This is a genomic window from Maribacter forsetii DSM 18668 (assembly GCF_000744105.1).
Lineage (GTDB): Bacteria > Bacteroidota > Bacteroidia > Flavobacteriales > Flavobacteriaceae > Maribacter > Maribacter forsetii.
This window is the reverse complement of record NZ_JQLH01000001.1, coordinates 1,326,443-1,557,128: the sequence shown is the minus strand read 5'-3', so window position 1 is coordinate 1,557,128 and position 230,686 is coordinate 1,326,443. Positions and strand designations below refer to the sequence as shown.

At 34.7% G+C, this 230,686-nt stretch carries 206 protein-coding genes and 1 tRNA gene (2 of these 207 cut by a window edge); 102 read left to right on the top strand and 105 right to left on the bottom strand.

Features of this window, described 5'->3' with window-relative positions; genetic code table 11:
• The 6 genes from P177_RS06595 to P177_RS19355 form a co-directional block, all read left to right on the top strand.
• Positions 1–480, top strand: the 3' portion of a protein-coding gene (locus P177_RS06595; RefSeq protein ID WP_036153170.1) for an NAD-dependent epimerase/dehydratase family protein. It extends 444 nt beyond the left edge of the window; 480 of the gene's 924 nt are visible here — the last part of the coding sequence; its start codon lies beyond the left edge, outside the window; its stop codon occupies positions 478–480.
• A 118-nt stretch (positions 481–598) separates the two neighbouring features.
• Positions 599–1,177, top strand: a complete 579-nt coding sequence (locus P177_RS06590) for a Crp/Fnr family transcriptional regulator (protein ID WP_036153163.1) — start codon at positions 599–601, stop codon at positions 1,175–1,177.
• Between the two features lie 101 nt (positions 1,178–1,278).
• Positions 1,279–1,722 carry a DUF1569 domain-containing protein gene (locus P177_RS06585; protein WP_036157944.1) on the top strand — a complete coding sequence of 148 codons (444 nt, stop codon included), beginning with the start codon at positions 1,279–1,281 and terminating at the stop codon, positions 1,720–1,722.
• A gap of 9 nt (positions 1,723–1,731) precedes the next feature.
• Positions 1,732–2,361, top strand: coding sequence for a hypothetical protein (locus tag P177_RS06580; RefSeq protein ID WP_036153161.1), 630 nt, complete (start codon positions 1,732–1,734; stop codon positions 2,359–2,361).
• A gap of 445 nt (positions 2,362–2,806) precedes the next feature.
• Positions 2,807–3,184, top strand: coding sequence for a hypothetical protein (locus P177_RS06575; RefSeq protein ID WP_036153159.1), 378 nt, complete (start codon positions 2,807–2,809; stop codon positions 3,182–3,184).
• A gap of 128 nt (positions 3,185–3,312) precedes the next feature.
• Positions 3,313–4,164 carry a hypothetical protein gene (locus tag P177_RS19355; protein WP_157486481.1) on the top strand — a complete coding sequence of 284 codons (852 nt, stop codon included), beginning with the start codon at positions 3,313–3,315 and terminating at the stop codon, positions 4,162–4,164.
• A 16-nt stretch (positions 4,165–4,180) separates the two neighbouring features.
• On the opposite strand, the gene P177_RS06565 is transcribed toward P177_RS19355, so the two are convergent.
• Positions 4,181–6,406: an FUSC family protein gene (locus tag P177_RS06565; RefSeq protein ID WP_036157938.1), complete on the bottom strand. Its 2,226-nt coding sequence runs from the start codon at positions 6,404–6,406 to the stop codon at positions 4,181–4,183.
• A gap of 235 nt (positions 6,407–6,641) precedes the next feature.
• Between P177_RS06565 and P177_RS06560 the strand changes: the two genes are divergently transcribed.
• The 3 genes from P177_RS06560 to P177_RS06550 are packed head-to-tail and all read left to right on the top strand — an operon-like array spanning position 6,642 to position 12,502.
• The gene (locus tag P177_RS06560; RefSeq protein ID WP_036153157.1) at positions 6,642–9,731 is read left to right on the top strand and encodes a membrane protein; all 3,090 of its coding nucleotides are present in this window, start codon (positions 6,642–6,644) and stop codon (positions 9,729–9,731) included.
• Between the two features lies 1 nt (position 9,732).
• The gene (locus P177_RS06555) at positions 9,733–10,980 is read left to right on the top strand and encodes a hypothetical protein (protein ID WP_051941740.1); all 1,248 of its coding nucleotides are present in this window, start codon (positions 9,733–9,735) and stop codon (positions 10,978–10,980) included.
• Positions 10,961–12,502: a glycoside hydrolase family 2 TIM barrel-domain containing protein gene (locus tag P177_RS06550; protein ID WP_036153155.1), complete on the top strand. Its 1,542-nt coding sequence runs from the start codon at positions 10,961–10,963 to the stop codon at positions 12,500–12,502. The genes P177_RS06555 and P177_RS06550 overlap by 20 nt, the downstream gene beginning before the upstream one ends.
• Positions 12,503–12,570: 68 nt before the next feature.
• Here the strand turns inward: P177_RS06550 and P177_RS06545 are convergent, their stop codons facing one another.
• The 4 genes from P177_RS06545 to P177_RS06530 all read right to left on the bottom strand — a co-directional run bounded on the left by P177_RS06545 (position 12,571) and on the right by P177_RS06530 (position 17,810).
• Positions 12,571–13,800, bottom strand: coding sequence for a glycosyltransferase (locus P177_RS06545; protein WP_036153153.1), 1,230 nt, complete (start codon positions 13,798–13,800; stop codon positions 12,571–12,573).
• 69 nt (positions 13,801–13,869) lie between these two features.
• Entirely contained in the window at positions 13,870–15,126 is a 1,257-nt protein-coding gene (locus tag P177_RS06540) for an oligosaccharide flippase family protein (protein WP_036153151.1), read from the bottom strand.
• A 42-nt stretch (positions 15,127–15,168) separates the two neighbouring features.
• Positions 15,169–16,308, bottom strand: a complete 1,140-nt coding sequence (locus P177_RS06535) for a response regulator (protein ID WP_036153149.1) — start codon at positions 16,306–16,308, stop codon at positions 15,169–15,171.
• Between the two features lie 272 nt (positions 16,309–16,580).
• On the bottom strand, positions 16,581–17,810 hold the full coding sequence (locus P177_RS06530; protein ID WP_036153147.1) for a glycosyltransferase: 1,230 nt from the start codon (positions 17,808–17,810) through the stop codon (positions 16,581–16,583).
• Positions 17,811–18,293: 483 nt separating this feature from the next.
• Between P177_RS06530 and P177_RS06525 the strand changes: the two genes are divergently transcribed.
• The 3 genes from P177_RS06525 to P177_RS06515 all read left to right on the top strand — a co-directional run bounded on the left by P177_RS06525 (position 18,294) and on the right by P177_RS06515 (position 22,822).
• Complete coding sequence (locus tag P177_RS06525) at positions 18,294–20,354, top strand: tetratricopeptide repeat protein (RefSeq protein WP_036153145.1); 2,061 nt, start codon at positions 18,294–18,296, stop codon at positions 20,352–20,354.
• Between the two features lie 263 nt (positions 20,355–20,617).
• On the top strand, positions 20,618–22,405 hold the full coding sequence (locus P177_RS06520; protein WP_084684641.1) for a sensor histidine kinase: 1,788 nt from the start codon (positions 20,618–20,620) through the stop codon (positions 22,403–22,405).
• Between the two features lie 3 nt (positions 22,406–22,408).
• Positions 22,409–22,822: a response regulator gene (locus P177_RS06515; RefSeq protein WP_036153131.1), complete on the top strand. Its 414-nt coding sequence runs from the start codon at positions 22,409–22,411 to the stop codon at positions 22,820–22,822.
• A 20-nt stretch (positions 22,823–22,842) separates the two neighbouring features.
• On the opposite strand, the gene P177_RS06510 is transcribed toward P177_RS06515, so the two are convergent.
• The 11 genes from P177_RS06510 to P177_RS06460 form a co-directional block, all read right to left on the bottom strand.
• The gene (locus tag P177_RS06510; protein WP_036153130.1) at positions 22,843–23,553 is read right to left on the bottom strand and encodes a LytR/AlgR family response regulator transcription factor; all 711 of its coding nucleotides are present in this window, start codon (positions 23,551–23,553) and stop codon (positions 22,843–22,845) included.
• On the bottom strand, positions 23,554–23,874 hold the full coding sequence (locus tag P177_RS06505; RefSeq protein WP_036153129.1) for a hypothetical protein: 321 nt from the start codon (positions 23,872–23,874) through the stop codon (positions 23,554–23,556).
• Positions 23,871–24,935: a sensor histidine kinase gene (locus tag P177_RS06500; protein ID WP_036153126.1), complete on the bottom strand. Its 1,065-nt coding sequence runs from the start codon at positions 24,933–24,935 to the stop codon at positions 23,871–23,873. The genes P177_RS06505 and P177_RS06500 overlap by 4 nt, the downstream gene beginning before the upstream one ends.
• Entirely contained in the window at positions 24,935–26,065 is a 1,131-nt protein-coding gene (locus P177_RS06495; protein WP_036153123.1) for an FIST signal transduction protein, read from the bottom strand. The genes P177_RS06500 and P177_RS06495 overlap by 1 nt, the downstream gene beginning before the upstream one ends.
• A gap of 11 nt (positions 26,066–26,076) precedes the next feature.
• Positions 26,077–28,053: a PAS domain-containing sensor histidine kinase gene (locus P177_RS06490; RefSeq protein ID WP_036153120.1), complete on the bottom strand. Its 1,977-nt coding sequence runs from the start codon at positions 28,051–28,053 to the stop codon at positions 26,077–26,079.
• Positions 28,046–28,588: a heme NO-binding domain-containing protein gene (locus P177_RS06485; RefSeq protein WP_036153117.1), complete on the bottom strand. Its 543-nt coding sequence runs from the start codon at positions 28,586–28,588 to the stop codon at positions 28,046–28,048. The genes P177_RS06490 and P177_RS06485 overlap by 8 nt, the downstream gene beginning before the upstream one ends.
• 80 nt (positions 28,589–28,668) lie before the next feature.
• The gene (locus P177_RS06480) at positions 28,669–29,070 is read right to left on the bottom strand and encodes a response regulator (RefSeq protein ID WP_036153114.1); all 402 of its coding nucleotides are present in this window, start codon (positions 29,068–29,070) and stop codon (positions 28,669–28,671) included.
• 124 nt (positions 29,071–29,194) lie between these two features.
• The gene (locus tag P177_RS06475; RefSeq protein WP_036153111.1) at positions 29,195–30,442 is read right to left on the bottom strand and encodes an NAD(P)/FAD-dependent oxidoreductase; all 1,248 of its coding nucleotides are present in this window, start codon (positions 30,440–30,442) and stop codon (positions 29,195–29,197) included.
• Positions 30,443–30,452: 10 nt separating this feature from the next.
• Positions 30,453–31,460, bottom strand: a complete 1,008-nt coding sequence (locus tag P177_RS06470) for a 4-hydroxyproline epimerase (protein ID WP_036153109.1) — start codon at positions 31,458–31,460, stop codon at positions 30,453–30,455.
• Positions 31,461–31,481: 21 nt separating this feature from the next.
• Positions 31,482–33,059: an aldehyde dehydrogenase (NADP(+)) gene (locus tag P177_RS06465; protein WP_036153108.1), complete on the bottom strand. Its 1,578-nt coding sequence runs from the start codon at positions 33,057–33,059 to the stop codon at positions 31,482–31,484.
• Between the two features lie 120 nt (positions 33,060–33,179).
• On the bottom strand, positions 33,180–34,097 hold the full coding sequence (locus P177_RS06460; protein WP_036153106.1) for a dihydrodipicolinate synthase family protein: 918 nt from the start codon (positions 34,095–34,097) through the stop codon (positions 33,180–33,182).
• 133 nt (positions 34,098–34,230) lie between these two features.
• Between P177_RS06460 and P177_RS06455 the strand changes: the two genes are divergently transcribed.
• The 6 genes from P177_RS06455 to P177_RS06430 all read left to right on the top strand — a co-directional run bounded on the left by P177_RS06455 (position 34,231) and on the right by P177_RS06430 (position 39,016).
• On the top strand, positions 34,231–35,076 hold the full coding sequence (locus P177_RS06455; protein ID WP_036153103.1) for an AraC family transcriptional regulator: 846 nt from the start codon (positions 34,231–34,233) through the stop codon (positions 35,074–35,076).
• An 82-nt stretch (positions 35,077–35,158) separates the two neighbouring features.
• Positions 35,159–35,242, top strand: a tRNA-Leu gene (locus P177_RS06450).
• Between the two features lie 110 nt (positions 35,243–35,352).
• The gene (locus P177_RS06445; RefSeq protein WP_036153101.1) at positions 35,353–36,252 is read left to right on the top strand and encodes a MerR family transcriptional regulator; all 900 of its coding nucleotides are present in this window, start codon (positions 35,353–35,355) and stop codon (positions 36,250–36,252) included.
• 14 nt (positions 36,253–36,266) lie between these two features.
• A complete protein-coding gene (locus P177_RS06440; protein WP_036153098.1) occupies positions 36,267–37,724 on the top strand; it encodes a phytoene desaturase family protein in 1,458 nt (485 codons plus the stop codon).
• Positions 37,725–37,730: 6 nt separating this feature from the next.
• The gene (locus tag P177_RS06435) at positions 37,731–38,570 is read left to right on the top strand and encodes a phytoene/squalene synthase family protein (RefSeq protein ID WP_036153095.1); all 840 of its coding nucleotides are present in this window, start codon (positions 37,731–37,733) and stop codon (positions 38,568–38,570) included.
• Positions 38,570–39,016 carry a sterol desaturase family protein gene (locus P177_RS06430; protein WP_036153093.1) on the top strand — a complete coding sequence of 149 codons (447 nt, stop codon included), beginning with the start codon at positions 38,570–38,572 and terminating at the stop codon, positions 39,014–39,016. The genes P177_RS06435 and P177_RS06430 overlap by 1 nt, the downstream gene beginning before the upstream one ends.
• A gap of 24 nt (positions 39,017–39,040) precedes the next feature.
• Here P177_RS06430 and P177_RS06425 read toward each other — a convergent pair whose 3' ends face one another.
• Both P177_RS06425 and P177_RS06420 read right to left on the bottom strand, forming a co-directional pair.
• Entirely contained in the window at positions 39,041–39,595 is a 555-nt protein-coding gene (locus P177_RS06425; protein ID WP_036153091.1) for a TlpA family protein disulfide reductase, read from the bottom strand.
• Between the two features lie 78 nt (positions 39,596–39,673).
• On the bottom strand, positions 39,674–41,947 hold the full coding sequence (locus P177_RS06420; RefSeq protein WP_036153088.1) for an aconitate hydratase: 2,274 nt from the start codon (positions 41,945–41,947) through the stop codon (positions 39,674–39,676).
• Positions 41,948–42,294: 347 nt separating this feature from the next.
• Here P177_RS06420 and P177_RS06415 point away from each other — a divergent pair, with 347 nt between their 5' ends.
• The gene (locus P177_RS06415) at positions 42,295–43,737 is read left to right on the top strand and encodes a pyridoxal phosphate-dependent decarboxylase family protein (RefSeq protein WP_036153086.1); all 1,443 of its coding nucleotides are present in this window, start codon (positions 42,295–42,297) and stop codon (positions 43,735–43,737) included.
• A gap of 105 nt (positions 43,738–43,842) precedes the next feature.
• Here P177_RS06415 and P177_RS06410 read toward each other — a convergent pair whose 3' ends face one another.
• The 4 genes from P177_RS06410 to P177_RS06395 all read right to left on the bottom strand — a co-directional run bounded on the left by P177_RS06410 (position 43,843) and on the right by P177_RS06395 (position 50,226).
• On the bottom strand, positions 43,843–46,617 hold the full coding sequence (locus P177_RS06410; RefSeq protein ID WP_036153083.1) for a bifunctional aconitate hydratase 2/2-methylisocitrate dehydratase: 2,775 nt from the start codon (positions 46,615–46,617) through the stop codon (positions 43,843–43,845).
• Between the two features lie 367 nt (positions 46,618–46,984).
• Positions 46,985–47,938 (bottom strand): AAA family ATPase, encoded by a 954-nt coding sequence (locus P177_RS06405; RefSeq protein ID WP_036153081.1) that lies wholly within the window; start codon positions 47,936–47,938, stop codon positions 46,985–46,987.
• A gap of 4 nt (positions 47,939–47,942) precedes the next feature.
• Positions 47,943–49,340: a peptidylprolyl isomerase gene (locus P177_RS06400; RefSeq protein WP_157486480.1), complete on the bottom strand. Its 1,398-nt coding sequence runs from the start codon at positions 49,338–49,340 to the stop codon at positions 47,943–47,945.
• A 34-nt stretch (positions 49,341–49,374) separates the two neighbouring features.
• Complete coding sequence (locus P177_RS06395) at positions 49,375–50,226, bottom strand: peptidyl-prolyl cis-trans isomerase (protein WP_245233011.1); 852 nt, start codon at positions 50,224–50,226, stop codon at positions 49,375–49,377.
• A gap of 255 nt (positions 50,227–50,481) precedes the next feature.
• On the opposite strand from P177_RS06395, the gene P177_RS06390 reads away from it, so the two are divergent.
• The 4 genes from P177_RS06390 to P177_RS06375 all read left to right on the top strand — a co-directional run bounded on the left by P177_RS06390 (position 50,482) and on the right by P177_RS06375 (position 54,036).
• Complete coding sequence (locus tag P177_RS06390; protein ID WP_036153076.1) at positions 50,482–50,721, top strand: hypothetical protein; 240 nt, start codon at positions 50,482–50,484, stop codon at positions 50,719–50,721.
• Positions 50,722–50,736: 15 nt separating this feature from the next.
• Positions 50,737–51,870, top strand: a complete 1,134-nt coding sequence (locus P177_RS06385) for a serine hydrolase (protein WP_036153073.1) — start codon at positions 50,737–50,739, stop codon at positions 51,868–51,870.
• Positions 51,871–51,886: 16 nt separating this feature from the next.
• Positions 51,887–52,630, top strand: a complete 744-nt coding sequence (gene rluF, locus P177_RS06380) for a 23S rRNA pseudouridine(2604) synthase RluF (RefSeq protein ID WP_036153071.1) — start codon at positions 51,887–51,889, stop codon at positions 52,628–52,630.
• A gap of 95 nt (positions 52,631–52,725) precedes the next feature.
• Positions 52,726–54,036, top strand: coding sequence for a carboxypeptidase-like regulatory domain-containing protein (locus P177_RS06375; protein WP_051941738.1), 1,311 nt, complete (start codon positions 52,726–52,728; stop codon positions 54,034–54,036).
• A gap of 88 nt (positions 54,037–54,124) precedes the next feature.
• Here the strand turns inward: P177_RS06375 and P177_RS06370 are convergent, their stop codons facing one another.
• A complete protein-coding gene (locus tag P177_RS06370; RefSeq protein ID WP_245233010.1) occupies positions 54,125–56,335 on the bottom strand; it encodes a RecQ family ATP-dependent DNA helicase in 2,211 nt (736 codons plus the stop codon).
• Between the two features lie 173 nt (positions 56,336–56,508).
• On the opposite strand from P177_RS06370, the gene P177_RS06365 reads away from it, so the two are divergent.
• Genes P177_RS06365 through lptB form a run of 4 tightly spaced genes read left to right on the top strand, consistent with a single transcriptional unit; the run spans position 56,509 to position 59,493 of the window.
• The gene (locus tag P177_RS06365) at positions 56,509–57,486 is read left to right on the top strand and encodes a KpsF/GutQ family sugar-phosphate isomerase (protein WP_036153068.1); all 978 of its coding nucleotides are present in this window, start codon (positions 56,509–56,511) and stop codon (positions 57,484–57,486) included.
• Entirely contained in the window at positions 57,486–58,367 is an 882-nt protein-coding gene (gene tatC / locus P177_RS06360; RefSeq protein ID WP_036153066.1) for a twin-arginine translocase subunit TatC, read from the top strand. Before P177_RS06365 ends, tatC begins: the two co-directional genes overlap by 1 nt.
• Positions 58,351–58,701, top strand: a complete 351-nt coding sequence (locus P177_RS06355; RefSeq protein ID WP_036153063.1) for a carboxymuconolactone decarboxylase family protein — start codon at positions 58,351–58,353, stop codon at positions 58,699–58,701. Before tatC ends, P177_RS06355 begins: the two co-directional genes overlap by 17 nt.
• 51 nt (positions 58,702–58,752) lie before the next feature.
• Positions 58,753–59,493: an LPS export ABC transporter ATP-binding protein gene (gene lptB, locus P177_RS06350; protein WP_036153061.1), complete on the top strand. Its 741-nt coding sequence runs from the start codon at positions 58,753–58,755 to the stop codon at positions 59,491–59,493.
• Positions 59,494–59,676: 183 nt separating this feature from the next.
• Here the strand turns inward: lptB and P177_RS20025 are convergent, their stop codons facing one another.
• Genes P177_RS20025 through P177_RS06335 form a run of 3 tightly spaced genes read right to left on the bottom strand, consistent with a single transcriptional unit; the run spans position 59,677 to position 61,644 of the window.
• Positions 59,677–59,892 (bottom strand): DUF4345 family protein, encoded by a 216-nt coding sequence (locus P177_RS20025; protein ID WP_167333097.1) that lies wholly within the window; start codon positions 59,890–59,892, stop codon positions 59,677–59,679.
• Positions 59,870–61,153 carry an MFS transporter gene (locus tag P177_RS06340; protein ID WP_036153059.1) on the bottom strand — a complete coding sequence of 428 codons (1,284 nt, stop codon included), beginning with the start codon at positions 61,151–61,153 and terminating at the stop codon, positions 59,870–59,872. Before P177_RS06340 ends, P177_RS20025 begins: the two co-directional genes overlap by 23 nt.
• A complete protein-coding gene (locus P177_RS06335; RefSeq protein WP_036153056.1) occupies positions 61,150–61,644 on the bottom strand; it encodes a GyrI-like domain-containing protein in 495 nt (164 codons plus the stop codon). Before P177_RS06335 ends, P177_RS06340 begins: the two co-directional genes overlap by 4 nt.
• Before the next feature lie 153 nt (positions 61,645–61,797).
• On the opposite strand from P177_RS06335, the gene P177_RS06330 reads away from it, so the two are divergent.
• Entirely contained in the window at positions 61,798–63,495 is a 1,698-nt protein-coding gene (locus P177_RS06330) for an alkaline phosphatase D family protein (RefSeq protein ID WP_036153054.1), read from the top strand.
• A gap of 54 nt (positions 63,496–63,549) precedes the next feature.
• Here the strand turns inward: P177_RS06330 and P177_RS06325 are convergent, their stop codons facing one another.
• From P177_RS06325 to P177_RS06305, 5 genes are all read right to left on the bottom strand, one after another.
• Positions 63,550–65,730 (bottom strand): B12-binding domain-containing radical SAM protein, encoded by a 2,181-nt coding sequence (locus P177_RS06325; protein ID WP_036153052.1) that lies wholly within the window; start codon positions 65,728–65,730, stop codon positions 63,550–63,552.
• 40 nt (positions 65,731–65,770) lie between these two features.
• Positions 65,771–66,715, bottom strand: coding sequence for a tRNA dihydrouridine synthase (locus tag P177_RS06320; protein WP_036153051.1), 945 nt, complete (start codon positions 66,713–66,715; stop codon positions 65,771–65,773).
• Positions 66,716–66,722: 7 nt separating this feature from the next.
• Positions 66,723–67,787 (bottom strand): flavin monoamine oxidase family protein, encoded by a 1,065-nt coding sequence (locus P177_RS06315; protein WP_036153049.1) that lies wholly within the window; start codon positions 67,785–67,787, stop codon positions 66,723–66,725.
• Positions 67,788–68,023: 236 nt separating this feature from the next.
• Positions 68,024–68,536 carry a DinB family protein gene (locus tag P177_RS06310; RefSeq protein ID WP_036153048.1) on the bottom strand — a complete coding sequence of 171 codons (513 nt, stop codon included), beginning with the start codon at positions 68,534–68,536 and terminating at the stop codon, positions 68,024–68,026.
• A gap of 27 nt (positions 68,537–68,563) precedes the next feature.
• Positions 68,564–69,301 (bottom strand): CDP-alcohol phosphatidyltransferase family protein, encoded by a 738-nt coding sequence (locus P177_RS06305; protein ID WP_036153047.1) that lies wholly within the window; start codon positions 69,299–69,301, stop codon positions 68,564–68,566.
• 393 nt (positions 69,302–69,694) lie between these two features.
• Here P177_RS06305 and P177_RS06300 point away from each other — a divergent pair, with 393 nt between their 5' ends.
• On the top strand, positions 69,695–73,147 hold the full coding sequence (locus P177_RS06300) for a pyruvate carboxylase (RefSeq protein WP_036153046.1): 3,453 nt from the start codon (positions 69,695–69,697) through the stop codon (positions 73,145–73,147).
• A gap of 102 nt (positions 73,148–73,249) precedes the next feature.
• Here the strand turns inward: P177_RS06300 and P177_RS19350 are convergent, their stop codons facing one another.
• Complete coding sequence (locus tag P177_RS19350) at positions 73,250–74,740, bottom strand: serine hydrolase domain-containing protein (protein ID WP_051941737.1); 1,491 nt, start codon at positions 74,738–74,740, stop codon at positions 73,250–73,252.
• A gap of 272 nt (positions 74,741–75,012) precedes the next feature.
• Between P177_RS19350 and P177_RS06290 the strand changes: the two genes are divergently transcribed.
• The 13 genes from P177_RS06290 (at position 75,013) to P177_RS06235 (ending at position 88,294) form a co-directional block, all read left to right on the top strand.
• Positions 75,013–76,197: a lipoprotein N-acyltransferase Lnb domain-containing protein gene (locus P177_RS06290; protein ID WP_036153045.1), complete on the top strand. Its 1,185-nt coding sequence runs from the start codon at positions 75,013–75,015 to the stop codon at positions 76,195–76,197.
• A gap of 16 nt (positions 76,198–76,213) precedes the next feature.
• Positions 76,214–78,085, top strand: a complete 1,872-nt coding sequence (locus tag P177_RS06285; RefSeq protein WP_036153044.1) for an ABC-F family ATP-binding cassette domain-containing protein — start codon at positions 76,214–76,216, stop codon at positions 78,083–78,085.
• 154 nt (positions 78,086–78,239) lie between these two features.
• The gene (locus P177_RS06280; RefSeq protein ID WP_036153042.1) at positions 78,240–78,500 is read left to right on the top strand and encodes a hypothetical protein; all 261 of its coding nucleotides are present in this window, start codon (positions 78,240–78,242) and stop codon (positions 78,498–78,500) included.
• Between the two features lie 442 nt (positions 78,501–78,942).
• Positions 78,943–79,203, top strand: a complete 261-nt coding sequence (locus P177_RS06275) for a hypothetical protein (protein ID WP_036153040.1) — start codon at positions 78,943–78,945, stop codon at positions 79,201–79,203.
• Positions 79,204–79,628: 425 nt separating this feature from the next.
• Entirely contained in the window at positions 79,629–79,889 is a 261-nt protein-coding gene (locus P177_RS06270; RefSeq protein WP_036153038.1) for a hypothetical protein, read from the top strand.
• 148 nt (positions 79,890–80,037) lie between these two features.
• On the top strand, positions 80,038–80,526 hold the full coding sequence (locus P177_RS06265) for a hypothetical protein (protein ID WP_036153036.1): 489 nt from the start codon (positions 80,038–80,040) through the stop codon (positions 80,524–80,526).
• A gap of 30 nt (positions 80,527–80,556) precedes the next feature.
• Positions 80,557–80,703, top strand: coding sequence for a hypothetical protein (locus tag P177_RS20185; protein ID WP_167333096.1), 147 nt, complete (start codon positions 80,557–80,559; stop codon positions 80,701–80,703).
• Between the two features lie 77 nt (positions 80,704–80,780).
• Complete coding sequence (locus tag P177_RS06260; protein WP_036153034.1) at positions 80,781–81,356, top strand: cob(I)yrinic acid a,c-diamide adenosyltransferase; 576 nt, start codon at positions 80,781–80,783, stop codon at positions 81,354–81,356.
• Positions 81,357–81,489: 133 nt separating this feature from the next.
• Positions 81,490–81,714: a DUF2795 domain-containing protein gene (locus tag P177_RS06255; protein ID WP_027064442.1), complete on the top strand. Its 225-nt coding sequence runs from the start codon at positions 81,490–81,492 to the stop codon at positions 81,712–81,714.
• 216 nt (positions 81,715–81,930) lie between these two features.
• On the top strand, positions 81,931–85,290 hold the full coding sequence (gene secA, locus P177_RS06250) for a preprotein translocase subunit SecA (RefSeq protein WP_036153032.1): 3,360 nt from the start codon (positions 81,931–81,933) through the stop codon (positions 85,288–85,290).
• Positions 85,291–85,604: 314 nt separating this feature from the next.
• A complete protein-coding gene (locus tag P177_RS06245; RefSeq protein WP_036153030.1) occupies positions 85,605–86,825 on the top strand; it encodes a sensor histidine kinase in 1,221 nt (406 codons plus the stop codon).
• 217 nt (positions 86,826–87,042) lie between these two features.
• Positions 87,043–87,822, top strand: coding sequence for a hypothetical protein (locus tag P177_RS06240; protein ID WP_036153027.1), 780 nt, complete (start codon positions 87,043–87,045; stop codon positions 87,820–87,822).
• Positions 87,812–88,294, top strand: coding sequence for a PIN domain-containing protein (locus P177_RS06235; protein ID WP_036153024.1), 483 nt, complete (start codon positions 87,812–87,814; stop codon positions 88,292–88,294). Before P177_RS06240 ends, P177_RS06235 begins: the two co-directional genes overlap by 11 nt.
• Positions 88,295–88,591: 297 nt before the next feature.
• Here P177_RS06235 and P177_RS06230 read toward each other — a convergent pair whose 3' ends face one another.
• Positions 88,592–88,762, bottom strand: coding sequence for a hypothetical protein (locus tag P177_RS06230; protein WP_157486478.1), 171 nt, complete (start codon positions 88,760–88,762; stop codon positions 88,592–88,594).
• A gap of 381 nt (positions 88,763–89,143) precedes the next feature.
• On the opposite strand from P177_RS06230, the gene P177_RS06225 reads away from it, so the two are divergent.
• From P177_RS06225 to P177_RS06210, 4 genes are all read left to right on the top strand, one after another.
• A complete protein-coding gene (locus P177_RS06225) occupies positions 89,144–89,695 on the top strand; it encodes a TetR/AcrR family transcriptional regulator (protein WP_036153019.1) in 552 nt (183 codons plus the stop codon).
• A 65-nt stretch (positions 89,696–89,760) separates the two neighbouring features.
• On the top strand, positions 89,761–90,192 hold the full coding sequence (locus P177_RS06220) for an SRPBCC domain-containing protein (protein ID WP_036153016.1): 432 nt from the start codon (positions 89,761–89,763) through the stop codon (positions 90,190–90,192).
• An 11-nt stretch (positions 90,193–90,203) separates the two neighbouring features.
• Positions 90,204–90,650: a hypothetical protein gene (locus tag P177_RS06215; RefSeq protein WP_051941736.1), complete on the top strand. Its 447-nt coding sequence runs from the start codon at positions 90,204–90,206 to the stop codon at positions 90,648–90,650.
• Positions 90,651–91,456: 806 nt separating this feature from the next.
• Positions 91,457–93,016, top strand: a complete 1,560-nt coding sequence (locus P177_RS06210; protein ID WP_036157919.1) for an amidohydrolase family protein — start codon at positions 91,457–91,459, stop codon at positions 93,014–93,016.
• A 167-nt stretch (positions 93,017–93,183) separates the two neighbouring features.
• On the opposite strand, the gene P177_RS06205 is transcribed toward P177_RS06210, so the two are convergent.
• The 3 genes from P177_RS06205 to P177_RS06195 all read right to left on the bottom strand — a co-directional run bounded on the left by P177_RS06205 (position 93,184) and on the right by P177_RS06195 (position 95,417).
• Positions 93,184–93,441, bottom strand: a complete 258-nt coding sequence (locus tag P177_RS06205; protein WP_036153013.1) for a hypothetical protein — start codon at positions 93,439–93,441, stop codon at positions 93,184–93,186.
• 273 nt (positions 93,442–93,714) lie between these two features.
• The gene (locus P177_RS06200) at positions 93,715–95,070 is read right to left on the bottom strand and encodes a DEAD/DEAH box helicase (RefSeq protein ID WP_036153009.1); all 1,356 of its coding nucleotides are present in this window, start codon (positions 95,068–95,070) and stop codon (positions 93,715–93,717) included.
• A 128-nt stretch (positions 95,071–95,198) separates the two neighbouring features.
• Complete coding sequence (locus tag P177_RS06195) at positions 95,199–95,417, bottom strand: PLDc N-terminal domain-containing protein (RefSeq protein ID WP_036157916.1); 219 nt, start codon at positions 95,415–95,417, stop codon at positions 95,199–95,201.
• 99 nt (positions 95,418–95,516) lie between these two features.
• Between P177_RS06195 and P177_RS06190 the strand changes: the two genes are divergently transcribed.
• Positions 95,517–96,107, top strand: a complete 591-nt coding sequence (locus tag P177_RS06190) for a hypothetical protein (protein ID WP_157486477.1) — start codon at positions 95,517–95,519, stop codon at positions 96,105–96,107.
• Positions 96,108–96,138: 31 nt separating this feature from the next.
• On the opposite strand, the gene P177_RS06185 is transcribed toward P177_RS06190, so the two are convergent.
• Together P177_RS06185 and P177_RS06180 are read right to left on the bottom strand one after the other, a co-directional pair.
• The gene (locus tag P177_RS06185) at positions 96,139–98,637 is read right to left on the bottom strand and encodes an ABC transporter permease (RefSeq protein ID WP_036153003.1); all 2,499 of its coding nucleotides are present in this window, start codon (positions 98,635–98,637) and stop codon (positions 96,139–96,141) included.
• Positions 98,638–98,684: 47 nt separating this feature from the next.
• Complete coding sequence (locus P177_RS06180) at positions 98,685–99,374, bottom strand: ABC transporter ATP-binding protein (RefSeq protein ID WP_036153001.1); 690 nt, start codon at positions 99,372–99,374, stop codon at positions 98,685–98,687.
• Positions 99,375–99,436: 62 nt separating this feature from the next.
• Here P177_RS06180 and P177_RS06175 point away from each other — a divergent pair, with 62 nt between their 5' ends.
• Positions 99,437–100,174: an arylesterase gene (locus P177_RS06175; RefSeq protein WP_051941734.1), complete on the top strand. Its 738-nt coding sequence runs from the start codon at positions 99,437–99,439 to the stop codon at positions 100,172–100,174.
• Positions 100,175–100,885: 711 nt separating this feature from the next.
• On the opposite strand, the gene P177_RS06165 is transcribed toward P177_RS06175, so the two are convergent.
• On the bottom strand, positions 100,886–101,122 hold the full coding sequence (locus tag P177_RS06165; protein ID WP_036152995.1) for a hypothetical protein: 237 nt from the start codon (positions 101,120–101,122) through the stop codon (positions 100,886–100,888).
• 402 nt (positions 101,123–101,524) lie between these two features.
• Positions 101,525–102,220: a peptidoglycan DD-metalloendopeptidase family protein gene (locus P177_RS06160; protein WP_036152993.1), complete on the bottom strand. Its 696-nt coding sequence runs from the start codon at positions 102,218–102,220 to the stop codon at positions 101,525–101,527.
• A 101-nt stretch (positions 102,221–102,321) separates the two neighbouring features.
• Here P177_RS06160 and msrA point away from each other — a divergent pair, with 101 nt between their 5' ends.
• Positions 102,322–103,029 carry a peptide-methionine (S)-S-oxide reductase MsrA gene (msrA, locus tag P177_RS06155; RefSeq protein WP_036152991.1) on the top strand — a complete coding sequence of 236 codons (708 nt, stop codon included), beginning with the start codon at positions 102,322–102,324 and terminating at the stop codon, positions 103,027–103,029.
• Between the two features lie 215 nt (positions 103,030–103,244).
• Positions 103,245–103,979: a sugar-binding protein gene (locus P177_RS06150; protein ID WP_036152989.1), complete on the top strand. Its 735-nt coding sequence runs from the start codon at positions 103,245–103,247 to the stop codon at positions 103,977–103,979.
• On the opposite strand, the gene P177_RS06145 is transcribed toward P177_RS06150, so the two are convergent.
• The 3 genes from P177_RS06145 to P177_RS06135 are packed head-to-tail and all read right to left on the bottom strand — an operon-like array spanning position 103,980 to position 106,516.
• Complete coding sequence (locus P177_RS06145; RefSeq protein WP_036152987.1) at positions 103,980–105,431, bottom strand: hypothetical protein; 1,452 nt, start codon at positions 105,429–105,431, stop codon at positions 103,980–103,982.
• On the bottom strand, positions 105,403–105,987 hold the full coding sequence (locus P177_RS06140) for a hypothetical protein (protein ID WP_036152985.1): 585 nt from the start codon (positions 105,985–105,987) through the stop codon (positions 105,403–105,405). Before P177_RS06140 ends, P177_RS06145 begins: the two co-directional genes overlap by 29 nt.
• On the bottom strand, positions 105,971–106,516 hold the full coding sequence (locus P177_RS06135) for an RNA polymerase sigma factor (RefSeq protein ID WP_036152982.1): 546 nt from the start codon (positions 106,514–106,516) through the stop codon (positions 105,971–105,973). Before P177_RS06135 ends, P177_RS06140 begins: the two co-directional genes overlap by 17 nt.
• Before the next feature lie 104 nt (positions 106,517–106,620).
• Between P177_RS06135 and P177_RS06130 the strand changes: the two genes are divergently transcribed.
• From P177_RS06130 to P177_RS06115, 4 genes are all read left to right on the top strand, one after another.
• A complete protein-coding gene (locus tag P177_RS06130) occupies positions 106,621–107,535 on the top strand; it encodes an aldose epimerase family protein (RefSeq protein WP_036157910.1) in 915 nt (304 codons plus the stop codon).
• 84 nt (positions 107,536–107,619) lie between these two features.
• The gene (gene meaB / locus P177_RS06125) at positions 107,620–108,609 is read left to right on the top strand and encodes a methylmalonyl Co-A mutase-associated GTPase MeaB (RefSeq protein ID WP_084684639.1); all 990 of its coding nucleotides are present in this window, start codon (positions 107,620–107,622) and stop codon (positions 108,607–108,609) included.
• A gap of 83 nt (positions 108,610–108,692) precedes the next feature.
• Positions 108,693–109,652 (top strand): glycosyltransferase family 2 protein, encoded by a 960-nt coding sequence (locus tag P177_RS06120; protein ID WP_036152980.1) that lies wholly within the window; start codon positions 108,693–108,695, stop codon positions 109,650–109,652.
• Entirely contained in the window at positions 109,636–110,526 is an 891-nt protein-coding gene (locus P177_RS06115) for a lysylphosphatidylglycerol synthase transmembrane domain-containing protein (protein WP_036152978.1), read from the top strand. The genes P177_RS06120 and P177_RS06115 overlap by 17 nt, the downstream gene beginning before the upstream one ends.
• 5 nt (positions 110,527–110,531) lie before the next feature.
• On the opposite strand, the gene P177_RS06110 is transcribed toward P177_RS06115, so the two are convergent.
• The 4 genes from P177_RS06110 to P177_RS06095 are packed head-to-tail and all read right to left on the bottom strand — an operon-like array spanning position 110,532 to position 114,411.
• Positions 110,532–112,190, bottom strand: coding sequence for an ArnT family glycosyltransferase (locus P177_RS06110; RefSeq protein WP_036152976.1), 1,659 nt, complete (start codon positions 112,188–112,190; stop codon positions 110,532–110,534).
• A complete protein-coding gene (locus tag P177_RS06105) occupies positions 112,187–112,756 on the bottom strand; it encodes a phosphatase PAP2 family protein (protein WP_036152974.1) in 570 nt (189 codons plus the stop codon). The genes P177_RS06110 and P177_RS06105 overlap by 4 nt, the downstream gene beginning before the upstream one ends.
• 5 nt (positions 112,757–112,761) lie before the next feature.
• Positions 112,762–112,989 carry a hypothetical protein gene (locus P177_RS06100; protein WP_036152971.1) on the bottom strand — a complete coding sequence of 76 codons (228 nt, stop codon included), beginning with the start codon at positions 112,987–112,989 and terminating at the stop codon, positions 112,762–112,764.
• Positions 112,990–113,043: 54 nt separating this feature from the next.
• Positions 113,044–114,411, bottom strand: coding sequence for an MATE family efflux transporter (locus P177_RS06095; RefSeq protein WP_036152968.1), 1,368 nt, complete (start codon positions 114,409–114,411; stop codon positions 113,044–113,046).
• A gap of 348 nt (positions 114,412–114,759) precedes the next feature.
• Here P177_RS06095 and P177_RS06090 point away from each other — a divergent pair, with 348 nt between their 5' ends.
• Positions 114,760–115,161: a response regulator gene (locus P177_RS06090; protein ID WP_036152965.1), complete on the top strand. Its 402-nt coding sequence runs from the start codon at positions 114,760–114,762 to the stop codon at positions 115,159–115,161.
• 8 nt (positions 115,162–115,169) lie between these two features.
• Here the strand turns inward: P177_RS06090 and mazG are convergent, their stop codons facing one another.
• On the bottom strand, positions 115,170–115,946 hold the full coding sequence (gene mazG, locus P177_RS06085; RefSeq protein ID WP_036152964.1) for a nucleoside triphosphate pyrophosphohydrolase: 777 nt from the start codon (positions 115,944–115,946) through the stop codon (positions 115,170–115,172).
• Between the two features lie 168 nt (positions 115,947–116,114).
• On the opposite strand from mazG, the gene P177_RS20020 reads away from it, so the two are divergent.
• From P177_RS20020 to P177_RS06055, 6 genes are all read left to right on the top strand, one after another.
• Positions 116,115–116,948 (top strand): sugar phosphate isomerase/epimerase family protein, encoded by an 834-nt coding sequence (locus tag P177_RS20020; RefSeq protein WP_036152961.1) that lies wholly within the window; start codon positions 116,115–116,117, stop codon positions 116,946–116,948.
• A gap of 9 nt (positions 116,949–116,957) precedes the next feature.
• Complete coding sequence (locus P177_RS20015) at positions 116,958–117,860, top strand: SMP-30/gluconolactonase/LRE family protein (RefSeq protein WP_036152958.1); 903 nt, start codon at positions 116,958–116,960, stop codon at positions 117,858–117,860.
• Positions 117,861–118,040: 180 nt separating this feature from the next.
• Positions 118,041–118,802, top strand: a complete 762-nt coding sequence (locus P177_RS06070; RefSeq protein ID WP_262493325.1) for an MIP/aquaporin family protein — start codon at positions 118,041–118,043, stop codon at positions 118,800–118,802.
• A gap of 10 nt (positions 118,803–118,812) precedes the next feature.
• Positions 118,813–119,688: an alpha/beta hydrolase gene (locus tag P177_RS06065; protein WP_036152953.1), complete on the top strand. Its 876-nt coding sequence runs from the start codon at positions 118,813–118,815 to the stop codon at positions 119,686–119,688.
• 6 nt (positions 119,689–119,694) lie between these two features.
• On the top strand, positions 119,695–120,384 hold the full coding sequence (locus tag P177_RS06060) for a GDSL-type esterase/lipase family protein (RefSeq protein WP_245233009.1): 690 nt from the start codon (positions 119,695–119,697) through the stop codon (positions 120,382–120,384).
• Between the two features lie 9 nt (positions 120,385–120,393).
• Entirely contained in the window at positions 120,394–122,007 is a 1,614-nt protein-coding gene (locus P177_RS06055; RefSeq protein WP_036152951.1) for a family 20 glycosylhydrolase, read from the top strand.
• Between the two features lie 72 nt (positions 122,008–122,079).
• On the opposite strand, the gene P177_RS06050 is transcribed toward P177_RS06055, so the two are convergent.
• The 3 genes from P177_RS06050 to ruvX all read right to left on the bottom strand — a co-directional run bounded on the left by P177_RS06050 (position 122,080) and on the right by ruvX (position 123,571).
• A complete protein-coding gene (locus P177_RS06050; RefSeq protein ID WP_036152949.1) occupies positions 122,080–122,508 on the bottom strand; it encodes a DUF5606 family protein in 429 nt (142 codons plus the stop codon).
• A gap of 61 nt (positions 122,509–122,569) precedes the next feature.
• Positions 122,570–123,160, bottom strand: a complete 591-nt coding sequence (def, locus tag P177_RS06045) for a peptide deformylase (protein ID WP_036152947.1) — start codon at positions 123,158–123,160, stop codon at positions 122,570–122,572.
• Entirely contained in the window at positions 123,161–123,571 is a 411-nt protein-coding gene (gene ruvX, locus P177_RS06040) for a Holliday junction resolvase RuvX (protein ID WP_036152945.1), read from the bottom strand. It lies immediately after the preceding gene.
• A 99-nt stretch (positions 123,572–123,670) separates the two neighbouring features.
• Between ruvX and P177_RS06035 the strand changes: the two genes are divergently transcribed.
• Positions 123,671–124,486 (top strand): 2,3,4,5-tetrahydropyridine-2,6-dicarboxylate N-succinyltransferase, encoded by an 816-nt coding sequence (locus P177_RS06035; protein WP_036152943.1) that lies wholly within the window; start codon positions 123,671–123,673, stop codon positions 124,484–124,486.
• A 246-nt stretch (positions 124,487–124,732) separates the two neighbouring features.
• Positions 124,733–125,527: a glycosyltransferase family 2 protein gene (locus P177_RS06030; protein ID WP_036152940.1), complete on the top strand. Its 795-nt coding sequence runs from the start codon at positions 124,733–124,735 to the stop codon at positions 125,525–125,527.
• Here P177_RS06030 and P177_RS06025 read toward each other — a convergent pair.
• Complete coding sequence (locus P177_RS06025) at positions 125,509–126,327, bottom strand: glycosyltransferase family 2 protein (protein WP_036152938.1); 819 nt, start codon at positions 126,325–126,327, stop codon at positions 125,509–125,511. The two genes, P177_RS06030 and P177_RS06025, sit on opposite strands and share 19 nt — an antisense overlap.
• A gap of 72 nt (positions 126,328–126,399) precedes the next feature.
• On the opposite strand from P177_RS06025, the gene P177_RS06020 reads away from it, so the two are divergent.
• Genes P177_RS06020 through P177_RS05990 form a run of 7 tightly spaced genes read left to right on the top strand, consistent with a single transcriptional unit; the run spans position 126,400 to position 132,805 of the window.
• Positions 126,400–127,299 (top strand): ATP-grasp fold amidoligase family protein, encoded by a 900-nt coding sequence (locus P177_RS06020; protein ID WP_036152936.1) that lies wholly within the window; start codon positions 126,400–126,402, stop codon positions 127,297–127,299.
• Between the two features lies 1 nt (position 127,300).
• The gene (locus tag P177_RS06015) at positions 127,301–128,134 is read left to right on the top strand and encodes a hypothetical protein (RefSeq protein ID WP_036152933.1); all 834 of its coding nucleotides are present in this window, start codon (positions 127,301–127,303) and stop codon (positions 128,132–128,134) included.
• Entirely contained in the window at positions 128,131–128,691 is a 561-nt protein-coding gene (locus P177_RS06010) for an L-threonylcarbamoyladenylate synthase (protein ID WP_036152931.1), read from the top strand. The genes P177_RS06015 and P177_RS06010 overlap by 4 nt, the downstream gene beginning before the upstream one ends.
• A 4-nt stretch (positions 128,692–128,695) precedes the next feature.
• Positions 128,696–130,120: a CCA tRNA nucleotidyltransferase gene (locus P177_RS06005; RefSeq protein ID WP_036152929.1), complete on the top strand. Its 1,425-nt coding sequence runs from the start codon at positions 128,696–128,698 to the stop codon at positions 130,118–130,120.
• 14 nt (positions 130,121–130,134) lie between these two features.
• Complete coding sequence (locus P177_RS06000; protein WP_036152927.1) at positions 130,135–131,169, top strand: COX15/CtaA family protein; 1,035 nt, start codon at positions 130,135–130,137, stop codon at positions 131,167–131,169.
• A gap of 26 nt (positions 131,170–131,195) precedes the next feature.
• The gene (locus P177_RS05995; protein WP_036152925.1) at positions 131,196–131,693 is read left to right on the top strand and encodes an IS1096 element passenger TnpR family protein; all 498 of its coding nucleotides are present in this window, start codon (positions 131,196–131,198) and stop codon (positions 131,691–131,693) included.
• 53 nt (positions 131,694–131,746) lie between these two features.
• Complete coding sequence (locus tag P177_RS05990; RefSeq protein WP_036152923.1) at positions 131,747–132,805, top strand: nucleoid-associated protein; 1,059 nt, start codon at positions 131,747–131,749, stop codon at positions 132,803–132,805.
• 82 nt (positions 132,806–132,887) lie between these two features.
• On the opposite strand, the gene P177_RS05985 is transcribed toward P177_RS05990, so the two are convergent.
• Positions 132,888–133,976 (bottom strand): hypothetical protein, encoded by a 1,089-nt coding sequence (locus P177_RS05985; RefSeq protein ID WP_036152921.1) that lies wholly within the window; start codon positions 133,974–133,976, stop codon positions 132,888–132,890.
• A 161-nt stretch (positions 133,977–134,137) separates the two neighbouring features.
• Between P177_RS05985 and P177_RS05980 the strand changes: the two genes are divergently transcribed.
• The 5 genes from P177_RS05980 (at position 134,138) to uvrB (ending at position 153,661) form a co-directional block, all read left to right on the top strand.
• The gene (locus tag P177_RS05980) at positions 134,138–146,938 is read left to right on the top strand and encodes a T9SS type B sorting domain-containing protein (protein ID WP_084684638.1); all 12,801 of its coding nucleotides are present in this window, start codon (positions 134,138–134,140) and stop codon (positions 146,936–146,938) included.
• 235 nt (positions 146,939–147,173) lie between these two features.
• Positions 147,174–148,076 (top strand): ABC transporter ATP-binding protein, encoded by a 903-nt coding sequence (locus tag P177_RS05975; RefSeq protein WP_036152919.1) that lies wholly within the window; start codon positions 147,174–147,176, stop codon positions 148,074–148,076.
• Between the two features lie 12 nt (positions 148,077–148,088).
• Complete coding sequence (locus P177_RS05970) at positions 148,089–148,922, top strand: ABC transporter permease (RefSeq protein WP_036152918.1); 834 nt, start codon at positions 148,089–148,091, stop codon at positions 148,920–148,922.
• A gap of 315 nt (positions 148,923–149,237) precedes the next feature.
• On the top strand, positions 149,238–151,613 hold the full coding sequence (locus P177_RS19345; RefSeq protein WP_051941733.1) for a T9SS type B sorting domain-containing protein: 2,376 nt from the start codon (positions 149,238–149,240) through the stop codon (positions 151,611–151,613).
• Positions 151,614–151,672: 59 nt separating this feature from the next.
• Complete coding sequence (uvrB, locus tag P177_RS05960) at positions 151,673–153,661, top strand: excinuclease ABC subunit UvrB (RefSeq protein WP_036152916.1); 1,989 nt, start codon at positions 151,673–151,675, stop codon at positions 153,659–153,661.
• A gap of 656 nt (positions 153,662–154,317) precedes the next feature.
• Here the strand turns inward: uvrB and P177_RS05955 are convergent.
• On the bottom strand, positions 154,318–154,743 hold the full coding sequence (locus P177_RS05955) for an Hsp20/alpha crystallin family protein (RefSeq protein WP_036152914.1): 426 nt from the start codon (positions 154,741–154,743) through the stop codon (positions 154,318–154,320).
• Between the two features lie 209 nt (positions 154,744–154,952).
• Here P177_RS05955 and P177_RS05950 point away from each other — a divergent pair, with 209 nt between their 5' ends.
• Entirely contained in the window at positions 154,953–156,221 is a 1,269-nt protein-coding gene (locus tag P177_RS05950) for a DUF2254 domain-containing protein (protein WP_036152912.1), read from the top strand.
• Here P177_RS05950 and P177_RS05945 read toward each other — a convergent pair.
• The 6 genes from P177_RS05945 to P177_RS05920 form a co-directional block, all read right to left on the bottom strand.
• Entirely contained in the window at positions 156,218–156,619 is a 402-nt protein-coding gene (locus P177_RS05945) for a hypothetical protein (RefSeq protein WP_036152908.1), read from the bottom strand. The genes P177_RS05950 and P177_RS05945 overlap by 4 nt on opposite strands.
• A 107-nt stretch (positions 156,620–156,726) precedes the next feature.
• Positions 156,727–157,098 carry a hypothetical protein gene (locus P177_RS05940; RefSeq protein ID WP_157486476.1) on the bottom strand — a complete coding sequence of 124 codons (372 nt, stop codon included), beginning with the start codon at positions 157,096–157,098 and terminating at the stop codon, positions 156,727–156,729.
• A gap of 37 nt (positions 157,099–157,135) precedes the next feature.
• Entirely contained in the window at positions 157,136–159,079 is a 1,944-nt protein-coding gene (locus tag P177_RS05935) for an OmpA family protein (protein ID WP_036152903.1), read from the bottom strand.
• A gap of 10 nt (positions 159,080–159,089) precedes the next feature.
• Positions 159,090–160,016, bottom strand: coding sequence for a PorP/SprF family type IX secretion system membrane protein (locus tag P177_RS05930; protein WP_036152901.1), 927 nt, complete (start codon positions 160,014–160,016; stop codon positions 159,090–159,092).
• Between the two features lie 43 nt (positions 160,017–160,059).
• Positions 160,060–163,080, bottom strand: coding sequence for a T9SS C-terminal target domain-containing protein (locus P177_RS05925; protein ID WP_036152898.1), 3,021 nt, complete (start codon positions 163,078–163,080; stop codon positions 160,060–160,062).
• A 329-nt stretch (positions 163,081–163,409) separates the two neighbouring features.
• Positions 163,410–163,904 (bottom strand): CAP domain-containing protein, encoded by a 495-nt coding sequence (locus P177_RS05920; RefSeq protein WP_036152893.1) that lies wholly within the window; start codon positions 163,902–163,904, stop codon positions 163,410–163,412.
• 373 nt (positions 163,905–164,277) lie between these two features.
• Between P177_RS05920 and P177_RS05915 the strand changes: the two genes are divergently transcribed.
• Positions 164,278–164,655 (top strand): DUF1456 family protein, encoded by a 378-nt coding sequence (locus P177_RS05915; RefSeq protein WP_036152890.1) that lies wholly within the window; start codon positions 164,278–164,280, stop codon positions 164,653–164,655.
• 44 nt (positions 164,656–164,699) lie between these two features.
• Here the strand turns inward: P177_RS05915 and P177_RS05910 are convergent, their stop codons facing one another.
• From P177_RS05910 to P177_RS05900, 3 genes are all read right to left on the bottom strand, one after another.
• The gene (locus tag P177_RS05910) at positions 164,700–165,035 is read right to left on the bottom strand and encodes a hypothetical protein (protein ID WP_036152887.1); all 336 of its coding nucleotides are present in this window, start codon (positions 165,033–165,035) and stop codon (positions 164,700–164,702) included.
• A gap of 356 nt (positions 165,036–165,391) precedes the next feature.
• On the bottom strand, positions 165,392–166,585 hold the full coding sequence (sucC, locus tag P177_RS05905) for an ADP-forming succinate--CoA ligase subunit beta (protein ID WP_036152884.1): 1,194 nt from the start codon (positions 166,583–166,585) through the stop codon (positions 165,392–165,394).
• 152 nt (positions 166,586–166,737) lie between these two features.
• Positions 166,738–167,376, bottom strand: a complete 639-nt coding sequence (locus tag P177_RS05900; RefSeq protein ID WP_036152882.1) for an LON peptidase substrate-binding domain-containing protein — start codon at positions 167,374–167,376, stop codon at positions 166,738–166,740.
• A gap of 151 nt (positions 167,377–167,527) precedes the next feature.
• On the opposite strand from P177_RS05900, the gene lysA reads away from it, so the two are divergent.
• The 3 genes from lysA (at position 167,528) to P177_RS05885 (ending at position 172,089) form a co-directional block, all read left to right on the top strand.
• Positions 167,528–168,766 carry a diaminopimelate decarboxylase gene (lysA, locus tag P177_RS05895; RefSeq protein WP_036152879.1) on the top strand — a complete coding sequence of 413 codons (1,239 nt, stop codon included), beginning with the start codon at positions 167,528–167,530 and terminating at the stop codon, positions 168,764–168,766.
• Between the two features lie 60 nt (positions 168,767–168,826).
• Positions 168,827–169,363, top strand: a complete 537-nt coding sequence (locus P177_RS05890; RefSeq protein WP_036152876.1) for a thioredoxin family protein — start codon at positions 168,827–168,829, stop codon at positions 169,361–169,363.
• 143 nt (positions 169,364–169,506) lie between these two features.
• Positions 169,507–172,089, top strand: a complete 2,583-nt coding sequence (locus P177_RS05885; protein ID WP_036152874.1) for a M1 family metallopeptidase — start codon at positions 169,507–169,509, stop codon at positions 172,087–172,089.
• 60 nt (positions 172,090–172,149) lie between these two features.
• Here P177_RS05885 and guaB read toward each other — a convergent pair whose 3' ends face one another.
• The 7 genes from guaB to P177_RS05850 form a co-directional block, all read right to left on the bottom strand.
• On the bottom strand, positions 172,150–173,622 hold the full coding sequence (gene guaB, locus P177_RS05880; RefSeq protein WP_036152871.1) for an IMP dehydrogenase: 1,473 nt from the start codon (positions 173,620–173,622) through the stop codon (positions 172,150–172,152).
• Positions 173,623–173,780: 158 nt separating this feature from the next.
• Positions 173,781–176,252, bottom strand: coding sequence for a TonB-dependent receptor domain-containing protein (locus tag P177_RS05875; RefSeq protein WP_036152868.1), 2,472 nt, complete (start codon positions 176,250–176,252; stop codon positions 173,781–173,783).
• Positions 176,233–177,600, bottom strand: coding sequence for an HTTM domain-containing protein (locus P177_RS05870; protein ID WP_036152866.1), 1,368 nt, complete (start codon positions 177,598–177,600; stop codon positions 176,233–176,235). The genes P177_RS05875 and P177_RS05870 overlap by 20 nt, the downstream gene beginning before the upstream one ends.
• Positions 177,600–178,733 carry an imelysin family protein gene (locus tag P177_RS05865; RefSeq protein WP_036152863.1) on the bottom strand — a complete coding sequence of 378 codons (1,134 nt, stop codon included), beginning with the start codon at positions 178,731–178,733 and terminating at the stop codon, positions 177,600–177,602. Before P177_RS05865 ends, P177_RS05870 begins: the two co-directional genes overlap by 1 nt.
• Before the next feature lie 94 nt (positions 178,734–178,827).
• Complete coding sequence (locus P177_RS05860; protein ID WP_036152860.1) at positions 178,828–180,078, bottom strand: DUF4856 domain-containing protein; 1,251 nt, start codon at positions 180,076–180,078, stop codon at positions 178,828–178,830.
• Positions 180,079–180,215: 137 nt separating this feature from the next.
• A complete protein-coding gene (locus P177_RS05855) occupies positions 180,216–181,085 on the bottom strand; it encodes a hydroxymethylglutaryl-CoA lyase (RefSeq protein WP_036152857.1) in 870 nt (289 codons plus the stop codon).
• 53 nt (positions 181,086–181,138) lie between these two features.
• Entirely contained in the window at positions 181,139–181,759 is a 621-nt protein-coding gene (locus P177_RS05850; protein WP_036157897.1) for a LysE family translocator, read from the bottom strand.
• Positions 181,760–181,844: 85 nt separating this feature from the next.
• On the opposite strand from P177_RS05850, the gene P177_RS05845 reads away from it, so the two are divergent.
• Positions 181,845–182,255 carry a Dabb family protein gene (locus P177_RS05845; RefSeq protein WP_036152854.1) on the top strand — a complete coding sequence of 137 codons (411 nt, stop codon included), beginning with the start codon at positions 181,845–181,847 and terminating at the stop codon, positions 182,253–182,255.
• Between the two features lie 68 nt (positions 182,256–182,323).
• Here the strand turns inward: P177_RS05845 and P177_RS05840 are convergent, their stop codons facing one another.
• Together P177_RS05840 and P177_RS05835 are read right to left on the bottom strand one after the other, a co-directional pair.
• Complete coding sequence (locus P177_RS05840) at positions 182,324–183,370, bottom strand: quinone-dependent dihydroorotate dehydrogenase (RefSeq protein ID WP_036152851.1); 1,047 nt, start codon at positions 183,368–183,370, stop codon at positions 182,324–182,326.
• A gap of 58 nt (positions 183,371–183,428) precedes the next feature.
• Entirely contained in the window at positions 183,429–183,875 is a 447-nt protein-coding gene (locus P177_RS05835) for a hypothetical protein (protein ID WP_157486475.1), read from the bottom strand.
• A gap of 75 nt (positions 183,876–183,950) precedes the next feature.
• On the opposite strand from P177_RS05835, the gene pepT reads away from it, so the two are divergent.
• Together pepT and P177_RS05825 are read left to right on the top strand one after the other, a co-directional pair.
• Entirely contained in the window at positions 183,951–185,174 is a 1,224-nt protein-coding gene (gene pepT / locus P177_RS05830; protein WP_036152846.1) for a peptidase T, read from the top strand.
• Between the two features lie 4 nt (positions 185,175–185,178).
• A complete protein-coding gene (locus tag P177_RS05825; protein ID WP_036152843.1) occupies positions 185,179–185,778 on the top strand; it encodes a YdeI/OmpD-associated family protein in 600 nt (199 codons plus the stop codon).
• Positions 185,779–185,852: 74 nt separating this feature from the next.
• Here P177_RS05825 and yajC read toward each other — a convergent pair whose 3' ends face one another.
• Genes yajC through nusB form a run of 3 tightly spaced genes read right to left on the bottom strand, consistent with a single transcriptional unit; the run spans position 185,853 to position 187,626 of the window.
• Entirely contained in the window at positions 185,853–186,140 is a 288-nt protein-coding gene (gene yajC, locus P177_RS05820) for a preprotein translocase subunit YajC (RefSeq protein WP_036152840.1), read from the bottom strand.
• Positions 186,141–186,164: 24 nt separating this feature from the next.
• Positions 186,165–186,635, bottom strand: a complete 471-nt coding sequence (locus P177_RS05815; protein WP_036152838.1) for a DUF1573 domain-containing protein — start codon at positions 186,633–186,635, stop codon at positions 186,165–186,167.
• A 43-nt stretch (positions 186,636–186,678) separates the two neighbouring features.
• Positions 186,679–187,626 carry a transcription antitermination factor NusB gene (gene nusB, locus P177_RS05810; protein ID WP_036152836.1) on the bottom strand — a complete coding sequence of 316 codons (948 nt, stop codon included), beginning with the start codon at positions 187,624–187,626 and terminating at the stop codon, positions 186,679–186,681.
• 217 nt (positions 187,627–187,843) lie between these two features.
• On the opposite strand from nusB, the gene P177_RS05805 reads away from it, so the two are divergent.
• Positions 187,844–189,595 (top strand): ABC transporter ATP-binding protein, encoded by a 1,752-nt coding sequence (locus P177_RS05805; RefSeq protein WP_036152834.1) that lies wholly within the window; start codon positions 187,844–187,846, stop codon positions 189,593–189,595.
• A 65-nt stretch (positions 189,596–189,660) separates the two neighbouring features.
• Positions 189,661–190,050, top strand: a complete 390-nt coding sequence (locus tag P177_RS05800; RefSeq protein ID WP_036152830.1) for a PUR family DNA/RNA-binding protein — start codon at positions 189,661–189,663, stop codon at positions 190,048–190,050.
• A 69-nt stretch (positions 190,051–190,119) separates the two neighbouring features.
• On the opposite strand, the gene P177_RS05795 is transcribed toward P177_RS05800, so the two are convergent.
• Genes P177_RS05795 through P177_RS05780 form a run of 4 tightly spaced genes read right to left on the bottom strand, consistent with a single transcriptional unit; the run spans position 190,120 to position 192,734 of the window.
• A complete protein-coding gene (locus tag P177_RS05795; RefSeq protein ID WP_051941732.1) occupies positions 190,120–191,172 on the bottom strand; it encodes a lysophospholipid acyltransferase family protein in 1,053 nt (350 codons plus the stop codon).
• Complete coding sequence (locus P177_RS05790; protein ID WP_036152828.1) at positions 191,169–192,089, bottom strand: bile acid:sodium symporter family protein; 921 nt, start codon at positions 192,087–192,089, stop codon at positions 191,169–191,171. Before P177_RS05790 ends, P177_RS05795 begins: the two co-directional genes overlap by 4 nt.
• Positions 192,090–192,093: 4 nt before the next feature.
• Complete coding sequence (locus P177_RS05785) at positions 192,094–192,432, bottom strand: tRNA-binding protein (protein WP_036152826.1); 339 nt, start codon at positions 192,430–192,432, stop codon at positions 192,094–192,096.
• Positions 192,432–192,734, bottom strand: coding sequence for a hypothetical protein (locus tag P177_RS05780; RefSeq protein WP_036152824.1), 303 nt, complete (start codon positions 192,732–192,734; stop codon positions 192,432–192,434). The genes P177_RS05785 and P177_RS05780 overlap by 1 nt, the downstream gene beginning before the upstream one ends.
• A gap of 89 nt (positions 192,735–192,823) precedes the next feature.
• On the opposite strand from P177_RS05780, the gene P177_RS05775 reads away from it, so the two are divergent.
• On the top strand, positions 192,824–193,390 hold the full coding sequence (locus P177_RS05775) for a thioredoxin family protein (protein WP_036152822.1): 567 nt from the start codon (positions 192,824–192,826) through the stop codon (positions 193,388–193,390).
• Positions 193,391–193,407: 17 nt separating this feature from the next.
• Positions 193,408–193,935 carry a GNAT family N-acetyltransferase gene (locus P177_RS05770; RefSeq protein ID WP_036152820.1) on the top strand — a complete coding sequence of 176 codons (528 nt, stop codon included), beginning with the start codon at positions 193,408–193,410 and terminating at the stop codon, positions 193,933–193,935.
• Positions 193,936–193,940: 5 nt separating this feature from the next.
• On the opposite strand, the gene P177_RS05765 is transcribed toward P177_RS05770, so the two are convergent.
• Positions 193,941–194,477: a YfiT family bacillithiol transferase gene (locus P177_RS05765; protein ID WP_036152817.1), complete on the bottom strand. Its 537-nt coding sequence runs from the start codon at positions 194,475–194,477 to the stop codon at positions 193,941–193,943.
• A gap of 111 nt (positions 194,478–194,588) precedes the next feature.
• Here P177_RS05765 and P177_RS05760 point away from each other — a divergent pair, with 111 nt between their 5' ends.
• Positions 194,589–195,227, top strand: a complete 639-nt coding sequence (locus tag P177_RS05760) for a peroxiredoxin (protein ID WP_036152814.1) — start codon at positions 194,589–194,591, stop codon at positions 195,225–195,227.
• Positions 195,228–195,356: 129 nt separating this feature from the next.
• Positions 195,357–195,551: a cold-shock protein gene (locus P177_RS05755; RefSeq protein WP_027064347.1), complete on the top strand. Its 195-nt coding sequence runs from the start codon at positions 195,357–195,359 to the stop codon at positions 195,549–195,551.
• Positions 195,552–195,872: 321 nt separating this feature from the next.
• Here P177_RS05755 and P177_RS05750 read toward each other — a convergent pair whose 3' ends face one another.
• The 3 genes from P177_RS05750 to P177_RS05740 form a co-directional block, all read right to left on the bottom strand.
• Positions 195,873–196,805 carry a peptidylprolyl isomerase gene (locus tag P177_RS05750; protein WP_036152812.1) on the bottom strand — a complete coding sequence of 311 codons (933 nt, stop codon included), beginning with the start codon at positions 196,803–196,805 and terminating at the stop codon, positions 195,873–195,875.
• Positions 196,806–196,916: 111 nt separating this feature from the next.
• The gene (locus P177_RS05745) at positions 196,917–198,311 is read right to left on the bottom strand and encodes a M20/M25/M40 family metallo-hydrolase (RefSeq protein ID WP_051941731.1); all 1,395 of its coding nucleotides are present in this window, start codon (positions 198,309–198,311) and stop codon (positions 196,917–196,919) included.
• Positions 198,283–199,164 carry a PPK2 family polyphosphate kinase gene (locus P177_RS05740; protein WP_036152810.1) on the bottom strand — a complete coding sequence of 294 codons (882 nt, stop codon included), beginning with the start codon at positions 199,162–199,164 and terminating at the stop codon, positions 198,283–198,285. The genes P177_RS05745 and P177_RS05740 overlap by 29 nt, the downstream gene beginning before the upstream one ends.
• Before the next feature lie 184 nt (positions 199,165–199,348).
• Between P177_RS05740 and P177_RS05735 the strand changes: the two genes are divergently transcribed.
• Entirely contained in the window at positions 199,349–200,044 is a 696-nt protein-coding gene (locus P177_RS05735; protein WP_036152807.1) for a hypothetical protein, read from the top strand.
• Positions 200,045–200,053: 9 nt separating this feature from the next.
• On the opposite strand, the gene P177_RS05730 is transcribed toward P177_RS05735, so the two are convergent.
• From P177_RS05730 to P177_RS05685, 10 genes are all read right to left on the bottom strand, one after another.
• Positions 200,054–201,217 carry a sigma-54-dependent transcriptional regulator gene (locus tag P177_RS05730; RefSeq protein WP_036152805.1) on the bottom strand — a complete coding sequence of 388 codons (1,164 nt, stop codon included), beginning with the start codon at positions 201,215–201,217 and terminating at the stop codon, positions 200,054–200,056.
• Positions 201,218–201,226: 9 nt separating this feature from the next.
• A complete protein-coding gene (locus tag P177_RS05725; RefSeq protein ID WP_036152802.1) occupies positions 201,227–202,108 on the bottom strand; it encodes a DUF6268 family outer membrane beta-barrel protein in 882 nt (293 codons plus the stop codon).
• Positions 202,095–203,030, bottom strand: a complete 936-nt coding sequence (locus tag P177_RS05720; RefSeq protein WP_036152800.1) for a mechanosensitive ion channel family protein — start codon at positions 203,028–203,030, stop codon at positions 202,095–202,097. Before P177_RS05720 ends, P177_RS05725 begins: the two co-directional genes overlap by 14 nt.
• Positions 203,027–204,373, bottom strand: coding sequence for an ABC transporter permease (locus tag P177_RS05715; protein ID WP_036152798.1), 1,347 nt, complete (start codon positions 204,371–204,373; stop codon positions 203,027–203,029). Before P177_RS05715 ends, P177_RS05720 begins: the two co-directional genes overlap by 4 nt.
• Complete coding sequence (locus tag P177_RS05710; RefSeq protein ID WP_036152796.1) at positions 204,366–205,304, bottom strand: ABC transporter ATP-binding protein; 939 nt, start codon at positions 205,302–205,304, stop codon at positions 204,366–204,368. The genes P177_RS05715 and P177_RS05710 overlap by 8 nt, the downstream gene beginning before the upstream one ends.
• 237 nt (positions 205,305–205,541) lie before the next feature.
• Entirely contained in the window at positions 205,542–206,660 is a 1,119-nt protein-coding gene (dnaJ, locus tag P177_RS05705) for a molecular chaperone DnaJ (protein WP_036152794.1), read from the bottom strand.
• 9 nt (positions 206,661–206,669) lie between these two features.
• Positions 206,670–207,227, bottom strand: a complete 558-nt coding sequence (locus P177_RS05700; protein ID WP_036152791.1) for a nucleotide exchange factor GrpE — start codon at positions 207,225–207,227, stop codon at positions 206,670–206,672.
• Positions 207,228–207,366: 139 nt separating this feature from the next.
• Positions 207,367–208,329 carry a TIGR01777 family oxidoreductase gene (locus tag P177_RS05695; protein ID WP_051941730.1) on the bottom strand — a complete coding sequence of 321 codons (963 nt, stop codon included), beginning with the start codon at positions 208,327–208,329 and terminating at the stop codon, positions 207,367–207,369.
• A 113-nt stretch (positions 208,330–208,442) separates the two neighbouring features.
• Positions 208,443–209,105, bottom strand: a complete 663-nt coding sequence (gene mnmD / locus P177_RS05690; RefSeq protein ID WP_036152789.1) for a tRNA (5-methylaminomethyl-2-thiouridine)(34)-methyltransferase MnmD — start codon at positions 209,103–209,105, stop codon at positions 208,443–208,445.
• Entirely contained in the window at positions 209,106–209,621 is a 516-nt protein-coding gene (locus tag P177_RS05685) for a DUF4920 domain-containing protein (protein ID WP_051941729.1), read from the bottom strand. It abuts the gene before it with no gap.
• A 72-nt stretch (positions 209,622–209,693) separates the two neighbouring features.
• Here P177_RS05685 and P177_RS05680 point away from each other — a divergent pair, with 72 nt between their 5' ends.
• Positions 209,694–210,764, top strand: a complete 1,071-nt coding sequence (locus P177_RS05680; protein WP_036152786.1) for a branched-chain amino acid aminotransferase — start codon at positions 209,694–209,696, stop codon at positions 210,762–210,764.
• Between the two features lie 31 nt (positions 210,765–210,795).
• On the opposite strand, the gene P177_RS05675 is transcribed toward P177_RS05680, so the two are convergent.
• Complete coding sequence (locus P177_RS05675; protein WP_036152784.1) at positions 210,796–211,182, bottom strand: pyrophosphohydrolase domain-containing protein; 387 nt, start codon at positions 211,180–211,182, stop codon at positions 210,796–210,798.
• A gap of 352 nt (positions 211,183–211,534) precedes the next feature.
• Between P177_RS05675 and P177_RS20010 the strand changes: the two genes are divergently transcribed.
• The 5 genes from P177_RS20010 to P177_RS05650 all read left to right on the top strand — a co-directional run bounded on the left by P177_RS20010 (position 211,535) and on the right by P177_RS05650 (position 215,160).
• Positions 211,535–211,714 (top strand): hypothetical protein, encoded by a 180-nt coding sequence (locus P177_RS20010; protein WP_157486474.1) that lies wholly within the window; start codon positions 211,535–211,537, stop codon positions 211,712–211,714.
• A gap of 18 nt (positions 211,715–211,732) precedes the next feature.
• Entirely contained in the window at positions 211,733–212,104 is a 372-nt protein-coding gene (gene crcB, locus P177_RS05665) for a fluoride efflux transporter CrcB (RefSeq protein ID WP_036152779.1), read from the top strand.
• 291 nt (positions 212,105–212,395) lie between these two features.
• Positions 212,396–212,734, top strand: a complete 339-nt coding sequence (locus P177_RS05660; RefSeq protein ID WP_036157884.1) for a P-II family nitrogen regulator — start codon at positions 212,396–212,398, stop codon at positions 212,732–212,734.
• 32 nt (positions 212,735–212,766) lie between these two features.
• Positions 212,767–214,047, top strand: a complete 1,281-nt coding sequence (locus tag P177_RS05655) for an ammonium transporter (RefSeq protein WP_036152777.1) — start codon at positions 212,767–212,769, stop codon at positions 214,045–214,047.
• Between the two features lie 96 nt (positions 214,048–214,143).
• A complete protein-coding gene (locus P177_RS05650) occupies positions 214,144–215,160 on the top strand; it encodes an outer membrane beta-barrel protein (RefSeq protein WP_036152775.1) in 1,017 nt (338 codons plus the stop codon).
• A gap of 85 nt (positions 215,161–215,245) precedes the next feature.
• Here P177_RS05650 and P177_RS05645 read toward each other — a convergent pair whose 3' ends face one another.
• Positions 215,246–215,890, bottom strand: coding sequence for a DUF1684 domain-containing protein (locus P177_RS05645; RefSeq protein ID WP_036152772.1), 645 nt, complete (start codon positions 215,888–215,890; stop codon positions 215,246–215,248).
• A gap of 89 nt (positions 215,891–215,979) precedes the next feature.
• Between P177_RS05645 and P177_RS05640 the strand changes: the two genes are divergently transcribed.
• Positions 215,980–216,723, top strand: coding sequence for a DJ-1/PfpI family protein (locus tag P177_RS05640; protein WP_036152769.1), 744 nt, complete (start codon positions 215,980–215,982; stop codon positions 216,721–216,723).
• Here the strand turns inward: P177_RS05640 and P177_RS05635 are convergent.
• The gene (locus P177_RS05635) at positions 216,710–218,125 is read right to left on the bottom strand and encodes an alpha/beta hydrolase (protein ID WP_157486472.1); all 1,416 of its coding nucleotides are present in this window, start codon (positions 218,123–218,125) and stop codon (positions 216,710–216,712) included. The genes P177_RS05640 and P177_RS05635 overlap by 14 nt on opposite strands.
• 103 nt (positions 218,126–218,228) lie before the next feature.
• A complete protein-coding gene (locus tag P177_RS05630; protein ID WP_036152765.1) occupies positions 218,229–218,678 on the bottom strand; it encodes an Lrp/AsnC family transcriptional regulator in 450 nt (149 codons plus the stop codon).
• A 118-nt stretch (positions 218,679–218,796) separates the two neighbouring features.
• Here P177_RS05630 and P177_RS05625 point away from each other — a divergent pair, with 118 nt between their 5' ends.
• The 3 genes from P177_RS05625 to P177_RS05615 all read left to right on the top strand — a co-directional run bounded on the left by P177_RS05625 (position 218,797) and on the right by P177_RS05615 (position 220,873).
• On the top strand, positions 218,797–219,186 hold the full coding sequence (locus P177_RS05625; RefSeq protein ID WP_036152762.1) for a hypothetical protein: 390 nt from the start codon (positions 218,797–218,799) through the stop codon (positions 219,184–219,186).
• An 87-nt stretch (positions 219,187–219,273) separates the two neighbouring features.
• The gene (gene purU, locus P177_RS05620) at positions 219,274–220,125 is read left to right on the top strand and encodes a formyltetrahydrofolate deformylase (RefSeq protein ID WP_036152760.1); all 852 of its coding nucleotides are present in this window, start codon (positions 219,274–219,276) and stop codon (positions 220,123–220,125) included.
• Positions 220,126–220,156: 31 nt separating this feature from the next.
• Entirely contained in the window at positions 220,157–220,873 is a 717-nt protein-coding gene (locus P177_RS05615; protein ID WP_036152756.1) for a DUF4197 domain-containing protein, read from the top strand.
• 185 nt (positions 220,874–221,058) lie between these two features.
• Here the strand turns inward: P177_RS05615 and P177_RS05610 are convergent, their stop codons facing one another.
• The gene (locus P177_RS05610; protein ID WP_036152750.1) at positions 221,059–221,841 is read right to left on the bottom strand and encodes an alpha/beta fold hydrolase; all 783 of its coding nucleotides are present in this window, start codon (positions 221,839–221,841) and stop codon (positions 221,059–221,061) included.
• A gap of 225 nt (positions 221,842–222,066) precedes the next feature.
• On the opposite strand from P177_RS05610, the gene P177_RS05605 reads away from it, so the two are divergent.
• Positions 222,067–222,258, top strand: coding sequence for a hypothetical protein (locus P177_RS05605; protein ID WP_036152749.1), 192 nt, complete (start codon positions 222,067–222,069; stop codon positions 222,256–222,258).
• Here P177_RS05605 and pyrF read toward each other — a convergent pair.
• The 6 genes from pyrF to P177_RS05575 all read right to left on the bottom strand — a co-directional run bounded on the left by pyrF (position 222,250) and on the right by P177_RS05575 (position 229,259).
• Complete coding sequence (pyrF, locus tag P177_RS05600; protein WP_036152748.1) at positions 222,250–223,071, bottom strand: orotidine-5'-phosphate decarboxylase; 822 nt, start codon at positions 223,069–223,071, stop codon at positions 222,250–222,252. The two genes, P177_RS05605 and pyrF, sit on opposite strands and share 9 nt — an antisense overlap.
• 3 nt (positions 223,072–223,074) lie before the next feature.
• Positions 223,075–224,151, bottom strand: a complete 1,077-nt coding sequence (gene prfA, locus P177_RS05595) for a peptide chain release factor 1 (RefSeq protein ID WP_036152745.1) — start codon at positions 224,149–224,151, stop codon at positions 223,075–223,077.
• Positions 224,152–224,237: 86 nt separating this feature from the next.
• Positions 224,238–225,191: an FAD:protein FMN transferase gene (locus tag P177_RS05590; protein ID WP_157486469.1), complete on the bottom strand. Its 954-nt coding sequence runs from the start codon at positions 225,189–225,191 to the stop codon at positions 224,238–224,240.
• Positions 225,192–225,303: 112 nt separating this feature from the next.
• Positions 225,304–225,747: a QcrA and Rieske domain-containing protein gene (locus P177_RS05585; protein ID WP_036152741.1), complete on the bottom strand. Its 444-nt coding sequence runs from the start codon at positions 225,745–225,747 to the stop codon at positions 225,304–225,306.
• Between the two features lie 53 nt (positions 225,748–225,800).
• Positions 225,801–226,979: an AIR synthase related protein gene (locus tag P177_RS05580; RefSeq protein WP_036152739.1), complete on the bottom strand. Its 1,179-nt coding sequence runs from the start codon at positions 226,977–226,979 to the stop codon at positions 225,801–225,803.
• Between the two features lie 93 nt (positions 226,980–227,072).
• Positions 227,073–229,259, bottom strand: coding sequence for a glutamine synthetase III family protein (locus P177_RS05575; protein ID WP_036157880.1), 2,187 nt, complete (start codon positions 229,257–229,259; stop codon positions 227,073–227,075).
• A 186-nt stretch (positions 229,260–229,445) separates the two neighbouring features.
• Here P177_RS05575 and P177_RS05570 point away from each other — a divergent pair, with 186 nt between their 5' ends.
• Positions 229,446–230,468: a glutamine synthetase beta-grasp domain-containing protein gene (locus tag P177_RS05570; RefSeq protein ID WP_036152737.1), complete on the top strand. Its 1,023-nt coding sequence runs from the start codon at positions 229,446–229,448 to the stop codon at positions 230,466–230,468.
• Positions 230,469–230,553: 85 nt separating this feature from the next.
• Here P177_RS05570 and P177_RS05565 read toward each other — a convergent pair whose 3' ends face one another.
• A protein-coding gene (locus P177_RS05565; protein ID WP_036152735.1) for a calcium/sodium antiporter crosses the window boundary here: on the bottom strand, positions 230,554–230,686 show its 3' end. 806 nt of this gene lie beyond the right edge of the window; only the last 133 of its 939 coding nucleotides appear in the window; its start codon lies beyond the right edge, outside the window; its stop codon occupies positions 230,554–230,556.

Sequence of the window (230,686 nt, the reverse complement as noted above, 5' to 3'; positions counted from 1 at the left end):
GCAGTTATTTGTAGAGCTCCAGAATTTTATGGTCCTGATAAAACGCAGAGCATCACCAACGCCATCATTTTCGACAATATAAAACAAGGCAAAAAATTAAAAGTATTTATTAGTGACACTATCTTAAGAACACTAATATGGACACCAGATGCCAGTAAGGCTATGGCATTAATAGGCAACACGCCCAACGTCTATAATCAAACCTGGCACCTACCCTGCGATGATAACCGATTAACCTATGAACAGCTTATAGCGTTGACCTCAAAGATTTACGGCAAACAATTTTCATATACCGTAGTACCAAAAATTGCTTTTAAAATAGGTGGTATTTTTAAGTCACAGATGAAAGAGTTAAAAGAATTGTTACCAAGGTACAAGCATGATAACATTTTCGTTTCTACCAAGTTTAAAAACAGATTTCCAGATTTTGAGGTTACCACCTATCAAGAAGGCATTGAGCAAATTAAGAATGAGCAATAGCATATTAAACTGAAAGCCAACAAAATAATATGAGGTAAGTAATTAGTAAGAAGCAAATTATAAGTAGTTTAGAAATAAATTAGTCAGCATTAATTTATTTTAAAAACCACCATTTAAAATGCAAGACCAACATTTTCTAAAGCATATATTCTCCCCTACTACTTTTTCAGAAAGCGAACTGAAAATCATTATTCCAAAATTCAAAAAAGTAAGTTTTAGTAAAAACGACTTTCTCTTAAAAGAAGGAAAAACTGAAAACCACTACTGGTTTATAGAAAGCGGTTTTGCCCGTTCATTTGTAAACGACACCAAAGGCAACGATATTACTACAGATTTTTATGGGCAAGGCGAAATCGCAATAGATTGGTCATCATTTTTTCTTCGCAACCCTACGAGAGAAAATATTCAAGCCTTGACCGACGTTGTTTGCTGGCAGTTAGACTTTGATACCTTTCAACAACTCTTTCATAGCATTGAACCTTTTAGGGAACAAGGTCGTAAGAAATTGGTTAGTAGTTATTTTGCACTTAAAATTCAGCGAGTATCGTTCATTGCAGATGAAGCAAAAGAACGCTATCTAAGATTATTACAAGAGAAACCTCACGTTATTAAAAACGTTTCGCTACAGCATATTGCTACATATTTAGGCATTACCAAGTATTCGTTAAGTCGTATTCGCAAAGAAATAGCATCATAAAGTCCGTTTTTGCCATAGGGCAATTTTTTAGTGAAAAGTGGCATATATATTTGTCTTTATAACCAGCGATGTGCAAAAAGCCAAAAAATAAAAATCACTTTATGAAAACAATTTTCGATAAGAACACTAATAGCGAACTGATTGAAAGAATTCAGAACCTGAAAGAATCTGACAGTGCAAAATGGGGTAAAATGAACTCATATCAAATGCTAAAACATTGCACGTTAGGCGAAGAAATGTTTCAAGGTAAAAAGCAATATAAAAGACTCTACATTGGCAAATTATTTGGCAGAATGGCATTAAAGGGAATTATAAAAAATGAACTTCCCATGAAGAAAAACCAGCCTACTCATCCTGAATTAAAAATATCTAGCTCAGGAGATTTTGATAGTGAAAAGCAAAAGTGGATAAGTTTACTAAACGATTATAACGGCTATTCAAATACGAACTTCATTCATCCGTTTTTTGGAAAAATGACCAACGACGAGATTGGCATATTTGTATATAAACATACCGATCACCACTTAAAGCAATTTAATAGATAATTAAATGTTATGCTAGAAGCCGTATTTTTATTTATTACACTACTGACCTTATTCTTGTTTTATATTGGGACAGGAAAAAACTTAAGGGCAGTACTTATTTTTTTTGCTTGGCAGGTAGTTATAGGGCTTTTGTCATTTTTTGAAGTCTTTAAAGAAAAGCCCCTATTGTTCCCATTGGCTATCATTGCGACTACCCTACTATCCATTTTGGTGTTTAAAATAATTTCAATTAAAGAGCTAAATACGCGCTATTTAATAGGAATACATATTGTAAGAATCCCAGTAGAATTATGTTTGTACCAACTTTTTATAAAAGGTCAAATTCCCGAAATAATGACTTTTACCGGTTGGAATTTTGATATTTTAATAGGACTCTCTGCACTTGTGATCTTAATTTATCAATTCGTAAAGAAGAAGAATTTAGCACGACAGTATTTTTTATTTTGGAATGTAATTGGACTATTGTTTCTTTCAGTCATTGTCATAATTGCCATATTATCTTCTCCGCTACCAATTCAGCAATTTGCGTTTGAACAACCAAATATTGCTCTTTTAGAATTCCCCTATAGTTTCTTACCCACCTGTATAGTACCCATCGTTTTTATCTCTCATTTCCTGCTTATTAAACATCTTAAATAATTCTAAAACATTGATAATCAGTATTCCTGTTTTTACTTAATCTTTTCATTTTTTAAATAAAGGCGTAGTATTTTTAGCACAAACACAACCATTGCCAAAACATTTACTATTCATACTTGTAGCAGTACTAGCCACGTTTTCAGGGTTTGATAAAGATCATTCTACCCTATTAGAGGTATGAAGACCATCCAAACGAAAGTATATGTTTAGACTTATAATTAACAGTTTATCAATTCTATAAAAATGTTTAAGTCGTAGTAAAATAACTAATATTTAATTGATATAAATTTGATATTCAAACTTTTTAAATCTCTTAGTGTACGTTTAGGAACTGTTGGGTTCCATTCCCCTAATTCAAGATAGAATAGCAACCTTTTGTAAATTTGAGTATCCTAAATTAAAGTAAGTCTTTTCTTATTTTAATTAAATTTTATACCTTTTACTTATGAAAACACAAATTTTGATTTTTAGTATCCTTTTCTCCTTTATTGCCTGTTCTTCAGATGATTATTCTTCAGAAGAACAAACGCTTGTTGGTGCTTGGAAGAAGACTGCACGTTTTGACGGTGGCAGTCCGTCTCCATTAATGGACGTTGAAAATGGTAATATTATATCGTTTTCAGAACTTGGTGCATATAGTGATACATTGTTCCCTGATTGTGAGGGAACCTATGAACTCATGGATAATACCTTTGTTGTAGAAAACTTATGTGATCGTGAAAGAAGTGAATATGTATACTCATTTGAAAATGGTAAATTAATAGTAGCATTTATCCCAAATTCGTGTATTGAGGAGTGTTACGAAGTGTATACAAAACAATAATCTTTCAGATAAATAGAGATAACATCGCCTTAAACAATTCTAAAACATTAATAATCAGTATTCCTGTTTTAACTTAATCTTTTCATTTTTTAAATAATGGCGTAGTATTTTTAGCACAAACACAACCATTGCCAAAACATTTACTATCCATACTTCTATTGACACTAACCACGTTTTCAGGGTTTGGTCAAGATAATGCTACCCTATTAAAAGGCAAGGTTTCAAGTTCTAAAAATGATGTCTCTAACGTATTAGTCGTTAATCTCAATTCTAAAAAATCTACCATAACAGATTCCCTTGGTTTATTTTCTATAGAGGTAAAGTTAAAAGACTCGGTACGTATTACTGCCGTGCAATACCTACCAAAAGAAATAGTAATTAGTGAATCTCATATGAATAGTAGTTTAATAACTATTCAACTCATTGATAATGTAATTGATTTAAAAGAGGTTACGGTTATACCCTATAATTTAACCGGAGATATTAACTTAGATATCGATAGACTCGCACTTGAAAAAACAGTTACTTCTGCATCACTAGGCTTACCAAATGCTAGCTTAGATAAAATGACCCAGAGCGAACGGTTGCTATTAGAAGCAGACCGAGGAAAATATGTAAAGCTTGCTACAACAGATGAATATGGTAAGGTTTTTGAAATACTTGGTTATGCTGCTTTGACAGTAGTAGTGAATACCCATAAAATCATGAACAAAGTTTCTGGCAGAACTAAATCATTAGAAGAAATGGTGGAGCGCGATGAAAATATGAATTTAGAAAAAGAAATCATATATAAATTTTCAAAGCGAACAATAGCAGAACATTTTAACATACCTGAATCAAACGTAAACGGTTTTCTTACTTATTGCCTTTCTCAACCCGATTTCAATGAACTATCCAATTCAGGTAATATGGCCGAAATATGGGCTTACTTAGAAACTAAAAGTGTTGATTTCAAGAGTTCAGATGTTACTAAGAAATAGCATAGAACAAACATTATCACAAACTTGAAGTCAACTTCATCATAGTAGAACTTAAGGAATATAACCAACGTAATTGTTCCCAAATAAGCTGTTCTTCTTGATGGTTACGTTTTAATCCATCATTATCTGCATCAACTAAGTTCAGGTTTTCAGATTCAAATTTGGGCAATTGCTTTTCAAACGAAACTACGGCGTCTAAATTCAACTTAGTGCTTTGGTCGTCATCTTTAGATAGCATTTCCAATACCATTGAAAGGTTTTCATCTATCTTAGAAACAATGTCATTAAATCGTTCTGATGCTTCTGTAGTGGTATGGTGTTGAATATAAATACTTAATGATGCCAACGAGGATAAAAAGTTATGGTTCAACTCAACCAACTCATAAATTTTATTCAGGTTCTTCTGCTTAGAATGTGGCTCTTGTGTCATTCTCTGAAAAGCCGAACTTAAATTTGAAGTCTCTAAAAATGCATTTTTACGTGCCAATCGGTAGCTAGTAGGTACGCTACCTTTTTGAATATAAAAATTCGCAATTTTAGCTAGATACACTTTATTGGCTTCAACACTTTTGGTAACATCTTTTCGTATTTCTTGAAAGCTCCAGCTAGGCCATAGAAATAGAAATCCTAAATACGATAATCCTGCCCCTAAAAGGGTATCGATAATTCGGTATTGAATTACCGTCATCACATCTGGTTGTAAAATGCCATAAATAAATACAATACTGAGCGTAACATATATAGCAGATGCCTTGTAATTTTTCTGTAACATTGAAAGCGCAATCACAAATGAAATTAGCGCCAGTGTTGCGTATACATATACATCTTGTACCAAATAAACAATAACTGTTGCAATGACACCGCCAATTAAAGTACCAATAGTTCTGTCTTTAGAGCGAGTTTTTGTAAGACCATAATTAGGTCTCATAATTAAAATAATGGTCAGCAGAATCCAATACTGATTTTGAAAAGCGAATATATTACCCAGCACAAATCCGATCATTAGAGTAACCGCCATACGCAATGAATGTCTAAAAATAGTAGACCTAAAACTGAGGTTTCGCAATAAAATACGCGGACTATAATCTTGAGAGATTAAGAATCGTTTTAAAATCTCTTTATCTATAAACTCTTCTGATGCAACATCGTGATCACTTAACAACCACTTTATACGCTTCAACTTATCGAATTGTTTTTCTTGATACTCTAAAAAATTCTGAAACATAATAAATGCTTCATATGCCTTTGCTTCTTTTATTTTACCGAGGTCTTGAATTCTTATACGTATCTCTTCAAAACGTGCACTTAGAACATCATGCTTCGGTATTTTATTTGGTTTATTTCCAACTTCTGCAATGGTCTGTAATTGTTTTGCCATTTCGAAAATGAGATTTTGAAACAGCTTGGTAAATTCTGGATACATTTGAAACTGCTTATCCATCTTGGTATAGTTTACAGGGTTTGCCCCTGCAGTTTCCAACATTTCTATCAGTTGTACCAAAACTAGTACTCGCTTACCGTTGTACACAGACCTACCAGAATTTTTACGAGAAAGAATAAGAATTTCGCGAAGTGTCTCGTGTTGCTCGGTCAATTCGCTTTGCATTAAGAATAAACTTTTAAGTAGTTTTTTTCTATTAGACAGCTCGTTGATAAGCTTTCCACGTTTCTTCATCAACTTACCGGTACGCGCTATAGTTTCATATAAAATCTCTTCTGTCTGCCCCTTTGGGTTGATTTTATACCACAGTAAAGAGACTGCCAAATACCAGAGACCGCCAAGCCCCACCAACAAAGAATACTCATAAATTTTTAACTTATCGGGCGTATGGGCAAAGCTTAATATCAGTGCCAACAATCCTGAAAAACTAATGAGCGAAGCCCTAAATCCGTAAGATGAAATTAAAGAAATACCAAAACTGGTCAATCCTAAAATCACCAATGATAACCAAGGAGAATAATGAACATAGCCACCAATAAAACTAACCACCATAACTAAGGCAGCTGAGAATAAAATACCATATACCTTGTGCTTAAGGCTACCATTTACATCACTTGGGTTGCACCAAAAGGCACCAAAACAGATGGCAACACCTATCTCAGTATATCCTGTAGATACACCAATTGCCAATGGTGTTACCACGGCAATTACAGTAAGTACAGATTTAGAAAAACTAGTGCTGCCAAGGAACAATAGCAATTCTTTAAAAGAAGTTGTAATATAATTTTGAATTTTGCTCAACACATATAAAATCAGCCACAAAGATAGGCTTTGAAAAGTAGAATCTTTCTATTCATAAAATATGAAATAAGCAACTTTAGAAACTGGTTTTGAGCCTTAAATTTATTAGCAACTATATAATCGTTTAAAAACTATGTAAGTATTATATTACTAATATCTTTGCTATTCTCTTTTATATGTAATACTCAACTTATATATTTAATATCTATAAGTAGCATCTGACTCTAACTAAACTTTGAAGAAAAAAACCAATACCCTCTTAATATTAGCTTTAATTGTTGGGCTAGCTTTTCATGGTTCTGCCATTTTCTTTACGTTGGAGTCTACTTATGATGCATTAATTCACCTATTTTTTGCAGACCATTATGCCAGCAGTTGGTTTGACCCGTGGGAGTATAGATGGTATACCGGCTTTACAGTTCAGTCGTATCCTCCATTGGTACATCAACTCATAGGTATACTCTCTTACATTGGCGGACTAAAATTTGGTATGTATACCGTTGCCTTAATAGCCATAGTACTATTTATCACCGGCGCCTATAGGTATACCTTGCTCATGACCGGTAGCCGGCGAATTGCAGGTTACGGGGCCGTAATGGCAGTATTTTCATCAACATTCGTAGAGACCTTACATATTTTTGGTCAGTTACCAAGTGTTTCAGCTTTATCCATTTTACTGCATTCAATGACCGAAATATATCTGTGGATTAAAACAGGGAAAACTCGGTACTTCATTACATCGGCAACCATGCTTGCCGTAACGGTGACTTCTCATCATGTAACACCTTTGTTTGGCATGGTATTTTTTATTGCACCGCTAATGGGAATGGCAGTAATGGATGCCGCTAGAGAAAAAGTTGAATCATATAAAGCACTTACATTCAAAGTATTTTGGAGTACCACTTTACAGCATTTCTGGCGTATAGCCAAATTTGGAGGTACTGCAATATTCTTGCTGGTATTCTGTATTTTTCCTTACTGGTACAACTCTAAAAGAAACCCCATAACTCAAGTTGCCATTCCGCATGGATCTCGAGATAATTTCTTGGAAATCACCTCATCCGGACTCGTATTTTTCCTGATTCCTTGGGGTGTATTTCTATTTATACTACCCTACTTCTTTTACAGATATTTTAGTAAAAGGTATGTATTCTTTGGATTATCATTTACACTATTGACCATTTTAGGAACAGGAGGTACTACGCCTATACCACGTTTAATGCTGGGCGAGATGGCTTTTAATATTTTAACGTTGGATAGGTTTACGTTATGGGCCACCATTATGGCACTCCCCATATTTGCGGAGTTTGCCTACCGGATGGTTGAAGGCGATCTAAAAACACTAATTCAAGAAAAATTTGGTGGCGTATATCATAGAGTCTTAGGTGGCTTAATTGCTGGTGGTATGTTGTTTATGGTACTATTCACTATGACTTTAGGTTATTTTAGACCATCGCAACCCGCTAAAATAAAAATGCTACCCATTGTTAACTTTCTTGGGGCAGATTCCCATGACTCCTGGCGATATCTACCTTTAGGTTTTGGTGATCAAATGGCATGGCTATCTGCACAGACTAGAGCAATGACAGTTGATGGAAATTACCACTCTGCCCGCCGATTACCAGAATTAACCACCAGAGCTATAGAGCGAATAGAAAACTCAAAATTTAGAGGTGTTGAAGGTATTGGTTCCTTACAGCAGTTCTTGACCGTACCCGAGAAATACAATCTCAAGTATATTTTCTCGAACGATAAATTCTATGACCCCATACTTTATTATTGCGGTTGGCAACGGCTGCAGCAATTAGAAAACGGCATTATGGTTTGGGAAAAATTAAATGTGGCTCCCATACCGCAAATAATGCCCAAGCAAGATGTACCTACCATAATGAAAATTATGTGGGGTATCATTCCGCTATCAACCGTACTCATCGCCATTTTTGTCAACATTCAGATGATATGGGTCCGGTTGTTAAAGTCAAGAAAAGTACCGGTTCATTCATTCATGAAATTAGAACTACCGTATAATAAATTCCCATCAAAATTATTGACCTTTTCCCACTGGTGGGCATTACTTGTACTGGTATGTATGGGGTATGGCATGTATATTTTCTATGTAAAAAACGTTACCCAGCTTTCACCCAATAATGTGGTGGAATCTTACTATGACGCATTGGATTTCAAGGAGTTCTCTAGAGCGCACTCCTACATTGACCCTGAGGAAAATATTGATATTGCCCAGTATATGCTAGAGGTTTCAGTTACGGATGGTATTTTAAGCTCGTATGCAAAATTAGATTCGTTAGGCATCGAAATTTATGATGAAACCGAAAATAGCGCAAAGGCAAAAGTAGCTACACGTTGGATCACCCCTTTAGAGAATGTATTCAACAATGAATTTTATGAACTGGTAAAACGAAAGAATAAGTGGTACGTAAAATCATTAAAGGTCGATAATGACATACCACCAGATCAACTATTTACTGCCAATGGCACCACCTATTATAATCATGGTAGACGAAAAATCACCACCCAAGAAACCTATCATGAAGATGTGCTGAAACAACCAGTTCTAGAAATTCTATCCGCTAAATTGGTTAAATACAAAGGTCAGTATAGTATAATTGGTGAGTTACAAAATGTTGATAATACTCCAGCAGATATTGTAATTAAAGCCACGTTATATAATGATGACAATAAGGAATTGGCGAATTACAATGCCAAGCATCAGATAAAACATAAGTTGATGCCAAAAGAAACAACGACCTTTAAAATCAATTTTGAAGGTATAGCATGGTCGTCTACAAAAGACACCCTACCACCAACGTTTGATCCTGACCAATTTACGCCTGTAAGCTTTGAACAGCAACCCACAAAATTCAACCTACAATCTGCGGGTAATACTGCAAACACAGATTTATATAAGCATGTTGCTTTGCAAGACTTAGAATACACGGAACAAGGTTTCAATGGTGTTTTGTTTAATTCAGGCGTGCAAGAAGTAACCATTCCGCAATTGATTATATCTTATTACGATGAAAATAGCGAACTACTTTGGGTAGATCATAAGTTTGTAACCGAAGGGGTTAGAATACAACGTAAGCAATTCTTTAATTATAAACCATTAGCACTAGATAGCTTAGAAGTAATTAGCAGTAGTTTAGAAAACTGCTTTGTTAATGGTTCACCCAATAAGGCAATTGCCGATAAATTATTCCCTAATAGAAAGTTAGTACATGGCAAACAGCAAACCCAACCCTTTAAGGGAAAAGGATATGAGTTTATAAAATTTGAGATCAACAGTTATATAGGTAATCCAAAATAGTATGCGCAATACGATAATACTACTTTTAGGTCTTGTACTATTTGGTTGTTCAGAAAAAAAAGAAGAACAGCCCAAGGAAACCTATATACCCCAAACTGAGCTACTATCGCAAGTAAAAAATAGTATTGCAGGTGATGCCATCAACATATCCTTTAAAACAGAATCACCCAATGAAACCTATAAATTACAGGTTAAAAATGCTTATGGTAGTGTGTTGCTAGACACTAATGAAAAAGAAACGGATAACATTGAATTTAGCATTCCTAAAAACTTTACTAGAATTGCCGGTCCTTTCAATTGGAAGTTGGTTTTAAATGGGGAGGTCTTGGAAGAAGGCATGCATACTATTGCCACAAATGCACCAAAGGCTACGTATGTAGAATCATATTTTGGTCCCCGTAGTGTAACGGCAGGTAGAAATGATTTCTCTATGTTGACCATCTCACCTACAGACGCTTATGACAATCCTTTGGATGACGGTACAGAGGTTACCGTTAAATATCAATTTTTAGAAAATATTGATGAATTACAAATAACGACAGAAAGCTTTATTGCATGGTATAATGTAGCCTCCACCTTAAAATCCGGTAGAATATTAGTAACATCAGAATGTAATGGCACCACCTCTAAAGAATTGGCAACCATTGTATACCCTGCAAATGCAGTCAACTTTTCAATTAGCAGTTCTAGTGCCCATAATTTTGCTGATGGCAACCAAATTGTAACCTTTATATCAGATATTATAAAAGATGAGTTTGGCAATACAGTTACAAATGGCACACTGGTCACTTTTGTAATCAAAAATGAAAAAGACCAATATTTATATACCATTGGCACCACTATTAACGGTGTAGCAGAAGCTAAAACCTTACACCCGGACAAAGCTGCCATATGGGAGGTACAAGCTTTTGTAACAGGAGCCGCTGAAAGTAATACCACAAAATTTGAATTCCAATCTGCGATAAAAGACTACGCCGTTCATTTTTCTAAAGGAAATAGAAATATTGATGTTGGTCCGTTTGAAAGTTTTATGAAACAACTGATTCCTGACGGATTACTATTACAATTAGACATATACGATGCCAATGGAGAATTTATAGACACCAAAAAAACTACATCTAAAAACGGAGTATCCAATATTTTCTTAGGCGAGCATTTTCTTGAAGAGGGCGACTATATATTAAAATTGACCGCTGCAGGGATCACTAAAGAATTTACAAAGAATATACATGGCGATACAGTTAAATAAAACATTATACAGAACTGTGTTAATAGTCACTTTTTTGGCTATCAACGGACTTATTCTATATGGTATAGGAGCTGCCTGGGCATTTATGAATACCGGTGCGGATAAAACCTCTATGCTCCATTTAGAAGTGCCTATGGATGATGTCTACAAGCCAAATCTTAACTGGTCAAATATGGACAATCCAGGGCGACCAATGGAAGAGCAAGCATTAGGAGAGATTACCAATGATTATATGAATGCATGGCATGTTAGAAATATTGCATTCAAGAAAAATGACCGTTACGGTATAGAAGATTTTTACACGGACAGTGCACGGGTTAGATTATATGATAATATTGATTTGAATGTAAAGAATAACCATTGGTACAAGCGCACTACCCTAAACCATAATCCCGCATTAGATTTTTACACGGCAGATGGCACTATGGTGGTGTTTAAAGACTATAATGTAGAGGAGTACCAAGAAACCTATGAAGGTGAAACCCTCCTTTTTAAAGAAAAAGACACTACTAGTTACCAAGTAATGATGCTCTTAGAGGACGGATTTTGGCGAATTAGGCACTTAAAAGAGATACCAAACCCAATTGACACATCTAATGTAGAAAAGAGAAACATACAGGCTAAACTTGAAAAAATAAAACTGCAAAAAGGTCTAAACTATTATCCAAAAGACTCCCCTTGGGACACTTTTGGTAAGCGTTTTAACGATACTATAATCAATGATGATTTTCAAATTATTAATGAAATGGGATTAAATACTATTCGTGTATTTATTCAATATGAAGATTTTGGAAAAAATAGGGTCGATGCCAAAAAATTGGAACTTTTAAAGAAACTATTAGATATAGCAGAAAATAATAAGTTAGATGTTCTTATTACCCTTTTCGATTTTTATGGTGATTACGATATATCTAATTGGACATTGACACACAGACATGCAGAAGCCATTGTAAATGCGGTAAAGGACCACCCAGCGCTCTTAGGGTGGGATATAAAAAACGAACCCGATCTAGATTTTGATTCCCGCGGCAAGGATAATGTAATACAGTGGCTAAATCAAATGATTTTAGAAATTAGAAATTGGGACACTAAAAACCCAATAACCATTGGTTGGTCTAACCCAGAGGCTGCCTTGAATCTATCTAAAGAAGTTGATTTTATTTCTTTTCACTATTATAAAAAGCCCCAGTATTTTTTAGAATCTTATAAGATCTTAAGGTATTTAACTCCAAATAAACCTATTGTGTTACAAGAATACGGAGATTCTTCTTATGATGGTATGTGGAGTTTATTTTCAGGCTCTGACGAAAAACAAGCCGCTTATTATAAAGAAATGCAAGGGTATTTAGAAGAAGAGAACATTCCCTTTTTATTCTGGACGCTTTATGACTTTGAAAAAGTACCCAGTTCAGTTGCCGGTAGCTTACCCTGGAGAACAAAAAAGCAACACTTCTTTGGTTGCTTGGATTCTTTAGGTAATAAAAAGCCATCTTACTATGAACTAGCTATAAAGAATAAATAAGATAAAATTTAGGTACAAAAAAAAGGCTGGTTACCACACCAGCCTTCAAATACTAACCATATCGATTCTTAATGAACCAATTTCTTCTCCACAGTTGATATGTCTATATTGAAACCTGTTTCTTTAGATTTCTGTATAGCCTTAAAGTAGTCTATATACATCTGTGTAATAGCAGACATTGGTAATGAACATGCCGCTTTATAATTTTGTTTTGCCAACTGAATTCTATATGAATCATCGGTAATAATCTTTTCAATGGCATTAGCCAGAGATGACGTATCATGAGCATCAAAAAATTCACCTACATAACCTTCTTCCTTAACCAATACACTTAAATCGCCTAAATCCGGCAAAGCAACGGCATTACCATAACTACCAGCTTGGTGTAAAACTCCTGAACTACCAGTTGTTGACGTATATGGAAAAACAGTTACTGCACTATCTCCAAATATCTTTGGAACATCTTCCTCTGCTACATAACCTGTAAATCTCACTTGAGGAACATGACTATATTTTTGTTTCATTTCATCTAAATAGCCAGGTGTATTAGGGCTATCTGTACCAGCAATAACAATTTCAATATCTTCATTGGTTCTCGACCTGATCTCTTCTACCGCCTCAATAAGAATTTCAACTTTTTTGTATGTACCAAACTTACCAAAAGCCATTACCTGTTTTGGACCTGCAGGAAGTTTAAAATCTGGCTCTGGAGGAGTTTCAAATGCACCATGCGGAATTAAAGCTACGTTCTTAACCTTATACTTATCTTCTAATGTAGTTACATATTTACTTATGGTTACCGCAAGAACATCTGAAGCTAAAACAAACTTCGTCAACGTAGTACCAATAAAATTATAGATACTTTGTAGTATTTTATTATTGGTAAAACCTGCATTCTCTAAATCTACCTGTTCAAGAATATTATGTAATAATGAAATAGTTGGTATACCCTTGGTTTTACATATAAAAGGAAGCATTAAGCCCATTGCAGCCGGTATTTTTTTATCTCCGAATTTTAAAAACTGAAGATTAAATAAAACCGCATCTGGTTTCACCTTTGATATGGTTTTACTGATGCTGAAAATATTACTATAACTATTAAAACTCCAACATTCTTTCACCGTAATCTTACAGCCTTCGCCCTCAAAATTTAAATCTTTAGGACCGTCAGTTCTATCGGTGATCAAAATTAATTCTGTCACCTCTTCTTGAAGTCTAAAATGCTTTACCAAATAATAACCATATTCTGTTAAGGTTACTTTACTAGGTGGGTATGCGGTTACAATTGCTAATTTCATTTGAGTTATATTTTATTAAACAGAACTTTTTTTATTTGGGACCAATCCCTTTTTGATTCTTTTATTCTTTTATTCTTTAATGACTTTAGAATCCGCTTTATTCTTAATGATGAAAAATAGTAGTTGAGCTACCAGTAAAATAACCATAGCAATGATTTGCATTTGAACAACCGTCTCTAAATTTTCATGATATAGCATGATCAAAGCAACTTGAGAGAAGCCTAACAATCCAGATAGTATTACGGGCGAGTATTGATTTAATGATAAAAAGTAGTAAGCGAATATATTAGATACAGCGAACAGTGAAGTCGCCAAGGCGTACTTCCATAATAAATGTGCAATAGACAAATAAGCATCACCGAACATTAAGGTGATGATCAAATTTGGAAACAGAAAGCACACAAATACGATAAACGTGGATAAGCCACCAATAAAGAATACATACTTAAACAGCACCGGAGCCGTTGGCTCACCATCTTTTTGTTTTTGAATGACTGTTGGCATTAATAACATTACAAACATCCAAGCCACAAAGTACACTACCCTACCTATCAATGCCAATGACGAATACAAACCAGCTTGCTTATCATCAAAATAATGCTTCACCAATAGAATATCACTATTGTTAATGATAATCTGTGTAAGTTCATATCCGGCAGTAAGACCGATGAATATCCAAACCTGCTTTAAATCTACCGCGGCTAACTTATCTTTAGAAAATAGCTGAACACCTTTAAAATCTGACGGAAAAAGTCCGAACACAAAAGAAAGTGCGATACCAGCTGCAATTAAAATACCCGTCTCAAAAGGAACCAAAAGCAAAAGTGCGAAAGTAAGCAGCAGTCTACTCCACATTTCCGTTTGGTAAGTACCTGCCAATTTTCCAAAATCATGCCCACCTTGAAAACTTCCTCTATTTACACTCATAACAAAGTACAAGGGTATAGCAACCGCAAAAATCATAAACATGTAATGGTTTTGGGTATTGAACAGTTCTTGAAGATTCTTGGAAAAAATAAGCACAAGAATACCGGTGAATATACCAAATATCAATGCATACCTATACATGGTATTCTTAAAAGCGATCCACGTATAATCTGTAAATAAAACCGCAAATTTTGTAGTCGCCAGTTGAAATGTCATACCAACAAAAGAAAGTACCAATAGCAATGTGACCAATAATGCAGCATCTGCAAAGGCTTCTGGACCTAACAACCTACCTAGCAGTAAATTGTAAAGGTAATTGCCGCCATTTACAAGCAAAGCACTACCCATAAACAACTGTTTAGGGGAAATCCGCTTCAAAACTAATTTTATTGCTGACATATTTTTAAACTAATTTTGTTTAAGAATCTTTCAATTGAAACTCTATCTATATACAACCGCAATTTTAGCAAGTTGACCAACAATTTTCACTGAATCTTTCATGGATAATTTAGATCCATCAGCGTGTATCCATCTTTTAAGAGGCTGTTCACAAATGAGCTTAATAGCTTCATTTTTACCATAATGTTTTCTCATGCGAATAAACATTTCAACATCAAACAACCACTTGGTAATAAAAGGTTTGTTAAAAAGTAATGGTACTACAGAGCGATCCATAACTTTGGCACCACATTGCGTATCATTAAAAGGCATTCTTAAAATGGTCCTTATGATCAAGTTAATGGTCATACTGATAATCTTACGAGCAGACTCTTTGGTAATATCAGCCCCCATTCTACTCATTCTTGAACCACTAACAATTTTAAAGTCTGACTTATCAAGCGTTTCTACCAAATCATCAAAATCTCTAAAATCAGTAGAAAGGTCAGCATCTAAAAAGCCGATATAATCTAATTGTGTGTCTTTAGCCATATGTAGCATGCCTAGACGAACTGCCTCTGCCTTACCTCCATTTTTCTCACAATCATATATACTAATATTGCTTTCGTTTCCTTTTTTCAACTCTTCTAATACTTCAAGAGTTTTATCTGTACTACCATCGTTTACAAAACAAAGGTGGTACCCTAAGTTACTATGTGCAAAATCTCTGAACTCTTTACCTAAAAGACGTTCTTCTTCATTATAACAAGGTATAACTACGCCAACACAGTTTTTTTGTAGCATTCGCCCACTACTAGTAGGTTCTGTCTTCATTTCAATAACTGGGGCACCAATGAGTCTTTTGATACGTGCAGACATTTCAGATAAACTCACGGGTTTCTTCATATAGTCATCAATACCCAGTGTAAAGCCATCCATAATAATAGCTTCTTCGGTATTTCCTGACATTACTAAAACCGGTGTATTATTTCGGTCACCACTTTTAATATGTCTTACGACCTCTAACCCAGAAATATCGGGCATGTTAATATCTACAAGAACTAAATCTGGCTCAAAAGAGTCATATAATTCAATTCCTTTTAGACCAGAATCAGCGGTCTTTACATCATAACCTAATTCGGTAAGTCGTTTTTCAACAGACAATAAGATAAGCTGCTGATCGTCAATAGTTAGTATTTTCATGGTTTTACTTAAGTAAGATTTAACTTACATATAACGTGGTATTTTCAAAAAATTGTAAGTTTTGAATAAAAAATAAATAATATATTTTCAATTAAAGAACGCTAACAAACTGATCTATAAGGCAACACAGTAGAAATAGAAAAACTTAACCTTGTAAGAATTTTACATAAACACTATAGATTTTGTCAGTTTTATAAACTTTGAACATCTGACAAACAAAAAGAGGATAGCTAACCACACTACCCCCTTTACACTAAACCTAACCAAAAAACTTATGACATTAATTCTTTTTCAACCATCGTTACATCCAAAGTAAATCCTTTGGACTTTGCCAATTGTAAAACCTTAAAGTACTCTATATACATTTTTATAATATCTGACATAGGTAATGAACAAGCAGCTCTATAGTTTGCCATTGCCAAATATCTTCTATACGAATCGTGCTCAAGAATATTCTCTATTGCTTCCGCTAAAGATTCTGCATTTTCCGGTTTAAAGAATTCACCTTTATATCCTTCTTCTTTAACAAGAATGCTTAAATCTCCTACATCTGGTAATGCAACTGCTTTGCCGTAACTACCGGCTTGGTGCAATACCCCAGAGCTACCTGTAGTAGATGTGTACGGAAAAACAACAACTGCACTCTCTCCAAAAATTACCGGAACATCTTCCTCAGCCACATATCCTGTAAAACATAATTGTTTAACATGAGCATATTTCTTTTTTACACTTTCTAAATAACCTGGTGTGTTGGGGCTGTCTGTACCTGCAATTACAATTTCAATATCTTGTTTGGTACGTTGTCTAATCAGCTCTATCGCTTCGATCATGATTTCTACCTTTTTATAGGTGCCAAACTTTCCAAATGCCAATACTTTTTTAGGTCCGGCAGGTAATGTAAAATCTGGTTCTAGCGGAGTTTCAAATGAACCATGCGGAATAAGAGCTACATTTCTTGACTGATATTTATTTTCTAAAATAGTTTGATACTTACTTATGGTTACAGCTACAACATCTGAAGCCAAAACAAATCTTGTTAATATATTACCAACACATTTGTACGCCTTCCTTAAAATTTTATTTGAAGTAATACCTGCATTTTTTAAATCTACCTGCGCTAAGATATTATGTAACAAAGAAATGGTCGGTATACCTTTCATCTTACAAAGCAAAGGCAACATTAAACCTAAGGCTGCAGGAATCTTTTTATCGCCGAACTTTAAGAATTGAAGGTTAAATAGAACAGCATCTGGCTTTGTAGCAGAAATGACTTTATTAATATTAAAAAGATTAGAGTAATCATTAAAGCTCCAGCATTCCTTAACGGTAATCTTACACCCTTCTTCGGTAAAGGCAAAATCTTTTTCTCCCTCTGTCTTATCGGTAATCAAAATAATCTCTGTTACTTCTTTTTGAAGCCTAAAATGTTTTACTAAGTGATAACCATATTCGGTCAACGTCACTTTACTTGGCGGATAAGCGGTTACTATTGCAAGTTTCATAGGTTAAGTTTTAAATACTATTGGGTTATTTCTGATACAAATATCCAACTAAGACAAAGGTTACTGGGGCCATTTTAGGTAGATGAAGCGTTACTGTAGACGAATGGGAACAATAGCTCGTTTAACTAAACCAGAAGTTTTTACAAACATGAACATCAGATACTTACATTCAATATTCTCATAACTAAGGTGAGAATATCATAAAATCAAAAGATTTGTAATTTCATAATACCATTCTCTATTTTAAATGACAATGTTCCTATTCTAACATTTTTAAAATAAATACCCTCCTGATTATGAACAAATTACCAGAAGAATATCAGTCTATAATAAAGCGTTCAAGCAAATAAACAGCCTCCTTTCTAACAATGAGGTAATCCCCTATTTATAATAGAGGGTACTATTTTATTCTTACAATATTGAAATGGACTAATAAATTTCAATAATTACCGTTAGGTATTTGTAGTATTAATCTGACTTTTAATGATTCGTAAAGTAGTATTCCTTATTCTTTTAACCTCTTCACTGTTAAGAGCACAATCTGATATGACCAAAGGCTTTGGTTTATTGGAGAAAGGAAATTTTCAAGAAGCAGAACTTTTCTTTGAAGAATATCTTAAAACCGACCCTAGCAACAAGACGGGCCTCCTCTGTTATGGCCGTGCAGTAGGTTTAAGTGGGGAGCCTAAAAAAGCCACCGGCCTATTTTCTGATCTTTTAAAAGATTACCCAGGTGATTTTGAAATACTCATTAACTACAACGAATCTTTTTTATGGGCAAAGGAATACGAGCAAGCTAAACCGTTATATGCCGAACTGGTAGATAAATTCCCTACCAAATTTGGAGCCGTACTAGGTTATGCGAATACCCTAAGTAATTTAAAGGAATACAAATTAGCATTAAGTTGGGTAGAAAAAGCAATCGCACTTCAGCCTGAAAATGAAAGTGCAAAGGTCTCTAGAAAGTTTATGAGACTGGGTTATGCAAATGCTTTCGTAAACAACCAGCAGTATGGCAAAGGTGAGCAAACACTAAAAAAGATATTTGAAGATTTCCCCAACGATAAAGATGTACTTATCAACCTTGCCAACCTTTACCTGATTACAAAGCAAGCAGATAAGGCCAAGAATATGTATGTTAAGTACGCAACTACACCAAAAGATTCAATCACTGCCTTAAACGGTATAGCCCTTGCAGAACATTTAGACGAAAATGATAAAAAGGCATTGATCGTTTCAAAAGGTGCAACGGTAAAAGTGGATAAAATTAATGACGTACCGCTTACCGAAAGTACCTATGATCGTTATGTTCAAGCCCTAATCTGGAACAAAAAATTTATAACTGCCCGTAAGAAAATAGATAGCTTAGAAGTCCACTACCCGAATAGAAATTGGATACATGCACTAAAAGCCACTTTAGGTTTGTATACGGGCGATGCAAAAGCAAGTGTTGAAAGTTATGATCGAATTTTAGTTAACGATAGCGCTTCTTTTGATGGTAATTTAGGGAAAGCGAATGCCTTGTTTGCTTCTGACAAAATTATACCGGCATATCATATGGCCAACCAAACCTTAAAGTTCTATAATAACCAAAAAGATGCCAAAGGTTTTATTGAGAAGTTAAACCTTATGCACACGCCAACTATTGAAGAACACGCTGCCTATACTTTCGATAACGGTAACAATACAGCGTTTTACACCAATACAACGGTAGACGTTCCATTCTCAACGAAATTTAGAACCACCTTTTCTTATTTCTTTAGATCTACCGAAAATAAGGTAACAGATAACAAAGCCACTTCTCACGTAGCTTTAATAGGTTTACAGTATAAGTTGTTTCCTAAGACTGTTTTAAAAACGGTATTGGGTCTAAACAACTCTAGATTTTTAGATGAAGCATATACACAGCCTGTTCTTGATATAAAATTAGATTTACAACCTTTTAAACTTCAAAATTTGACATTGGGGTACCAAAGAGAAGTGCAAAGTTTTAATGCGGAATTAATTGAGCGTGAAATTGTACAAAACCATTATGGTTTAAATTATAACTTAGGTACAAATGTAAACTTTGGGTGGTATACGCAGTTAATGCATACACAGCAGAGTGATGACAATATCAGAAACTTACTGTTCACATCTCTTTACTACAATGTACTTAAAAAACCAGCATTAAAAATGGGTGTAAATTACCAATACATCACGTTTAAAGATCAAGTCCCAACCATATATTTTAGTCCCGAAAAATATCAAGCAGTTGAATTGTTTGCAGATGTTCGCGGCAAAATTTCCGAAAAGACAACATATATGGCCAGTGCCGCTACCGGTATTCAAAAAGTTGAAGATGACCCTAACACAAATATATTTAGGGCAGAAGCTTCTGTTCAACATCAATTCTCTAAACGCTTTAGCTTAAACGTCTACGGTAAATATAGCAACATTGCCTCTGCAACTGCAGCTGGTTTTGAGTTTACTGAGATAGGTCTTAAAGCAAAATGGTTATTTTTAAAAAAACCATTATTCTCCAAAAAATTAAAGTTAGATTAGTCAACCACGTATGCTATCCATTATACCCAAGTGGGGTTTTAACTAAATTACTACACTAATTTTAATGGCCGTACCAGCACATATTTCTGATATATATTAAATTTTTGCAAAGACTTTAAAAGTTCATATTTAAAACATACATCATTAAAAATACCTCAAAAACTAACCACTAATTGTAAGAATTTTACTTATTTTTACGTAGGTTATTAAATCATCCCCCAAAACGAGAATTAGTATTAAAATGAAACTCTAATAGAGACATTATGTGGAAGAGAGTTTTAAAAATGTTTATTGGCCTTTATGTGCCACTTTTTGCGCTTACCCTTTTTTTATATCACTCTCAAAAGGCAGAGCAAATTGATGCTATTATGGAGCGTCAGATTCGTGCTAACACGATGAAGAAAGTTTCTTTTGAAGAAAAATACCATTCTTTTTTGCGTAATACCCAATATTGGGCCAATTTAAAATATCCAAAGAATTTTGATCCTCTTGCAGAGCATTCTTCTTTCTTAAATTCATATCTAGAACTTATTGAATATATAACTATCTATGATCAATTTCGCTATATAGATTTAGAAGGAAAAGAATTTTTTAGAGCACAACGCGCAGGAAACGATACCCTTATCATTAACCCTTTACAAGATAAAAATCAACATACTTATGTTAAAGCAGGGTTACAATTAAAAAAAAATCAAATATACCTTTCTCAAATAAGCTTAAATAAGGAAAATGGGAAAATTGAAATACCGCATAAACCGGTAATGAGAGCTGTCGCTCCTATTTTTGATATCGATGAAAATCAAATTGGTTTAGTGGTCATTAATTTTAAAATGAAAAAAATGCTAGATCAAATAAAATCTAGGGTTGAAGAAAAAAATATTTATTTATTAGATGAGAATTTTAAAGTTATAACAGCAAGTACTATAGAAGAAGATCTACCCTATGAATTTGAAAATAAAAATAGTTACTTAGACGGTATTTTAAATACCAAATCAATAACCCATTTTCGAGACAGTACTTTTGTTGAAAATGGTCATATTTGGTCGCAGCAATCCATTAATTTAAATGGAAAGACATTTACGTTTGGTTCTCAATCTAACCTACCTACAGAAGTAGTAACCCAGGCTAATTTGCTTTTGGCTTTAGAAGTTCCTCCAAGAGTAGTAGAAGCCGAATTACAACCTTTATTTCGAAGTCTGTTGATGTTTAATATAATTTCTATCGCAGGTCTACTTACGCTATGCTATATATTTCAAAAAAAGAAAATAGAAAAAGAACAATTCTACAGAGAGTTAGAAGGTAAAAACATCTTATTGACCAGAAATAAAGATCAATTAGAGGAAAATAACGCCATTGTCAATGAGATGAATAAAAGCTTAGAGATTAGAAACAAGCAGTTAAGTGATTTTAACTATCTTATTTCACATAATCTCAGAGCACCCGTAACCAGTATGTCAGTGATTGTTGAGATGATCAGAAATGAAAAAAATCCAGATATTTTAAACCAACTACTACCAAAGCTAGATCAAGTATCTAAAAGTATTACCAACCTTACCAAAGACATCAATAAATATGTTTCAATACTGGACAATAAAGAAATTAAAGTCGTAAAAATTGATTTACCCGAGCTCATTGAAGAGGTGAAACATGAATTTACGGAAACACTTTTAGATAATAGTGGTTTTGATGTACGTCTCAACTTAAAATCGTGGGATACTATTGAATTTTCAAAATTCTACTTGCAAAGTATTATACAGAATCTAGTATCTAACTCAATTAAATATAAAAGAGATGACGTGGATTCTTATATAGCGTTTGAAACTGCAATAGAAAAAAAGCAAAAAGTACTTTACGTACGCGATAACGGTATAGGATTGAACCTAGATAAGCATGGAGAAAATGTTTTTAAATTATATAAAAGATTCCATAGAAATATATCTGGAAAAGGAATGGGACTTTTTTTGATTAAATCTCAATTAGAAGCTTTAAATGCAACAATTACAATAGATAGTAAAGAAGGAGAAGGAACTACGTTTAAACTAAAATTTTAAAAAATGAATACAAAGCCGAACATTTTACTTGTAGATGATGATGAGCTTTATCTATACTTGATGGAAAAGACTATACATCAATTGTCCAACGAATTAGTGGTTACCAGTTTTACAGATGGTGAACAAGCTGTAGAGTATATCTCTAAATGTACCGATGAAAAAATAGAATTACCTGAGGTCATATTTTTAGACATTAACATGCCCTTTTTAGACGGGTGGGGGTTTTTAAACGAATTTAAAAAACTGAAACCGAAGATTATAAATAGTATAAATATTTATATGGTCAGTTCTTCTATGCGCGATAGTGATATTAAAAGAGCTTCTCATTTTGAAGAGCTTACCGGCTATGTGGTAAAACCGGTAAACAAGGTTCAATTAGCAGAAATATTCAAAAAAATCTATCACGAAAATTGGTAGAAAACTTTAAGAATCTTTATTTATATTAAGTTTAATCGTCTCATTAATTCCGGACGATTAGAACGGCTAATAGGTACTACATTTTTAGCTATTAATACGCTATTATCCTCAATATCAATAATTTTGGTAAAGTTGATGATATATGAACGGTGTATCTGTAAAAAAGTTTTATCCGGTAGTTTTTCCTTTATTTTTTTAAGAGTAGTATGTACTCTATAATCTTCCTTTTCTGTTTTAACATCTATGTAATCTCCTTTTGCCTCTATGACCAGAATATCGTTCAACTTTAATTTTATAAGCCTTCTATCAATATTTATATAGATATCTTCTTCTTCTCCATTACTTTGACCGGACGCAATTTGCTGTTGTGGTTTTTGATCTGGAATGCTTGAAATTTTATCGATACATTTTTCAAATCTCTCTTGCGTAATAGGTTTTACCAAATAGTCTACAATACTCTCATATTCGTAAGCTGCAATGGCAAAATCGGTATCAGAGGTGGTCAAAACAATTTTTGGTGGATCTTTAAGAGTCTGCACGAAATCAACGCCACTAAAGCCTGGCATATGTATATCTAAAAAGATGACATCGATAGTGTTTTGGTTTAAAAACTTAATGGCAGATATGGCATTATCAAATTCTTCAATGACATCTAGCTCTGGAATTTTAGAACACAGTTGCTTTACAATCGCCCTAGCCATTGCTTCGTCATCAATTATAATACAGTTCATTTATATGGTTTTAATATATTCTTCAATAGTATCTAGAACTTCATTAAACTCAGATTTACTATCGTGCTTACCTTCCAACAATTCCATCTCATAGGCAACGGCTAGTTTATAAGAATTTTGCATGCCCAAAATATTAAATTTGTGCTTCAATTTATGAACAATTTCTGCAGTTTCTTTGAACCTGGTATTAGAAATATGTCCAATATATTCTTCTTTTTCTAGGGGGAATTCGTTTTTGATAATTTCTATGAACTGACCTCTGAACTCAGCATCGTCACCTGCAAGTTCGTCAACATAGTTTAGGTTTGGTTGTTCTATCATAAATTCTTTTTTAAAGTTATAAAAAATGTAGTTCCTACATTTTCTTCAGACTTCAACCATACACTACCTTCATAAAGAACCGTAATTTTCTTAACAATTGCAAGTCCAATACCTGTAGCATTATTACTGGTTTCTAATTTTTTAAACATTTGGAATATGCCTTCTTGGTGTTTTTTAGGTATTCCCTTTCCATTATCGGAAACACTGAACTTCCAAAACACCTCATCTGGCTCATAACCAATTTTAATTTCCCCTTTTTCTAAATGTTCTGTAGCGGTAATGGCATTTAAGAACAGGTTCATGAACAACTGTTCTAACCGTTCTTTTTCGAATTCTATTTTAGGTAAATTCTCAGGGTATTTAAACGTTACATTGTCAGGAACAAAAATGGTTTTTTCAATATCCCTTAAACTATCCTCTAAATGAAATGATATTCGTTGTTCTTTGGTTTCACCCATTGTAGCATGGTTAAGTATACCCGTAACCAGCTTATCCATTTTTTTAAGGTTATCAGATACCAATGAGCAGTTGTCCTTGCTGGTTTCAGAAAAATTCTCTTTTTCATCTTCCATAATCCAATTCATTAAGGCACTAATATTACGAATGGGCGACCTTAAGTCATGCGATACCATTTGGGCATAATTATTTAAAGATTCGTTCTGGTTTTCTAAGTTAGCGACCAATTTATCTTTTTCACTCGTCATCTCAGTAACCTTCAGTGCTAAACTACTAATGTAAGATGCGAGCTCTTCTGTATTTAGCTCATCTTGAAAATCAATATCAATTGATTGATCTTCGTTTAAATTCTCCCTTAAACTACGAATGGCATCTTCTAAGGAGACCAAAATACTTTTTTGCTGCAAGGCTTCTTTTTGCAATCTTTTATTTGCCTCAAATAGCTCATCAGAACTAATGGTAGAGGCTCTATGAAGCATAGAAAATTTATCATCATAATTCTCATATGATTTTTCTATAGCTTCTAAAAAACCATCCATTTCTGGATGTGCCCTTAGTTTAGCAGGTAAATATTTCCGTATTTGTCTTTTTAAAAGAGAATGCATTATTCACTGAATAAAGTTAGTGTCATGGTCTGATTGTGCAATTTACAACTATCTTGACCACTAAACGGTGCCATTTCCCCATAAGAATAAAACCCACTTATTACTGTATTATCCCCTACTACCGCCTTTACTTCTTCTATTTCTTCTTCTGTTCGTTGGTCCATTACCAATTTTCTACCAATACAACTAATTAACAAAGCAAGATCAGGAGGGTTCTTTCTGTCTTTCATTGCTAGTTCTGCTGCATGAAAAGCTCCATTGGCTATATCGTCTACCGACGACATCATTAATTGCACTCTAGCTCCTTCTGGCACGTCGCCAGCAAGTGTCATTGTATTTTCAGCTTCATCAATATTTAATATAGTGCGTACTAGTGGCTCTCCATCATCTGTTGTCTTTACGCTTAATGGGTACAATAAGGCCGACTTTGGTAATTCATCTGCCTTTTCTCCTAAATAGTTTTTGTAAAGATCCAATGCCGGTTTATTATCAAGCTCAAAAAGAACATTTCCTTTAGACTTTGTAATGATACGTTCTGGTCCAAAGGTGGTCCATCCTCCATAATTGGCACTAGAAATTTCTAAGGTATCACCATAAAAACCTATGGCAACAATTTCACCCTCTTTTGGGTTTTCATTATAAGAGGCAAGGGTACGTTCAAAACGATCATCATCTCCACACAATCCACCAGATAAACCAAAACTTGTATTTTCAACGTGTTCAATACCTTCAATTAGTGCACTTCCATTTACTGTACTTCCTTCAGAAATAACGAATAAATGCTTTAAATTCTCTTTAGGAAACTGAGATTTCAATCTCATTCCCATTTTTTTATCGTCATTATTATAGTCCGCTACATTACATCGTTTTACAACAATAGCACTTTTTTCAAATTCAATAGCTGTTAATACTACGGTACCTTCTAAAACTTTATCTTCAATAATTTCTCCTGATGTGGTTCCAAAAACGATATGTCCTTCAGGAAAAAGCTCTCTTACTTCGTTAAAAATATGCTCACTTTCCAATAGGTATCTATTACCAAAAACCAATACTAATGGTTCTTTTAATTTTGTAGTGCTTTGAAGTACAAAAGACTCATTAGCCTTTTTTATTGCTTGAACTATTTTCATAAGAAGCGTTATTAATTGTGGTCTTTTTTAATTGTAAAATGGAATTGGGTGCCTTCACCTACAACACTATCTACCCAAACCCTACCTTGGTAACGGTCTATAATCTTTTTAACGATAGATAGCCCAATACCTGTTGATCTTTCATTATTACCGATAGATTGAAAAATGTCGAATATCTTCTTGTGATATTCTTCTGGTATACCAACACCGTTATCACTAATAGTAAATTGCCAGAATTCGCCATCATCTTTAAATAGCACTTCAACCAGCCCTACTTCTCTTTCAATATGCACTACGGCATTGCCAATAATATTTTGAAAAACTTGATGTACCTTAATTCTATCTGCCATAATGGTAGGTAGCGTTTCAGGTACGACTAATTTTACGTGTTCAGGGATAAATATGGTTTCACCAATATCTGAAATTACCCCATTTAAATCTACTTTAGAGTCATCAAGTGCTGAACTATTGGCTGTAGAATATTCTAGAATACCGTGGATCAATTTATCCATAGAGGCGACTTTCTCTTGCATCAATTCAAGATTCTGTCTACCGCCTTCATCTAACACATCTTTATAATCGTCATTTAACCAAGTAGCCAATGCACTTATACTTCTAAGCGGGGATTTAAGGTCATGGGAAACAATATGGGCATACTCTTGTAAACCTTGGTTACTGTTCTCTAGATCTTTTACTAATTGTTCTTTTTGAAGTTCTAATGCTTTTTGTTCGGTAATATCCATTGTTATTCCAATAGACCCAATAACCTCATGATCCTTACTATAACGTGGAGCCACACTAATCATCCAATGTCTTTTTTCTCCAGATTTTGTAATTACCTGCACTTCATAAGAGTCTGATTTCCCATTTGCACGGGTTTTAATATGTTCCGCAACCTTATTTTTATCTTCAAAACTTACAAAAGCTTTTGCATCTGTATGAAGTAATTCACTTTCTTCAAAGCCGATCATATCACAAAAGCTTTGGTTGACTAATTGAATTACACCTTCTCTATTCGCTTCTAACAAACCAAGGTTCATATTGGCAATGATACCACTATACTTTTCCCTTTCTGCTTTTAAACGCTCTTCTGCCTCTACTTGCTTGGTAATATCTTCAACCATCATTACGATATAGCTGATTTCTTTATAGATATTCCTAACTGCACTCACAGATAACTTTACCAACAATTGCTCACCATCACTTTTGATAAATTTCTGGTGAATATTGTATTTATCTATTTCACCGTTCTTAAGTTGTACTAAAAGCCTGTCGGCTTCTTCTAAACTTTCTGCATTGGTAAAATCCTTAACGTTCATTTTCATGAACTTATCATAGGAATATCCTAGCAATGAAGTCATGGTATGGTTGACCTTAATAATACTGTTTACATCTGCTAAAATGATACCTAAAGGAGAACTGTTAACAATAATATCCAATTGACGCTTTTGTTCGGACAACAACTCCCTAACTTCCATTTCTTGAGTAATGTCCCTAACAATACCTTGGGCGGCAATCGGTTTTTTATCTTTATCAAAAACCAAACTAGCATTAATCTCGACCCACTTTTCAGCACCGCCTTTAATTAAAATTTTGGCTCTATAATTTTTAAGCATACCAACTTCTCGCAGACTACCAAAAGATTCCATGGTATATTCCATGTAATCTTTATGTACCAGTTTCCATAGGTTGATTTCTTCTTTATTATTATCAAACCCTAAGAAGTTTTTTGCAGACTGGTTCATACTTATCACATTATATGATAAATCCATCACCACATAAGGGTCTATAATATTAATAAAAACACCATCTAGTTCAGAGGTCTTTTGGCTCAATAAATTTTCTAGCTTATGATTAGACTCTCTTAAATGACTAGCAACTTCGTAAAGCTCATGAGACTTTTCCTCCAGAATTCTTTCGGCTTGCTGTCTTGCTTTTTTTTGCCTTTCTAGGGCTTTCTTAAGAAGAGTAACTTCTTTACTATCCATGTTGTACAACGTCAAATTTTACTTCGGTACCATCATCCTTAAGTAATTCATAGGTAATATCTGCCTTACCGTTAAAATGCTCAAATGCTTTTTCAATAAGCCCATGAGCCAATCTATATAAGCCTCTAGAAGAGGTATATATCATGGAAATTGAATTATCGGTCTTTTCTAAAATTTTGAATGTAGGCAGTTCAGCTTCAGGATAAAGCTTTTTTACATGTACATGAATATGGTCTTCTATAGAGTATAGTAGACCAATTGGTGACAAGTAACTTTGAATAACTTCTGGGTGTGCATTTTTAAGACTTGAGAATAGGTAAAGTCCAAATGCATAGATTAAATCTCCAGCAGGTAAATCTACCTCTTCACTCAACTGGGTGACCAACGCCACCATTTCGTTAAATTCGTAGGTGGCAACAGATGTATAAATACCTTGAGAAGGTAAATCTGATTTTTCAATAATATTATCAACAGTCTCCAATCCGAACTCGGACTCGACCATCTCTAAAAACTCGGTAAACACTATTCCCTTCATTTGAATTTTTTTACAATATATTCAAACGTAGGAAAATTAATACATAAATGAAGGAAAATGTTGTGAAATGCGCTTTTTTGTTAGCCTTTCACTAGTTGGTTAACGGTCCAGTACTCTAAAACAGCATTTAACTTGTACTCATAATCCTCATATTTTAAAGGCTTTATTACATAACCTGCGATACCAACTTCATAACATTTTAGTAAATCTGCTCTATTTTCAGATGTGGTTAAAATAATTGTAGGTAAATAACGCAATTGTTCATCTGCCTTTAAAATAGATAGAAATTCAATACCGTTCATTCTCGGCATATTCAAATCTAAAAGTATGATATCCGGTAATTTTTCACCTGATCTTAAATATGTTAATGCTGATTCGCCATTTTTGGCTTCTACGATATTATGCTTTAAATTAAGTTTAGAAACTGTACGTTTCAACTTCATTACTTCTATTAAATCGTCTTCTATTAAAAGGATGTCCATTGTGGTTTATTTTTGATACTACAAAGGTGGGAGATTAGTTACAAATAATTTGACCAGTGTAGACGAATGACGGTTTACTGTCGGTGAGTGGTAATTATCTGCCGTTGAGCTTTTTACAGTTTCGTTAAAATGTACGGTCAGGATCAAAAGCGTCTATAGGCATACTAGTCTTATTTCCAGACAATAACTCTGTAATAAGCATACCTGTGGCAGGGCCTAAACTCCACCCCATCATGGCATGACCTGTACCAATAGTTAAGTTTTTAATTTTTGATGATCTGCCAATGTAAGGTAAGCCATCTGGAGAAACTGGCCGCAATCCTGTCTTTACATTCTTTATTTCAGTTTCGTTGATTTTTAAATTTGGATAAAATGAATGTGCTCCATTTACAATGGCTATAACACGTTCATTTCTTACAATGTTATTATTCCCAGAAAACTCCATGGTACCTGCAAATCTAGTAAACCCGTTCATAGGCGTAACCGCCATTTTAGACTCCATTAAAATAGCCGGTATTGAAATTCCAGTATCACGCTCCACATTAATTCGATACCCTTTACCACCTTGCAAAGGCAGTTTTAGTTTCATTTTTTTAGCAAGTTCCCCACTCCATGATCCTGCAGCCAATACTACCTCATCTAGCTGATAATTGTCCTTATCTGTAATAACTTCTATTATTTTGTTGCCTGAGCTATTTATATCAACAACTTCTTCGTTTGTTTTAATGGTAACACCTTTACCTTGAAGGTATGCCAGCAATTTGGGCATAATTTCAGTTGGTGTTGTATGCCCGTCACATTCATAATGTATGGCTCCTTCAGCATTAATTTTCACATTGGGCTCTAATTGATGTAATTCTTCCTTATTTAAATCAGAAACTTCTAGGCCTTCAAAGGCTACCCTTTCCGCAACTTGCTTTTCATGTAAATAGGCTGCTTCTGTTTTATACATCATTAAAAGCCCTTTTCTTTCTAGTTGAAAATCGCCCAAATCTCCAGAATTTTTAATATCGGTAAACAATTCTCTGCTTATTAGGTTAATTTCTTTTATAGCCGGAATTGCCTTTTCAACTTTTTCAGGTGTAGATGACTTATGAAAATACCAGGACCATTTTAAAAAATCCACATCTAATCTCGGTTTCATGTAAAACGGACTAGCGGAATTGAACATCATCTTAATACCTTTCGCTATCATACCTGGTGAAGCCAGTGGTATAATATGACTTGGGGTAATGTAACCTGCATTCACAAATGATGCGCCAGTAGTTATGTCGCCTTTATCAATTACCGTTACTTCAAAACCTTCTTTATGTAGATAATACGCAGTACTGAGCCCAACAATTCCTCCTCCAATAACAACGACACTTTTCATTTTCTGTATATTAAATTACTTGAAAACCGTGAGCGTACGGATCATCATCATCAATAATAATTGTATTCTGACCATATATTTTTGCCCACCCTTTTATACTAGGTACTACAGCAGAGATACTCGCTAAAGTAGTTTCTTTTTCTACACGACCTATAAATTGAGACCCAATGAAGCTTTCATGTATAAAATCATCACCTACTTTCAATTTTCCTTTGGCAAACCATTGCGCCATGCGGGCAGATGTTCCCGTACCACAAGGAGAACGATCAATTGCTTTATCGCCATAGAATACAGCATTTCTAGCAGTAGCCTTATCAGATATTGTTTTCCCCGCCCACAAAATATGACTCACATCTTTAATGGTTGCATCTTCTGGATGTATAAATAAATTAGGATATTTCAGATTGATTTTCTCCCGAATTTCTTGACTGAACTGAATTAGCTGATTGGCAGAATAGTCCTGCATACCGGTAAAATTCTTTTGTGGGTCTACAATGGCATAAAAATTTCCTCCGTATGAAACATCAAAAACCAATTCACCCAACGCAGAAGAGTCAACCGTTAGTTCAGTAGCTGCCAGGTAAGATTTTACATTGGTCAATTTTACCCAATCAACTTTTTCTCCGGTTTGCTGGTATGTAATATGTACCAAACCTGCAGGAGTTTCCATACGAACTTCACCAGGAGTTTTAGGCTGTATCAACCCCTCTTCAATACCAATTGTAATGGCACCAATAGTTCCGTGACCGCACATGGGCAAACATCCGCTAGTTTCAATAAACAAAATACCGAAATCATTATTTGGGTCGCTTGGCGGATAAAAAATACTACCGCTCATCATATCATGACCTCGTGGCTCAAACATCAACCCTTTTCTTATCCAATCATAATCCCTTAGAAAATGCTGACGTTTCTCGCTCATTGAAGCACCAACTAAGTCTGGACCGCCTTGTTTTATAACCCTAATAGGATTACCACAAGTATGAGCATCGATACAAACAAAAGTGCTACTGGCCATATTAAGAGTGCGTTATATGTTTCAGTTTTTAGTGTATTCCCCTTCTACCAATCGGGTAATTTTAAGAGGGTTTTCATTTTGCAGAGCCAATGGTAATAATTTATTTGGCCAATCTTGAAAAGAAACCGGACGCACCCACCTTTTAATAGCCGATGTACCTACAGATGTAAAACGAGGATCTGTAGTTGCAGGGAAAGGACCTCCATGGACCATAGAAGAATTAACCTCTACACCGGTTGGTACACCATTGAACAAAATTCGCCCTACCCTACTCTGTAAAGCATCTACAACGCCAGAATTATTCTCTAAATCTTCTTCAGAACCTAAAATAGTTCCTGTTAACTGCCCTTCTAGATGATTTAAGATAGCTTCTAATTCACTCGTATTCTCACATTCAACCACTACGGAAAAAGGTCCAAAAACTTCCCTATGTAATTTTGTATTTGCCAAAAAATCTGCACCATTCACTTTTAAAATAGAAGGTTTAGCAGTATTAGCATTTGTATCCTTCTTATAATCGGCAGTAATAGTTACTCCGCTCTGTGCTGACAATTCCATTTTACCTTCATTATATTTAGCATAGATGTTTGGATGCAACATGCAAGTAGGCTCCAGTTTTACTATTTCTTCTGATAATGTTTTTATAAATCCATCTAACTTTTCTCCCTTAACTGCCAACACCAAACCAGGGTTGGTACAAAATTGACCAGCACCTAAAGTAATTGAAGAAGCATATTTAGTTGCCCAAGCATCACCATCGTTTTCTAAGGCTGACGGTAATACAACCACTGGGTTAATACTCCCCATTTCTGCAAATACGGGAATAGGCTCATCTCTTTCATTTGCCAATCTATACAATGCCGTACCACCATTTATACTACCAGTAAAACCAACAGCTTTTACTTTTGGGTGTTTCACCAATTGCTGCCCTACTTCTATACCGCTACTGTTCAAATTAGAAAATACACCATTTGGCATACCCGATTTCTCAGCTGCCTTGATAATAGCAGAAGATACCAGTTCACCGGTACCAGCGTGCATTGGATGACTTTTTACAATTACTGGACAGCCTGCAGCAAGAGCACTTGCCGTATCTCCCCCAGCTGTAGAAAATGCCAAAGGAAAATTACTTGCACCAAAAACCACTACTGGACCTAGAGGAAATAGCATTTTTCTAATATCAGATTTTGGCATGGGTTCCCTATTAGGCTGTGCTTTTTCAATAACAGCCTCTACCCAAGAACCGTCTTTTAATAAATTGGCAAAAGCACGAAGTTGCCCCATGGTACGTCCTCGTTCACCTTTAGCCCTACCCTCTGGCAACCCGGATTCCTTACAGTAGGTATCAATTAGGTCATCTCCAATTGCTTCAATTTCATCGGCAATCGCTTCTAAAAATCCTGCCTTTTTAGCTCCTGAAAAATCTTTATATACTTTAAAAGCGGTTGTTGCCAAATCAACGGCTTCATCAATTTCATTGGCAGATGCTTCGTAGAATGTCCACTCTGTATCTTTATTTTGTTTAGGATCAAAAGTCTTAAAAGTTTTATTTCCTTTCTTTGAAGATTTGCTCCCTATTGCATTTGTACCGCTTATCATTTTCTATATTTATGGTGTTACTCAAAAGTAAATAAAGATGCTGAAACAAATTTCTATTCTTTCCTTACATTTCTATCCATATGCATATTTCTTACTTAGATATCAAAAAGTACTATTTCCTTAATTGATCTCCTTATAATTTGGCAATGTTGGTCTAGTTGCCATACCTTGTTTTATAATAGCCGCTACTCTTTCTCGTTCTTCGCCCACTAGAGGTAATCTTGGTGCACGGACATTTTCTGTGCCAATACCCGTTGCAACCTCTGCCATTTTTATGTTCTGCACCAATTGCGGACTAATATCCAACTCTAATAATGGTAAGAACCATCGGTAAATTTCTAAAGCTTCTTTAATTCTACCAGCTCTGGCCAACTCAAAAATTGCACATGTTTCTGCCGGAAAAGCACATACCAAGCCGGCAACCCAACCATCAGCTCCCATTAGTGTACTTTCTAAACCTAAAGTATCAACACCTGTTAACACGTTAAGTCTATTTCCAAATCTTGTTTTAATACGGGTAATATTAGATATATCTCTAGTAGATTCTTTTACCGCCTGTATATTCTCGCAAACCGTTAACTCCTCTAACATATCAAGAGTAACCATTATACCATAATCTATAGGGTTGTTATAAATCATAATCGGCAAATCTGTACTATTGGCAGTTTCTTTAAAATACGTGACTGTTTCATGGTCATTAGCCTTATACCGCATTGGCGGTAACATCATTAAACCTGTAGCACCACATTCTTTAGCTACTTCCGCAGCGTGTATTGCACCTTTAGTTGTTTGTTCGGCAATGTTAATGATTACTGGCACTTTACCTTCTACAAGATTTACGGTCTCCCTCATTAAAACTTTCTTCTCATCATAGGTAAGTGTACTAGCTTCACCCAAAGTTCCACCCAAAATTATTCCACTTACACCTGCATCTAGTTGCGCCTTAATATTTATTGAGAACATATCTAGATCAAGTTCATCTTTATCAGTAAATTTTGTGGTAACCGCTGGCATAACGCCTGTCCATGAAATACTCATTTTGCTTTCTTTTAGTTGATATCCAAAATTAGGTATAGCATGTTGCACTACATGTTGTAATATTATCCAGACATGGTACTATTCTACCATCTTATCATTCAATATTTAATTTATAGTGATAAATTAGATGCATATGAAAGTATTTCCTTTTAAAATACCAAAGCCCTTAGATGAACATTTAATAGTTCAAGTAGATAAGGAACCTGTTTTTTATAACAAGCTTCATCAACATGAAGAAATACAAATAAGCTACATCATAAACGGTAACGGAAAGTTGTTGGTAGGCGATAGCATTCATCAATTCTCTATGGGAGATATCTACGTTATTGGCAGTAACATGCCACATGTTTTCAAAAGCATACCAGGGCAGCAAGATGCGCATATGTTAACTGCATTCTTTACTGAAAAATCCTTTGGCACATCATTCTTTAAGCTACCATATTTAAATGACTTAGGCAATTTCTTTACTAATGCCGCCGGCGGATTCAAAGTAACATCAAACCAAAAACAGATTGCTCATCAATTATTAGAAATACAGTCTCAACAAAAACTCGACCTTTTTGTTTCCTTTTTATATCTTTTAGAAGAACTAAGTAAAGTAAATATAGCACCTCTTAGTAAGTTTATATACTCTAAAACGTTGAGTTCTACAGAAGGTAAGCGGTTACAGGACATTTTTGACTTCGTATTCAAAAACTTCCATCAACAAATTTCATTAGATGAGATAGCAAAAATGGCATATATGACACCAAATGCCTTCTGTCGTTTTTTTAAACAACGAACAGACAAGACCTTTTTTCAATTTCTAATAGAACTACGTGTTGCACATGCCTGCCAATTATTAATTTCCAATAAAGAGCTGAATGTTAATATGGTAGCAGAACTTTCTGGTTTCAACTCCATTTCTAATTTCAATAAGAAGTTTAAAAAAATAAAAGGAATTACACCTACGCAATACCAACAGTCTATTTCATCTTAAGATAACTTCATTATTTATAACGGTATTAATTTTAAATTGAAATATAGGTTTCTATATTTGCCATTCAATTTACTACAGGTATGCCCACGTGGTGGAATTGGTAGACATGCTACCTTGAGGGGGTAGTGTTCGTAAGGACGTGCTGGTTCGACTCCAGTCGTGGGCACAAAAAGGTTAGATTTAGGTCTAACCTTTTTTATTTTGATAATTTTAACTACTAAGTACCCCATGGCATTTTAATAAATTGTAGATTTGTTTAATCCTTTTTAAGAAAGTATGAACAATGTAAAAAAGCAATTTAGTATTAGAGACCTTGAAAACCTCTCTGGAATTAAAGCACACACCATCCGAATTTGGGAAAAAAGATACAATCTTTTATCTCCTGAACGTACCGATACTAACATTAGAACGTATAGCCTCTCTAGCCTTCAAAAGCTACTTAATGTTACACTACTCTACAACAACGGACATAAAATTTCTAAGATTGCTAAGATTTCTGATAAAGATATTCCGTACGTAGTACGCGAAATAGTAGCAAAACACAGTCATAAAAGTCAGGCAATTAATGCTTTTAAATTAGCAATGGTCAATTTTGATCAGACTATGTTCTTTAATACTTACAATGCCTTATTAAGTGAAAATTCATTTAGAGAAATTTTTAAAGAGACTTTTGTTCCTTTATTAAATGAACTTGGATTGCTATGGCAGACGGATACTATTAGTCCGGCTCATGAGCATTTTATGAGTAGTTTAATTAAACAAAAGATTTTATTAAATACCGAAAAGCTTCAACATTTAGAACCCACAAAAAAGGATAAAGTATTTGTGGCTTTTTTACCTGAGAACGAAATTCACGATATAGGCTTATTATATATTAATTACGAAATCATTTTAAAAGGATATAAGTGCATTTATTTAGGTCCCACAATACCTATGGAGAATCTAGAAGATGTGCTAAAGTATTTTGATGACATCTATTTTGTATCCTATTTTACAGTTTTTCCAGAAAAAGATAAGGTTAACAAGTATCTAGAGGACTTCTCTGAATTAGTTTCCAAGTATAACAATCCAAACTTTTGGATTTTAGGTAGACAGACAAATTTCATTGAAGAAGATACAAAACCCAACTTCTGTAGAACTTTTACTTCTATTGACAGCTTAGTTAACAACCTATAATCTTACAGGAATAAATGAATAAAAGTTGTATTGTAATCGGTTCTGGTTTTTCATCATTATCAGCATCATGTTACTTGGCAAAAGCTGGGTGGGACGTAACCATATTTGAAAAAAATGATACCGTTGGTGGTCGTGCATCACAATTTATAAAAGACGGATTTACTTTTGATATGGGTCCTAGCTGGTATTGGATGCCCGATATTTTTGACAAGTTTTTTGCTAATTTCAATAAACAAACATCAGATTACTATCAATTGGACAAGTTGAGTCCGGCCTATAAAATTTTCTTTTCAGATGATGTTATTACCATTGGTGATAGCATGGATAAAATTTGCGAGGAATTTGAACGCATAGAGCCAGGTAGCTCAAAAGCGTTAAAGAAGTTTATTGATAAAGCGCAAGAAAATTATGACATTGCTATCAATAAGGTGGTTCTAAGACCAGGACTATCACCTTTAGAATTGGTAACTAAAGAAACGATTTTAAAAGTCGACCAATTTTTTAAAACTATTAGCTCACAAGTACGTAAGTCTTTTAAAAACCCAAAATTGGTATCAACGTTAGAATTTCCTGTATTGTTTCTTGGCGCTAAGCCTAGTAATACACCGTCATTCTATAATTTCATGAATTTTGCAGATTTTGGTTTAGGTACATGGCACCCAAAAGGTGGTATGTATGAGGTAATCAAGGCAATGGAAAGCTTAGCAATAGAATTGGGTGTAACTATACATACAAATTCACCTATAAGTAAAATTATAGTTGATAACGGCAAAGCTTCCGGTGTAATATGTAATGATAAAACCTACAAGGCAGACAAAGTTCTAAGCGGTGCAGATTATCAGCATTCAGAAAGTTTGTTGGATGAAAAATACCAGCAATACAGTCAGAATTATTGGGAGAAAAAGGTTTTTGCACCCTCGTCTCTTTTATTTTATATTGGATTTGACAAAAAATTAAATAATGTAGAACATCATAATTTATTTTTTGATACGGATTTTGAATTACATGCTAAGGAAATTTACGACAATCCAAAATGGCCTACAAATCCGTTATTCTATGCCAATTTTCCTTCTATAACAGATGCGAGCATGGCTCCAGAAGGTTGTGAAACAGGTTTTTTCCTGGTGCCAATTGCAACAGCGCTAGAAGACACCGAGGAACTAAGAAATCAATATTTTGACATTATTATGGATCGTTTTCAAAAAAGAACCGGTCAAGACATTAGAAATAATATTATATTCAAAGAAACATTCTGTGTAAATGATTTTGTAGAACGCTATAATTCATACAAAGGAAATGCCTATGGTATGGCAAACACCTTAACACAGACCGCTTTTTTGAGACCAAATTTAAGAAGTAAAAAGGTCACAGACCTTTACTTTACAGGACAACTGACAGTACCTGGCCCCGGAGTACCACCAGCTTTAATATCTGGAAAATTAGTGTCAGAATTAATTATTAAGGACAACTAGTGATATATGAAAGATACTTTTGATCAAGTTTCGTACCAGTGCAGTAAAGTCGTTACCAAACGATACAGTACTTCTTTTGCTTTGGCAACAAAGATGCTTCACCCATCTATTCGTTTTCACATTTATAATATTTACGGTTTTGTGCGCTTTGCCGACGAGATTGTAGATACTTTTCATGACTACGATAAGAAAATACTTTTTGATAAATTTGAACAAGAGCTTGAAGCATCATTACGAGATAAAATCAGTCTTAATCCAATTTTAAATTCATTTCAACATACCTTCCACACGTATAGTATTCCTAAACATTTGGTTGATTCGTTTATGAAAAGCATGCGTATGGATCTAGTTAAGAACATCTACCGTACCGATGCTGAATACAAAGAATACATTTATGGTTCTGCTGATGTAGTTGGTTTAATGTGCCTGCAAGTTTTTGTAAAGGGTGATGTTGAAGAATTTAACAAGTTGAAAGAATCTGCTATGGCATTGGGTTCAGCATTTCAAAAGGTAAATTTTTTACGCGATGTAAAAGCCGATTTTGAAGAATTGAATAGATCTTATTTCCCAAATACCAATTTAAAGGAATTGGACGAAGCCTCTAAAAAAAGAATCGTTGAGGAGATTAAAGCAGATTTTAAATTAGGCTACCAAGGTATCGTAGATTTACCTGCTGAAGCTAAATTTGGAGTCTATACCGCTTACAAGTATTACTATAAACTGCTTAAAAAATTGCAGGGCACACCCTCTTTGGAAATTAAAAACGCCCGGATACGAGTACCTAATTATCAAAAATTTGGACTACTAGCGCGTTCTTATGTTAAATATAAAATGAACTTAGTATAATGAATATAGTTATTTGGATATTGATTTTTCTAGGGACATTCTTGTTCATGGAATTTATGGCGTGGTTCACGCATAAGTATGTAATGCATGGTTTTTTATGGAGTCTTCATAAAGATCATCACAAAAAAGTCCACGATTCTTGGTTTGAAAGGAATGATGCCTTTTTTATTTTCTACGCTATCGTTAGTATGTCTTTGTTTTATGCAGGCACTACCGGTTTTTGGTATGGCTACCCATTAGGATTCGGGATACTAGCTTACGGGATAGCCTATTTTCTAGTGCATGACATTTTCATTCACCAACGTTTTAAACTATTTAGAAACGCTAATAATTGGTATAGCAGAGGGGTTAGAAGAGCGCATAAAATGCATCATAAGCATATTGGCAAAGGAGACGGAGAATGTTTTGGGATGCTTTTTGTACCCTTTAAATATTTTAAAAAATAAGTTTTAAGTAGATAGCACCAATATTTATTCTGCGATAAGTTGATTTAGAAGCTCATCAACTTTTTCATTATCCCAATCAGCAATGGCATTTTGGTGAATTACAATGGCACCATTTTTATCAATTACATAAGACCCTGGTGGTTTTAGTAATGATATAGGGCTTGGTTCTCCAATAATTTGATAAGTTACAGGAAAAGTATAACCCTGTTCTTCCATAAAAAGCTCTACTGGAGCCCTCTCTTCATTGGTAATTACATAGAACTTCATCTTGTCACCATAAGTATCATAAAGATATTGTATGTCTTTCAATTGCGCTTGAGAAGGCATATGCCACGATGTCCAAAAAGTAATAAAGGCAACCTGCCCTTTGGCTTCGTCAAAATTAAAAAACTTCCAATTTGCATCTTTCAACTTCCAGTCGTAGTCAGTTATCTTACCTCGGTTTTCTGGTTGTATAATAGTTGGGGATGTGGCAAAAACCCTGTTGAGAATAATCTTGCTATAATCACCTAAAGGGGTAACAAAAAAAGAAAGTACGAAAGCAATGATCAATAAGGTAAAAACCGTTTGTCTCTTCATAAAAGTTAGATAGGCATCAAAACTAAAAAACTCCTGATTAATATCAGGAGTTTTCCTTACAAATTTTGAGTTGTTGAATTATGAGGCATTTTCCCTCTTAATAACGTTTAAAGCAGAACCTTCTCTATACCACCCTATTTGAGCTGCATTGTAAGTATGGTTTACTTTGATAACATCTTTACTACCATCGGCATGAACAACCTCAACGGTCAACTGCTTATCCGGTGCAAATTCTGCTATGTCTATAAAATTAAAAGTATCGTCTTCTTGAATAAGGTCATAATCGCTTTCATTAGCGAACGTTAACCCAAGCATACCTTGCTTTTTAAGATTTGTTTCATGAATACGAGCAAACGATTTAACTATTACTGCAGCAACACCTAAATGACGTGGCTCCATTGCAGCATGCTCACGTGAAGAACCTTCACCATAATTGTGATCACCAACAACAATACTTCTTATTCCTGCTGCCTTATATGCGCGTGCAGTATCTGGCACTCCGCCAAACTCTCCGTTCAATTGGTTCTTGACCATATTCGTCTTTTTGCCAAATGCATTTACAGCACCAATTAGACAGTTATTAGAGATGTTATCTAAATGCCCACGAAAACGCAACCATGGTCCTGCCATAGATATATGATCCGTTGTACACTTACCAAATGCTTTGATCAATAACTTTGCCCCCATTAAACTTTCGTCCTTAATTGGAGTAAAGGGCTCTAATAATTGTAATCTTTCAGAATCAGAAGCTACTTTTACCTCTACGCCTGACCCATCTTCATTGGGAGCAAGGTAGCCTGCATCCTCTACTGCAAAACCTTTAGGCGGCAATTCCCAACCTGTAGGTTCATCAAACATAACTTCCTCTCCTTTTTGGTTAATTAGCTTATCCGTCATCGGATTGAAGTCTAATCGTCCTGAAATAGCTATTGCCGCCGTAATTTCCGGCGAAGCAACAAAGGCGTGAGTATTTGGATTACCATCTGCACGTTTAGCAAAGTTTCTATTAAAAGAATGGACAATACTATTTTTAGGTGCATTTTTAGGGTCATTGTAACGCGCCCATTGACCAATACATGGTCCGCACGCGTTAGTAAATATTTTGGCATCCAACTTTTCAAATATTCCAAGGATACCATCACGGTCAGCTGTATATCTTACTTGTTCAGAACCAGGGTTGATTCCTAATTCCGACTTCATTTTAATTCCTTTATCAATAGCTTGTTGAGCAATTGAGGAAGCCCTAGATAAATCTTCATAAGAAGAGTTCGTACAAGAACCGATTAATCCCCATTCAACAGCCAAAGGCCAATCTTGAGAAGTAGCCTTTTCTGTCATATCGCTACCTACTTTCGTAGATAAATCTGGCGTAAAAGGACCATTTAATAATGGTGTTAATTTAGAAAGGTTTATCTCAATAACCTCATCAAAATATTGCTCAGGGTTTGCGTACACCTCAGAATCTGCGGTTAAATGTTCTTTCACTGTATTTGCAGCATCTGCAATATCAGCCCTGTCGGTAGCTCTTAAATAACGCTCCATAGACTCATCATAGCCAAAAGTAGAAGTGGTTGCCCCTATTTCTGCTCCCATGTTACAAATAGTTCCTTTCCCTGTACAAGAAAGGTTTTTGGCTCCTTCGCCAAAATATTCCACTATAGCCCCTGTTCCACCTTTTACGGTAAGAATCTCAGCAACTTTTAATATAACATCTTTTGGTGCTGTCCAACCAGAAATATTACCGGTTAACTTAACACCTATTAATTTTGGAAACTTAAGCTCCCAAGCCATACCTGCCATTACATCAACAGCATCCGCACCACCAACACCAATAGCAACCATACCTAACCCACCTGCATTAACAGTATGTGAATCCGTACCAATCATCATCCCACCCGGGAAAGCATAATTCTCTAATACTACCTGATGAATAATACCTGCACCTGGCTTCCAAAAACCGATTCCGTATTTATTTGAAACAGACTCCAAGAAGTCAAAAACCTCTGCACTAGTCGTGTTCGCTGATTTTAAATCTGCAGTAGCACCATTTTTAGCTTGGATCAAGTGATCACAATGAACTGTTGTTGGTACTGCAACCTTTGGCTTACCGGCTTGCATAAATTGCAATAAAGCCATTTGGGCAGTAGCATCTTGACAAGCAATACGATCCGGAGCAAAATCAACATAATCCTTTCCTCGGGTGAATGCTTCGGTCGGGCTACCATCCCACAAATGAGAATATAAAATCTTTTCTGAAAGCGTAAGTGGCTTACCTACCACCTCTCTTGCCTTGTCTACACGTTCCGACATGGAAGCGTAAACCTTTTTAATCATATCTATGTCAAAAGCCATAAAATTTATTTATAAAAATTGTTAATCTATCTTACCTGTACAAGATACAAAATGTAAGGTGATTTTAAGAGCGCATATGAAATTAAGAATGATTATAAAAAATGCGGTTATAAAAGCCTGTATAGCTATATAAGCTTTTTTTGAGCTTCTTATTCTTTGAAGATTTTCGATTTTGATCAATATATTTAAAGAAATACAAATTCAACTATACTGTATAGCTCTGTTCCATATTATTTGTAGACACATTCAACTTGACTAAAATCTATGACCCTACCTGTAAAAACGCTTATAAAACAAACTTTTATATGATTTAAACTTGATGTAATTTTGACCAAAATTGAAACTTTATGACATCACCTTTTCATTTATCAAAAGAAGAAATGCAATCCTATGGTTATAAAGTTGTGGATTTCATTGTTGAGCATTATACAGAAATTGAAAATAAAAATCCCGTAAGTATTGCCACTAGAAAAGAAATGGATTCTCTTTTTTTACAAGAAGCTCCTGATCATGGTATGCCTGCAGATGAAGTTTTAGACTTTGTAATGGATAATGTAATACCGAATTCCAATATATCCGGTCATCCAAAATCCTTCTCATTTGTACCTGGACCAAGTAATTTTATTAGTGCTATTTCCGATTCTTTAGCAACAGGTTTTAATATTTTCTCTGGCGGATGGATTATTTCTGCTGCTGCGGCAGAGCTAGAAATCGTTACTTTAAACTGGCTTTTAAAGATGTTTAATTTCCCCATTAAGAAAGGTGGAGGTATTTTTACTAGTGGTGGCTCTATGGCTAATTTAACAGCTTTAGTAACAGCTAGAAGAGTAAAATGCGGGGATGATTTTTCTAATGCTATTATTTATTTGTCTGACCAAGCCCATTCTTCCAATATTAAAGCAATTAGGGTTTTAGGATTTAAAAAAGAACAAATTAAAATAATACCTACCGACCTAGAATTTAAAATAAGCATCAATAAACTTAAAAATGAAATTGCAAAAGATAAAATTGAAGGCAAAAAACCTTTTTGTATCATCGCTTCTGCAGGTACTACAAATACGGGCACGGTAGACCCTCTAGATACTTTAGCCGATATTTGTGAAAAAGAAAAACTTTGGTTTCATATTGATGGTGCTTACGGTGGAGCAGCTATTTTATCCGATAAAGGAAGTAAGCTTTTACAAGGTATTGAACGTGCGGATTCTTTAACCGTAGACCCTCATAAATGGTTCTTTCAGCCCTATGAAATTGGATGTTTATTGGTAAGGGATTCTTCTTGGCTAAGTAACACCTTTAGCGAAAAACCAGAATACCTAAGAGATATAGAAGGGAACGAATCTGAAATTAATTTTTACGATTACGGTATTCAATTAACAAGAAGATTTAGAGCCTTAAAGTTTTACATGTCAATTAAAACGTATGGTTTAGACGCTTTTAAGCAAGCAATCTCTTATAATATTGACTTAGCTGACAAGACAGAGGACCTTTTAAGAGAAAGTGGTAATTGGGAAATTGTTTCGTTAGCAACTTTGGCTATTATTAATTTTAGATACAACCCGTTGGAATTAAAATTATCTGAAGTTGAATTAGATAAGCTAAATCAAGAAATCTCAGCTAGAGTCGTAGCTTCTAAAGAAGCACTTTTAGTAACTACAGTTTTACAAAACCAAGTGGTCATTAGAATGTGCTTAATTAACCCAGACACGACATTAGACCACATTAAAGACACTTTAAATCAATGTGAAAACTTCGCAAAACAGATTATTTTAGATTGGAAAAAATCAGTTTAATAATAGTTATTAAAAAGTCTGACTATAAAGATTTATTTATTAGTAGTAACAAAAAATGCCTGAGTTAAACTCAGGCATTTTTATTGTAAACTAATTATTTATCTACTATCTCACCAATTGCTTGGTAGAAGGTTTAAACTTCGTTAAAACTATACCATCAACAGCTGCTTCATATTCTGCCATTGTAGGAGTTCTTCCTAAGATCGTAGATAATACTACAACCGGAGTAGATGATAATAATGACTCCCCTTTTTTCTCACCCGTATCTTTTACAACACGACCTTGGAATAAACGAGTAGATGTTGCCATTACCGTATCTCCTGGTTCTGCCTTTTCTTGGTTACCCATACATAGGTTACAACCTGGGCGCTCTAGGTATAGCATGTTTTGGTACTTGGTACGTGCCAATCCTTTAGGTGCGCTATCGTCAAATTCGAATCCTGAGTACTTTACTAATACATCCCAGTCTCCTTCTGCTTTTAACTCATCTACAATGTTGTATGTTGGAGGAGCAACTACTAAAGGAGCTTTGAATTCTACCTTTCCGTTTTGCGCTTCAACATTTTTCAACATTTGAGCTAATATTTTCATGTCACCTTTGTGAACCATACATGATCCCACAAAACCTAAATCTACTTTTTTGGTTCCACCATAGTAAGATAATGGACGAATATTGTCATGCGTATAACGTTTAGAAACATCTTCATTATTTACATCTGGATCAGCAATCATTGGTTCAGCAATTTCATCTAAATCAATAACTACTTCTGCATGATACTTAGCATCTGCATCTGGTCTTAAAGATGGCTTAATACCTGTTTTAAGTTCCGTAATTCTAGTTTCTGCTTTATCAACAAGTCCTTGAAGTACACCTTTTGCATTGTCCATACCCTTTTCGATCATGATTTGGATACGACCTTTTGCAATCTCTAATGACTCTATTAAAGTATCGTCTTCAGAAATACAAATAGATGCTTTCGCTTTCATTTCTGCTGTCCAATCCGTAAACGTAAATGCTTCATCAGAAGTTAACGTACCAATATGAACCTCTATTACACGACCTTGGAATACGTTTTCGCCTCCAAACTGTTGTAACATTTGTTGTTGTGTAGCATGTACCACATCACGGAAATCCATGTAAGATTTCATCTGTCCTTTAAAGGTAACTTTAACCGATTCCGGAATTGGCATGGACGCCTCACCTGTAGCTAATGCTAAAGCAACTGTACCTGAATCAGCACCAAAAGCAACACCTTTAGACATACGTGTGTGCGAATCTCCACCAATAATGATGTCCCAATCACCTACAGTAATATCGTTCAATACTTTATGAATAACATCCGTCATTGGAAAATACTTTCCTTTTGGATCACGACCGGTAATTAAACCGAAATCGTTCATAAAGCTCATTAACCTTGGAATATTGGCTTTAGACTTATCATCCCAAACTGAAGCTGTATGACAACCGGATTGGTATGCCCCATCCACAATTGGAGAAATAACCGTTGCAGCCATCATCTCTAATTCTTGAGAAGTCATTAAACCTGTAGTATCTTGTGAACCTACAATGTTTACTTCAGCACGAACGTAAGAACCTGCATGCAATGTAGCTCCTGAAGTACCTACAGCATTTCTATTGAAAATTTTCTCTACAGCTGTTAATCCTTGTCCTTCTATAGAAACTTCTTTTGAAGTTGCATATACTTGAGGTACTTCTATACCTAAAGTTTTAGCTGCGAATGTTTGTAGTTTTTTACCAAAAACAACCGCATAAGAACCACCCGCTTTCATGAACTCCATTTTCTGTGGAGTAAATGCTGCGGAAATATCTTTTAATTCAACTTTACCATGATAAAGTTTTTTCTCTTTTGTATTAATAGTAAGCACCGTACCTGTAGCAACAGAATACATTTGCTTTAGAATTGGCTCGCCATCTTCATCAACTATAGTATTTCCCGCTTCATCTTTTTGCTTCACCCAGTTTTTAAGATCTAACCCTATACCACCGGTTACACCTACTGTAGTTAAGAAAATTGGAGCGATACCGTTAGTACCGGCAATTACCGGAGCAATATTAATAAAAGGTACATACGGACTAGAAGAAATACCTGTCCATAATGCTACGTTGTTTACACCAGACATTCTAGAAGAACCAACACCCATGGTACCTTTTTCCGCAATCAGCATTACACGCTTATCAGGATGTTGTTCCTTTAAAGCCAATAATTCATTTTGCATGTCCTTGTTATGCTCAAACATACATTGACCATGTAATTCACGGTCAGATCTTGAGTGTGCATCACCACCTGGCGATAATAAATCCGTAGAGATATCACCAACACCGGCAATGTATGTTACAACTTCTATTTCTTCTTCTATTTCTGGAAGCTTGGTGAAGAACTCAGCCTTTGCGTAACTTTCTATAATATCTTTTGCAATAGCATTCCCATTTTTTAGAGCTTCTTCTAAACGAGAAGTATCTGCCTCATAAAGGAATACCTGAGTTTTTAAAACCTCAGCTGCCTGTTTTGCCAAAGCTTCATCAGAACCTAAAGCGATATCTAACAATACCTTCACAGAGGGTCCACCCTTCATATGAGATAATTGCTCAAAAGCAAAAGCAGTAGTAATTTCTTTTACGACCGACTCACCAAGAATGATCTCTTTTAAAAATTTAGCTTTTACCCCTGCAGCACTAGTTGTACCAGGTAAAACATTATAGATAAAAAAGTTTAGAGATTCTTCTCTATACTCATTATCTACATCTTTAATTTGCTCAATGATTTTGCTAAGTAATTCAGCACCATCAATTGGCTTTGGATGAAGACCTTGACTTTTACGCTCTTCGATCTCCTTAAGGTAATCTGTATAAATGCTCATTAAAAATTGATTTGTGTGTTAGTTTAGACGTTGAGTATGTAGTTTAATTTCTATTTCTTTCTGAAGATTTGTTGTTGAAATGAAATTCATGATAACTACAAACTGACAGAAACAATTGATATGAATACATATTATTGAATTAGCACAATATATACTCGTTTAAATCCATCAATGTCAAATGTCATCTGTTATTTAATATTAAGTTAACGCAATTTCGTAAAATTACGTAATATAGAACGGATTTAAAATTAAATAAGTATGATTACCTATTTTTTCTCAAATGATATAATAAGCGCGTAGATATTAAACAATTGTAATGTTTAATGAGCTTAATTTCACTTAAAAACGCAGAAAACAAGGTGTTTTATTAAAGTAACTTATCAATAATATCCTCTTCACTGATACCTTCTGCCTCCGCTTTGTAGTTTTTTATGATACGATGACGTAATATACCTTTAACAACAGCATGTACATCTTCTATATCTGGAGAGAACTTACCATGAATAGCGGCATTTGCCTTCGCACCCAAAATTAGATTTTGAGATGCTCTTGGTCCTGCTCCCCAATCTAAATATTGTTTTACGTAATCAGAAGCTGAGTCTAAGTTAGGTCTTGTACTATTTACCAATTTTACTGCATACTCCACAACATTATCTGCCACAGGTATTCTACGTACCAAGTCTTGAATGGCAATAATATCTTTAGCATTAAAAAGTGCGTTAATAACCGGCTTACTATTGGCAGTTGTATTTTTAACCACTTGAATTTCTTCGGCTATAGAAGGGTATTTTAATTCTATAGCAAACATAAAACGGTCTAATTGCGCTTCTGGTAAAGGGTAAGTTCCTTCTTGCTCAATAGGGTTTTGCGTTGCCAAAACAAAGTATGGCAAATCTAACTTATGCTGATGACCGGCAATAGTTACCGCTCGCTCTTGCATAGCCTCTAATAGTGCTGCCTGAGTTTTAGGTGGAGTTCTATTGATTTCATCTGCCAAAATAATATTTGAAAATATAGGACCTTTTATAAACTTAAAGTTTCTGTTCTGGTCCAATACCTCACTACCAAGAATATCACTTGGCATTAAATCTGGCGTAAACTGTAATCTTTTAAAGTCTAGACCTAATGCTTGGGCAATGGTATTCACCATTAAAGTTTTTGCCAAGCCTGGCACTCCGATCAGCAAAGAGTGACCGCCTGTGTAAATGGAAAGCAAAATCTGTTCAATAACCTCATCTTGACCTACAATGATTTTGGCTATTTCCTTTTTAAGCTCAGCATGTTTTACTACTAGGCGTTCTATTGCTGCAACGTCTGACATATATCTATTCTTTTACCCAGTTATTAGCGAACTCACAATCTTTGTTCTCATCGTTAACACTAATATAGGTATCTTCTATATGCTCGTCCATCCATTTTTTAATGGCATTGTATTTCTTTTCAGTAAGCGCCAATTCTTGAATCTTAGTATAATCTTTAGAGAAATCAGCAACATGCTCATCATACCTATTGGTAATCTTAAGAATTTTATATTTTGGAGCTCCACCTCTTGGATCTTCTTCCAATACAGGATATGTAATTTCATTATCCTTTAAGTTCTGTACTTGATTGTACAACGTAGGATCCATTTTAGTCAACTCAAATTTAGAATCAAAGTTTATTGGATTACGTAACAAACCACCATCAAACTTGGTTTCTTTCTCATCTGAGAAATTTAACGCAGCCTCGGCAAAAGTAAATTCGCCATCGATAATTTTCTTACGGATACTATCCAACTCCGTTTTAGCTTCATCCAGAACATTTTGAGAGATTTCCGGTTGAATCAATATGTGTCTTAAATCCAGCTCTTGACCTCTAATTTTCTCGATATAAATAATATGAAAGCCGAACGTAGTCTCAAATGGCTCAGAAACCTCACCCTCTCTCAAACTAAAGGCAACATCTTTAAACTTCTTATCAAAACCTGTGTCTTTCGTAATACTATAAAAACCACCTTTAGACTTAGAGCCTGGATCTTGAGAATATAAAATAGCCTTTACACTAAAGCTAGAGCCGTTATCATCAACATCTGCCTTGATCTGATTCAGCTTGTCTATTACCTTCTGCTTTTCTTCATCAGATGGCTCTGGTTCCTTGGTAATCTGTGCAATTTCTAACTCAGCACCAAATACCGGACGTTCATCTTCTGGTATCTTGTTAAAGAACTGACGAACCTCTTCTGGGGTAATTTCAATTTCTTTAATAATATCCTGTTGCATACGCTCAGAAAGCATACGTAACTTATTAATCTTATAAAGTTCTTCTCTAAAACTAGCTTCGTCCGTTTTCTTATAGTACTTCAACACCTTTTCCATTGAGCCTATTTGCTGCACTAAAGACTGCAGTTGACGATCACCAGTTGCATTTACCTCATCATCTGAAACCAAGATACTATCTTGAACAGCTTGGTTAGCATACAAACGATCTTCCATTAACTTACCTAAAAGTCCGCAGTGTGTAATATCTTCTGTAGATGCACCTTGACTTTTAAGATCGATCAATGTTTTTTCAATATCAGAATCTAAGATTACGTAATCACCAACAACTGCGGCTATACCATCTAGTTTAATTCTTTTAAAATTAGTTGCGGAGTCTTTTTTTACTGGCGCTGCTTCAGCTATAGCTTCCATTGATTCTGCTTCATCAGCAGAAACATTCGGTATAGAATCTTGCGCTGTTGCCATACCTGAGAACAGTAAAACCGCCCCTATGTAAACACTATTTTTTATTTTCGAAAACTTCAAATTCATTATCCTTGATTGCTTCATCTAATAATTCAGTTTCTAATTTGCGTAGGTAGTCCATTTTTCTACGACTTAATAAAACTTGTTCAATTGTAGGTTTAATAAAAGACAAAGGCGCTATGTCATTAACATCTTTAGTTTCCTCTATTTTTCCCAAATATACCCCGATTGAATCCTCTAATTCAAAAAATTGTGAATTTTTTAAGTACTTATTGGCATTGTCTGGGTTAATTGGGGGTATTTCTTCAAATATTCTAGTGTAGCGCACCCATATAGAATCATTAAAATTCAATTTAGTAAACTGAACACCAATAGAATCTAAATAACTAACATCGTCTTTTTTAAATCTTTTTAACCGTTTCCCTACCTCATCTTGATCTAAAAATCCTTTTGGCAAAGCAACAAAACGTATTCTTGCAATACGCTCTTTAAGCTTAAAATTCTCTTTGGCATTTTCATAGAACGCATTTAACTGCTCGTCTGTAATAACCGAATCCGTAGCCTGTGCCACCAATGCTTCTTTATAAACACTAGTGTATAATTCAGTTCTATAGTCATCTACCAAAGCATTATATTCTGCCAGTTTTTCTTCTGATAGATTAATTTTTGCTTTAGAAAGCAACAACTGCTTAGAAGCCCAATTATTTATATAGTTAACAGCAAAAGAAGCACTATCCCCTTTTGTCATATTCTCTGTGATTAACGGCGCCAGGTCATCTTCATATAAAAAAGACTCGCCTACCCTAGCAATAACCTTCTTTTCCTCTTCTTTCTTAAACAGACCGTCACAAGAAACGAAAGCAAAAGAAATTAGCCCTATGGTCATAATAGGGTAAAACTTACGTAGTAAAAACATTGATTTCTTAAAAAACATCGAGCAAAAATAGCAATAACCAAATCGTGTGCAAATGCATAAGGATTTACTTAACACATTTTTTTAGGTCTCACAAGATATAACAAATAGCTAATAATCAACTAAAAATAGTAATTCACCCCATAGTAATCTCAATACTTACTAACCACAAACTGCCATTTTTTAGGTAAATTTGCTACTTATTTTATAACCTAACACAACATATTCTTGAACCGACAGATAAAACTAATATGGGACTTTAGAGGTCCTGCTGCATTAAAAACGGCAGAACATCATGTTAAGCACCTAAATGAATTCATAGCTTCAGAAAAAACAGCGTTAAGCATTACCGGTTTTAAGGAAATAAACGACATGTACAGTATTGCATTTATGGTCGTGGAAGAAAAGGAAATGATTACGGTCAGAGACTTATTGAAACCTCACCGCGGTGAAGTCTATATTCCATAAATAAAACATAGTAGCATGAAGCACTTTCTTCTTTTTATATGTGGTGTCCTTTTATCTTCTTGCGCTCAAGAACAACGGAATTTAAATTTTCTGGAGGTTGCACTATCTTCTGATAATCCTAAAATAAAAAGGGTGATGGATAGTGTTGAAAACTATCAAGTTCAAATTAGATACACACAAATTGACAGAAGAAATGATAGCGTCTTTTTTACCGATTATGATTTTCAGGTAAACGACAACATGTATTTTTATCCTGCAAGCACAGTTAAATTCCCAACTGCCGTACTAGCTCTAGAAAAGTTAAATCAAATAGACAGCTTAACTATAAATACCAGGTATTACATAGAAGGTGACACTATTGAAAGTACGTTTGCCAAAGATGTATCCAAAATTTTTGCTGTTAGCGATAATTTAGCAAACAATAGATTGGTGGAATTCTTAGGATTTGAAGCCATCAATGAGAGTTTGAACAATAAAAAAATATCACCTGTTAGACTTAGCCACAGATTAGGTTATCATTCAGATGATTTAAGAACAAAGCCCTTAATTATCTATTTAAACGATTCAACTACTGGCATTACTAATTCTTTACTCAACAAAACACCTAAAAAGTTAGAACTGTTAGATATTGAAAAGGGCGTAGGTTATTATGAAGATGAAGAGTTAATAAAAGAACCATTCGATTTTAGTTTGAAAAACTATTACCCTATTCAATCGCAACACAACCTGTTAAAAAGAGTAGTATTTCCTCAAAAGTATAAAGCATCAGAACAATTTGACCTTAGTACTGAACAGCGTGAACATTTATTAACAGCAATGCACACCGTTCCTCAAAAAGCAGGTTATGACCCAACCACATATTACGATGGTTATTGTAAGTTTTTCATATATGGTGATACTAAAAAAGACATTCCCCAACATATCGAAATTTATAATAAAGTAGGATTTGCCTACGGTACGCTAACCGATTGCGCATATATTAAAGACACAGAAAAGAATATCGACTTTCTTTTAACCGCAACAGTTTTAGTGAATAAAGACGGTATCTTCAATGACGATGCCTATGAGTATGATGAAATCGGAATTCCGTTTTTAGCACAATTAGGAAGAGAAATCTACCAACAAGAAGTAAATCGAAATCAACATTAGAAACAGTAAGCTGATTATGCAAGACAACACCAATAAAACTAGAATAAACAAATACCTTAGCGAAGCTGGTTATTGCTCACGTAGAGCTGCAGACAAATTGATTGACCAAGGCAGAGTAACCATTAATGGAGAAGTGCCAGAAATGGGAACTAAAATATCAGTCGGTGATGTTGTTAAAGTTGATGGAGAACTAATTAAAGCACCTAAGGGAAAATCTACGTATTTGGCATTCAACAAACCTATAGGCATTGTTTGTACCACAGATACAGGTGTAGAAAAGGATAATATTATAGATTACATTAACTACCCAAAGCGTATTTTTCCAATTGGGAGATTAGACAAACCAAGTGAGGGACTTATATTTTTAACCGATGATGGCGATATTGTAAACAAGATTCTACGCGCACGTAACAATCATGAGAAAGAGTATTTGGTAACGGTAGACAAACCTATTACGATAGATTTTTTAAATAGGATGCGAAAAGGAATTCCTATTCTTGATCAAGTAACCAGGGAATGTGAAGTTTTTGAAGTAAGTACGTATCAATTCAGGATCATTCTAACTCAAGGTCTAAACAGGCAAATTCGTAGAATGTGCGAATATTTAGATTATAGGGTAAAGAAGTTGAAACGCATTAGAATTATGAACGTGCAATTAGATGTACCCGTTGGAAAATGGCGTGATCTTACCGAAGAAGAATTAAAGGAAATCAATAGACTGGTAAGTACCTCATCTAAAACATTTGATGGTAAAAAGTAATTTTGCCATATTATCATTTTCCAACACTAATGATTTAACAGTAAAAAATCCTTTAATTCGTTATTAATCACTACCTTATAAAGAAAAGATTCGTTATGTCACAAGAATACAATTTTTCATTTAAGAACCATTCTATAAAGTATTTATTGGTATTTCTTTTTTCAATAGGAATAGGAGCAAATAATATGTGGGCACAGACTAGTAATTACACCGAATACACCGGTGAAGTTTTAGACGCTGATAGTAAGAAACCATTAATTTTCGCTACACTAACCGTTGACAACACCAATGTAACCACCATCACCAACTCTGAAGGACAGTTTTCGCTGAAAGTTCCAAATGAGTACACTGTGAACAACTTAACTATTGCCTTTTTAGGATATAAAACGAAACAAATTGCCATTACTGAATTAGAGGAAAAGAAGAACAAAATCTTCATGACAGAATTTGTTATGGCTTTATCAGAGGCAAGTATAGATGCACCAAATGATGCTGAAGCCTTGGTAAAGGAGACACTGAACAAAAAAGGGGACAACTATTTAAATGAAAGTACTGTTATGACCGCTTTTTACAGAGAAACTATTAAAAAAAGAAGAACAAACGTAAGTCTTTCCGAAGCGGTAGTTAATATTTACAAAACTCCGTATTCATCTAAAAAAACCGATGCACTGGAACTTTACAAGGCACGAAAAAGCACTGACTACGCTAAGTTAGATACTGTTGCTTTAAAACTTCAAGGAGGACCGTTCAATACGTTGTTCGTAGACATGGTAAAATACCCTAACTACATTTTTACTCCGGAAACATTAGCATATTACGATTTCTCATTTGACACTTCTACACGAGTAAATGATCAACTAATTTATGTTATTGATTTCAAGCAAAAGCCTGAAATTATAGACCCATTATATAACGGTAAATTATATATCGATGCAGAAAACAAGATTTTAACCAGCGCCATTTACTCTCTAAACATTACAGATAAAAGATTGGCATCTCAAATGTTTGTAAGAAGAAAACCAAAAAACGCAGATGTTTGGCCAACAGAGGTTTCTTACCGTGTAGACTACAGAGAAAAAGACGGAAAATGGTACTATGGATATAGCAATGTGCTATTAGAGTTTAAAATAGATTGGGACAAACGCTTATTCAACTCGGTATATAGCATGAATTGTGAAATGGCCATTACAGATTGGGAGAAAAATACTGACAATGCCTTCCCTAAATATAAGGATAGAATGAAGTCTTCCATTATACTAAGTGATGAAGCTATTGGCTTTGCTGATCCAGATTTCTGGGGAGAATATAATATTATTGAACCAGAAAAATCAATAGAATCTGCCATCAAAAAAATACAAAGACAATTACGAAAAGGTAAATCTATCAGTGGTACAGCTGCGAGATAGAAAATTTTAAGTAGTGTTTAGAAAAAATCCCTTTGCTATTCTATAACAGAATTACAAAGGGAATTTTATTTACTGGAGGTATTATTGTTTAGTTTGCTACTTCACTGATGAATTTTAATCGATACAATCTTAACTCTTCTTCTTCATACTCACCGTCAAATTCGGTCATTGCTTCCTCAAGGTTATCACTATCCGCCTCTAAGAAGTACTCATGTATTTCTTCTTGTTGATCCTCATCTAAAATCTCATCGATCCAATAATTAAGGTTCAACTTTGTACCGCTATATACAATTTGCTCCATTTCTTTAATAAGATCAGGAATTTCCAATCCTTTTGCCGATGCAATATCAGACAAAGGTAATTTTCTATCTACATTTTGTATAACATATAGCTTCAAGGCAGAATTAGCCCCTGTACTTTTAACTACAAGATCATCTGGTCTAATGATTTCATTTTCCTCAACATAAGTGGCAATAAAAGCAATAAATGGCTTACCGTATTTCTTAGCCTTACCTTCTCCTACTCCATGAACATTCAACATTTCTTCATGTGAAATAGGATATTTCAACGCCATGTCCTCTAACGAAGGATCTTGAAAAACTACAAATGGCGGAACTCCTATTTTCCTTGCTTGTGCTTTTCTTAAATCTTTTAATTGTTTTAATAATTTCTCATCGGCAATACCGCCAGATTTAGCGGCACCAACAATAGCATTATCATTTTCGGCATTGTAAACATGATCCTTGGTCATCATAAAAGATGATGGTTTAGTTAAAAACTCCTTACCATTATCCGTTACATGTAATACGCCGTATTGTTCAATTTCTTTTCTTAACAATCCGGCAACCAATGTCTGGCGAATAAGTGCCATCCAATAGCTTTTATCCTTATCAGAACCAATGCCAAAAAACTCTTTTTCATTGGTCTTATGTGAAGATATTATCGCATTTGTTTTACCGCGTAACGCGTTTACGATTTCTTTAGATTTAAACTTTTCACTTGTACCAGTAACTACCTTAAGTAACTTCTCAACATTATCCTTCGCCTCTTCTTTCTCTTTAGGATTTCTGGTATTGTCATCCATTTCGGCACCTTCACCGTTAACGTCGTCAAATTCCTCTCCAAAATAATGAAGCATGAACTTACGTCTAGACATGGAGGTTTCCGCATACGCAACCACTTCTTGCAATAAAGCATTTCCTATTTCTTGTTCAGCAACAGGTTTACCAGACATAAACTTCTCTAGCTTTTCAATATCCTTATAAGAATAATAAGCTAAACAATGCCCTTCTCCACCATCACGACCAGCTCTTCCTGTTTCCTGATAGTAACTTTCAATACTTTTTGGAATATCATGATGAATAACAAAACGCACATCCGGCTTATCTATCCCCATACCAAAGGCAATGGTAGCGACTACCACATCTACATCTTCCATCAAGAACATATCTTGATATTTAGATCTCGTTTTAGCATCAAAACCTGCATGGTATGGTACGGCACTTACTCCGTTTACCTGCAATACTTGAGCTAACTCTTCTACCTTTTTACGACTAAGGCAATATATAATTCCTGATTTACCAGAATTCTGTTTCACGAAACGGATGATATCCGCTTCTATATTCTCTGTTTTGGTACGTACTTCGTAAAATAAATTAGGACGGTTAAAAGAAGCTTTAAAAAGCTTTGCCCCGCCTATACCTAAATTCTTAATTATATCTTCTTGAACCTTTGGGGTTGCCGTTGCTGTAAGTCCGATGATAGGAATATTATCTCCTAATCGTGCAACTATAGATTTCAAATTTCTATACTCAGGTCTAAAATCATGACCCCATTCAGATATACAATGCGCTTCATCTACAGCTACAAATGAGACCTTTACCGAACGTAGAAATTCTACATTCTCTTCTTTTGTCAAAGATTCTGGTGCAACATACAGTAGTTTAGTGACTCCCTTTGTGATATCTTCTTTCACCTGTTTTATCTCCCCTTTATTTAATGAGGAATTTAAAACATGGGCTATTCCTACCTCAGAAGAAACCCCACGTATGGCATCTACTTGATTTTTCATTAAAGCAATCAACGGAGATACGATAATTGCAGTACCCTCTTGCATAAGGGCAGGTAACTGGTAACACATAGATTTACCACCACCAGTTGGCATGATTACAAACGTATTATTCTGTTTTAAAACATTTTTAATTACCTCTTCTTGAAGTCCTTTAAACTGAGAAAAACCAAAATATTTTTTTAATGAGGAATGTAAATCGATATTGTCAAATTCTTTACTGTCTGTCACATTTTACATTTAAGGGGACACTACTTACTTTAAAATTTTATAAGCGAACAAAATTACAAATTGCCTAGCTATGCGTTTCCAAATTATTATGCGATAATCGGCATTTAAAATTAAGATTGTTTAATTTTGTCATCTTAAAGATAATACATTCTTTTAGGAATACAATCCATAATTTGAATAATAGATTGATTGCAACGGACACCATTATTGGCTTAGCGAGAAAAACCATTGAAACTGAGCGTGATGCTATAGCACAACTTTCCTCACTTTTAACCGATGATTTTGCTAGCATCGTAAACTGCATTATTGAAGCAAAAGGACGTGTAATAATTTCAGGCATTGGTAAGAGCGCTATCATTGCCACCAAAATTGTAGCTACCCTGAATTCCACAGGTACTCCCGCAATTTTCATGCATGCTGGAGATGCCATTCATGGAGACCTGGGAACCGTACAAGACAATGACGTTGTTATCTGTATTTCAAACAGTGGAAATACACCAGAAATAAAGATGTTGGTTCCGCTCATAAAAAGAGGTACGAACAAGCTAATTGCCATGACGGGGAACACCGATTCTTTTTTGGCAAAACAAGCAGATTTTATTTTAAATACCCATGTGGACAAGGAAGCTTGCCCTAACGGACTAGCTCCTACAACAAGTACTACAGCTCAATTAGTTATGGGTGATGCACTTGCAATTGTACTTTTAGAAATCAAAGGATTTAGCAGTTCTGATTTTGCAAAATACCATCCTGGTGGATCTTTAGGCAAGAGATTATATTTAAGAGTTGCAGACTTGGTAAGTAAAAATCAAGTCCCACAAGTTCAAAAAGATGAAGAGGTCAAAAAAGTTATTATTGAAATCTCTAAAAAAATGTTGGGCGTAACAGCAGTACTTGATGGCAAAAAAGTTGTTGGTATCGTAACCGATGGCGATATTAGACGCATGCTAAACAAACATGACAACATTAAAGGTTTGACTGCAGAAGACATCATGACAACAAACCCTAAAACCATACCTGCAAACACCTTGGCAATTAAGGCTTTAGAACACATGCAAAAAAAGGGAATATCACAATTGTTAGCCATGGATGAAGATACGTATGTTGGCGTTATCCATTTACATAATTTAATAAACGAAGGTATTTTATAATGAGTTCCAAAACTACCACGCCACCGAATGAGATGTCATTTCTTGATCATTTAGAAGAACTAAGATGGCATTTAATAAGATCCGTATTGGCAGTTGTTATCATAGGAAGTGTTGCCTTTTTAATGAAAGGTTTCATTTTTGACACCATAATATTCGGACCAAAAAACATGAACTTCCCCACGTATCGCTTCTTTTGTGATATTGCTACGTGGTTGAATAAAGTGCAATCTTTTACGGTAATAGATTCCTCTTTCTGTGCCGATGAATTTCCATTTACCATTCAGAGTCGTGAAATGGGCGGCCAATTTTCTGCCCACATATGGACTTCTATTTGGGCAGGGGTTATTCTTGGATTTCCCTACATTTTATATGAAATGTGGAAATTTATTAGTCCGGGGCTACATGCCAATGAGCGCAAGAACTCCCGCGGTTTTATATTAATTGCCTCTATCTTATTTTTTATAGGAGTTTTATTTGGATACTACATTGTAGCGCCACTTTCAATTAACTTCTTAGGGTCTTATGTTGTTAGTGACTCCGTTTTAAACGAGTTCGATTTGGACTCTTATATTGGGACATTAAAAATATCCGTACTTGCTTGTGGTATATTATTTGAACTACCGATTATCATTTTCTTTTTAACTAAAGTAGGTTTAGTTACACCTGAATTGATGAAGAAGTACAGAAAAATAGCCTTAGTAGTTGTTTTGATACTTTCTGCTGTAATTACACCACCAGACGTTACAAGTCAGATTATAGTTGCCATACCGGTAATTGTACTATACCAGATAAGTATTTTTATATCTGCGATGGTATTGAGAAAAGAAAGAAAAAAAGCTGAAAAAGAAAAAAAGAAAAATAGAAATGTCAAACCAAATTGAAGAATTTAATGCCTACCGTTCTAAGATGAACGATAAGTTACTGGCAGATAACAATAAAGTTGTAAAACGTATATTTAATTTAGATACCAATGCATTTGCTGCAGGTGCTTTAGATGTGAAAACCAAAGAATTATTAGGTCTTGTTGCATCAACCGTATTGCGTTGCGACGATTGCGTAAAATACCATTTAGAAAGTTCTTACAATGAAGGCGTATCTAAAGAAGAGGTCATGGAAACTTTAAGTATTGCCACCTTAGTTGGCGGTACCATTGTAATTCCACATTTGAGAAGAGCTTATGAATATTGGGAAGAATTAGAAAACCAACAAGGTTAAAAAATCGCCAATTACTTTTCTAACAGACCAATAACCAATAGATTTGAAAACATGAAGTTACGTGCCGACAATATAATGAAGTCCTACAGAGGTCGTAGGGTGGTTAAAGGAATTTCTCTTGAAGTTAATCAAGGTGAAATTGTAGGGTTACTTGGACCTAACGGTGCCGGTAAGACCACTTCCTTTTATATGATCGTTGGGCTTGTAAAACCCAATGGCGGCAGCATCTATTTAGATGATATGGAAATCACCAAATTTCCTATGTACAAGAGAGCACAAAATGGTATTGGGTACTTGGCACAAGAAGCATCTGTCTTTAGAAAGCTAAGTATTGAAAAGAATATTTTAAGCGTACTTCAATTGACAAAATTGAGCAAAAAAGAGCAACACATGAAAATGGAGTCGCTTATAGAGGAGTTCGGTTTAGGTCATATACGCAAAAGTCGTGGTGACTTATTATCAGGTGGTGAGCGAAGAAGAACAGAAATCGCTAGAGCTTTGGCTACGGATCCAAAATTTATTTTGCTAGATGAACCTTTCGCCGGGGTAGATCCCGTGGCCGTAGAGGATATTCAACGTATTGTAGCGCAGTTAAAAGACAAAAACATTGGTATACTTATCACAGACCACAACGTACAGGAAACGCTTGCTATTACAGAGCGTTCTTACCTAATGTTTGAGGGTGGTATTCTAAAATCAGGAGAACCAGAAGAATTAGCTGCCGATGAAATGGTACGTAAAGTTTATCTGGGTCAGAACTTTGAACTAAGAAAGAAGAAATTGGATTTTTAATGAGTACTACACCTACTTTATTTCCTTATACTTTTTAAGATTATATAATCCCCAGCCAAAGAATAACAATTCTAAAATTAATGCGGGTGTGAATAATGGTGATATTCCATCAAACAACGTACTTACTATTCTACCAAAAGAAATTCCACCCATAAAGAGCACATTACATAAGGTTGCTGCATATCAAAGTTTCGTTTTATAGGACCCCAATATCCAAAACAGCCCTACACCCATATAAATACCCATTACCGCACGTAGCATATTCTTTAGCTCCAAATCAACCACTTCAAAACCCAAAAGTTCGGGCATAATATATGATGGGTGACCTCCATAAACCACACCGGCTATAATAACAACAACCCCTGATAATAATAAATTAAGATTTTTTGGAATCCTCATATCCTGATTTGCCATAAAGTTGAAAATATCTAAATGCCGCAATTGCTCCAATAAATGAAAACAGGGCTAGCATCCAGAATACATGCTTATGCCCTTCTAAGCCAGGTGATGCATCTAATAAATAGCCCATTGCCGGACCCGCAAAAATATCGGGAGTATACCCTATCAACGAAATTAACCCCACCGCAGTTCCGGTTAGTGCCATGGGAATTCTTCCGCTTTGCATTACCGCAAAGTATAAAGAACGAATAGCATACACGCCTAATGCCACAATCATGATAGAGAACAAGAATACGAAATATGAAACATTGGCAACCATACCCGATGCGAACAACAAAGAACCTAACAGTGCAACAACAAAACCTATCAATAGAAATAGAGTAGGTCTAGAACGGTCTGCTATCACACCTATAAAAACACCTACTACCGGTCTTGCGAATAATAAAAAGGTACCTACTTCCGCAGATTCTACCTCATTGTACAACATTACATCTTGCGCATAAAGCGAAAAAATATCGGTGATTTTATAACCTACGTAAGCACATAAAATTATAATCATAAGTAGTAAAACCGAAGGTAAACGCAGTACTTCTTTAATTTGAGAAACGGTGATTCTTTCTACGACAATCTCGTTTTCAAGGCTTTCAGGTAATCTCATAAAAAACCAGACCAGAACACCTACAATAGATACTATAGCCGAAGAGGTCAATATTACATACCGAAAAGCAAACCTACTTTCTTCCAAAGTGGCAACTTCTAGATCTGCCGACATAAAGTGAGAAAAAACAAGCACTCCCAATGTTCCAAATAGTGCCCCTACCAATCCCCTACCGCCATCTAAAAAACCAAAAGCTTTGCCTTGTGAACTTTGACCTCCCCACACTCGGGTAGCTTTTATCATAGGCGACCAAAACAAGAAAATTGTAGTAAAACCCCAAAAGCCGTAAAGTACTTGCAAGATTAAATAGTCTGGGAATGTAGCAAAGACCAATCCGCCAAGAGCGGTCATCCAAAGCGCAATGGCTATTAATTTTCTTGGCTGAAATTTATCGGCTAAAGGTCCGCCTAATAAATAAGAAATCAATGCAACAAAGCCATACACGGAAAAACACAAACCCAACGAAACATTATCAAGTTCAAACACTTTTAAAACGGTAGGTCTAAAAACACGCTGTAATACAAAAGGTAAAATAAAGACGCTCTCCCCTGCTAAAATCAATAACAACAGATAATACCAAGGCGCTTTTTCGGGGTCTTTCATTTTTCTCTTATCGGAATCCAAACTTCTTCTTCTGAGTTTGGATCATTGTTTTTGTATTTAGCTCCCAGCACTTCAAAATGAGGACGGTCATCTAAGATATAATCAGAATTGGGTATCCATTCTCCGTAAATCAATTGGAAAAAAGCCTGCGCATTTTGTGCAGTTCCTTTGTAATTGAACACCGCAAACAAGCCAGTTTCTAAAATTAAACTATTCATTTCCTCTGGAATGAACTCTAAATTTTCAACCTCAACACAAGCCCATTTTACAAATCTATTTGCAGGAGAAAATGCTTTAAAATAATCTACCGGGTATTCTTGTAGAGAGATAAAATCATCAGACGACCTATTGGCAATCTCCTTACTACGCTGCCTAAAGCCTTTCCAAAGTTCCTGAGTTTTGTTATCCTTTAAACTCATTTCGGTTGAAAATCCAACTAATATTTTTTCTTCTAGAGTAACAATTTTTGGAGTCGTGTATGTATTTGCCATTAATCAAACTTAAGGAATTCATTCAAAACCTAGAAAACTGACTAGCATCAAATTTCAATTATTATCATCAATAGTTTCAATAACATAAACATAAAGTTCAACTAACGTTGATTCATCAGAATTAAAACAATTTTGAGGAAACTAAACGACCAGATGAAAACGACGAAAAATACAAGAAGAAATTTTATTCAAAAAACCTTAATGGCTTCCGGAGGATTAATTTTAGCTCCAAACTTTATAAGCTGTAGCGATGATGATGATCTACAAGTTGAATATGACGAATCGCAATTAACGGTACAAAACTTCAATTATGGCGTAGCCAGTTTTGACCCAAGTAGCTCCGGAGTTATTATATGGAGCCGTTTTAATACCGCAAATGTTGAAATTATCTGGGAAGTTTCTACGCAATCGGATTTCAATGATATATTAAGAACCGGAAAAATAACAACTGAAGATTCTAGGGACAACACTTTGGCCATTGAATTAACAGAGCTAGATGCAGACCAAAAACTATATTATAGATTTATTAGTACAACAGACAATTCAATTTCCGTTGTAGGTGAAACCATCACATTACCTACCGATGCCACTCAGGCTAAATTAGCAGTATGCTCTTGTTCAAATTACCAAGCAGGTCTTTTTAATGTGTATGATGCCATGGCAAATTCAGATGCAGATATCATTGTGCACTTAGGTGATTACTTCTACGAATATGGCGCCGGTGGATACGGTTCTACAGAAGAGAACGCTTTCTTAAACCGTTTTCATGAACCTGCGGGAGAAATTATTTCTCTAGATGATTATAGAACAAGATACAAGCAATATAGATCAGATGCTTCTTTACAATTAGCCCACCAAAAGAAACCGTTCATTTGTGTTTGGGACGATCATGAAATTGCCAATGACACCTATAAAGAAGGAGCAGAAAATCATGATGAAGCCACAGAAGGCAGTTTTGAAGTCAGAAAGCAAAATGCTTTACAAGCATATAGCGAGTTTTTACCTTTCTCTAGAATAGCTGCAGATGACAATAGCATTATTTACCGTTCTGTAAATATTGGCAACCTTGTTAATCTTATTTTAATGGACACCCGTCTAATAGGTAGGGATAAGCAATTAAATATTGGCGATTATTATACAGCAACAGGCTTTGATGCCCTAGCATTTCAAACTGCATTGACAGACCCAAACCGTTCTATAGTAGGAGTAACACAGAGAGATTGGATTATATCTGAACTAAATAGTAGTTCTGCCAAATGGCAGGTTTTAGGTCAGCAAGTACTCATGGGTAAAATGAACATACCGGTGGAGTTATTAACTGCATTTGGAACTGAAAATTTTGGTGCCATTCTAACAGAACTTGTGACCATCAAGTTAAGATTATTAAATAACGACCCTAGCTTAAGTGCAGAAGAAATTGCGAGAGTAACTACCGTTATACCTTATAATTTAGATGCTTGGGACGGCTACCCAATTGACAGGGAGATTATTTATAGCACATTAAACGGCAAAAAGATAGTAACTTTTGCTGGCGATACCCATAATGCTTGGCAAAATACGTTGACTTCAGAAAATGGAACGGAAGTAGGTATAGAATTGGCAACATCCTCAATTAGCTCACCCGGCTTTGAAACATATCTTGGTGCAAATTCTTCACCTGAATTAATTGCAGGTTTTCAAGAAGCTTTAGTAGCATTAATAGACGGATTAAATTATTTTGATGCATCAAGAAGAGGATATATGATGACAACATTTACAACTACAGATGTAACGTCTGAATGGATTTTTGTAGACACTTTATTATCAGAAAGCTATTCTACAGAAATAGGATATTCTTTAAGCTACTCCTAAATAATTTTAAAATAAAATTAAATGTCGTGTTGCATTTTCGACACGACATTTTTTTTATAATACCAATAGTCCATGATCACGTAAACCTGTTACTTGCTTAGAATACCAAAACAGCTCAAAGTCTTCTAATTGAGATTCGTAATCTTTTTTCAACTGACCGTAACTTACAGGTTTATTTTCAGGCTTCACTTTTTCTAACGTAGACAACAACCATTCTCCTTTATCCCTATCTACGGTTATCTCATACAAATCAGTATTGGTATGAAAACTGAATTCTAATTTCTGCCAGGTCATGCCTTTTTTCTTCTTTACACGTTCGGCAGTAATAGGCATTGGACCTATCCATGCTATTTTAGCGGTTGATTTTGTAGTTAACACCATTTCTTGTTGCAGGCAATTGTAAATGTAATCTGCGGTTATGGTAGAAGGTGGAATCTTAAAATCGAACCATTCTTGCAAACTCATATCAAAACCGATACCGTGCATAAAATTGAAAAGCGATTTTTTTAATCCGAAACTGAACTTACTGTGGTCAACCCCCGTTTTATCTTTAAAGTCAATATCGTTGTTCGCAAAGCTGATGGTTTTTAAATCTGGCATAACTCCGTATTCTTCCGGATGTAAACCAACGGGACTATGAGCCGTTAATGCAAATTGATGCCAAAAACCAGATTGAATAATACCCAATTCAAACAACTGGCGCACCATTTCTAAACTATCAACTGTTTCTTGAATGGTTTGTGTTGGGTAGCCGTACATTAAATAGGAATGCACCATAATGTTGGCTTCGGTAAAATTGCGTGTTACTTGCGCCACTTGCTCAACCGTTACACCTTTATCTATGAGTTTTAACAATCGGTCAGATGCCACTTCCAATCCACCAGAAACCGCAATACAACCCGATGCTTTCAAGAGATAACAAAGGTCTTGGGTAAAGTTTTTCTCAAACCTGATATTCGTCCACCAGGTAATAGTCAAATTTCTTTTTAAAACCTCTAAAGCAAAAGCTTTCATTAAAGAAGGTGGTGCCGCTTCATCTACAAAATGAAATCCGGATTCCCCGGTTTGTTCCACTAATGTTTCTACACGGTCAACCAACAAACAAGCCGCTACAGGTTCATATATTTTTATATAATCTAAAGAGATATCGCAGAAAGTACATTTACCCCAATAGCAACCATGAGCCATTGTAAGTTTGTTCCAACGACCATCGCTCCACAAACTGTGCATGGGGTTGGCAATTTCAATGACGGAAATGTAATTGTTTAATTGCAGATCGGCATAATCTGGTGTACCAACATCTTGTTGTTTGTAATCTTGCCTTAAACTATCGTTTTTATAAACCACTTTACCATCCTCTAATACAAAAGCACGCTTTAACTCCCCTTCCTCATTGACCACATATTGATGTACCAATTCTAAAGGAAGCTCACCATCGTCTAAGGTTATAAAATCGAAGAATTCAAATACACGAACATCGGTAAGGCTGCGTAGTTCTGTATTTGGGAATCCGCCACCCATGGCAATTTTTACATCAGGATAATTTGATTTTATAAATTGGGCACAACGAAAAGCACTATATAAATTACCCGGAAAAGGAACCGAAAAGCATACCAATTTTGGTTGTACTTCTTCTAACTGTTCTTTTAAAATCTTTAGCGTTAACTCATCAATAAAAGTAGGTTCTTCGTTAAGATGATTATGAAGCTCATCGAATGAATTGGCACTGCGCCCTAATCGTTCTGCATACCTACTGAATCCGAAATTGGGGTCTATACATTCTACTATAAAATCTGAAAGATCTTCAAGATATAAGGTTGCCAAATGTTTGGCTTTATCTTGCATACCCATATTACCAAAAGCCCATTCTAAATCATCTAACTGTTCAAAACGAGAAGCTTGTGGCAAAAAATTATCGGTACATAATTGCCTAGCCAAGGTGTCATTTTTTCCTTGCAAAAAGAGAATGACAGCATCTAAGGTTTTCAAGTAATCATTACGAAGCGCATAAATTCTTTGACAATTTTCAGTCACCATGGCATCCGAAGAAAAAGCCATGTCAAAAAGTTGCTGAAATGTATCTTTATTAAAGAGTTCTAGAATCACCTCAATCCCTAAATCGGACTGAAAAGAAGAAATACTCTTTGTATTCAAAAAACCTTTAATATAAGCCGTTGCCGGATAAGGAGTATTTAATTGGGTAAAAGGTGGTGTTATTAAAAGAAGGTCTTTCACAAAGTTATTTTAGAACAATGCTGCAAAGATAACAGTTACCTCATTCATTATTCAATATCTCACGCACGGCCTGCTGATATGCTCTTGGATTATTAGCCTTTTTTATCTTTTTGAATGCCTTATGCGGATTAGAAGTTGAAAGTGCAAAGTATTCCCAGAAACCCCGCATTTTCATTTTTATAGGTGTTGGTCCTGATAATGCTTCATCATACTGCTGATAGATGGTGTCGTGAAATTCGGAAAAAATCTTCCAGCGGTCTTTTGGATATTCCGTCGTATTGTTTTTAATCATACTTGGCAGAAATGGGTCGGCAATTAAACCTCTTCCCATCATAAAGTTTTCAATTGTGGGGAAGCGCTCTTTCATTTCCTGAAACTTCGCTACTGTAGTAATATCGCCGTTATAGTATAATGTATGTTTAGTGCTATCAACACACTTCTGAAAAGCATTAAGGTCTACTCCGCCCTTATACAATTGCTTTCCAATACGTGCGTGAATAGCAATATTCTTTAACGGGTAGGTATCTAGAATAGGAAAAACATCTAGAATCTCTTCTGCATTTTCATACCCCATTCTCATTTTCATAGAAACCACCACATCGGTTTCTTCGTGCGTACGTTTTAAAATATGGTCTATTTTCTCTGGATTACAAATGAGTCCGCTCCCCATACCTTGTTTGGTTACCATGGGGTAAGGGCAACCTAAATTCCAGTTCAATTCCTTGTAGCCTAAACTCTGAATATATTTTACCACAAACAGGAATTCATCGGCATCACCGGTCATTACCTGTGGTATTACTTCTAAGGTGGTATTATTCTCTGGCTGTAAATCTTTCTGATACGAATTCTTAATCACCATTTTACCGTTTAAGCGAATGTATGGTGCATAGAAGGTATCGATACCTCCAAAATATTTATGGATAGCATTTCGGAATCTAAAATCGGTAAAGCCCTGTAATGGGGATGATAATAAGGTAACTGACATGTATGTATTACTGCGTTAGGTGCAAACTTTTCAGTTTTGCAACAACAGATTCAGCTGCAAAAATAGCGCCTTCCATGTAACCAGAGTGATGTTTTGAGGTTTCTGCACCAGAAATAAACAATTTATTATCAAATAAGGGTACTTGATACATTGCATGACCTCCGTTTTGATGCGGAAACAAATTATCTGCTTGTCTATGAGATTTGGTAAACTCTTCATTATACCAAGCCGTTTCATGATATGATATATAATTTAGCGCATCATCCCCAAATACCAATTTCAATTGTGCCTCGATTTTTTCAATTCGCTGTTCTTTAGTAAAACGAGCACAGCTACCAGAAGCAAAACCAACTAAGGCGTACGATTCATTTTCTAGATTAGATTGATCGTAGAATTCGGTCAAAGGTCCTACATTACTAAATATCGTACCCGACTTACCTTGCGCTCTCCAAAACGGCTTTTTATAGGTTAGGGCAACTTTTATGGAATCTTGCATCCACGTATGAGTTTGTTCAGCCAATGAAACCAACTCATTTGGTAATTGAGGCGTAAATGTTATTTGATCTATTAACGCTGCCGGTGGCAATGTAGTAATAACAATATCTGCATTTAATGTGCGAGAATTGGTTTTCACTTCAACATTATCATCAATCACATTTACCTCACTGACCTCTTCACTTAAAAAAATAGTATTTGGTTTAAGTTTAGCAGCTATTGAATTGAGTAAATCAATAGTTCCGTTTTTAAATCGGTAACTAGGACTATCATTTGGAACCGCTATTTCTTGTGGTGGCACATTTGAAAATGTTTGAAAATAAGATGTACCTGTCATAAATTGTTCGAAGTACGGAACTTTAAATTCCTCTATAATATCTACCAAATGGTAATGAGCCTGATTAAACCAAGTAGCTCCCATTTCAACTTTAGTATTCCCAGATTGGAAGGTATGTATTCTACCTCCTATTCTATCTCGTGCCTCTAATATTTTGACATCAAAGCCAAGTTTTTGTAAACAATACGCAGTTAACAAACCCGATAATCCTGCGCCGATAATTACTACCGATGTATTCATGTTGTTAAGTTATTCTAATTAAAATAAATGATAAAATAGCTATTGCCAAATTTGTTGAGTACCTAATTTTACTGTCAGTTCCAGTGATTTTATTCCCTTTTTAGGAACATAAATTGAATCGAGAACCTTTTAGACAGAAAGGTTCTCGACACACTCTATTTTCAATGAAAATATTGTAAAATGAAGCACTCGAACTGACATTATTACTTTTTACACTCATTTGGTAAAAAAAATCATCAAAGCTTTGATTGGAGTACGCTAACGGTTACCAATAACTGACCAATATGTCTTTGGCTATGCTCCGCAGCGTGAAACAAGAGACCGATTACGGTAGATGGTAATTTCTTTCTACCCACCGTTCTTTTTTCGGTAAATGAAGTTTCTGGTAACGTTTTAAAATATGCTAAAGCTTCCGCAACCTTTGTTGAAAACTGCTCTTGCAAATCGGCTACTTCAGTAGTTAGATTAAAAGAACCCTCAGCTTTTAGAAATTGAAACTGCTCCTCTGATAACGATTCACCTTTGGCATACGTTAACATTCTGTCCAAAACACCTGTAATATGATTCATATGAAAACCAACAGAAGCTCTACCTGCAGCTTTAGCCCAAAGTAATTCTTTTGGGAAATCTTGAGTATACTTTTTAAGCTCTCTTTCAGATTGCAATAAAGCATGTGCGGCTGGTTGCAACAAATCTGGCACGTCCTGAATAGGTCCACTTAACCAAAATTCATATTCTTCATTTTCCATAATCAATCTTCCTAAATAATTCTATTTTTAAAGTCTCTCTTGTATAGCAGAACTTACTACGTAAAATAGAATAATTAAAGGAATTGCCATGAACTTCATGGTAACGATAAGCACTAAACTAATTATCAAAAAGATATAACGCATAGCATTATCCTTAAAGCTAGTATTCTTGAATTTTAAAGCAAAAAGCGGCAAATTAGCATTTAACAGATAGGCACTTACCAAAGTTAAGATGATTAAGAACCATTGATTAAGAATAAGACTATTTAAAAAATCATTGTTTTGATACAGAAGGATTAATGGTAGTGACAAAATTAAAAGTGCATTTGCAGGAGTTGGCAGACCTATAAAAGAAGACGTCTGATTTTCATCGATATTAAATTTCGCTAATCGGTATCCAGAAGCCATTGTCACTATAAATCCAAAAAACGGGATCAAATGAATGTATTGAAATTTACCAGCCTCCATAAATAAGTGAGCACCATCTCCCCATTCACTCGTTTGAGACATTGCCAATAATTGAAACATGACAACACCAGGCACAAGTCCGCTCGTAATCATATCCGCCAGAGAATCTAACTGTAAACCCAGTTCACTTTTTACATCTAAAACACGCGCAGCCAATCCGTCAAAAAAATCAAAGAAAATACCTAGTGCAACAAATATAGCTGCAAGTTCTAATTTATTCATGACAGCGAACATAGTAGCCACACAGCCACAGAACACGTTCAAAAGAGTAATAAAATTGGGTATATGTTTTTTCATAATCGTCGGTCTATAATCACAATCTCAAAAAGGCAGAAAACCTTATCTCAATTATTGCTCTAAATTAATATAATTATATGGTGGTATTGGTATTCTGAGCTAAAAAGCTCTTAGACCATTGATATTCTGTAACGCTTTAGAAGTTACTCATTGAAATTAGGGAAGTACAACAATCAAATTTACAATCACTTAAGCACATGGTATTAAAATATAAACTACCTTTTAAAGGGTCATATCACAAATTAGTTCTTAAATGAAAAATATTATGCATGCATAGTATTGTTTAGTTGATATTTTAGAATTAAATTATAGCCTTTGTAACAATTTCAGAAGAAAATTGAAGTTTTATAACAAATATTTATAAATACTAACCATTAAATACATTGCCAAAAAATGAAGATTAAAAAGGTTTTAGTAGCCAACAGAAGTGAAATTGCAATTCGTGTATTACGTGCCTGTACAGAGCTAAACATTAAAACAGTTGCCATTTATACTTATGAAGACCGCTATTCTCAACACCGGAACAAAGCCGATGAATCTTACCAAATAGGTGAAGACAATCAGCCATTAAAACCTTATTTGGACATTCCGCAGATTATAGCTTTGGCAAAGGCTAAAAATGTAGACGCCATTCACCCAGGATACGGCTTCTTATCTGAAAACTCTGAATTTGCAAGACAATGTGCCGCTAACGGTATTATTTTCATTGGTCCAGATCCAAAAGTGATGGATGCTCTTGGGGATAAAATTACCGCCAAAAAAGTTGCTGTAAAATGTAATGTTCCCATTATTGAAAGCAATAAAAAGAAACTGACATCTTTAAAAGTCGCATTGGCTGAAGCCGCAACCATAGGATACCCGATAATGCTAAAAGCCGCCTCTGGTGGTGGTGGCCGTGGTATGCGAATCATTAGAAAAGATGAAGATCTAGAAATGAATTTTGATTCTGCCCGTAACGAAGCATTAAACGCTTTTGGCGATGACACCATGTTTCTTGAAAAATATGTAGAAGACCCTAAACATATAGAAGTACAGATCGTAGCCGATAACCACGGTAATATTCGCCACTTGCATGAACGTGACTGTTCTGTTCAACGTCGTCATCAAAAAGTAGTAGAAATTGCACCTTCGCATAATGTCAGTGAAGAAGTAAAACAGAATCTTTACAAATATGCCGTTGACATTGCCAAAGAGGTCAACTATAACAATATTGGAACGGTAGAGTTTTTAGTAGATCCTGATGACAACATATATTTTATCGAAGTAAACCCAAGAATACAAGTTGAACATACGGTTACAGAAATGGTTACCGGTATTGATTTGGTAAAAACACAGATATTCGTTGCCGGTAATTACAAATTAGATAGCCAGCAAATAAAAATATATGGTCAAGAGACCATTGCTACGTATGGCTTTGCCCTTCAATGTAGATTAACTACTGAAGACCCGGTTAATAATTTTACCCCGGATTACGGCACAGTGACTACGTATAGAAGTGCCTCTGGTATGGGTATTCGTTTAGATGCAGGTAGTATTTACCAAGGCTATCAGGTGAGTCCGTTTTTTGATTCCATGTTGGTAAAAGTTTCCTCGCACGGTAGAACACTAGATGGCGCTACACGTAAAATGGTACGTGCATTAAAAGAGTTTAGAATTAGAGGTGTTGAAACCAATATTCATTTCTTACAGAACGTAATTCAGCATCCTACTTTTAAGGATGGCAAGGTTACGGTAAACTTTATACAGAACACCCCTGCCCTATTTGATATAAAACTTTCTCAAGATAGAACCTCTAAGGTGGTGAACTTTTTGGCAGAGGTAATTGTCAATGGTAATTCTGATGTTAAATATATAGACGAAAACAAAGTTTTTAGAAACGCGAAGGTTCCAAAATTCAATCCGTTAGAAGCTCATCCGAAGGGAACAAAAGATATGCTGACCGAAATGGGTCCGGAGAAATTTTGTGCTTGGTTAATGGATGAAAAGAAGATTCATTATACGGACACCACCATGCGCGATGCCCATCAATCTTTATTGGCAACAAGAATGCGCACGTATGATATGTTGCGCGTAGCGGAGAGTTATGCCAAAAATCACCCAAACACATTTAGTATGGAAGTTTGGGGCGGTGCAACTTTTGATGTGAGTATGCGATTCTTACATGAGAGTCCGTGGACTAGGCTACGTGAACTACGCAAAGCTGTACCTAATATATTATTTCAAATGCTTCTTAGAGGCTCAAACGGAGTTGGTTACAAGGCATACCCAGATAATTTGATTGAAAAATTCGTTGAGAAATCTTGGGAAAACGGCGTAGATATATTCAGGATTTTTGATTCGCTCAATTGGGTGAAAGCTATGGAACCTAGTATTAACTACGTACGAAACAAAACTGGCGGTATTGCCGAAGCAGCGTTGAGTTATACAGGAGATATTCTTAATGTAAACGAAACCAAATACAACTTAAAATATTATACGCAACTTGCAAAAGACCTAGAAAATGCCGGTGCGCATATGATTGCTATAAAAGATATGGCGGGACTTTTAAAGCCGTATGCTGCTACGGAATTGGTAACCGCGTTAAAAGACACGGTTAAGCTACCTATTCATTTACATACACATGATACTTCTTCACTACAAACAACTACCTACTTAAAAGCAATTGAAGCAGGTGTTGATGTTGTTGATGTTGCATTGGGCGGATTATCCGGCTTAACATCTCAGCCCAACTTTAATTCGGTAGTTGAAATGATGAAGGGTCAGCCAAGGGCACATGAGTTTGATATGCCGAAGCTGAATCAGTTTTCTAACTACTGGGAAGATACAAGAGAGTTATATTATCCTTTTGAATCCGGATTAAAATCTGGTACTGCAGAAGTCTATGGTCATGAAATACCTGGCGGACAGTATTCAAACTTACGCCCGCAAGCAACAGCATTAGGTCTTGGCGATAGATTTGATGAAGTAAAGAAAATGTATGCCGATGTAAATAAACTTTTTGGAAACCTGATCAAGGTAACTCCAAGTTCAAAAGTTGTTGGCGATATGGCCATATTTTTGGTTACGAACGAACTTACTACAGAAGACGTCATGACACGTGGTGAGGAAATATCGTTCCCAGATTCTGTTATTAGTTTCTTTATGGGAGATTTAGGTCAGCCCGTTGGCGGATTTCCTAAAAAGCTTCAAAAAATCATTCTTAAAAACAAGAAGCCTTATACAAATAGACCGAATGCTCATCTAGCACCAACAGATTTCGATAAGGAATTCAAAGCCTTTAAAAAGAAGTTTCAAAAAGGATTTACACGTGCTATAGAAATGGAAGATTTTCTTTCGTATACCCTATACCCAAAAGTGTTTGAAAAAGCACATGAAAATTATAAACTATACGGTAACCTAGCATTGGTACAAACAAAGCATTTCTTCTATGGCATGAAACTTCGTGAAGAAACCTTAATAGAATTAGAACCAGGTAAGACTGTAATCGTAAGATTACTTTCTGTAGGTATACCGAATGAGTTAGGTATGAGAACCGTATTCTTTCAGGTAAACGGGGAAAATAGATTCGTTGATGTTTTAGATACTTCCTTAAATCTAAAAATTGAAGAAAACGAAAAAATAGACCCAGCAAATGATGATCAGATTGGAGCGCCATTACAAGGGTCTCTATATAAAGTTTTGGTCAAGAAAGGCCAAGAAGTAAAAGAGAACGATCCTTTATTCGTTATTGAAGCCATGAAAATGGAAACTACGGTTACCGCATTTAAATCTGGTAAAGTAGCATCAATTAGTTTAAAAGAAGGTAGTATGGTAAAGCAAGATGATTTGGTGGTAACCATTTCATAAGTTCAGTAGTACTTTTTTAGCACATATTTTTTAAGCCACCTATTTTAGGTGGCTTTTGTTTTAACGTTTACTTGTTTGCTTAATAACAAGTAATTAAAAAAGCTACATTTTTTCTATTTTCGAAATCATTTTTTTAGAATTTTCATTGTCCGGATTGATTTCCAAGGATTTATTATAATTATTAAGAGCTTCTTTTATTTCCTTATTTTTAAAAAATGCATCACCTAAGCCACTATAAGATTTATCAGAAGGGAATTTAGATACCATCAATTCACATATAGAAATGGCTTTACCTACTTGGTTCTCATTTAACATTCTTGACCCTAAAAATTGTAATGCTTCTTCTGATTCAGACGGCAATTCCGAAACTAGCAATTTTAAGATTTTATGTGCATCTTTATTTTTATCCATTTCAAATAACTTGTATGACAAACGTGCAAGCTCCCATTTATCTGAAAAGTTATAAGTACTAAAATCCGACTCCTTTAAACTATTATAATAAGCAATCCCTTTGTCCACATCATTATAAGTTTTTTCTCGTATAGTTAAATACACAGATTTTTGTGGTATATAAAAGTCTTTATCATTTAAAATTTGAGTAATCGCCTCTCGAATTTCTCCAATTTTTAAACTCTTACTATTTGTCATTAAAATTATCGAAGAATTATCCGTTAAATTGAAATGTACAATAGACTCATAATTCATTGATGAGCCATGATGTTCGTAACTAATCAACTCTCCATTTTTAAATTTACCATTACCTAAAGCAGATTGACTTTCATCTGAATAAGCTTCAAAAAGCGAGTATAATGACTCTTTAGAAATAATTTTATTAGACATTAGTTTTGTGGTCCAAATTTCCAAATCGCCAATTGACGGGCATACCCAACCAGACATTTTCAATTCCAATTCGTGATCATTAACTTCATTACTATTAAACCCTCTTACAAAATTAGAGTTAGCATATTGATGGTCAATAACGGAATTATTCATATTTAAAGGCTCTAGAATATCTTCAAGTAAAAATTCGTTAAAAGATTTACCAACAACCTTTTCAATAATGAGCCGTTGAACAAATATGTTATTATTACTATAGAGATACCCTTTTCCCGGCTCAAACTCTAAAACTTTTAGATATTTTAAATTTTGATAAATATCATTATCCCCATGTGTATTTTCCCAGTCAATTAAAGGTAAACCACTAGTATATTGTAAAAGGTTTTTAATAGTAACATTATTTGACCAATCAGGAAATCCCAATTCATATTTCGAAATTTTATCATCTAAAGTTAATAAGCCCTTTTCCTTTAACATCATAATGGCAACAGCATTGAACTCCTTAGAAATTGATCCAATATCAAAAACTGATTTTTTGTTAAGCTCATGAGTTTTACTTCCATCTGTAAAGCCTTTACTTCCACTATAAATATATTGCCCTTGGTTTAAGATTAAAGCGTTACCATTGAAAATACCACGCTGATAACAAACCTCTAACAAAGAATCAATTTGGCTTTTATGTTTAGTTTGCCCTTGGACTTGCAAAGTAAATAACACATAAAAAATAAAAAAAGATAGAAAAGACAGCTTCTGCATAAGATGATTGATTGATGAATTATCTTAAAGATGCTTCTCTTTGGTAATTGTTACACTTGTAGCGCATAAAAAATATAAAATCAAAGCAATAAATAAAATTGACAATCAGAACCGAAATAATATTGCCTAATCTACTATCACCATTTCAGCTAAATACTTATTTCTAAACCATTCAATCTTTAAAAAGTTAATTGAGAGAAATTTAAAAAATCCAACCTACTTCAAGTCTGTTATTATTTGCATCTTTGCAGTTGCTATGAACTAGTAAAAATATGTTCAGAAAAATCACATTTCTTTTAGTACTCTTTTTTACTGCATCTTTGAGTCTTGCTCAAAATGCACAACTATCACCATTATCAAAAATCAGCTTATTGACCGTTGGTACAGGTGAAGATTTAGCAGCCAAATTTGGGCATAGCGCTATAAGACTACAGGACCCAACTCTAGGTATTGACGAAGTTTACGGTTACGGAACTTACGATTTTGAAGATCCTAATTTCTATCTGAACTTTACACGTGGTAAACTATCATACACCATTTCTAGAATTCCGTTCAAGTATTTTGAGTACTCTTACCAGCAAGAAAAACGATGGATAAGGGAACAAGAGCTAGATGTCAATTTAGAACAGCGCAATAATATTATCACTTTTTTAGAGCACAACTTACTGCCCGAGAACAAGAAGTATAAGTATGACTTTTTGTTCGATAATTGTGCCACTAGAATACCTCTGGTATTTGAAAAAACTTTGGGTAATACCTTTAAATTCGATTATAACCACCTAGAAGAGCAATTAACATTTAGGGAGTTGATTCGTCTAAAATTGAATCCGAATTCGTGGTCCAATTTTGGTATTGATTTAGCTTTAGGCTCTGTAATTGATAGAGAGGCATCGCCTTACGAGCATTTGTTCTTACCTATTTATGTGTATGAGCAAATGAAGCACACCACTTTAGATGGCAAACCTATAGTTAAAAAGGAAACTCTATTATTAGACATACCAGAACAAGAAGATAGGTCTCCCCTATTTTTAACCCCTTTATTTTGGCTAAGCATAGTATTGCTTTTGGTCTGCTACATTACGTATACGGATTATAAAAATCTTCGCAGAAATAAATGGTTAGACTTCGGGTTATTTACTGTAACCGGACTAGCAGGTGTACTTATATTATTCCTGTGGTTTGCAACAGATCATTTAGCCACCAAAGCCAACTTCAATTCCCTTTGGGCATTTGCACCAAACATTATCATAGCATTTATAGTAATCAAAAAACAGATTCCATCATGGATGATTACTTACATCATATTTTTAACCATATTATTGGGTATCACTTGTATGCTGTGGATGTTTAAAATTCAAGTGTTTTCCATATTATTAATCATCGTTTTACTAGCATTAGCTATTCGCTATGTTTACCTCATTTATTATTTTAAGAGTAAACAACTAAGTAAAAAATAAAATTAAGTTACCCTACATGAACCTACTTACCGTTGAAAATATTTCGAAAGCCTATGGCGAACATGTTCTTTTTGACAACCTATCTTTTGGTATCAACAAAGACCAAAAAATTGCCTTGATCGCTAAAAACGGTACAGGAAAAACATCGATTCTTAATATACTATCGGGTGCAGATACTCCCGATTCCGGTCAGGTAAATTACCGTAAATCTACACGGGTTTCCTTTTTGGCGCAAGAGCCGGTTATGGACCCAAACCTAACTGTAGAAGAAACTATTTTTGCATCTGACAACGAGGTATTACAAGTTATTAAAAACTATGAAAAAGCGCTTTTAAATATTGAAGAGGCAGATGCCTACCAAAAAGCATTTGAAGCAATGGACCGCTTTGAAGCTTGGGATTTTGAAACCCAATATAAGCAGATTCTATATAAGTTAAAGTTAGATGATTTAAATGCCAAGGTGGGCAAACTATCTGGTGGACAAAAGAAGCGTTTGGCATTGGCTAATGCCTTAATAAACAAACCAGACCTTTTAGTCTTAGATGAACCTACCAACCATTTAGATTTAGAAATGATCGAATGGTTAGAAGAGTTCTTTGCGAAAGAAAACATGACCTTGTTTATGGTAACACATGACCGTTATTTTTTGGAACGTGTTTGTAATGAAATCATTGAACTAGAAAACGGAAAACTATATCCATATAAAGGGAATTACAGTTACTATTTAGAAAAGAAAGAAGCACGTATAGAGCAAGAGGCGGTAGAGCAGCATAAAACAGAGCTTCTCTTTAAGAAGGAATTAGATTGGATGCGCAGGCAACCAAAAGCACGTACCACTAAGTCTAAATCTAGAATAGATGATTTTGCCGTTATTAAAGACAAAGCAAGTCAACGTAGAAAAGACCACCAAGTTCAGTTAGAATTGAACATGGAGCGTATGGGAAGCAAAATTCTTGAACTACACAAGATTTCAAAATCTTTTCCGAATAAACCGATTCTTGACAAGTTTGAATATGTATTTCAAAAAGGAGAACGTATTGGTATCATCGGCAAGAACGGTACCGGTAAATCTACCTTCTTAAATATTTTAAGCGGACGCGACCAACCGGACAGCGGTAAAGTAGTTGTGGGAGAAACCATCAAATTTGGGTATTACACTCAAAAAGGTATTGAAATAAAAGAAGGTCAGAAAGTAATCGATGTTATTCGCGAATTTGGAGATTACATTCCGCTAATGAAAGGCAGACAGATTTCTGCACAGCAGTTATTGGAGCGTTTTCTTTTTGACAGAAAAAAACAGTATGATTTTGTTGATAAGCTAAGTGGTGGTGAGCGTAAACGGTTGTACCTATGTACCATATTGATACAGAATCCTAATTTCTTAATATTAGATGAACCTACCAACGATTTAGATATTGTTACATTGAATGTATTGGAAAGCTTCTTAATGGATTTCCAAGGATGTTTAATGGTTGTTTCTCACGACCGTTACTTTATGGATAAGATCGTAGATCACCTATTTGTATTTAGAGGTGATGCGGTTGTTGAAGATTTCCCTGGCAACTACTCTGACTATAGAGCATATGAAGACAGTCAGATTTTAGAAAAGAGAGAGCAAAAAGAAACGCAAACAACTACAAAGACCAATTGGAAAGAACCGGATGCTTCGCCAAAAATCTCATACGCAGAACAGCAAGAGTATAAGAAGTTAGAAAGAGAGATTCAAAAATTGGAAAAATCTAAAGTAGTATTACAAGAAAAATTCACTGATAGCTCTTTAAGTGGCGATGATATCAAGAACCTATCCATTGAGCTTAAAGAAGTTACCGATGCCATAGAAACCAAAACAGAACGTTGGTTTGAGCTTTCTGCATTAATGGAAGGTTAGACTTCAATAATCACTTAATTCCAAATAGATTTTATAACTACATAAACCGTAGGCGAATGATTTTTACCATTCGTCTATAGTTAAATGATGCCCAACGACGAGCGGCAAAATATGTTTGGGCTTGCCTGTACTTTAGCAGTGTAAAACAAATATTATGAAATCAATTATTCTTTTAACCGCTCTTTTCTTCACATGTTTCTTCGCTCAGGCACAAGCTAACAATGAGAACGTTTCTATTGAGATCGAAACTGTACAAGTAGAGATGGTTGAAACAATTGAAAGTAATGATATTGTTGTTCCAACTATTGAAACTGAAAACACTATTGAGATTGCTAGATTATATAAGAACAAAAACAATAGAGTAATCAAAGCTTTAAAATTCTCAACGAAATTGAACAGCGCTAAACTTTCTTAATACAATAATTCAATTTCCTTTTCGCCCCACATCTTACCTACCCCATTTCTTACCATTACCTACTTTTTAAAATACAAACACAAATATCAAGTTCAAGAATCAAGTTCAAGCTCAAGCTCAAGCTCAAGCTCAAGTTCAAATACAAACTCAAACTCAAACTCAAACCCAAGCTTAAGTTCAAAAATCTGGTTCAAGCAAACCGTTTAACCTGGCAGCATACATTACTTTACTAATATCTGCAGCATAAACATATAAGCAGGCAGCATCAATACCTACGGTAACTGAGCGAACAATAATATCTAGAGGACAGTTGACTTCTGATTTTCCATAAAATTAATTAACGATGCCTCTTTACCATTCGTCTATAGTTAAATGATGCCCAACGACAAGCGGCAAAATATGTTTGGACTTGCCTGTACTTTAGCAGTGTAAAACAAATATTATGAAATCAATTATTCTTTTAACCGCTCTTTTCTTCACATGTTTCTTCGCTCAGGCACAAGCTAACAACGAGAATGTTTCTGTAGAGATCGAAACTGTACAAGTTGAGATGGTTGAAACAATTGAAAGTAATGATATCGTTGTTCCAACTATTGAAACTGAAAACACTATTGAGATTGCTAGATTATATAAGAACAAAAACAACAGAGTAATCAAGGCTTTAAAATTCTCAACAAAATTGAACAGCGCTAAACTTTCTTAATACAATAATTCGATTCCCTTTTCGCCCCACATCTTACCTACCCCATTTCTTACCATTACCTACTTTTTAAAATACAAACACAAATATCAAGTTCAAGAATCAAGTTCAAATTCAAATACAAACTCAAAACTCAAACTCAAGCTCAAACTCAAGCTTAAGTTTAAAAATCTGGTTCAAGCAAACCGTTTAACCTGGCAGCATACATTCCCCTTCTAATATCTGCAGCGTAAACACATAAGCAGGCAACACCAATACCTACGGTAACTGAGCGAACTATAACATCTAGAGGGCAGTTGACTTCTGATTTTCCATAAAATTAATTAACGACGCCTCTTTACCATTCGTCTATAGTTAAATGATGCCCAACGACGAGCGGCAAAATATGTTTTGTCTTGCCTGTACTTTAGCAGTGTAAAACAAATATTATGAAATCAATTATTCTTTTAACCGCTCTTTTCTTCACTTGTTTCTTCGCTCAGGCACAATCTAACAATGAGAACGTTTCTGTAGAGATCGAAACTGTACACGTTGAGATGGTTGAAACAATTGAAAGTAATGATATGGTTGTTCCAACTATTGAAACTAAAAATACAATCGAGGTTGCTAGATTATATAAGAACAAAAACAATAGAGTAATCAAAGCTTTAAAATTCTCAACAAAAATGAACAGCGCTAAACTTTCTTAATACAACAGTTCAATTTCCTTTTCGCCCCACATCCTAGCTACCCCATTTCTTACCATTACCTACTTTTTAAAATACAAAGTCAAATTCAAAAATCAAACTCAAGTTCAATGACAATCTTTACTTTTGACAAAATTTGAAAAGGTAACTAGTGTTTCGTTTTATATCCTATATTAAATTTCTTCTTACGTCTAATAATCAGCACGGAATTCATTCGCCATTTGTGTATGAATACATTACCAACTGTCTTTATACGAAAAGAGAATTAAAACTTCCCATTACCTTAAAAGTCCTTATTAAGAGTATAGACTACTTTAATTACAAGTCTATTTTTCTAGTGGGTGATTATAACACATCCGAAGAACTCATTAAACAACATTGTTCTAATATATCTACCGTTGAAAATAATCCAGATATTATTCTTGCAAACATCAATGATTTAAAAAGTATAAATCTAAATACGCTATCTAACGACTGCATGCTTCTTTTAGACGGAATACATAAAAACAAAAAAAATCTAGAAATTTGGAAAAATCTTAAAGCAGAAAATCATATTAAGGTCACAATAGATATGTTTTATTGTGGCGCCGTATTTTTTAGAAGAGAACAAGCAAAGGAACATTTTAAAATACGGATATAAACCAGTAATTTTAGACTAAAGCAAATCTTAATGAGCAGTAATACTATATACATTACCCTTGGTGTCGTTTTCGCTATCTACTTAGCCATACGTATTACCAGTAAAGGAAAATCTAAAGACCGCAAATCAAGAAAGTTTATGGGTGATTATGAACGCAAAGACAAGAAAGAGAACTAATCGTTCAAAATTTTAACTGCAATAATTCTCACTATCATTATTAAATAATCTCAACATTACTTTGCACCATATATAAAATGAAAGTATATACCAAAACAGGAGATGATGGCACTACCGGACTATTTGGTGGCACACGTGTACCAAAGCATCATATGCGAATTGACAGTTATGGTACCGTAGATGAGTTAAATTCTTGGATCGGACTTATTAGAGATCAAGATATTGATCCTATATACCAGCATCAACTCATTGCAATTCAAGAACATTTGTTTACCATTGGAGCTATTTTAGCTACAAATCCAGAAAAGGAAATGCTTAAAAATGGTACGGAGCGTTTAAAAATAACAAAAGTAGGTACTGCTGAAATCAACTTTTTGGAGGACGCTATTGATCAAATGGATTCGCAATTACCGCAAATGACCCATTTTATTCTACCTGGTGGTCATACAACCGTGTCATACTGTCATATTGCCCGTACGGTATGCAGAAGGGCTGAGCGTATTTCAACTTTATTGCACCAAAATGAACCATTTGATAAAAATGTGTTATCTTTTATAAATAGACTTTCAGATTATCTCTTTGTATTGGCACGAAAATTGTCCTATGATTTACAAGCAAATGAAATAAAATGGGTTCCTAAAAAAAAGGACTAATAAATCCGTAATTTATTCGTTATCAATTTATAAATGCAGAAAAATATATTGATAAGCTGAAATTTATTACTATTTATTTTGCTGTTACAATTTAAAAATTACTTTTGCAAAAAATTAAAATTAAACTATTACTATGTATTGGACATTAGAATTAGCATCTTATTTAAGTGATGCACCTTGGCCGGCAAGTAAAGATGAGTTAATAGATTACTCCATCAGAACTGGAGCCCCTCTTGAAGTTGTAGAAAATTTACAATCTATGGAAGAAGAAGGTGGCGAAATATATGAATCTATCGAAGAGATCTGGCCTGACTATCCAACGGAAGAAGACTACCTCTGGAACGAGGACGAATATTAATATTCGATATCATAATAACTACTAAAAAGTCTCCTCGGAGGCTTTTTTTTTATGTAATTTTGACAGGTTCTTAGGTAATTTGGTCGAAAAATCAAGACTGGAATACCTTTTGCTCTTTAACAGCATCGATTACAATTGTCGATTATAAAATATTTTGAAAGCTATTCTAGCTAATATATTAGTCAGAAAAGCTTCAATTCTAATAGATTAAAATATATGAGTTTCATTAATTCCATCCTAAAGGCATTCGTTGGTGATAAATCACAAAAAGATGTAAAGGAATTACAGCCTTTAGTAGACCAGATAAAGTCGTTCGAATCAAAATTAGAAAGTCTTAGTCATGACGAACTTAGACAGAAAACAATAGATTTCAAGAAGGCTATTCAAGAATCTATCAAAGAAAAAACCGATCAGATCAGTGCTTTGGAAGAAGAGGTAAAGAACTCTACAGACATTGATAAAAACGAAGACATTTATACAGAAATAGATAAGTTAAAAGAAGAAGCTTATACGATTTCTGAAGAGACTTTAAATAAGATACTTCCTGAAGCTTTTGCCGTTGTAAAGGAAACTGCCAAGCGTTTCGCCAATAACGAAACCTTAGAGGTGACAGCATCAGAATATGACAGAACTTTGTCAGGTACTAAAGACTATGTTACTCTTGAAGGCACCAATGCAGTTTGGAAAAATTCTTGGGATGCTGCCGGTAAAGAAGTTACTTGGGACATGGTGCATTATGATGTACAGCTTATTGGTGGTATTGCCATGCACCAAGGTAAAATTGCAGAGATGCAAACGGGTGAAGGTAAAACCCTAGTTGCAACATTGCCATTGTACTTAAATGCTTTAAGTGGTAACGGTGCCCATTTGGTAACTGTAAATGATTACTTAGCAAAAAGAGATAGTGCTTGGATGGCACCTATATTTCAATTTCATGGACTTTCTGTAGATTGTATAGATTACCACAGACCAAATTCTGATGGTAGACGTGCAGCTTACAATGCGGATATAACCTACGGTACTAATAATGAATTCGGTTTTGACTACTTAAGGGATAATATGGCGCACACACCAAAAGATTTGGTACAACGCCCACATAATTATGCCATGGTAGATGAGGTCGATTCTGTATTGGTAGATGATGCTCGTACACCATTGATTATATCTGGTCCGGTACCAGAGGGTGACCGCCATGAATTCAATGAACTAAAACCAAAGGTTGACGAGATCGTTAGAAAGCAACGTCAGCATTTAACAGGAGTTTTGGCAGAGGCTAAAAAATTAATTGCGGAAGGTGACACTAAAGAAGGCGGATTCTTATTATTAAGAGTTTACCGTGGTCTACCAAAGAACAAGGCATTAATTAAATTCTTGAGTGAAGAGGGTGTTAAGCAATTGCTTCAAAAAACAGAAAATTATTACATGCAAGACAACAACAGGGAAATGCCGGTTGTTGATGAAGATTTATTGTTTGTAATCGACGAGAAGAACAACCAAATAGAATTGACCGATAAAGGGGTTAATTATATTTCTGGTGAGCAGGATAAAGATTTCTTTGTGATGCCAGATATTGGTGGAGAGATCGCCAAAATTGAAAGTCAAAATCTTGAGATTGAAAAAGAGGCAGAATTAAAAGAAGAGCTTTTTAAAGATTTCACTATTAAGAGTGAACGTATACATACCATGAGCCAGTTGTTAAAGGCTTATACCCTATTTGAAAAGGATACCGAATATGTGGTAATGGATAACAAGGTAATGATCGTTGATGAGCAGACCGGTCGTATTATGGACGGTCGTAGATATTCTGACGGATTACACCAAGCAATAGAAGCCAAAGAAAACGTGAAAATTGAGGCATTAACTCAAACTTTTGCAACGGTTACTTTACAGAACTACTTTAGAATGTACAGTAAGCTTGCCGGTATGACAGGTACCGCGGTTACGGAAGCTGGCGAATTCTGGGAAATCTACAAGTTAGATGTAATGGAAATCCCAACTAACAGACCTATCGCTAGAGAAGATAAAAATGATCTTATCTACAAAACAAAAAGAGAAAAATACAATGCAATTATTGAGGAGGTAACCAAAATTAGTCAATCAGGCAGACCTGTATTGATTGGTACTACCTCTGTAGAAATATCAGAATTACTATCTAAATTATTGAGTGTTCGTAAAGTACCACATAATGTACTGAACGCTAAACTTCATAAGAAAGAGGCAGATGTAGTTGCCGAAGCTGGTAATGCAGGTATTGTAACTATTGCAACCAACATGGCTGGTCGTGGTACAGATATTAAGTTGTCTGATGCGGTTAAGAAAGCAGGCGGATTAGCAATTATAGGTACAGAAAGACATGATTCTCGTCGTGTAGATAGACAGTTAAGAGGTCGTTCTGGACGTCAAGGAGATCCAGGAAGTTCTCAATTCTACGTTTCTCTAGAAGATAACCTAATGCGTTTATTCGGTTCTGACAGGGTTGCTAAGATGATGGATAAAATGGGCTTGGAAGATGGTGAAGTTATTCAGCATAGCATGATGACCAAATCTATTGAACGTGCTCAGAAAAAAGTTGAAGAGAACAACTTTGGTGTACGTAAGCGTTTACTGGAGTATGATGATGTTATGAACGCGCAACGTGAAGTTGTTTACAAAAGAAGGCGTCACGCTTTACAAGGTGAACGTTTAAAGCTAGATATCGCTAATATGGTCTATGATACCTGTGAGGTTATCGTAGAAAGCAATAAGGCCGCTAGTGATTATAAGAATCTAGAATTTGAATTGATCAAGTACTTCTCTATAACGGCACCTGTTGACGAGGCTGAATTTGGAAAACTATCAGCTCAAGAAATTACCGGTAAAATTTATAAAGCTGCATACGAGCATTATAACGATAAGATGGAGCGCAATGCTGCTGCAGCCTTTCCAGTTATTAAAAAGGTACACGAAGATAATGCCAATAACTTTGAGCGTATTGTAGTTCCTTTTACTGACGGAATTAAAAGCTTGAATGTTGTTACCAACCTTCAAGAGGCTTATGATAGTAACGGTAAGCAACTGATTACAGATTTTGAGAAGAACATTTCATTGGCTATTATAGATGATTCTTGGAAAACACATTTACGTAAGATGGATGAGTTGAAGCAATCGGTTCAATTAGCGGTTCACGAACAAAAGGATCCTTTATTGATTTATAAGTTCGAAGCATTTGAACTTTTTAAATCCATGATTGAGAAAGTGAACAAAGATGTTGTTTCTTTCTTATTTAAAGGAGAATTACCTTCTGAAAATGCTAGTGCTATTCAAGAGGAAAGAAATGTTCAACGTAAAGAGAATTTACAGACGACAAAAGAGGAAATTCCTAATAGTGATGAATTAGCGGCACGTAGTAGAGCAGTTAGTCAAAATCAGGCTGAACGTCCTGCGGTTACCGAAACTATTACAAGGGAACAACCAAAAATTGGAAGAAATGAGCGCGTTACCATTAAAAATGTAATGAGTGGCGAGAGTAAAACGGTAAAGTTTAAACAAGCAGAACCACTTTTACAAAATGGATCATGGGTTTTGACTCAAGATTAATATAGACAACATTATAAGTTTTAAAAAAGGCATCCAAATGGATGCCTTTTTTATTTACAGTTTATAACAAGCTATAAATAAACGAAATAGAAATTACTATACAATTAAAACCTTTTTCAAGATTATGTATTGAATTGTACAATTAACAGTTCATTTCATATTTTTAACCATTATTTAGGCAAAAAAAATATGTAATTCAGAAAAGTAATCAATGTTTTTATCATACTTAAGTAGAAAATACTAGTATAATGATAAAAACATAATTAGATTTACATTACGTAATTCGTATGTTTTCTAGTACATAAATAATATCTATGCCCGGATTTACCATTGACAAAGAACGTCTACAGGATAAAACCAAACTATTTTTAAGGGTAAATTATACCACAAGCATCATCTCCATCCTTTTTGGAGCTTTATGCTATTTCTTTTTGAACATAACACAAGTTATACCCTTTGCACTTACTGGCTTTGCTATTTTAAACATTATCAATTTACTTTACTTCAGGTCTCATAAAAAAATAGTCCCAACATTTAATTTCTCATCTATTATAGGTTTAATTACCGCTGTAGTAGTAACCGTATATAGTGGTGGTATTCATAGTCCGTTTATATTCATGATTCCGTTGATTGCCTTTGGTGGGTTTGTAAACAGTACTAAATATGGTAGGGTATATTTTAATATTATAACTATTCTTATTCTATTGGTATTTACGCAGAGCATACCTGAATTAAGCATTACAGAAAATTTAATTCCAAAAGAATCGAGCTCGGTCTTTAGTTTGGTTTCCGTTTTATTCGCTGTATTTATTTTAGGAAACACCTTAGGAAAAACACTTCTAAAAACCTACAATGCCATGTACAGTTCTAAAAAGGCATTGGCAAATCAAGTACACGAAAAAGAAAACCTTTTAAAAGAAGTACATCACAGAGTAAAAAACAATCTACAAACAGTTTCCAGTTTGTTAAGCTTACAATCTAGAAATATAGAAACCGGACCAATGAAAGGTCTTTTAAAAGGCACTCAGAATAGGGTAATTGCCATGGCAATGGTTCATGAAATGTTGTATATGCGTAATGATATTAGCCATATTGAATACAAATCTTACGTGCTAGAATTAGGTGAATATTTAATTCGTTCTATAAAAGGAAATGATAATAATGTTGACTTAAAAATTGATATCCCGGATATAAAATTGGGTATAGATACCGCCATTCCATTAGGACTTTTAATTAATGAAACATTGACGAATGCCTTAAAATATGGCATTGAAAGTGATAACGAAGGTGAAATTAGTATTAAGCTTCAACAGGATACAGAAAAAGAAAACTGTTATATCTTAGAAATTGGTGATAATGGAATCGGCTTCCCTGAAACCATTAACTACAAAACCACTAAATCTTTAGGTTTAAAACTGATTCACAATCTTACCCGCCAATTACGCGGAACAATAGAACGCGATAATTCTAAAAAAGGAACTAACTACATCATCAAGTTCCAAGAAATCAAGCAACAACTATCTCCAGTTGCTTAAAGGAGTATACTATATTCACTACTTATACTTGAAAGGTAGAACTTAGTCCTAAATTTTATTTGATATATAATACCATCACTGATAAAGGATGGTGATTTGTGTTATTTTGGTACGTAAATAAGATAGATATAGTAATTTGTTATCTTATACAGTTGTTGTGCAACATTTGCAATAAATGAAAGTTATAGTATAAATCAATTATTTGTACATTTGAATTGTGGAGAAAGTTGGGGAAATAGAAATCCGAGTAGTGGGTAAATCAGGGCATAAGGACTTAAGCCCAGACAACTACGATATAAAGCAAATTGCAGCTATACTGCAAAATGTAGAGGATTTACTATACCCAAATAATAAAAAGGACAGACCTATCATAACTTATGATATTGAAGAAGGCTCTGTAAGACACAAATTCAAAACTACTATTCAAGCAATAATTGGTTTTAGTGCTATTTTATCACAAGTTCAGGCTAATAATTCAATAGACTTCTTGGAATTAAAAACTGCAAGGGCAATAGAAAACATTCAAAATTTATCGAGACAAAAAAATTATGAATTTCAAATCAAAACTTCCATAAAAGAAGATTATGAATTGACAATAAATCCTTCTACTCGTTTTGTTCAAACGGAAAAAACTTGGGTGGAGGCAGAACTTTATTTTTATGGAATCCTAAGAGATGCCGGAGGAAAGAGTAAAGCTAATATTCATCTCGACACTCAAGATTATGGCTATTTGGCAATAGAAACTGGACAGGAATTTCTAAAAGAAAGAGAAGAGAATCTACTTTATAGAAGATTTGGGGTTAGAGCGCTAGGACTTCAGAATCTGGAAACGGGAGAAGTAGACACAAAGTCATTAAAGCTTTTAGAATTAATAGATTATAATCCAAAATTTGATAAAACATATTTAAATAGTCTAATCGAAAAAGCGAAAAAGAGCTGGAAAAAGATTAATCCTGACGAATGGTTAATAGATATTAGAGGTGGTTATGAAGCATAGTGTTTTACTTGATACTAGTTTCTTTATACGTCTTCTCAATGATGAAGACAAGCTTCACTCAAACGCCGTTGGCTATTATAAATACTTCCTTGAAGAAGAAATCACATTAAAAGTTTCTACTGTAACAATAGCTGAGTATTGTGTTTTAGGTAAATTAGAAGATTTGCCTCTTATGAATATTCAAATATTACCTTTAAACCTTAAAGAAGCTCAAAGAGCTGGTGAATTTGCCAAAATAATATTTACAGAAAACAAAATTAGCTTATCAAGTCTTCACCCTAGAGCTATAATACCAAATGACTCCAAACTATTTGCACAAGCAGATGTAGACAAGACCATAACACATTTTGTTACATCAGATGTTCGCTCGAAAAGCACATTGGCACTTCTCAAAAAAGGGTTAAAACCTAAGTTTGATATTATCAGTATCGATATCCCTTATTCAGAAACTTTTGGTATCCTCGACTTATAAAACGTTGCTCAATCGAGTAGACGGCTCCGCCCCTAATTAGGAACGGAGTGCGCCTCTCACACCACCGTACGTACGGGCATCGTGTACAACGGTTCATTATATCAGAACTTATACTGTACTTGTCTTTCTAAGTATAGGCTATCGGTCAAACCGATTCCTATACGAATCCAGACGAGAGTTAACGTTTAGTACTTCCTTATTCGTGAGACCTCCAGGCTATTGCCCTAGCTTATTGCCTGTAAGTACTATGACCTCAGCTGACTTCTCCATGTAGCTACACGTAACGTTGGAGACCTCTCAAGTTAAGAACATCTTCTTGACCTCAATCCCTGCCGTATCTACACATTTACCCTCTTGATGTCCTTGGAGCGTTACACTGATGCGATACACTGAGCCTGCCGAAGTGTGCTTGTCTACCCAAGTAAATATGCCTCTGTATACGATTCCTGCTTGGTTTACCCTAAGCATAGCCGAAGGTTCAGTGCGGAGTTTTGTAGTCTCTCTTTCTTTAAAAGTAACCTCGTGGTTACCACCCTTGCGACTTACTAATACTTCCAAACGTTACGCCAGCGTATAAGGGACTTGAGCTCTCTAGATAAATTATTAGAATGCTATTAGATATTGATGCCCATACTGAATTCACACAACGTGTATAAAACAATTATGGTTTAGTCTATAGTCAGAGATCCTTGGAATTTTACTATGTTTTATTTTCCTTCGGAAAATCCTAGCATACAAACCCTAAACCATTTCTTTAAAATTTATCTTATTATAAAATAATTTAATAGACGGTAACGTTTATTAAATTATTTATTATACATTCGAATTATTAAACGTTAACGTCTAATTATGCCAAAAATAATAGCAAAAAAACAAGACTGGATTAATTTAGGTTTCAAACTCTTTTCAGAAAAAGGAATTTCAGGGGTTATAATTGAAAAGATGGCTAAAAAACTGAATGTAAACAAGTCCAGCTTCTATTGGCATTTCAAAACTAAAAAAGAGTTTATCCAACAACTAATAGAATTTTGGATAAGCAACGAAACTGAACAGATCATTTATTTAACCAACAACGAAAAATCAGCTGTACAAAAATTTAAAACGTTAATAAAGCTTTCTTATAAAAAAATGCCGCAGCAAGATTTCATTTTTTATTTAAAACGATATGCCGAAAAAGAAAAAAAGACCAAATTTATTATTGAAAAAATTGACTCTCAAAGAATCGAATTTGTGAATAGATTATTACGAGAAATGGGCTATTCAGAGCATGATGCAAATATTAAATCTTCTTTGTTATACAAACATTTAATAGGTTATCACGAAATGATTAGGTATGAAAAACAAAGTACTAATTACCAAATGATAGTTAAACAGGAATTAAACCAATTTATAGAATATTAGTAATAAAAATCGTTCTTCCCCTAATAATTAGTAGCTCCCTATTACCATATGCAAACGCACAAAAAATGAAAGAATATAAAATTAAAATAGACATAAAAGCAACAAAAGAAACAGCTTGGAACGTATTAACTGACTTTGAAAGTTATCCAAAGTGGAATTCTGTTCTAACATTGAACAATAATGACAGTTTAATACTTGGAAGAAAATTTGACGTAACAATTTCACAAACAAATGGTAAACATTCTAATTTTAAGGCAACTGCAATTAGCAAAAAGAATTTTCAATCATTTTCAGCTACTCAAAAAATAATAGGAAAATGGTTCTTTCAAGCAACACATTACTTTATTATTAAAGAAATAGACAAAGAGCATATTACATTCATCCAAAAATGGGAATTACAAGGTGTTATTTCCTCTGTCTTTCGTAAACAAATTTTCAAAGAATTAAAAGTGTTTGATAAAATGAATAACGAGCTTCAACTATTAGTTGAAAAATAAATTTATTTAAAATGTTAAAAATTGGTGGATATATAAACTTTCTAATTGCATTCTCACATATTGTTGGACTTATTTGGGCTGAACAGATGTTTAAAATTACAGGGATTGGAAAAGAAATGATTGAACTTGCTCAAATAAACTCTTCATTTCCATACTTATTAACAATTTTTGTTTCAATTATGTTTACCATATTTGGACTATATGGACTTTCAGCAGATGACAAGTTTAAAAAACTACCCTTTTCAAATTTAGGTGTATTCTTAATTGCCGGAATTTATATTTTTCGTGGAGTTGGAGAATTAATCTTTGATATGTGGAGACATGAAGTCTGCACTATTTCAAAAACAGTATATTCTTTAATTTCAATAGCTATAGGAGTTTTATTTCTATGTGGTGGACTAAAAAAATGGAAACCGACAAAAGGAATAACGAACGCACAATCGAATAGACGGTCTTGAATTATAAATCCCACCATCCACCTCTAACACCTACGGACGCACGGTGGTTTGCAATTCATAAAACCAAAGCTCTTCTACCTTGGCACTATCTTCTCATCTAGGCATTGGCTACAACTAAATTTTTGGTAATCTTTGGGTATTACAATAATGCGCTTGCTTAACCATGTAAATATGCCTCTATATAGGGTACATTCTGAGCATAGCCGAAGGGTCAGTACTGAGTTTTGTAGTCTCGCTTATTTCAGATGTAACCTCGCGGTTACCACCCTTGCGACTTACTAATACTTCCAAACTTTACGCCAGCGCATAAGGGACTTGAGCCTCTAGATAAACCCTTATATTACTATTAGATAAAGATGCCCATACTAGGCACACACAATATGTATATTTCATAGCTAGTTATAACCTACTTACGAATGTCCTCACAGACTTTCCAACTGTGATTTATTTGTCAAATTCAGTACTGAAACAAGCAACGAAACCCTGCACTACACCGTTCACATACATCCAAAAGAACCATAAGAATTAAGATTAATATCCCTCCTATATTTATAATATAAAGAACTGTTGATTTTAGTTGTGATTATTATAGAAGTCTAAGAATTAAATTGATATAGTTACTTAAATTATAGTTTTTTAATATTTCTGCTTATACTCTCAATTTCCTAAGATATAACCTTAAAACGTATCTAATTAATTAAAAGTTTGGTTTACAGTCACCCATAATTTCTGAGGCTTTAGTTATATTTAAGGTAACTAACTCAAACAACCTCTTTATGTTCCACAAATTACTACTTGCAACCGCAATGACTTTCACTGTATTGCTTTCCGTCAACGCCCAATCCTTAGAAGGCGATGGTCCACATTCCCAATTGATCATTAGAGGCGTTATGCTTATTAACGGCAACGGTGCACCACCACAAGGTCCTATAGACATAGTGGTAGAAAACAATATTATTAAAGACGTAAAAGTAGTTGGCTACCCGGGTGTCGCCATTGATGATGCCAAAAGACCGCAATTAAAAACAGGCGGTAAGGAACTTGATTGTACCGGCATGTATTTAATGCCCGGTTTTATTGATATGCACACACATATTGGCGGTGATGCCCAAGGTGCAGACCCTGATTATGTATTTAAACTTTGGATGGCTCATGGTGTAACTACCGCGCGTGAAGTTGCCGGTAGAGGTATTGATGTCACCCTTGACTTAAAACGCAAAAGCGAAAAAAATGAAATTATAGCTCCGCGTATTATATCCTACACAGCCTTTGGGCAAACGAGTAAATCTTTTAATCCGTTAAATGATATTCCCATATCTACCCCTGATCAAGCAAGAGAATGGGTACGTGCCAATGCTAAAAAAGGTGCTGATGGCATCAAGTTTTTTGGAGCAGAACCGGCAATTATGGCAGCGGCACTGGACGAGAACAAAAAATTAGGACTAGGCTCTGCTTGCCACCATGCGCAAATGAGTGTTGCCCGTTGGAATGTTTTACATTCGGCCAGAGCGGGGTTAACCTCTATGGAGCATTGGTACGGACTGCCAGAAGCTTTGTTCGACGATAGAACAGTACAAGATTTCCCGTTGGACTATAATTACCAAAACGAACAAGATCGCTTTGAAAATGCAGGTAAATTATGGGAACAAGCTGCAGAACCTTATTCTGAACATTGGAACAATGTAATGAACGAACTATTGGAACTTGATTTCACCTTGGACCCAACTTTCAACATCTATGAGGCCAGTAGAGATTTGCAACGAGCTAGACGAGCTGAATGGCATGAAGATTATACATTACCATCTTTATGGGAGTTTTATCAGCCTAGCAAAGTATCTCATGGATCGTACTGGCATGATTGGGGAACGGAACAAGAAGTTGGGTGGAGAAAAAATTATAAACTTTGGATGACCTTTATCAATGAATATAAAAATAGAGGTGGTAGAGTAACCACGGGATCAGATTCCGGATTCATTTTTCAATTATACGGATTTGCCTATATAAGAGAACTAGAATTAATGCGAGAAGCTGGGTTTCATCCTTTAGAAATTATACAATCTGCAACATTGAAAGGTGCAGAGGCATTAGGAATGGATGACAAATTAGGTTCGGTAACCATAGGCAAATTGGCAGACTTTGTCATTGTTGAGGAAAATCCGCTACAAAATTTCAAAGTATTATATGGTACGGGAGCTATAAAACTTACCGAGGACAATGAGGTGGTTCGGGTTGGTGGTGTAAAATACACCGTAAAGGACGGAATCATTTATGATTCCAAAGCGCTACTGGCAGATGTAAAGCGCCAAGTAGATGAAGCTAAAGCTAAAAGTAACTATACTATTAAGCAGCCTGGCGTTAAAAATTAAAATTTACGCTTGTTTACAGGTACTTTAATTGGACGTACTTTTTTTTCGTTTTTTGAAGTAAAAGCAATAGTTGCAATAACAATAAGTGCTGGTATTAAAATTGAAAGTATCATCATAATTTAAAATTTATAAGGTGCTTCATTGCACCTTTTAATATATGGCAAAGATTATGCCAACTTACCGTATGATTTCTTTGTAGCGAACGCTAATTCTTTGTTAATTCTAGCATTTGCGTATCTGTATAAACGCGCTACTGACGTTTCATCAGTGATTTCAAACGATTTTTCGTTGCCAGTATTGTCAGAGCTATCAGCCAAAACAACACCCACTTCAGTAGTGTTAATTTTATCATCTGTCAGGGGAGTTTGTGCCAATGCTAATGCTCCGGCGAAAATAACTATCAGTAAGGTAAATAATGCTTTCATATTGTAATATTGAACAATATAAAAGTAGTTTCAGGTCAAGGATAATACCTCTTCCCCTCGCTAAACTGCTATAATTTTCGGCTAGCGTAAAAATCTGTGACGAATCGACAAAAAGTGTCGACGAATGGTTTTTGGTCTAAAAACAACACACCGATTTGAAGTGTATTTAATCGATATTTTTGAGTACATGAAATTTACGACACCCCTATAATTGGGCTCTAAAAGCAACTATAGAAGTGGAAAACAGAATTCATTATAATGAAGTAAATATTTCTATTTTTTGTTTCTACCACGTTTACCGTAGTTCTTATCTCCACGGGTCTTTGGTTTGGTGTATTTCCTTTTAATAATACGTTTATAAGAACCACCTTGATTTTCTTTCTTATTCTTATCGGATTTTTCATGAAAACTTGCTCCACGTTCCTCTTCATTTATATTAAGCGGGTTTTCACGCTCTCTATGCTTTGGCTGCTCATCAAAAGTAAGTTGAGTGGCAATTTCAACTCCATCAGGCAAAGGTTGTAGATTTACCTTATGCGACATCAACTCTTCTATAGCGTCTTTTGCTTCTTCTTCTTTTGGTGTATACATTAAAATTGAAGTACCTTCTTTCTCTGCCCTACCCGTTCTACCAATTCGGTGCATGTAGTTTTCTGGATATGTTGGCGTATCAAAATTAATTACGTGAGATATCTCTTGTAAATCCAATCCACGTGCCATAACATCTGTAGTTACCAAAATACGGTTCTTACCCTCGTCAAACTGATTTATGGAACGTAGTCTATAATTCTGTGTTTTGTTGGAGTGTATAATACAGATTTCTTCACTGAAAAATTCTGCCAATTCTTTAAATAGTAAATCGGCACTTCGCTTACTTGAAACAAATACCAAAACCTTATGGTAGGTTTCTTCATCTTGTAACAAGTTGACCAACAAATTTACTTTTGTATAAAAGTTAGGTGTAGCGTAGCCATATTGGGTAATATTCTCTAAAGGAGTTCCACTAACGGCAATAGCAATTTTTTGAACTCCGGTAAAGAAATCCGTAATGAACAATTCAATATCGTCGGTCATCGTAGCAGAAAACATAATATTCTGTCTCTTCTGTGGTAATAGTTCGAAAATATTTACGAGCTGAAACCTAAAGCCTAGATCAAGCATGACATCGACCTCATCAATTACAAGCTTCTTCACTTGTTTTAATTGAACTGCTTTGGTAAGAATTAAATCATACAATCTTGCAGGTGTTGCTACGAGAACATCCGTACCCAATGCCAGAGCCTCTTTTTGACGCAACATACTCTTACCACCAAATACACCAAGAATGCGAATACCTGCGTATTTAGCCAACTTCTCCGCCTCTTCCACTACTTGTATCACAAGCTCTCGTGTAGGTACTAGAATAATAACCTTGGGGTGAATATCTTTAGAAAACTTCAGTGTATTTAAAATAGGAAGCAAATAAGCAAAAGTTTTACCCGTACCTGTCTGTGCAATACCTACTACATCACTACCACTCATTACTATAGGAAAAGCTTTTTCTTGAATGGGAGTAGTATTTTCAAAACCTAAATCATCAAGAGCTTTTTCTAAGTTTCTAGATATTTTTAAATCGGTAAACAACGGCATAACAATCACTTTTGTATTTCAAGTGCAAAGCTATGCTGATTAGTTGACAAATCACGTATAGTGAGAGATTTATCGGTAATTAAGTCAAAAGTAACTATGAAAGCTGAAAATATTAAAGGAGTTTAAAGTTAGACTTTTAAAATACGTCTACTTTTTCCTGTGGATAAATAAAGAACCGAACCTAAAATGGGTAGAAATAGTACAATTAACAACCATGTGATTTTACCGTCATTCTTAAATTCATGGCGCGCAATATCAACTAAACAATATACCCAAACGAACAGCGCTGCAATTAAAAAAGTTTGCCAAAAACCTAATGTAAATGAAAAATCTGCTGGTATATTCATAATTGCCTGATTTATAAAAATTACGTATTTCTTAAAGTTATAAAAATTAACAACATAGAAAATAGTATATTTCAAATAGAACAACATAATCTTTCTTACATGAAAATACACACATATTTATTCGTATTTATGTCTTTTATTTTTTTTAATGAATTAGCCGCCCAAGCAACTAATGGGACATATGACGAAGCTATCAATAGCGCCTTAGAAAAAGAGTATCCTGAATACCACGCCGCCCTTTTAACCATATTAGATGATTTTGAAAAGGAATTGATTTCCAAAAACATAATTACCGATGGTACTTATAAAAACTATGTCAGCTTATTAAACGAAATAAGTAATGATAGTACTTATAAAATAGTAAGTGATTTTGCTTTGGGAGATTCTTTAAAGATAAATGCTAAGCGCTATAAGTATAAACTCGCCAAAACTATGAAAACGGTGCCATTAATACAGTATGGAAATAAAGCTCAGCCGAAAAGCATATTATTTAATCAACGAGCATCTGAAATTACTAAAGAAAAAGGAAAATTTAACCGTTCAGATTATGCATCACTATTATTAGAGGTCTATGATGAAGAAGACTTTCAACTACCAACAATACGAACACAACTGTATAGATTTCTAGACCCGAATACAGAACACACTTACTATACCTATATTGCCCAACCTACTTCAACCAATAACTAATCGAATATTTAAAGGTTAAAACATTCCCATATTACCCTTCTTTTCGCAACACCTGCAGTGGCGGACTATTTAATACTCCTCTACTATTCATTAAACCGATTGCCAAGACTAGAAATGTAATACCCGGTAATACCACCAAAAATGGCACCCAAGATGGAACAAACGGAGTATCAAAAACAAAATAAGCCAATAGGAAACTACTTAATAAAGAAAGTACTACTCCTACTCCAGTACCTAAAACACCTAAAAACAAATATTCAAGAGCATTAATTTTTAAGATCTGTTTACTCTGAGCACCAAGTGTTCTTAGTAAAACACTTTCACGAATTCGTTGGTATTTACTGTTACGAACAGATCCTATCAATACAATGATACCTGTAAGAATACTAAAGAATGCCATAAAAGATATGACCCATGAAATTTTATCTAAAATATCTTCGACCAAAGTTACTACCTGTCTTAAATCTATGATAGAAACATTAGGGAATTTCTTTACCAATTCTCGCTGTAAACCTGCTGATGATTTTTTATCTGGGGCATTGGTAGTTACCACATGAAACTGTGGCGCATTCTCTAAAACTCCCTTTGGAGAAACTATAGAAAAATTGAGTTGCATACGTGCCCAATCTACTTGGCGAATATTACCTACAACAGTAGTCATAAGTTTCCCTTGCACATTAAACACCAGGGTGTCACCAATAGTGACTAAAGCATCATTTGCCACATTATCTGCCAATGAAATAGGAATTACCTTTGCATTAGAATCCACAGAAGGTATCCACTCCCCTTCCAATAATTTCTCAGAACCAATCATAGAATCCCTATAGGTAGTTCTAAACTCATGGTTCAAAATCCATTTGTTCATTCGGGTGGTGGTATCTAATCGTATATCATTTACATTCCTATCTTTGATACGTTCAATTCGCATGGTAACAATAGGAATATTATCTATAACCGGTAATCCCCTTGGCGTAATGGTATTCGCTACGGCATCACGCTGATCAGTTTGTACATCGAACAAAATTAAATTCGGACTTTCGGCGCTTGCTTCAAAAGAGGTTTTGGCAAGAAGAAAATCTTTCGTAAAGTATAAAGTACTAATTAAAAATGTTCCAATACCAATGGCTAAAATCAACACTACGGTCTGATTATTTGGCCGGTATAAATTCAACAAACTTTGTCTTGCGGCAAAACTCCAAGATTTAGGAAAATAGCGTTTTATCAATCGCATAAATAAAATCGACACTCCCGCCAAAATTGAAAATGTCACCAATATACCCGCAACAAAACTCAATGCAAACACCCATCTACCCAATAACCAAAAGGCGAATAAAAATATAAAAAGTACAACAGCAACGATTACCCAAATCTGATAAGGTCTAGCTTTCTTACCAGTATCTTCTTGCACACGTAACACTTGTAATGGAGATACAAACCAAGTATGTATTAATGGAGATAAAGCAAATAATACGGACATACAAACACCAAGTAACAACCCAACGAATATGGCTTGAAATGAGGTAGATATCTCAACTTGAAAAGGTAAAAACTCTTGTAATATAAGTGGAAAGGTCTGTTGCAACAACAATCCTATAATAGTACCTATGAGTCCGCCCAACAATCCCATACCTGCAATTTGAATCAGGTATATTAAAAAGGTTTGTTTTCTTGTAGCACCCAAACATTTTAGCACTGCTACCGCTTTTAATTTCTCTTTTATATAGATATGTACAGAACTGGCAATACCAACGCACCCTAAGAGGAGTGCTATAAATGCCACTAGATTTAGAAAACGACCTACATTATCATACCTACGACCCAAGCGCTCGCTTGTATCTGTATGGGTATCCATATCCGCATTTTCAGCATCTAGTAATGGATCAACATCTTTACTTAAAGCCTCTAAATCTGCTTTATCATTGTTAAAGTAATAGTTATACTTTAAACGACTACCACGTTGTAAGAGTCCGCTTTTTTCCATAAAACGAAAAGGGACTATAATGGGTGGCGCGGCAGTGGCACCAATGCCTGTACTTCCTGGAGCGGTAATTAATGAGCCAACAATAGGGAAAGTAACATTACCAAGTTTTACACTATCGCCAGGTTTTAAATTGTATTGCAACATTGCAGTAGCATCAACAAGCGCCCCACCTTTTTCCAAATATTCTTGTGCAGCCGTGAGCGGTTCTGTTTCTAAAGCTCCATAAAAAGGAAAAGCGCCCTCAATGGCACGCACCTGAACCAATTTTGTTGTCAGACTTTTAGGGAAAGCCGCCATGGAAGCAAAATTGACCTCTCGTGCATTATATCCACCTAAAGAATCCATCAATTCCGTTACTCTTGCATTTGCCGGCTGATTGCTATCGATGAGAAAATCCGCACCCATAAGTGCTTTAGACTGTAGACCTATATTATCTTTTAGGTTATCACTAAAAGATTGAATTGACACCACCGCGGCAATACCAAGAATTATGGAAGCCATGAATAACAGCAAACGTTTACCGCTAGCCTTTCCATCGCGCCAAGCCATTTTCAATAACCAATTAAATGGTGCTTTTGATGTTCTTTGTGTCGTACTCAAGATAATGCCGTGGTTTCGTTGATTACTATTTTACCACCTTTAAGTCGCAATACATGTTTGTTCAAATTGGCCAATTCTAGATCATGGGTAACAATTACCAAGGTAGTTCCCATTTCTTTATTTAGGTCAAATAGTAATTTTATGACTTTTTCGCCAGTTTCCTCATCTAAATTACCCGTAGGTTCATCAGCAAAAAGTATAGAAGGTTTGTTTGAAAATGCCCTTGCCAAAGCAACCCGCTGTTGTTCACCACCAGATAATTGAGATGGATAATGATCATGACGATTACCCAAACCAACTTTGTTTAAAAGTTCTATTGCATCTTTAGAAGCATTGGCAGCTCCTTGTAATTCTAAAGGAACACTAACATTTTCTAAAGCCGTTAAAGTGGGTAGCAATTGAAAGTCTTGAAAAATGAATCCTACCTTTTCATTTCTTAAGAGTGCACGTTGATCTTCATTTAAAGCACTTAAATCTTCCCCACAAAGTTCTATGGTTCCTTCGTTTATTTCATCTAATCCGGCGCATAGTCCTAAAAGAGTGGTTTTTCCACTACCAGACGGACCAACTATTGCAAAAGTGTCACCTTCTTCTATTGAAAAAGAAATATCATCAATAACTGTCAAATTCTTAGATCCGCTGGTATACGTTTTCTTTAGATTACGTACGTTTAATATCTTTGTCATAAATCATTTTGGTACAAGACAACAAAATAAACAAATGATTTGGAATCTAATAAGTTAAGACTATGTTGAAAGTATTAAAGTTTCGTTATTTTTTAGTGGTGTTGTTGTTCGTTGGATGTGGAGAAACACCGGAAAAAAAGCAAACTGACACCCAAACCGAAGAAGTTAGTAGCCCGGAAAAAGAAGCAATTTCTGCCGATGACAAAGTGATTTTGTTCTACGGAAACAGTCTTACCGCTGCGTATGGCTTAGACACCAAGGAAGGCTTCCCAAATAGAATTCAATTAAAACTAGATTCTTTGGGTCTAGATTATAAAGTGATCAACTCTGGATTAAGCGGAGAAACCACCTCTGGAGGATTAAACCGTTTGGATTGGGTACTAAATCAGCCAGTAGATATTTTTGTTTTAGAATTAGGTGCGAACGACGGGTTGCGAGGTATACCGATTACAGAATCGATGAATAATTTACAATCGATGATCGATATGGTCAAAGAAAAAAATCCTGAAACGCAAATTATATTGGCAGGTATGCAAATACCACCAAATATGGGTGCAGATTATGCTTCGCAATTTAAGATGATGTACCCTGCATTAGCTAAATCTAATGATATAGCGTTGATTCCCTTTTTATTGGAAGGTGTTGCCGGTATCTCTGAATTGAACTTAGAAGATGGAATTCACCCAACTGCAGAAGGACAGAAAATAGTTTCTGAAAATGTATGGGAAGTTTTAAAAACTATCGTATTACCTCAAGGGGGAATGGAGGTAACCGAAAAACTTGTAGAAGAAATAAACTAGGCGAAAGAAACAGTTCTTATCCTTACCTTGAAAAGTAAGGCACGTTTAACTCTTGCATTTTTGACTTTGTAAAACCTTGCAGCTGTTTGGAAACCATGAGTGTTTACGTCAGACTTAATTGTTACATCTGCCATGGGCATAACAATGGTTTGTACTTTTGTGTCTGGTGACTTCGATTGTGCTTGGGACTGGGTTCCCAAACAGATAACAAGGAATAAAAAAATAATTGTACGCATAATAAAGTAGGTAAATTTGGTTTATAGATAACCAGCTACTCGTAAGTAAACGTATTTCGAATTCGACAAGAGGTACAGTTTTTACGATGAAAAGTTTGCTTTTCGATGTATTACCAATTTTTGTAGTCCGTTTTCCTACAAAATTTTCTTCCATTAGACACCGAATTTGTGCAGTTCATCGAGTTAATAAGCTTTTTCCTATAAAATTATCTTTGTATCATATAGTGGGACTACAAGAGGTGAGTTCAAAAATGAGAATTGACTTTGGTTGTTAGTTGTTAGTTGTTAGTTGTTAGTTGTTAGTTGTTAGTTGTTAGTTGTTAGTTGTTAGAAACAATAAAAATTTAGCGAAGCTAAATTTTATTGAATTCACATCATTCAAACTCAAAGACTTATTTTACAACTTATAAATTTTCAACCTTGTACTTTGTACTTCTTACTTAATACTCTTTACTTAATACTTCATACTAAAAGACTAAGCCATTTTAGGTTTGTTCGCTTTCGTTAAGAAATTCAAATCTCTTTTAATTCTTGAGTTTTTGAATTTGTACAATCTAGCTACTTCAGTATTCGTATTTGCTTTTACTTCAAATGCTGTTTCAGTAACAATGCTCATTTCAATAGTTTCAACCTTTACTTCTTCAGTAGAGTTCTGTGCTTGAGCGGTGAAGCTTAAAAAGATGATGAAGATTGTTGCTATTATTGTTTTCATGACTTGCGTTTGTTACAATAATAGAACGCCGCAGGCCTTGTTTTACTAGGTGATGAATCGCTGAAAAACCCCTAATTCTCGTTAGTTGACACAAGTTCGGTTTAAGTGTAAAATCGTATCGATAAATGACACACACACCAAAATCACCTTATCGATATTAGGTGTCGTTAACCGAGAAATTTACTTTTAAAAAATAGAAAAGAGAGTAAAGAATAGAGAAAATAGAAGTTGGTTGTTGGTTGTTGGTTGTTGGTTGTTGGTAGAGTATTAATTTAACTTCGCTAAATTCTCTTCAATAACAACACCGCATAAAAATCTATTCTCTATACTCTATTTTCTATTTTCTATATTTTCAACTTCAGACTTAATACTTCGTACTTTTTACTTTGTACTTAATACCAATTACTTCCTACTTAAATCTAACTTCAATAACACATTAGGATTAGGGCAATTCTCTTTATAAAAAGATAATCTTGCCTCTGCACATACACCCGGGTAGTCACCTTCGTTACTTTCTAAATCTTTTATAATTTGAAAATGTAGATGCGGGGCATAGTTCACATTAATATCTGGAGTACCTAAAGTTGCAAGTACTTCTCCAGCTTTAAAGTCTTTTCCTATATATAGTCCTAATAAGGAATCCACGGCTAAGTGACCATATAAAGAATAGAAAGTAATATCATTTAAAACATGTTCTAGAATAATAGTTGGCCCATAATCACCAATAGTAGCATTATTTTTAAAACTATGAACTTTTCCATCTATAGGCACCAATACCTTTGTACCCGCTGCACACCAGAAGTCCATACCCAAATGAATATTCCTTATAGGTTTACTACTAGAAGTAAAACCTTCTTTATCATTATATAGGTTTCTATGTTCTAAATATCCGCCGTAGGCAATAACACCTTTTTTGCTTGTAAGTACACCATCTATATAATTTTGACAAATAGTATAGTCGGTAATATCTAAATTCAATAAATCTTTGTTCTCTTTAGAAAGATCAAGAGTCACGTATGCGTCTGCAGGAATAGTAGTATCTAAAATACAGATAGTTTCTGCCGAGTAAGATTCAAGAGCGTAAAGTAATGTGTTCATTTATCAAAAATATAATTTCCTTTAATGGCGTTAACATTTTTTAACCCTTTTCCTCGTAAGGTCTTTGTAAATTACCTACAAATTGCTAAAAGAAAATTGCTATGAAATTATTACAAATCACTTTATTGGCCTGCGCGACCTTGATTGCGACCAGTTGCCAGTCTAAAGTCAAGAAAAATACCATTTCCGAAAACTCGGAAATCATGGAAACCGAACATGAAGAAATAGAAGAAGAGGTAAAATTAAGTCCGCAACAACTAAGCAAATATGAAACTGCATATTTTGCTAGTGGCTGTTTTTGGTGCGTTGAGGCTATTTTTGAAAGTGTGAAAGGAGTAAAAGAAGTAATCTCTGGCTATGCCGGTGGTGAACAAAAGAACCCCACATATGAAGAAGTTGGTTATGGAAAAACAGATCATGCAGAAGCTGTAGAAGTTTACTATGATCCTAATGAAATATCTTTTACTCAATTGGTGCAAGTATTTTTCGGTTCTCATGACCCTACACAATTAAATAGACAAGGTCCAGATCGTGGTAGGCAATACCGCTCTATCGCTTTTTATAAAAATGATGAGCAAAAACAGATTATTGAAAGTTACATGAAGGCACTTACAGATAATAAAGTGTACGATAACGATCCAATTACCACAGAAGTTGTACCTTATACTGTATTTTATAAAGCCGAGTCATATCATCAGGATTATGAAAAGAACAATCCTAACAACTCATATATAAGAAATGTATCTATACCGAGATTGAATCGATTTAAAGCAAACTTTGGAGATTATCTGAAGAAGAGTGCCCATTAAAAGATCTCCCAAGAAATTTCTATAGACAAGCGCCCCAAAAGGGGCGCTTTTTTTATGCACTGGTCAATTTAATGAATCACACATTCTATTGGTCAATACAGTAATTACATGCTTGTTTTAATTTTATCATATCTTGTTCCCTGAAACGAAGTACTATTAATCTTACAATATTTAAGAAAATAGTGTGTTTACATCATAGATACCAACTATTTATTATGAAATGGACTATTTATCTTTTACTTCTTTTAGGCCTAGCGTCTTGTACAGAGGGGAATAGTAAGAAAAATTCTCAAATAACGCCGGTCTCTTATATTAATGATTCTCCTACCCTAGATGGTAGAGCTATAGAAAACTATTGGAATTTATTGGATTGGAAACCCATAGATCAAAATTGGATTGGCGGTCCTTTTGACCATGACGATTACAACGGTAGATATAAGATTGCATGGAACGAAGACGGACTCTATATTTTATTGGAAATCGTTGATGATACCATTTTAGACAAAACGGAAGACCCATTAACACTTTGGTGGAACGATGACTGTGTTATTGTTTACGTAGATGAAGATAACTCTGGAGGTCAGCATAGATTTAATCATAATGCATTTACCTACCATGTAGCCTTAGATGGTAATGTTGTGGATTTAGGCGTGGATGAAAAACCTACTTTGTATAATAATCATATTACTTCTAAACACTTAACAGAGGGTAATACTACCTATTGGGAAATGTTTGTAAAGGTCTATCCTGGCATCTATAATGATGAGCCTAACATAAAGCCGGTTGTGCTTAAAGAAAATAAGAAAATTGGTTTTGCCCTAGCTTATGCAGATAACGATAGTAGCGAAGAGCGTGAGAATCTTATAGGATCCGTATTTGTAGCAGGAGAAAATAAAAATATGGGGTGGATAGATGCAAATATTTTTGGCACTCTACAATTGGTAAAATAACTACTGCAGTACAACTTCGCTATAATCTGATGTTATTATAATAGATTTATTACTATTATTATTTAAATGATGTCCCTTATAAATAGTTGTGTTTCCATTTTTAGTTTCTATCATCTGTAAACCTTCTGGCATTTTTAATGTTGAAGAATTGCCTTTTACATAAATATTGGTAGCTACTTTTGGTACGGTCACATTCAACTCTCCATTTTTCACACTAACATCCAACTCTTTAAAATCGTTACCCAATTCAAGAACGTGTACAGCACCAAAATCGTTTTTTATAAATGCTCTGTTGAACAATTTTTCTATAGTAACATCAGATGATGTTGCCTGCAATTGTAATTGAACTACTTCTGACAATGAAATTTCTTCCGAGTACGAAGTACTTAACTGCCCATAGTTCCATTTTTGAACACTTACGGGTGTATATGCTGCAGAAACAGTCGTTTCTTCTCCATCAATTGTAACTGCCCAAAGGCTTGAATGCGAAAGGTTCGCATTCAAGTTTTTGGTGTTTTCAGCTAATTTAACCTCGCCATGGCGTACATCCATCTTAATTCTAGTGGATTTTGGTAAGCTAATTTTAATGGTTTTCTTAATCTTAAAATTCTTTTGTTCGCCTTCGTTAGCGTAATAAAATATATTCGATACATCTGCTCCGTTTACTCTAGAAGTACTAATAAAAGACCGAAGCTCATCTTTTTTTTTCTCTGCATGAGCACGTTTCTCTTCCAACTCTTCTAATCGATGTTGTAAATCTTCATGCCGTTTTTCAAGTAATTCGGATTTCTTCTCTACTAATTCAGCTCGCTGTTCAATAAGCCTCTCAATTTTTTTTTCTCCGTTATTTGCATATTCCTCCATACGCTCCGCCCATTCTTCTAATCGCTTTTGATGTTTTTTATCAAAACTCTTTTCAAAATTCTTTTGCCATTTTTTCATGTAGTTATCACCATCTTTTTGATATGCTTCATAATCAAATGTAAAGGCATCCGTTAATGGCAGCGGTGGCATTTCTGGAAAAGGTGCTATCTCTGGAACAGTTACCACAAATGATGCAATCTCCGGAACCTCTATGCGCATACCGCCATGATCAAAAATGTGATCTGAATCAAAACTGGCAAAGAAGTCGTTATTCTTTGACTTAGAAGAAATCTTAATTTCCTTACTATTGCCTAATATTTCAATAGGGCTATTTTCAAAGTAGTTTTCAGCTTCCTCTTTAGTTGCACCTTCTAGGGTGATAGTGGCCGAAATGGCCACCTCATTCTTATCCCAAGTTTCAAATTCAATATCGGCATAGCTGGTATTGATATTTACTACAGCATCTTCTGCCACAATAAATCGTTCTTGAAATGTTTTACTTTCTTCTTGCGCCAAAAACGACGTAGAAGTTAATAGACCTAATGCAATGATGAGTTGCTTAGATACTGTTGTCCATGATCTGTTCATTTTTTGATAATTTTAATTCGTTTAACTTTCTTTTTAATTTCTGTAATAATTGTAATCGCAATTGTAAATTCTCTATCAGTGCCGTAATGGTTTGATCATTAGGTCCTAATTCTTTTAACTCTGTATTCAACGTCTTATATTCCATATTTAAATTATTAAGCTGCTCCATAAAACTGTCTACCAACTCTTTGGTGTCTGGTGATACTTCTAGCTTTGCCAATTCCATATTTATATGGGCAACGTAATAATTCTCCACCTTTTTTAAATCTGGTGAAAGATCACCGAAAGTAAATTCAGATTTCTTTTCCTCAATAGTGTCGGCATCAACCACAGTTTGTGTATTATCTTCGTTATTAGTAAAGTATAGGAACCCAATTCCCAAACACATGATTACCGCTACAGAAGCTGCAATCTTAAACCAACCTCCCACGGGTTTACGTTCTACTGGCATGGCTTCTTCCAGTTTTTTTAAAAAGCGTTCTTCATGACCATTTTTAATGGTATGCTTTTGCTTTTTCCTATCTTTTTTGAACATTTCCCTAAGATCCTGTTCCATATTTTTTTCCTTTTAATAGTTCTTTTAAATGTCCTTTTCCTCTGGACAATCTAGTCCTACAGGCAGATGCAGAAATATCTAATACCTCAGCAATTTCTTGGTGATCATACCCTTCTACTAAAAACATGAGTACCACATATTTATATTTATCCTGTAATTCATTAATAGCAGATCTTACTTGTTCTATTGTAATTGTTGCCGGTACATTCCAATTATCATTTTCTGCAACAACCTGCATATAACTATCATCTAAAGAAACCTCTTTATCTTTTTTAGATTTCAGAAAATCGATACTCTTATTCACCACTATCCTTTTTAACCAAGCTCCAAAAGTGACATCACCTTTAAATTGATGAAGTTTTTCAAATGCCTTTATAAAAGATTCTTGTAAAATGTCTTCGGCATCATCTGCATTTTTCACAAACCGCATTGCAACAATGTACATTCCGTCGCAATACTTCCTATACAACTGCAACTGGGCAGCCCGGTCGTTTGCTTTACATTTCTCTACGACATTGCTTTGAAACATCGGTTAAATTGATTGGTTTTAGTTTGTTGTTATAATAAGGACGACATAAAAATTAGAATGTTGCAAAAATTTTTATTTTTACACTACACTATTAAATTTTGCCTTTGAAACAAGTTACAATTTCCAATGCCTATTTAACCCTTATGGTGCTTGATTATGGCGCTACCATTCAAAAATTACTTGTAAAAGGTGAAGATGGTGAATATACCAATGTCGTTGTTGGGTACAACCACCCAAGTAGATATAGATTAGATGACAATGCTTTAGGTGCAAGTATAGGACGTTACGCAGGTAGAATATCTGAAGGCGGATTTGTTTTAGATCGAGAAAGATATCATTTGTACCAAGAAGACGGGGTGCATTTACATGGTGGTAAAGAAGGATTTCATCAAAAATACTGGACTATTGATGAGGTAGATAATAGTGACAAACCTTTTGTAAAACTAAGCTATACCAGTAAGCATTTAGAAGAAGGATACCCTGGGAATTTAACCGTAAGTGTTACTTATAAATTAATGAACAACGCTCTGCAGGTAATTTATGAGGGAATGACAGATAGAAGTACGGTCATTAACCTTACTAACCATGCCTATTTTAAATTAGATGACAATCCGTATATAGATGAGTATGATTTGCAATTAAATTGTCCGTACCGATTAGAAACTAAAGATAACCTGTTACCCACAGGAGATATCATACCGGTTCGTAAAACAGAATTCGATTTTCTTTTGCCTAAAAAAATAGGATTACAAAGATTCGATACCATTTACATTAAGGATATTGGCAATGAAAAAGTTGCGGAATTACACTCAAAGACATCTGGTATTAACATGAAAGTATATACCAATCAACCAGCATTGGTGGTGTACACTCCGCCAGATTTTCCCAGTATTTGTTTTGAGGCACAGAATTACCCAGATGCTCCCAATCAACCAGATTTTCCAAAAAGTGTTTTAAGACCTGGAGATATCTATAATAACATATCTATCTTTAAATTCGATATTGATTCTAAAAGCTAATTATAGCATGAAATACTGCTAAATTTATTGTTCCTATCCACAAATAGTATTTTTATATCACTTAAATCGATTTAAGTAATTATCATGAATTTAGCCAATCTTACCACATCAGAATTTCTTGAAGGCATCTTTGCAAATAATGTTGCCATAGTAAGTAAGGCTATTACCATTGTAGAAAGTACAAAACCAGAGCATCGTATTATTGCTAATGAGATCATATCAGGTTGTATTTCAAAGAAACAGGAATCTATTAGAATTGGCATTACAGGAGTCCCAGGGGCTGGTAAAAGCACATTTATAGAACTATTTGGCGGTATGCTTACCAAACTTGGAAAAAAGGTTGCCGTACTAACCGTAGACCCTTCTAGCAGTAGAACAAAAGGTAGTATTCTGGGCGATAAGACCCGTATGGAAGAATTGGTTAAAAACCCAAATGCATACATAAGACCATCAGCATCTGGTTCTTCATTAGGTGGTGTTACCCGTAAAACAAGAGAGAGCATTGTTATTCTAGAAGCAGCAGGTTTCAATTGCATTTTAATTGAAACTATTGGTGTGGGGCAAAGTGAAACTGCTGTTCACGATATGGTAGATTTCTTTTTATTGCTAAAATTGGCGGGTGCGGGAGATGAATTACAAGGTATAAAAAGAGGTATCATTGAAATGGCAGATGCCATTGTTATCACAAAAGCGGACGGTGATAATATTCAACGTACAAAGCTTGCCAAAATGGAATTTGCACGGGCATTACATATGTTTCCGCCCAAAGAAAATGGTTGGACACCAGAAGTCCTAACCTGTTCTGCCTTAGAAAACAGAGGATTAAATGAGGTTTGGGAATTGATTGATAACTATTGCAAAAACATGCAATCATCCGGATTCTTTACTACCAACAGACAACAACAAAATGAAAATTGGTTGATTCAATACTTAGAACAGGAGCTATTGTCTGAATTCTACCATCATCCAAAAACTAAAGATATGTTACCACAATTAAAAAAGGAAGTTATTAGCGGTAATACCTCTCCTTTTTTAGCTGCAGAAAAGCTGTTGAAGGCTTTAAAAGAGCAGTAAACGCTTTAAAATGATACTACTGTATATGTAGATTATCTTAAGGATAAAAAACATAACTTTGCAGCGATTTAAAAAACAACTCAATGCAACCTGTTACCACTTCCCTTCTTTCGGTAGTTGTTCCTTTATATAACGAACAAGACAATGCGGCTCTTTTAACACAAAAGATCCACGAAAGCTTGGTTGGCTACGACTATCAAATTATTTATATCGATGATTTCTCGACCGACAAAACCAAAAAAGTAGTCAAAGGTCTTAAAGATGAAAAGGTCCATCTAATTGAGTTGAAGAAAAATTACGGTCAGAGTTTAGCCTTGGCAGCAGGTCTAGATTATGCTGAAGGAGAATATATTATTACCATGGATGGCGATTTACAGAACGACCCGTCCGATATTCCACAAATGTTGACCTATGCCGTTAGCGGTGAGTATGATGTTGTAACCGGTATTCGTCAAAAGCGAAAAGATTCCCTTGTAAAAAAAATACCTTCTAAAATCGCTAATTTTTTGGTACGTCGTGTTACTAAATTAGATATTAAAGATAATGGGTGTGCATTAAAGGTTTTTACAAAAGATATTGCCAAAGATTTAAATCTATATGGAGAAATGCACCGATTTATAACACTTTTGGCATTTCTAGAAGGCGGACAAATAAAGCAAGTTCCTGTAAAACACCATGCACGCCATGCTGGGGTTTCTAAATACGGATTGGAACGTGTCTTTAAAGTAGTTGCAGATATGATGCTATTACTTTTTATTCGCAAATACTTTCAACGCCCAATTCACCTATTCGGTATTTCCGGCTCTTTAATGATCCTTGTAGGTATTTTTATCAACATATACCTAATGATAGTGAAGTTTGGTTTTGGCGAAGATATTGGCACAAGACCTTTATTAACGGTTGGTATGATGTTTATTTTTGCAGGTATTCAATTATTTACAATTGGTATTGTAATGGAATTATTAATACGTACTTATTATGAGTCTCAGAACAAAAGACCTTACCGCATTAAAAAAGTAAGTGTAGGTGGCGAAGTTAAATAAGAAAGTAACCACCGGATTAAAAGTACTGATCAGTGCCGTTTTAATTTACTTCATTTTTACAAAAATAAATGTAAGTGAGATAAAAGACATACTGATTACCAGTAATCCGTTTTACTTGATATTAGCAGCCATATTCTTCATACTATCTAAGTTCATTGGGGCTATTCGACTTAATCTTTATTTTCACCAACTTACTATTATGCTTACTCATAAAAGCAATTTTAAGTTGTATTTATTGGGTATGTTCTACAACCTATTCTTGCCGGGTGGTATAGGTGGCGATGCCTACAAAGGTTACATTTTAAAGAAAACCTTTGATGTCAAAACCAAAAGAATGGTAAGTGTTCTGGTATTAGATCGTTTAGGTGGGTTGTTACTATTGTTCATTTACGCTTGTACCCTACTTGCTTTTATTGAATTAGAAATATTAAATGGATACCGTTGGTTGTTTATTACAGCCATACCCTTGTCAGTAATCGTCTTTTGGTTCTTAAACAAGAAGTTCTTTAATTATGTACTTCCCATTTTTTGGAAAACTACAGCGCTATCCGCATTGGTACAATTAGCACAACTGGTAAGTATTTGGTTTATATTATTAGCGTTGAATATTGAAACTAATCAGGTTTCGTACCTTATTATATTTTTAATTTCATCGATTATAGCAGTTGTTCCCTTAACTTTAGGAGGAATTGGAAGTCGCGAAGTAACCTTTTTTTATGGAGCCCAGTTTTTAGGGTTAGACCAAAATGTATCGGTTGGGGTAAGTGTCCTTTTCTTTTTAATAACCGCTTTAGTTTCTCTATTCGGAGTAATTTACCACTTTAAGACTATTAAATTGGAACTAGCGCAAATAACTACTGACTCCACAGAATAGCCCTTTTAGTAAATATGCAGTAGGTGCATTTTACGTGTCACCTTCTTTCGGGTATTAGGGTTTAAAAATTTGCCTTGCAAACGTGTAATTCTAAATTGATCTACGGAAAGTTGGGAATCCCAATCAAATCCCTTTTTCTCTAGCATAGCCATCTCATCATCGTTCACATATACCCAAACATCTTTTTTGTTCTTTAAGACTTCTGGTGTAGTAATTTGAACTGGAAATTGATTATAGAAATCTAAAGACCATGTATGATCACTACCTACTTTGTAAATACGCTCTACCGGAATATCTTTCTCAGCGATAACTTTAGACATTGAAGACCCGCCTTGATAATCTAACAGATTTGGATAAAAGTGGAGATTTAAAACAGCGTTTAAAAGTAAGGATGCACAAACTGATATCGTTAACAATTTTGCATATACGCTTTCTCTCTTTAAAGCATAATACACCACCATAACTGCCGCAACAGCCAAACAGATGTAAGCCAAAACGCTATTTAATTTAAAGACATAAAAGCAAATTAAGGCAGAAGCAATAAATACAATACTTAATACAAAATATTGCCCAAACATTAATTTCTTTACAGTTTGTAACTTGCTGTTAGCATATAAATTATAAATATATGCTGCAGTAATAATTGCAAAAAGAGGAATAGTAATATTTAGATAATGTGGTAATTTAAATTGCGCAAAACTGATGATTATGAATATTAATGTAATACCACCAACGGTTAAGAATTCCGAACCTTGAACGTTTTTAAATTTATGTTTTATAAATGCCCGTATTTTAGTGTAAAATGAGGCAATACCCAATATTGTCCAAGGCAGAAATACCCAAAGAAATGTATGAAAAAAGAAAAAGTAATCGCTACTATTTTTCCCCATACCTTCACCACTTAAACGTTCAAAACTTTGCTCCCAAAAAATAAAGAATATACCACTACGATTGTCCTTGCCACGAATTACCTTTTCCGGATGTAAGTCGAATTGCAAATAATAGGCATATAACATAGGGGTAATCGTCACTGCAAATACCAAAAGTGCCAATAGCACTTTCCAACTTAAAAACGCTTGCCATTTTCCTGTATAGAATAAATGACATAAAATAGGCAGACCTATAACCAAAAGAGCAATCTGCCCTTTGGTAGAAAATGCTATACCAGCTGCAAAAGCTCCTATAACAATTGCTGACACACTAGCCTTTTCAATATACTTTGCAAGTTGCCAAATTGCTAAAATGCTGAAACCCGTTAGTACGGCATCGGTACGAACGTCTATTGCACCCAACACAATGGTTTGAGCGGTCATAAAAATCAATGCAGAAAGTTTACCAACATGTTTGTTATAAAGCAGACTACCCAATCCATAACAACTATATGCAGCCAATAACGTAGCTAGTATTCCGGGAATACGATAAGACCAATCATGAATACCGAATATTTTATAAGATAAGGCTGCCAACCAGTAGTGCATATGCGGCTTATCCAAATACTCTTCAGGTCCTTTAAAAAGACTAAAAAAATCATTTTCCTGAACCATTCTCATGGCCATTACTGAAAACTGTGCAGAATCATTTTCAAATAACGTCACAAACATACCTGCAACGTATACCAAAAAAATTAAAGCTATTAAAAACCAGTATCTTAGATTAGATATCATAGGGAGAATTTGCGAAGTGCAAATATAAATAACTTTACAAACAACCAACCGAATAACGAGCCTATAACCGCACCAGTAATTATATCTAGTGGAAAGTGTACCCCAATGTAAACCCGACTATAGGCAACCAATGCTGCCCAAAGCACTAAAAAGAAGCCAATATATTTAATTTTAGATCTTAAAATACTACCAAAGAATACAGCCAGCGCAAAGGAGTTTGATGCATGCGCAGAAAAGTAACCAAATTTACCACCACAGTAACTTTTCACCAATCTCATATAGGGTTCAACTTCTGGATCATGACAAGGTCTTAATCGAGCAACTCCGTACTTAAAAAAATTCCCTAATTGATCCGTTACAGTTATCATTAAAGCAACAGAAACTAAGAGCACCAATGTCTTTTTAGTACCATATTTCTGAATTGAAAGTATCAGTAAAAAAAGATACAGTGGTATGGCACTAAATTTATTGGATACGAATTGAAAAAAATTATCCCATTGTGGAGTACCTAGTCCGTTGAGATATAAAAAAAAGTCTTTGTCTAACTGTAATAGCTCTTCAAGCATAATAGTTAATCTTCGTATCTAGATACCTCACGATCATAAAAAGCGGTAGCCGCTTTTATTAAGTTTTCTGCCTCTTCTTCCAATTCTTTTTCATCTTCCTTGGAAAATTCTTCTAGCCATTCAACTTCATCATCTTCAAGGTTGATAATAAACCTTGGAAACTCTGTATGCACTACAAATATTGCAGTAGGATAATCTGTATTATCACCCAATAAAAATTTTGGAAATTCCATAAAAATTGTAATCTATAAATTGAAAATTCATTACCGCCAATGACAGAAACACCCTTATGCGGCAATTAGTTTTTTAGTTAAATAATTAAATCGAATATACAACATAATAGCCGATGCCGTTAGCCCTGTGAGCAAACCAATCCAAATTCCAGTGCTTTTTAAATCTGTATGCAGGCATAAATAATAGCTAACAGGAAAACCGATAAGCCAATATGAAATAAAAGTTATCAGAGTAGGTATTTTAACATCTTGTAAACCACGTAAAGCACCTAATACAACCACTTGTACTCCGTCAGAAATTTGAAAAAATGCGGCTACTAACAACAATTCTGCTGCAATAACCAATACTTCTGTATTATCGGCAAAATTAGCCACATCTTCAATATCCAAATATAAGGACGGAAACCAATGTCTACCTATCAAGAATAAAGCTGCAAAAATTATTTCCAATAAAAAAGTCAGCAAAAATATAGATTGCGCTATACGTCTTAATTCTTTAAAATTAGCCAATCCTTTTTGGTTCCCCACTCTGATCATGGCGGTAACCCCTAGCCCCATCCCAAACATAAAGGTCATACTACTTAAATTCAATGCAATTTGGTTTGCAGCTTGCGCATTCTTACCTAAAACACCACTTAACCAAACTGCCGAGGTAAAAATACCAACTTCAAAAAACATTTGTAATGAAGAAGGAAAACCTAGTTCAATAATCTTTTTCATTACAGCTTTTTCAATTCTCGAAAAATTGAAACCGGTAACGTAATACTTGAACTTCTCTTTAGTTTTTAAAATGAACCAAAGGTATATTACCATAAAAAATCTAGAGACCAAAGTACCAATGGCAGCACCTACAATACCCATTTCTGGAAATCCGAAATTACCGAAGATCAAAAGGTAGTTTAAGACAATATTAATAACATTAGCTACAATAGTAGCGTACATGGGGTATTTGGTCTGTGACAACCCTTCAGAAAACTGCTTAAATGCTTGAAATATGATTAACGGTACTAATGAAAAAGCAACTAGATCTAAATAGGGCAATGCCAATTCTACAACTTCTATAGGCTGTTTCATGGCATACATAATTGGCTTTGCCAGTAAAATAAGTCCAAATAGAGTCAACCCCAGAACAGTACATAAAACAAGACCATGCTTTAATGCGCTTTTTGCATTTTCCTTATTCCCTGCTCCATCCGCTTCAGCCACTAAAGGTGTAATTGCAGTTGAAAAACCAATACCTAAAGACATAGCTATAAAAACAAAACTATTCCCTAATGATACCGCTGCCAATTCCGCGGTGCCTAATTGCCCCACCATAATATTATCAGCCAACTGCACAAAAGTGTGACCCAACATTCCTAATATAACAGGAACGGAGAGCTTAACATTATAACGAAATTCTTTAGTGTAATTTTTAAACAAAACCTAAACAAAAATTTTGTCAAAGGTACCGTTAATTGAACGATTTATACTCTGTATAATAAGGTTAAAATCAACATAGAACACAAATATTAAAGATGAACACGCTTTAAAAAACTAGACTGAAACGGAGTAAAACTTAACAATTAATTAAGTTTAACATGACATCCACTGCTGATACTAAAACACAAATAATACATTAAAAATCAATAGGTTAATATTAATTTTAAAGCTGATTCTAAATCTTAAATTTATAATTAAAGTAGCTAATCGTTTAAACTAAGTAGTAAAAAAATACTATTATGCGTTACCATATCGTTATATACCCAAACACACCAATTAACATTAATTATGAACCAAAATCCAATAGTTTGGATTATCGACGATGACGATATATCTAAATATGTAATGAAGAGGTATCTCAATCAGTTATCTGTAACAGAAGTTATTGAATTTCCTGATTCAGTTCAACCATTGAAATTTATACAAGACAATTACAATTCTTTAGATAAATTACCAGATATTATATTTCTTGATCTTCATATGCCCATCTTAAATGGTTTTGATTTTATAAAGGATTTTCAAATGGTAGCCCCAAAAATCGATAAGAAAATTAATATAGTCATGTTAACCTCTTCTATTAATGCCGAAGATGTTGACCAGGCAAAAACATTCCATGAAATAACAGATTACTTTATAAAACCTATTAAGCATAGAGATTTGGCAAGAATTATGAAGGTAGAATTAAAGTAATAAAAAGATTACTCTTTAGTTTTTGCTTCGTTCCAGTACACATCCATTTCCTCCAATGACATATCATTCATTTCCTTACCTTTTTCCTTTGCCTTAGTTTCAAGGTATTGAAAACGTTTTATAAATTTCTTATTGGTGCGCTCTAAAGCATTTTCAGGATTTACCCCTAAAAATCTAGCATAATTGATCATGGAGAAAAGCACGTCGCCAAACTCGGCCTCGATCTTCTCCTTATTACCTGCCTCAACCTCTATTTGCAGCTCACCAAGTTCTTCTTGTACTTTTTCAAAAACTTGTTGTGGCTCTTCCCAGTCAAAGCCTACACCAGACACTTTATCTTGTATTCTATTAGCCTTTACCAAAGCAGGCAAACTTTTGGGCACTCCTTCCAATACACTTTTTTTGCCCTCTTTTAGTTTAATCTGTTCCCAGTTTCGTTTTACGTCTTCGGCATCTATTACCTTAACATCCCCATAAATATGTGGATGCCTATTTACAAGTTTATCGCAAATGGCATTAGCAACGTCGGCAATATCAAAATCATTGGTTTCAGAGCCTATTTTTGCATAAAAAATGATATGTAAAAGCATATCTCCCAACTCCATCTTTACCTCATTGAGGTCGTTATCTAAAATAGCATCTCCTAATTCATAGGTTTCTTCAATAGTTAAATGTCTTAAAGATTGCATGGTCTGCTTTTTATCCCACGGGCACTGCTCTCGCAACTCGTCCATAATGGTCAACAACCTATCTATTGCCTCTAATTGTTCCTTTCTGCTATTCATGAATGTGCTTTTCACAAAAGTACATAACCATAGATTGTCTCGCTAAAAATCCTGTTTTGTTTTCGTACATTTAAAAACATATAAATTATTTGACAATTTGCCGTACTCAGGCAGTCATCATATTTTAAATTATCTTTTTCAAATACAACAACTAACAACACAACAACAATGAAGACACGTAGAGATTTTTTAAAAAACGCTGGATTAGTAAGTGCCGCCACGCTTTTCATGCCACAAATAAGTTTAGCAAGAACTAAGAACTCAGGTTATGGTGTACAACTTTATTCTTTTAGAGATGGCATGTTAGCAAACCCAAAAAAAACTTTAGAGCAAATTGCAAGTTTAGGTTTTAAGGAAATAGAAAGCGCTGGTTCATCAAAAGGATATTACTACGGATTATCTCCTAAAGAAATGGCAACAACATGCAAAGCTTTAGGTATGTCACTAACCAGTGGGCATGTACATTTAGATGATAAATTTGAACAAACCATGGAAGACGCCGTAGCCTCTGGTCAAGAATATTTAATTTGTTCATCGCTACCATCTGAAGGGCAAACAGTGGATAATTACAAAAAAGTAGCAGAGCAGTTTAATATTGCCGGCGAAGCTTGTAAAAGACGGGGTCTAAAATTTGGTTATCATAATCATGAATATGAATTTGAATCTGAAAACGGGGAAGTACTTTATGATGTACTTATGGATAATACACAAAAAGACCTGGTATATATGGAGCTAGATTTGGGCTGGGTCGTGGTTGCAGAAAAAGATCCTTTACACTACTTCAAAAAATACCCGGGTAGATTTCCCTTATGGCATTTGAAGGATATGAATATGAATGAAAAAATAAGTACGGAATTTGGCAAAGGGGCGCTTGATGTACCGTTAATGCTTGAATTAAAAGAGTTATCAGGTGTTGAGCACATTTACATTGAACAAGAGGAGTATGCTAGCACCCCTTTTAAGAGTATGCAACACAACTTAAATTATTTAAAGAATATATAAGCCAGCCTCATGAAAACCAACTATACATTATTTAGCGCTATTACAATAAGCATGTTTATTATCTCTTGTAAATCTCAACAATCACCTATAATAAAAGATGATGCAATATTAGTTCAAGTTTCTAACGAATATAGTTTTACAGAGGGTCCTGCTTCTGACAAGGAAGGCAATGTTTATTTTACGGATCAACCAAATGATAAAATAATTAAATGGAACGCTGCTGACAACTCTCTAAGTGTGTTCAAGGAACCCTCTGGTAGAGCAAACGGACTTTATTTTGACAAGGATGGAAATTTATTGGCTGCTGCCGATGAAAAAAATGAACTATGGAGAATTGATTCCAACGGAAAAGTAGATACACTGATTACTAATTATGATGGCAAAAAACTAAACGGTCCAAATGACATTTGGGTCGATTTAAAAGGAGGCATCTACTTTACCGATCCTTACTATCAAAGAGAATACTGGTCTAGAACCGAAGCAGAAATTGAGGATAAAAATGTTTATTACATTTCACCTAATACCAAAAAGGTTGCTGTAGTTGCATCAGAATTTAAACAACCAAATGGCATCATTGGAACATCAGATGGCAAAACACTATACGTTGCAGATATTGGAGATAACAAAACCTATTCCTACTCCATTCAAAAAGATGGCTCTTTAACCAATAGAAAATTGTTTGCGAATATGGGTTCTGACGGCATGACCATTGACAATAAAGGTAACATTTACCTTACAGGTAAAGGCGTAACCGTATTCAATGCCAAAGGAGAACAGGTACATCATATACCAATAAATGAAGATTGGACCGCTAATATTACTTTTGGAGGTGTAAATCAAGATATTCTGTTCATTACCGCAATGGGATCAATCTACACTATACAAATGAATGTTCATGGAGTTAGGTATTAGATAATTACTGGAAGAATTGTCATTTAGTGTTACTCAATTTAGCATATCAACCTAGCCTTTTATTCTTTATTACTGAGATACACAAAACTATGAATCATTGGTATTCATATAATTCCATACCTTATATTATCAATAACACAACAAACACTTTTAAATATTCATAATTCCTCGATTTTAATTATCTTAAACGACTTAAAATCCAACCAAACTATGATTACGTATATTTTTGAATTTATTGGAACCGCAATGTTAATTCTAATAGGAAACGGCATTGTTGCCAATATCGTTTTAAAGGGAACAAAAGGTGCAGATGCCGGATGGACGGGCATATCTCTCGCCTGGGGTATTGCAGTGTTCATTGGGGTATTTATTTCTGCCGATGCCAGTGGTGCTCATTTGAACCCAGCCGTGACCGTTGCGCTTGCCGTGGCCGGAAAATTTACTTGGACATTGGTACCAGGTTATATAGTTGCACAAATTTTAGGAGCCATGATGGGTAACTTTTTGGTATGGCTTAATTACAAAAAACAATATGAAGCTACAGAAGATACCGATGCTATTTTAGCCACCTTCTCTACTTCACCCGCAATTAAAAGTCCGTTTTGGAACTTGATGACCGAAATTATTGGTGCCTTTGCACTTGTTTTTGGCGTATTCTACATTGCCGGTGGCAGTATGGGCGACAGTGCCGTATCATTAGGATCCCTAGACGCCTTACCGGTTGCACTATTAGTAATGGGAATTGGCTTTGGTCTGGGCGGACCTACGGGTTACGCTATTAATCCTGCACGTGATTTTGGTCCACGTTTATTACATGCTATTCTTCCTATAAAAAATAAAGGTAATAGTAACTGGGGCTATGCGTGGGTGCCAATTGTTGGTCCTATCATTGGCGGAGTATTGGCTGCACTATTATACATGTTTATCGAAACCATGCAATAAAATAAAGAAAATGAAGCATTTTATACTACTTACCTGTATTTTTATATCTATGAATGTACTTGCCCAAAAAACGGTAGACCTGCCTTATGAAGAAAGTCCCACTGTAAAATGGTCTACAGCAGAAAGGGAATATTACTCTGACATTTGGGAAAATGAAGTTATTACCAATGTTGCTGTACCAAGACTAGAAGTTTTTGAGGCAGACACACCAAATGGAACTAGTGTTATTGTAGCACCAGGTGGCGGACTTTACGGCTTAAGCATTGAAAGTGAAGGTAGAGCTGTTGCTAAATGGCTGAACAAACAAGGTATCACAGCTTTTGTACTAAAATATAGATTGGTGCCTACTGGCATTGACGGTATACAAGAAATATCCGATGAAAGCGTAAATAACCCAGCGAAGATCGGAGAAAGGGTTACTCCCGTTTTACCACTTTCCATCGCAGATGGTCTAGCCGCCGTTACCTACGTAAGAACAAATGCCAATAAAATGAATTTAGATCCCAACAAAATTGGATTTATGGGCTTTTCTGCAGGTGGTGCGGTAACTATGGGCGTGACATTTAACTATACCGAAGCAAATAAACCAAACTTTATAGTACCGGTTTATCCTTGGATGACGGTAATAGGCCAATATACCGTACCCCAAGATGCGCCACCAATGTTAGTGATTTGCGCATCTGATGACCCTTTAGGACTGGCAAAGCCAAGTGCAGATTTATATTCCGCCTGGTTAACAAATGGGAAGAATACAGGAATGCACATGTACTCTAAAGGCGGACACGGTTTTGGAATGAAAGCACAAAACCTGCCATCTGACAATTGGATTGCAAGATTTTACGAATGGGCGTTGACGGAAGGTTTTACCGTAACGGCTAAAAAATAATTAAATATGTTTAAGATATCACCTCTTTTAAATGGATTGAAAAAAATAGAAATACTTACCATTTTAGCAATGATAGTTTCGCTATCAAATTTTGCCCAAACGGAAAATGTATTTACAAACGAGGTAAAAGATATCACCGTTAAATATGACAGTATTTGGGACTCTAGCAAAGAGACCATTGTTTTCACCGGTAGTTCAAGTGTACGGTTATGGCGAAAATTACAAGAAGAATTCCCTGAACATCAAATTGTAAATAGTGGTTTTGGAGGTTCGCAAGCATCAGATCTGTTGTTTTTTATAGATGAATTAATATTATCCTACAATCCTAAAAAAGTATTTATCTACGAAGGTGACAATGACTTATGGGCTAAAAAAAGTCCTGTAGATGTTCTTAATACCACCACAGAGATCATCCGTCGAATAAAAGCAAAAAATGCATCTACACAGGTTATTTTAATATCGGCAAAACCAAGTATCAGCCGATGGAAAATCAGAAAAAAGTATAAAAGGTTAAATAGAAAAATGGATCGTTTTGCAAAAAACGATCCTAACCTATTTTACGTAGACATTTGGAAACCTATGATGAACAAGCGAAAACTAAAAACTGATATATTTATTGAAGACGGACTTCATATGAACCAAAAAGGTTATGATATTTGGTACACAGCCATGAAAGATTTAGTAAACCAACCCTAATTAATTAACATGATGAAGACCTTTTGTATTCGAAGTCTATTTTTTGTAAGCTTAACATTATTATTTATTGCTTGTGCCGAAGAAAAGAAAGAACGAATTGCAATGCCTACGACAGACCTGTCTAAAGCAAGCCTAATACCAAAGCCTTTAAAAACAATTCCTACTAATTCCGCTTTTGCTTTAGATCAGTTTACAGCTATCTACACCTCTAAAAACGCTACTGGTTTTGAAGAAGTAGGTGCATTTTTAGCCGATAAATTAAAAGACAAAATAAACCTGACCATTCCGGTAAATAGTGAAGGCACTAATACCGTAGAACGAGTTATTTATATCAACCAAAGCGATAGTACGGATCTAGCATCACCAGAGGCTTATCAGCTATACATTAACCAAGATTCTATTATCATCAACTCTAACACCGCTGAAGGAGCTTTTAGGGGAATACAAACATTAAGGCAATTAGTCCCCTTAGAAAGCAACGACACCCTGGCCTTACAGAAAATATGGCCAGTACCATCCGGTAAAATTATTGACAATCCTAATTTTGCCTATAGAGGTTCAATGTTAGATGTTGCAAGACATTTCTTTAGTGTGGATGACGTAAAAAAATATATTGACCTATTATCCTATTATAAGATTAATGTGCTGCACTTACATTTAAGTGATGACCAAGGTTGGAGAATAGAAATAAAATCGTGGCCCAAATTGACAGAAATTGGTGGTAGCACAGAAGTTGGCGGAGAAGCTGGTGGGTTCTACACCCAAGAAGATTACAAAGAAATTGTACGTTACGCAGCAGAAAGATACATGACCATTATCCCTGAGATCGATATGCCCGGTCATACCAATGCGGCATCTGTTTCTTATCCGTTCTTAAACGGTAATGGCAAAACGCTAAAATTATATGAAGGTATGCGCGTTGGTTTCAGCACATTTGATACTCATAAAGACACCGTTTATACTTTTATAGACGATGTGGTAAGAGAAATATCTGCAATTACACCAGGCCCCTATTTTCATGTTGGTGGAGATGAGAGCCACGTTACTAAAAAGAAAGACTATATCTATTTCATTAATAAGGTTGAAAAAATTGTACAAAAGCATGGAAAGCGAATGATCGGCTGGGACGAAGTTGCAATCGCAAATGTAGATTCAACTTCCATTTCTCAATGGTGGGCCAGTGAAGTAAATGCTAAAAAATCGGTAGACAAAGGCATGCAGATCATAGTGTCCCCAGCGAAAAAAGCATATTTAGATATGGAATACGATACACTATCTAAATTTGGACTTCATTGGGCAGCTTATATACCAGTAGATACTGCTTACATTTGGACACCCGAAGAATACGGCATACCTATGGAAAATATATTAGGAGTAGAAGCACCTCTTTGGTCTGAAACCATTAGTAATATTGATGAACTTGAGTATTTGGCTTTCCCAAGAATTATTGGGTATTCTGAATTAAGTTGGAGTATCAAAGAAAATAGAGACTGGGAAAATTACAAAGTAAGATTAGCAGAACAAGCTCCGTTTTTAGATAGAATGGATGTAAAGTATTACCCTTCTAAACTGATAGATTGGAAGAAAAGTGATTACACTTATGAAAAGATTGAGAAAGACTAACTAAGAATATTCCAACAACAAAAAATGCCTTAATCATTGATTAAGGCATTTTTTTATTTTATAAACTGAATGCTATTCTTCTTCAGAAGCTTCTTCACTTGCAACTTCTTCGTTAGAAAAATCGGTAATCTTATTTTCTGTTAGAATATTATACCATTGAATAACTTTCTTGATATCACTAACATAAACGCGATCTTCATCATAATTTGGTAATACTTCGAAAAAATATTCCTCTAGTTTTATTTTCTCTTCTTTATGACCAATAGATGTTTTACCACCATTTTCTTTCTCTTGTATTTTCTTGAATACATCTCTTAAAGGCACTTCTTCCTCAAGAGTATAAATAGCTATTTCAGACAATACACTTACGCTACTACGTAAGCTTACTGTTATTCTTTTTCCATCTAACAAAGACTCCGCTACAAAACCTGTTCTGGTTTGGGTAATTAATTTATACAAACCTGGTTTTCCCGCAACGGATAAAATTTTCTCTAACCCCATAAACTATTTTAAAATTTTAAGTGGACAAATATTACACTTTTCTATTAATAATAAAGGCATTTTAACGTCCTTTTTTCATTGCAGGAAATTTCATACGGTAGTCAGCGTTAATCTTTCCTTTAGATATATTAGTTAGTCTACCTTTCAACATTCTCTTCTTTAAAGCAGATAATTTATCGGTAAACAACACCCCTTCTATATGGTCATACTCGTGTTGAATAACACGGGCCAAAAGACCATCATATGTTTCTTCGTGCTCTATAAAATTCTCATCTAAATAAGAAATCTTTATAGTACTTTTTCTACTAACATCTTCACGTACATCTGGTATACTAAGACAACCTTCATTAAACGCCCATTCATCGCCAGTTTCTTCTTCAATAGTAGCATTGATAAAAACTTTTTTAAATCCGTCTAACTGTTTTTGTTCATCTTCAGTTAAATCCTCATCACCTGAAAAAGGTGTAGTATCCACTAAAAATATACGAATTGGCAGCCCTATTTGTGGAGCAGCAAGACCTACACCACTAGCATTATACATGGTTTCCCACATGTTAGCAATCAAATCATTCAGCTTTGGATAATCTTTATCGATATCATCCGCTACTTTCCTTAATACGGGGTCACCGTATGCAATAATGGGTAAAATCATTTATACTGTTTTTAAAAAATCTTGTAAAATAATAGTTGCACTGATTTCATCAATAAGTGCCTTGTTCTTTCTTTGTTTCTTCTTTAAACCGCTATCCAACATAGTCTGAAAAGCCATTTTAGATGTAAAACGTTCATCATGCCTTTTAATAGGAATTGTTGGGAACTTCTCTGCCAACTTTACTAAAAATGGTGCAATATGTACTTCAGATTCAGAAGCGGTATTATCCATTTGCTTGGGTTCACCTACTACTATCGTATCTACATTTTCACGAGGTATATAGTCAGATAAATAGGTGAATATTTCTGGAGTATTGACCGTAGTTAAACCAAATGCTATCATTTTCATATCATCGGTTACTGCAAGCCCAATACGCTTTTCTCCATAATCAATTGCAAGAATTTTTCCCAAACTTAATTTTTGGCAAAAATAAAGGATAATTTGTTATATGTGCTGTTGCGCTCGGGTAATTACTGTACTTCAACTTATATTTGAGGAAATTTTATGAAAATGACAGAATTAAGAGCACAAATAGAAAAAGCATGGGAAAATAGAGACCTTTTAAAAGAGTCTGCTACCCAAGATAGTATTAGAGAGGTGGTAAACCTTTTAGATTTAGGAAAGTTGAGATGTGCAGAACCAACAGCAGACGGATGGCAAATTAATGAATGGGTGAAGAAAGCGGTAGTTATGTATTTCCCTATTCAAAAAATGGAAACCTTAGAAGCTGGTATTTTTGAGTACCACGATAAAATGCCGTTGAAAAGAGGGTATAAAGAAAAAGGAATTCGGGTAGTACCAAATGCAGTTGCAAGACATGGTGCCTATATTTCTGCAGGTACTATATTAATGCCAAGTTATGTAAATATTGGTGCATATGTTGATGAAGGCACTATGGTAGATACTTGGGCAACAGTTGGTAGCTGTGCACAAATTGGTAAAAACGTACACTTAAGCGGTGGTGTTGGTATTGGTGGTGTTCTAGAGCCATTACAGGCTTCACCAGTTATAATAGAAGACGGTGCCTTTATTGGTTCTCGTTGTATAGTAGTTGAAGGTGTTAGAGTTGAAAAAGAAGCTGTATTAGGCGCTAACGTTGTTTTAACAATGAGCACAAAGATAATTGACGTTACAGGAGAAACCCCAGTAGAAACAAAAGGTGTTGTACCCGCACGTTCAGTTGTAATACCTGGTAGTTACACTAAAAAATTCCCAGCTGGTGAATTTCAAGTGCCGTGTGCATTGATAATCGGAAAAAGAAAAGAAAGCACAAACAAAAAGACATCATTGAACGATGCACTTAGAGAGTATGATGTTGCAGTTTAACAGTCATTCTAAATAAACACTTGTCTTTTCATTACGTTTCAAGCTATTAAACGTAATGAAAAGATTTTTTATATATTTTTAAAATACACGCAACCATTCTAAAATACCTACTCTTATAAACTGAAACATGCTGTAACATTGGATTTCAATTATGTAAGAAATTTACTTCTTAACACAATTTTTTAATTCTTTTTTTGTTATAACTTTGTTCGCTCCGATTAGAGCAAACCTATCAAATTGGATTGTATGATTACCAAGAAAGAACAACTTACCGCATTAGTAATTACGTACAACGAAATTGGCTACATTGAAAAGTGTATAGAGTCTGTTTCTTTTGCTGATGAAATTATTGTGGTTGATTCTTTTAGTACTGACGGAACCTATGAATATTTAAAAGGTAACCCTAAAGTAAAAGTCATTCAGAATCCGTTTGAGAATTTTACCGCTCAAAAATCTTTTGCCTTAAAACAAGCTAAAAACGATTGGGTTTTATTTTTAGATGCCGATGAAATTGTTTCTGACGCTTTACAAAATGAAATTACAGAAACAGTATCTAGTGATACTGAAATAGCGGCATTTTGGTTTTACCGCCAATTCATGTTTAAAAATGAAAAATTAAATTTCAGCGGATGGCAAACTGATAAAAATTACAGACTTTTTAGAAAAAGTAAAGCTGTATTTTCCGATTGCAAGATTGTTCATGAAACATTGGATGTTGATGGAACATCTGGTATTCTAAAAGAAAAATTGACGCATTACTGCTACAAGAACTATGAAGACTATAAAGGTAAAATGTTGAAATATGGCCGTTTAAAGGCTATTGAATCATTTTACAAAGAAAAGAAGTTCAGTTATTCAATGATGGTTGTTAAGACTGGCTGGAAGTTTTTTAACCACTACATCTTACGTCTTGGTATACTTGATGGCAAAAAAGGCTTTACCATTTGCTATTTAAATTCATTGGGCGTTTTAGAACGTTACAAGGAACTTAAAAGGTTGGAACAAAAAAATGAATTAGCTTATTATTTGGTTATGCCATAGTGCGTCCACACACTTTTTTCCTTTTTAGTAGCATTTCTTATTCCCACATTCTTTGCAATGGACTCTGGTGTCTTGTACCCTCTTTTATGATCTAGATGCACACAAACAGCACTATATCGCAACTGCTTAGACTTTAGTCCAAAATTGAATAAACGTTCTCCTAGCTCTCTATCTTGACCGCCATATTGCATGCGCTCATCAAACCCGTTTACATTTTCAATATCTTTTTTCCACCCAGAAGAGTTATGTCCGTTCCAACTTGCGTTGGTTGGGGTAATCCAATTTAATACTTTAGAAATTATACCACGTGCCGTTAACTTATTATTCTTAAAGGTTTGCGGTATTCCTTTTTCCTTTAACCATTGAATATTAAAACAACGTTGATTTTCTATATCATCTAGCGTAATCATTTTGGATATGTTCATTGGCAGCATGTAATATCCACCGGAAATAAAATAACCTGGCTCTTTGTTGATATAATGCACCTGAACAAAATCTTCACGAGGTATGCAATCACCATCCGTCATGATAATATAATCTGCCCTACAAGCAGAAACCGCCTTGTTCAATATCCTAGATTTTTGAAAACCATCATCTTCTTGCCAAACATGTACAATTGGGTAATGAACCTTTTCTGCCATCTCTGCAAGTAATTCTTTTGTAGGTGCCTTTGATCCATCATCAGCTATGACAACCTCAAAGTCCTTGAATATTTGCTGCTCAAAGCCCCAAAGTACCTTCTTCAACCACTCTTCGGCATTATATGTACTTACTACGATACTTATTTTAGGAATCTCCATGCTAGGTTTCAAATTACTGCAAAAATATAAAAGTGTTATCTATATATTTGTAAATAATTCAGCTAATAATATATGATCAAAAAAATAACTTATGGGCTTTTAAAGAAAATGAAATTCTTACCTGCTCCATTTTACATGAAAATATATTATGAATATTATTCTGGCAAGAAATTAGATTTAAATAACCCAAAAGATTTTAACCAAAAAATACAGTGGTTAAAAGTATACTACAGAGTCCCTATTCTACATCAACTTGTTGATAAATATGACGTTCGATCATATGTAAAAGAAAAAGTCGGAGAAAAGTATTTAAACGAATTGATTGCCGTTTATGATTATCCAAAAGAGATAAATTACGATGTGCTACCACCAAAATTTGTATTAAAAGCTACACATGGATACCACTTTAATATTCTCGTAGATGATAAATCTAAATTGAACAAAACCAAAGCCAGGCTTAAATTAGAAAAATGGCTGAGAAAGGATCAATATACAAGGGGAGGACTTGAATGGGCGTACAAGGATATTAAACCAAAATTTATAGTTGAAAAATACCTATCTGAAATAGGTAAAAAAGATATAAACGATTATAAGTTTTTTTGTTTTGATGGCGAACCCAAATTTCTACATGTTGATATAGACCGTGGTTCAAAACACTTAAGGTCATATTACGATATTAACTGGAACAAATTACCCATTACCCACGAAAGTATCGGGCCAATTGAAGGTGCTACCGAGAAACCTAAGAATTTTAATGAAATGGTAGAGGTCGCTAAAAAATTAGCAGGTACATTCCCTTTTGTTAGAGTAGACCTTTACAACTTAGATGGTATAATTATTTTTGGAGAAATGACCTTTTACCCTGCAGATGGCAGATTAGAATTCATTCCTGAGGAATACAATAAAATTATAGGAGACTATATTACCATTCCAAAAATTCCCGAAGGTCAGAAATTTATTACCACCCTTTAATATGAAAGTAATAAAAGAATTACCGCTATCTATATTACATAGTTTAAAGTACACAGTTTTACCTACAAACTTTTTCTCCAATGAAAGCAAGCCCACCGTCCCCGTTATAATCTCATTGACCTCAATTCCGCAAAGGTTTGGAACGCTAAATTTGGTAATTAAAAGTTTATTGAATCAAGATATATTACCTGAAAAAATAATACTGTGGCTGAACGAAGAGCACAAAAACATTATTCCTAATAAAGTAAAAAAACTAGAGTCTTCTATTTTTGAAATACGTTTTACCAAGCTTCAATGTTCTCATAAAAAATTGATTCATACATTAAAGGATTTTCCAGATTCACCGATCATTACTTGCGATGATGACTTAATGTACCGCAAAAACTGGTTGAATATCATATATAAAGAACATCGAAAAAACCCGACCAATATAATCGGTATCAAAACTTCTCACATAAATTTTGAAAATGGCAATTCTTCACCTTTTAAAAAATGGAGAAATCAATTTAAAACCTCTATCAATCAAAAGGCATTTGTTCCAATAGGTGCATGGGGTATACTCTACCCTGCAAAATCACTTCATAACGAGGTTTTCAATTTAGACAAAATGATGACCTTAGCCCCAAAAGCAGATGACCTATGGTTTAAAGCCATGGCAATATTGAACAATACTATTTCAATTCAAGCTACCGAAACACCTAAAGAGCCCATACCAATTATAGGCACACAAAAAGTAGCTTTAAAAAAAGATAATTTACAAAAAGATAAAAATACGGTTCAATGGCAAGCCATTGATAAGGAATACGGTATTAACAAAATTATTTTATCTAAATGACAGAAGAAATCAACAAATGCATAGAAATTTTAGAAAATGGCGGACTCATACTCTACCCTACCGATACGGTTTGGGGTATTGGTTGTGATGCTACCAATGAAAAAGCAGTTGAAAAAGTATATCAGTTAAAGCAACGTAACGATCGTAAGGCCTTAATATGTTTGGTTGCCAATGATGCCATGCTTGAAAAACATGTAGAGAAAGTATCTGACCTTGCTTTTGATATTATTGATCTATCTACAAAACCAACCACCATTATTTTTGACAAGCCCCGTGGAGTTGCCAAAAACTTAATAGCAGAAGATAATACTTTGGCAGTTAGGGTGGCATCAGATAAGTTTTGTAAATACATGATCGGCAAGTTTAAAAAGCCAATTGTATCTACTTCTGCCAACATTTCTGGTCAGAGTACTCCAAAATCTTTCCAAAATATAGATTCAGCCATTTTAAAAGGTGTAGACTATGTGGTAAATTTGCATCGTGAGAAACAGAATAGCTCCGCCTCATCAATTATTAGATTAGCTAATGACGGTACGGTGAAGATTATTCGAGATTAAGAACATGCAAGAGAGCTATACAGACGCTTTAAACAATCCAATTTTCAAAATTATTTCAGAAGCTGCAGAAGAACTTTCTGTAGATTGTTACGTTATTGGTGGTTTCGTCAGAGACTATTTCTTAAAACGTAACATACCAAAAGATATAGATGTGGTTGCAATTGGCAGCGGTATTAAACTTGCCGAAAAAGTTGCTTCTAAATTAGAAGGTAAACCACAAGTTTCCGTTTTTAAAAATTTTGGTACCGCCATGATCAAAAGTGATGGTATTGAACTTGAATTTGTTGGTGCACGTAAAGAAAGTTACAATAGAGATAGCCGCAAACCAATTGTTGAAGATGGCACTTTAGAAGATGATCAAAAAAGAAGGGATTTTACTATAAATGCCTTGGCGCTTTCTTTGAACAAATCCAACTACGGTAAACTCCTTGACCCTTTTGACGGTATTACAGATTTAGAGAACAAAATCATTAAAACTCCTCTAGAACCGGGCGTAACCTATTCAGATGATCCTTTACGTATGATGAGGGCTATCCGTTTTGCTACACAATTAGATTTTCAAATAGCACTACCCTCTTTACAGGCCATTACAGAAAATAAAGACCGTTTAAAAATTGTTTCTAATGAGCGAATATTAGACGAACTTCATAAAATAATGCTGTGCAAAAAGCCTTCTTTAGGTTTTTCATTACTACATAAAACAGAATTACTAGAGTTGATCTTACCAGAACTTACTGCCCTACAGGGCATAGAAGAAATTGAAGGGCAAAAACATAAAGATAACTTTTGGCATACATTAGAAGTAGTAGATAATATATCTGAAGCTACAGATGACCTTTGGTTACGTTGGGCGGCATTATTACATGACATAGGCAAAGCACCTACCAAAAGGTTCCATAAAAAAATTGGATGGACATTTCATGGGCATGAATTTGTAGGATCAAAAATGGTCTTTAAATTGTTTAAACGTTTACGTATGCCATTGAACGAAAAAATGAAATTCGTTCAAAAGATGGTATTGATGAGCTCAAGACCAATCATATTAGCAGAGGACTATGTGACCGATTCTGCTGTACGTAGGTTAGTTTTTGATGCAGGTGACAATGTAGAAGACTTAATGACTTTGTGTGAGGCAGACATCACTACAAAGAATCCAAAAAAACAACGTAGATACCATCAAAACTTCAAAGTTGTTCGTCAAAAGATCGAAGAAGTAGAGGCTCGTGACCACGTTAGAAACTTTCAACCACCTATTAGTGGAGAAGAAATAATGGAAACTTTTGCGCTAAAACCTTCCAAGGAAATAGGTATTATTAAGGAAGCGATCAAAGAAGCTATTTTAGAGGGAGAAATACCCAATGAATATAAAGCGGCTCAAGAATTTATGTATCTTAAGGGTGGTGAATTAGGTCTACAGCGTACAAAATAGAATGGATATTATTTATGGATATTACATTTAGAAAAATTGCCAAAATATCTTTGGTTTTAGTTTATTTAGTTATCGTTGCCGGTGCAGTAGTAAGAATGACAGGTAGCGGCATGGGTTGCCCAGATTGGCCCAAGTGTTTTGGGTACTATATACCGCCAACAGAAGTTACGGAAATTCAGTGGCAACCTAATCGTTTATTTGAAAAAGGCCAAGTAATTATTTATCGTGAAACATTACAGGTTTCTAAAGAAACATTTACAACAAAAGATTCTTTCAATATCGCTAATTGGGAGCTTTACACAAAACACGACTATGCAGAATTTAATCCATGGCATACGTGGATAGAATATATCAATAGGCTATGTGGTGCGTTGGCAGGACTGGCAACATTATTGCTCGCAATCATGTCGATTAAATTCTGGAAACGGAAAAAAAGGATACCCATCTTATCATGGTTGGTAGTAGTAGGCATGGTTTTTCAAGCTTGGTTAGGCGCAACAGTAGTTTATTCGGTTTTAGAACCGGCAAAGATTACGGTTCATATGCTCATGGCACTGGTAATCGTGGCAATGTTACTTTACATCATTTATTTGGCCAATAGTGAAAACAAGCGTATTAAATATGATAAACTAGTATTGAATATCAGCATTATAGCGCTGATTATGACTCTAGTACAAATTGCAATGGGAACACAGGTACGCCAATTTGTAGATGAACAAATAGACATTTACGGTTATGACGCAAAAGGGAATTGGTTACAAAATCCTGAACTTTTATTTTATATTCACAGATCATTTTCCATCATTGTGATTTTGGTCAATTTGTTCTTGGTTTACAGAATTACCAAGTTAAATTTAGGTCACCTAAAAATTTACTGGGTCTTGTTCTTACTACTAGTAGAGGTATTTACAGGTATAGCCATGAACTATTTAGATTTCCCTTTTGCTAGTCAGCCATTGCATCTTGTGTTGGCCTCTATTCTTTTTGGTGTTCAGTTCTACATACTTTTAGATGCATTAATGCCTAGAAAAGACTTGAAAACTTCGTAACTTTGCCCTCCCGCAAAAATTAAGGTATGATTTATAAAATTCGTGTAATTCTAGATGCTGAAGAAGACATTTTCAGAGATTTAGAAATTGAGTCTCACATTTCCTTGGAAGATTTTCATAATGCCATTACTCAGGCATTTGGCTTTTTAGGCAATGAAATGGCCTCTTTTTATACATGTGATGAAGAGTGGAAGCAAGACGAAGAGATTGCTCTTTTTGACATGAGCGAATCTGGCTCTGATGTTCGGTTAATGAACGAAACTTTTTTGGAGGATGTAATGACCGAGAATAACCCAAAACTGATCTACGTTTATGATTTTATGAACATGTGGACGTTTTTCGTTGAGCTTGCAGATATTCAAGAAAATGAAGACGGGCGAGCCTACCCCAATGTATTGTTCACTTTTGGTGAGCTACCAGAAACTCCGCCAGAAAAGAATTTTGAAGCAGAGAACAGCGCTTTTGATTTTGATGATACTTTCGACAATTATGACGATTTAGATTTCGATGAAAACTGGAACTAAATTTTAGACAATAATATATTTTATTTTACTAACCATTTAATTTAGAACATTTTATGATTAACCTATATGCTACCCAAATTGAAAGTATTTCTATACATAGAGTTGGTAATAAAAATAAAAATGAAGGAATTTTTCTTTCTGAAGAACCTTTTAGACTTAACGATGAAACTACCGGTTTACTAAAAGAATATTTTTTTAAACCTTTTAGGGAAAAAGAAGAGAACTATTACAAACTAGCAAATGAAGTTGACGTAGAGTTCAACGAACTGTTTAAAATTGTAAGTGAAGTTTTTGAAGACCCTTCTAAAGCTCATTTGAATTCTAAAAAAGTAGCTTCTTTATTGTTTGAGCAATCTAATCACCCACATATTAAAAGTGGAGAAGTTTATGTTGCATACCTATCTGGCTTACTTTTAGATAATAAAAAAGTAGATGCTATTGGGATATTCAAAAGCGAGTTAAAGCATGATTTTATTCAGTTCGAAGAAAAGAACAGCAATTTAGATATCGTTATTCAACAAGGTATCAACATCAATAAATTAGATAAAGGCTGTTTAATTTTCAATGTCGAAAAAGAAGAGGGTTTCAAAGTTCTTTCAGTAGATAGCAACAAATACGATACTAAATATTGGATAGAAAACTTTTTAGGTGTTGAACCTCTTTCAGATGACAACTTCAAAACAAAAAACTATTTGAAGTTTTGTCAAGACTTTGCAAAAGAGGTTGTTTTACCGGCAGAAGATAAACAACAAGAAGTTTTGTTCATGAACCGTGCGGTAAACCATTTCGCAAAGAACGATGCTTTTGAAGAGTCTACTTTTTTAAACGAAGTAATGGAAAACCCTGAATTAATACCTGAGTTTAAACATTACAAAACAGAAAAAGGTCCTAAGTTTAGTATTGAAGATGTTTCTACTTTTGATATTGCCAACAAAGCGGTATCTGATGCTCGCAAAAAAATAAAAAACGTCATTAATTTAGATACCAACATTCAGATAAAAATGGATTTCATTAACCCTGAATCTGCAGAAAAATTTGTGGAAAAAGGATGGGATGAAGAAAGACAAATGTATTACTACTTAGTCTACTTCAACAAAGAACAGAAGAGCTAATATTTACAGTATATTTTATATTAAAAAGGTCCATTTTTCACAAGTGAAAAATGGACCTTTTAATTACATAAATTAGTAGCTCTTAATTATGTGCCTTAATTCTGTGTTCAATAATTTGCCTAACACTTACATCTTCGTAATTTCTTCTAACAAAATTCAATGCTAAATCTAGCACCTCTCCCATAGTATTGCAGTTTTGGAAGTCCATATCCAAGGTAAGCTCCTCTATTTGTTCTCTAAGTATCGCAATATTATCTGGAGTAGAAATTTCATCTGTCTTGCAAATTGCACGCAGCTTTTTAATTCTATTACCAGAACTTAGTATTCTTTTAGCTACCATAGAACGCTCTTCTAATTTATACTGGTCAACAGAATCATGGGTTAGTTTTGTACGAACCAATTCTACCATTTGATAATTTTCTTTAAAAAACTGAGGTCTGTACACTTTCAGTTTCCCTTCAAAACACTGCTGATCAAAATCTATTGCACGTATTTTATACACTACGTGATCAAAATCATGCGTAGGTACGATTACATAGTTATACGAGCGCATATCGCCCAATAATCGAATCATGCAACGTTCATTGAATTTCACAAATTCTTTTGCCAATTGTGCTTTTTCTCGTGGCGTACATTTAGGCAAATTATGTTTTATAAATTCATCACCAGGTATACCTGCAATATGTTCTTCGATCAAGGTGTCTTTGTATACCAAAAAGTTAAGATTGTATGGCGAAAGCATATGCTCTAATTCAAGCCCATAAATACGAGATGCATCCGTCTTTTTAATGTAGAAATAGGTGAAATTGTCATTTAAGATATTTCTGACCTTAATTCTAAAAGGCTTAGAGTTTCCGAACGTACAGAAATCCACCGCATCAACATTTAAGTATTGGTGTATATTATCGCTTCCATCAGAATGTAAAATGGAATACACCTTCTTTAAACTATCATCTATTTCTTTCCTGTCAAATTCAGAATAGTACGCACGTACCCATAAGGTGTCTTCATCATTTTTATCATACACTACAACAGATCCAGAAAACCTAAGTAAATCATCATAAAATATAGGTATTTCTATCTTTCTACTATAGTGGTCTAAATAACCGTCTAAGGCCTCACTTACAGGGTAAGCAGGTTTTTTCTTTGACATTAATCTTTCTTCTGACATGCAACAAATTTACTTCCAAAATAAACAATTAAGCCCAATAAATTTCATCATGCATATAGAAATAACATGTTCAGCAACATAAATAGCATGTATACAACATTTTTTTAACCAAGTGAAAAAAGGTTGCTTTATTTGTTTTAGTACTACTTGAAACCAAACCAATGATTACTCAGATTAAATCAAAAATTAAATCCTTACTGTTTTTTCTAATTGCATTCTGTTCATTTTTTGGAACTGCACAATTAAGCGACCTTCATTATTTACCACCAATGAAGCAAGGTCAAAATAATGCAGGTATACAGAACCAGGCAATTCATTTTTCTACTCCAGAAACCACGCCTTTCAACATTTATGCCTATCAAGGTACGTCTAATACAATTGTAAGAACCATTACAATTGATAGACTTAACCCAGGCGTTTGGACTTTGGGTAATGGAGATAATAATATTACGCTTGTAAATAATGCAAATACAGGTACAGTACTTACTAATAGTGGTTTGCGTTTCATATCTGCAGGTGGAGAAAAATTCTATGTAAACTACAGAGGTAAATCAGGTTCGCAAGCTGCCTCGTTAACAGCAAAGGGTAGGCAAGCAATGGGTACAAACTTTAAATGGGGCGGTGTTCCTAATAAAGGTACGCATTCTTCAAAATCAAATACTTTGGGTATTATGGCGACAGAAGATAATACTACTATAGTATTATCTGGTTATGATCCCGGTTGTGAGTTTAGAGTAGGTAATGACAGAGCTGGTATTACCGCTAATTCACATACAATAACATTAAATGCCAATGAATCTTTTGTATATGAAACCTATATTGGAACTACTCATACACAAGCTCATGAGGATGGCTGGATCGGTGCTTCTATTGTAGCTACTAAAGATATAGTAATAAGTAATGGTTCTATCAACTTTGGTAGTGAAGACGGCCAAAGCCATAGAGATGCCGGTATTGACCAACCCGTACCTATTAATAAATTAGGTAAGGAATATGTATTTATTAGAGGTAATGGTAATACAAACGGACTTACAGAGTTTCCTTTGGTAATTGCCACTGCGGACAATACCCAAATATATGTAAATGGTAGTACCACAGCGATTGCTACTATTGACAACGGCGAGTTTTTCAAAATACCTAGCAGTTATTACTCTTCAAACACTGTTGGCGCCAATATGTTAATACAAACATCCAAAGATGTATACGCTTACCAATCTATGGCGGGATCTAGTAATTTATATACTCAAGGTCTAAACTTTGTAGCACCAGTAAACTGCTTACTTCCAGACGTAATGGACAACATACCAGATATTAGAAATATAGCTGGCACTACTGTAACTGGCGGATTAACAATTATTGCTTCAGTAAATACCACCGATGTTAATGTCAAGGTTTTTGAAGACGGGGTTGAAATTTCTAAACCTGCTTCTAATCCTGTTGCGGGTTCTACCGATTGGAAAACTTTTTACATTCCAAATTTAGATGGTGACATAAGTGTAACCTCTACCGGACCAATGGCTATTGGATTTTTTGGTTATAATGGAGCACAAGGTGTTGCTGGTTATTTTTCAGGTTTTGATACTGTGCCAGAAGTTGTTCTACAAATTAACGGAGGAACTGTAGGAGAGTGTTTTTCTGGATCAAGCATTTTCGAAGCATCAGATGATAATTTCGATGCTTACCAATGGTTTTTTGACGGAGAGGTTATACCTGGCGCAAATTCTTATGACTATGCAGCAACCATTGCAGGTGATTATTATGTAAGAGGAACCAAAGGGCCTTGTACATACGATTCACAAACCATTAAAATTTTCTATTGCGAACCAGATGTTCAAATTATAAAAACAGTTGACAAACCTGAAATAACCGAAGGTGAAACTGCCACATTTACCATTAGAGCAGAAAACTTATACTTTAATGATATCACCAATTTACAGGTTACTGATAATATTCCTGAAGGATTAACATTAGTACAGGCTAACACAATCACAGGATCATTCAATGGTAGTGTTTGGAATATTGGTACGTTGGCCCCAGGTGAAGTTGCGTTTTTAACCTTAGAAGTAACTGCAGATGAAATAGATATTTTGCCTTTACTCAATCTCGTTAATATAGCTACCAATACTCAAGACCAAACGGATGCCAATGTTACAAGAGATGAGCCCTCTGCGCGAATTATTGTACATAATGACTTTGACAATGACGGTGTCGTAGATAGTATTGATTTAGATGATGATAATGACGGTATATATGATTCTATTGAACAAATGTGTATCATATCTAATGATGTAAATTTCACTTCGCCATCAAGTACTGTACAAGGTGGTACCGCCGTTACAGAAATATTCTCTAATTTCTCTGGTTTTTGGAGTAGTTCTACTACTTCAACAAATCCAGTATTACCAAACTTATCACATGAATTATTGGCATTCACCTCTGGAGGAACAACTTTTACCACTGGGGTTGCAGATGATAATCTTTATGACGCTAACGGGAACGGTTTATCAGATGGTATAGACTCCGATAATGATGGAATTTCAGATATTTCAGCCACAGAATCTACCTGGATGGCCTTGCCCCCTTCAAATACTATTTATAATGAGGCAACCTTTGAGGCTAATTTAAATGATGGTAATAATGATAATTCGCTGGGATTGACCATTGTAAATGATCCAACAACAGATCCATTAAATCCGTTATTGACCCATGGCCAAAACGGACTAGACCTTGGTAGTGGTATTGTTAATATTGGTGACACATGGACTTATGAAATAGATCCTATCGTAGCGACCAACGTTGGCGATGGCATACCAGATATATTACTGACCCAAGTTGCAGACCCAAGTGGTGTCGGCCATGTTGTAAGTCTATATGATGCAACGGGAGCCCCTCTTGGAAATGCTGTACGTGTACAAGCTTATAGCGGTGGTGCACTTGCCAATGTTGTTGGTTCGTACAGATTAGATATTTACCATTCAAACGGAAGCATTTTCTATAATAATACCACAAGGGATTATCGCTTGGCCACAGTAGAATTATCAGAATTTGGTATTCCGGCTGCTAGTTTAGCTGACGTTTCTTATTTACGACTACAACTTAGTTCAAATGCCGATGTTGCTTTTCTATCTTACAATACAGCTTCATTTTCTGGATTTTGTGCAAATTTAGATACCGATATGGATGGTTATCCTGATCATTTAGACTTAGATAGTGATGATGATGGTTGTAGTGATGCCAACGAATTTTATAAAGATGATGCCGCTGACGGTGGTGATGGTGGTGAATATGGAACGGGAGTTCCTGCAGTTGACCCAACAGATGGCACCGTAAATGCAGCTTCTTATTCTCAGGTATTTGCGCCGGTAATTGTTTTAGGCAACACCTCTGAATTATTAGGTGGTACCGATATTAACGGAGAAAATGTAGATTTAGGTGATACATACAATTACGTATTAAGATTTCAAAATACGGGAGATGATCATGCAACCGGTTTTACGATTAAAAATGTATTACCAGACAATGTAACCCTAGATGATATAAATATTGATGATGCACCTGGAGTAACCAGTAGTTATGAAGAAAGTACTAGAACCATAACATTTACTATACCAGATACGTTAGTTGAAATTAATGACCCTGAGTATAAAATTAAAATAACGGTTTCCGTTGCCGGCGACTGTTCAGAATTTGTAGCGGCTTGTGCTTCTCAATTAGAAAATCATGCGTATGCAAATTATTCAGGCACTTTAAATACCAACACTTTTTCTGATGAAGACGGTAGTAACCCTGCAGGCGCTTGTACCACTACCCTAGAGGTTGCAGCCAATAATGTATCTGATGCATTGGCAAATTGTAATGTAGCACGTACGGTAGAGCTTTGTGGTGCTAGTGGAACTCTTTCCGCTGGTTTAGGTTTTGACACCTACACATGGGCAATTGACACCAATAATAATGGATTAATAGATTCTGGTGATACTATTTTAAACGATGGTACATCAAATACACTGACAGTAACAACAATAGGAAACTATATTGTTGAGAAAACATCTACTTCTGGCTGTGCCAACCATACAGAACTAATTACTGTTGAGCGTTATGGTGAAACACAGACCAATCCTATCATTAGTTATTTAAATCAAGTAAATAGCGACAGTAATCCTGATAATGATATTCAAGGTGAAACCGTAACTTGCTCTAATGATAACAGTTCAATGCCACATATTTTCCTTTGTGGTGATACCGATAGTGCATTTATTCAATTAGGTATAACCGATGCTTTGAGCATTACTTGGGAAAAACTCGATGAAACCAGTTGTGACAACGCAACTTGTGGCGATGTGAGTGATAATTGTGCGAATACAGCTAGTGGATGGACATGGAACGAGGAAACGGATACCGATAATTTTACAGTTACCGAAAGCGGTAAATATAGAGTTGTTATAGGTTATGAAGGCGGATGTTTCAGTAGATTCTATTTCAACGCATACCAAAATACGTTAGACATACCTGAACCAGATTCTTCTGACATTATTTGTGATACCGAAGGTTCAATAAGAGTAATAGATTTAGGTAGTGGTTATGGTTACCAGTTATTCGATGTAGAAAATAATAATATAGCAGTACCATTCAGCGCTGCTCAAGGTCCTAATTTTGCTATTGCAACTAGCGGTACTTACAAAGTACAGATTACACAACTAAACCCTTCAACAGGCGAGCCTATTGAAAATAGTTGTGTATTCGAAACCGAAGAAATAGGTATTGCAGAAAGAATTTTTGAGACAACAATAGCTTCAACTCCATTTGATTGTACTGATGCAGGAACAATTTCTATACAGGCATTGAACGTTTCACCAGAATATAGCTATGAGCTTTACTTCGATAATGGTAGCGGTGGTAAAGGAGACTTGGTAGCTAATAATTTACTTTCTTCTGACAACACGTATACATTTCCAGGGCTTTCAGCAGATGATTATGTTATTGTAACGACTACTATAGATGGTTGTAGTGACGAAAAAACTATAACCGTAGACGAAATTCCTGAACTGAGGTTAACAGCAACGAACCAAGATAATATTACTTGTACTTCCGGTGTTATTAATTTAACGGCTACTGGTGGTACAACAGGTTATGAATACGCTATCTACAGTAAAGATGGTGTTGCTCCATACGCTGATGAAACAACCATTCCAGATTCAGATTTCACCTCTAACCCTTCATTTTTATTCGGATATGAAGGTACTCCTTCAACCTATGTACCTAATGAAGATGGAGAATATGTATTTGTAATTAGAGATGATAATGGCTGTTACGGATTATCGAATATCGTACAAATGGAAGATTTGGGTACTATTACAATAAGTGCATCAAATACGGATATTATATGTGCAGATTCAGCTACTTCTGTATTAACCATTACCGCATCTGGTGGTAATGCACCATACCAATATAGTCTTGATGATGGTGTAACGTACCAAACGGAAAACTTCTTTAATAACCTAGCTGCCGGTATATATACTATTACGGTTATGGATACCAATAGCAATCTTGGTAATGCTTGTACAGAGACTTTAGAGTATGAAGTTACCCAACCATTTATGTTAACGGCATCTCCTTCAATTATAGAAGATGCGTCATGTGATACATCTGGTGCGGCTACACCAACCGCTTTAGTGAAGATTTTAAATGGTAGTGGCGGTCAAGCTCCGTATGAATATAGTTTTGACGGTGGTGGTACGTTCTCTTTAGTTGATGAACAACGTTTAACACCAGGCACGTATCAATTAGCTATAAAAGATGCTTTAGGTTGCGAAACACCTTTAGAAATCACGGTTCCTACAGCCGCTATAGACCCTACTTTTACTAATGATATTACTTATGAGTGCGATGGTGACGGCGTAGTAACCGTTACCCCTTCTAACACTACAGATTTTACCTATACCTATAAATTAAACGGTACGGATAACACACCATTGGATAGTAATATTTTCAATGATGTGGCATCGGGCAGTCAAACAATAACAGTTGGCTACACCAGTTCTATTGCTGCTGAGCAAAGTACATTGTTCCTTGAAGATTTTGGAGCCGGTGTTACTACGCAGATAGCAGAAATTGGCGCAGGGTATTGCTACGAGCCTCAAGATGGTACAGAAACGGACTGTAATTTAGGACCTGCAGGAATTCTTGTAAATGCTGAATATGCCGTCACGAATAGAATAACCAACCCAAATGCTTCTTGGAGAAGTCCTAATGACCATACAGGTGTAACCGATGGTAGATTTATGGCAATTGGTGTAAGTACCTCAGCCGGAGACAATAATATTTTATGGTCAAGAACGGGGTTAGAAGCTTTACCAAATCAAGAAATAACGATATCATTCTACGCTTACAACATATTAATTGACAATGCTTCGGGTAACGACCCAGAGATATTGGTAGAATTAGTTGACGGTTCAGGCACTGTAATCAGTAGTCAGGCAACAGCAGCTATTCCTCAAAACAATAATGCAGACGACTGGCACCTAAGAACGGTTACTTTTAACCCAGGTGCAAATACGGCAGTTGGTGTTGTATTACGTACCAACCTTAATAGTGACAATGGTAACTTCTTGGTATTAGATGATATTCAAGCTTCACAGACTCCTGAGCTATGTGAGCAAACAGAAGATATTACAGTTATTGTAGAAACAGGAAAAACTTTTGAAGTAGCTATTTTAAGTAGCACTGACCCAACTTGTAATGGAAGTGACAATGGTAGTATCCGTTTTGAAGTTTCTAATTTTGATCCTATCTCAGGTTATCAATATTCAATTGATAATGGAGCAACTTGGGTTACGGAAACAACATCTCCGATTACTACACCAACAACTCTTGCCGATGGCACGTATAGTGTTATGGTCGAAAAAATAGACGATAATACATGTACGGCAACCTCAGCGACTTCGGTTACGTTGACATCACCAAATGCATTAACTGCAAATCTTGAACAAAAAGCAGAATTCACATGTTTTAATACAGGTGCTACTTTGCAAGCATCTGGAGATGAAGGCACACCTGGTTATGAGTATCAATTAGAATTAACGGATAATACTGTTATACGAACTTTTAGTTCAACGGCACAATTTTTAAATGTACCTGCAGGCGATTATCATGTTAGAGTAAGAGATCAAAATAATTGTGAAGTAATCTCAACAACAACTGTAACTGTGGTTCAGCCAGATACAATTGCTTTTGACTTAACCGCAACGCAATGTTATGACGGTCAAAATAATGGTACTGTTACAGCAACAGTAACCGATGGTAATGGTAATTACTCTTTTAGAATTAACGGTGGAGCTTGGCAAACGCCTTCAACAATTTCAGACGTAGCATATACATTCAGTAATTTATCTGAAGGTACATATGATGTTGAGGTCAATGATGAGTTTGGTTGTGCTTCAGCGATACAATCAATAACAATAGCTCCGACTATTACATTAAGCGTAGTACCTGTAAATGCAAGTTTATGTGGCGATGGTAGTTTAACAGCAACTGCATCAGGTGGTGACAATAATTTCATGTATGCCTTTGTTCCTACTGGAAATACAGTAACTGATGCTGATTTCTCAATGTCAAACACTACAGCAGTTGCTTTAGCAGATGTTGGAGATTATGATATTTACGTAAGAGACAAAGCTAATGGTACCGATGCTTGCCAAACTATGGTAACCGAAACTATTGCTGCCAACCCAGTATTGGATATATCAGCAGTGGCAACAGACCCAGATTGTCATGATGGCACGGGTAATATTGCTGTTACTATCAATGACGGACTCTCTCCTTACGATTACAGATTGGTTGATATTACTAACGGTACACCAGATCAAATACAATATAATGTTGTAGGAACTACTAAAACATACTATAATCTGGCACCAGGTGATTACGATGTAATTATTACCGATGAAGGCGGATGTTCAGAAACGGAAACGGTAACTATTACGGCACCAATTGAATTAACTGCAGACGCAGAAGGAAGAACACCAATTGCATGTACAGGAGACCCTAATGACTTCGGGTTTGACATTCTTAATTACCCAGCTACTTTAGGCACATTAGAATTTAGTGATGACGGTGGTACAACTTGGCAAACATCTGATCAATTTAGAGGATACACGTCTGGTCAAGAAGTTGAGCCATCTATAAGAACGGTGGATGGTAGTGGTAATACTATCTGTAAGACAGATTTACCACGATTAATCATTCCTTTTCCTTTAGACGACCTAGACATAACTATACTACCAATTATTGTAAACTGTAATGAACTACAAGTAAGTGTACGTGGTCAAAATGGTACTGCACCTTATCAGTATACTTATTCGGAAGACCCTGCCGATTTCAATATAGTTACACCAGTAAATGGATGGACAACGCCTTATGCTGCAGGTACTACACATACCTTCAATAATCTAGTACCTGGCAGAACTTATGCGTTCTATGTACGAGATGCTGTCGGTTGTGTCAGACAGAGTAGTGTTAACGTAAATGATATCATCACGAACCCAATGGTGATTACATCAGTTATTACTCCTGCTTGTGAAGGCTCAAGTAATGGATCAATAGAGTATACTATTACAGATTCAGATGGTTCCATAGAACCAGATATGGAATGGTTCTTATATGATATAGACGGCAATGTTATTAGAGATAGTGGCGGCATTGTTAGCTATTCTAGTACGATAAATGTGACAAGCTTACCAGAAGATGAATATTATATTGAGGTACAACAATATAATGGTGGAGCTCCACAATGTATAAGTGCAAGTGAAAATGAGGTTCTGGAAATGTTGGATGAGATTACAGGAGACACACAATCTATTCAAGATATTTCATGTGAGAGCCCAGGTTTAATTTTGGTTGATAACCTACAAGGTGGTGGTGGCACTTATTTTTATACTATTACGGGACCTGCTCCTTTTGCTACTATTACGGCAACCGGTGATAACCCAATAGAAATAGCTGCAAATTCACCTGCGGGAACATATACTGTTACTGTAGAAGATCAATATGGCTGTACTTATCCGCTTGATGATGTTATTATGAACTTTACAACACTACCAACTATTGTTGATGTAATAATTGCTAATTGTAATACCAATGCATCGGTTACTATTAATGCCACTGGTACAGGTACAATTCTTTATTCTATAGATGGTGGTAGTTCATATCAAAACAATAGCGGTGCTTATAATACAATACCTGCCGGCAATTATGATGTGTACATTAAAGATGAAACTGGTTGTACAGACACAGTTAATATAGATGTTCACCCTACCCTACAGGCATCAGCTAGTTTAGATAAACAATTAGGTTGTGGTGCCGGTTTTGAGGCTGAAATAGCTATTGAAGGTATTTCTGGTTCAGGTAATTATGAGTTTAAAATATTAAATAGTGATGGTACAGAAAAAGTAGCTCGTCAAGCACTAACAACACCAAGTAGTACGTTGCATAATGTACTGATAGATGTTGCAGGTACGTACACCGTAAATGTTTATGATGCCGATACAACAACACCAGAATGTTTTAGAAGTTTTACTGTTGTTGTGCCAAATGCTATTCAACCAGATTTCACCCCTACTCCTAACCCTGTTAGCTGTAATGGTGCAGATGACGGTAGTATAGAATTAGTACAAGTAAATAATGGAAACAATCCGTTGACGTATGATTTAAACCCAGTTCCTGCAATTGTAGGTTGGAACGCAGCTTCTCATTGGGATGCAGCTACACAATCATTTATTGGTTTGCCTGGTGGTTCGTATGATGTAACCGCAAGAGGTCCGAATAACTGTCCGACAGTAAAAACTGTGGTTGTAGATGAAAATATAGCTGTAGCATTTACAGCTCCCGTTCCTGACCAATTTGGTTGTGCTACCGGTAATGATGGTAACAATGCCACAATTACCATAGATGATTCAACATTTGTTGGTGGTAGCGGAACTTATAATCGTTTTGAATTCATTGATGATGCAACTTCTACCGTGCTTCAAAACAGTAGTAGTTTAACGTATACGCATACCGATACAGCTGGTGGTGATATTATAGTACGTGTATATGATGACGAAGGTTGTTCTGCAGAACATGTTGTTACCATAGACCCTTATGATACATTTGGTACTGCTTCAATTACGGTTGACAGATATCTAGATTGTATAAATAGTGGTGAGAACATTACCGTGAATGCGACTAGCGCATATACCAGTACCACGACAAATCTTGCTAACTACGAGTTTAGAATTTTACCATCTGCAACATACCAAACAGGTAATAATGTATTTACCAACTTGGCTATTGGCACATATACTATTGGTATTAGAAATGTAACTACAGGTTGTGAAATAACACGAACTCATATCGTAGAAGACCCTAATACTTTTAGTATTGAGGTAAATAAACTTTCAGATGTGGTTTGTTTTGGAACAGATGGCGCTATTGAAGTAACATTTACCGATACTACCTATACAGGCGATTTCAACTGGGAAGTTTTAAATGCCGACGGAACAGCTACTACACGTACAGATGATGCCGATACTTTTGCAGGAACAGGTACAACAGCTTCTATTCCGGTAGCTGCGGGTAGTTATATTCTAAGAGCTTCACAAGTTGGAACTCCTGAATGTATTCAAGAAAGAGCATTTACGATTACATCACCTAGTGCTGCCATAACATTAGCATCCATAGCAACCACAGATGTAGGTTGTAGTAATGACATGGGTACTGCAAATATTACACCCAATGGTGGTGAAGGACCTTTCAACATTGTATTATCCCATGTTAGTTCAACATTAACTTACACGGCTAATCAAGTATACAGTAATTTATTTACCGGTTTAAGTGACGGTCAATATACAGTTGAGGTAACCGACAATTTAGGTTGTACTGAAACCTTTACTAATGCATTTACCCTGACTCCGCCAGAACCAATTGTGGCAAATATTCAATCTGTTGTAGGCTTAGAATGTGAAGGTGATACAGATGGAATAATTACAGCTGGGTTTACACCTAGATCAGTAGCTACAAATTACAGATACATTCTAAAAACGTATGATGGTGATGGACCCGGAGCTAATCTACTACAAACATCTAGTTCTCAGACTACAGCAACATTCATGAACTTAAGGTCTGGCTATTACAGTATTACAATTTTAGATGATTTAAATTGTTCAGACGAAACTGCTATTGTAGAAATTGTAGAGCCTGTTGAAGTTAGAGGTCAATTGGTTACCGCGCAAAGAGCAACATGTTTAAATGATGCTGAACTATTATTAACCGCATCTGGTGGTACGGGACCTTATATGTGGAATACTGATGGTACTTCTACATTCAATGCAATGAACGAAATTAACGGGTCAAACACCCACTTGTTTACAGGTGTTCTACCAGATACCTATCAGTACTATATTCAAGATAGTTTTGGTTGTATTTCGGTATTAAGTAATAGTGTAACTATCAATCCGATCATTCCTTTAACTATTACGTTAGATAATGATAACCCTACTATTAGTTGTTACGGTGACAACAGCGGAGTTATTAATGCGGAAGCGCAAGGCGGATTAGGTAATTATCAATATGCATTATTTTCTGATGCAGGTTTTACCAATGAGGTTCGTCCAAATCAAGCAAATGGTTTGTTTACAGATCTTTTGGCAGGACCTTATTATGTACGAGTTCAAAGTGATGATTGTGAAGAAACATCTCAATTGATTACGATTACAGAGCCAGATGAATTAATTATCGACACTGCTAATACCACTATTAATGACGTAACATGTAACGGACAAGAAGATGGTAGCATTACGGTTAATATGCTTGGTGGATCGGGTATATACCAATATTCAATTTCACCGAATTTAGATCGCTTTAGTGATGACAATATATTCGATGATTTGGCACCTGGTGACTATGTTATAATAGCACAAGATTCTAACGGTTGTTTTGAACTAATAGAAGCTACTATTGAGGAACCGGATGTTCTAGAAATAACAACAGAAAGTACGCCAGAAATTTGTGTAGGTGAAGAAGATGGTACAATTGACTTGACCATAATTGGTGGTACTGCACCATACAGTACTCGTTTAGAAAGCGAAACCGACTTTGTTCAAGATAGATTGAGCTTTACCAATTTGGCAGCCGGAGATTATATCATCTTTATTGAGGATGCACAAGGTTGTGATGAAACAATTATTGTGACTATAGATCCAGGTGTTGACCTTAGTGCAATTGTTGAACCGGTATATGGTTGTAATGGCAATTTCCCTAGTAATTATGTAAATATTGTTCTTAACGACCCAAGCATAGAAAACGATGTCTTATTTGGTTTGGATACCGTTGATCCTTTAGAGATGCAATTGACTCCAATGTTCAGAGAGTTGACTCCTGGTAATCATTATATAAGTATTTCACATGCGAATGGATGTTTAACTACGTATGATGTTGAAATACTGGCGTTTGAACCACTTGAAATAACTGTTGAAGAAAGTAATATCAATCAGATTACGGCTACAGTTACAGGAGGTAGAGAAAATTACACGTTCTACCTAGGTGACAGGGATATGGGCTCTGAAAATGTATTCTACATTACCGAAACGAATACGTATGACGTTACCGTAGTTGATGAAAACGGATGTGAATCTACCGCAAGTATATTCATAGAGTTTATCGATATCGAAATCCCTAATTTCTTTACACCAAATGGTGATGGGCAAAATGATCTTTGGATGCCGAAAAATATAGAAATATATCCAGAAATCTTCATATCGATCTATGACAGATATGGAAGAGCCGTTTATACATTTAAAGACAATGAAGATGGTTGGGACGGATTCTATCAAGAAAACGAGCTACCAACTGGAGATTATTGGTATATAATTAAATTAAATGGTGAATCTGATACTAGAGAGATGGTGGGTAACTTCACCCTTTACAGATAATGCACAATTATACATAGGCAGCTACACCAAACTGCCTATGTATTATTTATAAAAAATAACCTCCCTAAATATTAATATTTACAAAGAAAAAGTAACAAATAATCTTGTTTCAGCTGTAAAATCAGTAAAAATCAAAGATAGAATCGTATACTGTACATCAAGATTCTGATACTTATTTGTAACATTCTACCAAGTTAGTCGTCAAGTAAGCATAATCAATCAAAAAACACTTGACGTGAGTACTATTCTAACAGTCAATCATCTTACCAAAAAATTCGGGTACCTTACTGCGGTAAAAGATTTATCCTTTACCATAGAAAAGGGTAATGTTTATGGTATTCTAGGTCCAAACGGTAGTGGTAAATCAACTACCCTTGGCATTGTATTAAATGTAGTCAATAAAACGAGCGGAGAATTCGCATGGTTTGGTGGCGATACCTCAACACATGAAGCCTTAAAAAAAGTAGGTGCAATTATTGAGCGTCCAAACTTCTATCCATACATGACCGCTTTACAAAACCTAAAATTGGTCTGTAAAATAAAAGACGTTACTGAAGATAAAATTGAGGAAAAGCTTGAGCTTGTAGGTTTATTAGATAGAAAAAACAGCAAATTTAAAACGTATTCTTTGGGGATGAAACAACGTTTAGCTATTGCCTCTGCCCTACTGAATGATCCAGAAATTTTAATCTTAGATGAACCTACCAATGGTTTAGACCCCCAAGGAATTCATCAAATCAGGGAAATCATAAAGACTATTGCGGCAAAGGGAACAACCATTTTATTAGCATCGCATTTATTGGACGAAGTAGAAAAAGTATGCTCTCACGTAGTTATTTTAAGAAAAGGTGAAAAATTATACTCTGGAAGGGTAGACAGCTTACAAGCAAGTTTCGGTTTTTTCGAACTAAAATCCGAAGACTTAGAAAAACTTACCTCCTACCTAAGTACCAATGAGCATTTTGGAAGTATAAAACAGGAAAATGGTTTGGTCACCGCAATCTTAACTTCAGAACTAGATGCACAATCATTGAACAAAATACTTTTTGACAAAGGCATTATCGTATCACATTTAGTAAAACGAAAAGAAAGTTTAGAAGAGCAATTTCTTGCCTTAACCAAAAACGCTAACGCCTAACACACTACCATCATGATACGATTACTTCAAATAGAATTCATAAAACTTTGGAATAACCGAGCCAGCAAGGTATTGATTATTTCTTATTTCGCACTTTTAACCTCTATCGCTTTGGTAGCGGCCATTAAATTTGACATAGGTCCAATTAAATTTCATCTAGCCGATCAAGGCATTTTTAATTTCCCCTATATCTGGCATTTTAACACCTTCATCACCGCCTTTTTCAAGCTATTTTTGGCGATAGTCATTGTTTCAATGATGTCAAATGAATATAGCAATAAGACGATTAAACAAAATTTAATAGACGGTCTCTCAAAAAAAGAATTTATACTTTCAAAATTCTTGACCGTTATTACTTTCTCGCTAGTTTCGACCATATTCGTTTTTATAGTTTCTCTAATTTTAGGACTAGTTTACTCCGATTTCAATGAAATATCAATCATTTTAACCGATTTACAGTTTCTTTTTGCATTTTTTGTGAAACTAACGGGGTTCTTTTCCTTCTGCTTATTTTTAGGGGTATTGGTAAAAAGATCAGCATTTGCATTGGGTTTTTTAATTCTTTGGCAGGTGCTAGAAGGTATTTTTAGAGGAATCATCCGTTGGAAATTATTTGATGGAGAAACCACCGATTTCATCATGAATTTTTTCCCGTTACAATCTATGTTCAACCTAATTAAAGAACCATTTTCTAGATTAGGTGCAGTACAATCAGTAGCCAACCAAATGGGTGAAAAACTTGCGCTAGACTATTATATTCATTGGTATGAAATTGTGATTGTTCTAGCTTGGATCGCTATTTTTATTTATGGTTCTTATGCAATTCTTAAAAGACGCGACCTTTAATTCATTTCACATATCAAGGCAGTTCATCCTATTTAACAGGGTTTTACCGGTGTAAATTTTTCAATTTGTAGCTTATGGTGTAGTTTACAAATTAGCCATGAAAAAGAACTGGTTATGAGAATACCACATAGATAGTAAAAACGGTCTGTACCAAGACTCTTTCCGTTATAATTAGTTTTTAAAACCACGCTTTAAAACTTTGTTTCTAAGGGAAATCCAGTAGAAAAAAATCGTAAATAAGTAGTATTTTCAATTAATAATATTCAGCCAGTTCTTCTTTGTATTATATTCATACTTAGAACATACTTAGAGATTATGAAATTCTACGTTACACTATTTTTCATTTTTGGTTATTTCTATGTTTCTGGGCAAGCCAGTGATTGTATCGATGCTATTGTTGTTTGCGGCAATAATACTATTTCTAGTAATGCCAGTGGTTTTGGCATTCAAGAATTGGATGCTGAAACAAATGTTTGTGTAACACAAGAATTAAATAGTTTATGGCTCAGTGTCAATATAGCCGAAAGTGGCACACTTGCCTTTACGATTCAACCTCAAGATAACGACCTTGAGGTAGATTATGATTTTTTTATTTTTGGTCCAGATAGTGATTGCCAAATTTTAGAAAGTCCAATTAGATGTTCTACTACAAATCCACTTCAAGCTGGCTTAACATCAAATTTCACAGGGTTAAGTGATGTTGAGACCGATCAAAACGAAGGTCCTGGAGAATTAGGCAATGCATATGTATCTTCAATACCTGTTACTGCTGGTGAGCATTATTACATTCTTATAGATAGACCAATAGGTAATGGAGGTTTCAATTTAGACTGGACAGGTACTGCCCAATTTTTACCATCACCAATTGTTTCGTCACCACAAGACATAGAAGTTTGTTATAATGGCGGAAACACTATAATTGATTTAATGCAGAATGAAGCCACCATTACAACTACACCTAATGTAAACATATCATATTATACTTCTTACAATAATGCTTTTGACAACATAGATGCAATCACCAACCCTGCAAGTTATTCATATTCGGGATTAAGAAATCGAATTTATGTAAAAGTCACTAACCCTAACGGATGCTTTGAGATAGTAGATTTCTCCATCATTTCCCCATCATTTGATACTCCACCAGAACTTAGCTATAGTACATGCGACACGGATAATGACGCAAGAGCAGAATTTTCAATCCTTGAAATAACTTCAGATGCCGAAAGTGCTATACAACACAATTTAGAATTTAACTTAAGTCTTCATCTTAGTGAAAATGAGGCAATGGCAGGTACCAATGCAATTACAAATCCATTATTAACTACTGAGAGCACCACTATCTATGCTCGTGTAATATCTACATTGAATACCAATTGTTTTATCACCTACCCCATTACGTTAACGGTTAACCCATCAGAATTTCCTGCTATTCTTGATTTAATTCAGTGCGATATTGATGAGAATTCATCAGATGGCTTTACAAGTATCAATTTAAATCAATCTTTTCCCGAAGTCGACCATAGTACAATTTCCTATTATGAATCAGAAGCAAATCGTACAAGTAATAATGCAATTGAAAGTCCTGCCAATTACACCAATACCCTTCCGTTTAACCAAACTATTTACTACAAAATAACAACTGTACAATGCGAAAACTTTGGGGAAATAGCTATTGAGATAAACCCGACTATTATTAATTTAAATTCAATTAGTCCGGTACAGATATGTGATGATGATTTAGAAGACAGTGTGCTGGAAAGCACATTTGATTTAGAAAATATACGTAACAATAATTATGCTGGTTTAGACGTGGCATTCTATAGCAATTTAGTTGACGCCACCCTAGAACAAAATCCCCTAAACGGTAATTTGAGAACCAGTGCCACCACTTTATATGTACGGTTAGAAACCAATAATCAATGCCAAGGTGTAGAAGAAATTGAATTAATTGTGAACCCTATACCTGAGGTAATTTTAGAAGAGAATTACTTAGTCTGTGCCAATGGCGAGCCATTGAGAATAAATGCCCCTGCCGGTTATGACAAATACAGTTGGTTCAAAGATGCGGACAACCAATTTATAGAAATTGGAAATGATCAACAGATTGCCGTTAGTGTACAAGGAAACTATATTCTAGAAGTAGAGAAACATTATGATAATAACGGAGAAGTTATAATTTGTACAGGTTACACAGATTTTACAGTAACCACATCAGCGGCAGTAGTTATAGAAAACGTAGACATCCAAAAATCATTTAATACCAATACAGTAACGGTAAATGTTATTGGAACCGATGAATATGAATACTCAATTGATAGTGAAAATTACCAAGATGAAAATACATTCTATAATGTAGAAGCAGGTATATATACAATATATGCTCGTAATAAAAATGGATGTGGTTTCGCAGAAAAACAAATATCAATTATAGGATTTCCTAAATTTTTTACGCCAAATGGAGATGGTAATAACGATACCTGGCAGCTAATAGGTGTTAACGAAAACACGAATGATCAAATAATCCTTATTTATGATCGTTATGGCAAAATGGTATATCAAATTAATTCTAATTCTGTTGGCTGGGACGGTTCTATAAACGGTAATGACTTGCCAGAGTCTGACTATTGGTTTAAAATGACTTTAAATGATGGTAATGATTTTAAAGGTCATTTCACCTTAAAACGATAGTGACAACTAATCTTCTTATCTAGTCCATTTAAATCGTGCTTCTTTCGTAATTTTATAGCATGAAATTCAAAGTAGTATCAGAGTTCAAACCCACTGGGGATCAACCAAATGCCATTAAAGAATTGGTAAAAGGTATAAATGAGAAGGAAAAATACCAGACACTATTAGGTGTAACAGGTTCTGGTAAAACATTTACGGTAGCCAATGTAATCGAAGAAGTACAAAAACCAACGCTATTATTAGCGCACAACAAAACCTTGGCAGCTCAGTTATATTCAGAGTTTAAACAATTCTTCCCTGATAATGCGGTGGAATATTTCGTTTCCTACTACGACTATTACCAACCTGAGGCATTCATACCTACAAGTGGCGTTTACATTGAAAAAGATCTATCAATAAATGAAGATATTGAGAAATTACGCCTAAGTACTACTTCTTCGCTACTTTCAGGTAGACGAGATGTTATCGTTATTGCATCCGTTTCATGCCTATATGGTATTGGAAACCCAATTGAATTTCAGAAAAATGTCATCTCCATAAAAAAAGATCAGGTAATTGCCAGAACCAAGTTAATGCAGCAGTTAGTGCAATCATTATATTCTAGAACCATGGCAGATTTCAAAAATGGAAATTTCAGGGTAAAAGGAGATGTTGTAGATGTTTTCCCCAGTTATGCCGACCATGCTTATAGAATTCATTTCTTTGGTGACGAGATAGAGGAAATAGAGGCATTTGACCCATTTAACAACAATATTATAGAGGTATATGAGAATCTGAACATTTACCCTGCCAACATGTTTGTAACCTCTAAAGATGTATTACAAAACGCCATACATAATATTCAAGATGATTTGGTTAAGCAAATAGACTACTTTAAAGATATTGCCAAGCCACTTGAAGCTAAGAGATTAGAAGAACGCACCAATTTTGATTTAGAAATGATACGTGAGCTTGGGTATTGCTCTGGTATTGAAAACTATTCCAGATATTTAGACGGTCGTGAACCGGGTACAAGACCTTTCTGTTTATTAGATTACTTTCCTGATGATTACTTAATGGTGATTGATGAAAGTCACGTTACCATACCACAAGTTCATGCCATGTATGGTGGTGACCGTTCTAGAAAAGTAAATTTGGTAGATTATGGTTTTCGTTTACCTGCCGCAATGGACAATAGACCTTTAAAGTTTGAAGAGTTTGAAGCATTACAAAATCAGGTTTTATATGTAAGTGCAACACCTGCAGATTATGAATTACAACTAAGTCAAGGTGTATATGTTGAGCAAGTAATTAGACCAACAGGACTTTTAGATCCTATAATCGAGGTTAGACCAAGCTTAAACCAAATTGATGATTTAGTAGAAGAAATTCAAATTCGTGTTGAGAAAGATGAGCGGACTTTAGTGACCACTTTGACAAAAAGGATGGCAGAAGAGCTGGCTAAATATATGGACAGAATCAATATTAGATGTAGATATATTCATAGTGATGTGGACACTTTAGAGCGTGTAGAAATCATGCAAGATTTACGAAAGGGGATTTTTGATGTGCTCATAGGAGTCAATTTATTACGAGAAGGATTAGACTTACCAGAGGTTTCTTTAGTGGTAATTTTAGATGCCGACAAAGAAGGTTTTTTACGTAGTAATAGATCATTAACACAGACCGTGGGTAGAGCTGCAAGAAACCTAAATGGACTTGCAATTATGTACGCAGATAAGATAACTGCAAGCATGCAAAAAACGATTGACGAAACAAATTACAGAAGGCAAAAACAGATACAATATAATACTGATAATAACGTAACGCCAACTGCCTTGAACAAAAGTTTGGACAGTGTGCTTTCTAAAAATTCCGTCTCCACATATCACTTCATAAAAGAGGAGTTGAGAGCTGCCGAACCAGACATGGATTACCTTACAAAAGAACAAATAGAAAAGCTCATAAAAGACAAAAGAAAAGCGATGGAAAAAGCTGCAAAAGAATTAGATTTTATGCAAGCAGCGAAATTACGAGACGAAATAAAGTCATTACAAGAGCAAGAATAAGCTAAGATTAGGAAATTTTACAAAAATTGAATTTAGATATATTTAAACTTGACTTAAAATCACATAAAATACTGGACAATAATTATTTAAATATAATTTTTAGACAAGACTAAATCTTGTTTTCTCTAACTGAAATCGATTTTAAAAGTGTTTTTTTAGCTGTTTTACATTTAATTATAAATAACTATAGTTTCTCCTTCTCTAAAATTCCTTAGAAGGAAACAAAGCTTGTAAAAAGAAAAAATATACTAGCGTACATTACGAATTTACGTTAAATTTTTGAACAATAAAATTGGCAGTTACAGCCCAACAAAAAGGGTTCAGTTTTAAAGCTCAAAAATCGATTTACAGAATTAAAAAAACTCCTTTTCAAGAATTATTAAAAGGAGTTATTTATAGCTTTATCCTACAAATCAAAATCCTATATTTTCAATTATAAAATACCGATTTAAGGATAAAATAATGCAAACATTCACCCCTAAAAAAAGCCTCATATGAGTTAATTTAACAATTATATTAATGAGCGATTCAGTTCAATTTCAACACGAAATAAGAACATGAAAAACGAACATAAAAGCAAAAAAAAGTGCTTTGATTTCTCAAAGCACTTCAACTAAACAACTCAAACCAACCTAAAAAATCCTAGTAACTAAAACTTACTTTAACTCAATCATTCTTTTTGGCTTTGGTAAAGCCTCTTCTTTTTTAGGAAGATTAAATTTCAAAATTCCACCTTCATACGTCGCCTCGATTTTATCTGTAGCAACTGTGTCCGGCAAAGTAAATGCTCTCTTAAAAGATGAGATACTAAACTCTTTTCTTGTAAAGTTTTCTTTTATTTCTTTACTCTCTTCTTTAATTTCTGCAGAGATTGTTAAAACAGAATCATCAATTTCAATTTTAAAATCATCTTTGACCCTACCAGGTACAAAAAGCTCTAATTCAAAATCCTTCTCATTTTCTTTTATGTTCACAGCAGGTACAGATGAACGTGAATTCTCAGTACCACCAAACCAGTCAGGTCTAAAAATCTCATTCATTAAAGCCGGGAACAAAACGTCGTTTCTCTTTGTTAAACTCATAATCGTATTTTTTTTAAATAAATTAATTTTAATAGTCGGTTTGATTAGAACAAAACATATACCACCACCAATAATGTGTCATTTTGACACTATTAAAATTTAATTATATGTCATTTTGACATTTTTATATGATATGAGTCTATAATTTTAGCATATAAGCTGACTTTGCGCAATCACCTTCACTAGTTTTACAAGCATACACTTACAATATGGATAGACTAACCAACTTTCTACATCAAATACGAACCAGAATAGCCTTTTATCCCACTATAATCTCTTTAACAGGTTTATCATTAGCCTTTTTGATGATTTATCTGGAGCAAAAAAACATTTCTGCGTACCTCATTGAAGTAGCACCTGCATTGGTAATTGACGATACGGATACTGCAAAGACAATTTTAAGCACTTTAATAGGTGGACTTATCTCGTTAACGGTATTTAGTTTTTCTATGGTAATGGTTTTACTAAATCAAGCATCTAGCAATTTCTCTCCACGAGTATTACCAGGCATCATATCTGATCAGAAGCATCAGATTGTATTGGGTCTTTATATTGCAACAATACTTTACAACATTTTTATACTTATCTCTATTGAGCCCACCGAAAGTACCTATCAAACACCAGGTTTTTCTGTGCTACTGGGCATAATATTAGTTGTAGGTTGCTTAGCAGCTTTTATCTACTTTATACATCATATCTCTCAAGCCATACAGGTGGGAAATATCTTGACCGCAATTCATTCTAGAACAAAATCTGAAATAAGGTCAATTGTAAAAGATCAAGAAAAAAAATCTTTGAAATTTCCTGACCAAGAACATTGGAAAACCTATAAAATTACCCAAACCGGCTATTTTTACGGAATTCTTAACGATGATTTACTAGAGTTATGCAAAAAGAACTCATTGAAAATCGTAATTCAATTACATAAAGGACAATTTATTCTGGATGGTACAATTGGTTTTAAAACGGAAAAACCTCTGAATAGTGAATTAAAAGAGAAAATATTGGGCACACTTCTCTTTAGTCATGAAGAGCTTATAGGAGAAAACTATATTTACGGTTTTAGACAAATATCAGAGATTGGTATAAAAGCGATGTCACCAGGAATTAACGACCCAGGAACAGCTCTAAACACTATTGACTACCTAACATCGCTTTTTCTAGATTTAATGCGTAAGGCAGACTTTGAATACCTTACCGATCATAACGGAGAGAATTGGACACTTATTAGAAGTGCAAAATTTTCAGAAGTATTGTTTAATGTAATGGCTACATATAGACTTTACTGTAAACATGATATTACGGTTATGAGAAAACTAATGCACATGTTAAGAACACTTAAAGATCATATCAACAATTCTAATCAACTAGAAATAATTGAGGCAGAAATAAATGAATTAAAAATAGATGCCCATAACAACATAGAAAACAAAAGAGATCTTGGAAATATAGAAGCGGATTTTATTTCTTGGTCTTAATTGTAATGTGACTTAAAAATAGAGATCAATACCTCTGGCGGCACTACTTTGTTTGGGTATTTATGCATTATAGAAAGCACCTGTTGAATTGCCCCAGGCGGAAGTCCCATTTTTAGACCTATGTCGTAAATTAATTTAAAATCATTAATATCTTGAGCGTCATCAACATTCATAAGTAACACTAACCTATGAAATTGTAAAAGACGTTCAGACTGTGATTTAGGAATTATATGCTCTACATTAGAGCTGAAAAGAGCATCAAAAATTTTCTTGCTCACCTGTAATTGTTGAGCTACTAAAAAAAGAAAATTATATTCAGATTCCTTTACACCATTATTACCTTTGGCAAATGATATCATTTCAGATAAAATACTCAACTTCTCTTTATTCGTAGGCATAATTGGTAGTAGTTTGATATTGAGGGAATAATTTTTAAACTTTACAAAAGCTCTTATATTTTATTATAGATAACCTAATAATTTTGGTCTTAAACTGTTTAAACATCTTATTTAGACAAAAAACTTTTAATTAAACGCTCCCCTTCATAATAATCTTCACAAAAGTGTAGATCATATAAAAACTTTTTAATAACATCTTGGGGTAACCCCATACCTAGTCCTTGTTTGTACAAAAGTCTTACCCACTTAAAATAACACTTACGTTCACATTTATCTTTCATAGCCAACTTATAAAAGCGAATAACTTTGCAAGCCAAATTGCTTGGAAGAATAAAAATTTCTTCTTCTTTTATATATTCATCTATAATATTTTGATTCAACCCCAATTGGTCACCTATGGAGCAAATAAATTCATATTCTATTTGCTCCAAACCATTGTTCAACATTGAGGATTGAATCATACCTGTGATGATTTTCATTTTTATAGCATCGTTTTCCCTCATATTTTTAGTACTTTCATTTACTAACTATATTTTCATTGATTATAATAAAGTCTGATCTTCTGTTTACCAAATGGTCTTGATCAGAACATTTAACACCATTACTACAATTATTGATCAACATGGTTTCACCGTAACCATTGGCACTTTGTATTCTATTTTGCGATATTCCCTGACTTAACAAGTAATCTCTAGTAGACTTTGCTCTATTATCTGAAAGACGAAGGTTATAACTATCACTACCGCGAGAATCTGTATGAGATTCTATTTTTATTCTCATATCTGGAAATTGTTGCATAGCAAAAAGTACTTTCTTCAATTCTATTTCTGCACGAGAGGTAATTGCAGATTTATCATAATCAAAATAAATAGGGTCTACTTTTATTTTTTCAACTTCCCCATCATTCTCTACGATCATATCATAAGGCGTTAAGAAAACAACATTATCAAACGAAGGATCTTGTGGTTCTTTTGTTGTAGTGACCATCACGATTTTCTTTGAGTATCTTTCCTTAAAAAATACTAATCTATTTTGCCTATCGCATGGCAAATTAATTTCATAATTGCCTTGCTCATCTGTCAAAAGAATTTCTCTTAATCCATCTTTTGAATTCTTTACTTCAATATTTGCAAAAGGAATTGGCTCTTTAGTAATCTCATTTAATACTTGACCAGAATATGTTAAACAATCTACAGGAGCCATTTTCTCGAAAGAGTAAATATCATCGTCACCAACACCTCCCAACCTGTTAGAAGCAAAATATCCATTAGCAAATTCTTCTTCCATAATAAGTGAGAAATCATCCATATTACTATTAAATGGTTTTCCCATATTAATAGGTAAAGAATATTCATCTTTGCTTATAATCTTAGATTTGAATAGATCAAGCCCACCTAGACCATAATGACCATCAGAAGAAAAATATAATACGTCATTTACTACGTAAGGAAACATTTCTCTACCATTAGTGTTAATTGCCGGACCTAAATTCAAAGGTTCAGAAACGACACTACCATCTCTTGATAAGGCTACCACATAAATATCTGACCCGCCAAAACCACCTGGCATATTTGAAGTAAAGTATAAATACCTACCATCTGAACTTAAAGCTGGGTGCCCACAGGAATATTCCTTATCATTAATAGAAAGTTCAACAATATCATTGACTTCGCCATCATATACCTTTCCTTTTACGATCTGCATATTTGATAGCCCATCTTTATTTGCGTCTAGTTTACCTTTCTTAAAATAGTTTCGAGTAATGTAAATACGCTCTTTATCTTTTGATAAAACAACAGACGCGTCATGAAAATCTGATAATCTATTCGCAGCAAATTTCTCAGGCACATAACCAGCATCCATAGGTCTGGTTGCATATAAATCTAGATAAGGCTGATTGTTCCACGGGTAAATTTTACCACCAGCTTTTACAGAATCTCTTGTGCTAGAGAAAACAATTTTTTCATCTAGATAAAAAGCAGGAGAAAAATCAGATTTTGGACTATTAAAGTTTAGAGTATCCATTTGATATTTGGCATCTGTTAGTAACAGACTATCTAAATGCTTCTGTTGTGCCAAAATCATCTGCAAACGATCTTGGTCTTCATAATAAGAGAATAGAACTTCATCAGCCCTTTCTGTATCCAAATCTGCCTTCAGGCATTGAACCAGTTTTATAATATTATTTTCGCCAAACTCACTACCTTTTAAAACGTATAGCTTAGAATACCATTTTTCTGCATTGGTATAATCACCCATGTTAAAATAGCTATCTGCTAAATTTTGAATAATGGCAACATCTGGCTTTTTATCTTTTGTAGCTATATCTGTATATAGCGCTATAGCCTTATCATATTTAAAATTTGCAAAGTATTCATTTGCACGTGTTTCTTTGGTCTGTGAGTGAGACAAACAAACCGAACCCAATACTAAGAATGTAAGTAGTAATTTTATTTTCATAATTATATTTTTAGAAGAATCTTGGAGATAAGGCTCTCTTTTTCAAGCCTTCTAGATTGTAGGTTAATATTATTTCATGAGAACCACTATTGTAATCACCAAGACCTGTAGTAGAATAATCATAAGCATAGCCTAAGAAAAACTTATCAGTCATATGAAAACCGGCTAAAGCACTTACTGCATCATCATACCGGTATGCCAAACCTAAACTTAAGCGTTCACGTAATAAGAAATTTGCAGAAACGTCTACTGTAATTGGCGAACCGGCAACATGTTTTGTTAGTACTGCAGGTTTGAATTTGACAGACTCACTAAGATCAAAAACATAACCACCCATAAAGTAGTATTGACTTTTTCTCTCTGTAATAAGGTCATCATCACTATCATAAATCTGAGAATTTAATAAGTTAGAGCTAGATGCGCCTAAGTACCATTTTGCACCGTAGTAGTAAATTCCTGCACCGACCATTGGTCTAAGCTCACTTAGATTCTCTTGAAAAACAGGATCTAAACCATTAGCGAAGTTACCTTTTGAGTAATCTACACTTAACATGTCTATACCTGCATTTAAACCTAACGATAAGGTTGTAGAGCTACCTGTTTTAATGTGATACGCAAAATTTGCATTTACTTCAAAATTATTAGAAGCACCTAAATTGTCATTTACTATTGTAAGCCCTAAGCCTATTCTATCTTTAACCAAACCGTGAGCAGAAAAGCTTTGGGTTTCTGGAGACCCATCAATACCTACCCATTGTGTACGATATAACAGACTCGCCGCCAATGTACCTTGGGTACCTGTGTAACCGGCATTTAACGTTTGTGTATTATACATGTATTGTGTGTATTGAGGTCGCTGTTGTGCATAACCTACCATAGTCACTAATGCAAAAGCGAGCATGGTAAATATTCTTATGATTGATATATTATTTTTCATATTGATTATTATTTGGGAATGTGAATGAATTAAAAGTTAGATTTTATCTTGCTAGGTGTAACCAACCGACTAAATCTCTATTTAACTCTGGAATATTTATAGCATAATAATAGGTGCCAGCAGGCAAATGATCACCCTTATTAAGAACTCCACCTACATTAGCAATTCCATCCCAGTTATTCTGGTAATCTTGGGTTTCAAAAACTAAATTTCCATTTCTGTTGTAAATACGTACCGTGTTCCCATAGTCAGTGATACACTCTACTTCGAAGAAGTCATTAAATCCATCTGAGTTTGGAGAAAATTCATTGTAAACTTCTAGACAAAATTCTGCTCCGAGTACCTCACCACAGCGCATTGTTGCAATCTCTGTAAGTAGTTCTTTATTAGGGTTACAAGTATCTGTACTCAAATAAGCAACTTGAATACTTGTATTTTGTAATTCGTTCCAAACTACGGTAACATAATCATCTGTAGCAGTACCGCCATCTGTAATTACACCGCCAGCAACTGTCCATTCATAATTAGTTTGATTACTTTCAGTGAAATAAGTATAAGATTCAGTGCTTACACATGCGTTTTCTGTTTGCCCAATTAAAGTAGCTGGAACATCATCGATTATAAATGCGGTAATTTGCAATCTATCTTCGCTTTCACAACCATTTTCTATGCGAGAAACAAAATAGTCACCAGCTACAAGAGCATCATTAGGATCCAATATATTACCACCAACAAAACTATCATAGAAAACCACTTCATTTTGATCTACTTGCAAATCACCAATAGTCGGCGATGTAGACTCACAAAACGTTTGAGCACTATCTGATGCAGTTGGCGCATCAACATCAATAATTTGAACCGAAATTGCAACACGGGCAAAAACATCTATTGGTAAATTCAACAAGCCTGTAAAATAGACTCCACCATCTACTAAAGGGGTATCAGCACCCAAAAGATTACCCCCAATTAAGGCGTCAAAGAAAACCCCGTCTTCCAAATTTAACTGCAAGTCTAGTAGCGTAGGATTATCTGATGCGCAGAACACCTGTAGTATATCTTCTATCGGCAATTCAGGAATTGGAATTGGAAGTTGATCTGTAACGGAACAAAGACCAGAACTGATTAATAATTCTACCGCATTATCTACGTCAGACAGAACGTCTAAACCAGGTATGTCAATATTGTATTCTAGGTTTGCATCTAGATTACCGGTAAAATTCATATCATTAATACTAATTGTGACTGTATCACCTTCATTAGCATCGCCAGAAACCGAACCTACCAATGAAATAGTAGCATTCGTATTATTAACATCTAAAACATCTTGTAAACTAAGAACGGTATCTAAAGAACTTTCAACATTAAAATTAGAATCAACCACTGTAACATTCACCTCTTTTAAATCTCCATCAACATTGGTGCAATCTGCATCATCAGTACGTAATCTTACGAAATAATCATATGGAGAACTACCTTCATCTAAACCACTAATCGTTAATGTACCTGAATCAGATATGTTGTAAACAACAACACCATCAATCAAATTATCTGTTATTTGATTTGTCGCATTAACATCAAAAAACCAGTCATAAGTTCCGTCAATACCACTGGTTGGCACTAAAACAACATCATTAGAACTACAATAGATTCCATTATTGTTCACTTCTATATCAGCTGCCGTGGGAATAGGACTAACAGTAACCGTTACCGACTCTCTTGGCGATTCATTTATACAACCAATTTTCCGAGCAGCAACATAATAGGTTGTTGAAGTGGATAGTACGCCGGTATCAAAACTCTCTCCTGAACCTAACACTGCCAAAAGGTTTCCATCTGTTTCAGCATCGTACCATAATAACTCTTCTGTAATAGGATTTGCAGTAGTTGCTACTAATGAGGCTGATGAACCTTCACAGATAACTACATTTTGAGAATTTACATCAATTTCAGGCATACTTGGCGCACTGTATACATCGTAAATTCTTATACTCTGACCTAAATTAACCCCTAATAAAGAGCTTAAATCTATGGAAATTCTATCTACTGAAGTGCCTGTTTCTATTGGAATCGTTACTGTACCTACGTCTGTCAACAAACCTAATAAATCAACATTTAGAAGATTACTCAAGTTATCAGTAAAAACATCTGTACTAGTACCATCATCGGCAGAAACCTGGATATTATCAAGTACCCCCAATTGTAATAAAGAAGGATCAACCCCTAAAGTAACATAGAATACGTCTGTAGCGTCAGAAACACCATCGAAATAAGCTGTTTGGCTCATTGTCGCAGCCACATTTACAATACCAAAACCCAATTCGGAATACGTATTTAAATCATCATCTATTGCAAATTCAGGATTCGTAACACCAGCACCTGAAATATTCAATAAGTCAAGTGTTATGCCAGTACCATCAAAAGAGGTATAATCAGCATTTAAACAATTACTAGCGCCATCTGAAGTTGAAGCACCATATACATTTAATTCTTTCTCGGTACCTAAACCTACTAATGAGCCAACTCTATTCTGTAGTCGTATTCTATTATAATTCTCGTTTGGCGAAACCGCCATAAAGTAATCACCATTTTTATCGGTTACTACCCTCATCGAATTTGTTATAAAAGAATTGGCTATTCCAGAATCTTCTTGAAGTATAGAGGTATTATTGTTTTTGACATCGACAGAGAATTCTTGATTACCAAGAAGAACAAATCCTGCAACATCGGCAAGAAGACCTCCTAAATTTCCACCTAATAAATAGGGTAATAAATCATCTTCGGTATCTAAACGAATATAACTTGTTTGATTTGCAGGAATTTGATTGGGGAACTCTAATTCAATATGCCCAGAATAAGCACCTAAACCGAATGCTATGCCTGAATTTGCTTTTACTACGGCACTTGATAAAAAATCGCCATCAATTGCTCGACCAGAATTGTCGACCTGATTTTCACTAGTAATCGCATTGGCAAATTGTTGTTGCCCAAAGGCAGATTGTATTCCGATTAAGAATACAATAAAAACTAAAATTAATAGAATACTATTTATGTATTTTCTCTTCATATTGTTAAAATTGAAAGTTTTTTCTTACAATTATAACGTCTGTAAAGTACACATCATATAAGTTATATCTTACTTTACGATAAATAACAAATTTTCATCGACGAAGTGATGGAATAAATCGTTAAGTGGTACAATATGTTGAAAAGCTGATAAAAGAGAAATATTTAAGTGTTTTATACACGTTAAATTCAAAAAAATCTATGTTTTTAAATAAATCAAAGCATAAACAAGGCTACATTTAAAACATTGCTAATTAACATTTTAATAAAAAAAATGACCTGTAAAACAGGTCATTTTTCAAATAACAATTACTTTATGCCAACTAGCTTTTATTTGATGAACACTTGGGTAAAGTATAATGTACCATCTTCTGATGTTGAAACCGATATTGCAGTTTGTGTATAATCACCTTCTATGTTCTTAAGGTGACTTGCACTTGCCAACCAAGCTTTGAACACTCCCTCTGCAGTTGAAAAACTTCGACCAACGTTCTCTGAAACTCTTGTTGCATTTACCTCTACAGACAATTCAGATGATCTCTGTGCAAAATCGTCATGGCTGATTTCATCTTTTGAAATCATATAAAGATTATGATCTAACGTATATGATTGTGCCTGGTTGTTATATGATAATTCAGATAGACCGTTCTCAGCTCTATAACCGTTCACCAAATCAAATATCTCCAATTCAATATCTATATTTACATCTGATACTACCAAAGCCGTTGAAGTGCTTTCTAACATTACATCTTCATTAAGATCGGTTTTGCTACATGAACTTGTTACTACTAAAATCAACGCTAAAAATATAATTGAAAACTTCATCTGTATGTGCTTTGTTATTGTTGTACATGACAAAGTTACGTGCGCGATAAAGCTTAAAAACAGATTCTTCGGGCAATGGACGAGATGTATCGGTCAGTGGTATAATCCTATAGATGAGGTAATATTTATCCTATAACACTAATATGTTTAATCGATGTAATTGACTTTTAATCCTATTTTATACAGATGGAAGAATACTAATTGATAGCACCACCCTAAAAGAACTTTAAAACATGAAGCAAAGCTCTTTAGATAGTTTTATTATAAAATAATTATTTAATGAACAAAGTTTTAAGAAGTCTAACCTATTAACAAGGAGTAGTAACCAACAGGTCATATTTTTGTAATAACTTGCAGTCCTTAAATTTGTGGTATGACAAATAATGATATATTTAAAAAACTAAGAGTAGCGTTAAAATTCAGAGATGATCAAATCGTTGATATTTTGCAGCTTGTAGATTTTAAAATTTCTAAAAGTGAATTAGGTGCATTCTTTAGAAATGAAGACCACCCAAATTATATGGAATGCGGTGATCAAGTGTTACGTAACTTTTTGAACGGCTTGGTTCTTCATCTGCGCGGAACAAAAGATGCCCCTAAAATACCTGGAGAAGTGCTATTGGCTATGTCAACCAGCACCAAAAGACCGGCTCAAAAAAACAAGGAAAGAAAAGACTTTAAAACAAAGCAGATGAACAAGGTAGATAATGCCGTTAGTTCTGTGAAGTATAAAAACAAGAAAAAATCTTAATACACCTCTGTGTATTAAGATTTTTTAATGGCATAATTAAACAATTAAGCCTCTATTCGTACAGGAATGGTATACACTTTACCTTCCTCTACGTCTGTCAAATTAACTTTTTTATAGTTTAATTTGGCTTTGACAAAACTTTCCATTTTATCAAATTCAGAATTCACGGATAGCACCACGATTTCCCCATCTGCATTCAAAGTAAATCGAACCTGGGCTGTTATATCGTTATGCTCTTCAGCGAAGTTATTCTCCGTTAACATTTTTGAAATCTGTGTTGAAAGATTTTTAGAAGGGTTTTCACCTTTTACATCGTTCGCTAAAACATTACCTGTTGCAAGTAGCATTGCAGCTACGACTACTAAACTTAATTTTCTCATGACTTTTTGTTTTTTACTTCAGTTTTTCTGAAGTATTATTAATAATTGATTGATGATGAATTACTAAAAAGACGACTGTAAAATAAGAATGTTACAATTTAAGCTCATTTTAACATCTCTTTAATACTAATTCTTCAATTACACCACAAATTTAGAAATACAATTCATAGAAAAAACATAGTTTAACAGTCTTAACCATTATTTCATTTCGGTAACATAAAATATAGATTAATCCCAGTTATGATTACGATTAATTAAAATAACCAACACAATAAATACATACTTTCTAATAGTAAACAAAAAAAAGACCACTCCAATTGGAGTGGTCTTTAAAATGTATAAAAAGTAAATTGGTTTTAAGCCAATACTTCTTTTACTTTATCTGCAGCTTCTTGGAACTGTACAGCAGATTGTACTGCAAGTCCAGAATTGTCAATAATCTCTTTTGCTAATTCAGCATTAGTACCTTGTAACCTTACAATAATCGGCACTTTCATTGAATCGCCCATATTCTTGTAAGCATCAACAACACCTTGTGCAACACGATCACATCGAACGATACCACCGAATATGTTGATTAGAATTGCCTTAACGTTAGGATCTTTTAATATAATTCTAAACGCCTCTTCAACTCTTTTAGCATCTGCCGTACCACCAACATCTAAGAAGTTAGCTGGTTCACCACCTGCCATCTTAATTAAATCCATAGTTGCCATAGCAAGACCTGCACCGTTAACCATACAACCAACGTTACCATCAAGATCTACATAGTTAAGTCCAACTTCTCTTGCCTCAACTTCAATAGCGTTCTCTTCTCTAAGATCACGCATTTCAGCATATTGCTTTCTACGGTATAGTGCATTATCATCTATAGAAACCTTAGCATCAACAGCCATGATTAAATCATCGGATGTTTTTAATACAGGGTTAATTTCAAACATATTAGAATCACTTTCTACATATGCTTTATATAATGATGCAACGAATTTTGTCATTTCTTTGAACGCAGTACCTGAAAGACCTAAGTTAAAAGCAATCTTTCTTGCTTGAAAACCTAACAAACCTGTAGCTGGATCAATCTCTTCTGTAAAGATTAAATGCGGAGTACTTTCTGCAACTTCTTCAATGTCCATACCACCTTCTGTAGAATACATAATCATATTCTTACCAGTAGCTCTGTTCAATACAACAGACATATAGAATTCACTAGTTTCGCTTTCGCCTGGGTAGTATACATCTTCGGCAACCAATACTTGGTGTACTTTTTTACCTTCCGCAGAAGTTTGCGGTGTAATTAAGTTCATACCAATAATCTGGTTTGCTATCTCTTCTACCTCTTTAAGGTTTTTGGCTAATTTTACACCACCACCTTTACCACGACCACCTGCGTGTACTTGCGCTTTAATAACGTGCCATCCCGTTCCGGTTTCAGCAGTTAATTGCTTTGCAGCCTCAACAGCCTCTTTTGCATTCTGGGCAACAATTCCTCTTTGGATGCGCACCCCAAAACTTGCTAATATCTCTTTTCCTTGATATTCGTGAAGGTTCATATATATGGTGAATTTTATTTGTTAAGCAAAAATAGGAAACAGTAAGTAATTATTTAAAAATACTGATGATTAATTAGAATAACTAGTATAATTATCTAGATAAAAACACAAAACTATAAGAATACGATTCATTTTTTCAGTCTAAAATTGACTTAAATCTCTAAATCTTTAAAATCCAGAGGATCAAAATTCTTAAAATGACCATTGAGCTCTATCGTTTTCTTGGTTCTATTCACTTCAGACAAAACAGTAATAGTTGATGTTAAATGCAGACTTATAAAATTAAGTCGGTCATTTTCTGTAGGAATCTGTAAAAGTTGATACTCTTGCTCAAAAGACAGTCCTATTTTGTGAGCTAGCGTAAAACTATTGAATTCTTTTACATTGAGTTTGGTATATGGCACATCCATAATAGCATATAACTGTTCTATACCATTAATAATAGTCTGTTTTTTTTCTTCTGATGCTTCATAATCGTACTCTAACAACTTTACAATACCACCTGCGTAAAGTTTATCATCCATAACATTATCAAAAGCAAGTAATTTAAAGACCTGTCTAGCTACACAGACTACATCCATTTCTCCGCTTTCATAGGTTGTTACTACTTCTACCAATTGTACTTCAACACCATATTCCATCTTATTATTTATGAAAACAGGTATACCAAAAGTGATGGCTTCATTTCTACAATCTTGAATTAATTGTTTGTAGCGATCTTCAAAAACATGCAGTGGCACGGTTTCGCCAGGAAAAAAAATAGACTGTAACGGAAACAATGGTAATCTCATTTGCTAAAAGTACAAAGAGGTTTATTTAGCTCCAAAATAAATAAAATAGTAGATTGTTTCAAATATCACAATTTGTTATTTTAAATGTATTTATGTTATTATTTTTGTACATACGCATTTAGAAAAGTAAATTTGCTAAAAAATAGATAGCATGAGAAATGAGGATTTATTGCAAATCGCAAAAACCTATGGTGATCCGGTCTATGTTTATGACTCGGAAAAAATAGTTTCACAGTTCAATAGATTGACCAAAGCTTTTGGTTCTGTAAAAAAATTGAAACTTAACTATGCAGCCAAGGCACTTTCTAATATTACTATTTTAAGATTGATGAATAGTCTTGGTAGCGGTTTGGATACCGTTTCTATACAAGAAGTTCAACTAGGTTTATTAGCTGGTTTTAAACCAGAATCAATCATTTTTACCCCTAACGGAGTTTCTTTAGAAGAAATTGAGCAAGCCGCCAAATTAGGAGTACGCATTAACATAGACAACCTATCTATATTAGAACAATTTGGTAGTAAGCATCCAAATATTCCAGTGTGTATACGTATTAATCCGCATGTAATGGCAGGTGGAAATTCTAATATATCCGTTGGTCATATAGATTCTAAATTCGGAATCAGTATTCATCAGATTCCTCATTTACTTCGTATTGTAGAATTGACAAAAATGAATATCAACGGTATTCACATGCATACAGGTAGCGACATTTTAGATATCGACGTATTCTTATATGCCTCTGAAATTCTTTTTGATACTGCTCGTAATTTCAAAAATCTTGATTTTATTGATTTCGGTAGTGGCTTCAAAGTACCTTATAAAGAAGGTGATATTGAAACCAATGTTGAAGAACTAGGAAAAAAACTAAGTACACGCTTTAATGAGTTCTGTAAAGAATACGGTAAAGATTTGACATTGGCTTTTGAGCCGGGTAAGTTTTTAGTGAGTGAAGCAGGTGTTTTTCTTGCAAAAGTAAATGTGGTAAAACAAACTACATCAACCGTATTTGCAAGTGTAGATTCAGGTTTCAACCATTTAATTAGACCAATGCTTTATGGTGCTACACATACAATAAACAACATTTCTAATCCAAAGGGCAGAGAACGTTATTATTCTGTTGTAGGGTATATCTGTGAGACCGATACTTTTGCCAGCAATAAAAGAATAAACGAGATTACCGAAGGTGATATTCTTTGCTTTAAAAATGCAGGTGCGTATTGCTTTACTATGGCAAGTAACTACAACTCAAGATTTAGACCACCAGAAGTTCTTTGGCATAAAGGGAAGGCAATTCTTATACGCGAAAGAGAAACTTTTGAAGATTTAATTCGTAATCAAGTAGATGTAAAAGATTTATTCGCTGTTAAAGAAACCGCAAAAGTGAAATAAAGCATTTAAAAATACGTTAGTTTTGGTATAATAGTTGGACTATACACTCAAATTAAACTCATGAAAACGTATTCTTTATCTTTCTCCAAATCATTTTTATTCTTAGCTGTTCTTTTTATTTCGGCCGCTAGTTATGCACAAGAGGTAAATTGGATTTCTTGGGAAGAGGCTGCCGAATTAACGGCGAACGACACCAACCCAAAGAAAGTCTTTATTGACGTGTACACAGATTGGTGTGGATGGTGCAAGAAAATGGATAAAGACACTTTTCAAAATCCGGAAGTTGCTGCATACATGGCAGAGAATTATTATATGGTAAAGTTTGATGGTGAAGGTAAAGACCCAATCGAATATAAAGGGAAGACATATAAATTTGTTCCGTCGGGCAGAAAAGGTTATCATGAATTTGCAGCTGCTTTAATGCAAGGTCGTTTAAGCTACCCAACTACTATTTTCTTAGACGAAGAATTAAACATGCTTTCTCCAATACCTGGTTATCAAAAGCCAGAGCCATTCTTAGAAATTGCTCGCTATTTTGGTAGTGACATTTACAAAGAAAAAGATTGGAAAGCCTATACTGGTGAAGCTGGTAAATAAGAATTTACACTTACCTTCTATAGTCATTACAAATATGCAATGGCTCATTTATAAATTTACTTTTCTTTAGAGTTATACGTTGTTGAAAAATTGGAAAGCAATTTCCATTAAAGTACTTTCACAGCAACGTATAATTCTAAGTTATGAAGAACCTATTTTACGCTAGTTTTTTAGTCATCATTTTAATATCGTGCGCTAACGAAAATGACAATTCAAAACAAGTTGAATCTGGAGTATCAGAAGCAATGGCAGCCCAAAGAGCTACTCTAATATCAAATGTTCATTACAACTTAAGTTTTAATATCCCTAAAGAACAAGAAGCTCCTATACCTTCTCAACTGGTTTTAAATTTTGATTTAGAACATCTTAAAGAACCGGTCTACTTAGATTTTAAAGAGGAAACTTCCAAAATAAAATCGGTATCCATTAACAAAACTGAAGTTGATATTCTTCATGAAAATGAACATATCGCTTTACATGAAAACTACTTAATTAAAGGAAATAACACCGTTATAATTGAGTTTGATGCTGGTGAGCTTTCTCTTAATAGAAATGAAGATTACCTGTATACTCTATTAGTACCTGATCGTGCAAGAACACTATTCCCCTGTTTTGATCAACCTAATATAAAAGGTATGTATACATTGAATATTACAGCACCAAACGACTGGAAAGTTTTATGCGGCCCTAAAGAAGTAAAGCAAACTCAGAAAGGTGAATACACACAACATAATTTTAGCGCTTCTGACCAAATGAGCACCTATCTATTTTCTTTTGTAGCGGGTAAATTTGAATCTGTAACTCAAAAACCGGCTAATATGGATATGACCCTACTATACCGAGAAACGGATACCACTAAAATTAAGTATAGCTTAGACTCCATTTTTGATTTACATCAGCAATCCTTATCGTTTTTAGAGGACTATACCGCTTATCCTTTTCCTTTTCAAAAAATGGATTATGCCGCCATACCCGGATTTCAATATGGTGGCATGGAACATGTAGGCGCAATTCAATATCGTGAGAGTTCTCTCTTTTTAGATGAAAGCGCTACCGCTAACAGAAAATTAAGTCGTGCAAAGCTAATTGCCCACGAAACATCTCATATGTGGTTTGGAGATTTAGTAACTATGAATTGGTTTAATGATGTTTGGATGAAAGAGGTGTTTGCCAATTTCATGGCAGATAAAATTATGAATCCCGCTTTCCCAGATATAGATCATCAATTGGCTTTCATGATCACCCACTACCCTAATGCTTATGGTGAAGACAGAACATTGGGGACGAACCCTATTCGCCAAGACTTAGAAAACCTCAACAACGCAGGTTCACTTTACGGTAGTATTATTTACAACAAAGCGCCAATAATGATGCGTCAACTAGAAACCGTTTTAGGTAAAGAGGCATTTCAAACAGGCATTCAAGAATACATTAAAACCTTTGCATTCAAGAATGCTGTTTGGGGTGAGCTAATTGATATTCTTGATAAAAAGTCTACTACTGATATGGTTGGGTGGAGCGATGTTTGGGTAAATAGTTCTAGTAGACCCATCTTTAATGATGATATTGAATATGGTGATGACAATAAAATAACCTCATATAAACTATTTCAAAAAGCAGAAGATAAATCTAATCATTCGTGGCCACAGAGATTTGACGTATCATTTCTTTATCCGGATAAAACTAAGACGTTAACCGTTAACATGGTTAGTAGCGAATTAAGTTTAGATGAAGCTATTGGCATGGATAAACCAAGTGCAATATTATATAATTCTAATGCTGAAGGCTACGGAGTGTTTCCTGTTCAAGAACAAGATATAGACATTATACCTTCCATAAATGACCAAGTGGCTCGTGGTTACGCTTATATAAATACATATGAGAACATGCTAAATGGAAGTATTACTCCCAATGCAGCAATAAAACTATATTCAAAAGGACTAGTTAATGAAAAGAATGAATTATTAATTAATCTCATTTCTAGGTATACCTCTTCAGTTTTTTGGAAATATCTTACTGCCGAACAACGCCTTTTTTATCAGAAAGAAATTACAGAACAGATATGGGCTAAATTACAAGAAGAACTTTCGCCCAATATTAAAAAGACCTTATACAATACTTATGTATCATTAGGTTATACAGGTATTTCCCAAGACCGATTATACAAAATCTGGAAGAAAGATATAGTAATCAGTAACCTAAAACTTAACGACGATAATTTTACGGAATTGGCGATGGATTTAGCCTTATACCAACATCCTGAAAGTAAGAACATCCTTGAAATAGCTGAAAAAGCAATAAGCAACAATGATAAATTAAATAGGTTTAAGTTTTTACTTCCATCTCTTTCAACAGACAATAACACTAAAAATACATTTTTTGAATCTCTAAAACTTGAAGAAAACCGTGCTAAAGAATCATGGGTGGCTAATGCCATGAATAATTTAAATCACCCTTTACATCAAAAAGAATCAATAAACTATCTAAGGGCAAGTCTAGACTTAGTTGATGAAATACAACAAACAGGTGATATCTTTTTCCCAAAGAGATGGTTAAGTAGTACAGTAGGCAATTACACATCTCCAGAGGCTTATGAAATATTACAGCGTTTTCTTAAGGAAAATCCCGATTTAAATCCTTCCTTGAAATCAAAAGTATTACAAGCTTCAGATGATTTAAGAAGGGTGCAACTTCTGCAGAAACAGATAGACACCTCATTAGATTAATATTGAGACATAAAAAAAAGAGGTCTTTTAGACCTCTTTTTTTTATACACATCTATTTTTCTATCTACTATAATTAGGACTTTCTTTTGTAATGGTTACATCATGTGGGTGACTTTCATTAATACCACTAGCCGTAATTTTAACAAATCTTCCATTGTCCTGTAAAGTAGCAATATCTTTTGCCCCACAGTATCCCATACCAGCTTTTAAACCACCTATAAACTGGTGAATGCTTTCGTATAATTCACCTTTATAAGGCACACGACCTACAATACCTTCAGGTACTAATTTCTTGATATCATCTTCAACATCTTGAAAGTAACGATCTTTACTACCTTGCTTCATTGCCTCTACAGACCCCATACCTCGGTAAGATTTGAACTTTCTACCTTCATAGATAATCGTTTCTCCCGGAGATTCCTTGGTTCCTGCCAAAAGTGATCCTAACATAACTGTATCTGCACCTGCAGCAATAGCTTTAGGAATATCACCTGTGTACCGAATACCACCATCTGCGATAACCGGAACTCCAGAACCTTTTATAGCCGCTGCTACTTCCAAAACAGCAGAAAATTGAGGGAAGCCAACACCTGCAACAACTCTTGTTGTACAGATAGAACCTGGACCAATACCAACTTTAACTGCATCTGCACCTGCATCTACCAAATACTTAGCAGCCTCGCCAGTTGCAATGTTACCAACAATAACATCTAAGTTTGGAAACTTCTTTTTTACTTCTTGCAATACCGATACCACACCTTTTGTATGCCCATGAGCAGTATCTATAACCACAGCATCCACACCGGCATTAACCAATGCCTCAGCTCTGTCTACCGCATCTGCAGTAACACCTAATGCCGCCGCTACACGTAAACGACCGTACTGATCTTTGTTGGCGCTAGGTTTTTGGGTAAGTTTAGTAATATCACGAAATGTAATTAAACCTACCAACTTATAATCTTTATCTACAACAGGTAGCTTTTCAATCTTATGTTGTTGTAAAATATCTTCAGCTTCTGAAAGTGAAGTACCTTCTGCTGCTGTTACCAAATTTTCAGAAGTCATTACTTCTGATATTGGTCTTTCATTATTTTTTTCGAAACGTAGGTCTCTATTGGTTACGATACCTAAAAGTTTACCATCGGCGTCAACAATAGGAATACCACCAATGCTATACTCTTTCATATTAGCCTTGGCGTCTTTTACTTTTGAATCAAGTGGTTGGGTGACCGGATCTAAAATCATTCCGCTTTCAGCCCTTTTTACCTTTCGCACCTTCATGGCTTGCTGCTCAATGGTCATGTTCTTGTGCAGAACACCTATACCACCTTCTTGAGCCATGGCAATTGCCATTCTAGACTCTGTAACCGTATCCATCGCCGCCGATATGATAGGTACATTGATTGTAATATTTCTTGTGAATTTTGTCTGAATACTTACTTCTCTTGGAAGCACTTCAGAATAAGCAGGTACTAACAGTACATCATCGTAAGTTAGACCTTCTCCTAGAATTTTATTTTGGTGGGCTTGCATAGCAATTAAGGATTTAATTGCGTGCAAATATAGCGAATATTGTTGACTTATATACCATTAACATAACCTTAGCAAAAGCTTCACATAAAAGGGCTTTATTAAAAACCAGGCAAGACATCTTTTAAGTAAACTATACTATTACATTACCAGATAACATACTAAAATTTAAACTGTAAGGTCGTATAAAATGTTCTAGGTTCTGACGGAATAATACCAGGTCCTGGGTACCCAGTTGCTCTTCGTGTAAAATAGCTATTATCCAAAAGATTATTTATACCAGTTTCTAATTTCCATTTTTTATAGGAATAAGCCAAAGAAAAATCCATAATGTCATATGCAGGTATCTCTCCTTCTATACCACGTTGATTATCATTTACATCTTGTGGCGCATTAGTCGCATCTGTAAATTGACTTGACAAATACGTGTATTGCAAACTACCTATTAAGTTGCCGTACCCGAAATTAAGACCAGTTTTTAGGTTTACATCAGGTATAAATTCTACCTTATTCCCCTCTACATTCGTTTCTTCTGAAGATAAATACTCAGAATTGGTCAACGCCAAGTTTACAAAATAATTTAGTTTCAACTTTTCACTAGCAGATAGGAAAGTTTCCTTGATACTCCAATTTGCAAAACTCTCAATACCGTACATAAAGGCAGTACCAATATTACCTCTAAAACGAACTATACTTCCCGTTTCCACTTCTTCCCCTAAAGCATTGGTCTGTGTTTCGCTCTTTAATATCTCCCCTAACCTATTGTCATATAGTAAGCTAAATGCACTAACATCATAAGACAACACATTGTTATATCTACCTCTAAATCCAATATCTGCAGTAAAGCCATCTTCATCAGAGATATTTTCATCCACTTGAAAAGAAGGGTTCACCACTCGTATATCACTAAAAGTGACCGACCTATAATTCTGAGAAAAATTACCGTAAAACTCAATACTGGAATTTAACTTATAGCTAGCCCCAATACCAAGTAACAAAAACGTTCTATCAAACTCTCTATTATCTTCTATCTCTTCATTTAAAAGTGGGTTGCCTGCCAAATCGAGTACAATATTCTTATAAGTCCCAATACTTTCTGTTTTAATATGCTCTAATCTAAATCCTGGTGTTAAGGTGAGTTTTGGAGTTATATTGAATATATTCTCACCAAAGAATGCTAAATTGGAGTTAGGGAAATTAAATTGAGATTGTCTCTCGTAATTTGGAAATTCATCATCCGCAAAATTAAAGTCTGCATTAGAAGCAGTTGTACCAGGACCTTGTCTTTGATTATTATCGGTTCTATAAATTTTAGAGCCTAATAAGAGAGCCGATTCTGTATTACCCAATTTATACCTAGTAAGCAATCTAGCTTCTGCACCCCAATTCTGAAAATTATCAATTAACAACTCTCGCGGCTCTTCAAGGTCATCTGGCTGCGACACCCTGTTTGTACGAAAACCAAGTGCACTTCTAGAAGCATCTAATCCAAAAAGATTCAAACTAAAATCCATTTTTGAAGAGAACTTATGATCTAAACGCAAGGAGTACAATTTCCAATCAATATCAAACCAATTACGCTCCCTATTGCTAAAAGTAGGATCTTCACTAAATTGGGCATCTGTAAGACCACCTGGCTGTTGCGCCAAATAATTAAGAAATGTAGTCTCTAGCGTAAGTTTCGTTTTATCAGAAACCTGATACCCTATGTGCGCAAAATAATTTCTACTGTTGTAATTAGAATTTGGTCTAAAACCACTGCCCTCTTTATAATTGAAATATGTATAATAACTTATTTTACCTACCGTACCACTAAGACTATTAAACGAGGTTTTTAGATCATAAGACCCCACTGTCTGCCTACTAACCCATTCGATTTTCTTATTTGGGTTGGGCTGTTTGAATTTAAAATTCACCAAACCTCCAAATTGTGTTCCGTATTGTAATGAAGCTGCACCTCTAACTACTTGAATTTCCTCTAAAGCTTCAGCTGGCGGAGTGTAATAACTTTCTGGGTAACCCAAAACATCTGCGCTTATATCATACCCATTCTGTCTGGTGTTGAAATTTGCCGTTCTATTAGGGTCCAAACCTCTACCTCCAATATTCAATTGTAAACCTGCGTCGCCGTTATCATAAATGTTGAGTCCTACTACTTGGCTATATATCTGTCTTGGGTTGTTAGCTGCCAAATTACCAGTAATACCCTCTAAAAGTACAACCTCACTCTTTTTACCAGCATAAATCGCAGTACCCTCTACTTTCTTCAATTGCTTTAATGCAAAAACCTCTTCTCGTTTCTGAATTAAAACCACTTCTGACAAATTGTTGACTTTTAGACGCTGCAGTGTTACGTTAAAAGTAACGTTGTCATTTAGAACAACATCTTGTTCTTCAATTTCAAACTCATAAGCAAATACAACAATGGTATAAGTACCTGCCGCTAAACTTTCTACTGAATAATAACCTTCTGAATTTGTTGTTTCTAAACGCTCTAATTCTTTAATATACAATTCTGCATCAGAAACAGGAACACCATCTTCATCGGTCACTTGTCCTGAAATATTAAACTGCCCAAATAATGGAAATGATACTAATAATAACAGTATATAACTAAATTCCTTTAATCTCATCTTTAAATGGTGTTATCCAATTCTTATGTAAAAAAGACTCTCTTTGTTTTCCAAGATCAATAGTAGGGTCTATATATGTTGTACTTAACCTACCATTTAAACTAACTTGGCAATCTACGAATACCTGCACATTTTTATGACCATCTTTTTCAAAATGATTTTTTAAAAAATGGGCATATTCTAATATAAAATCTGGCTGAAATGCCATTTGTTTTTCTTGAAACGGAGTGATAAAATCTGTATTATCCACATAAAACCATCTTCCAGATTCTCCATCTACAATTTTAAATTGTGCGTAACCAGATTTTTCCATGAGCATTACGCGCCAAGAAAATCGGTAACCTTCTTCCGTCCAGAATAACTCACCTGGATACAAAAGATACCTAAAAGGAAAAATAAGTTGTATAGCAAAAAAGGCAATTAAAACGGTCATTTTCATTTTCGATGTAATAGTCGGAAAATCTTGATAAACTTTCTGATTATTAAATTTCGTATCATCCATTTTCAAGAACTTCGAAAGGTATTTTAAGATTTTCTCATGAAAGCTTGAATCAAAAAATATCAAAGCAGAAATGATCATTACATACGGGAACATGCCAATAGGAAAAAGTACCCTAGTCAACACATGAAAAACTACGACCATTACAAATGCATACGGTCTGGTTTTTTTGAATAACAAGAAAAAAGGAATTGTTAGATCATATAGTGCTCCAGACCAGCTAAATGCATATTGCACCCACTCTTCACCAAGTAAACCACCTATAAACGGAGTATCAAATTTTGAAGGCAACCAAATTTTCAAAGGCATAGCCTTTAGCAACCAATCTGAATTTAACTTCGCCAGTCCAGCATAAAAATATACGATACTTAAAAGTAGCTTAATGCTATTCACTGTCCAGCTTGGTACATATTCAAAACTTTTTTTAGGGTTTAGATATGCATCTATGGAATAGGTTGCATTTGCGGGCAGAAATATCATTAAAAAACTAAGTAAGCTAATAAAGTAATAATGGTTAAGGTATGTTGTCTTATCCATTAATTCTATATAGGTAAAACTCAAAAAGAATATGACAATACTTAATTTATACCGATACCCAAGAGCCACCAGTAGCGCTGCAAAACCACAAATTATAAATATGAGATAAGTATACACGCCTAATGGCTTTACCCACTCAACCCCATAGTAAGAAAAAAAGAATTTTGGCTGAATGTAAAGTTTATCGATCCAACCATAGCTCCAAAATCGAACAATGCTAAAAAACATCATTAGACCAAATAAAATACGAAAGACCGCCAAAGGGGCGGTCTCTACGGGAGCTTTTATATATTTCTTAATTACCGATTCCATTAATCACCGTCGGCATCAACAAAATCAATACTAATACTCATTGCTGAAACCATATCTACTTTTAGCATAGGTACTGCTTTTTGTACTTCATCATAAGCTAAAAGCATATTGGTAGGCGGATTGTTATCTTCAATCTCCGCTCTAAAGGCTGAAAGATCCATCACCATACTTTTTGCCGTATTCATTTGATCATTGATCAACGTAGATAAATCTTCTTCGTTTTTTACCGAATTCAATGCATCTAAATAAGACGCCAAACTTTCTCCCTGTGTAGTTGAGTTAAAATGCTTGCCATTAAAAAAATCTTGAACAGCCGCTAAACCTTCTAAAAATAAATCATTGGAAATACTTGCATCAAAATACGCTTCAACATTTCTTGGCAAAGTACTGCCGGAAAAAACGCCTAATGGAATTCCCATTTTACCTGCTCTTAGATATTTTTCGAAATAAAAAATATAATCGTTTACCATACGATCAACAGATGCGGTAGATGAAGATCCATCATTAGCTACAAAAGTATCTCTATACCCCGTAGTCCAATCTGAAACAACAGTTGCGGTCAATGCTTGCATGTCCAATAAAACATCTTCTGTATATTTTAGATAAGCTTCTTTATTATCGCCATTGTAGAAGCCTAAAATTTCAGCATCGTTCTCGCCCAACCCGTTTAACAGGTAATCTAAAGCCGGAAACCCTTTTGCACTTCTGTTAGAGGATAAGGATAAGTCATAACTTCCATCCACAATAAACCCATCGATTTTCTCATTATCCGTTGGATATATATTCATGTTCAGTTGAAAACCTACCGATTCCGCAGGACCAATTTCAAACATTTCAACACGCTGCCAAGAAGTATAAGCATTTATCCATGCAGAGCGTAATGCTGTTAAATTACCTTCATTAGTGTCTACTTTAAAAGTGTTAAATGAATTTAATAAAGCATCCAAATCACCAGAAAATGCTTCATATGATGGAATGATTATATTATCTGCCCAATTGATTAACATGGCACTACGCTCAAAAGAAACCTCTTCTTGGTCATCTGGTATAATTACCTCATCATCTGTAGCACTATCACTAGAACATGCCCATACTAAGGTCATAATACACAATGCCCCTATTATCTTTCTCATAGCTTATTTTTATTTATTCTAATTAAATGCAAAAATAAAAAAAGCAATTCAATCTTATTAGAATGAATTGCTTTTTTATTAACCTTATATCGAATTATTCTGCTGCTTGCTCTAAGGTAAAACTGAACCTTCCAGAAATGTCAGTAGAAATAGCATCTAATGTAGCTGCTTCTACATTCCAAAGTCCGTTTTCTCCGTCATCCATTATATCTACTAAAAACGCATCAACTTCTTCTTTGGTAAAATAAGGATCTGTGGAATTGGTTTTTCGTGTAAACTGTAAACTGTAAACAAATCCGTAACCCTCTGATAAATCATGAAAAGCACCACCATAATCAGGTGTTTCTTGATCTAAACTATTTTTACCTTGTTGTAAATAGTACACCGCTCTAATACCGATAACTTCAGAAAGTTTCTCTCTAATAATTTCTGCCTGTGCATCCCTAACATCATATTGCTTAGCTACAATGGCAGCTCTACCTAATTTAAAGGCTTGAAAAATTTCATCGGCAATACCGGCAAAATCGTCATCCCCTTCTACTCTACCAACATATTTATTTAAAAAGCTATCTGCACCTAAGTCATCATTTGGGTTTGCAGCATCGGCATTTAAGCCATAAACATATCCATAAGCTTCATCCCACTTATGCTCCATATTGGTGTAGGTTTTACCTTCCGCTACAACATTAGCATCATTATCCGCTCTATTATCACCTTCATCTAAAACCGAAGTACTTAAATAATTGTTGACTATTTGATCAAGAGTAAGCGCCCCAATTAAACCTTTATTAAATGCTTGGTTGTATTCTAAACCTTGAGCATTAATATATCTGGTAGAAGAACCGTCAGCTATTTGCCCGGCTGTTCCTTCTGCTGCTGCAACTTCCCAGTTTGGGAATACCTCATTTACTTGTGCTGTGATAAAGCTATCAAAATCCGCTCTGATCAATGTTTGATCGGTGGCATTGGTAGAAAAGAAATCTGCCGATGCAGCTGTTTTACTTTTTACACTTTTATCAGATGCATTTAATTCTGTTTCTTCAAAATCATTGGCTCCTTCTTCATGAGCATACATACTTAAAATTTGATCAGATGTTGATGTTACATCTGTAAATGCGCTTAAAATTTCTGCACCCATTTTTAATCTTGTTGTTTGACCATCAAAACTAACCGTGCTTTCATTATCTCTTGTAAATACGTACGAATCTGGATTATCAATTGTTGTTTCAACAGGATCACAATCACCATCTTCACATGTAGTCAATTCTAAACTATCATCATCAGAACTACAAGAAATAAATAGTAAACTTGCAATAGAAGATAGTACAAATAGGTTCTTTTTCATTTTCTTTTTTTATTAAGACTTATTTTAAATAAGATTGCAAACGTATAACATGTTTCCATGCAAAGCAAGCTTATCTATAATAAATCTAAATAAACTTAACATAATGTTAATGTAACTAAGAAGAATACAACAAAAGACTAGTGATATTGTAAAAACAACTCGGTAGCTTTATTATAAGAAGCCTCAAATGTCATCCAGTTAACTCCAGAATCTGCTTTCGCCGAAGTAAAATAGGAAAGCATTTTTTCTGTGGGCATGTTTCCTGTTAAATCATCCTTAGCCATTGGGCAACCACCAAAACCTTGTATGGCACCATCAAAACGTCTACACCCAGATTCGTATGCAGCAGCCACTTTTTCATGCCATTTGGTAGGCGTAGTATGCAAGTGCGCACCAAATTCGATATTTGGATATTTGGGAATAAGATTCGAGAACAAGTATGAAATAGTTTCGGGATCAGAAGAACCAACGGTATCTGAAAGCGATAATATTTTTGCTCCCATTTTTGCCAACTTCTCTGTCCACTCCCCCACAATATCAACATTCCAAGGATCACCATATGGGTTACCAAAACCCATAGAAATATAGGTTACTACCTCTTTATTAGCGGCATCCGCTAAGTCAAATATCTCTTGTAAAGTTTCTACGGATTGCGCAATGGTCTTATGCGTATTTCGCATTTGAAAATTTTCTGAAATAGAAAATGGAAAACCTAAATAATCAATTTCTGGGTGTGTAACCGCATCTTGTACGCCACGCACATTTGCCACTATAGAAAGTAATTTAGAATTTGTTTTAGACAAATCTAACTTGGACAACACCTCTGCAGTATCTACCATTTGTGGTATAGCCTTTGGCGAAACAAAACTTCCGAAATCAATAGTATCAAATCCGCAGCCTAACAAAGATTGTATATACCTGACTTTTTCATCTGTAGGTATAAACTGCTTTATGCCTTGCATAGCATCTCTAGGACACTCAACTATTTTGATCTTTGAATTAGACATTTCGTAAAAATACGAACTCTAAACAAGTATCTCATATTAATATTTCAAATAAACTACCCTATAAGTAAATAAATCGCAATTCCGATGAAGACAATAACTTGAATCCACTTTAAAACAAATCCGGTCCTCTTATTAGCTGTCAGGAAATTGGAGATTTGACCAGATAAAACTGCGATAGCGCTAAAAACAAGTGAAGAAACCACTATAAATAAAAAACCAAGGGTATAGAATTGAGTAACATTACTTAAAGAATCTGAAAATAGAAATCCCGGAAAAAATGCTAGAAAGAAAATGGTCACCTTAGGGTTCAACACATTCATTATGAAACCCTGTTTATATAATGAACCTAATTTATTTTTATTCTTTGTTTCGCCGGCAATAGAAATAGCATCACCACCTCTATACACCATTACAGCTAAATATAATAAATAGGCAGCCCCAAACATTTTTATAAAAGTAAATATAGCAGGGTTATTCTTAATAATTGCAGAAACTCCAAATGCCAATAACGTAGTATGGACTAAACAACCGGTCATTAATCCTGCAACGACCGCTAAACCATATTTTTTGCCATTACTAATGCTTTGTATGAGCACGAATATATTATCAGGACCGGGTGAAAGTGCCAGAACAAAGGTCGCCATTGAAAAAGCCAATAAAATCTCGTAATTCAAACTTAAAAATATTAGTTCTACCCGAAAAGTACGAATTACCGCCAATTACACCTATTTTTAATATCTTGTTTAAAAATCAAACACTATGAAAATCAAATTACTTCTGTTACTAATTAGTATTTCATTTGCTTCAAACGCTTTTGCCAAGACAAATGAAAACATGAACTCAACAACAATGATCCAAAACGATAGTTTATTAAGGCACACCGTATTTTTTAAGTTTAAGGAAGGAACAACCCCTGCACAGATTAAAAAAGTTGAAGATGCTTTTAGTGCGCTACCTTCAAAAATTGAGCAAATAAAAGGATATGAATGGGGACTGAACAATAGTCCGGAAGGTTTGGATAAAGGGTTTACCCATGCTTTTTTTCTCACTTTTGAAAGTGAAGAGGATCGGGCAATTTATTTACCGCACCCAGACCACAAAGCTTTTGGAGCTGTATTAACTCCGCATTTAGAAGATGTATTCGTGGTAGATTATTGGACCAAAAAATAGAACCAATCACAATTAAAAAAAGCCCTTGCACAAATTGTACAAGGGCTTTTCTATATTAAAATATTTCTCTATGAAGTAGCTGTTTTCTCCAACAAAGCTTTGTTAATTTGTTTCACCAAAGCTGGACCTTCATATACAAAGCCCGTCCATAATTGAATTAAATCTGCCCCAGCTTCTAATTTCTCTATGGCATCTTCAGCAGAGTTTATACCACCAACACCAATTATTGGAAATGCTTTATTACTTTTTTGAGCTAAAAAGCGAATAACCTCTGTACTTCTATCTTTTAAAGGAGCACCACTAAGTCCGCCAGCTTCTTCAGTTATTAGTGCATGGGATTTCAAATTCTCTCTAGAAATAGTTGTATTGGTCGCAATAACCCCGTCTATAGAAGTATCGCTTACAATATCAATAATATCTAACAATTGACTATCAGTAAGGTCTGGTGCTATTTTCAACAAAATAGGTTTACGTATAGTTTCTTTACGTTCACTTTGCTTAGCATTTTCTAATTGAAGTTCATTCAACAATGCCGTTAATGGCTCTTTATCCTGTAGCTCACGCAAACCCGGAGTGTTTGGTGAACTTACATTCACAACAAAGTAATCTACATGATCAAATAGTGCATCAAAACAAATGAGGTAATCTTTGATGGCTTCATTATTAGGTGTCACTTTGTTCTTACCAATATTACCACCTATAAGTACTTTATGATTTTTCTTTAAATTCTCTACGGCTTCAAAAACGCCGTGATTATTAAACCCCATTCGGTTAATGATAGCCTTATCTTCTTTTAAACGGAATAATCTCTTCTTAGGGTTCCCCTCCTGAGGCTTAGGTGTCAATGTACCTATTTCTACGAATCCGAATCCGAAATCCGAAAGTTCGTTATATAAAACAGCATTTTTATCAAAGCCGGCGGCCAAACCAACGGGATTTTTAAATTTCAAACCAAAAAGCTCACGTTCCAAACGCTTATCCTCAACAACGAACATTGATTTAATAAGTCCTGACAGACCTATTTTGGAAAAAAACTTAATACTTGAAAAACTAATGTGATGAACTTTTTCTGGATCGAGAAGAAATAAAAGAGGTCTAATAAAAAGCCTGTACATGTATCTAATTTATAAGCCGCAAAAGTACAAACTGTAAATGAGAAAGTTAAGCAATATTTTATCTGTTTTCGTTAGGTATACTGTCTGTATATACCGCAGGAGTGATAATATATGCTGAACGAGAAGCTTCTTTACATAACGACAAGTATAATTTATACTGATTTGAATTGAACAATGCCAACATTCTTTTATCAATCATTTCTTGAACTCTAGCCATACTATCCATAACCACCTTATACTTACCGGCCAGTTGACGTAGTTCCTCAACACTACTTTGCGGGTGTCTACTCTTTACATTTTCTAATTCATTACTTAAAATATCATTTCGATATTTTACTTCTCCGCTAAAACTCTCTAATTTTTCTTTTTGCATATCATTCAATTGAAAAATATCTGAAATTATAGAATCGCTCGTTACACCAACCCCAAGAATACAATCTGCCTGTGCATTTACATTTGCAATGAACAAAAGAAAAGCCATCATTACCACATATCTAAATTTCATCATCATTGTATTTATAGAATATTACGCTTACTAAATTACAATATATAAGCTTATTTTTGATAAAACACATATAGCATGCAGCATATTATAGACCGTTTCATTAGTTACATTACTATTGACACACAGAGCGATTCATCATCAGAGACCACACCAAGCACAGAAAAACAATGGAATTTAGCCAATAAACTAGTTGAAGAGTTACAGGCTATAGGCATGATAGATGTTACTATAGATGACAATGCATATATCATGGCAACCTTACCTTCTAATGTTGATCATGAAGTACCCACCATTGGTTTTATTTCTCATTTTGATACGTCACCAGATTTTTCAGGTACGAACGTAAATCCGCAGATCATTAGAAACTACGATGGTAAAGACATTGTTCTGAACAAAGAAAAAGACATCATTTTATCCTCTTCCTATTTTGATGATTTACTACAGTATATTGGCCAGACCATCATTACTACAGATGGTACCACACTTTTGGGTGCAGATGATAAAGCAGGTATTACAGAGATTGTAACTGCCATGGAATATTTGATCAACAATCCTAAAATAAAGCACGGACCTATTAGAGTTGGGTTTACTCCAGATGAGGAGATTGGTCGTGGTGCACATAAATTTGATGTAGAAAAATTTGGTGCTGCTTGGGCATATACTATGGACGGAAGCCAAATTGGCGAGCTAGAATATGAAAATTTCAATGCTGCGGGAGCAAAAATCAAGGTAAAAGGTAAAAGTGTACACCCAGGTTATGCAAAAGGTAAAATGGTAAATGCCCTTTTAATCGCCAATAAGATTATCAGCGACTTACCAAAACATGAAGTGCCGGAAGAAACCACTGGTCGAGAAGGCTTTTTTCACGTGCATCACTTTGATGGAGAAATTGAAAATGCAACCGTAGAACTCATTATTAGAGATCATGATTTAAAGCATTTTAATAAACGAAAAGAATTGGTACAAGATATTGTCAAGAAGTATAATAATGAATATGATAATTGCATCGATCTAGAATTAAATGATCAATATTTTAATATGAAAGAAAAGGTAGAACCTGTTTTTCATATTGTTGAAACCGCTAAAAAGGCTATGGAAGATATTGGCATAAAACCAATCATTAAACCCATTAGAGGCGGTACGGATGGTTCTCAATTAAGCTATATGGGCTTACCCTGCCCTAACATTTTTGCCGGTGGACATAACTTTCACGGAAAATACGAATATGTACCTGTGGAGAGCATGCAGAAAGCAGTAGAAGTAATTGTGCGCATTTGTGAATTAACGGCAAATCAATAACAAAATGGAAAAGCAAGAGAAAATAGCTTTGTTTTATAATGAAGCACATCAATTTAAAAATGGTGTAACCCAATTAAGAACCCTTGCTTTAGACTGCGGTATGACGGAAACCTACAAATGGAGTTTCCCTACCTACATGATCAATAATAAAAATGTCATCGCTATAAACAAATTCAAAAATCACTTTGGTATCTGGTTTTTTAACGGCGTCTTTTTAAGTGATCCTAAAAAAGTTTTAGAAAATGCACAAGAAGGCAAAACCATGGCAATGCGTCACTGGAAATTTACTTCACTTGAAGGCATTGATAAAAAAGACATTACATCTTATATAAATGAGGCTATAGCAAATCAAAAGAAAGGTTTACAGGTAAAGGTTGAGAAAAAACCTAAAACCAAAATTGAGATTCCTGCATACTTATCTATTGCATTAGAAAACAACTATGACATAAAGGACGCTTTTAGCAAATTAACCTATTCCAAACAAAAAGATTACGCCGAGTTTATAGCAACCGCTAAACAAGAAAAAACAAAACTATCTAGATTAGAAAAGATAATTCCACTGATATTAGCAGGTAGAGGACTGCATGACCAATACAAGAAGTAAGCTATTATCTTAAAATTAAAAACAAAAAAACACCGATGTTTTCATCGGTGTTTTTTATATGAATTCAGAAAAAGTTATTTCTTTTCTGGAGCGTTTAACTTAGCGCTCATTTCCATGGATATGGCAGATCTATCAAACTTTAACTTCCCTGCCATTGTTTCCAATACACAAGAAGTATCCTTATCATTCAAATCTACTACTTTTCCGTGCAGACCACTTTTGGTAATAACACGATCACCACGTTTTAATTCTGCTGAAAATTTCTTTTCATCCTTTTGTCTTTTCATTTGGGGTCTGATCATAAAAAAATATGCGACCACAAAAATCAAAATCATTGGAAGAAACTGCCCTATATCACCCATTTTTGGTATATCTGTAATTTATAATTATTTAACAGGTCCTAATGGAGCTGCTCCTTTTGGGTTAACGAAAGCTTTGATTCTTAAAAGCTCAGAACCTTTTTCCGTGTTAGCCGTAACCGTAATGGTTTTAGTAACCTGGTTTTGTCCAGAACCGTTGAAATTAACTTTTAACTCACCTGTTTCACCTGGTGCAATTGGATCCTTTGGAGGATTAGGAACTGTACAACCACAGCTACTTTTAGCATCGGTAATAATCAATGGAGCGTTACCTGTATTGGTAAACGTAAATACGGTCTCTTGTGGAGTACCTTGCTCAATTGTACCAAAATCATGTTCTGCTTTCTCAAAAGACATTACAGGTACCGCTTTAGCAGCCTCATCTCTTACCGCAGCTTCTGCTACATTATCAGTTTTAATTTTACTTGATGCGTTGTCTTTACAAGAAGTAAAAGCTACCATTGATACTAGACCAACGATTAGAACTATTTTTTTCATACTATTTAGATTTATCAATTAATTGTAAAATTATAAAATATTTTTATAATAGACCTCTTCCCATTTTGTTAAGCTTTCCTTCTGACTTGTATTCTTTAGTAAGTTTATCGAGAATTCCGTTTATAAAAATGCTACTTTTAGGAGTAGAATATTCCTTGGCAATTTCTAAATACTCATTTATAGTTACCCTTTCTGGAATAGAAGGGAAATGTAATAGCTCACAAATAGCCATTTTTAATAAAATACTATCAATACCTGCAATACGATCTTTATCCCAATTTGGTGTTTTACCTTCAATCTCTTTTTCTAATGCATCGTTCTTTAATAAGGTTCTTGTCAACAATTGCATAGCATATGTCATATCCTCATCATCTTTTAACAAGCTTGGCAAAAAGTAAGATTCTGGGTGCGTTAATTTTGCTTTCTTAAAATGCTTTAAAACAAATGTGTTCACAATAGGTATATCGTCAACCCAAGTTAATTTATCATCTTCAAAGTAGTCGTAGATTTTTTCGTTCGGTGCTATTATGTTCTTGAACAAGGTCATCACCAATTCTTTATCAGCAGCATAGTCACTTTCAGGTGTAGACATGTATTCTTGGTAGGCATCGCTCTCTAAAATCTCTTTGTAGATCAACTTTACATACTCCTCGTTCAAATACCAATTATCTAACTTTCTATGAGTAAGCTCTTCTTCTAAGGTCTTATTCTCAACAATTTGCAATAGCAATCTGTTTTGAATAAACTTTTTAGGATTAGGAAATGCTGTCTTTTTATCGCTAATGTATTTATTGGCGGAAAGGGAAATTTGGTCTGCTGCTCTTTTTTGTAACTCAACAAAAAGGCTTAACCACAAAAGGTATAGCGTATAGGTATTCTCTATGCTTACCTTTAAAAACTTCTCTTGTTTCTGTAATGAATCGTCCTTGGACTGAATTAGAGCGTAAATACTCTGCATTACCTTTACCCTAATGTGCCTTCTTGTAAGCATTTGAAAGAACTTATTTAATTATTAGTAAATAACCTAGGGGCAAGCCCTGGGAGCATTAAATCTCGATTATCGAGTTAATAAAGCCGCAAAGGTAAGTATCTATTTAAAGGGTCACAATAGCAATCGTATTTATCTTAGCTTATTTATAACATATCGTTTTAGGTCAAAAAACTATCTTTGCCCACATAAATTTACACTATTAGCTTTTCTACTACTTATGAAAGAACTTAAGCATCTAAATAAATACTTTAAAAAATACTGGCTTAAGCTTTTTTTCGGGATCATAATAACCATAGTTGCAAGGTTATTTCAATTGATTATGCCCTCTTACGTTAATAATTCTATTACTGTAGTTGAACAGTATATAAATGCGGAAATAGAAAAATCAACAGCGCAAGAATTGTTGATGGAGTATATACTTATTATAGTAGGTGCAGCAATATTATCTGGTTTCTTTACTTTTTTAATGCGCCAATTAATAATCAATATTTCAAGATATATAGAATACGATCTTAAAAATGAAATATTTGATCATTATCAAAAACTTAGTCTCAACTTCTACAAGAAAAATAGAACAGGAGATTTAATGAATAGAATAAGTGAAGATGTAAATGAAGTACGCATGTATGCCGGTCCGGCAATTATGTACGGTATACAGACACTGACTTTATTTGCCTGTTTAATACCTTTAATGTTCATAAAGGCACCTACATTGGCTGCCTATACACTATTGCCATTACCTTTTTTATCTGTATTAATATATCAAATAAGTAAGGTCATACATAAGAGAAGTACCATTGTACAACAATACTTATCTACACTTTCTACATTTACGCAAGAAATATTTTCAGGAGTTTCGGTCATTAAAGCCTATGCTTTAGAACCACAGACCAATGATGATTTAGTAAAACTTGCCAATGAAGGGAAAGAGAAAAGTGTAAGCTTAGCAAAGGTAAATGCCTGGTTTTTTCCATTAATGATACTACTAATAGGTATCAGTAATATATTGGTTATTTATATTGGCGGAAAACAATATTTAGCCGGTGAAATTGAAGTTGGTTTAATTGCCGAGTTTATTTTATATGTAAATATGCTGACTTGGCCAGTTGCTATCGTAGGGTGGCTCACTTCTATAGTACAAAGAGCTGCTGCCAGCCAACAACGTATTAATGAGTTTTTAAATGAGGAGTCAGAAATTAAGAACACACCCACTCACCAGCATGATGTAAAAGGTAAGATTGAATTTAAAGATGTTGATTTTACGTACCAAGACACCAACATCAATGCCTTAAAGCATTTATCGTTTACTATAAACGAAGGTGAGACAACTGCGATTATTGGTAAAACTGGATCAGGTAAATCAACTATATTAGATTTAGTATCACGATTATACGATACTACATCTGGCGAAATATTAATAGATGACGAACCAATAAAACATATAGATTTAACCAGTTTAAGAGAGTCTATTGGTGCCGTACCACAAGATGCCTTTCTATTTTCCGACAGCATAAAGAACAATATTAAATTTGGAAAAGAAGGGGCCACAGACCAAGAAATCATAGATATTGCCAAAGATGCCGTTGTTCATGAAAACATCATGGGTTTCTCTAAAAAATACGATACCGTTTTAGGTGAAAGAGGTATTACATTAAGTGGCGGACAAAAGCAACGTGTCTCTATTGCAAGAGCGTTAATCAAGAAACCACAAATTTATTTATTTGATGACTGTCTTTCTGCAGTGGATACAGAAACGGAGGAAGAAATATTGAATAATCTTAAAAAAGCCTCTCAGAATAAAACTACATTAATTGTAAGTCACAGAGTTTCTTCAGCAAAAAATGCCGATAAAATTCTTGTTTTAGATGACGGAAGACTAATTCAGCAAGGTACGCATGATGAGTTAAATACGCGAGAAGGTTACTATAAAGACCTCTATCACAAACAGCTTTCAGAGAAAGAAAGTTAAAAAATTGTTGTAGGATAGTGTTTTTTTTTCCATTTTTGATAGCATAACGACACTAAACATTAGAAATGAGCGAAAGAGATTTATCAGATCAGGAAGAAATTCACTCCAAAGTTTTACGCGCAGGTAGAAGAACGTACTTTTTCGATGTAAGAAGTACAAAAGCTGGGGACTATTATTTAACGATTACAGAAAGTAAGAAATTTACACATGACGATGGTTCTTTCCATTATAAGAAGCATAAAATTTATTTATACAAAGAAGACTTTGATGCCTTCAAAGAAAATGTTGAAGAAATGATGGATTTCATCATTAATGAAAAAGGATCCGAAGTAATTTCTGAAAGACACCAAAAAGATTTTAAGAAAGAAGAAGTTGCGACTGAAGCTGAATTACCTGTAGAGAATACAACTACAAGTACGTCTAGCTTTACAGATGTTAGTTTTGAAGATATTTAATCTCAATACTTTCTTTTTACAAATTAACGGTCCTTTTTTAAGGGCCGTTTTTATTTTGTAGATAGTTTACTACCGCAAACCATATTTTACCAACATAACATTTACCAATGTCAATATACTCAGTATTATACATGCTAAGTATGCAGATAAACTAAATGATAGAATAGCAAAAAGCAAAGTCATGTAAATAGGATAAGTTATAATTGCACAGGCAAATCTAAAGGTACCCATAAACTCATCTTCAGGTACTTTTGGTTTCAACCATGTCCTCCAAATAAGAACAAACGGAAAATTTAACACAGTAAATAAAAACTTAAATAAACTTCGCTCTTCTTGTCTAGGTATTGTGTCATTAGATAATCGCTGCTCTTCATGAGTGTATGATTCAATTTTTTTATTCGTTGACATAGGATTTAGAAAGTCTGCGTTCTCGGCGTTTAATCGATCTAAAATCATCTCATACTCTCCATCATTTGGTATATGAACGGTTAATTTCTTCAGTCGCTCAGAAACTTCCCGCTTCATATCAAAACTTGTTTTATTCAGGTCTTTTGAATCATAAAAACTCTTAGCTGAAATTGGGGCTCCATAATGTATTGCAACCTCATCAGGAAAATGAGCGGCATGCTTGTAATTTAAACCTACAGGTATTAGTTGAACATCTACATCTGGGTATAATTCAAAAGTGCGTATCAAAATTCTTGTAAAGCCCTTGCTTAAAGTTCTAACCGTTCGCTTTAGGTTATGATTTGCCTCTGGGAATAAAAGTAGAGCTTCTCCCCTATTTAAGATTTCTGCACATGAATTAAATATAGCATCGTTATTAGAAAGTGTATCTCTACCATCGCGCATTCTATATATAGGTAGCATTTGAAAATAAGAGAACATACGTTTTAAAAAATTGCCCTTAAAAACATCTGATCGCGTTAAAAAATAAGGTTTTCTATTACAATCTGTTGCAATTAATAAAACATCTATAAGTGCGCTTTGATGATTTGGTAAAAACATTACAGGCTTATCTTTAGGAATATTCTCTAGCCCAGAAATGACGATTTTCTTATGATAACCGTACAGTCCGGTTCTTACAACAATTTTAACCAAAGAATACAATAATCCGCTCACGCTATAGTCTCTTTAGTAACTGGTTTTCTATTCCAGAAAGCAGCTAAAATTAATCCCGAAACTATATGCCAAATTCCCCAAAATGCGGCAAGAAGCGCCATGCCTCCTAATCCTTCAAAAAAGGTGAAAATCAAAAGTAAGCCTAAACCAGAATTCTGTATTCCAGTTTCAATAGTTATGGACCTAAGACTACCTACCGGTAATTTAAATAATCGACCAAGACTATAACCCGTAGAAAATGCAATAAGGTTATGAATTAATACGATCCAAAAAACATAAAGTACATAATCCATAAAAATAATTCGGTTATTAAATAGCGCTATAAATACCAAGCAAATAAAAAACACCAATGATACTATTTTTAGTTTCTTTGCTATTTTCAATGCCAATTTTGGTTTCTTATAATTTACGTACATACCTAAAATCAAAGGCAGCCCTAGTAATAAAAAAACCAGTTTGATCATCTCTAAAGGTGCTATTGAAATATCTTGAATTAAACCCGCACTAGGCTCATAGCGCATGGACCAGAAATGAAAATTTAAGGGTGTCATTACAACCGCTAACATAGTAGCAATAGCGGTAAGACTTACGGACAATGCCGTATTGGCTTTAGATAAGTATGATATAAAATTAGAAATGTTACCACCAGGACAGGCCGCAACCATAAACATACCAAGTGCTATGCTTGGTAAAGGCTCAATTATGAGCACCAATAAAAAAGTTAAAGCCGGCAGTAAAACAAACTGACTAGTTAAACCCAATAACAACGATTTAGGCTTTTGCCACAAAGGTTTAAAATCTGAAACTGAAATCTCTAAAGCTACGCCAAACATTACCAAACTTAAAACAAGGTTCATCATCCAAAGTGAACCCGAATCAAAATTAATATGAATGGTATCTAAAATATTATCAGTCAAATATCTAGGAGATTTTTAATCCGTTTGGCACTTTCATTTGCGGTTGAAGAAGCACCACGGAACTATTTTCTACTGCTCCCAATATAAGACATTCACTCATAAAATTGGCAATTTGCTTTTTAGGAAAATTAACAACAGCTGTTACTTGAAGTCCTACAAGGTCTTCTTTCTTGTATTTTTCCGTTATTTGAGCAGATGTTTTTTTAACCCCTATTTCATCACCAAAATCTATATGTAATTTATATGAGGGATTTCTAGCCTCCGGAAAATCCAGAACATCTATAATTGTACCCACTCTCATATCGATCTTACTGAAATCTTGCCTGGTTATTGTATCTTTCATTAGCTCAATTTAAGCTTTTCTATCATATCTTTAGGTACATTGCCCGCATACATTCCGTACGCATCTACCAAAAGCCCCTTTTCACCAGTATTAGTTTCAATAACATATAAGATAGTATTGTCATCTGGGTTGCTCATACCCTCAAAACGATAAAATTTTACGACCTCCAATTCTGTTGCAGTATGTATGCTTTTCTTGCTTTTATTTTCTACACCAGCATCACACAAGTTAAAATCTTCCGTGTAACCCTCATCTTGTAATGCCTTAATTGCGTTGGATAAAGAAATATATGAATTTTCCATTTTTGAAATTTTTAAAAGTTTATGAATACTATAAAGGAAAGACAAGCTTAATATAATCCTTAACTTAGTACCATAAAATATTAGTTGATATGGCAAGAACGGAAAGCAAAATGTTGGCATTGGGTACAGTAGCACCAGAATTTAGTCTGTTAGATACTGTAAGTAAAAAAACCATGAATTTGCACGCTTTAAACGGTCATAAGGGAACAATGATCATGTTTGTCTGCAACCATTGCCCCTTTGTAATTCATGTGAATCCAGAAATCACTAAAATGGCTATTGAATATCAGAAAAAAGGAATTCACTTTATAGCTATTTCGAGCAATGATGTTGAAAACTACCCAGAAGATGGTCCACATTATATGAGGATAAAGGCTAAAGCTGAAAATTATACTTTCCCATACCTATATGACGAAGACCAATCTATTGCAAAAAAATACAATGCCGCCTGCACACCGGATTTTTTCCTTTTTGACGGAGAGCTAAAATTAGTTTACCGCGGTCAGCTAGATGATTCTAGACCAGGAAATGGTTTACCGTTAACCGGCAAAGACCTAAGAAATGCCATTGAAAATCTTTTAAAAGGTGAAGCAATAGACCCAAATCAAAAGCCTAGCATAGGTTGTAATATTAAATGGAAATCTAATAATCAATAAAATTCTCACCACAAATTATGGAGAATAATATTCAGTTTGAACAACTGAAACCAGAACTTTACAACACCTATATTGACATAGGCACGAAAGCCTATAATCAACATTACACACATTTATGGCCCAATGGCAATACCAAAACATATATAGAAAATAGCTTTACGAAAGAGGTTTTACTACAGGAAGAAAAAGATCAGGATACCATTTTATATGTAATTAAATTAGAATCCGCATATGTAGGTTTGTTAAAAATCACCTTGCACAAAAAACTACAAGAGTTTAGCAAAGCTGATGCTTTGTACCTTGACAAAATCTATATACTCAACGAATATTCAGGAAAAGGCATAGGTGCTAAAAGCATGCAGTTCGTTGAAAAAATTGCCAAGAATAACGCTAAAAAAGTAATCTTTTTAGAATCTATGCAAAAAGGAATGGCGCTACCATTTTATCAAAAACATTCTTTTAAAATAGCAGCCATAACCCAAGTGCCATTCAACAATGTTATTGAAGACGAAAAACCTATGTACCTCCTAAAAAAAGTCTTATAAATTTCTTACCAACCTTTACGCTCAGCCAAGGTTTTAATATGTGCAAAATGATGGTTTCCATGCCATGCATATTTACCAATATTTTCTGCTACAGATACATTAACGTTCCCTACAGGGTGAATATAACTTCTCTTTAAATCATCTGGTGATAGTCTTTCACACATATAAACCAATTTAGCATGCAACGCCGTTAAATAGGAAAGTGAAAGAGCTATGGGTGCTGTCTTGGCATCAATAAGTTCACTCCACAATTTTTCTTCGTAGACCTTAATGAGCGGTCTATTCTCTGTCAAAGCCCATTTAAAACGAGTATAACTATGGTGATGACTATCTGCTATATGATGAATTACTTGCCTTACCGTCCAACCACCCTCACGGTAGGGAGTTTCTAATTGAGATTCAGAAAAATCACTGACCAAATCAACTAACCGTTGCGGTAATGTTTCCAACGCATTTATCCATTGCTTTATATGCTCATCAGAAATATTTTCAGGACACTCAAAATGACCAATCGGATATCGTAATTTTTCTAATTCTTCCATAAACTAAAAGTAGAAAATTTTAATAGACTTTTAACCCAAAAACTTTAGACAAAGCTAATTAATCTACTAATTTTATAGGATATAAAATTAAATACATAAAAATATATCAATATGGCAACAATACGTTTGGGTGACAAAGCACCTAATTTCACAGCAGACAGCTCAATGGGGACCATCAACTTTTACGATTATTTAGGTGATAGTTGGGGAATTTTATTTTCTCACCCAGCAGATTTTACTCCGGTATGTACAACAGAATTAGGTACCGCAGCTAAATTCAAAGATGAGTTTGACAAGCGCAATGTAAAAATGATAGCATTAAGCGTGGATGGTGCAGCTTCACATGCTGAATGGATAAAGGATATCAACGAAGTGCAAAATACAGTGGTAAATTTTCCAATTATTGCAGATGAGGATAAAAAAGTCTCTGATTTATATGACATGATTCACCCAAATGCAGATAATAATCTTACAGTGCGTTCTGTATTTATTATTGCACCAGACAAAACCGTGAAACTAACATTGACTTACCCAGCTTCTACCGGAAGAAACTTTTATGAACTATTAAGAGTAGTAGATTCCTTACAACTTACAGCGAATCATAAAGTTGCAACACCAGCAAATTGGGAGCATGGCAAGGATGTAGTAGTGAGTCCGGCTATATCAACCGATGATGCAAAAGGCATTTTTTCAAAAGGAGTTACAGAGGTAAAACCATATTTAAGAATGACTCCAGACCCAACTGCATAGTCTTAAAAACAAGTTCATTCTCAATACATTAGAATAAATTTGTTAACTATAAGATAACGTAGAAGATTTTAAGTTTTTAAACAAAAAAAAACTATCTTCGCTCTTTAATTAATATTTAATTTTTCTATTATGAGTAAAGGAACAGTAAAATTCTTCAATGATTCTAAAGGTTACGGATTTATCACTGAAGATGGTTCAAACGAAGATCATTTTGTACACATTTCTGGCTTAATCGATGAAGTTCGTGAAGGTGATGTTGTAGAATTTGAACTACAACAAGGTAAAAAAGGATTAAACGCCGTTAATGTGAAGGTAATTGACTAGGTAAAGATTTAACTTTTTTATAGTATAAAACCCGAACCAATTGGTTCGGGTTTTTTTTGTGCCTATATTTTTTTTAAAAAAAATGTTCAACCTAAACGCAACCTTTTATATAAATACATATCTATAGATTAAACAAGAACGGTTCCCCGACCTTAACCATGTATTTATGACCACATTTTTGACCGTATTTTTAGTTTTGATGGTAGTTAACGTTATTTTGCTCTTAGGCAGTTTCGTAACTCGTAAAAAGTAAACATCAAAAAAAACACCCATATCAAAATGATACAGGTGTTTATTATTATTTTAAAGCAGTTAGGTTTCTTAACCTACCTTCATTAATTCTACATCAAAGATCAGTGTAGCGTTTGGTGGTATAACTCCACCTGCACCTGCAGATCCATAAGCTAGATCAGAAGGGATTACAAAACGTGCTTTATCACCAACTTGTAGTAAAGAAATACCTTCATCCCAACCTGGAATAACTTGACCAATTCCTAATTGAAAATCTATAGGAGAGTTACGTTTGTAAGATGAATCGAATACTTGACCATTTAAAAGAGAACCTTCGTAGTGTACAGAAACTTTCTCACCTTTAACAGCTTTAGCACCATCACCTTTCTGGATCATTTTATAACGAAGTCCTGATGGCGTAGTATCAAAACCTGCCGCTACTTTATCAAGTTCAGCTTCTTGCTGTGCTTTTTCTGCTGCCAATCTTGCCTCACCTGAAGCATTGAAATCCTCAAAAGCCTTTAATGCATCCCACTTTTGTGCTGCATCACCAACTCTAACAATTTCCATAGATTCAATAACGTCATCTTGCGCTATAGCATCCACAACTTCTTGACCAGCTTCTACATGACCAAAAACAGTATGCTTGTTATCTAACCATGGTGTAGGTACGTGAGTAATAAAAAATTGGCTTCCATTAGTTCCAGGACCGGCATTTGCCATAGAAAGAACACCAGGAGTATCATGCTTTAACTCTGGATGAAATTCATCATCGAATTTATAGCCAGCATCACCTGTTCCGGTACCTTGAGGGCATCCTCCTTGAACCATAAAATCTGGAATAACCCTATGAAATTTTAAACCATTATAATAAGGCTCACCTTTACCCTTAGCACTATTCTCTTTGTCACCCTCTGCAAGAGCTACAAAGTTACCTACAGTACCAGGAGTTTTATCGTGAGTTAATTTTACTAGTATTTCGCCTTTATTTGTATTGAACTTGGCGTAAATTCCGTCTTCCATTTTTATTTTTTTAGTATCTGGCAAAGGTAAAGAAATTTAACGATTTGAACATTTCGTGATTTTCAAAAACACAAATTGATTCCGTTACTATTAAAGCAGAAATAATAGAAATTAAAATCCGTATTTATCTACCAGGTATATTAAACTTGCCATAGATGCAGCCCCTAATTGAAGCTCTCTTTTATTTACATGCTCAAAGGTGTCGTTCTCAGCATGGTGATGATCAAAATAACGTTGAGAATCTGGTCGTAAACCTGCCAATACCAATCCATCGTTTTTTAACGGACCAATATCCGCACCACTAAAACCTTTTTCAAAATAGTGTACTAAGTATGGTTTAAAAAGACTTTTCCATTCCAAAACCTTCTCAAAATCTTTATCAGAACTTTCAAAAGAAAATCCGCGTGGAGAAAATCCGCCAGAATCACTTTCTAATGCAAAAATGTGTTTTTCATTTTTGGTACTAGCTATTTCTGCATACTTCTTTCCACCTCTTAAACCATTTTCTTCATTCATAAAAAGGACTACTCTTACCGTTCGTTTTGGCTTATAACCTGTTTTCTTGAATAGATTTAAGACCTCCATGCTTTGAACACAACCAGCACCATCATCATGAGAACCATCGCCAAGATCCCAAGAATCTAAATGACCGCCAACAACGATAACTTCCTCTGGTTTAGTTGTTCCTCTAATTTCCCCAATAACATTATATGATTCTACATCATTGAATTGTTTACAGTTTTGTTTAAAATAAAATTCAATAGCAGGATTCAATTTTAAAGAAGTACTTAATAATTCTGCTGCATTGGTACTAATTGCCGCTGCAGGAATTCTTTCTGATACCGCTTGCTCTCCATAGTTCATTGATCCCGTATGCGGATAATCATCTAAACGAAGATTCATTGAACGAACAATTACGCCTACAGCACCAAATTCAGATGCCTCTAAAGCACCTGCATAACGCTGATCTACACAATTAGAATAAGCAGTAAACGTGTTAATTTGGGTAGCATCCATAGGCTTATTGAAAAACACTATTTTTCCCTGAATTTTATCTTTGCCAAGCGCTGCTAGCTGTTCTATACCTTGAACCTCTATAATATTCGCTTTTACACCTGTTGCCGGAGTAGCTACTGAACCACCAATTGCACAAATAGGTACATTAGTAGTTGTACCTGGCGATGTTTCAAAGTAAGCAAATTCTGGTGTACCCCTTACCCATTTAGGAACCATTACCGGTTGCAACCAAACTTTGTCTAGACCTAAAGAATCTAATTGCACCTTTGTATAATTTACAGCTTGTTGGGCTTGAATAGATCCAGATAACCGCCCACCTATTTGATTAGATAAATAATTTAACCAATCATAACCATCGCCTTCGGTAAGAGCGGTATCATAAAGCTTCTTTATTTGTTCTTGATCCGTTTGTTGAGACCAACCCACATATGTGAGTGCAATAACAAATAATAAAGCAAGTTTACTGTTCAGTCTGTAATTGTTCTTCATAGCTGTCTAAATTAGCCATTATTTTTTCGCTTAACATAGGCTCCTTAATATCTTTGTATTTTTTTAACGATTCTAATAGTATGGATGCCACTATTATACGTGTTGCCTTTTTATTATCTGCAGGTACCGCAAACCATGGTGCATGACCATGTGTTGTTTTAGAAATAGCTTCTTCATAACATTTCTGATATGTATCCCACAACTTACGTTCTTTTAAATCACCTGGAGAAAACTTCCAATGCTTCTCTTTAAGAGCTAATCGCCTTAATAATCGTTGGCGTTGTTCTTCTTTAGATAGATTTAAAAAGAATTTAAAAATTAAGGTTCCGTTTTCAGCTAGGTGTCGTTCAAAGTCATTTATTTGCTCAAATCTTTTATCCCAAAATTTTTGATCTATATCATCTACCGTGTGTATACCCGGTATATGTTCGTTTAAAATGTATTCTGGGTGTACCCTAGTTACCAGAACATTTTCATAATGGGTTCTATTAAATACGCCAAATTTGCCTTTTGCCGGCAATACCAAATAATGTCGCCATAGATAATTATGACTTAATTCTAGTTCGGTAGGGACTTTAAAGCTATGTACTTCCACACCACTGACATTGAAATCTTTAAATACCTCACGAATCAAACTATCTTTACCAGCGGTGTCCATACCTTGGAGGCAAACTAGAATACTATATTTTCCATGTGCATAAATAGTATCTTGAAATTCGCCAAGATCTCTTCTTATTTTTGACAATTCTTTTTTAAGCTCCTTCTCAGACTTCCCAAAATCTTCAAAAGTCTCATAATCAGCTATTTTAAAATTTTTATTGGTTCTATAATTGTCTATTTTTATTTTATCCATTCTGAAATATAAAATTTAATATTAATTATTACTAATTCAACACCAAAACATAAGTAATACAATTCTCACAAATTCCGTTTATCGTGATTGAAGTGTATTGTATCGAAAATAATATTTTCAACAAGGTAAAGCATCTAAATTTATCCGTGTAAGACCCCAAATCTTGCACTAAAACCACCTACTTATGAAGAAAAATATCTTTTTTTTCTGTGCAATCGCACTACTGTCCCTATCCTCATTTGGTATGAATGTTGAGTGTGAATATGCCAATTCTAATATGGGTTATGCTAAATCTCAAATAAACGCAGCATTACTTACCCAAGATATAAATCAAGCTCGTTTTTACGCTTACAAAGCACTTAGCGCATTAGAGAAATCTAAAAACCAGTTAAATATTTGTGGGTGTAAATTAGCAAAAGAAAGCATGTTGGAAAACATGGAGGTACTATCACTTGCCACCAAATCAACCACATTAGAGGGTACTATAAGTTACTTAAATAAATCTTTTGAATTAACTAACAATACCATATTAGTATTAGAATCTCACGATTCACATGAAAGTGCTTATGATAACGATTCACTTTCTATAAATACCAGTTCTTCTACAACCCACACTACTGCAAAAAAAACGATCAAGAAAAAAGACCTTTTTAAAACTATTGATGCTTCTTTAGAGAAATATCGCATTTCGTTAGATAAGGTAGTTCAAAGTGTTAACTGCAAAGACGCTACTGCTTTTGCAATTAGAATTTTTGATGAATGTGAAGCTCAATTATTAAAACCGGATATCTCTGAAGGCAGCAAATATTACAATCTGCGCACTAAAGAGATTACCCAAGAAGCTTTAAACAAAATTGGTAATTGTTCTTCCAAAAAGTAACTATTAAGACTACTTACTGGCAAACAATTTTACATCATCCTCTGATACCTCTTGGCCACCAAGGATAATCAACCTTTCAACAACGTTTCTTAATTCACGAATATTCCCTGTCCAATCATAAGCTTTTAATAACTTAATAGCTTTTTCTGAAAAAGTCTTACCGGCCATACCCTGCTCTGCAGCAATCTTTTTAGAAAAATGCTCAATTAGTAATGGGATATCATCTCTTCTATCATTTAAGCTGGGTACCTGTATAAGAATAACGGCAAGTCTGTGGTATAAATCTTCTCTAAAGTTACCTTCTTCAATCTCTTTCTTTAAATCTTTATTCGTAGCTGCAAGTACACGAACATCCACTTTTATATCTTTATCTGTACCAACTCTAGATATTTTACTTTCTTGCAACGCTCTCAATACCTTTGCTTGTGCAGAAAGGCTCATGTCCCCTATTTCATCTAAAAATATAGTACCCTTATTAGCAGCTTCAAACTTTCCTGCTCTATCTTTAACTGCAGATGTAAAAGCACCTTTTACGTGACCGAACAATTCACTTTCTATTAATTCAGAAGGTATTGCAGCACAGTTTACTTCAATAAAAGATCCTGAACTTCTTGCACTCTTTTCATGTAGCCAATGTGCTACAAGTTCTTTACCGGTACCATTAGACCCGGTTATTAAAACACGGGCATCTGTAGGTGCCACTTTCTCGATCATATCTTTGATAGTACCTATTTCGCTACTCTCACCGATCATTTCATAATTCTTACTTACCTTTTTCTTCAAGTTCTTGTTCTCTACAACCAAAACTTTTCTATCCAGTGCATTTCTAACGGTAGTAAGCAATCTATTTAAATCTGGTGGCTTAGAGATATAATCAAAAGCACCTAAACGCATTGTATTTACGGCAGTATCTAAATCTCCGTGACCGGAAATCATGATAAAAGGAATTTCAGGTTTAATCTTTCTGGCAGCTTCTAGTACTTCTACGCCATCCATTTTTGGCATTTTTATATCGCAGAGTACTAAGTCATAGTCATTGTTCTTTATAGTCTCAATACCTTTTAATCCGTCTTCGGCTTCTTCTACGGAGTAGGCATCATTTTCTTCGGATAAAATTTTAACCAATACCCTTCTAATTGCTGCTTCATCTTCTATTACTAATATCTTTGACATAACTGCTTTTTAAATTCCTATTCTTATTCCTGTTCTAAAATATAGACCCGATGCGTCGTTTAAGGTAAATATATCATCTCTTTCTTCATTTCGTAAAGCACTATTTTGATAAATAGAACGACCACCTATAAAGTAAACGGACATATCCTTAGTTATTTTATATTGATACCCTAATGTCAATAATAATGCCGTAGAAGAAACATCAGTAGATAAATTATTACCGGGCAATAAAATATCATTCTGGATATTCACATAATATCCATCCAAAAATATTTCAGTCTGAAAGAAATGTCCTTTTTTGGTAAAATACTTCATACCAGATTTTGGTGCTCCTAAAGTATAGGCCCAGTTTGGGTGAAATCGCTTCTCAAAATATACAAAGGGCAACGGTACATCTATTGGAGAAGTACCATTATAAGAAATACCCAAAACCAACATATAGGGCTTATCCACATCTTTAACATTTTTATATGCGCCCAAGGTATAGTTCATATTAAAATCCTCATTTTCCAGTTCCTGAACAAAATTAGTAGACCATCTAGGGGTAACTACACCAATTAGCCGCCAGGTTTCAGATAACTTATACATATAAGCCAAATTCACATCTAGCACATGAAATTTGCTTAAGTCTCCAGAATTAGGAAACAAATCGTCAGGAACCTCAAAATTGTATCTGTTATACTCTGCCCCAAGAACTAAAAAATCCTTTTTATCACGAACCGCAATGGGCACGTTCAACACCAATTTAATACGTGATGTTTCAACATCACCACTATTTTCTGGCATCAGCATATATTCTAATCTAAATACATCTGGCGTCTGTGCTATAACTTTGGTAAAAGTAAAAAGCAGTAAACCTAAGAACAGAAAAACAAGGTTATGCTTTTTCATTATCCTCTGCATTTGAAACATTGTTGTTCTGAAGTGGACTTTGTTGAAACAAATGCACATCTCTTTGAGGAAAAGGAATGGAGATGTTATACTTTCTAAATTCAGCATCTATTTTATACCGTACTTCACTTTTTACACGTGGGTCTGTAAAACTATCGGTAATGTAAAAATTAACGGCAAATATGAGGGCAGAATCACCAAAGTCCTCAAAGATTACAAATGGTTTGGGACTTTTTAAAATAGTTCTTTGCGACTTCACTATATCTAATAATATTTGAGTCACAAGTTCTATATCACTACCATACGCCACACCTATGCGAACCAATTCCCTAGTAGTTTTATGATTTTGTGTATAGTTATAAACGATGTCACTGATAAATTTATGATTTGGTATTATAATTACCTTATCATCTCTGGTAATTGCCCTTGTAGTTCTTAGTTTAATCTCAAATACTTTACCCACTTTATTATCTATTTCAATAATATCACCAACTCTTAATGATTTATCTACTATAATAAATATACCACCAATGATATCTTGAAAAATCTCTTGTAAAGCCAAACCAAGTCCAACAAAAAGTGCCGCAGATGCCGTTATTAAAATGGTAATATTAATACCGGCCGCACTCATGGTAAATAGGATGACTATCACATACACCAAATACTTGATGAACTTAAATATGCTGATAAACTTAAGCTTATCATCCACCTCCATTTTTCTTGTAAAAAATCTTCGAATAGCCTGTAAAATCGTACTGGTAAGTAAAAATGCTACAGTTAATAACAATAGTAGACCTATGGTTATATGAATAGATTTTTCACCTTCCCCAAAATGATAACCTAGGTCTAGAAATTTCTTTATAGTCCCCCAAATATCATCCTCAATTATATCTTTTATTTTTTCTGTACTTTCTTGAATCATGACGAATATTTAAGCCACTTATATAATTCTTTATAGCTAGGTTTTTTACCGTACATTAAAATACCTACTCTGTAAATTTTTGCAGCTACCCAAACAATACCAATAAAAGTACCTATTAATATTAGAATTGACGTAACCAATTGCCAAACAGGTACTCCACCATCACCAATACCCCAAGGTAAACGCATCAACATTACAATTGGTGATGTTAAAGGAAAAAGGGAAAAAGCAACGGCTATTGGTCCATTAGGATTACTAAATACAGAAAAGAACCCTACGTAAATAGCCAACATTAACGGTAGTATTACCGGAAATATAAATTGTTGCGTATCCGTTTCATTATCCACCGCCGCACCAATTGCAGCATAGATAGAACTATAAATCAAATAACCCAGCATAAAATAAACAATGAAAAAGAAAAGCATTGCAAAAATGGGTAACTCAAATATTTCTTGGGTATATAATTGAATGTTTTGGGTAAGGGCATCTACATCAACATTAGTAGTATTTGCCATTCCAGGTGCTACACCACCGCCTTTGGTGAGACTTGCCGGGTCAATATCAAAAATAGCCAAACCAATGAACAACAGAATGGCTCCAGAAATAATCCAAATTCCAAATTGTGTAATACCCGCAAGAGATGTCCCAATAATTTTGCCCATCATTAAATGAAAAGGTTTTACAGAAGAAATAATAACTTCAATAATACGGCTGGTTTTTTCTTCAATAACACTTCGCATTACAAAGCCTCCGTAAATAATGATGAACATCATTATTAAATAGCCAAATGCGCCACCAATAATCGCTTTGATTTCATTGATTCCTTTAACGTTCTGTAGTCCATCAAAAGTTTCAATATTTATGTTATAACTACGGTCCATCTCTGCATACTCCTTGGGTGACACCCCAAGTTCTCGTAATCGCTCTTGACGCAGTCTACTCGTAATAGAATTTTCTAACTTATCTAGAACCGTAGCACTTGGAGCATCTTTGCTATAGAAAAAAGCACGCTGCGCAACCTGTTCTAAATTAGTTTCATTTGGCAGGTATATAAGACCATAAAAACCTAAACCCATAGTAGAGTCTTTTGCCTGTTCTAGCGTTATATCTTTAAAATTGATATATGAAGTAGCCTCCGAGGTTACAAATTCATTGGCAAAATAACTACTCTCGTTCAATACACCGATCACCTTTTTCTCAGTGTCATTTAATTGGGTTAAATATGCTATTAACAATATCATACCAACCATTAAAATAGGACTCAAAAAGGTCATTACCACGAAAGACTTATTACGCACTTTTGCAATGTATTCTCTTTTTATAATTAGAGGTAACTTATTCATTGTCGATATTTTTATTTTGAATGGTCTTGATAAAAATATCATTTGCAGACGGTATGGTCTCGATAAATCCGTTTACGTTTGCCCTAGAGCCAAGAAAGGACAAAATTTCACCCGATTGATTAGAGGGTAGTTGCACCCTAAGGTTCAACTGGTTTTCAATACTATCATAATCTTGGGTAATAATCTGAAACTTATCTTTCATTTCAAGTAGCAGCGCTTCTTGATTGCTGGTTTCTAAACCAATTTCAAAAATATTATTCTTGTAAGCTTTTTTAATATCGGATAATTTACCATCCAATATTTTTTCAGATTTATGAATCAATGCTATATACTCGCACAGTTCCTCAACGGACTCCATTCTATGTGTCGAAAAAATTATGGAAGTACCATTTTCCTTTAGACTTAAAATCTGTTCTTTGATAATGTTAGCGTTTATAGGATCAAAACCACTAAAAGGTTCATCAAAAATCAACAGTTTTGGTTCGTGAAGCACGGTAACCACAAATTGTATTTTCTGTGCCATACCTTTAGAAAGCTCTTGTATTTTCTTGTTCCACCAATCGCCAATCTCCAATCTTTCAAACCAATACTTCAATCTCTTCTTTGCTTCAGCTTTGGACAAACCTTTTAGCTGTGCTAGGTAAAGTGCCTGTTCGCCAACTTTCATGCTTTTATACAGACCGCGCTCTTCTGGTAAATAACCAATTTGTGCAATATGCTCAGACTTCAGTAACTCACCATCAAAATAGACAGCACCTTTATCTGGAAAAGTGATTTGATTTATAATACGTATCAAGGTGGTTTTACCGGCCCCGTTAGGCCCTAGTAACCCGTAAATACTATTCTTGGGAATTTCAAGGGAAACGTTCTTCAATGCCGTATGGCTTCCAAACTGTTTGGTGACATCACTAGCAACCAAAATGTGACTCATGTACTCAATTTCTACAAAGATATTGAAATGTTTGGACTAGCTACACTCTTTATGAATCCTTTATAAAACAACACATTAAAAGAACTATTTGATTAATCAAATATGTTATAAAAAGCAAAACCCACCCTTAATAAATCAAGGATGGGAAAAAAATTGCTATGAAAAAGAAAATTAATATTGGTTGCCCAATATTATCTCAAATATACGTTTTTTATTTAAAAACTAATTAAATAGAATTTAAGAGAACATATCTTTAACTTTTTCAAAAAATGACTTATCAGATTTCTCCGGTCTAGGCTCAAAATTATCATTGCCCTGCATTTTCTCAAAGAACTCTCGTTGTTCTTTATTCAATTCTTTAGGTGTCCAAACATTTACGTGTACCAATATATCACCAGCACCATAACCATTTAAACTTGTAATACCCTTACCTCTAAGTCTTAATATTTTACCAGATTGAATACCAGCTTCTAGCTTAATACGAACTTTACCACCTACGGCATCTATTTCTTTTGACGTACCTAAAACAGCTTCAGAAATACTTACATAAAGATCGTAGTGTAAGTTATCACCTTCTCTTTTTAAGGTACTATGTTCTTGAGTTTCTATGGCAACCAATAAATCTCCTGGAACTCCGTTTCCTGGAGCATCATTACCTTTATTAGGCACTTTCAACTGCATACCTTCCTCTACACCTGCCGGTATATTTATAGAAACGGTCTCTTCTGCAACTTTAAGTCCTTGTGCATCCGCATCACCAGGTTTACCATCTAAAATTTGACCACTACCACCACAAGTACTACAAACAGCTGCTGTTTGCATCCTACCAAGTATAGTGTTCTGAATTTTTGTCACCTGCCCTCTACCATTACAAGTAGAACATGTTTTATAGGTAACCCCTTCTGCCTGAACTTTTCGTTTTACCTTAACTTTTTTCTCTACACCATTTGCAATCTCTTCTAAGGTCAATGAAACCCTAATACGAAGATTGCTTCCTTTAACCCTACGTTGACCACCGCCACCGCCGAAGCCGCCAAAACCGCCACCGCCGAAGCCGCCGCCGAAAATATCACCAAACTGGCTGAAGATATCATCCATATTCATACCGCCGCCAAAACCGCCGCCACCGCCGCCTTCAAAGGCAGAATGACCAAACTGATCATAACGAGCTTTCTTATCTGCATCGCTAAGAATCTCATAAGCTTCAGCAGATTTTTTAAACTTCTCTTCGGCAGAACTATCTCCCGGATTTTTATCTGGGTGATATTGCAATGCCTTTTTACGGTATGCTTTCTTTATTTCTGCAGCAGTTGCATTCTTACTGATGCCTAATACTTCATAATAATCTTCCTTCATTCCAATCTTTTAATTTCCTACTACTACTTTTGGATGCCTAATGATACGGTCGCCCAACTTAAATCCTTTTTCGATGACATCGATAATTTTACCTTTCATCTTTTTATCAGGAGCCGGTATTTGAGTAATTGCTTCATGTATTTCTGCATCGAATACATCACCTGCATTTGCCTCAACCATTTCTAAACCTTTACCTTTTAGTGTTTCTCTAAGCTTAACGTTAATTAGCTCTACACCTTTAAAAGCTTCTTTGTCATCTGACTTCGCCAATTCTTTCATTGCTCTGTCAAAATCATCCAATACAGGCAATAATGAAACTATCACTTCTTGTCCTGCAGTTTTGAACAACTCCATACGTTCTTTAGAAGTACGTCTTTTATAATTCTCAAATTCTGCAAACAATCTCAAAAACTTATCTTTCTCTTTCGCCAGTTCCTCATTAAGTGTCTCTTCTACAGACTTTTCTTCCCCTTCCTCTTCACTCTCCAGCTTTTGTTCTTGCTCTTCGCCATCTAATAGCGCATCATCCAAGAATTCTTCATCCAAAGTGTTTTCTTTATCACTCATAACTTATTGTAATTTAATTCGCTGATTAAAAGCAGGCAAAAGTACTGCCAATTCTTTAAAAATGTCAAAATGTCACAAAAGATTAAAAAAAAATCCGCCTAAAAGCGGATTTAATTATATCTGACAAATGAAAAAGTTTCTATGACACAAATTGTTTCACTGTATTATTTTTAGCATCTACACACGCAGCATTTGTATCATAAATAGTACTAAGTGCTTGACAAATATTGGCATATTGAAATATAAAACCTTCTTCTTCTATTTTTTTACTGCTTACACGCTGACTGGCAAATAAGATATATGCCATTTGACCAAGTACGGTATACATTACAAATTTTGGAACATTAGGTAGAAACAAAGGTTGATCTAAAGCCTTGGCAATCTCTTTTACCAACTTCATATTAGTTACAGGATTTGGCGCAACACCATTATATGTCCCTTTTAATTTATACTTGGTTATATGTAAAAATATACCAGCTAAATCTGATATATGAATCCATGATTGCCACTGTTCACCAGAACCAAAAGCAGCGCCTACATAATACTTAACTGGTTTTGCCATTTCTGGTAACGCACCACCATCTTTTGACATAACCAACCCGATACGCACTTTAGCAACTGATAATCCTATTGTTTTAAACTCATTGATTTTCTTTTCCCAAACACTAACTACTTCTCCCAAAAAGCTATCATCAACTTTTTCTTCATTCTCGGTATAGTAATTACTTAAGGAATCTGGATAAATACCTATCGCCGAAGCAGAAACCAGAGAAGTTACCGTATGGCTTTCATTTTCTTGCAGCGTTTTCTTTAGAAGCTCCAAAGTATTAACCCTACTATTGATTATCTCTTTTTTATAGCTACTTGTCCATCTTTTAGATATACTTGAACCAGCTAAATTGATAATGACCGAAACACCATCTAGGCATTTTGCATCTATTTCTCCATTAGTAGGGTTCCAAAAATAACCTTGATAGTTATCTGTTGAAACAATTTTATTTTTTCGTGTAGTAAGGTAGTTAACGGTATAACCTATATCATGGCATTGAGATACTAACTCGCTACCTACTAAACCTGTCGCACCTGTTATCAATACTTTCATGGACTAAAGGTATTATTTTTGATACATCTAGATACACTATTTAATTTCGATTTAACATTGTTGCCATAGCTATTGATGTACAACGTGTTAAAGATTTATTAATACCCCAAAAATTATTGTTTTTTTGCTCGCAACATTTCTCTTTTGCCTGGAGGACCGGGCAATCTTTCAACAAGAAAACCGACCTCTAACATAGCACGTCTAACACTACCCTTTGCAGCATAAGTAACTAATGTACCACCACTTTTCATAGCGTTAAACATAATTTGAAAAATTTCTACCGTCCATAATTCCGGTTGCACACGGGCACCAAAAGCATCGAAAAAGACGAGATCATAAGTATTAATATCTTCTATTTCCTTAAAAAGCTTTTGTTGCTTAGTTAGTTTGAAGTTCGAAGTAATTTCTATCTCTTGCCCCCATGAAGAAGCGTGCATTAAATCAAAATCATCTTTTCTTGAAATAGCATTTAATTCCTCTAAGTAATTTAGCTGAACAAGTTCTTCTGCCGATACAGGGTAAGCCTCTACACCAGTATATTTAATTTGAAGATTTCGCTTTTGACATTCAATTAAGGTTATAAAAGCATTTAAACCGGTACCAAAACCTATTTCAAGAATGTTCAACTCTTGATCTTTAAATAAATCCAATCCAGATTTTATGAACACGTGGTAAGCTTCTTGTATAGCACCATGCTTAGAATGGTACTGCTCTTGCCAGTCCATAATTTGAATGGTCTTAGAACCATCTCCCGTAGTAATAATTTCTCTTTTCAATTAATTAGGAACTATTACTCCCGTTGCCTCAAAACTATACGTTCTTTTAGGAGCTGTTATTTTTGCAATTTCTTCTGAAGTTTTACCACCATCCTTTGCATAATGTCTTTGATCATCAACACTCATTTCTTCTACAAATGCCAATCCGTTCAAAACAACTTCTTTTTCAAGAATATCTGCCGGCATAAAAAATCCGTAATCTTTAAATCTTACCATTGCTTGCTCACCTTCTGGCAATTCAACAATCATCCAACATCCTTTTACCTTACAAACTTCTTTTACTTTAGTCTTGAATTGAATATTCAAAGAATCTGCTACTGGTAACGAAGCAAATTGTGCCATTACTTCATTTTTGTCACTCAATGATGTGATTTTAAACTCTTCGCCGTAAAACTCTGATGCATTTTTTTCAGCATCTTTCTGGGCAAGGCATGTAAAAAACCCAAACAAAAAGACAAGTAATATGTTAAATCCTTTCATAAATCCTAAAAATGTTGATATACCTGCAAAACTCATCAATTTAAAACTAAAAAAGAAGTGCTAGTAGGGATATTTGTTTAATTTTAATCAACTAAAGTTACGTATTTCATGAGTATTGCAACGAAAGATATCATAGTAGAAAAGGTAAAAACTTCAAAAATTGACCAAGTAGATTTTGACAATCTTGCTTTTGGCTCAGTATTCACAGACCATATGTTAGTCTGTACTTATAAGAATGGTGCGTGGGAAACTCCTAAAATAACACCATACCAACCTATTACGTTAGACCCTTCTTCAAAGATTTTTCATTACGGACAATCTATTTTTGAAGGTATGAAAGCTTATAAAGATAAAAATGATGATGTCTACCTATTTAGACCATTAGAAAACCATAAACGTTTTAACATTTCTGCCAAAAGAATGTGTATTCCAGAAATTCCAGAAGATTTTTTTATGGAAGGCTTGACCACACTTCTAAATCTAGACAAAGATTTCATACCAACTAAAGATGGTAGTTCTTTATATATAAGACCGTTTATGTTTGCTTCTGGTAACGGATTTCATGCATCGCCTGCAAACGAATATACCTTCATAATCGCTTGCGCACCATCTGGATCTTATTTCTCCGGTAAGGTAAAAGTACTTATAGAAGAAAAATATTCTAGATCGGCAAATGGTGGCGTAGGTTATGCTAAAGCTGGCGGTAACTATGCAGGTCAATTCTACCCAACGCAACTTGCTGTTGAAAAAGGATATAACCAAGTAATCTGGACAGATGACACCAACCATGAATTTATTGAAGAAGCTGGTGCCATGAATATATTCATTAGAATAAATGACACCTTATTAACAGGACCTACCAGTGATCGTATACTTGATGGTATTACCAGAAAAAGTATTTTAGACATTGCTAAAGATCAAGGTATTAAGACCGAGGTTAGAAAGATAACGGTAAAAGAAGTTGTTGAAGCCGCAAAAGACGGGTCATTAAAAGAAATGTTCGGTGCAGGTACTGCAGCGGTTATTTCACCCATTGCAGGTTTTGGTTACAGAGATACCGATTATGATTTACCAGAGTTGGAAAATAGTTTTGGTCAACAATTAAAGAAAATCATAACAGACATACAATACAACAAATCTGAAGATATATTCGGATGGCGCTATAAAGTAAAATCATAACAATAAAAAAAGGGGCGAATCGCCCCTTTTTTTATTTATCTAAAATAGCACCAATATTGGGCTTAGAATAATTAGGTCCCTTAAGCACTTTTCCATCTTCACGGTAAATAGGTTTGCCATCTTCACCTAGCTTACTCATATTACTTCTTTGTATCTCATTGAATACTTCTTCAATCTTATACTGCATACCGTGTTCTAATATAGTACCACATAATATGTATAGCATATCACCCAATGCATCAGCAACTTCAACGAGGTCGTTATTCTGAGCTGCTTCTAAATATTCATTATTTTCCTCGTCCATTAAATTAAAACGCAAGGTGTTCTTTGCTTCTCCTAAATCCGCAATCATATCTTCTGAAACACCCAGACCAAAAGAATTATGAAATTCTTCTACTGCTTTGATTTTATTTTTCATCTTTATTATACTGTTTTCAGTTAGCTTTGCGTAAAAATATAAAATATGTTTAGCACCGGACAAATCATTTTTGCAATCGCTTTTGCAGTGGTTTTCGCCATCATAATTATTATTTCCTACAGAAAAGACCTTGAATTACACAAAAAAAACTTCAAAGGCGTAAAATGGATTGGTGTTTTCTTTACACTATTCATAATTCTACTGCTATTCATAAAGCTTTTCCTAAAAGAATAGTTAATTTTTTTCCTACACCACAAAAATTAACGTTTTCACAACAAAACGATGATAATCGACGTTATATATACCAAATACCGTAATTTTGCGTTATTCATCTATAAAGGTGTAATAAATTATGATGACATTTCTTACAATTTTTTTAGTATTAGTAGGTATTAACATTGCGTTGGTAGCAGTTAGTTTGATCAGTGTTTCTCAAAAAGCGAAAACAACAGCTCAAAAATCAGCTAAACAACCAACATCTGTAATCTATCCTTTAGATTTACTTACTACAAGCTACAAGAAAGCAGTTTAGTTTTTACCTTTATAAGGTATGAAACAATTTTTACTGGTTTTTTTAGGCGGAGGTTTTGGTAGTATTTTAAGATACTATGTATCTAAGAACCTAAATACCTACTATTCAAATTTCTATTTAGGTACCTTTTTGGTCAATATTATTGGCTGTCTACTTATAGGTATACTAATAGGACTCTCTCTCAAAAACAATTACATTTCAGAAAACCAGACATTATTATTGGCTACCGGTTTCTGTGGTGGCTTCACTACCTTTTCAACCTTTGCACTAGAAAGTAACATCTTATTTAAAGAATCCTCACTACTTCAAACATCCCTATATATGGGCTTAAGTGTAGCTATTGGTATACTTGCTATATCATTTGGGCTATGGATTTGCAAAATGTTATAGAAATAACATTCATTGCTCACTATTTTATTTTTATACATTTTTTTAAGTATTTGCCGTTTTATTAAACAATCGTTAGATAATTAGTCAATTTTCTGACGATTATTTTATGATAAGTCCCAAATCACTATTCCTCACTCTCGTTATCTTTAATATAAACATCCAATAATAACAATACCCTAAATTTTTAGGGGTATAAATTATCATACTGACAAAAATCAGCAGTGATCCCCTAATATTTTTAGGGTGTGAATGTTTTTAACATATATTTGGCAATATCAAAAACTTATTCAAATGAAAAAAATCGAGGCAATTATTAGAAAATCAAAATTTGACGATGTCAAAGAGGCATTGCATCAAATAGAGGTGAACTTCTTCAGTTACTGGGATGTAACCGGGGTAGGAAATGAAAAACAAGGGCATGTTTATCGTGGAATTTCTTACAGCACTACAGATATTCAACGTAGGTATTTATCTATAGTTGTTTCAGATGACTTTTTAGAAAAAACAGTAGATACAATTTTAGAATCGGCATATTCAGGTAATGTTGGTGACGGAAAAGTATTTGTATCAGAAGTATTAGAAGCCTATAGAATTAGAACCAAAGAAAAAGGTTTGGCAGGAATTAACTAACCCTTATAAGAACCACTCAAAAAATTACAATTATGAATGAAGCAACACAAGAATCAATGAATGCAGCTATAGAAGCGATAAATGGTGACATGGGAGCCTTATGGATTACCATTGCCGCTATTTTAGTTTTCTTTATGCAAGCAGGGTTCACTTTGGTAGAAGTCGGTTTTACCAGAAGTAAGAACTCAGGAAACATAGTAATGAAAAACTTAATGGACCTTGCCGTAGGTTCAATTATGTTCTGGGCCGTAGGATACGGTATCATGTACGGTAGTGATCTAGTATTAGGAGGCTTTTTTAGATCAAGTCCTGCTGAACAAGGATATTTCTTCTTTAGCGCAACAGATTGGTATAATTTATTTTTCCAAACTGTATTCTGTGCAACAGCGGCTACAATTGTATCTGGAGCAGTTGCAGAACGTACTAAATTTTCAACTTATTTAATTTTATCTGCAGTATTAACAACATTTATTTACCCAATATCTGGTAGCTGGTACTGGCCATTTGATGATGATGCGTGGTTAAACACTGCTGGTTTTATTGATTTTGCAGGTTCTTCTGTAGTACACGCCGTAGGTGGTGGTGCTGCTTTGGTAGCTGCCATTATGGTAGGTCCAAGAATTGGTAAATATGTTGACGGAGAAGTAAAAGTTATTCCGGGTCACAATATGATGTACGGCGCGTTAGGTGTTCTTATCCTTTGGTTAGGATGGTTCGGTTTTAACGGTGGTTCTCAGTTAGCTTGGGGTGGTGATGATACTATTGCGGCAGGTAGCGTAATTATCAACACAAACTTAGCGGCTGCAATTGGAGCTATCTCCGCTCTTTTCCTTACTTGGATAAAATACGGAAAGCCAGATCTTTCTATGACATTGAATGGTGCTTTAGCAGGTTTAGTTGGTATCACAGCTGGTTGTGGTGCTGTTAATGCCTGGGGTGCGGTTGCAATAGGTCTAGTATGTGGACTAGCAGTAGTTCTTTCTATTGAAATATTGGACAAAAAGTTTAAAATTGACGATCCAGTAGGTGCTATTTCTGTACATGGTACATGTGGTTTCATCGGTACTGTATTAGTAGGTGTATTCGCTTTAGACGGTGGTCTTTTATACGGAGGTGGCGCTAGTCTTCTTTGGGTTCAGACTTACGGTTCTTTAGCTTACATTTTATGGGCTGCTTTTGGAACCTTTGTTGTTCTATTTATATTAAAGAAAACAATAGGTTTAAGAGTTTCTAAACAAGACGAGATCGAAGGATTGGATATTACAGAGCATGGTCTTGAAGCATACCCTGAGCATATTTCAAGCGACAAATAAAAAAAATACGGAGCGTTTTGCAGAACGCTCCGTTACATAACCTCTCAATAAATTACTCAAATTAATTCATCCCAAAAGGGATAAAAATCAAAATTTATGAAAACGATTATTAATACAAAGTACGTAAAAAATATTTTCGCAACAGGTCTTATCCTTTTTGCAGCCGCTGGTTTGGTAGCTCAGGAAGATGAAGAAGAGAAAAAAATAAGCATTAGCGGTTCGGTAGATGCTTACTATCAAACAAACTTGAGTGCATCTGATGCCACAGCACAATCATTTGGCAGTTCATTTGCAAATGAGCTTGGTTTTGCTTTAGGTATGGCAAATATTATTGCCACTTATGAAGGTGAGAAAACCGGTGTAGTTGCAGATGTAGTTTTTGGACCAAGAGGCGATGAAGCTGTTGGCGGATATAACCTAAACCAACTTTATGCTTACTGGAATGTATCTGAAGGTACTACATTAACAATGGGTAGATTTAATACTTATTTAGGATATGAAGTAATTTCGCCTGTAGGTAACTTTAACTATAGTACTTCACGCTTATTTTCTAACGGACCATTTTCACATGTAGGTTTAAAGGCTGATTTTGCTCTTTCAGATGATTTTAGCTTAATGTTAGCTATTATGAACGTGACCGATACGAACAATAACTTAACTGGAGCTTACTCTGCGGGTGCTCAATTAGGATATTCAGGTCAGTACCTTAACTTCTACTACGATGGTGGTGAAGCATTAGGTTTCGAAATAGATTATACAGGTGGTTTTGATCTTTCTGAAGATTTCTTCTTAGGAATTAATGCAGCTTATGCTGATAATGACGGTGCAGGTTTCTCAGGTGTAGCACTTTACCCTCAATATGCTACTTCAGATGATTTCTCAATAGGTTTAAGAGGTGAATACTTTGCTGTTGATTTAGATACTCCTGGTATAGACAACCCAAGTGTATTGGGGTTAACTTTAACTGGAAGTTATTCAGTAGAAAACTTAATAATTAAGCCTGAGATCAGATTAGATTCTTGGGGTAATGATGTTGAGCCTTACTTTGACGCAGACGGAGCAGATTCTAAAAGCTTATCTTCCTTCTTAGTAGCAGCTATCTACTCTTTCTAAGTTGTTGATAAAATTAATGGTTGATTTTATAGTTTAAGTTTTAAAACCTCGGCAATACCTGCCGAGGTTTTTATTTTTTTACAACTTAGTGGTCAAATGCCTTTACCCCTACTTTAATTTCAGTATCTAAATTATTTACGGCAGGCACAAGAGGACAACTAAACTTTTTATTATAAGCACAATACGGATTGTATGCTTTATTAAAATCAAGAATAATTGTATTACCATCAGGAATTCTTAAATCCAAATATCTACCACCACCATAAGTTTCCTCACCATTCGTATTATCTGTAAAAGGCAAAAACAGATAATCCTCATATTCTTCTTGAGTAATTAAATCTGGAGATTGGTAAATTTCCAATTCATGGGCTTTTCCATTAATAGAGAACTTAGCGATAGCATATACAACCTCCGTAGACTCCCTATCTGTAGTAGTAGGCATTGAAAATGGCAACGCTTCAGGAGTTCTTATAAATTCTGCCTCAATGACATAACTGGTATCTGGCTCAAAGAAATCCAAGCTTTCAAAATCAATACGAAAGCGATCCGCTAATGGAGAAGTTTCAGGGTCTTTAAATTCAGCATTTAATTCTTTCTGAAAAATTAAAATATCCGCCAATTTATTTGATGTTGCAGTAGCAACTACTTCATCCTTTACATCGTGATATTTCTTTTCTTGTCCGCATGAAACAAACATTCCTAAAACTAAAACTGCAATACATAATCTCATATCTCTTCCTTTACACTTCAAAAATACAATATATTCGTTGTACCTTTTTTTACATATAATCGTACTTTAGAACCTTATACTTTTTCAATATGAAATTTAAACATGTTTTGCCGTTTTTACTTTTATCTCTATTTAGCTGTCAAGAAAATAAGATAGCACATGAAAAAGAGGTTGAAATAGAAAAGACAAGAGTAATACCAGAGCTAAATCCTGAAAACTACAATGTTGCTTTTTTAATTATGGACGGTACTTTTAACACTGAATTTACTGCACCATTCGATATTTTTCAACACACAAAATATAGAGAGAACATAAAGGCAATGAACACTTTTATAGTTGCCAATACTTTAGAACCGATTACCACTTTTGAGGGGGTTCGCATACTGCCAGATTATGATTATACAAAAGACGAGCTCCCCAAAATAGATGTTTTAGTAGTTCCTAGTGCAGAACATTCAATGGACAGTGATTTGAAAGACACGGTAATGTTAGATTTTATTAAAAAAATTGATGAAACTGCGCTTTACATGACAAGCCATTGCGATGGAGCCTTCCCTCTAGCAAAAACAGGAATTTTAGATTCAGTTGCTTCCACCACCTTCCCTAGTGATGTGGAAAATTACAGAAAGATGTTTCCTGATTTGAATATAAAAGACAATGTTCTATTCGTTCACGATGGAAAATACATTACGTCTGCAGGCGGAGCAAAAAGTTTTGAAGCAGCCTTATATCTTTGCGAAGTACTTTATGGAAAAGAAATCACAAAATCTCTTGCAAAGGGTTTGGTCATAGATTGGGATTTAGAAAAGGTGCCACACCTTACTGTTCAATAACATCATATCTAGCATCTTTTAGATATTTTTCAATCATCTCATTAAACTCAGGCATAATTTTAAATAGTGATGCATGCTCTATTGAATATAGCTTCTCCTTATCGGAGTACCCTGTTTTCAAAAGCTCTTCTAAATAAAAAAGCGCCGTACCATAATCTTCCATCTTAGAACTAGCGGATATGACATTTAAATATCCCTCATGTTCCGTTGGTGCCGTTATAGTTTTTATCATATTCAATAAATTTAAAGCCTCCCAATCAACCTTTTCATCTGCAGCTATAAAATCAATATTATCAGAAACCAAAGCATTGATATACCCCCTTAATCTGGAAGACATTTGGCGCTCAAACAGATTACTACTTTTATCCAATTTAAGCAGTTCATCCATCTGATAATTCCACCAACCTAAATTAGCATAATTATAAGAAATAATATCTTCTTCTAAATAATAACTATAATCCTCTTTGGTAAACGATTCTTTTAAAAAGTAACTATTCTGACTTCTATTGGCTTGTCTGTAAGAAGTACTTCTTCTCAATACTTTTTGCGAAGCTTTTAAGGAATCCAATTCCATTAAAGGATAGAAAACTTTCTCCATATCTAACATTTGATAGGTTGCCAATAGTGGTTTCTGCTTAGAAACATTCGTATTAACATCTACCAAAAACTCATTATATGATGCATTGATCAAACTGTCGTTACGCTGTAAATACCCCTTTGCCATACTGGTCAATGTCAACATTCTAAACGCTTTTGCAATTGTTTCTTTCTCCGGCAAATTTCTATCCCCATCAAATACTAACAATTCATTAGGAAATTTTAATTTATTTAGTATCTGCCTAGTGTCATACATATCCTTAAAATTATAATCTGACCTATTTACCAAACCAATAAACTGAAAGGGCTGCTTTATATTCAATATCTCAACATTCCCTACAGAGGCACCAATTGAAATAACACCTTTAATCTCTCTTACAAACGTTGGTAAAATTGATGCGAACATAGCACCACTGGCAAAACCAGCTGTATATGTACGGTTTTTTGCTGTAGGTATGGTGTTAAAAACAGAGTTAAACATTCTGTTTGCAACCAGTACGTTCTCCGCTATGGAAAGGGAGTCACTAAGATTATTTGAAGTAGCCAACACATACCCTTCTTGTTCGGCGGCATTGATTAACATTGAAACAGCCGCTTTCCCCTTACCATCCAAATCTGTAACAAATGCAACAGGCCATGGTCTACTAACATCAAAATTAGTAGGTAAATAAAGTGAATACGTTTCATTCAAAGAATCGTTTACTATTAGATTTTCCGTAATAGCACCTCTTAAAAGCCTAAGCCCTTGAGAATAGGATGCCGAAGAAATTAAAACAAATGCCAGGAGTAGTATTTTTTTCATCATTTATTTTGCATCAAAAATCTAGCCAAAATAATTTTTAACCTAGAGTCTTTTAAAAATCATTTTACAAACAATACTTAAAGCTAGTTAAAACAATTATAAATTTCTATTTAATCTTATGCATAGGTGCATTTGAAATTACTTGCGACAAAACAATATGTGTTCTGGTTTCGCCATATTGAATTAGTTGATCAATAAACTTCTCTAAATGAAACTGATCTTTCAATACTACCTCCATAACAATATTTTCATTTCCGGTAATTCTATAACAATTTATGACCTCTTGTAATGTAGGAACTACTGCTAAAAAGGGCTTCAACTTTCCCATAAAAGCTCTCAAAGTAATAATTGCTTTTAATTGGTGCCCTGTTAATGCATGAGACACGGTAGCCTTGTAACCATGAATAATACCAAGATCCTCCATTTTCTTAACACGTTCAGCTACTGCGGGGGCTGTTAGCCCAACAGTACGTCCAATATTTGCAAAGGATTCCCTCGCATTATCTTGCAATTGTTTCAGTATTTTCCAATTAAGCTCGTCTATCTTTGGATTCAAAAGTTTTTCTGTTTAATTATTTATTATCAAAGGTAAAAATACAAATTACGTTTCTATTCAATAGAAAATTTACAAATAACTAACGTAATTTTATAAGACGCTAATTACACCCCACATAATGGCATATCGAAGTTTAAAACATTTACCTATTTACAGAAAAGCATTGGAACTCTGCACAATGAGTAGAGAGATTGCCTCATATGTATCTTTCAACAAAGACTTAATGCGCCTTTGCGAGTCCACTAGTCTTAGAGATATTATGGCAAATTCTATCTTAACGGATTCCATATTAATTCCTCAAAAAATTGCTCAAGTAGAATATTCTAATTGTAGCAATGAGCGCTTAGAAACTATTTCTTACATCAACATTATCATAAGAAATATCAACTCATATTGCATGGGTCTTGAGAAACATGGTGTAAAAGAAACAGAGTATATTAACTTACTTAGAAAAGAGATAAAAAGCTTTAGAAAGTCATATAAGGCTTGGAAATCCGAGCACTCATAAATTACCCCAAATATCTAGCATTATAACGGTTAATGAATATCAATTCAAGATTTATGGACTATTTTTGAAATCAAAAATACCATACAATTGAAAACAACAATTCTAATTCACTGTCCAGATCAAGCAGGTATTATTTGTACCGTTACCGGGTTCATTAGTAAAAACAAAGGGAACATTGTTTACCTTGACCAGCATGTAGATAAACCCGCCAACGTATTTTTTATGCGTACCGTAGTGGAATTCGAAGACAACTTTACGGACTTAGACCATTTTAAATCTCTTTTTCAAAAAGAATTGGCCACTACATACAATATGCAATGGAGCTTACATACTGATGATAAATTACCTAAAATGGCCATTTTCGTATCTAAGTACAAACATTGTCTTTATGACATATTAAGTAGGTATCGCTCAGGAGAATTAGCAGTTGAAATACCTTTTATATTAAGTAACCACAATGACCTTAAAGAAATAGCTGATCAATTTAATATTCCTTTCTTCCATATACCCTTTACTAAGGAGAATAGAATTGAAGCGGAAAAAGAACAATTGGCACTATTAGAAAAATATAATATTGACTTCATTGTTTTAGCTAGATATATGCAAATAGTTAGCGGAACTCTAATAAATAAATTTCCTAATAAGATTATTAATATTCATCATTCATTCTTACCTGCGTTTGCCGGAGCAAAACCTTATCATGCAGCTTTTAAGAGAGGGGTGAAAATCATAGGTGCAACTAGCCATTATGTAACAGAGGAATTAGATGCAGGACCTATTATTGAGCAAGATGTAACAACAGTAACCCACTCTCACTCCATTAAAGATTTTATTGCAAAAGGTAGAGATTTGGAAAAAATAGTGCTTGCCAGGGGCGTAAAGCTACATATTGCACGTAAAACAATGGTGTACAACAATAAAACTGTAATATTCTCGTAAGTACAGTAGACCCTAAATAAATTTTAAAAAGATGATTAAAAAAATAAGCTTATCCATCTGCGTGCTATTTATAGTTTCATGTGCAGAATTACAACAAGTAGTAAATCAATTACCAACATCTACAGAAGGCGTTTTAAGTAACGAAACAATTGCGAACGGATTAAAAGAGGCTCTTGACCTAGGTATTGAAAAACAGGTAAGTAAATTAACCGCTACCGATGGTTTCTATAAAAATGAATTAGTAAAAATTCTTTTACCAGAAGATTTACAAAAGGTAGATAAGACTTTACGTGATATAGGTTTGGGTAGCTTAGCAGATGAAGGATTAAAAGTTTTAAATCGCGCAGCTGAAGATGCTGTTTCTGAAGCAACACCTATTTTCGTTAATGCCGTCAAAGAAATGTCTTTCGCAGACGCCAAGAACATATTATTAGGTAGTAATGATGCTGCAACTACTTATTTAGAAACCAAAACCAATACAGAGTTGTACTCAAAATTTAATCCTGTAATAAGTGAGTCATTTAAAAAAGTTGGTGCCGATAAAATATGGAGCTCAATCATTACAAAGTACAATTCCATACCACTTACAAATAATGTTAATCCTGATTTAACAGACTATGTTACTGAAGAAGCATTATCAGGAGTTTATAAAATGATAGCTGTAGAAGAAAAGGAAATTAGAACAAAATATTCATCTAGAACAACAGATGTACTTAAAAAAGTATTTGCTCTACAAGATAAAAAGTAGAATTTTAAGAACTCTTACAATAACTTAAAAAGTTATGCGTTAAAAACTAGAGGACAGTATTAAAGCATTCATTTTCAATTTTTTGAGTTAGTTAGTTAGTTAAAAACCGGTGGGAGCACCGGTTTTTTTGTTTTAATATCAAATCAAAAGCAATTTGTAGTCACTTACTATAAATTAATTCATCATTAATTCTTACCTAACAAATAAGCCACCACTTTCTCATTAAAAAAGTTAGGCTGTTCAACATTTACTACGTGACCACAGTCTTCAACTACTATCAATTGCGAATGTTGATGGGATTTTGCTATCTTACGTATGCTTGGCAGAAATAAATAATCTTCCTCTCCCATAACATAAAGTGTAGGTATTTTAATATCTGCAGATCTAAAAAACTGCAGTAATGGATTAATCTCTGATGTAAGCTTAAACCATCTAATAAATTCTTTTTGATATAACTTCTTTGCTTCACGAACAAAGAGCAACCTAGACTCCCTATGGTTCTTATTTGGCATTATAATAAACGCAAAGAATTTATAGAGCCATAAATAGGGTATTACGCTTTTAAAGATAATGCCAAGCTTTATCAATATTTGAGAACGCAGGTTCAATTTCATGATAGCACCACCCATCACCATACTTTCTACCCGTTCAGGATGGTTTTCCGCTAAGTTTCTAATGAGTATTGTTCCTAAGGAAATACCAACAAAATGCGATTTCTCAATCTTTTCATGATCAATCACCTCAACAATATCATTTGTAATGACATCAAACGTGTATTTCTCATCAAAAACATTCTTAAGACTAGGTTTTGAATTACCATGACCTCTCAAATCTAAAAGTAGTACATTAAAATGTTTTTTAAACTCTCGTATCTGTTTATACCAAATAGAAGAACTACCACCTGCACCATGTACAAATGTAACCCACGTAGTAGCTGTTTTATGTTGATACGTTATATAATGTAGCAAATGAAATTTTTATTTAAGACACGGTTAATTTACAATGTATTAATTCTTTTTGATATAACATTTAGGATAATGAAATTTCGCTCAAAATCAACATCCTTTTAAGTTTTCATCTACATATATGTTAAAAAAAAGACATATTACCTATTAATTAGATGTACAGCCCAACATACCCACGTCCAAAACTTGATTCTGAACGTATATTTGTAAGAACATAAATATAGTATAATGAACAAGCAGTATTGCAAGGTAGGATCAGTAACACCAATGGAAGCAAATAATGATATTATTAGCTTATTAGAGTATCAATATCAGACGTTTATCGAAAAAGCTTCACACATTCAGTCAAATACTCAACTGGGAGAATTCTTCGAATTAAAAGCACAAAGAATTAAAAAAACTTTAGAAGATTTAGTTTAATTTTTCTAGTTGCGTTTTCATTGCCTGCTGTAACTCTTTTGCCTTGGCTTTAGCAGCATCTGCAAAGTTCTCTTGATCAGATGCATAAATTATTCCACGGGAAGAATTTATAAGTAGCCCCACATTTTTAGACATTCCGTACTTACAAACTTCTTCAAGACTTCCACCTTGTGCCCCTACTCCAGGTACTAGTAAGAAGCTATTTGGTACAATTTCACGTATTTCGGTAAGATATTCAGCTTTAGTAGCACCAACCACATACATCAGGTTCTCAGCTCCCTCATATGTTGTAGATACCGATAATACTTCTTTATACAGTTCTTTACCCTCTATCTTTTTAGTTTGCAAATCAAAAGCACCTTGATTAGAAGTTAACGCAAGTAAAATAGTGTGCTTATCCTTAAACGCTAAAAAAGGTTCAACGGAGTCTCTCCCCATATAGGGAGCTATAGTAATAGAATCAAAATTTAAATCTTCAAAAAATGCCTTGGCATATCTGGTAGAAGTGTTCCCTATATCTCCTCTTTTTGCATCTGCAATGGTAAATATATCAGGATAGTTTTCGTTTAAGTATTTGATAGTCTTACGTAATGCCGACCAGCCTTGAACTCCGTATGCTTCATAAAAAGCAATATTAGGCTTATAAGCTACGCACAAATCATGGGTTGCATCAATTATGGCTTTGTTGAACGCAAAAATAGGATCGTCATCTTCCAACAAGTATGAAGGAATCTTTTCTAGATCCGTATCTAAACCAATACATAAAAAAGATTGTTTTTTATGTATTTGGGCAACTAACTCTTGAGTGGTCATAACTTAAAATATCTCAGAGGCTTCCCTCAATTTCTCTGTATTCTCTACAAAACTTAATTCGTCTATTATTCTTTGAATATCTCCATCTATAATATTAGACAAATCATATAACGTAAGACCAATACGGTGATCGGTAACCCTACCCTGAGGGTAGTTATACGTTCTAATCTTTGCAGAACGGTCACCACTACTAACTTGAGAGTTTCGTTTAGCGGCATCTTCTTCTTGTTTCTTAGCCAATTCTAAATCATACAATCTAGAACGAAGTACCCTAAATGCCTTATCCTTATTCTTATGCTGTGATTTTTGATCTTGACACTGCGCTATCAATCCGGTTGGTATGTGCGTTAAACGAACAGCAGAATATGTTGTGTTTACAGACTGACCTCCAGGTCCTGAAGAACAGAAGAAATCTATTCTCACATCTTTTGGATCTATTTGCACATCAAAATCTTCCGCTTCTGGCAGAACCATCACTGTAGCTGCACTAGTATGTACTCTACCTTGGGTTTCTGTTTGTGGAACACGCTGCACACGGTGAACACCCGCTTCAAACTTTAACGTTCCATAAACGTTAGCTCCAGAAACTTCAAATTGTATTTCTTTATAACCACCACTAGTACCTTCACTAAGGTCGATCACGTTAGTTTTCCACCCTTTACCTTCACAATACTTCGTATACATTCTAAAGAGATCGCCCGCAAATATACTTGCTTCATCACCACCCGTTCCTGCTCTAATTTCAACAACTACATCTTTTGCATCTTCAGGATCTTTAGGGATCAACATCAGTTTTATATCCTCTTCTAGCTTTGGCAAACCAGCTTTAGCTTCATCCATTTGCATTTTTGCCATTTCCAGCATTTCCGCATCACTTCCGTCAGCAATAATCTCCTCCGCTTCGGCAATATTATTCGTAAGCTCAAGATATTCTTCTCGCTTATCCATTAAATCTTTAAGATCCTTGTATTCTTTTGTGAGCTTTACATATTTACTCTGATCGGATATGATATCCGGCTGAATTATAAGGTCTGAAACCTCATCAAAACGTTGTTTTACTATGTTTAACTTGTCTATCATATGCTTACTTCACTTGTATGGCAAATTTACAATAAAATAATAGACACCCTAAGGGGATTATTACGGTAAGAATTAAAAATTGAAATCTAATTAAGTAAGACCCCGTTACTTTTGTGCATTTTATTGGCACTATCAACTATGATTATCTCGGTATCACCCAATTGATTAATCAAAGCAAGCCCTGCATCAAGCCCCATGACAAATATAGAAGTAGCTAAGGCATCTGATGTTTCTGCACTTTTTGCAAAAACCGACACACTATTGATACCCGTAGCAGGATATCCTGTTCTAGGGTCTATAATGTGAGTGTATTTATTATTGCCAGACATTATAAAATTACCATCACCACCAGTGGTTGCAACAGAAGACTCTAAAATAGGAATCCACGATGATATACTCCCCTTTTGATCAGGGTTTACAACACCAATAAGCCATTTATCACCTGTAGCTTTTGTACCCCAGGTAGTAATATCACCATCTATATTTATGATACCCGCTTTAACATCGTTAGAAACCAACAACGCCTTTGCCTTATCAGCAGCAAAACCTTTACCGATGCCACCAAAGGAAATTCGCATACCTCTTTTGTTCAAGAATACAGTTTGATTTTTACTATTTAATACGATGTTTTTATAACCGACCTTATTCTTTACCTCTCTAACTTCTGTTGAGGAAGGCATGGTCTCCATGGTACCATCAAGTTTCCAAATATGATTTAAGGGAGCAAAAGTAATATCAAAAGCACCATTGGTTATTTCAGAAAGTAAAATGGATCGTTCTATTAGCTTGTATAACTCCCAACTAACAGGAACAGGTTTTATACCAGCGTTCTTATTGATTAAACTTGTTTCAGAGTCGGCATCCCAAGAAGAAATAAGCTTTTCTATTCTTTGCACCTCTGCCAATGCCTCTTGTATATAAATATACCCTAACTCTTCATCTTCAGAAATAACGGTAATATCAAATTCACCGCCCATTACTTCGTAAGACTTCTTGACCGTTACGTACCTTTTCTCTTGACCGTACATATAGCAGGTCATAAGACATAGTATTAAGGCAAAAATCTTTTTCACTTACTTCACTAATTGGGGGTAATTGTGTTCATAAAGAATAAGTAAGGTTGGTATAGTTTGATTGTTTTGTTCGCATTAATTATTCAAACACTCGCAATATAGAACCCTCTAAAGATGTATTGTAAATTTTTAATGCTTTTGATGTGCTGTTGGGAATCTCATTTAAAGGTGTACCGGTCTGTGAAAATTTAGACCCGTGTACATCACAATAAAAAATACCTCCATCTTGATTTACGAAACGTACTTGATCATATTGTTCATGACTACAAATTTGTGTAGCAGCAACAAATTCGCCCTCTAAATTTTTAACGACGACAACAAGGTTTTTAAGAATGAATCCGCCATTTTCCGCGAGATTAGAAGCTTCATCAGAAGTAAGGTCTATTGTAAAATCGATATCTGTAGGCTGAGCAACAATATCTCCTTCTACCTCGCTATCTTTTGAGCAACTTCCAAGACAAGGAAATGTTATTGCAAAGGCAGCACCGGCACCTAGTGTTCGTAAAAATTTTTTTCTTTCCATAGCAAGATAGGTTTATACAAAAAAGAACGATTTTTTTACGCTATTCGTATGTGCTAATACACAAAGGTGCCGTAGTTACTCGAAATTGTAAGTTTTTTTGAATTGGAAGCCTCTACTCTACCTATAATCTGAGCATTTACACCAAAACTTTTAGAAATTTCAATAATATCATTTGCTACATCTTCAGAAAGATAAAACTCTAATCGATGTCCACAATTAAAGACCTTATACATCTCTTTCCAATCGGTACCCGACTGCTCTTGAATCAGTTGAAAGAGCGGCGGAACATCAAATAAATTATCTTTTACCACATGCAATTCATCAATAAAATGAAGAATTTTCGTTTGCGCTCCTCCACTACAATGAATCATTCCGTGGATTTCTTTTGAACTATATTTAGAAAGTATTTTTTTAACTATTGGTGCATATGTACGTGTTGGTGACAATACCAATTTACCTGCATCTATAGGAGAATTCTCAACGGTATCCGTCAATTTTACATTACCGGAATAAACAAGATCCTTAGGCACTTCTGCATCAAAACTCTCAGGAAATTTTTCTGCCAAATAATTTGAAAAAACATCATGTCTAGCAGAAGTGAGTCCATTACTCCCCATTCCGCCATTATATTCTTTCTCATAATTCGCCTGACCAAATGACTCTAGACCAACGATGACATCACCAGCCTTAATATTGGCATTGTCGATAACATCACTTCTTTTTAGCCTAGCCGTTACCGTAGAATCCACAATAATAGTCCTAACCAAATCTCCCACATCCGCTGTTTCACCACCAGTGGAATGAATGGTAATACCAAACTCACCCAAGTCATTTATCAATTCTTCGGTGCCGTTGATAATAGCCGAGAGTACTTCACCCGGAATCTTATTTTTATTTCTACCAATAGTGGAAGAAAGCATAATATTATCCGTTGCCCCAACACAAATTAAATCATCTATATTCATGATCAATGCATCTTGCGCAATACCTTTCCAAACAGAAATATCTCCCGTTTCTTTCCAGTACATATAAGCTAAAGAAGATTTTGTACCTGCACCATCTGCATGCATTACCAAACAATACTCCTCATCTCCCGTCAAGTAATCAGGAACTATTTTACAAAACGCCTTTGGAAAAAGACCTTTGTCTATATTTTTAATAGCATTGTGTACATCTTCCTTTGATGCAGACACACCGCGTTGCTGATATCTTTCACTGCTTGATGTGGACATAATTTAAATTTGTGGCAAAAATAAGGGAATCATTAAAACTGTAACCGCTGAACAGCTTAATATTCCCTCAATTTCTTTAATTATTAAAAAAGACTACTCAATAAATAGCAATTCTCTGTACTTGGTCAACGGCCATAACTTGTTGTCCATTAGTTTTTCTAACTTATCGCTATGAGTTCTAATTTCTAAAAAATATGGTTTTACATTATGGCAATATGCATCTGCCTTCTTTTTGGTATCCTTTAGGGCATTAGCTTTTTTACGGGCATCTGCCATGGCGTCTACCATCTTTTTAATACTGACTACATGCTCAGCAATATCTTCTATCATAGTCAATTGCCCTTCTGAGAATTTTTTATGAGCCGCACCATAAATCTCTTTTAGTCCAGATACATTTTTAATCAGTTTGTTTTGATATTCTAAAGCTGCCGGCATAATATAACCATAGACCAATTCATTATATACTCTACCTTCAATTTGCAGGTGCATGATATAATTCTCTAAATCTACTTCTTGGCGTGCACTAACCTCTACTTGGCTCATTACATTCATTGACTCGAACAACGCAATGCTATCTTTAGACGTTAAGACTTCTAATGCCTCTGGTGTATTTTTATTATTACTTAATTTTCTTCTTTTGGCTTCATTTTCCCAATCTGTACTGTACCCATCACCATCAAAACGAATGCGTTTAGAAGTTTTTATATACTCGCGCAAGACATTAAAAACGGCTTCATCTTTCTTTAAGCTTTTCTTATCTATTAAAACATCAACTTCCTTTTTAAAATCCTTTAATTGTTTTGCAACAATGGTATTTAACACGGTCATTGGTTTGGCGCAATTCATTTTTGCACCAACCCCCCGCATTTCAAATTTATTACCGGTAAAAGCAAAAGGTGATGTTCTATTACGATCGGTATTGTCCATCAAAATCTCAGGAATCTTACCTACAACGTTCAGTTTTAGCTCCGTTTTTTCTTCAGGAGATAATTTTCCCTTGGAAACACCTTCCAGTTCATCTAAAACATTACTTAATTGCGAACCAACAAAAATTGAAAATATGGCTGGCGGAGCTTCATTTGCCCCTAAACGATGATCATTACCTTCAGATGCTATTGAAGACCGCAAAAGCTCTTCGTAAGTATCTACCGCTTTAATAGTATTGATAAAGAAGGTTAAAAACTGAAGATTTTTCATTGGCGTAGAACCCGGACTCAACAAATTAACTCCTGTATCAGTTGCCAATGACCAATTGTTATGTTTACCAGAACCGTTTATACCTGCAAATGGTTTTTCGTGAAAAAGCACTTTAAAATGATGCTTGTCCGCAATCTTATCCATCACATCCATCAATAATAGATTATGATCAATAGCAAGATTGGCCTCCTCGAAAACAGGAGCTAATTCGAACTGATTAGGAGCTACCTCGTTATGTCTCGTTTTAACAGGAATTCCCAATTTGGTACATTCCTTTTCTAAATCGCTCATAAAACTTAATACACGACTAGGAATTACTCCAAAATAATGATCGTCTAACTGTTGTCCTTTAGCTGGAGTTTCGCCCACCAAAGTACGACCTGTCATCATAATATCTGGTCTAGAATGAGCCAATGCTTTATCGATTAAAAAATATTCTTGTTCCCAACCCAAAGTAGCATTGACCTTGGTTACCGTTTTATCAAAATATTTGGCAACGGCAGTAGCAGCTTCGTCAACAGCACCTAAAGCTCTTAACAAAGGAGCTTTATTATCCAAAGCTTCACCGGTATATGAAACAAATATTGTAGGAATACATAAAGTAGTACCATAAATAAAGGCTGGTGAAGAAGGATCCCATGCGGTATAACCCCTAGCTTCAAACGTATTTCTAATTCCACCACTAGGAAAACTGGAAGCATCAGGTTCTTGTTGTACCAATTGTCCGCCACCAAATTTTTCTAAAGCTGTACCATCAGGCAAAAGATCAAAAAATGCATCATGTTTCTCTGCAGTTGAACCTGTTAAAGGTTGAAACCAGTGGGTGTAATGTGTAGCACCCATGGTAATTGCCCATGCTTTGATAGCCTCTGCAACCTGATCAGCAATTTTCCTGTCAATTTTAGAACCTGAATCCATTGCTCCTTTTAAACCTTCAAAAGCATCTTTGGTCAAGTATTGCAACATTTTTTTTTCATTGAACACGTTGACACCGAACAAATCAGAACGTCTTCCCTTCTCCTCAATAGCAATACTATTTCTTTTCTGACTTTCAGTTATAGCATTAAATCTTGATGACTTCATATGTAAATACATTGTTAATTTGACAAAATTACGTTCAATAAATATAAATATGATAAAATACCCGATAAAAAATAGGGGTAGACAACAATAAATTTAATTTTTACACATTAATACCCTCAAAAATTCATACAGATTGATAAAAAACATATTTTTGTTTGTCTTTTATTAAAAAATAACGAACATATTATGGCCAAAATTAAATTAGAATACATCTGGTTAGATGGATACTTTCCAACTCAAAACTTAAGGAGTAAAACTAAAGTAGAAGAACACGAAGATTTTAAAGGTACAATAGAAGAATTAGGCAACTGGTCTTTTGATGGATCTTCAACAAAACAAGCTGAAGGCGGGTCATCTGACTGTTTATTAGTTCCTGTAGCTATATACCCAGATCCTGCTAGAATTAACGGTTATTTAGTGATGACCGAAGTTATGAACGCTGACGGAACTCCGCATGTATCTAACGGTAGAGCTACCATTGAAGATGAGGATAATGATTTCTGGTTCGGTTTTGAGCAAGAGTATTTCATTATGGATACGAAAACACAATTACCATTAGGTTTCCCTATTGGTGGTTATCCTGCTCCACAAGGTATGTACTACTGTTCTGTAGGTGGTAAAAACACTCATGGTAGAGGTTTAGTTGAAGAACATGCAGATCTTTGTATCGATGCAGGTTTAAACTTTGAAGGGATCAACCAAGAGGTTGCTTCTGGACAATGGGAGTTTCAACTGTTCGCTAAAGGTGCTAAAAAAGCAGGTGATGAAATCTGGATCGCAAGATATCTTCTTGATAGATTAACTGAAAAATACGGATACTATATAGACTACCACCCAAAACCATTAGGCAAGGACATGGACTGGAATGGATCTGGTATGCATGCAAACTTCTCTAACACAACATTAAGAACTTGTGGATCTAAAGAAACTTACGCAGCTATCTGTGAATCTTTCCGTCCGTTTGTTAAAGAACATATTGCTGTTTACGGTGAGTTTAACGACCAACGTTTAACAGGATTACACGAAACTGCAGCTATCACGGATTTCTCTTGGGGAGTTTCAGATAGAGGTGCATCAATACGTATTCCACTAATTGCTGTTGAAAAAGGATACAAAGGTTGGTTAGAAGATAGAAGACCAGCTTCTAACGGTGATCCATACAAAATTGCAGCTAGAATTATTAAGACAGTTAAAACTGCAAAGATCTAATACCAAATTAATTGTTGATTATACTAAAAACGCCTTGAACTTGTTCAGGGCGTTTTTTATTAGTACCATTTTAAACTATAAGAGCTTAACCAATAGTCACATATATAAAGGCTAAATAAACACTTATCAATATCAAACCATCTCTCCAACCTAAACGTAATCCTTTAGGTATAAAAACCAATGGAAGAATAAGGAAAGAAATACCCAACATCCAAAAA

Excerpts from the sequence above, each read along its gene's own strand:
- P177_RS06590 (WP_036153163.1), top strand. The coding sequence starts at position 599 with ATGCAAGACCAACATTTTCTAAAGCATATATTCTCCCCTACTACTTTT.
- P177_RS06585 (WP_036157944.1), top strand. The coding sequence starts at position 1,279 with ATGAAAACAATTTTCGATAAGAACACTAATAGCGAACTGATTGAAAGA.
- P177_RS06580 (WP_036153161.1), top strand. The coding sequence starts at position 1,732 with ATGCTAGAAGCCGTATTTTTATTTATTACACTACTGACCTTATTCTTG.
- P177_RS06575 (WP_036153159.1), top strand. The coding sequence starts at position 2,807 with ATGAAAACACAAATTTTGATTTTTAGTATCCTTTTCTCCTTTATTGCC.
- P177_RS06555 (WP_051941740.1), top strand. The coding sequence starts at position 9,733 with ATGCGCAATACGATAATACTACTTTTAGGTCTTGTACTATTTGGTTGT.
- P177_RS06550 (WP_036153155.1), top strand. The coding sequence starts at position 10,961 with ATGGCGATACAGTTAAATAAAACATTATACAGAACTGTGTTAATAGTC.
- P177_RS06545 (WP_036153153.1), bottom strand. The coding sequence starts at position 13,800 with ATGAAATTAGCAATTGTAACCGCATACCCACCTAGTAAAGTAACCTTA.
- P177_RS06540 (WP_036153151.1), bottom strand. The coding sequence starts at position 15,126 with ATGTCAGCAATAAAATTAGTTTTGAAGCGGATTTCCCCTAAACAGTTG.
- P177_RS06535 (WP_036153149.1), bottom strand. The coding sequence starts at position 16,308 with ATGAAAATACTAACTATTGACGATCAGCAGCTTATCTTATTGTCTGTT.
- P177_RS06530 (WP_036153147.1), bottom strand. The coding sequence starts at position 17,810 with ATGAAACTTGCAATAGTAACCGCTTATCCGCCAAGTAAAGTGACGTTG.
- P177_RS06525 (WP_036153145.1), top strand. The coding sequence starts at position 18,294 with ATGATTCGTAAAGTAGTATTCCTTATTCTTTTAACCTCTTCACTGTTA.
- P177_RS06520 (WP_084684641.1), top strand. The coding sequence starts at position 20,618 with ATGTGGAAGAGAGTTTTAAAAATGTTTATTGGCCTTTATGTGCCACTT.
- P177_RS06515 (WP_036153131.1), top strand. The coding sequence starts at position 22,409 with ATGAATACAAAGCCGAACATTTTACTTGTAGATGATGATGAGCTTTAT.
- P177_RS06510 (WP_036153130.1), bottom strand. The coding sequence starts at position 23,553 with ATGAACTGTATTATAATTGATGACGAAGCAATGGCTAGGGCGATTGTA.
- P177_RS06505 (WP_036153129.1), bottom strand. The coding sequence starts at position 23,874 with ATGATAGAACAACCAAACCTAAACTATGTTGACGAACTTGCAGGTGAC.
- P177_RS06500 (WP_036153126.1), bottom strand. The coding sequence starts at position 24,935 with ATGCATTCTCTTTTAAAAAGACAAATACGGAAATATTTACCTGCTAAA.
- P177_RS06495 (WP_036153123.1), bottom strand. The coding sequence starts at position 26,065 with ATGAAAATAGTTCAAGCAATAAAAAAGGCTAATGAGTCTTTTGTACTT.
- P177_RS06490 (WP_036153120.1), bottom strand. The coding sequence starts at position 28,053 with ATGGATAGTAAAGAAGTTACTCTTCTTAAGAAAGCCCTAGAAAGGCAA.
- P177_RS06485 (WP_036153117.1), bottom strand. The coding sequence starts at position 28,588 with ATGAAGGGAATAGTGTTTACCGAGTTTTTAGAGATGGTCGAGTCCGAG.
- P177_RS06480 (WP_036153114.1), bottom strand. The coding sequence starts at position 29,070 with ATGGACATCCTTTTAATAGAAGACGATTTAATAGAAGTAATGAAGTTG.
- P177_RS06475 (WP_036153111.1), bottom strand. The coding sequence starts at position 30,442 with ATGAAAAGTGTCGTTGTTATTGGAGGAGGAATTGTTGGGCTCAGTACT.
- P177_RS06470 (WP_036153109.1), bottom strand. The coding sequence starts at position 31,460 with ATGGCCAGTAGCACTTTTGTTTGTATCGATGCTCATACTTGTGGTAAT.
- P177_RS06465 (WP_036153108.1), bottom strand. The coding sequence starts at position 33,059 with ATGATAAGCGGTACAAATGCAATAGGGAGCAAATCTTCAAAGAAAGGA.
- P177_RS06460 (WP_036153106.1), bottom strand. The coding sequence starts at position 34,097 with ATGAGTATTTCATGGACAGGCGTTATGCCAGCGGTTACCACAAAATTT.
- P177_RS06455 (WP_036153103.1), top strand. The coding sequence starts at position 34,231 with ATGAAAGTATTTCCTTTTAAAATACCAAAGCCCTTAGATGAACATTTA.
- P177_RS06445 (WP_036153101.1), top strand. The coding sequence starts at position 35,353 with ATGAACAATGTAAAAAAGCAATTTAGTATTAGAGACCTTGAAAACCTC.
- P177_RS06440 (WP_036153098.1), top strand. The coding sequence starts at position 36,267 with ATGAATAAAAGTTGTATTGTAATCGGTTCTGGTTTTTCATCATTATCA.
- P177_RS06435 (WP_036153095.1), top strand. The coding sequence starts at position 37,731 with ATGAAAGATACTTTTGATCAAGTTTCGTACCAGTGCAGTAAAGTCGTT.
- P177_RS06430 (WP_036153093.1), top strand. The coding sequence starts at position 38,570 with ATGAATATAGTTATTTGGATATTGATTTTTCTAGGGACATTCTTGTTC.
- P177_RS06425 (WP_036153091.1), bottom strand. The coding sequence starts at position 39,595 with ATGAAGAGACAAACGGTTTTTACCTTATTGATCATTGCTTTCGTACTT.
- P177_RS06420 (WP_036153088.1), bottom strand. The coding sequence starts at position 41,947 with ATGGCTTTTGACATAGATATGATTAAAAAGGTTTACGCTTCCATGTCG.
- P177_RS06415 (WP_036153086.1), top strand. The coding sequence starts at position 42,295 with ATGACATCACCTTTTCATTTATCAAAAGAAGAAATGCAATCCTATGGT.
- P177_RS06410 (WP_036153083.1), bottom strand. The coding sequence starts at position 46,617 with ATGAGCATTTATACAGATTACCTTAAGGAGATCGAAGAGCGTAAAAGT.
- P177_RS06405 (WP_036153081.1), bottom strand. The coding sequence starts at position 47,938 with ATGTCAGACGTTGCAGCAATAGAACGCCTAGTAGTAAAACATGCTGAG.
- P177_RS06400 (WP_157486480.1), bottom strand. The coding sequence starts at position 49,340 with ATGGCAACAGCGCAAGATTCTATACCGAATGTTTCTGCTGATGAAGCA.
- P177_RS06395 (WP_245233011.1), bottom strand. The coding sequence starts at position 50,226 with ATGACCATAGGGCTAATTTCTTTTGCTTTCGTTTCTTGTGACGGTCTG.
- P177_RS06385 (WP_036153073.1), top strand. The coding sequence starts at position 50,737 with ATGAAGCACTTTCTTCTTTTTATATGTGGTGTCCTTTTATCTTCTTGC.
- rluF (WP_036153071.1), top strand. The coding sequence starts at position 51,887 with ATGCAAGACAACACCAATAAAACTAGAATAAACAAATACCTTAGCGAA.
- P177_RS06375 (WP_051941738.1), top strand. The coding sequence starts at position 52,726 with ATGTCACAAGAATACAATTTTTCATTTAAGAACCATTCTATAAAGTAT.
- tatC (WP_036153066.1), top strand. The coding sequence starts at position 57,486 with ATGAGTTCCAAAACTACCACGCCACCGAATGAGATGTCATTTCTTGAT.
- P177_RS06355 (WP_036153063.1), top strand. The coding sequence starts at position 58,351 with ATGTCAAACCAAATTGAAGAATTTAATGCCTACCGTTCTAAGATGAAC.
- lptB (WP_036153061.1), top strand. The coding sequence starts at position 58,753 with ATGAAGTTACGTGCCGACAATATAATGAAGTCCTACAGAGGTCGTAGG.
- P177_RS20025 (WP_167333097.1), bottom strand. The coding sequence starts at position 59,892 with ATGAGGATTCCAAAAAATCTTAATTTATTATTATCAGGGGTTGTTGTT.
- P177_RS06340 (WP_036153059.1), bottom strand. The coding sequence starts at position 61,153 with ATGAAAGACCCCGAAAAAGCGCCTTGGTATTATCTGTTGTTATTGATT.
- P177_RS06335 (WP_036153056.1), bottom strand. The coding sequence starts at position 61,644 with ATGGCAAATACATACACGACTCCAAAAATTGTTACTCTAGAAGAAAAA.
- P177_RS06330 (WP_036153054.1), top strand. The coding sequence starts at position 61,798 with ATGAAAACGACGAAAAATACAAGAAGAAATTTTATTCAAAAAACCTTA.
- P177_RS06320 (WP_036153051.1), bottom strand. The coding sequence starts at position 66,715 with ATGTCAGTTACCTTATTATCATCCCCATTACAGGGCTTTACCGATTTT.
- P177_RS06315 (WP_036153049.1), bottom strand. The coding sequence starts at position 67,787 with ATGAATACATCGGTAGTAATTATCGGCGCAGGATTATCGGGTTTGTTA.
- P177_RS06310 (WP_036153048.1), bottom strand. The coding sequence starts at position 68,536 with ATGGAAAATGAAGAATATGAATTTTGGTTAAGTGGACCTATTCAGGAC.
- P177_RS06305 (WP_036153047.1), bottom strand. The coding sequence starts at position 69,301 with ATGAAAAAACATATACCCAATTTTATTACTCTTTTGAACGTGTTCTGT.
- P177_RS06300 (WP_036153046.1), top strand. The coding sequence starts at position 69,695 with ATGAAGATTAAAAAGGTTTTAGTAGCCAACAGAAGTGAAATTGCAATT.
- P177_RS19350 (WP_051941737.1), bottom strand. The coding sequence starts at position 74,740 with ATGCAGAAGCTGTCTTTTCTATCTTTTTTTATTTTTTATGTGTTATTT.
- P177_RS06290 (WP_036153045.1), top strand. The coding sequence starts at position 75,013 with ATGTTCAGAAAAATCACATTTCTTTTAGTACTCTTTTTTACTGCATCT.
- P177_RS06285 (WP_036153044.1), top strand. The coding sequence starts at position 76,214 with ATGAACCTACTTACCGTTGAAAATATTTCGAAAGCCTATGGCGAACAT.
- P177_RS06280 (WP_036153042.1), top strand. The coding sequence starts at position 78,240 with ATGAAATCAATTATTCTTTTAACCGCTCTTTTCTTCACATGTTTCTTC.
- P177_RS06275 (WP_036153040.1), top strand. The coding sequence starts at position 78,943 with ATGAAATCAATTATTCTTTTAACCGCTCTTTTCTTCACATGTTTCTTC.
- P177_RS06270 (WP_036153038.1), top strand. The coding sequence starts at position 79,629 with ATGAAATCAATTATTCTTTTAACCGCTCTTTTCTTCACTTGTTTCTTC.
- P177_RS20185 (WP_167333096.1), top strand. The coding sequence starts at position 80,557 with ATGAGCAGTAATACTATATACATTACCCTTGGTGTCGTTTTCGCTATC.
- P177_RS06260 (WP_036153034.1), top strand. The coding sequence starts at position 80,781 with ATGAAAGTATATACCAAAACAGGAGATGATGGCACTACCGGACTATTT.
- P177_RS06255 (WP_027064442.1), top strand. The coding sequence starts at position 81,490 with ATGTATTGGACATTAGAATTAGCATCTTATTTAAGTGATGCACCTTGG.
- secA (WP_036153032.1), top strand. The coding sequence starts at position 81,931 with ATGAGTTTCATTAATTCCATCCTAAAGGCATTCGTTGGTGATAAATCA.
- P177_RS06245 (WP_036153030.1), top strand. The coding sequence starts at position 85,605 with ATGCCCGGATTTACCATTGACAAAGAACGTCTACAGGATAAAACCAAA.
- P177_RS06235 (WP_036153024.1), top strand. The coding sequence starts at position 87,812 with ATGAAGCATAGTGTTTTACTTGATACTAGTTTCTTTATACGTCTTCTC.
- P177_RS06230 (WP_157486478.1), bottom strand. The coding sequence starts at position 88,762 with ATGCTTAGGGTAAACCAAGCAGGAATCGTATACAGAGGCATATTTACT.
- P177_RS06225 (WP_036153019.1), top strand. The coding sequence starts at position 89,144 with ATGCCAAAAATAATAGCAAAAAAACAAGACTGGATTAATTTAGGTTTC.
- P177_RS06220 (WP_036153016.1), top strand. The coding sequence starts at position 89,761 with ATGAAAGAATATAAAATTAAAATAGACATAAAAGCAACAAAAGAAACA.
- P177_RS06215 (WP_051941736.1), top strand. The coding sequence starts at position 90,204 with ATGTTAAAAATTGGTGGATATATAAACTTTCTAATTGCATTCTCACAT.
- P177_RS06210 (WP_036157919.1), top strand. The coding sequence starts at position 91,457 with ATGACTTTCACTGTATTGCTTTCCGTCAACGCCCAATCCTTAGAAGGC.
- P177_RS06205 (WP_036153013.1), bottom strand. The coding sequence starts at position 93,441 with ATGAAAGCATTATTTACCTTACTGATAGTTATTTTCGCCGGAGCATTA.
- P177_RS06200 (WP_036153009.1), bottom strand. The coding sequence starts at position 95,070 with ATGCCGTTGTTTACCGATTTAAAAATATCTAGAAACTTAGAAAAAGCT.
- P177_RS06195 (WP_036157916.1), bottom strand. The coding sequence starts at position 95,417 with ATGAATATACCAGCAGATTTTTCATTTACATTAGGTTTTTGGCAAACT.
- P177_RS06190 (WP_157486477.1), top strand. The coding sequence starts at position 95,517 with ATGAAAATACACACATATTTATTCGTATTTATGTCTTTTATTTTTTTT.
- P177_RS06185 (WP_036153003.1), bottom strand. The coding sequence starts at position 98,637 with ATGGCTTGGCGCGATGGAAAGGCTAGCGGTAAACGTTTGCTGTTATTC.
- P177_RS06180 (WP_036153001.1), bottom strand. The coding sequence starts at position 99,374 with ATGACAAAGATATTAAACGTACGTAATCTAAAGAAAACGTATACCAGC.
- P177_RS06175 (WP_051941734.1), top strand. The coding sequence starts at position 99,437 with ATGTTGAAAGTATTAAAGTTTCGTTATTTTTTAGTGGTGTTGTTGTTC.
- P177_RS06165 (WP_036152995.1), bottom strand. The coding sequence starts at position 101,122 with ATGAAAACAATAATAGCAACAATCTTCATCATCTTTTTAAGCTTCACC.
- P177_RS06160 (WP_036152993.1), bottom strand. The coding sequence starts at position 102,220 with ATGAACACATTACTTTACGCTCTTGAATCTTACTCGGCAGAAACTATC.
- msrA (WP_036152991.1), top strand. The coding sequence starts at position 102,322 with ATGAAATTATTACAAATCACTTTATTGGCCTGCGCGACCTTGATTGCG.
- P177_RS06150 (WP_036152989.1), top strand. The coding sequence starts at position 103,245 with ATGAAATGGACTATTTATCTTTTACTTCTTTTAGGCCTAGCGTCTTGT.
- P177_RS06145 (WP_036152987.1), bottom strand. The coding sequence starts at position 105,431 with ATGAACAGATCATGGACAACAGTATCTAAGCAACTCATCATTGCATTA.
- P177_RS06140 (WP_036152985.1), bottom strand. The coding sequence starts at position 105,987 with ATGGAACAGGATCTTAGGGAAATGTTCAAAAAAGATAGGAAAAAGCAA.
- P177_RS06135 (WP_036152982.1), bottom strand. The coding sequence starts at position 106,516 with ATGTTTCAAAGCAATGTCGTAGAGAAATGTAAAGCAAACGACCGGGCT.
- meaB (WP_084684639.1), top strand. The coding sequence starts at position 107,620 with ATGAATTTAGCCAATCTTACCACATCAGAATTTCTTGAAGGCATCTTT.
- P177_RS06120 (WP_036152980.1), top strand. The coding sequence starts at position 108,693 with ATGCAACCTGTTACCACTTCCCTTCTTTCGGTAGTTGTTCCTTTATAT.
- P177_RS06110 (WP_036152976.1), bottom strand. The coding sequence starts at position 112,190 with ATGATATCTAATCTAAGATACTGGTTTTTAATAGCTTTAATTTTTTTG.
- P177_RS06105 (WP_036152974.1), bottom strand. The coding sequence starts at position 112,756 with ATGCTTGAAGAGCTATTACAGTTAGACAAAGACTTTTTTTTATATCTC.
- P177_RS06100 (WP_036152971.1), bottom strand. The coding sequence starts at position 112,989 with ATGGAATTTCCAAAATTTTTATTGGGTGATAATACAGATTATCCTACT.
- P177_RS06090 (WP_036152965.1), top strand. The coding sequence starts at position 114,760 with ATGAACCAAAATCCAATAGTTTGGATTATCGACGATGACGATATATCT.
- mazG (WP_036152964.1), bottom strand. The coding sequence starts at position 115,946 with ATGAATAGCAGAAAGGAACAATTAGAGGCAATAGATAGGTTGTTGACC.
- P177_RS20020 (WP_036152961.1), top strand. The coding sequence starts at position 116,115 with ATGAAGACACGTAGAGATTTTTTAAAAAACGCTGGATTAGTAAGTGCC.
- P177_RS20015 (WP_036152958.1), top strand. The coding sequence starts at position 116,958 with ATGAAAACCAACTATACATTATTTAGCGCTATTACAATAAGCATGTTT.
- P177_RS06065 (WP_036152953.1), top strand. The coding sequence starts at position 118,813 with ATGAAGCATTTTATACTACTTACCTGTATTTTTATATCTATGAATGTA.
- P177_RS06060 (WP_245233009.1), top strand. The coding sequence starts at position 119,695 with ATGTTTAAGATATCACCTCTTTTAAATGGATTGAAAAAAATAGAAATA.
- P177_RS06055 (WP_036152951.1), top strand. The coding sequence starts at position 120,394 with ATGATGAAGACCTTTTGTATTCGAAGTCTATTTTTTGTAAGCTTAACA.
- P177_RS06050 (WP_036152949.1), bottom strand. The coding sequence starts at position 122,508 with ATGGGGTTAGAGAAAATTTTATCCGTTGCGGGAAAACCAGGTTTGTAT.
- def (WP_036152947.1), bottom strand. The coding sequence starts at position 123,160 with ATGATTTTACCCATTATTGCATACGGTGACCCCGTATTAAGGAAAGTA.
- P177_RS06035 (WP_036152943.1), top strand. The coding sequence starts at position 123,671 with ATGACAGAATTAAGAGCACAAATAGAAAAAGCATGGGAAAATAGAGAC.
- P177_RS06030 (WP_036152940.1), top strand. The coding sequence starts at position 124,733 with ATGATTACCAAGAAAGAACAACTTACCGCATTAGTAATTACGTACAAC.
- P177_RS06025 (WP_036152938.1), bottom strand. The coding sequence starts at position 126,327 with ATGGAGATTCCTAAAATAAGTATCGTAGTAAGTACATATAATGCCGAA.
- P177_RS06020 (WP_036152936.1), top strand. The coding sequence starts at position 126,400 with ATGATCAAAAAAATAACTTATGGGCTTTTAAAGAAAATGAAATTCTTA.
- P177_RS06015 (WP_036152933.1), top strand. The coding sequence starts at position 127,301 with ATGAAAGTAATAAAAGAATTACCGCTATCTATATTACATAGTTTAAAG.
- P177_RS06010 (WP_036152931.1), top strand. The coding sequence starts at position 128,131 with ATGACAGAAGAAATCAACAAATGCATAGAAATTTTAGAAAATGGCGGA.
- P177_RS06005 (WP_036152929.1), top strand. The coding sequence starts at position 128,696 with ATGCAAGAGAGCTATACAGACGCTTTAAACAATCCAATTTTCAAAATT.
- P177_RS06000 (WP_036152927.1), top strand. The coding sequence starts at position 130,135 with ATGGATATTACATTTAGAAAAATTGCCAAAATATCTTTGGTTTTAGTT.
- P177_RS05995 (WP_036152925.1), top strand. The coding sequence starts at position 131,196 with ATGATTTATAAAATTCGTGTAATTCTAGATGCTGAAGAAGACATTTTC.
- P177_RS05990 (WP_036152923.1), top strand. The coding sequence starts at position 131,747 with ATGATTAACCTATATGCTACCCAAATTGAAAGTATTTCTATACATAGA.
- P177_RS05985 (WP_036152921.1), bottom strand. The coding sequence starts at position 133,976 with ATGTCAGAAGAAAGATTAATGTCAAAGAAAAAACCTGCTTACCCTGTA.
- P177_RS05980 (WP_084684638.1), top strand. The coding sequence starts at position 134,138 with ATGATTACTCAGATTAAATCAAAAATTAAATCCTTACTGTTTTTTCTA.
- P177_RS05970 (WP_036152918.1), top strand. The coding sequence starts at position 148,089 with ATGATACGATTACTTCAAATAGAATTCATAAAACTTTGGAATAACCGA.
- P177_RS19345 (WP_051941733.1), top strand. The coding sequence starts at position 149,238 with ATGAAATTCTACGTTACACTATTTTTCATTTTTGGTTATTTCTATGTT.
- uvrB (WP_036152916.1), top strand. The coding sequence starts at position 151,673 with ATGAAATTCAAAGTAGTATCAGAGTTCAAACCCACTGGGGATCAACCA.
- P177_RS05955 (WP_036152914.1), bottom strand. The coding sequence starts at position 154,743 with ATGAGTTTAACAAAGAGAAACGACGTTTTGTTCCCGGCTTTAATGAAT.
- P177_RS05950 (WP_036152912.1), top strand. The coding sequence starts at position 154,953 with ATGGATAGACTAACCAACTTTCTACATCAAATACGAACCAGAATAGCC.
- P177_RS05945 (WP_036152908.1), bottom strand. The coding sequence starts at position 156,619 with ATGCCTACGAATAAAGAGAAGTTGAGTATTTTATCTGAAATGATATCA.
- P177_RS05940 (WP_157486476.1), bottom strand. The coding sequence starts at position 157,098 with ATGAAAATCATCACAGGTATGATTCAATCCTCAATGTTGAACAATGGT.
- P177_RS05935 (WP_036152903.1), bottom strand. The coding sequence starts at position 159,079 with ATGAAAATAAAATTACTACTTACATTCTTAGTATTGGGTTCGGTTTGT.
- P177_RS05930 (WP_036152901.1), bottom strand. The coding sequence starts at position 160,016 with ATGAAAAATAATATATCAATCATAAGAATATTTACCATGCTCGCTTTT.
- P177_RS05925 (WP_036152898.1), bottom strand. The coding sequence starts at position 163,080 with ATGAAGAGAAAATACATAAATAGTATTCTATTAATTTTAGTTTTTATT.
- P177_RS05920 (WP_036152893.1), bottom strand. The coding sequence starts at position 163,904 with ATGAAGTTTTCAATTATATTTTTAGCGTTGATTTTAGTAGTAACAAGT.
- P177_RS05915 (WP_036152890.1), top strand. The coding sequence starts at position 164,278 with ATGACAAATAATGATATATTTAAAAAACTAAGAGTAGCGTTAAAATTC.
- P177_RS05910 (WP_036152887.1), bottom strand. The coding sequence starts at position 165,035 with ATGAGAAAATTAAGTTTAGTAGTCGTAGCTGCAATGCTACTTGCAACA.
- sucC (WP_036152884.1), bottom strand. The coding sequence starts at position 166,585 with ATGAACCTTCACGAATATCAAGGAAAAGAGATATTAGCAAGTTTTGGG.
- P177_RS05900 (WP_036152882.1), bottom strand. The coding sequence starts at position 167,376 with ATGAGATTACCATTGTTTCCGTTACAGTCTATTTTTTTTCCTGGCGAA.
- lysA (WP_036152879.1), top strand. The coding sequence starts at position 167,528 with ATGAGAAATGAGGATTTATTGCAAATCGCAAAAACCTATGGTGATCCG.
- P177_RS05890 (WP_036152876.1), top strand. The coding sequence starts at position 168,827 with ATGAAAACGTATTCTTTATCTTTCTCCAAATCATTTTTATTCTTAGCT.
- P177_RS05885 (WP_036152874.1), top strand. The coding sequence starts at position 169,507 with ATGAAGAACCTATTTTACGCTAGTTTTTTAGTCATCATTTTAATATCG.
- guaB (WP_036152871.1), bottom strand. The coding sequence starts at position 173,622 with ATGCAAGCCCACCAAAATAAAATTCTAGGAGAAGGTCTAACTTACGAT.
- P177_RS05875 (WP_036152868.1), bottom strand. The coding sequence starts at position 176,252 with ATGAGATTAAAGGAATTTAGTTATATACTGTTATTATTAGTATCATTT.
- P177_RS05870 (WP_036152866.1), bottom strand. The coding sequence starts at position 177,600 with ATGGAATCGGTAATTAAGAAATATATAAAAGCTCCCGTAGAGACCGCC.
- P177_RS05865 (WP_036152863.1), bottom strand. The coding sequence starts at position 178,733 with ATGAGAAAGATAATAGGGGCATTGTGTATTATGACCTTAGTATGGGCA.
- P177_RS05860 (WP_036152860.1), bottom strand. The coding sequence starts at position 180,078 with ATGAAAAAGAACCTATTTGTACTATCTTCTATTGCAAGTTTACTATTT.
- P177_RS05855 (WP_036152857.1), bottom strand. The coding sequence starts at position 181,085 with ATGTCTAATTCAAAGATCAAAATAGTTGAGTGTCCTAGAGATGCTATG.
- P177_RS05845 (WP_036152854.1), top strand. The coding sequence starts at position 181,845 with ATGAAAATCAAATTACTTCTGTTACTAATTAGTATTTCATTTGCTTCA.
- P177_RS05840 (WP_036152851.1), bottom strand. The coding sequence starts at position 183,370 with ATGTACAGGCTTTTTATTAGACCTCTTTTATTTCTTCTCGATCCAGAA.
- P177_RS05835 (WP_157486475.1), bottom strand. The coding sequence starts at position 183,875 with ATGAAATTTAGATATGTGGTAATGATGGCTTTTCTTTTGTTCATTGCA.
- pepT (WP_036152846.1), top strand. The coding sequence starts at position 183,951 with ATGCAGCATATTATAGACCGTTTCATTAGTTACATTACTATTGACACA.
- P177_RS05825 (WP_036152843.1), top strand. The coding sequence starts at position 185,179 with ATGGAAAAGCAAGAGAAAATAGCTTTGTTTTATAATGAAGCACATCAA.
- yajC (WP_036152840.1), bottom strand. The coding sequence starts at position 186,140 with ATGGGTGATATAGGGCAGTTTCTTCCAATGATTTTGATTTTTGTGGTC.
- P177_RS05815 (WP_036152838.1), bottom strand. The coding sequence starts at position 186,635 with ATGAAAAAAATAGTTCTAATCGTTGGTCTAGTATCAATGGTAGCTTTT.
- nusB (WP_036152836.1), bottom strand. The coding sequence starts at position 187,626 with ATGCTTACAAGAAGGCACATTAGGGTAAAGGTAATGCAGAGTATTTAC.
- P177_RS05805 (WP_036152834.1), top strand. The coding sequence starts at position 187,844 with ATGAAAGAACTTAAGCATCTAAATAAATACTTTAAAAAATACTGGCTT.
- P177_RS05800 (WP_036152830.1), top strand. The coding sequence starts at position 189,661 with ATGAGCGAAAGAGATTTATCAGATCAGGAAGAAATTCACTCCAAAGTT.
- P177_RS05785 (WP_036152826.1), bottom strand. The coding sequence starts at position 192,432 with ATGAAAGATACAATAACCAGGCAAGATTTCAGTAAGATCGATATGAGA.
- P177_RS05780 (WP_036152824.1), bottom strand. The coding sequence starts at position 192,734 with ATGGAAAATTCATATATTTCTTTATCCAACGCAATTAAGGCATTACAA.
- P177_RS05775 (WP_036152822.1), top strand. The coding sequence starts at position 192,824 with ATGGCAAGAACGGAAAGCAAAATGTTGGCATTGGGTACAGTAGCACCA.
- P177_RS05770 (WP_036152820.1), top strand. The coding sequence starts at position 193,408 with ATGGAGAATAATATTCAGTTTGAACAACTGAAACCAGAACTTTACAAC.
- P177_RS05765 (WP_036152817.1), bottom strand. The coding sequence starts at position 194,477 with ATGGAAGAATTAGAAAAATTACGATATCCGATTGGTCATTTTGAGTGT.
- P177_RS05760 (WP_036152814.1), top strand. The coding sequence starts at position 194,589 with ATGGCAACAATACGTTTGGGTGACAAAGCACCTAATTTCACAGCAGAC.
- P177_RS05755 (WP_027064347.1), top strand. The coding sequence starts at position 195,357 with ATGAGTAAAGGAACAGTAAAATTCTTCAATGATTCTAAAGGTTACGGA.
- P177_RS05750 (WP_036152812.1), bottom strand. The coding sequence starts at position 196,805 with ATGGAAGACGGAATTTACGCCAAGTTCAATACAAATAAAGGCGAAATA.
- P177_RS05745 (WP_051941731.1), bottom strand. The coding sequence starts at position 198,311 with ATGAAGAACAATTACAGACTGAACAGTAAACTTGCTTTATTATTTGTT.
- P177_RS05740 (WP_036152810.1), bottom strand. The coding sequence starts at position 199,164 with ATGGATAAAATAAAAATAGACAATTATAGAACCAATAAAAATTTTAAA.
- P177_RS05735 (WP_036152807.1), top strand. The coding sequence starts at position 199,349 with ATGAAGAAAAATATCTTTTTTTTCTGTGCAATCGCACTACTGTCCCTA.
- P177_RS05730 (WP_036152805.1), bottom strand. The coding sequence starts at position 201,217 with ATGTCAAAGATATTAGTAATAGAAGATGAAGCAGCAATTAGAAGGGTA.
- P177_RS05725 (WP_036152802.1), bottom strand. The coding sequence starts at position 202,108 with ATGAAAAAGCATAACCTTGTTTTTCTGTTCTTAGGTTTACTGCTTTTT.
- P177_RS05720 (WP_036152800.1), bottom strand. The coding sequence starts at position 203,030 with ATGATTCAAGAAAGTACAGAAAAAATAAAAGATATAATTGAGGATGAT.
- P177_RS05715 (WP_036152798.1), bottom strand. The coding sequence starts at position 204,373 with ATGAATAAGTTACCTCTAATTATAAAAAGAGAATACATTGCAAAAGTG.
- P177_RS05710 (WP_036152796.1), bottom strand. The coding sequence starts at position 205,304 with ATGAGTCACATTTTGGTTGCTAGTGATGTCACCAAACAGTTTGGAAGC.
- dnaJ (WP_036152794.1), bottom strand. The coding sequence starts at position 206,660 with ATGAAGGAAGATTATTATGAAGTATTAGGCATCAGTAAGAATGCAACT.
- P177_RS05700 (WP_036152791.1), bottom strand. The coding sequence starts at position 207,227 with ATGAGTGATAAAGAAAACACTTTGGATGAAGAATTCTTGGATGATGCG.
- P177_RS05695 (WP_051941730.1), bottom strand. The coding sequence starts at position 208,329 with ATGAAAGTATTGATAACAGGTGCGACAGGTTTAGTAGGTAGCGAGTTA.
- P177_RS05685 (WP_051941729.1), bottom strand. The coding sequence starts at position 209,621 with ATGAGTTTTGCAGGTATATCAACATTTTTAGGATTTATGAAAGGATTT.
- P177_RS05680 (WP_036152786.1), top strand. The coding sequence starts at position 209,694 with ATGAGTATTGCAACGAAAGATATCATAGTAGAAAAGGTAAAAACTTCA.
- P177_RS05675 (WP_036152784.1), bottom strand. The coding sequence starts at position 211,182 with ATGAAAAATAAAATCAAAGCAGTAGAAGAATTTCATAATTCTTTTGGT.
- P177_RS20010 (WP_157486474.1), top strand. The coding sequence starts at position 211,535 with ATGATGACATTTCTTACAATTTTTTTAGTATTAGTAGGTATTAACATT.
- crcB (WP_036152779.1), top strand. The coding sequence starts at position 211,733 with ATGAAACAATTTTTACTGGTTTTTTTAGGCGGAGGTTTTGGTAGTATT.
- P177_RS05660 (WP_036157884.1), top strand. The coding sequence starts at position 212,396 with ATGAAAAAAATCGAGGCAATTATTAGAAAATCAAAATTTGACGATGTC.
- P177_RS05655 (WP_036152777.1), top strand. The coding sequence starts at position 212,767 with ATGAATGAAGCAACACAAGAATCAATGAATGCAGCTATAGAAGCGATA.
- P177_RS05650 (WP_036152775.1), top strand. The coding sequence starts at position 214,144 with ATGAAAACGATTATTAATACAAAGTACGTAAAAAATATTTTCGCAACA.
- P177_RS05645 (WP_036152772.1), bottom strand. The coding sequence starts at position 215,890 with ATGAGATTATGTATTGCAGTTTTAGTTTTAGGAATGTTTGTTTCATGC.
- P177_RS05640 (WP_036152769.1), top strand. The coding sequence starts at position 215,980 with ATGAAATTTAAACATGTTTTGCCGTTTTTACTTTTATCTCTATTTAGC.
- P177_RS05635 (WP_157486472.1), bottom strand. The coding sequence starts at position 218,125 with ATGATGAAAAAAATACTACTCCTGGCATTTGTTTTAATTTCTTCGGCA.
- P177_RS05625 (WP_036152762.1), top strand. The coding sequence starts at position 218,797 with ATGGCATATCGAAGTTTAAAACATTTACCTATTTACAGAAAAGCATTG.
- P177_RS05615 (WP_036152756.1), top strand. The coding sequence starts at position 220,157 with ATGATTAAAAAAATAAGCTTATCCATCTGCGTGCTATTTATAGTTTCA.
- P177_RS05605 (WP_036152749.1), top strand. The coding sequence starts at position 222,067 with ATGAACAAGCAGTATTGCAAGGTAGGATCAGTAACACCAATGGAAGCA.
- pyrF (WP_036152748.1), bottom strand. The coding sequence starts at position 223,071 with ATGACCACTCAAGAGTTAGTTGCCCAAATACATAAAAAACAATCTTTT.
- prfA (WP_036152745.1), bottom strand. The coding sequence starts at position 224,151 with ATGATAGACAAGTTAAACATAGTAAAACAACGTTTTGATGAGGTTTCA.
- P177_RS05590 (WP_157486469.1), bottom strand. The coding sequence starts at position 225,191 with ATGACCTGCTATATGTACGGTCAAGAGAAAAGGTACGTAACGGTCAAG.
- P177_RS05585 (WP_036152741.1), bottom strand. The coding sequence starts at position 225,747 with ATGGAAAGAAAAAAATTTTTACGAACACTAGGTGCCGGTGCTGCCTTT.
- P177_RS05580 (WP_036152739.1), bottom strand. The coding sequence starts at position 226,979 with ATGTCCACATCAAGCAGTGAAAGATATCAGCAACGCGGTGTGTCTGCA.
- P177_RS05575 (WP_036157880.1), bottom strand. The coding sequence starts at position 229,259 with ATGAAGTCATCAAGATTTAATGCTATAACTGAAAGTCAGAAAAGAAAT.
- P177_RS05570 (WP_036152737.1), top strand. The coding sequence starts at position 229,446 with ATGGCCAAAATTAAATTAGAATACATCTGGTTAGATGGATACTTTCCA.